Source organism: Pseudonocardia xishanensis (assembly GCF_039541715.1).
GTDB classification, from domain to species: domain Bacteria; phylum Actinomycetota; class Actinomycetes; order Mycobacteriales; family Pseudonocardiaceae; genus Pseudonocardia; species Pseudonocardia xishanensis.
This window is the reverse complement of record NZ_BAABGT010000075.1, coordinates 1-224,078: the sequence shown is the minus strand read 5'-3', so window position 1 is coordinate 224,078 and position 224,078 is coordinate 1. Positions and strand designations below refer to the sequence as shown.

225 protein-coding genes, 7 pseudogenes and 2 riboswitches (1 of these 234 running past the window's edge) are annotated in these 224,078 nt (G+C 74.2%); of the genes and pseudogenes, 99 read left to right on the top strand and 133 right to left on the bottom strand.

Annotated elements, in window-relative coordinates:
- Together ABD993_RS24675 and ABD993_RS24670 are read left to right on the top strand one after the other, a co-directional pair.
- Positions 1-463, top strand: the 3' portion of a protein-coding gene (locus ABD993_RS24675) for an SDR family NAD(P)-dependent oxidoreductase (RefSeq protein ID WP_345423062.1). Its footprint begins 329 nt before the window's first position; only the last 463 of its 792 coding nucleotides appear in the window; its start codon lies beyond the left edge, outside the window; the stop codon is at positions 461-463.
- Positions 464-554: 91 nt separating this feature from the next.
- Positions 555-791 (top strand): hypothetical protein, encoded by a 237-nt coding sequence (locus ABD993_RS24670; RefSeq protein WP_345423059.1) that lies wholly within the window; start codon positions 555-557, stop codon positions 789-791.
- Here the strand turns inward: ABD993_RS24670 and ABD993_RS24665 are convergent, their stop codons facing one another.
- The 3 genes from ABD993_RS24665 to ABD993_RS24655 all read right to left on the bottom strand — a co-directional run bounded on the left by ABD993_RS24665 (position 792) and on the right by ABD993_RS24655 (position 3,203).
- Positions 792-1,745 (bottom strand): acyl-CoA desaturase, encoded by a 954-nt coding sequence (locus tag ABD993_RS24665; protein WP_425569128.1) that lies wholly within the window; start codon positions 1,743-1,745, stop codon positions 792-794. It lies immediately after the preceding gene.
- Positions 1,746-1,851: 106 nt separating this feature from the next.
- The gene (locus tag ABD993_RS24660) at positions 1,852-2,850 is read right to left on the bottom strand and encodes a TIGR03564 family F420-dependent LLM class oxidoreductase (RefSeq protein WP_345423056.1); all 999 of its coding nucleotides are present in this window, start codon (positions 2,848-2,850) and stop codon (positions 1,852-1,854) included.
- Positions 2,851-2,867: 17 nt separating this feature from the next.
- Positions 2,868-3,203 (bottom strand): STAS domain-containing protein, encoded by a 336-nt coding sequence (locus tag ABD993_RS24655; protein ID WP_345423053.1) that lies wholly within the window; start codon positions 3,201-3,203, stop codon positions 2,868-2,870.
- A 166-nt stretch (positions 3,204-3,369) separates the two neighbouring features.
- Between ABD993_RS24655 and ABD993_RS24650 the strand changes: the two genes are divergently transcribed.
- From ABD993_RS24650 to ABD993_RS24640, 3 genes are all read left to right on the top strand, one after another.
- The gene (locus ABD993_RS24650) at positions 3,370-3,963 is read left to right on the top strand and encodes a TetR/AcrR family transcriptional regulator (RefSeq protein ID WP_345423050.1); all 594 of its coding nucleotides are present in this window, start codon (positions 3,370-3,372) and stop codon (positions 3,961-3,963) included.
- Positions 3,964-4,028: 65 nt separating this feature from the next.
- Positions 4,029-4,652, top strand: a complete 624-nt coding sequence (locus ABD993_RS24645; protein ID WP_345423048.1) for a biliverdin-producing heme oxygenase — start codon at positions 4,029-4,031, stop codon at positions 4,650-4,652.
- Between the two features lie 22 nt (positions 4,653-4,674).
- On the top strand, positions 4,675-5,241 hold the full coding sequence (locus ABD993_RS24640) for a histidine phosphatase family protein (RefSeq protein WP_345423045.1): 567 nt from the start codon (positions 4,675-4,677) through the stop codon (positions 5,239-5,241).
- Positions 5,242-5,571: 330 nt separating this feature from the next.
- Here the strand turns inward: ABD993_RS24640 and ABD993_RS24635 are convergent, their stop codons facing one another.
- Positions 5,572-6,519 carry a helix-turn-helix transcriptional regulator gene (locus ABD993_RS24635; protein ID WP_345423042.1) on the bottom strand — a complete coding sequence of 316 codons (948 nt, stop codon included), beginning with the start codon at positions 6,517-6,519 and terminating at the stop codon, positions 5,572-5,574.
- A 96-nt stretch (positions 6,520-6,615) separates the two neighbouring features.
- On the opposite strand from ABD993_RS24635, the gene ABD993_RS24630 reads away from it, so the two are divergent.
- The 4 genes from ABD993_RS24630 to pruA all read left to right on the top strand — a co-directional run bounded on the left by ABD993_RS24630 (position 6,616) and on the right by pruA (position 10,960).
- Positions 6,616-7,014, top strand: a complete 399-nt coding sequence (locus ABD993_RS24630) for a VOC family protein (RefSeq protein ID WP_345423039.1) — start codon at positions 6,616-6,618, stop codon at positions 7,012-7,014.
- Positions 7,015-7,018: 4 nt separating this feature from the next.
- Positions 7,019-8,332, top strand: a complete 1,314-nt coding sequence (locus tag ABD993_RS24625) for an NAD(P)/FAD-dependent oxidoreductase (protein WP_345423036.1) — start codon at positions 7,019-7,021, stop codon at positions 8,330-8,332.
- Positions 8,333-8,426: 94 nt separating this feature from the next.
- Positions 8,427-9,338, top strand: coding sequence for a proline dehydrogenase family protein (locus tag ABD993_RS24620; RefSeq protein ID WP_345423033.1), 912 nt, complete (start codon positions 8,427-8,429; stop codon positions 9,336-9,338).
- Positions 9,338-10,960 (top strand): L-glutamate gamma-semialdehyde dehydrogenase, encoded by a 1,623-nt coding sequence (gene pruA, locus ABD993_RS24615; RefSeq protein ID WP_345423030.1) that lies wholly within the window; start codon positions 9,338-9,340, stop codon positions 10,958-10,960. Before ABD993_RS24620 ends, pruA begins: the two co-directional genes overlap by 1 nt.
- Positions 10,961-11,080: 120 nt before the next feature.
- On the opposite strand, the gene ABD993_RS24610 is transcribed toward pruA, so the two are convergent.
- Positions 11,081-12,160: an alpha/beta hydrolase fold domain-containing protein gene (locus ABD993_RS24610; RefSeq protein WP_345423027.1), complete on the bottom strand. Its 1,080-nt coding sequence runs from the start codon at positions 12,158-12,160 to the stop codon at positions 11,081-11,083.
- Positions 12,161-12,330: 170 nt separating this feature from the next.
- Between ABD993_RS24610 and ABD993_RS24605 the strand changes: the two genes are divergently transcribed.
- Both ABD993_RS24605 and ABD993_RS24600 read left to right on the top strand, forming a co-directional pair.
- Positions 12,331-13,695 carry an FAD-binding oxidoreductase gene (locus tag ABD993_RS24605; protein WP_345423024.1) on the top strand — a complete coding sequence of 455 codons (1,365 nt, stop codon included), beginning with the start codon at positions 12,331-12,333 and terminating at the stop codon, positions 13,693-13,695.
- Between the two features lies 1 nt (position 13,696).
- Positions 13,697-17,002: an ATP-binding protein gene (locus ABD993_RS24600; RefSeq protein ID WP_345423021.1), complete on the top strand. Its 3,306-nt coding sequence runs from the start codon at positions 13,697-13,699 to the stop codon at positions 17,000-17,002.
- A gap of 24 nt (positions 17,003-17,026) precedes the next feature.
- On the opposite strand, the gene ABD993_RS24595 is transcribed toward ABD993_RS24600, so the two are convergent.
- From ABD993_RS24595 to ABD993_RS24585, 3 genes are all read right to left on the bottom strand, one after another.
- Positions 17,027-19,045 carry an ABC transporter ATP-binding protein gene (locus ABD993_RS24595; protein WP_425569127.1) on the bottom strand — a complete coding sequence of 673 codons (2,019 nt, stop codon included), beginning with the start codon at positions 19,043-19,045 and terminating at the stop codon, positions 17,027-17,029.
- Entirely contained in the window at positions 19,042-20,775 is a 1,734-nt protein-coding gene (locus ABD993_RS24590; RefSeq protein WP_345423018.1) for an ABC transporter ATP-binding protein, read from the bottom strand. Before ABD993_RS24590 ends, ABD993_RS24595 begins: the two co-directional genes overlap by 4 nt.
- Before the next feature lie 132 nt (positions 20,776-20,907).
- Positions 20,908-22,584, bottom strand: coding sequence for a sensor histidine kinase (locus ABD993_RS24585; RefSeq protein ID WP_345423016.1), 1,677 nt, complete (start codon positions 22,582-22,584; stop codon positions 20,908-20,910).
- 152 nt (positions 22,585-22,736) lie between these two features.
- Between ABD993_RS24585 and ABD993_RS24580 the strand changes: the two genes are divergently transcribed.
- Positions 22,737-23,444 carry a dienelactone hydrolase family protein gene (locus ABD993_RS24580; RefSeq protein ID WP_425569135.1) on the top strand — a complete coding sequence of 236 codons (708 nt, stop codon included), beginning with the start codon at positions 22,737-22,739 and terminating at the stop codon, positions 23,442-23,444.
- 116 nt (positions 23,445-23,560) lie between these two features.
- Here ABD993_RS24580 and ABD993_RS24575 read toward each other — a convergent pair whose 3' ends face one another.
- Both ABD993_RS24575 and ABD993_RS24570 read right to left on the bottom strand, forming a co-directional pair.
- Positions 23,561-24,412 (bottom strand): dioxygenase family protein, encoded by an 852-nt coding sequence (locus ABD993_RS24575; RefSeq protein ID WP_345423010.1) that lies wholly within the window; start codon positions 24,410-24,412, stop codon positions 23,561-23,563.
- A 76-nt stretch (positions 24,413-24,488) separates the two neighbouring features.
- Entirely contained in the window at positions 24,489-26,291 is a 1,803-nt protein-coding gene (locus ABD993_RS24570) for an ABC transporter ATP-binding protein (protein WP_345423007.1), read from the bottom strand.
- 79 nt (positions 26,292-26,370) lie between these two features.
- On the opposite strand from ABD993_RS24570, the gene ABD993_RS24565 reads away from it, so the two are divergent.
- On the top strand, positions 26,371-26,805 hold the full coding sequence (locus ABD993_RS24565) for a MarR family winged helix-turn-helix transcriptional regulator (protein ID WP_345423004.1): 435 nt from the start codon (positions 26,371-26,373) through the stop codon (positions 26,803-26,805).
- On the top strand, positions 26,802-27,296 hold the full coding sequence (locus tag ABD993_RS24560; protein ID WP_345423001.1) for an SRPBCC family protein: 495 nt from the start codon (positions 26,802-26,804) through the stop codon (positions 27,294-27,296). Before ABD993_RS24565 ends, ABD993_RS24560 begins: the two co-directional genes overlap by 4 nt.
- Before the next feature lie 113 nt (positions 27,297-27,409).
- On the opposite strand, the gene ABD993_RS24555 is transcribed toward ABD993_RS24560, so the two are convergent.
- Entirely contained in the window at positions 27,410-28,630 is a 1,221-nt protein-coding gene (locus ABD993_RS24555) for a Glu/Leu/Phe/Val dehydrogenase dimerization domain-containing protein (RefSeq protein ID WP_345423323.1), read from the bottom strand.
- Positions 28,631-28,814: 184 nt separating this feature from the next.
- Between ABD993_RS24555 and ABD993_RS24550 the strand changes: the two genes are divergently transcribed.
- Complete coding sequence (locus tag ABD993_RS24550) at positions 28,815-29,753, top strand: LysR family transcriptional regulator (protein WP_345422998.1); 939 nt, start codon at positions 28,815-28,817, stop codon at positions 29,751-29,753.
- Between the two features lie 8 nt (positions 29,754-29,761).
- Here the strand turns inward: ABD993_RS24550 and ABD993_RS24545 are convergent, their stop codons facing one another.
- From ABD993_RS24545 to ABD993_RS24530, 4 genes are all read right to left on the bottom strand, one after another.
- Positions 29,762-30,616, bottom strand: a complete 855-nt coding sequence (locus ABD993_RS24545) for an MFS transporter (RefSeq protein WP_345422995.1) — start codon at positions 30,614-30,616, stop codon at positions 29,762-29,764.
- Positions 30,617-30,687: 71 nt separating this feature from the next.
- A complete protein-coding gene (locus ABD993_RS24540) occupies positions 30,688-31,203 on the bottom strand; it encodes a MarR family winged helix-turn-helix transcriptional regulator (protein WP_345422992.1) in 516 nt (171 codons plus the stop codon).
- A gap of 301 nt (positions 31,204-31,504) precedes the next feature.
- Positions 31,505-31,960 carry a nuclear transport factor 2 family protein gene (locus ABD993_RS24535; RefSeq protein ID WP_345422989.1) on the bottom strand — a complete coding sequence of 152 codons (456 nt, stop codon included), beginning with the start codon at positions 31,958-31,960 and terminating at the stop codon, positions 31,505-31,507.
- Between the two features lie 62 nt (positions 31,961-32,022).
- On the bottom strand, positions 32,023-32,355 hold the full coding sequence (locus ABD993_RS24530) for a hypothetical protein (protein WP_345422986.1): 333 nt from the start codon (positions 32,353-32,355) through the stop codon (positions 32,023-32,025).
- Between the two features lie 102 nt (positions 32,356-32,457).
- Between ABD993_RS24530 and ABD993_RS24525 the strand changes: the two genes are divergently transcribed.
- From ABD993_RS24525 to ABD993_RS24505, 5 genes are all read left to right on the top strand, one after another.
- The gene (locus ABD993_RS24525; protein WP_345422983.1) at positions 32,458-33,336 is read left to right on the top strand and encodes an alpha/beta fold hydrolase; all 879 of its coding nucleotides are present in this window, start codon (positions 32,458-32,460) and stop codon (positions 33,334-33,336) included.
- 235 nt (positions 33,337-33,571) lie between these two features.
- Positions 33,572-34,816 (top strand): glycosyltransferase 87 family protein, encoded by a 1,245-nt coding sequence (locus tag ABD993_RS24520; RefSeq protein ID WP_345422980.1) that lies wholly within the window; start codon positions 33,572-33,574, stop codon positions 34,814-34,816.
- On the top strand, positions 34,813-35,115 hold the full coding sequence (locus ABD993_RS24515) for a hypothetical protein (RefSeq protein WP_345422977.1): 303 nt from the start codon (positions 34,813-34,815) through the stop codon (positions 35,113-35,115). The genes ABD993_RS24520 and ABD993_RS24515 overlap by 4 nt, the downstream gene beginning before the upstream one ends.
- Positions 35,116-35,118: 3 nt before the next feature.
- Entirely contained in the window at positions 35,119-35,853 is a 735-nt protein-coding gene (locus tag ABD993_RS24510) for an SDR family oxidoreductase (RefSeq protein WP_345422974.1), read from the top strand.
- Between the two features lie 35 nt (positions 35,854-35,888).
- Positions 35,889-36,035, top strand: coding sequence for a DUF1059 domain-containing protein (locus tag ABD993_RS24505; RefSeq protein WP_345422971.1), 147 nt, complete (start codon positions 35,889-35,891; stop codon positions 36,033-36,035).
- Between the two features lie 4 nt (positions 36,036-36,039).
- On the opposite strand, the gene ABD993_RS24500 is transcribed toward ABD993_RS24505, so the two are convergent.
- A complete protein-coding gene (locus tag ABD993_RS24500) occupies positions 36,040-36,912 on the bottom strand; it encodes a crotonase/enoyl-CoA hydratase family protein (protein WP_345422968.1) in 873 nt (290 codons plus the stop codon).
- Positions 36,913-36,964: 52 nt separating this feature from the next.
- Here ABD993_RS24500 and ABD993_RS24495 point away from each other — a divergent pair, with 52 nt between their 5' ends.
- Positions 36,965-37,576, top strand: coding sequence for a hypothetical protein (locus tag ABD993_RS24495; RefSeq protein ID WP_345422965.1), 612 nt, complete (start codon positions 36,965-36,967; stop codon positions 37,574-37,576).
- On the opposite strand, the gene ABD993_RS24490 is transcribed toward ABD993_RS24495, so the two are convergent.
- The 6 genes from ABD993_RS24490 to ABD993_RS24465 form a co-directional block, all read right to left on the bottom strand.
- Positions 37,527-38,312, bottom strand: coding sequence for an alpha/beta fold hydrolase (locus tag ABD993_RS24490; RefSeq protein ID WP_345422962.1), 786 nt, complete (start codon positions 38,310-38,312; stop codon positions 37,527-37,529). The two genes, ABD993_RS24495 and ABD993_RS24490, sit on opposite strands and share 50 nt — an antisense overlap.
- 61 nt (positions 38,313-38,373) lie before the next feature.
- Complete coding sequence (iolG, locus tag ABD993_RS24485) at positions 38,374-39,384, bottom strand: inositol 2-dehydrogenase (RefSeq protein ID WP_345422959.1); 1,011 nt, start codon at positions 39,382-39,384, stop codon at positions 38,374-38,376.
- Positions 39,385-39,463: 79 nt separating this feature from the next.
- Positions 39,464-40,447, bottom strand: coding sequence for a LacI family DNA-binding transcriptional regulator (locus ABD993_RS24480; protein WP_345422956.1), 984 nt, complete (start codon positions 40,445-40,447; stop codon positions 39,464-39,466).
- Positions 40,448-40,456: 9 nt separating this feature from the next.
- Entirely contained in the window at positions 40,457-42,430 is a 1,974-nt protein-coding gene (locus ABD993_RS24475; RefSeq protein ID WP_345422953.1) for an ATP-dependent Clp protease ATP-binding subunit, read from the bottom strand.
- Positions 42,431-42,470: 40 nt separating this feature from the next.
- Entirely contained in the window at positions 42,471-43,655 is a 1,185-nt protein-coding gene (locus ABD993_RS24470) for a cytochrome P450 family protein (RefSeq protein ID WP_345422950.1), read from the bottom strand.
- 59 nt (positions 43,656-43,714) lie between these two features.
- Positions 43,715-44,830: an NAD(P)/FAD-dependent oxidoreductase gene (locus ABD993_RS24465; RefSeq protein WP_345422947.1), complete on the bottom strand. Its 1,116-nt coding sequence runs from the start codon at positions 44,828-44,830 to the stop codon at positions 43,715-43,717.
- Positions 44,831-45,066: 236 nt separating this feature from the next.
- Here ABD993_RS24465 and ABD993_RS24460 point away from each other — a divergent pair, with 236 nt between their 5' ends.
- Positions 45,067-45,255 (top strand): hypothetical protein, encoded by a 189-nt coding sequence (locus ABD993_RS24460; protein ID WP_345422944.1) that lies wholly within the window; start codon positions 45,067-45,069, stop codon positions 45,253-45,255.
- 179 nt (positions 45,256-45,434) lie between these two features.
- Positions 45,435-46,112: a 4'-phosphopantetheinyl transferase family protein gene (locus ABD993_RS24455; RefSeq protein ID WP_345422941.1), complete on the top strand. Its 678-nt coding sequence runs from the start codon at positions 45,435-45,437 to the stop codon at positions 46,110-46,112.
- A 24-nt stretch (positions 46,113-46,136) separates the two neighbouring features.
- On the opposite strand, the gene nhaA is transcribed toward ABD993_RS24455, so the two are convergent.
- On the bottom strand, positions 46,137-47,471 hold the full coding sequence (gene nhaA / locus ABD993_RS24450; protein WP_345422938.1) for a Na+/H+ antiporter NhaA: 1,335 nt from the start codon (positions 47,469-47,471) through the stop codon (positions 46,137-46,139).
- Between the two features lie 34 nt (positions 47,472-47,505).
- On the opposite strand from nhaA, the gene ABD993_RS24445 reads away from it, so the two are divergent.
- The 3 genes from ABD993_RS24445 to ABD993_RS24435 all read left to right on the top strand — a co-directional run bounded on the left by ABD993_RS24445 (position 47,506) and on the right by ABD993_RS24435 (position 49,775).
- Positions 47,506-48,018, top strand: coding sequence for a DsbA family protein (locus ABD993_RS24445; RefSeq protein ID WP_345422935.1), 513 nt, complete (start codon positions 47,506-47,508; stop codon positions 48,016-48,018).
- Positions 48,019-48,035: 17 nt separating this feature from the next.
- Positions 48,036-49,559, top strand: a complete 1,524-nt coding sequence (locus ABD993_RS24440) for a DNA polymerase IV (RefSeq protein WP_345422932.1) — start codon at positions 48,036-48,038, stop codon at positions 49,557-49,559.
- Between the two features lie 69 nt (positions 49,560-49,628).
- Positions 49,629-49,775, top strand: coding sequence for a hypothetical protein (locus tag ABD993_RS24435; protein WP_345422929.1), 147 nt, complete (start codon positions 49,629-49,631; stop codon positions 49,773-49,775).
- Here the strand turns inward: ABD993_RS24435 and cobT are convergent, their stop codons facing one another.
- From cobT to ABD993_RS24390, 9 genes are all read right to left on the bottom strand, one after another.
- The gene (gene cobT / locus ABD993_RS24430) at positions 49,776-51,485 is read right to left on the bottom strand and encodes a nicotinate-nucleotide--dimethylbenzimidazole phosphoribosyltransferase (protein ID WP_345422926.1); all 1,710 of its coding nucleotides are present in this window, start codon (positions 51,483-51,485) and stop codon (positions 49,776-49,778) included.
- Complete coding sequence (locus tag ABD993_RS24425) at positions 51,482-51,841, bottom strand: hypothetical protein (RefSeq protein WP_345422923.1); 360 nt, start codon at positions 51,839-51,841, stop codon at positions 51,482-51,484. The genes cobT and ABD993_RS24425 overlap by 4 nt, the downstream gene beginning before the upstream one ends.
- 55 nt (positions 51,842-51,896) lie before the next feature.
- Positions 51,897-52,017: riboswitch (cobalamin riboswitch) on the bottom strand.
- On the bottom strand, positions 51,978-52,577 hold the full coding sequence (locus ABD993_RS24420; RefSeq protein ID WP_345422920.1) for a histidine phosphatase family protein: 600 nt from the start codon (positions 52,575-52,577) through the stop codon (positions 51,978-51,980). Its footprint overlaps the riboswitch before it by 40 nt.
- The gene (gene cobA / locus ABD993_RS24415; RefSeq protein WP_345422918.1) at positions 52,574-53,785 is read right to left on the bottom strand and encodes a uroporphyrinogen-III C-methyltransferase; all 1,212 of its coding nucleotides are present in this window, start codon (positions 53,783-53,785) and stop codon (positions 52,574-52,576) included. The genes ABD993_RS24420 and cobA overlap by 4 nt, the downstream gene beginning before the upstream one ends.
- An 82-nt stretch (positions 53,786-53,867) precedes the next feature.
- Positions 53,868-54,320 (bottom strand): cobalamin biosynthesis protein, encoded by a 453-nt coding sequence (locus ABD993_RS24410; protein ID WP_345422915.1) that lies wholly within the window; start codon positions 54,318-54,320, stop codon positions 53,868-53,870.
- Entirely contained in the window at positions 54,317-55,792 is a 1,476-nt protein-coding gene (locus tag ABD993_RS24405) for a cobyrinic acid a,c-diamide synthase CobB (RefSeq protein ID WP_345422912.1), read from the bottom strand. Before ABD993_RS24405 ends, ABD993_RS24410 begins: the two co-directional genes overlap by 4 nt.
- A 79-nt stretch (positions 55,793-55,871) precedes the next feature.
- A complete protein-coding gene (cobO, locus tag ABD993_RS24400) occupies positions 55,872-56,486 on the bottom strand; it encodes a cob(I)yrinic acid a,c-diamide adenosyltransferase (protein WP_345422909.1) in 615 nt (204 codons plus the stop codon).
- An 11-nt stretch (positions 56,487-56,497) separates the two neighbouring features.
- Positions 56,498-58,795: a VWA domain-containing protein gene (locus ABD993_RS24395; protein ID WP_345422906.1), complete on the bottom strand. Its 2,298-nt coding sequence runs from the start codon at positions 58,793-58,795 to the stop codon at positions 56,498-56,500.
- Positions 58,792-60,315 carry a cobyric acid synthase gene (locus ABD993_RS24390; RefSeq protein ID WP_345422903.1) on the bottom strand — a complete coding sequence of 508 codons (1,524 nt, stop codon included), beginning with the start codon at positions 60,313-60,315 and terminating at the stop codon, positions 58,792-58,794. Before ABD993_RS24390 ends, ABD993_RS24395 begins: the two co-directional genes overlap by 4 nt.
- Before the next feature lie 25 nt (positions 60,316-60,340).
- On the opposite strand from ABD993_RS24390, the pseudogene ABD993_RS24385 reads away from it, so the two are divergent.
- Positions 60,341-61,000 (top strand): annotated as a pseudogene (locus ABD993_RS24385) (SURF1 family cytochrome oxidase biogenesis protein); the annotation flags it as partial.
- 4 nt (positions 61,001-61,004) lie between these two features.
- On the opposite strand, the gene ABD993_RS24380 reads toward ABD993_RS24385, so the two are convergent.
- Positions 61,005-62,090 carry a cobalamin biosynthesis protein gene (locus ABD993_RS24380; RefSeq protein ID WP_345422900.1) on the bottom strand — a complete coding sequence of 362 codons (1,086 nt, stop codon included), beginning with the start codon at positions 62,088-62,090 and terminating at the stop codon, positions 61,005-61,007.
- A 76-nt stretch (positions 62,091-62,166) separates the two neighbouring features.
- Here ABD993_RS24380 and ABD993_RS24375 point away from each other — a divergent pair, with 76 nt between their 5' ends.
- Positions 62,167-62,796, top strand: a complete 630-nt coding sequence (locus ABD993_RS24375; protein ID WP_345422897.1) for a flavin reductase family protein — start codon at positions 62,167-62,169, stop codon at positions 62,794-62,796.
- Here the strand turns inward: ABD993_RS24375 and ABD993_RS24370 are convergent.
- The gene (locus tag ABD993_RS24370) at positions 62,784-63,005 is read right to left on the bottom strand and encodes a hypothetical protein (protein ID WP_345422894.1); all 222 of its coding nucleotides are present in this window, start codon (positions 63,003-63,005) and stop codon (positions 62,784-62,786) included. The genes ABD993_RS24375 and ABD993_RS24370 overlap by 13 nt on opposite strands.
- 114 nt (positions 63,006-63,119) lie before the next feature.
- A complete protein-coding gene (locus tag ABD993_RS24365) occupies positions 63,120-64,805 on the bottom strand; it encodes an AMP-binding protein (RefSeq protein ID WP_345422891.1) in 1,686 nt (561 codons plus the stop codon).
- Positions 64,806-64,973: 168 nt separating this feature from the next.
- Here ABD993_RS24365 and ABD993_RS24360 point away from each other — a divergent pair, with 168 nt between their 5' ends.
- Entirely contained in the window at positions 64,974-65,363 is a 390-nt protein-coding gene (locus ABD993_RS24360) for a hypothetical protein (protein ID WP_345422888.1), read from the top strand.
- 172 nt (positions 65,364-65,535) lie between these two features.
- Positions 65,536-65,952 (top strand): SsgA family sporulation/cell division regulator, encoded by a 417-nt coding sequence (locus ABD993_RS24355; RefSeq protein WP_345422885.1) that lies wholly within the window; start codon positions 65,536-65,538, stop codon positions 65,950-65,952.
- Here the strand turns inward: ABD993_RS24355 and ABD993_RS24350 are convergent.
- The 5 genes from ABD993_RS24350 to ABD993_RS24330 all read right to left on the bottom strand — a co-directional run bounded on the left by ABD993_RS24350 (position 65,930) and on the right by ABD993_RS24330 (position 70,828).
- A complete protein-coding gene (locus ABD993_RS24350) occupies positions 65,930-66,514 on the bottom strand; it encodes a DUF5709 domain-containing protein (RefSeq protein ID WP_345422882.1) in 585 nt (194 codons plus the stop codon). The two genes, ABD993_RS24355 and ABD993_RS24350, sit on opposite strands and share 23 nt — an antisense overlap.
- A gap of 208 nt (positions 66,515-66,722) precedes the next feature.
- Positions 66,723-67,328 (bottom strand): ATP-binding protein, encoded by a 606-nt coding sequence (locus tag ABD993_RS24345; RefSeq protein ID WP_345422879.1) that lies wholly within the window; start codon positions 67,326-67,328, stop codon positions 66,723-66,725.
- Positions 67,329-67,461: 133 nt separating this feature from the next.
- Positions 67,462-68,703: an AI-2E family transporter gene (locus tag ABD993_RS24340; RefSeq protein ID WP_345422876.1), complete on the bottom strand. Its 1,242-nt coding sequence runs from the start codon at positions 68,701-68,703 to the stop codon at positions 67,462-67,464.
- A gap of 59 nt (positions 68,704-68,762) precedes the next feature.
- The gene (gene cobF / locus ABD993_RS24335; RefSeq protein ID WP_345422873.1) at positions 68,763-69,527 is read right to left on the bottom strand and encodes a precorrin-6A synthase (deacetylating); all 765 of its coding nucleotides are present in this window, start codon (positions 69,525-69,527) and stop codon (positions 68,763-68,765) included.
- A 5-nt stretch (positions 69,528-69,532) separates the two neighbouring features.
- The gene (locus tag ABD993_RS24330; RefSeq protein WP_345422870.1) at positions 69,533-70,828 is read right to left on the bottom strand and encodes an alpha/beta hydrolase; all 1,296 of its coding nucleotides are present in this window, start codon (positions 70,826-70,828) and stop codon (positions 69,533-69,535) included.
- Positions 70,829-70,948: 120 nt separating this feature from the next.
- Here ABD993_RS24330 and ABD993_RS24325 point away from each other — a divergent pair, with 120 nt between their 5' ends.
- Positions 70,949-72,058, top strand: coding sequence for a glycosyltransferase family 4 protein (locus ABD993_RS24325; protein ID WP_345422867.1), 1,110 nt, complete (start codon positions 70,949-70,951; stop codon positions 72,056-72,058).
- A gap of 331 nt (positions 72,059-72,389) precedes the next feature.
- The gene (locus ABD993_RS24320) at positions 72,390-73,622 is read left to right on the top strand and encodes a C40 family peptidase (protein WP_345422864.1); all 1,233 of its coding nucleotides are present in this window, start codon (positions 72,390-72,392) and stop codon (positions 73,620-73,622) included.
- A gap of 22 nt (positions 73,623-73,644) precedes the next feature.
- Here the strand turns inward: ABD993_RS24320 and rutA are convergent, their stop codons facing one another.
- The gene (gene rutA, locus ABD993_RS24315; protein WP_345422861.1) at positions 73,645-74,697 is read right to left on the bottom strand and encodes a pyrimidine utilization protein A; all 1,053 of its coding nucleotides are present in this window, start codon (positions 74,695-74,697) and stop codon (positions 73,645-73,647) included.
- A gap of 277 nt (positions 74,698-74,974) precedes the next feature.
- Complete coding sequence (locus ABD993_RS24310) at positions 74,975-75,172, bottom strand: hypothetical protein (RefSeq protein ID WP_345422858.1); 198 nt, start codon at positions 75,170-75,172, stop codon at positions 74,975-74,977.
- Positions 75,173-75,499: 327 nt separating this feature from the next.
- Between ABD993_RS24310 and ABD993_RS24305 the strand changes: the two genes are divergently transcribed.
- Positions 75,500-75,772, top strand: coding sequence for an FCD domain-containing protein (locus ABD993_RS24305; RefSeq protein WP_345422855.1), 273 nt, complete (start codon positions 75,500-75,502; stop codon positions 75,770-75,772).
- Here the strand turns inward: ABD993_RS24305 and ABD993_RS24300 are convergent.
- Positions 75,769-76,551 carry a DeoR/GlpR family DNA-binding transcription regulator gene (locus ABD993_RS24300; protein WP_345422853.1) on the bottom strand — a complete coding sequence of 261 codons (783 nt, stop codon included), beginning with the start codon at positions 76,549-76,551 and terminating at the stop codon, positions 75,769-75,771. The genes ABD993_RS24305 and ABD993_RS24300 overlap by 4 nt on opposite strands.
- Positions 76,552-76,828: 277 nt before the next feature.
- Here ABD993_RS24300 and ABD993_RS24295 point away from each other — a divergent pair, with 277 nt between their 5' ends.
- Positions 76,829-78,514, top strand: coding sequence for a sodium:solute symporter family protein (locus ABD993_RS24295; protein WP_345422850.1), 1,686 nt, complete (start codon positions 76,829-76,831; stop codon positions 78,512-78,514).
- A 10-nt stretch (positions 78,515-78,524) separates the two neighbouring features.
- On the top strand, positions 78,525-78,839 hold the full coding sequence (locus ABD993_RS24290; protein ID WP_345422847.1) for a hypothetical protein: 315 nt from the start codon (positions 78,525-78,527) through the stop codon (positions 78,837-78,839).
- Positions 78,840-79,302: 463 nt separating this feature from the next.
- Here the strand turns inward: ABD993_RS24290 and ABD993_RS24285 are convergent, their stop codons facing one another.
- A complete protein-coding gene (locus tag ABD993_RS24285) occupies positions 79,303-79,995 on the bottom strand; it encodes a hypothetical protein (RefSeq protein WP_345422844.1) in 693 nt (230 codons plus the stop codon).
- Positions 79,996-80,090: 95 nt separating this feature from the next.
- Here ABD993_RS24285 and ABD993_RS24280 point away from each other — a divergent pair, with 95 nt between their 5' ends.
- Together ABD993_RS24280 and ABD993_RS24275 are read left to right on the top strand one after the other, a co-directional pair.
- A complete protein-coding gene (locus tag ABD993_RS24280; protein ID WP_345422841.1) occupies positions 80,091-80,282 on the top strand; it encodes a hypothetical protein in 192 nt (63 codons plus the stop codon).
- A gap of 83 nt (positions 80,283-80,365) precedes the next feature.
- Positions 80,366-80,980 (top strand): IMPACT family protein, encoded by a 615-nt coding sequence (locus tag ABD993_RS24275; RefSeq protein WP_345422838.1) that lies wholly within the window; start codon positions 80,366-80,368, stop codon positions 80,978-80,980.
- 154 nt (positions 80,981-81,134) lie between these two features.
- On the opposite strand, the gene ABD993_RS24270 is transcribed toward ABD993_RS24275, so the two are convergent.
- The gene (locus ABD993_RS24270; RefSeq protein WP_345422835.1) at positions 81,135-81,743 is read right to left on the bottom strand and encodes a UdgX family uracil-DNA binding protein; all 609 of its coding nucleotides are present in this window, start codon (positions 81,741-81,743) and stop codon (positions 81,135-81,137) included.
- A gap of 136 nt (positions 81,744-81,879) precedes the next feature.
- Here ABD993_RS24270 and ABD993_RS24265 point away from each other — a divergent pair, with 136 nt between their 5' ends.
- On the top strand, positions 81,880-82,335 hold the full coding sequence (locus ABD993_RS24265) for an Hsp20/alpha crystallin family protein (protein WP_345422832.1): 456 nt from the start codon (positions 81,880-81,882) through the stop codon (positions 82,333-82,335).
- A gap of 55 nt (positions 82,336-82,390) precedes the next feature.
- Here ABD993_RS24265 and ABD993_RS24260 read toward each other — a convergent pair whose 3' ends face one another.
- Together ABD993_RS24260 and ABD993_RS24255 are read right to left on the bottom strand one after the other, a co-directional pair.
- Positions 82,391-82,741, bottom strand: coding sequence for a universal stress protein (locus ABD993_RS24260; protein ID WP_345422830.1), 351 nt, complete (start codon positions 82,739-82,741; stop codon positions 82,391-82,393).
- 96 nt (positions 82,742-82,837) lie between these two features.
- On the bottom strand, positions 82,838-82,987 hold the full coding sequence (locus ABD993_RS24255) for a hypothetical protein (RefSeq protein ID WP_345422827.1): 150 nt from the start codon (positions 82,985-82,987) through the stop codon (positions 82,838-82,840).
- A 233-nt stretch (positions 82,988-83,220) separates the two neighbouring features.
- Here ABD993_RS24255 and ABD993_RS24250 point away from each other — a divergent pair, with 233 nt between their 5' ends.
- The 3 genes from ABD993_RS24250 to ABD993_RS24240 all read left to right on the top strand — a co-directional run bounded on the left by ABD993_RS24250 (position 83,221) and on the right by ABD993_RS24240 (position 84,885).
- Positions 83,221-83,445 (top strand): hypothetical protein, encoded by a 225-nt coding sequence (locus ABD993_RS24250; RefSeq protein ID WP_345422824.1) that lies wholly within the window; start codon positions 83,221-83,223, stop codon positions 83,443-83,445.
- Positions 83,446-83,644: 199 nt separating this feature from the next.
- Positions 83,645-84,634 carry a LacI family DNA-binding transcriptional regulator gene (locus tag ABD993_RS24245; protein WP_345422821.1) on the top strand — a complete coding sequence of 330 codons (990 nt, stop codon included), beginning with the start codon at positions 83,645-83,647 and terminating at the stop codon, positions 84,632-84,634.
- On the top strand, positions 84,631-84,885 hold the full coding sequence (locus ABD993_RS24240) for a hypervirulence associated TUDOR domain-containing protein (protein ID WP_345422818.1): 255 nt from the start codon (positions 84,631-84,633) through the stop codon (positions 84,883-84,885). The genes ABD993_RS24245 and ABD993_RS24240 overlap by 4 nt, the downstream gene beginning before the upstream one ends.
- A gap of 42 nt (positions 84,886-84,927) precedes the next feature.
- Here ABD993_RS24240 and ABD993_RS24235 read toward each other — a convergent pair whose 3' ends face one another.
- Entirely contained in the window at positions 84,928-85,329 is a 402-nt protein-coding gene (locus ABD993_RS24235; protein ID WP_345422816.1) for a DUF5709 domain-containing protein, read from the bottom strand.
- Positions 85,326-86,360 carry an enoyl-CoA hydratase/isomerase family protein gene (locus ABD993_RS24230; RefSeq protein WP_345422813.1) on the bottom strand — a complete coding sequence of 345 codons (1,035 nt, stop codon included), beginning with the start codon at positions 86,358-86,360 and terminating at the stop codon, positions 85,326-85,328. Before ABD993_RS24230 ends, ABD993_RS24235 begins: the two co-directional genes overlap by 4 nt.
- 174 nt (positions 86,361-86,534) lie before the next feature.
- Here ABD993_RS24230 and ABD993_RS24225 point away from each other — a divergent pair, with 174 nt between their 5' ends.
- Both ABD993_RS24225 and ABD993_RS24220 read left to right on the top strand, forming a co-directional pair.
- Complete coding sequence (locus ABD993_RS24225; protein WP_345422811.1) at positions 86,535-87,791, top strand: CoA transferase; 1,257 nt, start codon at positions 86,535-86,537, stop codon at positions 87,789-87,791.
- Between the two features lie 103 nt (positions 87,792-87,894).
- Entirely contained in the window at positions 87,895-89,307 is a 1,413-nt protein-coding gene (locus tag ABD993_RS24220) for an amidohydrolase family protein (protein ID WP_345422808.1), read from the top strand.
- Between the two features lie 22 nt (positions 89,308-89,329).
- Here the strand turns inward: ABD993_RS24220 and ABD993_RS24215 are convergent, their stop codons facing one another.
- Entirely contained in the window at positions 89,330-89,878 is a 549-nt protein-coding gene (locus ABD993_RS24215; protein ID WP_345422805.1) for a TetR/AcrR family transcriptional regulator, read from the bottom strand.
- A 98-nt stretch (positions 89,879-89,976) separates the two neighbouring features.
- On the opposite strand from ABD993_RS24215, the gene ABD993_RS24210 reads away from it, so the two are divergent.
- A complete protein-coding gene (locus tag ABD993_RS24210) occupies positions 89,977-90,399 on the top strand; it encodes an organic hydroperoxide resistance protein (protein WP_345422802.1) in 423 nt (140 codons plus the stop codon).
- A 69-nt stretch (positions 90,400-90,468) separates the two neighbouring features.
- On the opposite strand, the gene ABD993_RS24205 is transcribed toward ABD993_RS24210, so the two are convergent.
- Positions 90,469-92,997: an MFS transporter gene (locus ABD993_RS24205; protein WP_345422799.1), complete on the bottom strand. Its 2,529-nt coding sequence runs from the start codon at positions 92,995-92,997 to the stop codon at positions 90,469-90,471.
- A gap of 32 nt (positions 92,998-93,029) precedes the next feature.
- Entirely contained in the window at positions 93,030-93,512 is a 483-nt protein-coding gene (locus ABD993_RS24200; protein ID WP_345422796.1) for a MarR family winged helix-turn-helix transcriptional regulator, read from the bottom strand.
- A gap of 176 nt (positions 93,513-93,688) precedes the next feature.
- Between ABD993_RS24200 and ABD993_RS24195 the strand changes: the two genes are divergently transcribed.
- The gene (locus ABD993_RS24195; RefSeq protein ID WP_345422793.1) at positions 93,689-94,783 is read left to right on the top strand and encodes an MBL fold metallo-hydrolase; all 1,095 of its coding nucleotides are present in this window, start codon (positions 93,689-93,691) and stop codon (positions 94,781-94,783) included.
- A gap of 40 nt (positions 94,784-94,823) precedes the next feature.
- Here the strand turns inward: ABD993_RS24195 and ABD993_RS24190 are convergent, their stop codons facing one another.
- The 7 genes from ABD993_RS24190 to ABD993_RS36885 form a co-directional block, all read right to left on the bottom strand.
- Positions 94,824-95,807, bottom strand: a complete 984-nt coding sequence (locus ABD993_RS24190) for an NAD(P)H-dependent flavin oxidoreductase (RefSeq protein WP_345422790.1) — start codon at positions 95,805-95,807, stop codon at positions 94,824-94,826.
- 187 nt (positions 95,808-95,994) lie between these two features.
- The gene (locus tag ABD993_RS24185) at positions 95,995-96,228 is read right to left on the bottom strand and encodes a hypothetical protein (RefSeq protein ID WP_345422787.1); all 234 of its coding nucleotides are present in this window, start codon (positions 96,226-96,228) and stop codon (positions 95,995-95,997) included.
- Between the two features lie 23 nt (positions 96,229-96,251).
- Positions 96,252-97,514, bottom strand: a complete 1,263-nt coding sequence (locus tag ABD993_RS24180) for a YeeE/YedE family protein (protein ID WP_345422784.1) — start codon at positions 97,512-97,514, stop codon at positions 96,252-96,254.
- 25 nt (positions 97,515-97,539) lie between these two features.
- Positions 97,540-99,735 carry a hypothetical protein gene (locus ABD993_RS24175; protein WP_345422782.1) on the bottom strand — a complete coding sequence of 732 codons (2,196 nt, stop codon included), beginning with the start codon at positions 99,733-99,735 and terminating at the stop codon, positions 97,540-97,542.
- Positions 99,736-99,742: 7 nt separating this feature from the next.
- Entirely contained in the window at positions 99,743-101,551 is a 1,809-nt protein-coding gene (locus ABD993_RS24170; protein ID WP_345422780.1) for a hypothetical protein, read from the bottom strand.
- 8 nt (positions 101,552-101,559) lie between these two features.
- Positions 101,560-101,883 (bottom strand): hypothetical protein, encoded by a 324-nt coding sequence (locus ABD993_RS24165; protein ID WP_345422777.1) that lies wholly within the window; start codon positions 101,881-101,883, stop codon positions 101,560-101,562.
- A gap of 212 nt (positions 101,884-102,095) precedes the next feature.
- Positions 102,096-102,182 carry a putative leader peptide gene (locus ABD993_RS36885; RefSeq protein WP_425569134.1) on the bottom strand — a complete coding sequence of 29 codons (87 nt, stop codon included), beginning with the start codon at positions 102,180-102,182 and terminating at the stop codon, positions 102,096-102,098.
- Positions 102,183-102,646: 464 nt separating this feature from the next.
- A riboswitch (SAM riboswitch) is annotated at positions 102,647-102,760 on the top strand.
- A gap of 52 nt (positions 102,761-102,812) precedes the next feature.
- Between ABD993_RS36885 and ABD993_RS24160 the strand changes: the two genes are divergently transcribed.
- The 5 genes from ABD993_RS24160 to ABD993_RS24140 all read left to right on the top strand — a co-directional run bounded on the left by ABD993_RS24160 (position 102,813) and on the right by ABD993_RS24140 (position 109,588).
- Positions 102,813-104,198 (top strand): aminotransferase class V-fold PLP-dependent enzyme, encoded by a 1,386-nt coding sequence (locus ABD993_RS24160; RefSeq protein WP_345422774.1) that lies wholly within the window; start codon positions 102,813-102,815, stop codon positions 104,196-104,198.
- A gap of 253 nt (positions 104,199-104,451) precedes the next feature.
- A complete protein-coding gene (gene treS / locus ABD993_RS24155; RefSeq protein WP_345422771.1) occupies positions 104,452-106,662 on the top strand; it encodes a maltose alpha-D-glucosyltransferase in 2,211 nt (736 codons plus the stop codon).
- Positions 106,659-107,075 (top strand): SRPBCC family protein, encoded by a 417-nt coding sequence (locus ABD993_RS24150; RefSeq protein WP_345422768.1) that lies wholly within the window; start codon positions 106,659-106,661, stop codon positions 107,073-107,075. The genes treS and ABD993_RS24150 overlap by 4 nt, the downstream gene beginning before the upstream one ends.
- Positions 107,076-107,086: 11 nt before the next feature.
- Positions 107,087-107,548 carry an HIT family protein gene (locus tag ABD993_RS24145; protein WP_345422766.1) on the top strand — a complete coding sequence of 154 codons (462 nt, stop codon included), beginning with the start codon at positions 107,087-107,089 and terminating at the stop codon, positions 107,546-107,548.
- Between the two features lie 51 nt (positions 107,549-107,599).
- Positions 107,600-109,588 (top strand): TPM domain-containing protein, encoded by a 1,989-nt coding sequence (locus tag ABD993_RS24140; RefSeq protein ID WP_345422763.1) that lies wholly within the window; start codon positions 107,600-107,602, stop codon positions 109,586-109,588.
- A 98-nt stretch (positions 109,589-109,686) separates the two neighbouring features.
- Here ABD993_RS24140 and ABD993_RS24135 read toward each other — a convergent pair whose 3' ends face one another.
- Entirely contained in the window at positions 109,687-110,340 is a 654-nt protein-coding gene (locus ABD993_RS24135; RefSeq protein WP_345422760.1) for a GntR family transcriptional regulator, read from the bottom strand.
- 121 nt (positions 110,341-110,461) lie between these two features.
- Between ABD993_RS24135 and ABD993_RS24130 the strand changes: the two genes are divergently transcribed.
- Genes ABD993_RS24130 through ABD993_RS24110 form a run of 5 tightly spaced genes read left to right on the top strand, consistent with a single transcriptional unit; the run spans position 110,462 to position 116,607 of the window.
- On the top strand, positions 110,462-111,676 hold the full coding sequence (locus tag ABD993_RS24130) for a sarcosine oxidase subunit beta family protein (protein ID WP_345422757.1): 1,215 nt from the start codon (positions 110,462-110,464) through the stop codon (positions 111,674-111,676).
- Between the two features lie 33 nt (positions 111,677-111,709).
- Positions 111,710-111,952: a sarcosine oxidase subunit delta gene (locus tag ABD993_RS24125; protein WP_345422754.1), complete on the top strand. Its 243-nt coding sequence runs from the start codon at positions 111,710-111,712 to the stop codon at positions 111,950-111,952.
- Positions 111,949-114,717, top strand: a complete 2,769-nt coding sequence (locus ABD993_RS24120) for a 2Fe-2S iron-sulfur cluster-binding protein (RefSeq protein WP_345422751.1) — start codon at positions 111,949-111,951, stop codon at positions 114,715-114,717. The genes ABD993_RS24125 and ABD993_RS24120 overlap by 4 nt, the downstream gene beginning before the upstream one ends.
- Positions 114,710-115,273 carry a sarcosine oxidase subunit gamma gene (locus ABD993_RS24115; RefSeq protein WP_345422748.1) on the top strand — a complete coding sequence of 188 codons (564 nt, stop codon included), beginning with the start codon at positions 114,710-114,712 and terminating at the stop codon, positions 115,271-115,273. Before ABD993_RS24120 ends, ABD993_RS24115 begins: the two co-directional genes overlap by 8 nt.
- A complete protein-coding gene (locus ABD993_RS24110; protein WP_345422745.1) occupies positions 115,273-116,607 on the top strand; it encodes an L-serine ammonia-lyase in 1,335 nt (444 codons plus the stop codon). Before ABD993_RS24115 ends, ABD993_RS24110 begins: the two co-directional genes overlap by 1 nt.
- On the opposite strand, the gene ABD993_RS24105 is transcribed toward ABD993_RS24110, so the two are convergent.
- The 8 genes from ABD993_RS24105 to ABD993_RS24070 form a co-directional block, all read right to left on the bottom strand.
- Complete coding sequence (locus tag ABD993_RS24105) at positions 116,588-117,025, bottom strand: hypothetical protein (RefSeq protein ID WP_345422742.1); 438 nt, start codon at positions 117,023-117,025, stop codon at positions 116,588-116,590. The two genes, ABD993_RS24110 and ABD993_RS24105, sit on opposite strands and share 20 nt — an antisense overlap.
- Positions 117,022-117,579 carry a hypothetical protein gene (locus ABD993_RS24100; RefSeq protein WP_345422739.1) on the bottom strand — a complete coding sequence of 186 codons (558 nt, stop codon included), beginning with the start codon at positions 117,577-117,579 and terminating at the stop codon, positions 117,022-117,024. Before ABD993_RS24100 ends, ABD993_RS24105 begins: the two co-directional genes overlap by 4 nt.
- Positions 117,580-117,687: 108 nt before the next feature.
- Complete coding sequence (locus ABD993_RS24095) at positions 117,688-118,317, bottom strand: response regulator (protein ID WP_345422736.1); 630 nt, start codon at positions 118,315-118,317, stop codon at positions 117,688-117,690.
- Entirely contained in the window at positions 118,314-119,897 is a 1,584-nt protein-coding gene (locus ABD993_RS24090) for a sensor histidine kinase (protein ID WP_345422733.1), read from the bottom strand. Before ABD993_RS24090 ends, ABD993_RS24095 begins: the two co-directional genes overlap by 4 nt.
- The gene (locus ABD993_RS24085; protein ID WP_345422730.1) at positions 119,882-120,568 is read right to left on the bottom strand and encodes a hypothetical protein; all 687 of its coding nucleotides are present in this window, start codon (positions 120,566-120,568) and stop codon (positions 119,882-119,884) included. The genes ABD993_RS24090 and ABD993_RS24085 overlap by 16 nt, the downstream gene beginning before the upstream one ends.
- A gap of 259 nt (positions 120,569-120,827) precedes the next feature.
- Positions 120,828-122,012 carry a CoA transferase gene (locus ABD993_RS24080; RefSeq protein ID WP_345422727.1) on the bottom strand — a complete coding sequence of 395 codons (1,185 nt, stop codon included), beginning with the start codon at positions 122,010-122,012 and terminating at the stop codon, positions 120,828-120,830.
- Positions 122,009-122,956, bottom strand: a complete 948-nt coding sequence (locus ABD993_RS24075) for an NADP-dependent oxidoreductase (protein ID WP_345422724.1) — start codon at positions 122,954-122,956, stop codon at positions 122,009-122,011. The genes ABD993_RS24080 and ABD993_RS24075 overlap by 4 nt, the downstream gene beginning before the upstream one ends.
- Before the next feature lie 21 nt (positions 122,957-122,977).
- Positions 122,978-123,862, bottom strand: a complete 885-nt coding sequence (locus ABD993_RS24070) for a TauD/TfdA dioxygenase family protein (RefSeq protein WP_345422722.1) — start codon at positions 123,860-123,862, stop codon at positions 122,978-122,980.
- A 270-nt stretch (positions 123,863-124,132) separates the two neighbouring features.
- Between ABD993_RS24070 and ABD993_RS24065 the strand changes: the two genes are divergently transcribed.
- Entirely contained in the window at positions 124,133-124,963 is an 831-nt protein-coding gene (locus tag ABD993_RS24065) for an LLM class flavin-dependent oxidoreductase (protein WP_345422719.1), read from the top strand.
- A 13-nt stretch (positions 124,964-124,976) separates the two neighbouring features.
- On the top strand, positions 124,977-126,932 hold the full coding sequence (locus ABD993_RS24060) for a M13 family metallopeptidase (protein WP_345422716.1): 1,956 nt from the start codon (positions 124,977-124,979) through the stop codon (positions 126,930-126,932).
- Between the two features lie 46 nt (positions 126,933-126,978).
- On the opposite strand, the gene ABD993_RS24055 is transcribed toward ABD993_RS24060, so the two are convergent.
- The 4 genes from ABD993_RS24055 to ABD993_RS24040 all read right to left on the bottom strand — a co-directional run bounded on the left by ABD993_RS24055 (position 126,979) and on the right by ABD993_RS24040 (position 130,533).
- Complete coding sequence (locus ABD993_RS24055; protein WP_345422713.1) at positions 126,979-127,953, bottom strand: zinc-binding dehydrogenase; 975 nt, start codon at positions 127,951-127,953, stop codon at positions 126,979-126,981.
- A 267-nt stretch (positions 127,954-128,220) separates the two neighbouring features.
- Positions 128,221-128,703: a peroxiredoxin gene (locus ABD993_RS24050; RefSeq protein ID WP_345422710.1), complete on the bottom strand. Its 483-nt coding sequence runs from the start codon at positions 128,701-128,703 to the stop codon at positions 128,221-128,223.
- A gap of 50 nt (positions 128,704-128,753) precedes the next feature.
- Entirely contained in the window at positions 128,754-129,353 is a 600-nt protein-coding gene (locus ABD993_RS24045) for a DUF4253 domain-containing protein (RefSeq protein ID WP_345422707.1), read from the bottom strand.
- Between the two features lie 40 nt (positions 129,354-129,393).
- The gene (locus tag ABD993_RS24040) at positions 129,394-130,533 is read right to left on the bottom strand and encodes an FAD-dependent oxidoreductase (RefSeq protein ID WP_345422705.1); all 1,140 of its coding nucleotides are present in this window, start codon (positions 130,531-130,533) and stop codon (positions 129,394-129,396) included.
- 65 nt (positions 130,534-130,598) lie between these two features.
- On the opposite strand from ABD993_RS24040, the gene ABD993_RS24035 reads away from it, so the two are divergent.
- Together ABD993_RS24035 and ABD993_RS24030 are read left to right on the top strand one after the other, a co-directional pair.
- Positions 130,599-131,342 carry a TetR/AcrR family transcriptional regulator gene (locus ABD993_RS24035; RefSeq protein WP_345422702.1) on the top strand — a complete coding sequence of 248 codons (744 nt, stop codon included), beginning with the start codon at positions 130,599-130,601 and terminating at the stop codon, positions 131,340-131,342.
- A gap of 50 nt (positions 131,343-131,392) precedes the next feature.
- Entirely contained in the window at positions 131,393-132,076 is a 684-nt protein-coding gene (locus ABD993_RS24030; protein ID WP_345422699.1) for a DUF899 family protein, read from the top strand.
- 1 nt (position 132,077) lies between these two features.
- Here the strand turns inward: ABD993_RS24030 and ABD993_RS24025 are convergent, their stop codons facing one another.
- From ABD993_RS24025 to ABD993_RS24015, 3 genes are read right to left on the bottom strand one after another with little or no spacing between them, the layout of a single operon-like run.
- Positions 132,078-132,743 (bottom strand): TetR/AcrR family transcriptional regulator, encoded by a 666-nt coding sequence (locus ABD993_RS24025; RefSeq protein WP_345422696.1) that lies wholly within the window; start codon positions 132,741-132,743, stop codon positions 132,078-132,080.
- Positions 132,740-133,546: an enoyl-CoA hydratase/isomerase family protein gene (locus ABD993_RS24020; RefSeq protein ID WP_345422694.1), complete on the bottom strand. Its 807-nt coding sequence runs from the start codon at positions 133,544-133,546 to the stop codon at positions 132,740-132,742. The genes ABD993_RS24025 and ABD993_RS24020 overlap by 4 nt, the downstream gene beginning before the upstream one ends.
- Positions 133,547-133,568: 22 nt before the next feature.
- The gene (locus ABD993_RS24015; RefSeq protein WP_345422692.1) at positions 133,569-133,970 is read right to left on the bottom strand and encodes a hypothetical protein; all 402 of its coding nucleotides are present in this window, start codon (positions 133,968-133,970) and stop codon (positions 133,569-133,571) included.
- Positions 133,971-134,199: 229 nt separating this feature from the next.
- Here ABD993_RS24015 and ABD993_RS24010 point away from each other — a divergent pair, with 229 nt between their 5' ends.
- Complete coding sequence (locus tag ABD993_RS24010; protein ID WP_345422689.1) at positions 134,200-135,573, top strand: Dyp-type peroxidase; 1,374 nt, start codon at positions 134,200-134,202, stop codon at positions 135,571-135,573.
- Here ABD993_RS24010 and ABD993_RS24005 read toward each other — a convergent pair.
- A complete protein-coding gene (locus ABD993_RS24005; protein ID WP_345422686.1) occupies positions 135,570-136,169 on the bottom strand; it encodes a hypothetical protein in 600 nt (199 codons plus the stop codon). The genes ABD993_RS24010 and ABD993_RS24005 overlap by 4 nt on opposite strands.
- Positions 136,170-136,187: 18 nt before the next feature.
- Between ABD993_RS24005 and ABD993_RS24000 the strand changes: the two genes are divergently transcribed.
- On the top strand, positions 136,188-136,730 hold the full coding sequence (locus ABD993_RS24000; protein ID WP_345422684.1) for a VOC family protein: 543 nt from the start codon (positions 136,188-136,190) through the stop codon (positions 136,728-136,730).
- On the opposite strand, the gene ABD993_RS23995 is transcribed toward ABD993_RS24000, so the two are convergent.
- Positions 136,724-137,902 carry an acyl-CoA dehydrogenase family protein gene (locus ABD993_RS23995; protein ID WP_345422681.1) on the bottom strand — a complete coding sequence of 393 codons (1,179 nt, stop codon included), beginning with the start codon at positions 137,900-137,902 and terminating at the stop codon, positions 136,724-136,726. The genes ABD993_RS24000 and ABD993_RS23995 overlap by 7 nt on opposite strands.
- Positions 137,903-138,001: 99 nt before the next feature.
- Positions 138,002-138,862 (bottom strand): oxidoreductase, encoded by an 861-nt coding sequence (locus tag ABD993_RS23990; protein WP_345422678.1) that lies wholly within the window; start codon positions 138,860-138,862, stop codon positions 138,002-138,004.
- An 85-nt stretch (positions 138,863-138,947) separates the two neighbouring features.
- Here ABD993_RS23990 and ABD993_RS23985 point away from each other — a divergent pair, with 85 nt between their 5' ends.
- The 3 genes from ABD993_RS23985 (at position 138,948) to ABD993_RS23975 (ending at position 142,491) form a co-directional block, all read left to right on the top strand.
- Positions 138,948-139,790 carry a helix-turn-helix transcriptional regulator gene (locus ABD993_RS23985; RefSeq protein WP_345422675.1) on the top strand — a complete coding sequence of 281 codons (843 nt, stop codon included), beginning with the start codon at positions 138,948-138,950 and terminating at the stop codon, positions 139,788-139,790.
- Positions 139,791-139,848: 58 nt separating this feature from the next.
- Complete coding sequence (gene glgX, locus ABD993_RS23980) at positions 139,849-141,981, top strand: glycogen debranching protein GlgX (protein WP_345422672.1); 2,133 nt, start codon at positions 139,849-139,851, stop codon at positions 141,979-141,981.
- Between the two features lie 66 nt (positions 141,982-142,047).
- Positions 142,048-142,491: a DUF1707 SHOCT-like domain-containing protein gene (locus ABD993_RS23975; protein WP_345422669.1), complete on the top strand. Its 444-nt coding sequence runs from the start codon at positions 142,048-142,050 to the stop codon at positions 142,489-142,491.
- Positions 142,492-142,519: 28 nt separating this feature from the next.
- On the opposite strand, the gene ABD993_RS23970 is transcribed toward ABD993_RS23975, so the two are convergent.
- Both ABD993_RS23970 and ABD993_RS23965 read right to left on the bottom strand, forming a co-directional pair.
- Complete coding sequence (locus ABD993_RS23970) at positions 142,520-142,966, bottom strand: luciferase domain-containing protein (protein WP_345422667.1); 447 nt, start codon at positions 142,964-142,966, stop codon at positions 142,520-142,522.
- 25 nt (positions 142,967-142,991) lie between these two features.
- Complete coding sequence (locus ABD993_RS23965) at positions 142,992-144,023, bottom strand: SDR family NAD(P)-dependent oxidoreductase (RefSeq protein ID WP_345422664.1); 1,032 nt, start codon at positions 144,021-144,023, stop codon at positions 142,992-142,994.
- A 137-nt stretch (positions 144,024-144,160) separates the two neighbouring features.
- Between ABD993_RS23965 and ABD993_RS23960 the strand changes: the two genes are divergently transcribed.
- Entirely contained in the window at positions 144,161-144,757 is a 597-nt protein-coding gene (locus ABD993_RS23960) for a DUF5701 family protein (protein WP_345422661.1), read from the top strand.
- Positions 144,758-144,823: 66 nt separating this feature from the next.
- Positions 144,824-145,888, top strand: coding sequence for a luciferase domain-containing protein (locus tag ABD993_RS23955; protein ID WP_345422658.1), 1,065 nt, complete (start codon positions 144,824-144,826; stop codon positions 145,886-145,888).
- Here the strand turns inward: ABD993_RS23955 and ABD993_RS23950 are convergent.
- The 4 genes from ABD993_RS23950 to ABD993_RS23935 form a co-directional block, all read right to left on the bottom strand.
- Positions 145,885-146,265 carry a hypothetical protein gene (locus ABD993_RS23950; RefSeq protein ID WP_345422655.1) on the bottom strand — a complete coding sequence of 127 codons (381 nt, stop codon included), beginning with the start codon at positions 146,263-146,265 and terminating at the stop codon, positions 145,885-145,887. The genes ABD993_RS23955 and ABD993_RS23950 overlap by 4 nt on opposite strands.
- A gap of 111 nt (positions 146,266-146,376) precedes the next feature.
- Complete coding sequence (locus tag ABD993_RS23945; protein ID WP_345422652.1) at positions 146,377-147,318, bottom strand: nucleoside hydrolase; 942 nt, start codon at positions 147,316-147,318, stop codon at positions 146,377-146,379.
- A 68-nt stretch (positions 147,319-147,386) separates the two neighbouring features.
- Positions 147,387-147,923 carry a hypothetical protein gene (locus tag ABD993_RS23940; protein WP_345422649.1) on the bottom strand — a complete coding sequence of 179 codons (537 nt, stop codon included), beginning with the start codon at positions 147,921-147,923 and terminating at the stop codon, positions 147,387-147,389.
- Positions 147,924-148,038: 115 nt separating this feature from the next.
- Positions 148,039-149,235, bottom strand: coding sequence for a cation:proton antiporter (locus tag ABD993_RS23935; RefSeq protein WP_345422646.1), 1,197 nt, complete (start codon positions 149,233-149,235; stop codon positions 148,039-148,041).
- A gap of 138 nt (positions 149,236-149,373) precedes the next feature.
- Between ABD993_RS23935 and ABD993_RS23930 the strand changes: the two genes are divergently transcribed.
- The 3 genes from ABD993_RS23930 (at position 149,374) to ABD993_RS23920 (ending at position 153,079) form a co-directional block, all read left to right on the top strand.
- On the top strand, positions 149,374-150,600 hold the full coding sequence (locus tag ABD993_RS23930) for an acetyl-CoA C-acetyltransferase (RefSeq protein ID WP_345422644.1): 1,227 nt from the start codon (positions 149,374-149,376) through the stop codon (positions 150,598-150,600).
- A 72-nt stretch (positions 150,601-150,672) separates the two neighbouring features.
- Positions 150,673-151,839 (top strand): xylose isomerase, encoded by a 1,167-nt coding sequence (gene xylA, locus ABD993_RS23925; protein WP_345422642.1) that lies wholly within the window; start codon positions 150,673-150,675, stop codon positions 151,837-151,839.
- A gap of 1 nt (position 151,840) precedes the next feature.
- Positions 151,841-153,079 (top strand): ROK family protein, encoded by a 1,239-nt coding sequence (locus tag ABD993_RS23920; protein WP_345422639.1) that lies wholly within the window; start codon positions 151,841-151,843, stop codon positions 153,077-153,079.
- A gap of 239 nt (positions 153,080-153,318) precedes the next feature.
- Here ABD993_RS23920 and ABD993_RS23915 read toward each other — a convergent pair whose 3' ends face one another.
- Genes ABD993_RS23915 through ABD993_RS23900 form a run of 4 tightly spaced genes read right to left on the bottom strand, consistent with a single transcriptional unit; the run spans position 153,319 to position 157,519 of the window.
- A complete protein-coding gene (locus ABD993_RS23915; RefSeq protein ID WP_345422636.1) occupies positions 153,319-154,428 on the bottom strand; it encodes a Gfo/Idh/MocA family protein in 1,110 nt (369 codons plus the stop codon).
- A gap of 49 nt (positions 154,429-154,477) precedes the next feature.
- Entirely contained in the window at positions 154,478-155,332 is an 855-nt protein-coding gene (locus ABD993_RS23910; protein ID WP_345422633.1) for a sugar phosphate isomerase/epimerase family protein, read from the bottom strand.
- Positions 155,329-156,327 (bottom strand): sugar phosphate isomerase/epimerase family protein, encoded by a 999-nt coding sequence (locus tag ABD993_RS23905; protein ID WP_345422630.1) that lies wholly within the window; start codon positions 156,325-156,327, stop codon positions 155,329-155,331. The genes ABD993_RS23910 and ABD993_RS23905 overlap by 4 nt, the downstream gene beginning before the upstream one ends.
- Before the next feature lie 13 nt (positions 156,328-156,340).
- Entirely contained in the window at positions 156,341-157,519 is a 1,179-nt protein-coding gene (locus ABD993_RS23900) for a Gfo/Idh/MocA family protein (RefSeq protein ID WP_345422627.1), read from the bottom strand.
- 140 nt (positions 157,520-157,659) lie between these two features.
- Here ABD993_RS23900 and ABD993_RS23895 point away from each other — a divergent pair, with 140 nt between their 5' ends.
- A complete protein-coding gene (locus ABD993_RS23895; RefSeq protein ID WP_345422624.1) occupies positions 157,660-158,649 on the top strand; it encodes a LacI family DNA-binding transcriptional regulator in 990 nt (329 codons plus the stop codon).
- Here ABD993_RS23895 and ABD993_RS23890 read toward each other — a convergent pair.
- Entirely contained in the window at positions 158,642-159,421 is a 780-nt protein-coding gene (locus ABD993_RS23890) for an isocitrate lyase/PEP mutase family protein (RefSeq protein WP_345422622.1), read from the bottom strand. The two genes, ABD993_RS23895 and ABD993_RS23890, sit on opposite strands and share 8 nt — an antisense overlap.
- Here ABD993_RS23890 and ABD993_RS23885 point away from each other — a divergent pair.
- From ABD993_RS23885 to ABD993_RS23870, 4 genes are all read left to right on the top strand, one after another.
- On the top strand, positions 159,420-160,643 hold the full coding sequence (locus ABD993_RS23885) for an NAD(P)/FAD-dependent oxidoreductase (protein ID WP_345422619.1): 1,224 nt from the start codon (positions 159,420-159,422) through the stop codon (positions 160,641-160,643). The genes ABD993_RS23890 and ABD993_RS23885 overlap by 2 nt on opposite strands.
- A 172-nt stretch (positions 160,644-160,815) precedes the next feature.
- Positions 160,816-161,355 carry a type 1 glutamine amidotransferase domain-containing protein gene (locus ABD993_RS23880; protein WP_345422617.1) on the top strand — a complete coding sequence of 180 codons (540 nt, stop codon included), beginning with the start codon at positions 160,816-160,818 and terminating at the stop codon, positions 161,353-161,355.
- A 115-nt stretch (positions 161,356-161,470) separates the two neighbouring features.
- Positions 161,471-163,084 (top strand): ATP-binding SpoIIE family protein phosphatase, encoded by a 1,614-nt coding sequence (locus tag ABD993_RS23875; protein ID WP_345422614.1) that lies wholly within the window; start codon positions 161,471-161,473, stop codon positions 163,082-163,084.
- 76 nt (positions 163,085-163,160) lie between these two features.
- Positions 163,161-163,598, top strand: coding sequence for an STAS domain-containing protein (locus tag ABD993_RS23870; protein ID WP_345422611.1), 438 nt, complete (start codon positions 163,161-163,163; stop codon positions 163,596-163,598).
- Here the strand turns inward: ABD993_RS23870 and ABD993_RS23865 are convergent.
- Together ABD993_RS23865 and ABD993_RS23860 are read right to left on the bottom strand one after the other, a co-directional pair.
- Entirely contained in the window at positions 163,516-165,309 is a 1,794-nt protein-coding gene (locus ABD993_RS23865) for a thiamine pyrophosphate-requiring protein (RefSeq protein ID WP_345422608.1), read from the bottom strand. The two genes, ABD993_RS23870 and ABD993_RS23865, sit on opposite strands and share 83 nt — an antisense overlap.
- 55 nt (positions 165,310-165,364) lie before the next feature.
- Complete coding sequence (locus ABD993_RS23860; protein ID WP_345423320.1) at positions 165,365-166,501, bottom strand: App1 family protein phosphatidate phosphatase; 1,137 nt, start codon at positions 166,499-166,501, stop codon at positions 165,365-165,367.
- A gap of 126 nt (positions 166,502-166,627) precedes the next feature.
- Here ABD993_RS23860 and ABD993_RS23855 point away from each other — a divergent pair, with 126 nt between their 5' ends.
- The gene (locus ABD993_RS23855) at positions 166,628-167,611 is read left to right on the top strand and encodes a Dyp-type peroxidase (RefSeq protein WP_345422606.1); all 984 of its coding nucleotides are present in this window, start codon (positions 166,628-166,630) and stop codon (positions 167,609-167,611) included.
- A gap of 92 nt (positions 167,612-167,703) precedes the next feature.
- Here the strand turns inward: ABD993_RS23855 and ABD993_RS23850 are convergent, their stop codons facing one another.
- Positions 167,704-168,483 carry a zinc-binding dehydrogenase gene (locus ABD993_RS23850; RefSeq protein ID WP_345422603.1) on the bottom strand — a complete coding sequence of 260 codons (780 nt, stop codon included), beginning with the start codon at positions 168,481-168,483 and terminating at the stop codon, positions 167,704-167,706.
- Between the two features lie 351 nt (positions 168,484-168,834).
- Here ABD993_RS23850 and ABD993_RS23845 point away from each other — a divergent pair, with 351 nt between their 5' ends.
- From ABD993_RS23845 to ABD993_RS23830, 4 genes are all read left to right on the top strand, one after another.
- Positions 168,835-169,260, top strand: coding sequence for a 2-phosphosulfolactate phosphatase (locus ABD993_RS23845; protein ID WP_345422600.1), 426 nt, complete (start codon positions 168,835-168,837; stop codon positions 169,258-169,260).
- A 61-nt stretch (positions 169,261-169,321) separates the two neighbouring features.
- Positions 169,322-170,365 carry an NAD(P)H-dependent flavin oxidoreductase gene (locus tag ABD993_RS23840; RefSeq protein WP_345422597.1) on the top strand — a complete coding sequence of 348 codons (1,044 nt, stop codon included), beginning with the start codon at positions 169,322-169,324 and terminating at the stop codon, positions 170,363-170,365.
- A gap of 1 nt (position 170,366) precedes the next feature.
- Positions 170,367-171,119 (top strand): IclR family transcriptional regulator, encoded by a 753-nt coding sequence (locus tag ABD993_RS23835; protein WP_345422594.1) that lies wholly within the window; start codon positions 170,367-170,369, stop codon positions 171,117-171,119.
- Positions 171,120-171,165: 46 nt separating this feature from the next.
- Positions 171,166-172,326 (top strand): 4-hydroxybenzoate 3-monooxygenase, encoded by a 1,161-nt coding sequence (locus tag ABD993_RS23830; RefSeq protein ID WP_345422591.1) that lies wholly within the window; start codon positions 171,166-171,168, stop codon positions 172,324-172,326.
- Positions 172,327-172,491: 165 nt separating this feature from the next.
- Here ABD993_RS23830 and ABD993_RS23825 read toward each other — a convergent pair whose 3' ends face one another.
- From ABD993_RS23825 to ABD993_RS23815, 3 genes are all read right to left on the bottom strand, one after another.
- Positions 172,492-173,259 (bottom strand): IclR family transcriptional regulator, encoded by a 768-nt coding sequence (locus ABD993_RS23825; RefSeq protein ID WP_345422588.1) that lies wholly within the window; start codon positions 173,257-173,259, stop codon positions 172,492-172,494.
- Positions 173,260-173,270: 11 nt separating this feature from the next.
- A complete protein-coding gene (locus ABD993_RS23820) occupies positions 173,271-173,570 on the bottom strand; it encodes a hypothetical protein (protein ID WP_345422585.1) in 300 nt (99 codons plus the stop codon).
- A gap of 359 nt (positions 173,571-173,929) precedes the next feature.
- Positions 173,930-174,649 (bottom strand): LuxR C-terminal-related transcriptional regulator, encoded by a 720-nt coding sequence (locus ABD993_RS23815; RefSeq protein ID WP_345422582.1) that lies wholly within the window; start codon positions 174,647-174,649, stop codon positions 173,930-173,932.
- A 25-nt stretch (positions 174,650-174,674) separates the two neighbouring features.
- On the opposite strand from ABD993_RS23815, the gene ABD993_RS23810 reads away from it, so the two are divergent.
- The 3 genes from ABD993_RS23810 to ABD993_RS23800 are packed head-to-tail and all read left to right on the top strand — an operon-like array spanning position 174,675 to position 176,655.
- Positions 174,675-176,213, top strand: coding sequence for an AMP-binding protein (locus tag ABD993_RS23810; RefSeq protein WP_345422579.1), 1,539 nt, complete (start codon positions 174,675-174,677; stop codon positions 176,211-176,213).
- Positions 176,214-176,266: 53 nt separating this feature from the next.
- Complete coding sequence (locus ABD993_RS23805) at positions 176,267-176,407, top strand: SRPBCC family protein (RefSeq protein WP_345422577.1); 141 nt, start codon at positions 176,267-176,269, stop codon at positions 176,405-176,407.
- Positions 176,404-176,655: a hypothetical protein gene (locus tag ABD993_RS23800; RefSeq protein ID WP_345422574.1), complete on the top strand. Its 252-nt coding sequence runs from the start codon at positions 176,404-176,406 to the stop codon at positions 176,653-176,655. The genes ABD993_RS23805 and ABD993_RS23800 overlap by 4 nt, the downstream gene beginning before the upstream one ends.
- A 93-nt stretch (positions 176,656-176,748) precedes the next feature.
- Here ABD993_RS23800 and ABD993_RS23795 read toward each other — a convergent pair whose 3' ends face one another.
- The 13 genes and pseudogenes from ABD993_RS23795 to ABD993_RS23740 form a co-directional block, all read right to left on the bottom strand.
- Entirely contained in the window at positions 176,749-177,330 is a 582-nt protein-coding gene (locus ABD993_RS23795; protein WP_345422572.1) for an Rv1733c family protein, read from the bottom strand.
- 141 nt (positions 177,331-177,471) lie between these two features.
- Positions 177,472-177,846, bottom strand: a complete 375-nt coding sequence (locus tag ABD993_RS23790) for an HsmA family protein (RefSeq protein ID WP_345422570.1) — start codon at positions 177,844-177,846, stop codon at positions 177,472-177,474.
- Positions 177,846-178,868 carry a zinc-dependent alcohol dehydrogenase gene (locus ABD993_RS23785; RefSeq protein ID WP_345422567.1) on the bottom strand — a complete coding sequence of 341 codons (1,023 nt, stop codon included), beginning with the start codon at positions 178,866-178,868 and terminating at the stop codon, positions 177,846-177,848. The genes ABD993_RS23790 and ABD993_RS23785 overlap by 1 nt, the downstream gene beginning before the upstream one ends.
- Positions 178,865-179,470 (bottom strand): PrsW family glutamic-type intramembrane protease, encoded by a 606-nt coding sequence (locus ABD993_RS23780; RefSeq protein WP_345422565.1) that lies wholly within the window; start codon positions 179,468-179,470, stop codon positions 178,865-178,867. The genes ABD993_RS23785 and ABD993_RS23780 overlap by 4 nt, the downstream gene beginning before the upstream one ends.
- A complete protein-coding gene (locus ABD993_RS23775) occupies positions 179,467-179,838 on the bottom strand; it encodes a hypothetical protein (protein ID WP_345422563.1) in 372 nt (123 codons plus the stop codon). The genes ABD993_RS23780 and ABD993_RS23775 overlap by 4 nt, the downstream gene beginning before the upstream one ends.
- 206 nt (positions 179,839-180,044) lie before the next feature.
- Positions 180,045-180,248, bottom strand: a complete 204-nt coding sequence (locus tag ABD993_RS23770; protein ID WP_345422560.1) for a cold-shock protein — start codon at positions 180,246-180,248, stop codon at positions 180,045-180,047.
- A 320-nt stretch (positions 180,249-180,568) separates the two neighbouring features.
- A pseudogene (locus ABD993_RS36880) lies at positions 180,569-180,756 on the bottom strand (transposase); the annotation flags it as partial.
- Between the two features lie 13 nt (positions 180,757-180,769).
- The gene (locus ABD993_RS23765; protein ID WP_345422558.1) at positions 180,770-181,648 is read right to left on the bottom strand and encodes a fumarylacetoacetate hydrolase family protein; all 879 of its coding nucleotides are present in this window, start codon (positions 181,646-181,648) and stop codon (positions 180,770-180,772) included.
- On the bottom strand, positions 181,648-183,393 hold the full coding sequence (locus tag ABD993_RS23760; protein WP_345422555.1) for a hydantoinase B/oxoprolinase family protein: 1,746 nt from the start codon (positions 183,391-183,393) through the stop codon (positions 181,648-181,650). The genes ABD993_RS23765 and ABD993_RS23760 overlap by 1 nt, the downstream gene beginning before the upstream one ends.
- Entirely contained in the window at positions 183,390-185,435 is a 2,046-nt protein-coding gene (locus tag ABD993_RS23755; RefSeq protein ID WP_345422553.1) for a hydantoinase/oxoprolinase family protein, read from the bottom strand. Before ABD993_RS23755 ends, ABD993_RS23760 begins: the two co-directional genes overlap by 4 nt.
- Before the next feature lie 49 nt (positions 185,436-185,484).
- Positions 185,485-185,802 (bottom strand): hypothetical protein, encoded by a 318-nt coding sequence (locus tag ABD993_RS23750; protein WP_345422551.1) that lies wholly within the window; start codon positions 185,800-185,802, stop codon positions 185,485-185,487.
- The gene (locus ABD993_RS23745; RefSeq protein WP_345422549.1) at positions 185,786-187,117 is read right to left on the bottom strand and encodes an MFS transporter; all 1,332 of its coding nucleotides are present in this window, start codon (positions 187,115-187,117) and stop codon (positions 185,786-185,788) included. The genes ABD993_RS23750 and ABD993_RS23745 overlap by 17 nt, the downstream gene beginning before the upstream one ends.
- Before the next feature lie 189 nt (positions 187,118-187,306).
- Positions 187,307-188,203 (bottom strand): LysR family transcriptional regulator, encoded by an 897-nt coding sequence (locus ABD993_RS23740; protein WP_345422546.1) that lies wholly within the window; start codon positions 188,201-188,203, stop codon positions 187,307-187,309.
- A gap of 216 nt (positions 188,204-188,419) precedes the next feature.
- On the opposite strand from ABD993_RS23740, the gene ABD993_RS23735 reads away from it, so the two are divergent.
- The 3 genes from ABD993_RS23735 (at position 188,420) to ABD993_RS23725 (ending at position 189,058) form a co-directional block, all read left to right on the top strand.
- On the top strand, positions 188,420-188,620 hold the full coding sequence (locus ABD993_RS23735; RefSeq protein ID WP_345422543.1) for a DUF1918 domain-containing protein: 201 nt from the start codon (positions 188,420-188,422) through the stop codon (positions 188,618-188,620).
- A gap of 5 nt (positions 188,621-188,625) precedes the next feature.
- Entirely contained in the window at positions 188,626-188,772 is a 147-nt protein-coding gene (locus tag ABD993_RS23730; protein WP_345422540.1) for a hypothetical protein, read from the top strand.
- Positions 188,773-188,857: 85 nt separating this feature from the next.
- Positions 188,858-189,058, top strand: coding sequence for a hypothetical protein (locus ABD993_RS23725; RefSeq protein ID WP_345422538.1), 201 nt, complete (start codon positions 188,858-188,860; stop codon positions 189,056-189,058).
- Here ABD993_RS23725 and ABD993_RS36875 read toward each other — a convergent pair.
- A pseudogene (locus ABD993_RS36875) lies at positions 189,025-189,261 on the bottom strand (GAF domain-containing protein); the annotation flags it as partial. The gene ABD993_RS23725 and the pseudogene ABD993_RS36875 sit on opposite strands and share 34 nt — an antisense overlap.
- Positions 189,195-189,476, bottom strand: a complete 282-nt coding sequence (locus ABD993_RS23720) for a hypothetical protein (RefSeq protein ID WP_345422535.1) — start codon at positions 189,474-189,476, stop codon at positions 189,195-189,197. The gene ABD993_RS23720 and the pseudogene ABD993_RS36875, both read right to left, overlap by 67 nt.
- 147 nt (positions 189,477-189,623) lie before the next feature.
- Between ABD993_RS23720 and ABD993_RS23715 the strand changes: the two genes are divergently transcribed.
- Positions 189,624-190,556 (top strand): CHAD domain-containing protein, encoded by a 933-nt coding sequence (locus tag ABD993_RS23715; RefSeq protein ID WP_345422533.1) that lies wholly within the window; start codon positions 189,624-189,626, stop codon positions 190,554-190,556.
- Between the two features lie 237 nt (positions 190,557-190,793).
- Complete coding sequence (locus tag ABD993_RS23710) at positions 190,794-191,780, top strand: rod shape-determining protein (RefSeq protein WP_345422530.1); 987 nt, start codon at positions 190,794-190,796, stop codon at positions 191,778-191,780.
- Positions 191,781-191,787: 7 nt separating this feature from the next.
- On the opposite strand, the gene ABD993_RS23705 is transcribed toward ABD993_RS23710, so the two are convergent.
- The 7 genes from ABD993_RS23705 to ABD993_RS23675 form a co-directional block, all read right to left on the bottom strand.
- Positions 191,788-192,024, bottom strand: a complete 237-nt coding sequence (locus ABD993_RS23705) for a hypothetical protein (RefSeq protein WP_345422527.1) — start codon at positions 192,022-192,024, stop codon at positions 191,788-191,790.
- Positions 192,021-194,921, bottom strand: coding sequence for an FtsW/RodA/SpoVE family cell cycle protein (locus ABD993_RS23700; protein ID WP_345422524.1), 2,901 nt, complete (start codon positions 194,919-194,921; stop codon positions 192,021-192,023). Before ABD993_RS23700 ends, ABD993_RS23705 begins: the two co-directional genes overlap by 4 nt.
- Positions 194,918-195,466, bottom strand: a complete 549-nt coding sequence (locus ABD993_RS23695) for a hypothetical protein (RefSeq protein WP_345422521.1) — start codon at positions 195,464-195,466, stop codon at positions 194,918-194,920. Before ABD993_RS23695 ends, ABD993_RS23700 begins: the two co-directional genes overlap by 4 nt.
- 156 nt (positions 195,467-195,622) lie before the next feature.
- Complete coding sequence (locus ABD993_RS23690) at positions 195,623-196,792, bottom strand: site-2 protease family protein (RefSeq protein WP_345422520.1); 1,170 nt, start codon at positions 196,790-196,792, stop codon at positions 195,623-195,625.
- Positions 196,789-197,367, bottom strand: a complete 579-nt coding sequence (locus tag ABD993_RS23685; RefSeq protein ID WP_345422517.1) for an Rv1733c family protein — start codon at positions 197,365-197,367, stop codon at positions 196,789-196,791. The genes ABD993_RS23690 and ABD993_RS23685 overlap by 4 nt, the downstream gene beginning before the upstream one ends.
- Positions 197,368-197,464: 97 nt before the next feature.
- Positions 197,465-197,848 carry a hypothetical protein gene (locus ABD993_RS23680; protein WP_345422514.1) on the bottom strand — a complete coding sequence of 128 codons (384 nt, stop codon included), beginning with the start codon at positions 197,846-197,848 and terminating at the stop codon, positions 197,465-197,467.
- Between the two features lie 128 nt (positions 197,849-197,976).
- Positions 197,977-198,774: a sigma 54 modulation/S30EA ribosomal C-terminal domain-containing protein gene (locus ABD993_RS23675; RefSeq protein WP_345422512.1), complete on the bottom strand. Its 798-nt coding sequence runs from the start codon at positions 198,772-198,774 to the stop codon at positions 197,977-197,979.
- A 283-nt stretch (positions 198,775-199,057) separates the two neighbouring features.
- Between ABD993_RS23675 and ABD993_RS23670 the strand changes: the two genes are divergently transcribed.
- The 3 genes from ABD993_RS23670 to ABD993_RS23660 all read left to right on the top strand — a co-directional run bounded on the left by ABD993_RS23670 (position 199,058) and on the right by ABD993_RS23660 (position 203,484).
- A complete protein-coding gene (locus ABD993_RS23670; protein WP_345422509.1) occupies positions 199,058-200,368 on the top strand; it encodes a phosphoribosyltransferase family protein in 1,311 nt (436 codons plus the stop codon).
- 66 nt (positions 200,369-200,434) lie between these two features.
- On the top strand, positions 200,435-202,510 hold the full coding sequence (locus ABD993_RS23665; protein ID WP_345422506.1) for an acetate--CoA ligase family protein: 2,076 nt from the start codon (positions 200,435-200,437) through the stop codon (positions 202,508-202,510).
- A 140-nt stretch (positions 202,511-202,650) separates the two neighbouring features.
- Positions 202,651-203,484 (top strand): MIP/aquaporin family protein, encoded by an 834-nt coding sequence (locus tag ABD993_RS23660; RefSeq protein ID WP_345422503.1) that lies wholly within the window; start codon positions 202,651-202,653, stop codon positions 203,482-203,484.
- Between the two features lie 239 nt (positions 203,485-203,723).
- On the opposite strand, the gene ABD993_RS23655 is transcribed toward ABD993_RS23660, so the two are convergent.
- Both ABD993_RS23655 and ABD993_RS23650 read right to left on the bottom strand, forming a co-directional pair.
- Complete coding sequence (locus ABD993_RS23655; protein ID WP_345422501.1) at positions 203,724-204,269, bottom strand: hypothetical protein; 546 nt, start codon at positions 204,267-204,269, stop codon at positions 203,724-203,726.
- A gap of 57 nt (positions 204,270-204,326) precedes the next feature.
- On the bottom strand, positions 204,327-205,694 hold the full coding sequence (locus tag ABD993_RS23650; protein WP_345422499.1) for a chloride channel protein: 1,368 nt from the start codon (positions 205,692-205,694) through the stop codon (positions 204,327-204,329).
- A 254-nt stretch (positions 205,695-205,948) separates the two neighbouring features.
- On the opposite strand from ABD993_RS23650, the gene ABD993_RS23645 reads away from it, so the two are divergent.
- Positions 205,949-206,131, top strand: coding sequence for a DUF1918 domain-containing protein (locus tag ABD993_RS23645; RefSeq protein ID WP_345422497.1), 183 nt, complete (start codon positions 205,949-205,951; stop codon positions 206,129-206,131).
- A gap of 114 nt (positions 206,132-206,245) precedes the next feature.
- On the opposite strand, the gene ABD993_RS23640 is transcribed toward ABD993_RS23645, so the two are convergent.
- The 3 genes from ABD993_RS23640 to ABD993_RS23630 all read right to left on the bottom strand — a co-directional run bounded on the left by ABD993_RS23640 (position 206,246) and on the right by ABD993_RS23630 (position 208,348).
- Complete coding sequence (locus tag ABD993_RS23640) at positions 206,246-206,476, bottom strand: hypothetical protein (RefSeq protein WP_345422494.1); 231 nt, start codon at positions 206,474-206,476, stop codon at positions 206,246-206,248.
- Positions 206,477-206,498: 22 nt separating this feature from the next.
- Positions 206,499-207,626 (bottom strand): inorganic phosphate transporter, encoded by a 1,128-nt coding sequence (locus tag ABD993_RS23635; RefSeq protein WP_345422491.1) that lies wholly within the window; start codon positions 207,624-207,626, stop codon positions 206,499-206,501.
- Positions 207,627-207,868: 242 nt separating this feature from the next.
- Positions 207,869-208,348, bottom strand: coding sequence for a zinc-binding dehydrogenase (locus tag ABD993_RS23630; RefSeq protein ID WP_345422488.1), 480 nt, complete (start codon positions 208,346-208,348; stop codon positions 207,869-207,871).
- A 54-nt stretch (positions 208,349-208,402) separates the two neighbouring features.
- Here ABD993_RS23630 and ABD993_RS36870 point away from each other — a divergent pair.
- Positions 208,403-209,035, top strand: a pseudogene (locus ABD993_RS36870) (aldehyde dehydrogenase family protein); the annotation flags it as partial.
- A gap of 178 nt (positions 209,036-209,213) precedes the next feature.
- A complete protein-coding gene (locus ABD993_RS36865; protein WP_425569133.1) occupies positions 209,214-209,792 on the top strand; it encodes an enoyl-CoA hydratase/isomerase family protein in 579 nt (192 codons plus the stop codon).
- Between the two features lie 34 nt (positions 209,793-209,826).
- Here the strand turns inward: ABD993_RS36865 and ABD993_RS23620 are convergent, their stop codons facing one another.
- Positions 209,827-210,522: a TetR/AcrR family transcriptional regulator gene (locus ABD993_RS23620; protein WP_345422482.1), complete on the bottom strand. Its 696-nt coding sequence runs from the start codon at positions 210,520-210,522 to the stop codon at positions 209,827-209,829.
- A 110-nt stretch (positions 210,523-210,632) separates the two neighbouring features.
- Between ABD993_RS23620 and ABD993_RS23615 the strand changes: the two genes are divergently transcribed.
- Entirely contained in the window at positions 210,633-212,303 is a 1,671-nt protein-coding gene (locus ABD993_RS23615; protein ID WP_345422479.1) for a class I adenylate-forming enzyme family protein, read from the top strand.
- Positions 212,300-212,965: a carboxymuconolactone decarboxylase family protein gene (locus ABD993_RS23610; RefSeq protein WP_345422476.1), complete on the top strand. Its 666-nt coding sequence runs from the start codon at positions 212,300-212,302 to the stop codon at positions 212,963-212,965. Before ABD993_RS23615 ends, ABD993_RS23610 begins: the two co-directional genes overlap by 4 nt.
- 17 nt (positions 212,966-212,982) lie before the next feature.
- On the opposite strand, the gene ABD993_RS23605 is transcribed toward ABD993_RS23610, so the two are convergent.
- The 4 genes and pseudogenes from ABD993_RS23605 to ABD993_RS23590 form a co-directional block, all read right to left on the bottom strand.
- The gene (locus tag ABD993_RS23605; RefSeq protein WP_345422473.1) at positions 212,983-213,813 is read right to left on the bottom strand and encodes a mycofactocin-coupled SDR family oxidoreductase; all 831 of its coding nucleotides are present in this window, start codon (positions 213,811-213,813) and stop codon (positions 212,983-212,985) included.
- Between the two features lie 400 nt (positions 213,814-214,213).
- Positions 214,214-214,702: a 2-keto-4-pentenoate hydratase gene (locus ABD993_RS23600; RefSeq protein WP_345423317.1), complete on the bottom strand. Its 489-nt coding sequence runs from the start codon at positions 214,700-214,702 to the stop codon at positions 214,214-214,216.
- Positions 214,678-215,028: a hypothetical protein gene (locus tag ABD993_RS23595; RefSeq protein WP_345423343.1), complete on the bottom strand. Its 351-nt coding sequence runs from the start codon at positions 215,026-215,028 to the stop codon at positions 214,678-214,680. Before ABD993_RS23595 ends, ABD993_RS23600 begins: the two co-directional genes overlap by 25 nt.
- Positions 214,967-215,345, bottom strand: a pseudogene (locus ABD993_RS23590) (hypothetical protein); the annotation flags it as partial. The gene ABD993_RS23595 and the pseudogene ABD993_RS23590, both read right to left, overlap by 62 nt.
- Here ABD993_RS23590 and ABD993_RS23585 point away from each other — a divergent pair.
- From ABD993_RS23585 to ABD993_RS23575, 3 genes are read left to right on the top strand one after another with little or no spacing between them, the layout of a single operon-like run.
- Positions 215,328-215,786: an IclR family transcriptional regulator gene (locus ABD993_RS23585; RefSeq protein WP_345422470.1), complete on the top strand. Its 459-nt coding sequence runs from the start codon at positions 215,328-215,330 to the stop codon at positions 215,784-215,786. The pseudogene ABD993_RS23590 and the gene ABD993_RS23585 sit on opposite strands and share 18 nt — an antisense overlap.
- Positions 215,783-215,989 carry a hypothetical protein gene (locus ABD993_RS23580; RefSeq protein ID WP_345422468.1) on the top strand — a complete coding sequence of 69 codons (207 nt, stop codon included), beginning with the start codon at positions 215,783-215,785 and terminating at the stop codon, positions 215,987-215,989. Before ABD993_RS23585 ends, ABD993_RS23580 begins: the two co-directional genes overlap by 4 nt.
- A 31-nt stretch (positions 215,990-216,020) precedes the next feature.
- A complete protein-coding gene (locus ABD993_RS23575) occupies positions 216,021-216,962 on the top strand; it encodes an NADP-dependent oxidoreductase (protein WP_345422465.1) in 942 nt (313 codons plus the stop codon).
- A 509-nt stretch (positions 216,963-217,471) separates the two neighbouring features.
- Here ABD993_RS23575 and ABD993_RS23570 read toward each other — a convergent pair.
- From ABD993_RS23570 to ABD993_RS23555, 4 genes and pseudogenes are all read right to left on the bottom strand, one after another.
- Positions 217,472-218,044 (bottom strand): annotated as a pseudogene (locus tag ABD993_RS23570) (HpcH/HpaI aldolase/citrate lyase family protein); the annotation flags it as partial.
- Positions 218,044-219,198: an acyl-CoA dehydrogenase family protein gene (locus tag ABD993_RS23565; protein WP_345422462.1), complete on the bottom strand. Its 1,155-nt coding sequence runs from the start codon at positions 219,196-219,198 to the stop codon at positions 218,044-218,046. The gene ABD993_RS23565 and the pseudogene ABD993_RS23570, both read right to left, overlap by 1 nt.
- Before the next feature lie 29 nt (positions 219,199-219,227).
- A complete protein-coding gene (locus ABD993_RS23560) occupies positions 219,228-220,406 on the bottom strand; it encodes a CaiB/BaiF CoA transferase family protein (RefSeq protein WP_345423314.1) in 1,179 nt (392 codons plus the stop codon).
- Positions 220,407-220,426: 20 nt separating this feature from the next.
- On the bottom strand, positions 220,427-221,299 hold the full coding sequence (locus ABD993_RS23555) for an HTD2 family dehydratase (protein ID WP_345422459.1): 873 nt from the start codon (positions 221,297-221,299) through the stop codon (positions 220,427-220,429).
- Between the two features lie 137 nt (positions 221,300-221,436).
- On the opposite strand from ABD993_RS23555, the gene ABD993_RS23550 reads away from it, so the two are divergent.
- Positions 221,437-222,324, top strand: coding sequence for a LysR family transcriptional regulator (locus tag ABD993_RS23550; RefSeq protein ID WP_345422456.1), 888 nt, complete (start codon positions 221,437-221,439; stop codon positions 222,322-222,324).
- 620 nt (positions 222,325-222,944) lie between these two features.
- Here ABD993_RS23550 and ABD993_RS23545 read toward each other — a convergent pair.
- Positions 222,945-223,304: a hypothetical protein gene (locus ABD993_RS23545; protein WP_345422453.1), complete on the bottom strand. Its 360-nt coding sequence runs from the start codon at positions 223,302-223,304 to the stop codon at positions 222,945-222,947.
- Positions 223,273-224,078 (bottom strand): annotated as a pseudogene (locus ABD993_RS23540) (IS256 family transposase); the annotation flags it as partial. The gene ABD993_RS23545 and the pseudogene ABD993_RS23540, both read right to left, overlap by 32 nt.

The window sequence follows — 224,078 nt, the reverse complement described above, 5'->3', positions numbered from 1 at the left end:
GCGCGAGCAGTTCGAGACCAAGGTGCTGGGCTACCTGCGCTGCGCCAGGGCCGTGGCGCCGCACATGGTCGCGCAGGGCTTCGGCCGGATCGTCAACATCAGCGGGCTCAACGCGCGCGGGTCGTCCTCGCTGGTGGGGTCGGTCCGCAACGTCTCCGTCGCCGCGCTGACCGCCGCCCTGGCGGACGAGCTGGGCCCCGCCGGCGTCACCGTGACGGTCGTGCACCCCGGGCTCACCGTCACCGAGCGCACCCCCGGCATGATCGCGGCGAAGGCGCAGGCGGACGGCACCTCCGAGGCGGAGGCCGAGGCGGCGCTGGGCCGGTCGACCAGGCTCGGCAGACTCGTCACCGCGGCCGAGGTGGCGGACGTCGTGGCGTTCCTCGCCTCGCCACGCAGTGTCGCCATCACCGGGGACGCGGTCGCCGCGGGCGGCGGCCAACCCGGCGTCACGTACTACTAGCCCACGTCGGGTGATCACCGGACGTGCCGACGATCACCCGTCCGCGCCGACACATTCCCTTGCCGCGCGGCGATGACCGGGTATGGACGCGATGAACGATCCCCGTGCGGGCACTCCCCGCCTCCCCCAGCCGCGTCCGGCCTCCGAGCCACTGACATCGGAGGCCGTGCTGGCGGACGACCGCCTCATCGACGACGTCCGCAGCGGCCGCCGCGGCGTGGACGACCCGGACCCGCTGGTCCGGCTGCTGTCCGCGTGGCGCTCGGCCCGACGCCGGCACCGTCGGCGGCCCCGGGTCGGCATCCTGCAGTGCGGGCGCCGGGTCTAGCTAGGAGGCGCGCAGCCGGTCGAGGCGGCGGGTGGTGGGCCAGCGGACGTCCGTGGCCCAGCCCGCGCGCTCGAACAGCCAGATCACCCGCGCCGAGATGTCGATCTGTCCCTTGAGGACGCCGTGCCGGGCGCAGGTCGGGTCGGCGTGGTGGAGGTTGTGCCAGCTCTCCCCCATCGACAGGACCGCCAGCGGCCAGAAGTTGCGGCTGCGGTCCCGCGAGCGGAACGGCCGGGCGCCGACCATGTGGCAGATCGAGTTGATCGACCAGGTCACGTGGTGGCAGACGGCCATCCGCACCAGCCCGCCCCAGAAGAAGCCGGTCAGCACACCCGCCCAGGACCAGGTGAGCAGGCCGCCCAGGGCCGCGGGCAGCACCAGGCTCGCGGTCACCCAGAGCCCGAACAGCCCGCTGACCCGGCGCAGCACCCGGTCGGCCAGCAGGTCCGGGATGAACCGCTCCCAGTTCGTCTTGTCCCGGTCGAAGATCCAGCCGATGTGCGACCAGAAGAACCCGCGCGCGACGGCCCACGGGGTGTCCCCGTAGCGCCACGGGGAGTGCGGGTCCCCGTCCTTGTCCGAGTAGGCGTGGTGGCGGCGGTGGTCGGCGACCCACGCCATCATCGAGCCCTGGATGGCCATCGAGCCCGTGATCGCCAGGGCCACCCGGAGCCAGCGCTGCGCCTTGAACGAGCGGTGCGTGAAGTGCCGGTGGTAGCCGACCGTCACGCCGAGGATCCCGACCACGTAGAACACTGCGGCGATCGCCAGGTCCCACCAGCCCAGGCCCCAGCCCCACACGACGGGGACGGTGGCCAGCAACGCCAGCATCGGGATCAGCACGAAGGACCACACCAGGCCCTGCTGCCAGCCGCTGCGGCGTTCACCCAGGACCGGTGGGGTCCCGGGCGCGGGGTCTGTGGAGAAGGGCACGTCGGGGGCCTCGACGCTCAACTGTCACCTCGGAGATCGCTGGGACTACTCGCTGACGAGCGTAAGGGGCACCGTGAGGTACCCAGAAGTGCGCCGCGGCACTCCTCACGTCCGCGACGGCCCCCGGTCACCGTCGCGCCACGTCGAGCACGTCCGCCTCGGCCGCCTCGTGCGGGGCTGTCGCACCCGCCGGGAGCTCGGTGCCCTCGGTACCCTCGGCGGCCCGCAGCGCGGCCCGGGTGCGCGCCGCGCCCTCGGCGTCCGCGGCCAGCGGCAGCCCGACGAACTCCGCCACGCCGATCTCCCGTAGCTCGGCCAGCCGCCCGGCGACCTCGGCCTCGTCGCCGACGATCGCGGCGTCCGCGGGCCCGGCGTAGCCCTCGCGGTCCAGCATGGCGCGGTAGCTGGGCAGCCTGCCGTAGATGGCGAACCGGCGGGCGGCGAGCGTGCGGGCGGCGTCGACGTCGTCCGTGACGGCCACCGGCAGGGAGGCGACGACGCGGGCGGTCCGGCCCACCTCTGCGGCCGCGGCCGTGAGCGTGGGCAGCACGTGCTCGCGCAGGGTGCGGGGCCCGGTCATCCAGGTCACGGTGCCCGCGGTCCGGCGGCCCGCCAGGCGCAGCAGCTGCGGGCCGAGCGCGGCGAGGTAGACCTCCGGCGCCGGGGCGCCGGGGATCCGCAGCCGCCCGCGGGTCGTCAGCAGCTCACCCGTGGCGTCCGCCTGGTCGCCCGCCAGCAGCGGGAGCAGGCCGTCGAGGTACTCGCCCATCCGGCGCACCGGCCGGTCCCACGAGATCCCCCACTGCCCCTCGGTGACCGCGCGGTGGCTGAGCCCGAGGCCGAGCGTCAGGCGCCCGGAGCCGATCAGGTTCGTGGTGAGCGCCCGCTGGGCCAGCGACATCGGGTGCTGCGCCTGGATCGGCACGACGCCGGTGCCCACCTCGATGTCCGGGACCTCGCGCAGGGCGACGGCCAACACCGTGAGCAGGTCCGGCTCCTGGGGCATCTGGGCCGCCCACATGCGCCGGAAGCCCTCCGCCCGCATCCGCTCGAGCTCCGCCACGAAGGCGTCGACCGGCGAGGCGCCCGCCCCGTCGCCCAGGAATCCGAAGACGCTGATCCGCATGGGACCAGCATCGCAAACTAGCGGACGGCGGCGAGGAACCCCTCGACGTCCGCATGGACCGTGAAGTGCTGTTCGAGACCGAGCAGCGTGACGACCCGCCGCACCGCGGGATGGCCGTCCACGCCCGCGAGGTGCACCCGCCCGCCGGTGCGGGTGTAGGCGCCGAGCAGCGCGCTCACCCCGACCGATCCCAGGTGTGTGACCCTCGACAGGTCCACCACGACGGCGCGGGCGCCGAACGTGGCGGCGTGCAGCGCGTCGTGCAGCATCGGGGCGGTCTCGGCGTCCAGCTCCCCCGCGACCCGCAGGGCGACCGTCCCCCGTTCGAGCGTGTCACTCTCCGCAGCGAACACCGACCGTTCCCTCGACCGAGTCAGCGTGTCCTCCCCTCCCCGTCCGCCCGGGAAGACACCCTGCGCCGAAGGAGAGGGTGGGTCAACCGGCACGAGGGTGACAGCGGGTGTCCCGATCGCCACGTTCACGCCGGACGATCGTCGGGTACCCCGGTAGTCTGACCGGGTGCCGAAGGTGCTCGGGGGGTCGCTGGCCGCCCACCGCGACGAGGTGCGCACCCGTGTCTTCGACGCCCTGCGCGAACAGCTCTACGAGCGCGGCTTCGACTCCGTGACGTTGTCGGGGGTGGCCGCCGCCGCGGGCGTCGGGCGGTCGTCGATCTACAACCACTTCCCGGACCGGCAGGCGCTGCTCGTCGCGTTCGTGGAGCACGAGGCGGCGCGCTACGTCGCCGACCTGGAGGCCGCGCTGGCCGCCGCCGGGTCCCCCACCGAGGCGCTGGCCGTGTTCGTGCGGCTGCAGCTGCGGCGGCTCGCGGAGTTCCACCTGCCGCCCGGGCAGGCGCTCGCGCAGACCCTGGACCCCTCGGCGTACCGCCGGATCGCCGCGCACGCGGACCCGATCTCCACCCGGCTGCGCGCGATCGTCTCCGACGGCATCGCCGCCGGTGAGATGGCCGCGCGGGACCCCGAGGTACTGGTCGCGATGATCGCGGCAGCGCTCGGCGCCCGGCAGATCGTGGACGTCGCGGAGCACGAGCTGGACGCCTCGGTGGAGGCCGCGGAGCGCATCGTCCTGGCGATGGTGCGTCCGAGTTAGGCTAGCCTTGCCCGGCAGCGTGCTCTAGGCTCTATCTGACACGTCGTCAGAAAGAGGGGGTCGCGGTGGCTCTGTCCAGTGCACTGCGGGAGGCCACCATGGCCGTCCACGAGCGCGCGCACCACTCGACCTACATGGCGGCCCTGCTGGACGGACGGCTCCCGCTCGAGGCCTACACGCTCCTCGCCGAGCAGTACCTGGGCGTCTACGGGGCGCTGGAGGCGAAGGCCACCGAGCTCGCGGACCATCCCGCCGCCGGGCCCTTCGTGATCGACGAGCTGCGCCGGATGCCTGCCCTCGTCGCGGACGTCGAGGCACTCGGCGGGTCGGTCAGCGCGCCCCGGCTGCTACCGGAGACCGAGGTCTACGTGGAGCGGCTGCGCGCCGCGGACGCGCCGCGGTTCGTCGCCCACCACTACACGCGCTACCTCGGCGACCTGGCCGGCGGCCAGATCATCGGCACGCTGCTCGCGAGAACCTACGGCGTCACCGGTGCGGGCGCGTTGTTCTACGACTTCTCCGCTCTCGGCAGCCCCTCGAGGTTCCGGGCGCGCTACCGGGCGCTGCTCGACTCCGCGCCGTGGGACGAGATCGAGCAGCGCCGGGTGTGCGACGAGGCCGTGCGCGCCTTCGAGCTCAACATCGCCCTGCTGGACGGCATGGCCGCGACCACCCGGGCCGCCGCCTGACCCCCTGGTCCAGACTGCACCGGTGCGTGTGACCCTGCTGGCCCACGGACCCACCTCGGCGGTGCGCCGAGCCGGGTTCCCGTCGGACGAGCCGCTGGACGCCGACCTCGTCCCGCCGACGCTGCCCCGCTACGACGAGGTGCGCTGCGCCCCGTCGGCCCGGTGCAGGCAGACGGCGGCGGCGCTGGACCTGCCCGCGGCGGACGATCCCGCGCTCGCCGGGCTGGACCACGGGAGCTGGGCGGGCCGCACGCTGGACGACGTCGCGGCCACCGACCCGGACGGGCTGACCCGCTGGCTCACCGACCCCGACGCGACCCCGCACGGGGGTGAGTCGATGGCGGAGTTCGTGTCCCGGATCGGCGGCTGGCTGCGCGGTCTGCCCGTCCGCCCCCGGGGCATCCTCGCGGTGGTCGACCCGGCCGTGGTGCGGGCCGGGATCGCCCACGCCCTCGGTGCCCCGGCCACGGCGGTGTGGCGGGTGGACGTCGACCCGCTGTCGGTCGCGGTGCTGGTGGGCGAGGCGGGCCGCTGGAACCTGCGGTCCCTGCGGACCGGCACCTCCCGCGGCAACGGCGCCCCGCCCTGAGCCCCGTCCCCAGCCCTGTCCCGCGTTCCGGTGATGAACCAGGACCTCATGCCTCGGTCACGAGGTGGGGCCCCTCCGCATTCCTTGCGGACCGTCCGGTCGAGGATGCCCAGGGTCGCGCGCAGCGAGGGCTCGGAGATGATCGGGAAGATCCCCTCGGCCCGCCACTCCGGGTGGATGTCCGACCAGTCGTAGTACTGCGTGACCAGCGTGCCCTCCGCGGCGGGCTCCAGCCGGTAGCCGTAGACGTGGCCGATCTGCGGGCGGCCGTGATGGTGCGGGACACCTCGATGCGCTCGCTCATGTGAGCGGACCCTGCCACCGCCGCGGTCACCCCGCCCCCCGACCGTACTTGTGGGCGAGGCGGGCGCCCAGCTCCGCGAGCGCCGTGCGGACCCGCGGTGGACCCTCGACCTCGACGTGGTCGGCCCAGCCCGCCAGCTGTTCGGCCAGTGCCTGGTCGGACTGGGCCGTGATGCGCAGCCGGGTCCCGTCCTCCTCGCCGACCTCGCCGACCTCGCCGACCTCGCAGTGTCGGCCGAAGTGGCTGCGCAGCACCGGGACCAGGCGCGCGGGGCAGGTCACCGTCGCGGCCGCGGCGGAGCGGTGCCGCTCCATCGCTTCGACGGTCTCCCGCCACGCCCGCGCGAGGGAGAGCTCGGCCGGGCGCTCGGCCGCCAGGTCCGTCCGCTCGACGTCCGTGGCCCGGTCCACGCGGAACGTGCGCCTGCCGTCCGGTGTCCCGGCGATGAGGTACCAGGTCTCGGCCTTGTCCACGAGCCCCCACGGGTCCACGAGCCGGTCCCGCCCGCCGTAGCCGAACCGGACCTTGCGCCGCCGCACCACGGCCTCGGCCAGCAGGTCCACCGCCGGATCCCGGGCCGTCCCCCGCGAGCCCCACGGCGCCGGGTCGACGAGCACGGCGTCCGCCGCGGCCGCCGCCTCCGCCCGGAAGGTCTCGGGCAGCGCTCCGACGAGCTTGCGCAGCGCCGACCGCAGCTCAGCGCCGTCCCCGGCGCCCGGGCCCGCCAGCAGGAACAGGGCGCGGGCCTCCCCCGCCGTCAGGCCGGTGAGGTCGGTGCGCGCGCCGCCCACGAGCGACCAGCCCCCGCCCTTGCCGGGCTGCGGGTACACGGGGACGCCCGCGGCGGACAGCGCCTCCAGGTCCCGGCGGGCGGTCGCCACCGAGACCTCCAGCTCGGCCGCGACCTGCCCGGCGGTCACGCGGCCGCGGGCCTGCATCAGCACCAGGATCGCGACGAGTCGGTCGGCACGCATGCCCCGATCCTCGCAGCAGAAGTGCGCAGAGGATGAGCACTTACCTTCGCCATGCTGTCCGGGACACCGACGAGAGGGACCGACATGCTCCGCGCGATGGCCACGAACAACTTCTTCGCCGCCGACCTCGACGCCGCCCGCGACTGGTACACGCGGCTGTTCGGGACAGAGCCCTACTTCGTCCGCGAGGGCGGGTACCTGGAGTGGCGACTCGGGCCCCGTCAGGACGAGTTCGGGATCGTGCAGGCGGCCTGGGCGCCGCACCCGGTCGGCACGCCGGCGGGCTCGATCCTGTTCTGGGCCGTCGAGGACGTCGCCGCCGCGCTGAAGGCGCTGGTCGAGCTGGGTGCGACCCAGCATATCCCGGTCACCGAGCGCGGCCCGGGCTTCGTCACGGCCGCCGTGGTGGACCCGTTCGGGAACGTGCTCGGGATCATGGAGAACGTGCACGTCGAGCGGGACCTCGCGGGGAGGGGCGCGGGCCGGCAGGGTTGATCGCATGCCCCGACGCTCCCCGGTCCCCCCGCCCGGCACCGACCTCCCGCACGTGGTCGTGATCGGGGCGGGGTTCGCGGGCCACACCGCGGCGAAGGGGCTCCTGCGCAGGCTCCGCGGCCGCGCCCGGATCACCGTGATCGACCAGCTCGACCACTTCCTGTACCTGCCGCTGCTGCCCGAGGTCGCCGTCGGGACCCTCGAGGCGCGGCGGATCGCGGTGCCGCTCGCGCGGACCCTCGGGGGCGCGGAGATCGTGCTCGGCGAGGTCTCGGCGGTGGACATCGACACCCGCACGGTCACCTGGCGGAACCCGGAGGGCGGCACCGGCTCCACGACCTACGACCGGCTCGTGCTGTCCGTCGGGAGCGTGAACAAGCTGCTCCCGGTGCCCGGGGTGGCCGAGCACGCGCACGGCTTCCGCGGCCTGCCCGAGGCGATCTACCTGCGCGACCACCTGATCCGGCAGATCGAGCTGGCCGCCACGGCCACCGATCCGGCGGAGCGGGCGGCCCGCTGCACCTTCGTCACGGTGGGCGCGGGGTACACCGGCACCGAGCTCGCGGCGCAGGCGGCGACCTTCACCGCCGACCTCGCCGCCCGCTACCCCTCGCTGCGGGACACCCCCGTGCGCTGGCTGCTGCTCGACCTCGCCGACCGAGTGCTGCCCGAGCTGGACCCGCGGCTGTCCCGCACCGCCGACCGGGTGCTGCGCGAACGCGGCGTCGAGGTGCGCACGAAGCAGTCCGTGAAGGAGGCACGCGAGGACGACGTCCTGCTCACCACCGGCGAGGAGATCGCCACGCACACCCTGGCCTGGTGCGTCGGGGTCCGGCCGGACCCGCTCGTCGACATGGTGGGGCTGGCCACCGACCACGGCAGGCTCGTCGTGCGGACGGACCTGAGCGTGCCCGGCCACCCCGAGATCGTCGCCTGCGGGGACGCCGCCGCCGTCCCGGACGTGACCCGGCCAGGCTCCCCCACCGCCATGACCGCCCAGCACGCCACCCGGCAGGGTGCGCTCGCCGCCCGGAACATCGCGGCCGCGCTGGGCGTGGGCACGCCGCGCGAGTACGAGCACCACGACCTCGGGTTCGTGGTGGAGCTGGGCGGTACGGACGCCGCCGCGAACCCCCTCGGGATCCCGCTCTCCGGGCTCGCCGCCACCGCCGTGACCAGGGGCTATCACCTGATCTCGATGCCGGGCAACCGGATCCGCGTCGCCGTCGACTGGTTGCTGGACGCGATCCTGCCGCGCACGGGCGTGCAGCTGGGCACCATCCGGGGTGTCCACGTGCCCCTGGAGACTGCTCCGTGATTGTCCCGTGACTGCTCCGTGACCGCTCCGTGACGCCCTGCGTCCGGGCCGGTTCGGGGGAATCCTGGGGGTACCGCACCGGGAGGAGCCGCTCGTGTACAGCTCGACCGTCCTCGCCCTCAGCCGCCGCCCCCTCGTCCGCAGGCTGGTGACGGCCTCCGCCACCCGCGGCGTCGTCGACCGCTTCGTCGCGGGCTCCACCCTGGACGACGCCCTCGCCGTCACCGCCGACCTGGTGGCCGACGGCAGGCTGGTCACCCTCGACCATCTCGGCGAGCACACCACCGACGCCGCGCAGGCCGCCGCGAACCGGGACGCCTACATCGCACTGCTGGACCGGCTCGGGCCGCTCGGCGAGTACGCCGAGGTGTCGGTGAAGCTCTCCGCACTGGGCGCCGCGCTACCCCGATCCACCGCGCCGGGCACGCTCGCCCTCGACAACGCCGCCGCGATCTGCGCGGCCGCCGCCCGCGCGGGCACCACGGTGACGGTGGACATGGAGGACAGCGCCACCGTGGACGCGACGCTGGAGATCGTCGGGAAGCTGCGGGTCGACCACCCGTCGGTGGGGGCGGTGCTGCAGTCCGCGCTGCGCCGCACCGAGGCGGACTGTCGTGATCTCGCGGGCGGTCGGGTCCGACTGGTCAAGGGCGCCTACGCCGAGCCGCCGTCGGTCGCCTACCGGTCCCGGTCCGAGGTGGACGCGTCCTACGAGCGCTGTCTGGACGTCCTGCTCGCCGGGGACGGCTACCCCATGATCGGCACGCACGACCCGCGGATGATCGACCGCGGGCTCGCCGCCGGACGCCCGGCGGGGACCTTCGAGTTCCAGATGCTCTACGGCGTCCGGGCCGACGAGCAGCGCAGGCTCGCCGCGGCCGGACACCGGATGCGCGTCTACGTCCCCTACGGCGCCGACTGGTACGGCTACTTCGCCCGCCGGCTCGCCGAGCGCCCCGCCAACCTCGGCTTCCTGCTCCGTTCCCTGGTGATGAGGAGTTCCTGATGGATGCGGTGACCACCGTCCCCGAGCCGGCGAACGAGCCGGTGCACACCTACGCCCCCGGGTCCGCCGAGCGGGCCTCGCTGGAGGCGGCCGTCGCCGCGGTCCGCGGCTCCTCACCCGAGCTGCCCTGCACGATCGGCGGGGTCCGCCGGATGGCCGCGGGCAAGCGGTTCGAGGTCCGCGAGCCGCACCGGCACTCGTCGGTCATCGGGGTGTCGGCCAACGCCACCGACGCCGACGTCGCGGACGCCGTCACGGCCGCGACGCAGGCCGCCCGCGGCTGGGCCGAGCTGCCGTTCGACGAGCGCGCCGCCGTGTTCCTGCGCGCCGCGGACCTGCTCGCCGGGCCCTGGCGGGACCGGATCAACGCCACCACCATGCTCGGCCAGTCCAAGTCGGTCCAGCAGGCCGAGATCGACGCGGCCTGCGAGCTGATCGACTTCCTGCGGTTCAACGTCCACTACGCCCGCCGCGTCCTCGCCGAGCAGCCGCGCAGCGTCCCCGGCGAGTGGAACCGGATGGACTGGCGCCCGCTGGACGGGTTCGTCGTGGCGATCACCCCGTTCAACTTCACCGCCATCGCGGGGAACCTGCCCACCGCGCCCGCGCTGATGGGGAACACGGTCGTCTGGAAGCCCACGCCGACCCAGCAGCTCGCGGCGCAGGTCACGATGGAGGTCCTCGAGGCCGCAGGCTTGCCGCCGGGCGTCGTCAACCTGGTCACCGGGGACGGGCTGGCCGTCTCCCGGGTCGCACTCACCGACCCCGACTTCGCAGGCCTGCACTTCACCGGCTCCACCGCGACCTTCAAGACCCTCTGGCGCACCGTCGCCGAGAACCTGGACCGCTACCGCGCCTACCCGCGGATCGTCGGCGAGACCGGGGGGAAGGACTTCGTGGTGGTGCACGAGTCCGCCGACCCCGCGCCGCTGACGACCGCGCTGGTCCGCGGGGCCTTCGAGTACCAGGGCCAGAAGTGCTCGGCCGCCTCCCGCGCCTACGTCCCCCGCGCGCTCTGGCCCGCGCTGCGAGACGAGCTCGCCGCCGCCACCGCGGCCCTGACCTACGGCGACGTCGCCGACCTGCGGAACTTCGGCGGTGCGCTGATCGACTCCCGGGCGCACGCCCGGGTCACCCGCGCGCTGGACCGCGCGAAGAACACCGCGTCGCTGGAGGTCCTCACCGGTGGCGGCACCTCCGCGGACGACGGCTGGTTCGTCGAGCCGACCGTCCTCGTCGGCACCGACCCGGCGGACGAGGTCTTCACGACGGAGTACTTCGGCCCGGTCCTGGCCGTCCACGTCTACGACGGGTCCTGGGAGGACACCCTGCGGCTCGTCGACGGCACCAGCCCCTACGCCCTGACCGGCGCGGTCTTCGCCACCGACCGCACCGCGATCGAGGCGGCGCACCGCGAGCTGCGCCACGCCGCGGGCAACTTCTACGTCAACGACCGCCCCACCGGCTCGATCGTCTCCCGCCAGCCCTTCGGCGGCTCCCGCGCCTCGGGCACCAACGACAAGGCGGGCTCGATCCTCAACGTCCAACGCTGGACCAGCCCGAGAGCGATCAAGGAGACCCTGGTCCCACCCCTCGACCACACCTATCCCCACATGGCCTGACCGTCCGACCCGGGCGGCGGGAGCGGGGGACTCGCGGACCGCTCTCCGCGAGTCCCCCACTCTCGACACGCGTGTCCGACACCCGGGCGCCCGTGTCGAGCCCCTGCTCTCCCACCGACGCTAGCCCAGTGACCTCGCGAAGCCGGTCACGTCCCGCACCGCCTCGGCGTAAACGTCCGGCATGGCCGTCCGGAACAGGAGCTCGCCGACGTGGCAGAGGCCGAGGTTGACCTTGCCGATCGACGGCACGCCCGCCGCGAGCAGCAGCCGGTGGTAGGCCAGGCCCTCGTCCCGCAGGGGGTCCAGCTCGTTGGCCGAGATCACGTGCGGCGGGAGGCCGGTGACGTCCGGCACGCCGGCGCGGGCGGGCCAGCACGTCGGGTCGGCGGCGTGGCGGCCCTCGGGGTCGTAGACCTCCGCGAGCAGGGGGAACAGCGCCCGGTCCAGCCAGTACTTGTCGTTCTCCCAGAGCGAGTGCAGCTCGGCGGGCGGCTTCTCCCACTCGCCCAGGATGTACGGGCACTGGGCGTACACGCCCGCGATCTCCTCCACCCAGCCCTCGCGGCGGGCCTTGATCGGCAGCGCGAGCGCCAGGTTGGCGCCACCGGAGTCCCCGGTGACCACGACGTGCGTCCCGCCCAGCTCCGCCAGGTGGGCGTGGACCCAGCGCAGCGCGAGGGCGCAGTCGTCCAGCCCGGCCGGGAACGGGTGGGGGCCGCGGCTGCCGCCGCCGTTGCGGTACTCCACCCCGACGACGACGGTGCCGGCCGCCGCGAGCTCGTCGCGCCAGTGCGCGTAGAGCGGCCCCTCGGCGGACAGCATGACCATCCCGCCGCCGTGCACCTGGTAGATCAGCGGGAGCGGGCCGTCGACCCCGTCGGGCCGGTGGACGTGCAGGGTGATCTCGTGCCCGCCGTCGCCGGTGATCGTCCGCACCTCGCGGCGGACCCCCTCGACCGGCGCCCACCCGTCGGACAGGACGGTGAACAGCCCCTCGAACCCGACCTCGGTCGCCGCCACGAACTCCAGCAACGCCTCCCGGCCCGCGTCACGCCTCAGCGGCGCGGGCGCGGGGTGGTCCAGCGCCCCCAACGCCCCGAACACGGCGACCATGCGCGGATCGGCACGGGGGTCCGTGCCGAGCGTCCGGGCGGGGTCACCGATCCTGCCTGCGGGAACGTGCGGGGCGGTCGTGGTCATGCGGTGCCTCCTCGTCGAGAGCGTGATGCAACCGAATCAGCAGGAGCATGACCGGGGTCACACCCCGCGGTCAACGCCGACCTGCCCCTTCCGCGAGGGCCGCAAGGCGCCGCCAAGGCCCCGCCAAGCCGGGCACGACACGGTGCGGTCCCCGACCCAGGAGGACCCCCGTGACCACCCTGCCCAGCCCCGTCTCCCCGCTCGACGACCTCGCGGGCGCGCTGCGCGGCAGGCTGCTGCGCCCCGGCGACGCCGGGTACGCCGAGCTCGCCGCACCCTGGAACGTCGCGTTCCGGGACCCCGGGCCGGTCGCCGTCGTCGAGGCGCTCGACGCCGCGGACGTCGCCGCCGCGGTCCGCTGTGCCACCGCGCACGGTCTCCAGGTCGCCGTGCAGGCCACCGGGCACGGCGCGACCGGCACCGCGCCCGGCACGATCCTGGTCCACACCGGACGGATGACCGAGCTCGCGATCACCGACGGCCTGGTCCGCGCGGGCGCAGGCGTCCGCTGGACCGACGTCCTCGCCGCGACCCCCGACGGGCTCGCCGGACTGACCGGCTCCGCCCCGGGCGTCGGCGTCGTCGGCTACCTGACCGGCGGCGGCCACGGCCCGCTCGTGCGGACCTTCGGGGTGGCCTCCGACCAGGTGACGGCGTTCGAGGTGGTGACCGGGGACGGCGCCGTCCGGCGGGCCACCGCGACCGACAACCCGGCCCTGTTCTGGGGCCTGCGGGGCGGGAAGGGGGCGCTCGGGATCGTCACCGCGGTCGAGTTCGCGCTGGTCGGGCTGCCGTCGCTGCTCGCGGGATGCCTGTGGTTCGACGGCGCGGCGGCGGCGTCGGTCCTGCACCGCTGGCGGGAGTGGACCGCCACCCTGCCCGAGCAGGCGACCAGCTCCGTCGCGGTCGTCCGGCTGCCTCCGGAGGCCGGGCCGCTGGGCGGACGGGTCTCCGTCGCCGTCCGGTACGCCTGGGTGGGGGATCCCGACGCCGGGCGGCGCGCGCTCGACGAGGCCGGGTTCCCGGTCCCGGTGCTCGGCGGCGTCGGCCCGCTGCCGTACGCGCAGATCGGGTCGGTGCACGCCGATCCCGTCGACCCGATGCCGGTGCACGAGGTGAGCACGCTGCTCGCCGCGCTGCCCGCCGAGGCGGTCGACGCGGTGCTCGCCGCCGCCGGACCGGCCGCGGAGTGCCCGCAGATCGTCGTCGAGATCCGCCAGCTCGGCGGGGCCGCGGCCCGGCCCGGCGAGGCGAGCGCCGTCGGACACCGGGACGCCGCCTACTGCCTGTCCGCCATCGGGATCGCCGCCCCGCCCACCCGTCCGCACGGCCGGGCGCTGCTGGCCGCCGTCGCGCCGTGGTCGACCGGCGGGCGGCTGCCGAACTTCGCCGCGTCCGCCGATCCCGCGGAGGTGGCCCGCGCCTACGACCCCATGACGTTGAGCCGTCTCTCCACTCTGGTCGCGACCTACGACCCGCACGGTGTGATCGCCGCCGCCGCGCCGGTGCGGGCGGCCGTCATGCAGGATCGGTGACGTGTCGATCGAGTACCGACTGCTGGGGTCGCTGGAGGCGGTCCGGGAGGGCGTGCCCGTCGACCTCGGCGGGCCGAAGCAGCGCGCGGTGCTGGCCGTGCTCGCCCTCGACGCGGGGCGCGTCGTCCCCGCGGACGCCATCGTCGAGGCCGTGTGGGAGGCGGGTCGTCCGCCCAGCGTGACGGCGGGCCTGCAGGCCTACGTCTCCAACCTGCGCCGGGTGCTGCGCGAGGGGCAGGCGGCTCCGATCGTGCGGCGCCCGCCCGGCTACGTGCTCGACGTCCCCGCCGACCGTACGGACGTCGCCCGCTTCCGGTCGGGCGCGGGCGCCGCCCGGGCCGCCGTCGGCGCCCGGGACTGGAAGGGCGCGGTGGTCGCCGCGGACGCCGCGCTGGCCCTGTGGCGCGGCCCGCTGCTGCCCGAGCTGGCGGACGCCGAGTGGGTCCGGGTCGCCGCCGCGGAGCTCGACGAGCGGCGGGTCGAGTGCGGGGAGGACCTCGTCACGGGCCTGCTGGGCACCGGGGAGACCGCCCGGGCCGTCGAGCGGGCGCGGGAGCTGCAGGCCGCGCACCCGCTGCGGGAGCGGTCGTGTCGGCTGCACGTCGTCGCGCTGTACCGGGCGGGCCGCACGGGCGAGGCGCTCGACGCCCACCGCGCCCACGTCCGCGCCCTCGCCGACGAGCTCGGCCTCGAGCCCTCCCCCGCGCTGCGGGCGCTGCAGACGGCGGTGCTGAACCAGGACCCGGAGCTCGCCGACTGGCCGGGCGCCCCCGGCGACGCGGCCACGCCGGTGGCGGCGGCGCCGACGTCGGACCTGGTGGGCCGGGTCCGCGAGCTCGCCACGCTCCGCGCCGCGCTCGGCGCGGGCGGCTGGCTGGTGCTCACCGGCCCCGCGGGGATCGGCAAGACCCGGCTGGCCGAGGAGGTCGCGGCCGACGCGGTGCGCGTCGCCTGCCCGGACGACGACGGCGTCCCGCCCTGGTGGCCCGTCCGCAGGCTCGTGCGGGCCCTCGGCGCCGATCCCGCGGAGGTCCTCAGCCCGCCGCCCGGCGTCGAGGCGGACGACGCCCGCTACGCCGTGTACGAGCAGGTCGAGGCGCTGCTCGCCTGCCGGGTCGTGCTGGTGGACGACGTGCAGTGGGCCGATCCCGCGAGCCTCGGGCTGTTCACCCACCTCGCCGCCGGGTCCGCGATCCTGGTGCTGACCGTGCGGGACGGCGTCGGGGGGCCGGACCTCGACCGGCTGCTCACCGCCGCGGCCCGCAGGCCGGGCACCCGCCAGCTCGCGCTGCCGCCGCTGGGGGCCGTCGAGGTCGCGGAGCTCGCGTCCCGGATCGGCGGCGAGCCCCTCGGCGAGGCGGAGGCCCGCGAGCTGACCGACCGCACCGGGGGCAACCCGTTCTTCGTCGGCGAGTACGCGCGGCTGCCCCGCGAGGAGCGGCTCGCGGGCGAGGTCCCGGTGGCCGTGCGGACCGTGCTCGGGCGCAGGCTCGGCGGGCTCGATCCCGCGGTGCTGCAGGTGGTCCGGGCCGCGGCGGTGTTGGGCGACCCGCTGGACGTCGAGCTGCTCCGCGCGGTCACCCGGCTCGACCGGGCCGAGCTCGAGGACCTGCTGGACGAGGCCGCGGACGAGCGGATCATCGTGGCCCGGGACGGCGAGCCGCTGGTCGGTTCCGCACGCTCCGCCTCGGTCTACCAGTTCGCCCACGGGCTGCTGCGGGAGGAGCTCGTCGCCGGGATGTCGGACGTCCGGCGACGCCGGGTGCACGCGAGTGCGGCGGAGGCGCTGGCGGGCGGGTCCCGGCTGTCCCAGCGCGCCGCGCACCTCGTGGCGGCGCTGCCGCTGGTGGACGCCGCGGAGGCCCTCGCGGCCTGCCGCGCCGCCGCCGAGGACGCCGACTCCCGGTGGGACGCGGACTCCGCGGCGCGCTGGTGGGGTGCGGCGCTGGAGGTGTTCGCGCAGCTCGGCGGGTCGGACGCCGCGCGGGACGAGCTGTTGGTCGCCCGGCTCAACGCGCTGGCGAGGGCCGGCCGGGGCCAGACGGTGCTCGACGTCGTCGACGCCGCCCTGCTGGACGCCGTCCGCGCCGGTCGCACCCGTTCCGCCGGACTGCTGGCGGGCACCCTCCTGCGGACCGCGGGTGCGTGGCCCTGGCCGACCTACGGCGAGGATGCGGGTCCGCTGGTGGCCCGGCTCGCCGGCGTCGAGCGGCTGGTGGCGGCGGACCCGCCCGCGCACGCGCGGGTGCTGGCGGCACTCGCGATCGGGAGCTGCTACGACCTCGACGAGTCCGTGCCGGACGTGCTGTCCGCCCGCGCGATCGAGGTGGCCGAGCGGTCCGGGGACCCCGAGGCGCTGTCCGACGCCCTGCTCGGCCGCGCGCTCACCTACTCCGGCGTGGCGGGCCGGGCGGCGGAGTCGCTCAGGCTGCTGGAACGGCAGGCGGAGCTGCGGGCGGGGCCGCCCGCGGACACCGTCGTGCGGCAGGGCCTGCTGGCCATGGCCCGGCTGACGCTCGGGGACGCCGCGGCGGCCGGGGCGCACGTCCGCGAGGGGATCGCGGACGCGGACGTGCTCCGCCTGCCCGTCGAGCGCGCCCAGCTGCGGTGGGCGGACGCCATGCTGACGCACTGGCAGGGCGATCTCGCCGCCGCCGAGGCGCGCTACGAGCACGCGTACGCGCTGCACCGGCGGACCGAGCTCTACCAGTCCGGGGTGTACTCGCTCGCCATGCTGACGCTGCGCTGGGACCAGGGCAGGCTGGACGAGCTCGCGAGCCTGCCGGGCGTGACCACGGCCCCGCCGCCCGCGGCCGACGCGAGTGTCGTCCCGCTGCTCTGCGCGGGCCTGGCCGTGGGTCTCGGCGACCGCCACCTCGCCGCGCAGTGGATCGCCACCGAGCTCGCCCGCCGCGAGCCCACGGGCTGGATCACCCACGGCCGCTACACCGCCCTCGCCCACCTGGTCGCCGACCAGGGCCTGCGCGAGCACGCCGCCGCCGTGCTGGCGGTGCTCACGCCGTGGGCAGGGCTGCTGGGCACGGTCGGGGTGGTGGGTGTGGTCGGCCCGGTCGGCCTCGCCGTCGCCCGGCTGCACCTGCTGCTCGACGACCGGGACGCCGCCCGCCACCACCTCGCGGTCGCGACCGCACTGGCCGAGCGCGCGGGCGGCCTCCCCTCGGTCCTGCGCTGCCGCCTCCTGGCCCTGCAGCTCGACCCCGACCCGGCCGCGGCCCGGACCCTGGCGTCGGAGGCCGCGGACCTGGGCCTCCGAGGTGTCGCCCGGGAGGCCGCGGCCCTGGGGTGAGTCCCGGTCCCCGGCGGCGGAGCGCTACTCCTCGCGGGCCGCCGCGAACTGGGCGGTGTAGAGGCGGTGGTAGGCGCCGTCGGCGCGCAGCAGCTCCTCGTGGGTGCCCTGCTCCACGATCGCCCCCGCCTCCATGACCAGGATCAGGTCGGCGTCCCGGATGGTGGAGAGGCGGTGGGCGATCACGAAGCTGGTGCGGTCGCTGCGCAGGGCGGCCATGGCCCGCTGCACCAGCACCTCGGTGCGGGTGTCCACGGAGGAGGTGGCCTCGTCGAGGATCAGCAGCGACGGATCGGCGAGGAAGGCCCGCGCGATCGTGATCAGCTGCTTCTCCCCCGCGCTGACGCCGGTGCCCTCCTCGTCGATCACCGTGTCGTAGCCGAGCGGCAGGGACCGCACGAACCGGTCCACATAGGTCGCGCGGGCCGCCGCCAGGATCTCCTCCTCCGACGCGCCCGGCCGCCCGTAGGCGATGTTGGCCCGGATCGTGCCGTGGAAGAGCCAGGTGTCCTGCAGGACCATGCCGATGCCCGAGCGCAGGTCGGCGCGGGTCATGGCGGTGGTGTCCACGCCGTCGAGGGTGATCCGGCCGCCGTCCAGCTCGTAGAACCGCATGATCAGGTTGACCAGGGTGGTCTTACCCGCGCCCGTGGGGCCGACGATGGCGACGGTCTGGCCGGGCTCGGCGACCAGCGACAGGTCGTCGATCAGCGGGTGGTCCGGCATGTACCGGAACGACACGTGCTCGAACGCGACTCGGCCGCGGCGCGTGGAGCGCACGACGGGCTGGACCGGGTCGGGGGTCTCGGGCTCCGCGTCGAGCAGGTCGAACACCCGCTCGGCCGAGGCGACCCCGGACTGCAGCAGGTTCGCCATCGACGCCGCCTGGGTCAGCGGCTGGGTGAACTGCCGGGAGTACTGGATGAAGGCCTGGACGTCGCCGAGGCTCATCGTGCCCGACGCCACCCGCAGCCCGCCGATCACCGCGACCAGCACGTAGTTGATGTTCCCGATGAACATCATCGACGGCATGATGATCCCGGACACGAACTGCGCCCGGAAGCTCGCCTGGTAGAGCGCCTCGTTCTTCTCGTCGAACGCGGTCTCGACCTCGTGACGGCGGCCGAACACCCGCACCAGCTCGTGCCCGGTGAACGCCTCCTCGATGTGCCCGTTGAGCACACCGGTGTTGCGCCACTGCGCCACGAACTGCTTCTGCGAGCGCTTGGCGATGGTCTGGGTGACCCACAGCGACACCGGGATCGTCACCAGCGCGACCACCGACAGCAGCGGTGAGATCACGAACATCATGATCAGCACGCCGACGATCGTGAGCAGCGAGGTGAGCAGCTGCGACATCGTCTGCTGCAGGGTCTGCTGGACGTTGTCGATGTCGTTGGTGACCCGGCTGAGCACCTCGCCGCGCTGGCGGGTGTCGAAGTACCGCAGCGGCAGCCGGTTGATCGTCTCCTCGACCTCGCGGCGCAGCTGGAACACGGTGCGCTGGACGATGCCGTTGAGCAGGTAGCCCTGCAGGTACCCGAACACGGAACCGCCGAGGTAGATCGCGATCACGCCGAGCAGCACCAGGCCGAGCGCCCGGAAGTCGATCCCCTGCCCGGGCACGACGCCCTGGGACTCGATCAGCGTGGCGACGGTGTCGTTCCCGGCGGCGCGGGCCGCCTCGATCGCCTGCTGCGCGGTCAGCCCGGCGGGCAGCTGCGCGCCGATGATCCCGGCGAAGATGAGGTCCGTGGCGTGGCCGAGGATCTTCGGCCCGACGACCATCAGCGCCACGCTCACCACGCCGAGCGCGATCACCGCGACGACCCCGACCCGCTCGGGCGCCAGCCGCCGGACCAGCCGCTTCGCCGACGGCCCGAACGACTCGGGCTTCTCGACGGGCTGCCCCGCCCCGGCCCAGGGCGGACCGCCGCCCCGGCGCTGCGCGGCCGCCCCCCGTGCGGCGGAGACGGTGTCCGCGTCCTGCTTGGGCCCCTGCGTGGTGGGCCGCGCCGAGGGTTCGCTCGCCAGCTCGCTCACGCAGCCTCCTCCACGCTCAGCTGGGACTCGACGATCTCGACGTAGGTCGGGCAGTGCTCCAGCAGCTCGTCGTGCGTGCCGGACCCGACGACGGCACCGTCCTCCAGCACGACGATCCGGTCCGCGGCGCGGATCGTGGAGACCCGCTGGGCCACGATCACCACGGTGGACCCGGCCGTGACCGGTCTCAGCGCCGCCCGCAACCGCGCGTCCGTGGTGAGGTCGAGGGCGGAGAACGAGTCGTCGAACAGGTAGATCTCGGGCCGCTTGACCAGGGCGCGGGCGATCGCCAGCCGCTGCCGCTGGCCGCCGGAGACGTTCGTGCCGCCCTGCGAGATCGGCGAGTCGAGACCCTCCGGCATGGCACGCACGAAGTCCGCGGCCTGGGCGATCTCCAGCGCCGCCCACAGGTCGGCGTCCGTGGCGGCGGGGTCGCCGTAGCGCAGGTTGCTCGCGACGGTCCCGGAGAACAGGTAAGGCTTCTGCGGGATCAGCCCGATCCGCCGCCAGAGGTCCTCGGGGTCCAGCTCGCGGACGTCCACGCCGTCCACCAGGACGGCGCCGCCGGTCGCGTCGAACAGCCGGGGGACCATGGAGACCAGGGTGGTCTTGCCCGAGCCGGTGGAGCCGATGATCGCGGTGGTCTCCCCGGGGTGGGCGACGAAGGAGACGTGGCGCAGCACCGGCGAGGCGGCGCCCGGGTAGCTGAAGGTCGTGTCCCGGAACTCCAGCAGGCCGCGGCGCGGCGGGGACTCCCGCGGCACCTCGGGCGGCGCCACCGACGACTCGGTGTCCAGCACCTCGGAGATCCGCTCGGCACACACCGACGCGCGCGGGATCATGATCGCCATGAAGGTGGCCATCATGACCGCCATCAGGATCTGGAGCAGGTAGGCGAGGAACGCGGTGAGCGCGCCGATCTGCATCTCGCCCGCGTCGATGCGCATGGCGCCGAACCACAGCACGGCCACGCTGGACACGTTGAGCACCAGCATGACGATCGGGAAGATCAACGCCTGCAGCCTGCCCGCGGCCGTGGCGACCGCGGTGACGTCGGCGTTCGCCACGCCGAACCGGGCCGTCTCCTCCGGCTCCCTGACGAACGCGCGCACCACCCGGATGCCGGTGATCTGCTCGCGCAGGATCCGGTTCACCGCGTCGATGCGGGTCTGCATGAGCCGGAACTTCGGGACCATCCGGACGATGACCAGCCCGATGCTGATCGCCAGCACCGGCACGGACACCCCGACCAGCCAGGACAGCCCGACGTCCTCCTGCAGCGCCATGATCACGCCGCCGACGCACATGATCGGCGCGGTGACCATCATCGTGGCGCTCATCTGCACGAGCATCTGGACCTGCTGGACGTCGTTCGTACCGCGCGTGATCAGCGAGGGCGCGCCGAAGAGGTTGACCTCGCGCACCGAGAACTCGCCGACCCGGTGGAACAGTGCGCCGCGCAGGTCCCGGCCGAAGCCCATCGCCGTGCGCGAGCCGACGTACACGGCCGCGACGGAGCACACGATCTGCACCAGCGAGACGACCAGCATCCAGCCGCCGGTGGACAGGATGTAGCCCGTGTCCCCCCGCGCGATTCCGCGGTCGATGATCTGCGCGTTCAGGCTCGGCAGGTACAGCGCGGCCATGGTGCCGACCAGCTGCAGCGCGACGATCGCGAGCAGCGGCCGGGAGTACGGGCCGAGGTGGAGACGCAACAGGCGCAACAGCATCCGGACCCCTGTCGCCGATGTGGTGGGACGTCGACTCTAGTCGCCGTCGAGACCGGCCCCCGACCGGCTGCGTGCAGGGCGCAACGGTACCGGGGGGCGCGAGCGTGGCCCACCGAATTCCGGCCGCCCCGCCTACAGCGGCACCCGCCAGCTCAGCCGCGTCCCGCCCTCCGGGCGCCGGTCGACCTCCAGGGCTCCGTGGCACTCCGCGGCCCGGTCGGCGAGGTTGTGCAGGCCGCTGCGGGCCACGCCCTCCGGGATGCCGACGCCGTCGTCCACCACCTCGAGCAGCAGCTCCGCCGGGCCGAGGTCCAGGGTGACCGTGACGGACCCCGCGTGCCCGTGCCGCACCGCGTTGGCCACGGCCTCGCGCGCCACCGCGGCCACGTGGGCCGCGAGCTCGGGCGGCACGACGGTGTCCACCGGGCCCGCGGTGCGCACGGAGGTGCGGACTCCCTCCCCCGCCTCGGTGACGGCGTCGAGCAGCCTGCGCCGCACCCCGTCGCCGCCCTCGGTCTGCAGGTCGAAGATGGAGGTGCGGATCTCGCGGACGGTGCGGTCGAGGTCGTCGACGGCCTGGGAGATGCGCTCGCGGACCCGGGGACCGCCGTCCAGCTTGAGCGAGCTCTGCAGCCGCAGGCCGGTGGCGAACAGCCGCTGGATGACGTGGTCGTGCAGGTCCCTGGCGATCCGGTCGCGGTCGGCGAGCACCACCAGCTGGCGTTGCGCGCGGTTGCGTTCGCCCAGCTCCAGGGCCAGCGCGACCTGCTGGGCGAAGGAGTCCAGCAGGGGGACCTCGTCCGGGCGGAAGGCGGGCGCCCCCGCCCCGCGGAGCCCGACGATCACCCCGATGACCCGCTCCGCCGCCCGCAGCGGCACCGCCACGGTGGGGCCGAACCCGTCCAGCGGCGGATCGAGAGTCGCGGCGAGGACGGCGCTGCGGCTCCCCGCGACCTCGCGCAGCAGCCCGTCGAGCTCGGGGTCCGAGTCCAACCCGATCCGGGCGCCGATGCGGAACCGCCCCTCGGCCTCCGGTCCCAGCGCGACGACCGTGGCGACCGAGCGACTCAGCTCCTGGGTGCGCTGGGCGAGCAGGGCGAGGACGTCCGGCTCGGCGGCGTCGGCGAGGACCGCCGAGCGGACCTCGCCGAGTGCCTCCAGCCAGAGCTGGCGCAGCCGGGTCTGCTCGAACAGGTCCGCGTTCTGCACGGCGATCCCGGCGGCCGCGGCGAGGGCCTGGACCATGACCTCGTCGTCCGCGGTGAACTCGCCGCCGCCGCGCTTCTCGGTGAGGTAGAGGTTGCCGTAGACGGCGTCCCGCACCCGGATCGGGACGCCGAGGAAGCTGTGCATCTCCGGGTGCCCCGGCGGGACGCCGACGGACGCCGCGTGCGACTCCAGGTCCGCCATCCGCAGCGGCTCGGGCTGCACGATGAGCTGCCCGATCAGACCCTTGCCCTCGGGGGGGTGACCCAGCAGCCCGGCGCGGGTGCGCGCGTCCAGCCCGACGTCGATGAAGCGGGCCAGCGACCCGTCCGGCGCGAGCACACCGAGGCCGCCGTAGCGGGCGTCGACGAGGTCGACGGCCGCCTGCACGATCCGCTCCAGCGTGGTCTCCAGCTCGATGCCGGAGGCGACGGCGAGCACCGCGTCGAGCAGGCCCTGGACCCGGTCGCGCGCCTGCCGCATCTCACCCAGCCGCTCCTGGACCTCGTCCAGCAGCTGGTCCAGGCGCAGGCCGGACAGCATCGCCCCCGGCCCCTCGTCCTGCACCATCCGGCCACCGTCGCACGCGGGGTCGGTGGTCACAAGCGGCTGCTCGGGCCCGTCGTCCGGCTCCCCCGACGACACCGCGGATGACGACACCGCGGATGACGACACCGCGGATGACGACACCGCGGATTGCCGACGACGACCGGGCGGGACACGATGCGGACGTGACCACCGGCATCCCCCTCGACCTGTCCGCCCGCGCCGCCTCCGCAGGCGGGTCCGCGCGGCTCGGCGGCTACCTCGCCGTCCCCGACGGGCCCGGCCCGTGGCCCGGCATGGTGCTGGTGCACGAGGCCTTCGGACTGGACGCCGAGATGCGCGGCCATGCGGACCGGCTCGCCCGGATGGGCTTCCTGACCCTCGCCCCCGACCTCTATAGCGCGGGCGGGGCGCGGCGCTGCCTGGTGAGCACCTTCCGCGCGCTGTTCTCGGGTCGCGGAAGGGCGTTCGCGGACATCGAGGCCGCCCGCGCGGAGCTGGCCGAGCGTCCGGACTGCACGGGCCGGATCGGCGTGATCGGGTTCTGCATGGGCGGCGGGTTCGCACTGCTCACGGCCGCCCGCGGCTTCGACGCCTCGTCCGTCAACTACGGACAGCTCCCGCGCGACCTCGACGCCACGCTCGCGGGCGCCTGCCCGATCGTCGCGAGCTACGGCGGGCGGGACGTGTCGCTGCGAGGTGCGGCCGGGACGCTGGAGGCGGCGCTGACCAGGGCGAACGTGCCCCACGACGTCGTCGAGTACCCGACCGCGAGCCACGCCTTCCTCAACGAGACCGACAACGCCCCGCCCCTCATGCGCCCCCTCGTGCGGATCGCCGGCTTCGGCCCCGCCCCGGAAGCCGCGGCCGACGCGTGGCACCGCATCGAGCACTTCCTGACAACCCACCTCACCTGACCTCGGAGCCACCCCACACCAGACCACCCACCCGAGAACCCGCGAGTCCACCACCCCGGCCGACCAGTCGGACCCCAGCGCCCGCGAGTTCGACACCACAGCCCGCGAGTCCGGGGTCAGGCGGCGGCGAAGCTGCGCTTGGAGAGTCCCCACCAGAAGCCGTCGATCGTCGAGGTGCGGGGGGTCTCGGGATTCGTGCTCGCGCCCAGGGTGACGAAGAGCGGGGTGAAGTGCTCCACGGTCGGGTGGGCGTACGGCATCCCCGGCGCCGTGGAACGGTAGGCGGCGAGCTCGTCGACGTCCCCGCGGGACAGTGCCTCGGCCGCCCAGGCGTCGAACTGCCTCGACCAGCCCGGGGCCTCGACCCGGCCGGTCATGACCTCGCGGGTGAGGAACGGCAGGCCGTGCGTCGTGAAGCCGGAGCCGATCACCAACACGCCCTCCTCGCGCAGGTCCCGCAACCGGGCACCGAGCGACAGCAGACCCGCCGGGTCCCCGGTCGGCAGCGAGAGCTGGATGACCGGGATGTCCGCCTCGGGGTACATGGCCGTGAGCGGCACCCAGGCGCCGTGGTCCAGGCCGCGACCGGTCTCGTGGACGTTCTCACTGCTCAACGCCCCCATCACGCGGCGAGCGAGGTCCGCGGCGGCCGGGGTGTCGTAGCGCATCCGGTAGTACATCGGGTCGAAGCCGCCGAAGTCGTAGACCGGCGTGACGGCCGCGTCCGCCGAGGAGATCGCCAGCGGTGCCTCCTCCCAGTGCGCGGAGACGATCAGCACCGCCCTCGGCCGCGGCATCGACCGCGCCCAGGTGAACAGCTCGGCCATCCAGCCCGCGTCCTCGAACAGCGGCGGCGCGCCGTGGCTGAGGAACAGGGCGGGCAGCGCCCCGTCCGACGGGGTCCAGACGGCGTGCTCACCGGCCTCCGCGACCCGCGCGAGATGGGCGTCGAAGGGATGGGTGCTCATGCCGTGCTCCTCGGGTCGGAATGTTGAACGTTCATCTGAGGACGACGGTAGCACCGGATCGTCCAACGTTCAACAATCAGGCGGCGAGCGCCGCGTACCGCCCCGCCCCCGCGACGAGCGACTCGTGGGTGCCCCGCTCGATCACGCGGCCGTGGTCGATCACGGCGATCTGGTCGGCGTCTCGCACCGTGGAGAGCCGGTGGGCGATGGTGATCGTCGTCCGGCCCTTCGCCAGCTCGGTGAAGGCCCGCTGCACCGCGCGCTCGGTCTCGGTGTCCAGCGCACTGGTGGCCTCGTCGAGGACCAGCACCTTCGGGTCGCGGAGCAGGGTCCGCGCGATGGCGATCCGTTGCTTCTCCCCGCCGGAGAACCGGTACCCCCGCGAGCCGACGACGGTGTCGTACCCGTCCGGGAGCGAGGCGATCAGCTCGTGCACCTGCGCCGCGCGGGCGGCGGCCTCGATCTCGGCGTCCGTCGCCGAGGGCTTGGCGTACCGCAGGTTCTCCCGGACGGTGGTGTGCAGCAGGTAGGTCTCCTGGCTCACCACCCCGACGATCCCGGCGAGATCGGCCAGCCGCAGGTCGCGCACGTCGACGCCGTCGATCGTGATGCGCCCGGCGTCCGGGTCCTGCAGCCGCGAGACCATCGACGCGAGCGTCGACTTGCCGGAGCCGGTCTCCCCGACCAGGGCCAGGTTCGTCCCGGCGGGCACGTCCAGGGACACCCCGGCGACGGCCGCGGCGTCGCTGCCCGGGTAGCTGAAGGTCACGTCCTCGAACCGGACGTGGCCGCGCACCCCGTCGAGCGAGACCGGCGCCACCGGGTCGTCCACCTCGACGGGCAGGTCCAGGTACTCGAAGATCCGGGCGAACAGGGCCAGCGAGCTGACCAGCGAGACCCCGACCCCGAGCAGGCCGGTGATCGGCCGGAACAGGTTGCCCTGCAGTGCGGTGAAGGCGACCAGGGTGCCGATCGTCATGGCCCCCGGGAAGGCGCCCGCGGACAGGTAGATGACGGCCGGGATGGCCGCGAAGATCACGGTGGTGGCGGCCATCCGCCAGCGGCCCGCGAGCTGGCTGCGCAGCTCCAGGTCGACGAGCCGCTCCGAGCCGGACGTGAACCGGTCGACGACCGCGGGTCCCGCCCCGAGGGTCTTGGAGAGCTGGATCCCGGAGATCGACAGCCCCTCTTCGACGGTGACGTTGAGGTCCGCGAGCTCGCGCTGCTGGCGCGCGGTGATCGAGCGGCGCATGTGGGCCACCCGGCGCGACAGCCAGATCGACGGCGGCAGGACCACCAGCGAGATCAGGGTCAGCTGCCAGGACAGGGCGAGCATGGCGACGAGGGTGGCGACGACCGTCGTCAGGTTGGAGGCGATCGACGTGGCCGTGGAGGTGACCACGGACTGCATCCCGCCGATGTCGTTGGTGATCCGGGACTGCACCTCGCCGGTGCGGGTCCGGGTGAAGAAGGCGAGCGACTGGCGCTGCAGGTGGGCGAAGACGGTCGTGCGCAGACCGTGCATGACCTCCTGGCCCACGCGGGTGGAGATCCAGGTCTGCACGACACCCAGGCCGGCGGTCACGGCGGCGACGCCGACCATGCCGAGGGTGAGCCGGACCAGCAGGGTGAGGTCCCGCTCGGGCAGCGCCGTGTCGATCACGGCCTTGAGCAGGAACGGCGAGGCCATCGCCACGACGGACGAGGCCACGATGATCAGGGTGACCACCGCGAGCGGGCCGCGGTGCGGGGTGAAGAGCCTGCCGATGCGGCGGAGCGAGACCTCGCGGGCCTGCTCCTTCTCGGCGGCGGTGACGGTGCGGCGGCCGGGGCGCTCGGCGCCGTCCGGACGACCTGGTCGGTTCTGTTGCGGGTCCAAGTGGAGCCCCTCTCGTCGCGGTATTGCTGAGGTTACCTCAACGTGAGGGAGCAACACCAGTCGCTGCTAGGATGTTCCCGTGGATGCCGAACAGCTCGCCGACGCGTTCTGGGGGGTCGCGCGGCTGCTCCGGGGCCTCACCAAGGAGGCGCTCGCGCCGTGGGCGCTCACGCCCTCGCAGTTCCGCGCCGCGGGGGTGCTGGCGCGGCACGGCTCGATCCGGCTCTCCGCCCTCGCCGAGCACCTGCGCATCGCGCCGCGCTCGGCCACGGAGGTGGTCGACGACCTGGAGTCGCGCGGGCTCGCCGAGCGCAGCCCCGATCCCGGGGACCGGCGGGCCACCCTGGTGGCGCTCACCGAGAAGGGGCGCGCGCTCTTCCACGAGATCCGCGCCGCCCGGCACGCCCAGTCCGCGGACCTGTTCGCGGTGCTCGACGAGCAGGACCGCGCGGACCTGGGCAGGATCCTGCGCAGGGTGCAAGAGGCAGCAGGACAGAAGGCAGGACCGGAGTGAACCGCTTCACCACCACGACCGAGTCGGAGTCCGTGGTCGCCGCCGAGCGCGCGGCGATCTGGGCGGTGATCACCGACCCGGTGCTGCTCCCCCAGCTCACCCCGCTGCTGACCAGCATCGAGACCGACGAGGACCTGTGGCGCTGGTCGATGATCAAGCTCAAGGTGCTGGGCGTGGGGATCCAGCCCACCTTCACCGAGCGGATGCGGTTCACCGAGGGGTCCCGCATCGACTACACCCACGAACCGCCCGCGGGCTCGTCCGAGTACACCGGCGCCGAGGGTTGGTACGTGCTCGAGGACGTCGCGGACGGCACCCACCTGTCCATCCGCCTGACGCTGCACGTGGAGCTGCCGCTGTCCCGCCTGGCGAGCCCCGCGGTGACGGGCCTGATGAACCTCACCCTCCAACGCACCGGCGACCGCTTCGTCACCAACCTGCTCCGCCACCTGGGAGCGGACGAGGTCCCGGGCTCCCGAGTGGTCCGCTGACCTCGCCATGACGGCACGTTTCGTGCTCGGAGCGCGGCAAGATCACCGGTTCCGTGCTCTGAGCGCTGTCCGAACCACGCTCAGAGCACGAAACGTGCCACTAGAACACGACCCTAGGGAATGACGAGCGTGGTCTCCGTGCCGTCGAGGTCGGAGACCGCCATCGCGAGGCCGGTGCGGCGGGGCGGGATGCGGTCGCTGTGCCAGGCCGCCAGCAGCGAGCCCACCTTGTCCGCCATCTGCGTGCGCAGCAGGCGGAAGGAGTCCTCGGCCGTGGTGACGTCGTTGTGCTCCATCCCCACCCAGCCCAGCAGCAGCCACCACGCCCAGGCCGCGGCGCCCGCGTTGGCCACGAAGTCCGGGATCACGGGGACCCCGCGCCCGGCGAGCATCGCCTCGGCCTCGGGGGTGGTCGCGGCGTTGGCGGCCTCGACGACGACCTTGGCCGCGACGTCGTAGCTGTTGTCCGGAGTGATCGCGTAGGAGATCGCGGCGGGCACGAACACGTCCGCCGGGATCCCGACGACAGCGGCGCGCGGCAGCTGCGCCACCCCCGCGGGCAACCGGGTCCGGTCGATCTCCCCGTAGGCGTCCCGCAGGTCGAGCAGGGCCGGGACGTCCAGCCCGTCCGGGCTGTAGAGGGTGCCCGCGGCGTCCCCGACGGCCACGACCTTCATGCCCGCCTCGTGCAGGTACCAGGCCGCGCCGCCGCCCATCGTCCCGATCCCCTGGATCGCGACGGTGGTGTGCTCGACCGCCCACCCGAAGGACTTCGCGGCGCCGAGGCACGCGTGCGCCACGCCGTAGCCGCCGATGACGTCCCCCAGCAGACCGCCGGGAACCTGCGCGTTCAGTCCCTTGTGGACGCGCTCCATGGTGCGCGCCGGGTCGGCGGAGCGGCGGATCGCGGAGTGGTACGACTGCCCCATGCCGAGCGAGGCGAAGACCTCGTCGACCAGGTGCTGCGGCACCCCGAGGTCCTCGGCGGTGACCCAGTGCGCCTCGATCCACGGCCGCATCGCCGCCATGAACCGCTGGAGCACGCCGAACGCGCGGGGGTCCTTGGGGTCGAAGTCGATGCCGCCCTTGGCCCCGCCGACGGGCAGGTCGAACGCGGCGGTCTTGGCGGCCATGCCGCGGGCCAGGTCCTCGACCTCGCCGAGCGTGCAGCCGGCGCGCATCCGGGTGCCGCCGGTCGCGATGCCCGAGCGCAGGGTGTGCACGACGAGGTAGCCGCGGGCCTCGGTCCGCCGGTCCGTCCACGTGAGCCGCAGAACGGGCTCCCGCCCGACGGCGACCTGCTCGGTCCCGGTCTGGCCGAGGGGCTCCTGCATCGTGGTCACGGGCGACCTCCACACTCTGGGCACGACGGAACAGGCCCTCGTCGGGGCCGGTGTTCACGGGGGAGCCGGCGCGCTGTCCGCCGGTGCCACCACTGTGCGGCAGCGGGGCCGCCGCCGTCCATCAACGAATGCTTGAAGGTCGCGTTCACCCGGACTGCATGCGAGGGTGGCGGACGTGGAGCTCTCCCTGTCGCGTCTGCGGATGCTCCGCGAGCTGTACCGCCGCGGGACGGTCACCGCGGCCGCGGCATCCCTGCACTACACCGCCTCGGCGGTCTCGCAGCAGCTCGCGCAGCTCGAACGCGAGGTGGGCGGCACCCTGTTCGAACGGCTCGGCCGCCGGGTGCGGCTGACCGAGCTCGGACTGGTGCTCACCGAGCACGCCGAGGAGATCCTCGGCTCCGTGGAGCGGGCCGAGCTGGCCCTGGAGGAGGCTCGGGACGAGAGGTCCGTGCGGCTCACCGCGGGCGTCTGGGCGTCGGTGACCTCGGGTCTGCTGCCCGCGGCCCTGGCCCGCCTCGCCGAGGAGCACCCCGGCATCCGCGTGAGCACCCGCGAGCTCAGCCCCGAGGAGACGGCCGGGGCGGTCCGGGACGGCGCGCTCGACTTCTCCTTCGTGATCGACTACTCCGGGCACCCGATGTCCTGGGACCCGAGCCTGAGTCGGGAGGTCGTCGCCGTCGAGCAGCTGTACGCGGCGGTGCCCGCGGGGACGCTCGACGGGGCCGAGATCGCCCTGGCCGACCTCGCCGACCGGCCCTGGATCCTCGCGGGCGCGCGCTCGCACTTCGGCCGCGCGGTGCGCAACGCCTGTCGGCGCGCCGGGTTCGAGCCGCGGACCGTCCACGAGGCCGAGGAGCAGTTCACGGCGTTGGCGCTGGTCGCAGGCGGGCTCGGCGTCACGCTGGTGTCCGACCTGGGCCTGGCCCAGCAGCCCCCGGGGGTGGAGGCGGTCCCGCTGACCGAGTCCGTCCTGCGCACGGTGTCGATCGCCTACCGCACCCGCGCCGTCCGCAGGCCTGCGCTGCAGCACGTGATCGAGTCCGTCCGCGCGGCGGCGCGCGACCTGGGCCTGGCCGAACCGGACGAGGCCACCCGCCTGCCCCTGCCCTAGACGTAGACCTAGACGCCCGTGACGAACGCCTCGCGCTCGGCCGGGGTGCCCTCGCGCAGGGCCGACGTCGCGGCCAGGGTGACCAGGCAGACCAGGACCATGTACGCGCTCACCGACAGGCTCGTGCCCGTGGCGCCCACCAGCCACGTCGCCAGCAGCGGGGCGGACCCGCCGCCGAGGATGGCGCCGAACGCGTACGCGAACGACACCCCGGAGTACCGCACCGGCGCCGGGAACAACTCCGCGTAGGTGGCGGCCTGCTGGCCGTAGGTCAGCCCCAGCCCGAAGGCCAGCACGACGACCGCGAGCACCATCAGCCCCACGGACCGGGTGTCGAACAGCACGAAGAACGGCACGCTCCAGACCAGCAGCGCGACCGTCCCCACCAGGTAGGTCCGCCGCCTGCCCCAGCTGTCCGACCAGCGCCCCGAGAGCAGCGTGAACACGCCCCAGGCGAGCGCGCCGACCAGCAGCATCGTCGCGCTGGGGAGACCCAGCGTGCGGGTGCCGTAGGAGGTGATGAACGCGATCAGGATGTAGCCGATCATGTTGTTCGCGATGAACAGCCCGATCGCGACCGACAGCTCGCGCCGGTGGTTCCGCAGCACCGCCGCCAGCGGGGCGGACCGCCGCTCGCGGCGCTCCCGCAGCTCGGTGAACACCGGGCTCTCCGACACCCGCGCCCGCACCCAGAACCCCACGCCGATCTGGGGGTAGGCGCCGAAGTAGCCGCGCCGCCCGGGCGGGGTGTAGACGAAGAGGTCGTACCACTCGATCGTCGTGCCGACGAGGCTTGCGCCGACCACCCGGCGCAGTCCCGAGGCGGGTGGGGCGGACGTGATCGGACCGGGGGTCCGCGTCATCGGAAATCCCCTGTGAGGTGGGTCGTCAAGGCTTTGACGGTAACCGGGGCCACCTCAGGAGGCCAGGGCGTTCAGCGCCGTTTGATCCAGTCCGCGGCGTGCGCGGCGTCGGCGAGGCGGCCCAGCAGCGTGGTGAGCGTGGCGAGCTCGGCGGGGTCCAACAGGCCCGCCCACTGGGCCTCGCGGGCGTTGTGCGCGCGGAAGGTCTCGGCGACCGCCGCGCTCCCCCGCTCGGACAGCGACAACACGACGGACCGGCCGTCGCCCTCCCCCGCCGCCCGCTCCAGCAGACCCGCCCCGACGAGGGTGTTGGCCAGGCTGGACACCGCCGCCCGGCTCATCCCGGACAGCTCCGCGGCCCGCCGCGACTCGACCGGCCCGGAGATCCACAACGTGAACAGCAGCCGCCACGCCGACCAGCTCCAGCCCGCCGGACGGTGCACGGTGGACTCGAGGTCGTAGGTCAGCCCGCTCGCGACCCGGGTCAGCAGCAGGACCAGCGCCATCGCCGACGTGTCCGTCCCCGGCAGGCGCCGGGCCGTCTCGTCGATGGCGGGGCTCGCGAACGAGAGGAGGTCCTCGCTCACCGCGGACCGGCCGACGCCGGGGCCGTGCGCGACGGGACGGGCTCGACCGTCGCGACGGCCGCGCCGGCCCGCGCGACGCCGTGGCCGCGCAGCAGATCGAGCACGGTGACCAGTCCCTCTCGGGGTTCGGGGGGCCTCGGTCGCATTGTGCACCATCGACGCACGTCGCCCACGCAGGTCCGCGAGTCCGACACCACCGCCGCCGAGACCGACGCCGGGGCTCGCGAGTCGGACGTCATGGCGCGCCGGGGACCGCCCTGCCCACCGCTCCACCGGGCACGCGGCGCCCGCGCCACGAGCCTCACTGCAGGGGGATGTCGACGCCTCGCTCCGACTCCGGGCGCGGGCCGTGGATCCGGCGCTCCGCCTCGGTGATCGCCAGGTCGTTGATGCTCGCCTCGCGGCGGACCATCAGCCCCTCGGCGTCGAACTCCCAGTTCTCGTTGCCGTAGCTGCGCCACCACTGGCCGTTCGCGTCCCGGCACTCGTACTGGAAGCGGACCGCGATCCGGTTGTCCGCGAAGGTCCACAGCGACTTGCGCAGGGCGTAGTCCAGCTCGCGCTCCCACTTGTCCGCGAGGAACGCGACGATCTCGGACCGCCCGCGCACGAACCGGTCCCGGTTGCGCCAGACGGAGTCCACGGTGTACGCCAGCGAGACGCGCTCGGGGTCACGGCTGTTCCAGGCGTCCTCGGCGGCCTGGACCTTCTGTCGCGCGGTCTCGAGGGTGAATGGCGGGAGCGGTGGTCGGCTCATGATCTGCAGCATCGGCGCGCCGCATTGCCGAACGGTTGCCACCGGATTGCCGTCGCGTCTCATCAGGTCGCTAGGAGACGCTCCGCCTCGGCGCGCTCGCACTCCTGCACCGCACCCGGCAGGGCGTCTCGGAGCGACCAGCGGGACACCGCGCCGTCCGCCCCGGCGAGCAGACCGCGGGCCAGGGTGAGGTCGATCCGGCGGCGAACCTCGTCCTCGAGGTCGACGTCGCAGGCGAACAGGACCCGCAGCCGCGTCCGGTCCCCCACCCGTCGGACGGCGGTGTGCAGGCGGGCCACCGGGCGCAGCTCGGCGACCACGGCGACCTCGGGACCGGTCGGGTCCCCGTCGGCGGAGAGGTCGAGCTCGGCGGTGTGGGCGAAGGCGCAGCGCATCGGCACAGCATGACAGATCCTGTGGTGCTCGTCACACTCGGCCTGCCGGGTTCGTCCCGGTTCGTCACACGGACGTCGTGGTGCGCTCGTAGCCTCGTTCGGGTGGAGCCCACCCGGATCACGGTCGTCGGCGGACGGCGCGTGGCCTGGACCGAGCACGGCGACCCGGGCGGCGCGCCCGTCGTCTTCCTGCACGGCACCCCGGACAGCCGGGTCGGCAAGTCCTACCTCGACGCGGCGGCCCGCGAGCGCGGCCTGCGGATGATCTGCCCGGACCGGCCCGGCGTCGGTCGCTCCGACCCGCTCCCCGGCCACACGATCGCGGGGTACGCGGGCCAGGTCGCGGCACTCGCCCGCGCTCTCGGCGCCGAGCGCTACGCGGTGCTGGGCTACTCCGGCGGCGGCCCGTTCGCGCTGGCCTGCGCCGCGGGCGCCGACCCGGCCCTGACCGCGGTGACGGTCGTGGCCGGGCTGGGTCCCCTGGACCGGGCGGGAGCCCGCGACGGCGTCTCGGCGGACGACCTGGAGCTCGTCGACCTCGCCCGCGACCGGCCGTGGGTGGGCGCGCTGCTGCTGCGCGTCGAGCGGCTCGGGGTGCGACTGGCCCCGGGGCTCGCGCTGCGCCAGGTGGTCGCCGATCTCGACGACGACGACCGCGCCATGCTCCACCACGTCGGCGGGGACCTGCTGCTGGCCGGGTTCAGGGAGGCGCTGCGACCGGGCCCGCGCGGCGTGCTGACCGAGTACCGGCTGCTCGGGGAGCCGTGGGGGCTGGACTGGCAGGCCGTGCGGGTGCCGGTGCACCTCGTACACGGCGACGCCGACCGGACGGTCCCGTCCCACCACGCCGAGGACGTCCTGGGTCGGCTGCCGACCGGGCTCGGCAGGCTGCACCGGGTCGCGGGCGTGGGGCACGTCTCGATCGTGCGGCACCTCGATGCGGTCCTGGACACCCTCGTGGTCCCCGAGCCCGCGACCTGAGCGGACTCGGCGCGGCCGACGACAGCCACACAGACACCACCGCACGGGTCCGACCCCCAACCCGCGGGTTGTGGTGTCGGAGTCGTGGGCGGCGGTGTCCGACTCGCGGGCTCTGGTGTCCGACTCGCGGGCTCTGGTGTCCGACTCGCGGGCTCTGGTGTCGGACTCGCGGGCTGTGGCGGGTGGCGGTGGGGCGTGGCGGTCGCCGGTCCCGGGCCGGGCAGAATCGCCACCCGTGCGTGCCACCCGGACCGGATCACCGCTTGCGCGGCGCGGGGTCCTCGTCGGGGCGGCCGTGCTGGTCGCGTTGCAGGTCCTGGTCCTCGCCCTCTGGCCCGCCGCCCACACCCTGCTGATCGACCTGCAGGTCTACGTCGCGGGCGGCACCCACGTCCTCGCGGGTGAGCCGCTCTACGCGGGCGGCGTCCTGTTGGACCTGCCCTTCGTCTACCCGCCGATCGCCGCCGTGCTGTTCGTGCCGTTGACCCTGGTCCCGCTGCCGGTGCTGAAGATCGCCTGGACCGCGCTCGGGATCGGCCTGCTGGTGCTGGTCGCGCGCCGGTGCGCGCCCGCGCTGCCGGCCGGGGTCGTCACCCTCCTCGTGGCCGCGGCGCTGTGGCTCGATCCGGTGCGCACCACCCTGTACCTGGGGCAGATCAACGTCGTGCTGCTGGCACTGGTGCTGCTGGACCTGACGGGCCGCAGACGCGGGATCGCCCTGGGCATCGCCGCGGCGATCAAGCTGACCCCGCTGCTGTTCGTGGTGTACCTGCTGCTCACCCGCCGGTTCCGGACGGCGGCGACGGCGCTGGCCACCTTCCTCGCCGCCACCGCGCTCGGGTTCCTCGTCGCGCCCGCCGACTCGGTGCAGTACTGGCTGCGCGGCACCGTGGTGGCCGCGGACCGCATCTCCGCAGTCGCAGGGCCGAGCAACCATGCGCTCGCCGGGACCCTGGGCCGGCTCGGACTGCCGGGCTGGGTAGGGCTCGCGGGGTCCGCAGCACTCGCCTGCGCAGTCCTGGTCGTCGCGGTGCGCCTGGCAGGCGACGAGGCGCAGGCGTCGAGCACAGCCGCGGCGGTGTCGGACTCGCCCGCGGCGGTGTCTCACTCCCCGGCGGCGGTGTCTCACTCGCGAGCGGTGCTGTCGGACGGGGGTGAGGTCGGGGCGCTCGTGGTCGTCGGGCTCGGGTCGGCTGCGGCGGCTCCGTTCGCCTGGTCGCACCACTACGTCTGGTGCGTGCCCCTGCTCGTGCTGCTCGTGGACCGGAGGCGGTGGGTCGGCGTCGCGGCGACCCTGCTCGTGACCGCCGCGGTGATCACGCGGCCGCCGAGCCCCGAGACCGGGCCGATCCCCGCGACCGGCCTGGTCTCGCTCTGGCCGGATGCCTACCTCGTCGGCGTCCTGGTCCTGCTCACGTGTGCGGCGCGAGTGCTGCGGCCTGTGCCTTCGATGCCGCCGCGCTCGGCGTCGCCGACGTGATCGTCCAGGTCACCAGCGCGGCGATCACGACGAACTGCGAGGACGTCCGCGATCACGCGCGGTCGGCGCCCGCCGACGCACGCGAGACCGCCGCGGGGGCCCGGCACCTGGCAGGCGCCGCGGCGGCCCTGCGGGACCAGGAGAGGCGGCTGCTCGCGGACCTACCCGTCGCCCGCCCGGACGGCGCGACCCCGCGGAGCTACCACGAGCTCGTCCGGCCGGTGCTCGGCGCAGCGGTCGCGCACTTCCCGCCGGCGGTGGGCGCGTACCCGGGCAGTCTGCTCGGCGGGTATGACTAGCGGATGCGCACCGCCGTCGTGACCGGAGCCGGATCGGGACTGGGCCGGGTGATCACCCGGGCCCTGCTCGCGGACGGGTGGGCGGTCGCCCTCGCGGGCCGCCGCGCCGACGCACTGGCCGAGACCGCCGAAGGCCACCCGCAGGCCCTGGTCGTGCCGACCGACGTCGGCGACGAGGAGTCCGTGGCCGCGCTGTTCGCCGCCGTCCGGGAGGCGTGGGGGCGGCTGGACCTGCTGGTGAACAACGCGGGCCGGTTCGGCCCCTCGGGGACCCCGGACGAGATGTCCGTGGCGGACTGGCGGGAGACCGTGGAGGTCAACCTGACGGGATCGTTCCTGTGCGCCCGCGAGGCGTTCGCGCTGATGCGGGCCCAGGACCCGCAGGGCGGCCGGATCGTGAACAACGGCTCGATCTCGGCGCACGTGCCCCGCCCGGGCAGCATCGGCTACACCGCGACCAAGCACGCGATCACCGGCCTGACCAGGTCGTTGTCGCTGGACGGGCGCCCCTTCGGCATCGCGTGCGGGCAGATCGACATCGGCAACGCGGCCACCGAGATGACGGCGGGCATCGCGACCGGGGTGCGCCAGGCGGACGGCTCGGTGCGCGCCGAGCCGACCTTCGACGCGACGCACGTCGCGGACGCCGTCCGCTACATGGCGGACCTCCCGCTGACCGCCAACGTGCAGTTCCTGACGATCACCGCGACCACCATGCCGTTCATCGGGCGGGGCTAGAGTCGGATGCGTACGCGACGATGCTTGGAGGAACGGTGAAGACGCGACTGAACTGCCCGTGCGGCGAGCACATCGAGGGCACGGACGAGGACGACCTGATCGCGAAGACCCAGGCGCACCTCAAGGAGAAGCACCCCGGCCACGAGTACACGCCGGACGAGATCCTCTTCATCGCCTACTGAGGACCTAGCCCCAGGGCACGAACGGCGGCAGCTCGCTCGCCCGGCCGGTGAACTCGGCCGGGCGCTTCTCCAGGAAGGCGGCCACGCCCTCCTTGCCGTCGGCGATCGAGGTGTGGAACATCGCCAACGAGTCGATCCGGTGCGCCTCGACCGGGTGCGGCGCGGCGCTGTTCTGCCACATCATCCGGCGCATCAACGCGGTGGCGACCGGCGAGTGCCCGTCGACGAACCGGTGCGCCAGCGCGTAGGCGGTGGGCAGCAGCTCGTCCGCGGGGACGACGGAGCGCAGCAGGCCGCCGTCGAGCGCCTCCTGCGCGGAGAGGAGGTCGGCGCTGTAGACCCACTCCAGCGCCCGGCTGATCCCCACGATCCGCGGTAGGAACCAGCTCGATGCCGCCTCCGGCACGATCCCCAGCCTGCCGAACACGAACCCGATGCGGGCCTCGTCCGAGGCGAGGCGGACGTCCATCGGCAGCGTCATCGTGGCGCCGATGCCCACCGCGGGCCCGTTGATCGCCGCGATGACCGGCTTGGTGCAGCGGAAGACGGCCAGCGAGACCTTCCCGCCGGTGTCCCGGACGCCGTCGGCGATCGCCGGGTCGTCGAAGCGGTCGTAGAGGTCGGCGAGGGTGGGGTGCTGGGACTCGTCGAGACCGAAGACGTTGCCCTCGGACGAGAGGTCCATGCCTGCGCAGAACGCACGGCCCGCGCCGGTGACGACGATCGCGGCCACGTCGTCGTCCGCGCTCGCCCGGTCGTACGCGGCGATCAGCTCGTCGGCCATCGTCACGGTGAACGCGTTGAGCTGGTCCGGGCGGTTCAGGGTGAGGGTGAGGATCCCGTCGGTGACGGTGTAGTCGAGCGTCTCGTAGGCCATGGGGTCCAGTGTCGCCGGTAACGCAGGGCAGCGATGACCCGACATGGCGTAGGTGAGGAGTCGCTGGCGTCCGGGCTGGCGCGCGTGGCTCGGCGGCGTCGCCCTGCTCGTGGCGCTCTACGCCGGCTACCGCGGCTTCGCGGGCATCGGCCTGGTCACCACGCGGGTGGTGGTCGTCCTCGCGGCAGTGGTCGCGGGCGCGGTGCTCGTCATGGCGCTGCTCGCGCACCCCGGCCCGATGCGCACCCCGGCGCTGCGCGCGGCCGTCGCGCTGGCCGCGTACTTCGTGGCCCTCGCCGCCTGGCCCGCGGTGGGCTCGTCCGGCTACCACCTGGGGGGCGCGATCGTGGCCGCCGTCCTGGCCGTCGGCCTCTACCTGCGCCACCGGGACGGCGTCGGCGGGGCGGACGCCGTCGTCATGCTGGCCGTGGCGGCCGGGCTGGCGCTGGCGCTCGCCGTCGCGCTGCACGCCCTGGCCTCCGGGGACGCGCTCGGCGGCGCCGGGCTGGTGGCCGCGGGCTGCGTGGGGGCGGTGGGGTATCTCGCGGCGTCGGTGGTGGTCGTCGGGCCGCTCCCCGACATCCCGCTGCCGCGGGTCGGCGAGGACGACCCCGTCACCGGAGGAAACGGTCGATCACGGGAGCCAGCTCGTCCGGCTCCGTGAGCAGCGCGAGGTGCCCGCCCCGGTAGACGTGCAGCGTCGAGTCCCCGATGCCGCGGCTCAGGATCCGCGCGTTGACCAGCGGGATGATCGGGTCGTCGTCCCCGGAGACGACGAGGGTGGGCGCCTTGATCAGCCGCAGCGCGGGCAGCGTGGTCCAGCCCGCGCCCGCCAGCAGCTGGAAGAGGTAGCCGCGGTCCGTGGTGCCCCCGTGCAGGAGGGCGGCGGCGCGCTCGGGATGGGTGCGCAGGGTGCCGCCGTAGATCTCGCCCGCCACCGTGGCGGCGTAGGCCGGGTCCCGGTAGCGACGCGGCGTGAGCATCTTGCTCAGCACCGACGGCCGGGCGGGGACCATCAGGGACCCGGTGCCGGTGGCGACGAGGACGAGCCTGCGGACCAGCGCCCGGTCGCTGAGCGCGATCTGCTGGGCGAGTCCGCCGCCCCAGGAGTAGCCGAGGACGTCCACCTGCTCGTGGCCCAGCTCACGGACCAGCGCCGCGACGGTCGGGGCGAACGTGGCCATGTGGTACGGCAGCCGCGACCGGGGCGACCCGCCGATGCCCGGGACGTCGAAGCGGATGACCTCGAGGTCCTGCGGCAGGGCCGCGACGAACGGGTCCAGCATCTCCCAGCGTGCGCCGATGCCGTTGCACAACAGCAGCGGGGTGCGGGTCCCGTTCCCGGGGCGCACGTGCACCCGCAGGGTCCGGCCGCCCACCGTCAGATCCGTGAGGGTCATGGGGACGATCCTCGCGGACCGGGCGGGCCGCCGCGCGCCCGGATGAGAATCCCCACGCCTCTCAGAGCTCGACGCGCACCGCCGCTCCGGTGCGCAGGCTCACCCCCGCGGCGTCGGCCAGGACGAGCGCGGCCCGGCCGTCGGCGAAGGACGGCGACGGGGCCGTGCCGGACTCCACCGCGGCGACGAAGTGGTCCAGCTCGGCCGCGTAGGCGGTGGTGTAGCGCTCGAGGAAGAAGTTCAGGTAGGGCGCGGCGGCCTCGCTGCGCTCCGCCCCGGCGTAGCGCACGCTGGTCGGGAGCTGGTTCTGCGCGCTCAGCATGCCGGTGGCGCCGAAGGCCTCCAGCCGCTGGTCGTAGCCGAAGGAGCAGCGGCGGCTGTTGGTGATCTGCGCGAGCGCGCCGGTGTCCGACCGCAGCGTGACGACGGCCCCGTCGATGTCCCCCACCTGCGCGATCTCCTCCGAGATCAGGTTCGAGCCCATCGCGGACACCGCGACGACCTCGCCGCCGCCCTGCGCGCCGAGGACGAAGCGGGCCATGTCGAAGTCGTGGATCGTCATGTCGCGGAACAGCCCGCCCGACGTCCCGACGTAGCCGGGGGGCGGCGGCGCCGGGTCCCGGCTGATGATCACGACCTGCTCCAGCGCGCCGATCTCGCCCGCCGCGACGCGCTCGCGGATCTCCCGGAAGGACGGGTCGAAGCGCCGGTTGAAGCCGAGCATCACGGTGGGGGCGTAGGGCTCGATCTCGGTCCGGCACGCGTCGACGCGGGCGATGTCCAGGTCGATGGGCTTCTCGCACAGCACGGCCTTGCCCGCGCGCACCGCGGCGGTCAGCAGGTCGATGTGGGTGGCCGTGGGCGAGGCGATGATCACGGCGTCCACCTCGGGGTCCGCCAGGACCGCGGCGACGTCGGTGGAGTGTCGGGCGCCGTGCAGGCCCGCGACCTCCTCGGCCGCCGCCTCGATCGGGTCGTACACCCACGCGAGCCGGGCGCGGGGGTGCGCGGTGACGGCGGTGGCGTGCACACGGCCGATCCGGCCGCAGCCGAGCAGGGCCACTCGCAGCATCGGGAGCTCCTTTGGATCGATCTAAGTTCGCCGGCGAGTGTGCGGCAGCGTGGAGCGGCGCGTCAAGGGTGCGGCGGGGTCAGGGGGCCGGCGCGGTGGTGCTGCGGACGACCAGGTGCGGGGTCAGGCGGATGTGCTTCGGCTCGGAGGTGTCGCCCTCGGCGCGGTCGAGAGCCGCCCCGACGGCGATGCGCGCGATCTCCCCCGCGTCCTGCGCGACGGTGGTGAGGTCGACGTGGGCGAGGCGGGCGAGCTGGCTGTCGTCGTAGCCGATCACGCTGACCTGCTCGGGGACCCCGATCCCGCTGCGGCGCAGGGCGTCCAGCACGCCGACCGCGCACTGGTCGTTGTTCGCGAGGATCGCCGTGGGCAGGTCCGGGCGCAGCGCCTCGACGGCCGCGGCCCCGGAGACCTCGGTGTTGTCCCCCGGCACGATCCGCTCCGGCAGGCCGTGGCGGCGCACGGCGGCCCGGTATCCCGCGCGGCGCTGGGCCGCGCCCGGCTGCTCACCCCCGTCGACCATCGCGATCGCGGTGTGCCCCAGCGCCACCAGGTGCTCGACGGCCGCGCCCACACCCTCGTCGTCCGCGCTCGCCACCGCGTCGACGGGCCCCGGCTCCCCCACGTGCCCGACGTCCACCACCGGCACCTCCGCCGCCAGCTCGGCCAGCCGCTCCGCGCCGTAGCGCCCGCCGAGCAGCAGCAGCGCCTCGCACCGGGACGCCAGCAGCGCCGCGACCGCGCGGTCCGCGGTGCGGGCGGGCGACACCGCGCCGAGCACGACGGAGAAGCCGCGGGCCTCGGCGGCCGGGTAGACGCCGTCGAGCAGGTCCGCGTGGAAGGCGTCCCGCGCGGTGAACACCACCCCGAGCAGGCCGCTGCGCCCGCGCCGCAGCAGCTGCGCCGCCGGATCCGGGACGTAGCCCAGCGCGGCCGCGGCCGCCCGGACGCGCTCGCGCGAGGCCGCGCTGGGGCCGCGCTCGTCCCGGATCACCAGCGAGGCGGTCGCCCGGGAGACCCCGGCCAGCGCCGCGACGTCCTTGAGCGTGGGCCTGCGCGACATGCCCGGACTCTAGGCGACGATCTCCAGGTCGCCGGTGAGCCGCAGCCGTCCGCGCACGTCCCCGGCCAGCAGCGTCTTCGCCAGCTTGCGCTCCACCTCGCGGGCGATCACCCGGCGCAGCGGCCGCGCGCCGAACGCGGGGTCGTAGCCCAGCTCCGCGAGCCGGTCGAGCGCGGCGGGCTCCACGTCCAGCTCCACGCCCTGCGCCCGCAGTCGCGCCCGGGTCTCCTCCAGCATCATCCCGGCGATCTCGCGGATCTCGCTGCGGGACAGGGGGTCGAAGGGCACGATGTCGTCGATCCGGTTCAGGAACTCGGGCCGCAGCGCCAGCGACTCGACGCCCACGTTGCCGGTCATCACGATCAGGGTGTGCCGGAAGTCGACGGTGCGGCCGCGGGCGTCCGTGAGCCTGCCCGCGTCGAGCACCTGGAGCAGCGTGGCGAGGACCTCGGGATGGGCCTTCTCGATCTCGTCCAGCAGCACGACCGAGTAGGGGTTGCGCCGCACCGGCTCGGTGAGCTGCCCGGCGTCCTCGTGACCGACGTACCCCGGCGGCGCCCCGACCAGCCGGTTCACCGCCGCGCGGTCCGCGTACTCGGTCATGTCCAGCCGCACGAGGTGGTCCACCGACCCGAACAGCACGGCGGCCAGCGCCCGGGCCAGCTCGGTCTTGCCGACCCCCGTCGGGCCCAGGAACAGGAACGACCCCGCGGGCCGGTCCGGGCCCGCGAGCCCCGCGCGGGAGCTGCGCACCGCGTCCGCGACGGCCTCGACCGCGCGGCGCTGCCCCACCACGCGGCGGCCCAGGTGGTCCTCCAGCGCGAGCAGCCGGGCCCGCTCCGACGTCGTCAGCTCGGCGACCGGGATCCCCGTGCGGTCGGCGACGATCTCGGCGATCTCCCGCGCGCCGATCTCCCCCGCGGTCCGGCCGGTGTCCAGCACCAGCCGCTCCAGCTCGCGGTCCAGCAGCGCGACGCGCTCGGAGTCCCCGGCGTCCGCGGCGACCTCGCGGGCCCGGACGAGCTCGTCCACCCGTTTGTCCGGCTCGGTGTCCGAGACGCCGCGCATCCCCGACCGCGCCGACGCCCGGTCGACGAGGTCGATCGCCTTGTCCGGCAGGAAGCGGTCCCGCAGGTAGCGCACGGACAGCGTGACGGCGGCGTCCAGCGCGGCGTCGGTGATCCGGACCTCGTGGTGGGCCTCGTACCGGGGCCGCAGCCCGCGCAGGATCGCCAGCGTGGCCTCGGGCGACGGCTCGCCCAGCCGGACGGCCTCGAAGCGGCGGTCCAGCGCGGCGTCCCGCTCGATGTGCTTGCGGTGGTCCTCGGGCGTGGTGGCCCCGACGAGCTGGAGCTCCCCGCGCGCGAGGGCGGGCTTGAGGATCGCGGCGGCGTCCATCGCCTGGTCCTGCGCCGACCCCGCGCCGACGACGAGGTGCAGCTCGTCCACGAACACCACCAGCGAGCGCCCGGCCGCGACGATCTCGTCCACCACCGCGGTGAGCCGCTCCTCGAACTGGCCGCGGTACTGGGTGCCCGCGACCATGCCCGCGAGGTCCAGCGCGACCAGCCGCACGTCCCGCAGCGCGACCGGCACGTCTCCGGCCACGATCCGCTGCGCCAGCCCCTCGACGACGGCGGTCTTGCCGACCCCCGGCTCCCCCACGAGCACGGGGTTGTTCTTGGTCCGCCGGGCCAGTACCTCGATGACCTGGTCGATCTCGGCGTCTCGGCCGATCACCGGGTCCAGCCGCCCGGCGCGGGCCGCGGCGGTGAGGTCGTCGCCGTACTTGTCCAGCCGCCGGGTCCGCCGGTCGCCGCGGGGCGGGGCGGTCTGCCGCTCCGCCGTGCCCTCCTCGCGGGGGCGCTCCGGGTCGGTGAGGTCCTCGGGCAGCCCGAGCCCGTTCACCAACCCCCGCAGCAGCCCCTCGAGCGGCCCCAGGGGGCCACCCTGACCGAACGGATCGTCCCGATCCTGTGCCACGGCGCCTCCCCGGGGTGTGTCTGTTCGGTTGTACCCGTTCTCAGCCGAGCCTGACCGGGAGCTCGGTGACGCCGTGCACCAGCACGCTGCGGCGGTAGGCCAGGTCCGCCGGGTCGACGGTGAGGGCCAGGTCCGGGTAGCGGGTGAACAGCGTCTCCAGGGCCACCCGGCCCTCGATCCGCGCGAGCGGGGCGCCCAGGCAGTGGTGCAGCCCGTAGCCGAACGCGAGGTGCCCGCGGTCCTCCCGCGTGACGTCCAGCTCGTCCGCCTCGGCGAACCGCGCGGAGTCCCGGTTGGCGGCGGAGAGTCCCAGGATCACCACGGCGCCCTCGGGGATCGTGGTCCCGGCGATCTCGACGTCCTCGGACGCGAACCGGGCCGGGGTGTTCGTGACCGGCGAGTCCCAGCGCAGGAACTCCTCGACGGCGGTGGGCCACAGCTCGGGCTTGCCCGCCAGGGCGGCGCGCTGCTCGGGGTGGGTGAGCAGGGCGAGCACCCCGTTGCCGATCAGGTTCACGGTGGTCTCGTGGCCCGCGATGAGCAGCATCATGCCCATGGCCACCAGCTCCTCCTGCGAGAGCGCGTCGCCCTCGTCGGAGACCTGGGTCAGGGCGCTGAGCAGGGCGCCGTCCGGCTGGGCGCGCTTGCGCTCGACGAGGTCGCCGAGGTAGCCCGCCAGCTTCCGCGAGGCCGCCATCTTCTCGTCGCCGGTCGACTCGTCGATCATGGTCGAGGACCAGGCGCCGAAGTCGTCGCGGTCCTCCGCGGGCACGCCGAGCAGCTCGCAGATGACCTGGACCGGGAGCAGGAACGCGTAGTCCCGCATGAGGTCGCCCTCGGCCGGGAGGGCCGCGGCCAACTCGTCGGCGATCTGCCGGACGCGCGGGCGCAGCTCCTCGATCCGGCGCACCGTGAACGACCGGCTGACCAGCTTGCGGAGCCGCGTGTGGTCCGGCGGGTCCATCAGCAGCATCATCGGCATGGGGGCGGCGGGCATCGCGGCGCGCTGGTCGGCGGGCAGCGTGTAGCGCCAGTCCTTGGACAGCCGGGGGTCCACGAACGCGGCGCGGACGTCCTCGTAGCGCGTGACGATCCACATGGGGCCGTCGGGCAGGTCCAGCCTGCGGACGGGCTCGTCGGCGCGCAGCTCGGCCAGGGCGGGGAAGGGATCGGCCCAGTAGGACCCGTCGAAGAGCTCTCTGCCAGCGGTGGTGGTCGGCGCCATGGCTCCATCGTGCCCGACGACCGCGCCGCCCGCTTACACCGAGGCGCCCGGTGTAACGTTCAGAGCCGAGCCGGGGAGACCCGCGCCGCCGTGACCGGGATGTCCGCGGGCACCGGCGCGCCGGTGAGCACCGCCGCGCCGAGGGCGGCCAGCGCGGGCGCGGACTCGATCCCGGACCCGCCGTGCCCGGCGAAGAAGTGGAACCCGGGATGCTCCGGCCTGCTCCCGACGACGGGGTCGCGGTCCGGCGCGAAGGTCCGCAGCCCGGCCCACGCCGTCCGGACCGAGCGCAGACCGAGGTGCAGGGCCTCCTCGGTCCGCTCCAGCGCCGACGCGACGTCCAGCTCGTCCGGCTTCGCGTCCCCGGGTCCGACGGGTGTCTCGTCGCTCGGCGACAGCAGCAGCGCGTCCCCCTCGGGCTTGGCGTAGAAGCGGTCGGCGGCGTCGATCAGCATCGGCATGCCCGCCGGGACGGCGCACGGTGAGATCGCGATGGTGCGGCGGTAGGGCTGCAGCCGCGCGCCGCGCACGCCTGCCAGCCCGGCCAGGGTGTCCGTCCACGCCCCGGCCGCCACGACGACGTCCGGCACCGTCCAGCCGTCGGTCGCGGTCTCCACCCGCCAGCCCGCGATCCCCCCGCCGCAGCCCCCGACCGGCTCGATCCCCGTGACCCGGGCGCCCCGGCGGACCGACCCGCCCCGACGGCGCAGCCCCCGGACGTAGGCGCCGTGCAGGCCGATCGCGTCCGCGTCCGCCGCCTGGACGATCGCGCCCGCCCGGGAGCCACGCAGCCCGGGGCAGGCCCGGTCGGTCTCGGCGCCGGTCAGCGGCCGCGGGCCGTCCGGCTCGGCGGACCACTCGCGCTGCAGGACCTCCAGCTCGCGCTCACCGTCCGCGTCCAGGGCGGTGAAGACCGTGGTCAGCGGCCGGAGGAAGGGCGGGGCGTCGAGCTCCTCGGCGAGCGCGGGGAAGCGCGCGGCGCTGGCCCGGATCAGCGCGCGGAAGGTCGCGGTGCCGTGGCCGGGGATGTAGGTCGCGGCGGAGCGGCCGGTGGAGTGCATCGCCAGCGACGCCTCGGCCTCGAGCAGCAGCACCGTGCGGCTCGCGGCCAGCTCGTAGGCCACCGAGGCGCCTGCGATGCCGCCGCCGATGACGATCACGTCGGGGGTCTGCACGGGACCACGGTAATTCGGTGGCGGGCCCCGCGGGGCGCCCGTACCGTCCTGCGGCATGGACCTGATCACCCTGTGAGTCGGCGCGGTCCGCACCGCGCCCCACACCGTCCCACCTGATCCGTCCGGGCCGCCCTCGCTGTGGCGGCACGACCCCCGTGGAACCGACTGGCACCGGCATGCCTGCGACACGGGGCGATGCGCCGCCCGGGCGCCCCTCTTCCCTCCGGGAGGTCCTCATGCGCGCCACCCCGTCCCCGTCCACCGCCGAGCCCACCAACCGTGCGGCCCGCCGCGCCGCGCGGCGCGGCAAGGCCACCGAAGGCACGACCCCGTCGCGCGTTCCGCCGCGCGACGGGAGGCCGGGCGCCGCGCTGACCAAACCGGCGCACGCCCGGACCGACTTCGCCGCCCGTCGCAGCGGCTGAGTCGGGTCGCGGCGGGGCCGGGTCTCCTGGCCCGGTCCCGCCGCGTCGTGTGTCCGGAGCGGTGATCACCGCTGCGTGCGATCACTGCTGCGTGTGATCACTGCTGCGTCTGATCACTGCTGCGTCTGATCACTGCTGCGTCTGATCACTGCTGCGGGCCACGGCCTACGCTGGGGGGCGTGGTGGACGTCTGGTGGGCGCGGCCCGTCTCCCCGACCGAGGCGCCGGGACTGGTGGGCCTGCTGGACGCCCACGAGCAGGAGCGGCTGCATCGTTTCCGCAGGTCCGCCGATCAGGCCCGCTACCTCGCCGCGCACGCGCTGGCGCGGCTGGTCCTGGCCTCGCGGCTCGGCGGCGACCCCGCCGCGCTCACGATCGACCGGACCTGCCGGTGCGGGAAGCCGCACGGCAAGCCGACCGTGCCCGGGGTCGAGTTCTCGCTGACCCACTCCGGCGACCGGGTGGGGGTGGCGGTGAGCGCGGCCGGTCCGGTGGGCCTGGACGTCGAGGAGCACCGCGACCTGGGCGACCTCGACGGCCTCGCGGGCCACGCCCTGTCCCCCACCGAGCACCGCCCCGCCGACGGGCCCGCGTTCCTGCGCGTGTGGACGCGCAAGGAGGCGCTGCTCAAGGCCACCGGCGAGGGCCTGTCCAGCCCGATGAACGCCATCACCCTGGCCGGGTCCCGGGTGGTCACGTGGACCGACGGGCCCGCGGAGGTGTGGCTCGTCGACCTCGAGGCGGGCCCGGCCCATCCCGCCGCGGTCGCAGGCCTGGGCCCGGAGGCGCCGGAGGTCCGCACGCACGACGGCGACGCCCTGCTGGCCGCGCCACTCGGGCGGCCCGGGAGTCGCTGAGCGGCACTGCCGCCCGGGACGCGCTCAGTCGACGGGGCGCCAGGGGCGCGGGGGCAGGGTCGGCAGGCCACTCGGAGAGCACTGCCCACCCCGCTCCCCCGCCAGCCGGAAGATCAGCCAGCCGACGACGGCGGCGAGGATCGAGCCCGTCAGGATGCCGATCTTGGCCTCACTGACCAGCAGCTCGTCGTCCAGCGCGAGCTCGGTCACGAACAGTGCGACGGTGAACCCGATCCCGGACAGACCCGCGCCGCCGAAGAGCTGGCCCCAGCGCAGGGTGTCCGGCACCCGGCCGAACCCGGTCTTGAGCGCGACCCAGGTCCCGAGCGTGACGCCGATCGGCTTGCCCAGCACGAGCCCGGCGACGATGCCCCAGGTCAGCGGTGAGGTGAACGCCGAGGCGAGGGTCTCGGAGGTCAGCACCACGCCGGCGTTGGCCAGCACGAACAGCGGCACGATCACGTAGCTGGACCAGGGCTGGATCTTCAGCTGCAGGCGCTCGTTCGGCGATATCGCCTCGGTGACGGCGGCCTGCGCGGCCAGGGCGCGCTCCGGCGTCGGGTCGAGGATGAAGGTCTTGCCGACCATGAGCGCACGCTTCATGTCCTGCCTGCGCGGGGCGTAGGCGTTGACCAGCAGGCCCAGCGCCACGCCGACCACGCTGGGGTGCACGCCGGAGGCCAGCACCGCCACCCACATCACGACCCCGATGACCGCGTAGAACGGTGTGCGCCAGAACCGGACGTACCGCAGCCCCAGCAGGGCGAGGAACAGCACGATGGCGAGCAGCAGCGCGCCGACGTTCACCTGCTCGGTGTAGAAGATCGCGATCGCGATCACCGCGCCGATGTCGTCCACGATCGCCAGGGCGAGCAGGAAGACCCGGAGCTGGTCCGGGCAGCGCGGCCCGACGAGCGCGAGCACCCCCAGCAGCACCGCGGTGTCGGTGGAGATCGCGATGCCCCAGGCGTTCGACGCCTCGCCGCCCGCGTTGAACGCGAGGAACAGCAGCGCGGGGACCACGAGCCCGCCGAGCGCCGCGGCGGCCGGGGCGGCGATCGCCTTGACCCCGCGCAGCTCCCCGAGGGTCATCTCCCGCGCGATCTCCAGCCCGACGCTGAAGAAGAAGAGCACCATCAGCCCGTCGTTGACCCAGTGCCGCAGGTCCAGGTCCAGCGCCGCCCCGCCGACGGTCATCGACAGCCGCATGTGCCAGAACGCCTCGTAGCCCAGCGGCAGGTTCGCCCACAGCAGCGCCACGACGGCCGCGCCGATCAGCAGGACCGCCGAGCCGGACTCCGTGCTGAGGAACTGCCTCGCGGCGCGGGAGAGCTCGCCGCGCTCGGTTAAGGTCGTCACCGCCACCCGGACATCCTGCCCCAGAGGGGAATCCGTGCTCGATCCGCCACTCGGCCCGTACGACCACGTCCAGGGTCACGCCGACGCGCCGCTCACGCTGCTGAAGTACGGGGACTTCGAGTGCCCCTACTGCCGGGACGCCGCCCCGGTGATCGAGAAGGTGCAGCAGGAGCTGGGCGAGCGGCTGCGGTTCGCCTTCCGGCACTTCCCGCTGCACGAGCTGCACCCGCACGCGCTGGCCGCGGCGACGGCGTCGGAGATGGCGGCGCTGGAGGGCCGGTTCTGGCCGATGCACGCCAGCCTCTACGCCCCCGGCCCGCCCCGGCTCACCCAGGCCGACCTGCGGGAGCACGCCCTGAACGCCGGGGTGGACCCGGACAAGGTCGTGTGGCCACGGACCCGCGCCGTCGAGGACCGGGTGGAGGCGGACTTCAACTCCGGGGTCCGCAGCGGGGTGCGCGGCACGCCCACGCTCTACGTCAACGGCGAGGTCTACCGGGGTCCGGTGAGCGTGGAGCGGCTGGTGGACGCACTTCTGTCGGAGTAGCGCGCCACAATGGGGGTGTGGGTCGCTGGGTGCTGCATCTGGACATGGACGCGTTCTTCGCCTCCGTCGAGCAGCTGACCCGGCCCACGCTGGCGGACCGGCCGGTGCTCGTCGGCGGGACCGGTGGGCGCGGGGTCGTGGCGGGGGCCAGCTACCAGGCGCGAGTGTTCGGGGCCCGCTCGGCCATGCCGATGGGGCAGGCCCGGCGGCGCTGCCCGCACGCGACCGTCCTGCCGCCGCGGTTCCCGCTGTACTCCGCGATCTCGCAGGAGGTCATGGCGGTGCTGCGGGAGGCCGCGCCGGTGCTGGAGCCGGTGTCGGTGGACGAGGCGTTCCTGGAGCCGCCCGCGCTGGTGGGGGCGTCGGCGGGTGAGGTGGAGGAGTTCTGCGTCGCGCTGCGCGCGGCGGTCCGGGCCCGGACGGGGCTGCCCGCCTCGGTCGGCGCGGGCTCGGGCAAGCAGGTGGCCAAGATCGCCTCGGAGCTCGCCAAGCCGGACGGGCTGCGGGTGGTGGACCCCGCCGTCGAACGGTCCGTCCTGGACCCGCTGCCCGTGCGGTCGCTGTGGGGCGTCGGGCCGGTGGCCGAGGCGTCGCTGCGCAAGGTGGGCATCGAGACGATCGGGGCGCTGGCCGCGATGGACCCGCGCGAGGTCACCGGTGTGCTCGGCACGGCGATGGGCACGGAGCTGCACCGGCTCGCCCGCGGGATCGACGAGCGCCCGGTTGCGCCGCGGGGTGCGGCGAAGCAGATCTCGGCGGAGACCACGTTCGAGCACGACCTCACGCACATGACGTCGGTGCTGGCCGAGGTGGCGCGGATGACCGCCGCGGCCCACCGCAGGCTGCTGCTCGACGGGCGGGCGGCGCGGACGGTCACGGTCAAGGCCCGCAACGCGGACTTCGAGACCCACACCCGCTCCGAGACCACCGCCTTCGCCTCCACCGATCTCGGCGTGCTCACCGCGGTCGCCCAGCGGCTGGCCGGGTCGGCGGTGCCGGAGGGCGGGGTGCGGCTGGTGGGGGTGTCGCTGTCCGGGCTGTCCGAGTCGCCGCCCCCGGCGCTGTTCGAGGCGGTGCCGTCGGAGACGGGGTGGGTGGCGGTGTCGCCGAGCGACCCCGGCGGGGCCGGAGGCGAGGTAGGGGTCGGGGGCGGGGCGGCGGCCTGGGGCCCGAGCCCGGCGAACGGCGGCACGGCGATCACGGTCGAGGCGGGCGAGCACCCCGAACCGGGGACCGAGTTCGGCCCCCGCCCCGGCGGCCGGGGCGCCCCGCGGGACCCGGCGGATCCCTGGCGGGCCGGGGACGACGTGACCCATCCCGAGTTCGGGCACGGCTGGGTGCAGGGCGCGGGCAAGGGCCGGGTCACCGTCCGCTTCGAGACCCGCGCGAGCGGCCCGGGCCGGGCGCGGTCGTTCGCGGTCACGGACCCGGACCTGTCCGTCGCCGACCCGGTGGAGAGCTGGCTGCTCCCCGCCGAGGCCACGGCGACGCTCGCCGCGGACCTCCCCGTTCCGACCCACGGTCCGACGGCCTCGGGCTAGCCTCCCGACACGACCTCCGGCGAGCAGCTCGAGCGCAGGCTCGGCAGGTACGACAACGACATCGCCGCCGTGTACGAGCTGGTCACCGAGGTCCGGCAGGACGTCCGTGCCCCGGCCACCCACACCGACCAGCGCTTCGACGCCGTCGACCAACGCTTCGACGGCATCGAGGCCACCCTCCGGGTCATCCTCGAGCGCCTCCCGCCGACCGGCTGATCAGGCGTCCTTGTCGGCGACCCCGGCGGCGTCGAAGGTGGCGACCTCGGCGAGCGCGCGGGCGGCGCCCTGGACGACCGGGAGGGCGAGGAGGGCGCCCGTGCCCTCCCCGAGCCGCATACCCAGGTCCAGCAGGGGGTCGAGGCCGAGGTGCGCCATCGCGAGGGCGTGCCCGGGTTCGGCGGAGCGGTGTCCGGCCACGCAGTAGTCGATCGCGTCGGGGGCGAGCACGGAGGCGACCAGCGCGGCGGCGCCGGCGTTGACGCCGTCGAGCAGGACGGGGACGCGCAGGGCGGCCGCGCCGAGCACGAACCCGGCGAGCCCCGCGTGCTCCAGCCCGCCGAACGCGGCGAGCAGGTCGAGCCCGTCCTCCCGGGTCAGCCGGTCCACCGCCGCCTGCACGACGTCCGTCTTCAGGGCCAGGGTGGCGTCGTCGATCCCGGTGCCCCGCCCGGTCGCCTCGGCCGCGGAGGCCCCGGTCACCGCGCAGATCAGCGCCGCGGCGGCGGTCGTGTTCGCGATCCCCATGTCGCCGGTGACCAGCAGCCGGTTCCCGGCGGCGACGAGGTCGCGGGCGACCTCGATGCCCACCTCGACGGCCTGCTGCGCCTCCGCACGGGACAGCGCGGGCCCGACCGAGAGGTCCGCGGTGCCTGCCCGGACCCGTCGGGGCAGCAGGCCCGGGACGGGGTCCAGGGGTGCCGCGACACCCACGTCCACCACGCACACCTCGGCCCCGAGCTGGCGGGCGAAGGAGTTGACCACCGCGCCCCCGGCCAGGAAGTTCCCGACCATCTGCGCCGTGACCTCCTGCGGCCACGGCGACACCCCCTGCGCGTGCACCCCGTGGTCGCCTGCGAACACGGCGACCGCCGCGGGCTCCGGCACCGGCGGCGGGCACTGCCCCGCGATCGCCGCGAGCCGCACGGCCAGGTCCTCCACCCGGCCGAGCGAGCCCCGCGGCTTGGTCATCCGGTCCAGCCGGTCCCGCGCCTCCGCGGCCGCCTCGGCCGACGCCGGGGTGATCTCCGCGACCGTCTCGTCCAGCAGGCTCATGGCCACCTCCCCGGGCAGCGCCCGGTCTCCGTACCGCTCCGAGTGCACGGCCCAGCGCAGCGGCCGCCGCCGCGCCCAGCCCGCGCGGGCCAGCTCGGGCTCGGCGGCGAACTCCCGCACGTGCCCCACACACAGGTAGGCGACGACCTCGACGTGCCCGGGCAGCCCCAGCAGCTCGGCGAGCGCGCGCAGCCCGTCGTCGTCGAAGAAGCTCACCCAGCCGACGCCCAGCCCCTCGGCGCGCGCCGCCAGCCACAGGTTCTGCACGGCCGCGGCGGTCGAGTGGGCGGCCATCTCGGGCCTGCCGTGACGGCCGAGGGTGTGCCTGCCACCCCGCGTCGGGTCGCTGGTGACCACGACGTTCACCGGGGTGTCCAGCACGGCCTCGACCTTGAGTGCGGCGAACGCCTCGGCCCGGGCCCGCGGCAGCGACGCGGCGAACGCCTCCCGCTGCCGCGCGACCAGCTCCGCGACCCGGGCACGCGTCCCGCGGTCCCGCACGACCACGAAGTCCCAGGGCTGCGAGAACCCCACGCTCGGCGCGGCGTGCGCGGCCTCGAGCACTCGGACCAGCACGTCGTCGGCGACCGGGAGGTCCGGCAGGAAGCCGGCGCGGACGTCCCGCCTGCCGTGGACGGCCTCGTACAGGCTCACCACAGGGGCGAGAGCCTCGGGGGCACCACCGCGACACCCGGGACCGCCGACACCTCGGCGTCCACCGCGACGCGCAGCCCGTCGACCACCGCGCGCCAGGCCGGGTCCGCGGTCGGGTCCCCCGCCACCGCGACGGCCACCGTGCAGGGCCCCTCCAGCGCGAGCACCGCGCTCACCGCCTGGACCGCGCCCGCGGGTTCGACGGCCTCGACCCGCCAGGCCTCGGCGTAGAACAACACCTCGGACTCGACCTGCGGGACGACGAACACGTGGTCCGCGGCCGCCAGCAGGTCCGCACCCCCCGCGGCGTCGGGATCACCCGCGCCGACACCGAGCACGACGACATGACCGGACATCGTGGCCTCCTCGAGGGTCCGCGCCCTCATCGTGGAATCACCGGCGACGGCCGCGAGTGTCCTGGCTCCCGGATCGGCACGCGCCCCCGACCTTCCCCTCGGCGAGGGTGGTCGGGCGTGGGGACGCGCTCCCCGGTCACAGTGGCGGGACCGCACCGGATTCGCACCGGTTTCCTGCACTGCCGTCCCCCGAACCAGACCACGCGGGAGTCGCGGACGCAAGCAGGACCTCACCGTTGTGCGGGATCCGACAGCGCGGATCACGCAGGATCGCCCGGATCGTCTCCCCGTGCGTGACGAGGACCGCACCGGTCGGGTCGAGCCCCCGCACCCGGGCACACAGGGCCCGGAAGGTCTCCCCGCCCGGCGGCGCCCAGTCCGGCCCCGCCGCGGCGAGCAGCGGGGCGTAGGGCGCGGCGGGCCGCCCCTCCCACGCCCCGTGCGACTGTTCCCGCAGCTCGGGGCATTCGTGAACGGGGAGGCCGAGCACCCCCGCGAGGATCTCGGCGGTCTCCGCCGCGCGGCGCTGCGGGCTGGTGAGGATCCGGTGGGCCGGGACCTCCGCAACGGCGGCGCCTGCGGAGGTGGCCGGACCGACGAGGAGCCGACGGAGCTCCGCGGCGGCGGCCCGCGCCTGCGCCCGCCCCCGCGCGGTCAACCCGACGTGGCGCGTCGAGCCCTGCAGGAGCCCGGCGGCGTTCCAGGTGGACTCGCCGTGCCGGACGAGCCAGGTCACCCCCGGTCCGACAGCCCCGCCACCGGCCCCACGACGACGATCGCGGGCGGGCTGATCTCGTGCGCCTCGATGTCCGCGGCGACCGCGTCCAACCGGGACCGCAGCGTGCGCTGGATGCGGGTGGTGCCGTCCTGGATCACCGCGACGGGGGTGTCCGCGGCACGGCCGTTCGTGATCAGCGCGTCCGCGAACAGGCCGATCCGCTCGACGGCCATCATCAGCACGATCGTGCCCGTCATCCGCCCGAGCGCGGTCCAGTCGACGAGGCTGCGCGGGTCCCCGGGCGCGACGTGCCCGGACACCACGACGATCTCGTGCGCCACCCCGCGGTGGCTGACCGGGACGCCCGCGACCGCGGGCGCGGCGAACGCGCTGGTGATCCCGGGTACGACGGTCACCGGCACCCCGGCCGTGGTGCAGGCCTGGACCTCCTCGAACCCGCGGCCGTAGACGAACGGGTCGCCGCCCTTGAGCCGCACCACGAACCTCCCGGCCCTCGCGTGCTCGACCAGCAGCTCGTTGATCCGCTGCTGGGCCATCGCCCGGCCGTAGGGGATCTTGGAGGCGTCGATCACCTCGACGTCCGGGCCCAGCTCCTCGATCAGGTCCCGCGGGCCGAGCCGGTCGGCGACGACGACGTCCGCCCGCGCCAGCAGCCGCCGCCCGCGGACCGTGATCAGCTCCGGGTCGCCGGGCCCGCCGCCCACCAGCGCGACGCCGGGCAGCACCGGCTCGGCGGAGTCCGACACCACCCCGGCCTGCAGCGCCTCGACCAGCGCGGTCCGCACGGCGGCGGAGCGGCGGTGCGCGCCGCGGGCGAGCACGCCGACGGTCAGCCCGTCGTACCGGCCGGTGGCGGGGGTGACGGCCGTGCCGAGACTGCCGTCGTCCGCGCGCACGCAGAAGATCCGGCTGCGCTCCGCCTCGACCCCCACGGCCGCGTTGACCTGCGGATCGTCCGTGCAGGCGAGGACGTACCAGGCGCCTTCGAGATCTCCGTCGACGTACTCGCGGGGGGTCCAGGTGATCTCCCGCGCGGTCGCCATCCCCTCGACGGCCGGGGTGACCTCCGGGGACACCACCTCCACGAGGGCGCCCGCCGCGATCAGCCGGGACACCCGCCGCTGCGCGACCTGCCCACCCCCGACGACGACGACCCTGCGGCCCCCCAGATCGAGGCCGACGAGGTACTGGTCGTGCTCGGTCACGCGCTCGTTCCTTCCCAGTCTGTGGCGTCCGGAAGCATAGATGGCCGGAGAGGCGTCCCGAGCCGACTACCCCACGGGGGTATCACACGTCACCCTGGCCCGAAGCGCAGGCCACGGTGACCCGCCCGACGACGGTCTTCGGCACGAGCAGCACCGCCCCCGCCCCGGCGACCCGCAGCGCCGCCGCCTCCGCGACACTCGGCGTCCCGACGGCGGCGTCCGCCCGCGCGCTCCCCCGACCCGACCGCAGCGCCGCGGACCCGGCGGCGGACTCGGCCGACCCTGCCGACCCGGAACCGGCGGCGGGCCGCTCGAGCGCCGCCCCGGCGGCATGGACCGCCGCGAGCTCGGCCGCCGGGCGGGTGCGCAGCGTCGCGGGGGCGATCGCGTCGAGGATGCCCTGCTCCGCGGCCTTGGCGTCCACGGAGGCGAACACCGCGCCGTCGAGCGGGACCCGCGCGGCGAGGTGCGCCAGCGCCGCCCGCACCTCGGCCGCCGAGACGCCGCGCCGCGCCCCGATCCCGACGACGATCATCGGTGGGCCGCGACGAACCGGGTGACCGCGCCCGGGTCCCCGGCCGGGTGGGTGTGCAGGAACGAGGCGTGGACCCCGCCCTGCACGAACCCCTCCGGCTCGCTCCCCCGCCACCCCCAGGCGGGGGTGCGCCCCGCCCGCGGGGTGACGACGCAGTGGTGGAACTCGTGCCCGTTCGTCCGGGACCCCGCGGCGAACCCGGTGGAGTCGGTCAACGCGACCGCTTCGCGGTAGCCGAGGGTGAGACGCCCGGTCATGGCCGCGGTGGCGTCCAGTGCCCCGACCAGCGGGATCCCGTCCAGCTCGCGGCAGAGGTAGAGCAGGCCCCCGCACTCGGCCCGGATGGGCGCACCCGCCGCGGCGAGGTCCCGGATCGCGAGCAGCAGCGCCACGTTCTCGCCGAGCGCCGCGACGTGCTCCTCCGGGAACCCGCCGGGCAGCACCAGCCCGCCCGTCCCGTCGGGGAGGCCCTCGTCCCGCAACGGGTCGACGATCACCACCTCCGCCCCCGCGGCCTCCAGCAGCTCGACGTGCTCGGCATACCCGAACGAGAACGCGGGCCCCCCGAGCATCGCGGTCACCACCCGCCGTCCCACTCGGACGCCGCCCTGTCCGACTCGCGGGCTGTGCTGTCCGACTCGCGGGCTGTGCTGTCCGGCTCGCGGGTCGGGGGTGAGGGGCTCGCGGACAACCCCCGCGAGTCCCCCACTCCCGCCACCCGAGTCCCCCACTTCCGCCGGGTGAGTCGGACACACGGCCTCGGTCGGGTCCCAGGTGTCGCCCGGCGCGAGGGGCCTCGCGACCTGGCGGACGGCGTCGAGGTCGACGTGGGTGGCGATCAGGTCGGCCATCGCGTCGACGGCGGCGAGCGCGGCCCGGCCGTGTTCGGCGGCGGTGACCAGCCCGAGGTGCCGGGACGGGACCGCCAGCTCGGTGCGCCGCGGGAGGGCGCCGAGCACCGGCAGCCCCACCTCGACGCACGCCGCGCGCAGCACCTCCTCGTGCCGCGCCGACCCGACCCGGTTGAGGATCACGCCGGCGAGCGCGGTGTCCGGGTCGAAGGACCGGAAGCCGTGCAGCAGCGCCGCGAGCGAGCGGGACTGCCCCCGGCAGTCCACGACGAGCACCACGGGCGCCCCGACGAGCCCCGCGACCTGCGCCGTCGACCCGGTGCCGTCGGACACCCGGCCGTCGAACAGGCCCATCACGCCCTCGATCACGGCGATCTCGCAGCCCGCGGACCCGTGGCGCACCAGCGGGACGATCCGGTCGGCTCCGACGAGCACGGGATCGAGGTTCCGGCCCGGCCGCCCGGCGGCGAGGGTGTGGTAGCCGGGGTCGATGTAGTCCGGGCCGATCTTGAACGGCGCGACGGCGGTGCCCCGGCGGGCGAGCGCGGCCATCAGCCCCGTCGCGACGGTGGTCTTGCCCGAGCCGGAGGCGGGTGCGGCGACCACGAGCGCGCGGGTCACGACGACCCCCGACCCGAGCCGTCCGACTCGGGCGCCCCGGTGTCGGACTCGCGGGAGCGGGGGGCGGACTCGCGGGTCCTCACCACTCGATCCCCCGCTGCCCCTTCTGCCCCGCGTCCATCGGGTGCTTGATCTTGGTTGTCTCCATGACGAGATCGGCGGCCTCGATGAGCTCGGGCGCGGCGTCCCGGCCGGTGATGATCACGTGCTGGCGGCCCTCCCGGGCGTTCAGCACCTCGACGACCTCGTGCACGTCCACCCAGCCCCACTTGAGCGGGTAGGTGAACTCGTCGAGCACGTAGACCTCGTGGACCCGGTTCTCGATCCGGCGGCGGATCTCTCGCCAGCCCTCGAGCGCGTCCGCGGCGTGGTCGGACTCGGTGCCCGCCTTGCGCGTCCAGCTCCAGCCGGACCCCATCTTGTGCCACTCGACGGGTCCGCCCTCGCCGGTCTCGGCGTGCACGCGGCCGAGCGCGCGGAACGCCTCCTCCTCGCCGACCTTCCACTTCGCCGACTTCACGAACTGGAACACCCCGATCGACCAGCCCTGGTTCCAGCCGCGCAGCGCCATGCCGAACGCCGCGGTCGACTTCCCCTTCATCGCACCGGTGTGCACCACCAGCAGCGGCCGGTTGCGGCGCTGGCGGGTGGTGAGGCCGTCCTGCGGGACCGCCGAGACCTGACCCTGGGGCATCGCGCTCTCCTCTACGCCGACGCGGCGGCGGTCAGGTCCGCCACGGTCAGCTCGTCCACGGTGATCACGGGGGCACCCGCGGCGGCGGCGACCCGCCCGGCCAGCCCGAGCCGCACGAACCCGGACTCGCAGTCCACGACGACGACGTGCGCCCCGTCCGCCGCGAGCAGCCCCGCGGCACGACGGGCGTCCGCCACGGGATCCCCGCCGGGCCTGGCGGGCACGGTCGCGCGGCCGTCGGTCAACAGCACGACCAGCGGCCGCCGCCGCGGGTCCCGCACCCGCTCGGCCTGCAGCGCGCGCCGGGCGAGCAGCAGCCCGTCCGCCAGCGGGGTCCGCCCGCCGGTCCGCAAGGCGGCCATCCGGGCCTGAGCGGTCGGCACGCTCGTCGTCGGGGGGAGGACGAGCTCCGCGCCCGCCGAGCGGAAGGTGACCAGCCCGACCTTGTCCCGGCGCTGGTAGGCGTCTCGCAGCAGGGCGAGGATCGCCCCGGAGACCGCCTGCATCCGCCGCCGCGCGGCCATCGACCCCGAGGCGTCCACGACGAACAGCACGAGGTTGCCCTCGCGCCCCTCGCGGACCGCGCCGCGCAGGTCCTCCCGCCGCAGGCTCAGCCCGGGTCCCCGTCGACCGCGCTCGATCTGGAAGGGCGCCGCCGCCGCGACGGTCGCGAGCAGGTGCAGGTCGGCGGCCCGCCGCGGGGTGCCGTCCGAGGGCCGGGTGACCCGGCCGGTGTCGGTGCGGGCGCGAGACCGTCGCCCCGGCGTCCCCTCCCCCACGCCCGGCACGGTGAACCGGCGCGCCGCGCGTCGGTCCAGCCGGGCGACCTCGCCGGTCCCGACCGCGCTGCCGACACCCGTGCTCGTGGGGCGCTCGGCGGGGGCGGGCCCGATGGAGGTGTCCGACGGAGGACGTTCGACGTCGGACGCCTCCGACGAGGAGGAGTCCCGATCCGCGGGCGGCGGCGGCCCCTCGGCCGGCGCGGCGGGGCCGCCGCCCCCGCCGTCCGCTGCACCGTCGCCCGCGCCATCCGGCCCCGCGCCGTCGGGATCGGCTCCGGAGTCGGCACCCTCGGGGCTGCAGGGTTCGGGCCCGTCGGGATCGCGCTCCCCACCCCCGGGCCCGTCGTCCTCGGGGCCGCCGTCCTCGGGCCCGTCGTCCTCCGGCCCGTCGTCCTCGGGGCCGAGGAAGTCCTCGGCGTCCCGCAGGGCCTCGTCGAGGTCCTTCTCGTCGATCCCCGGCTCGTCGAAGGGGTCCCGACGGCGGCGGTGCGGCAGTGCGAGACGCGCCGCGACCCGCACGTCCGACTCGTCGACCGCGGCGACGCCCCGCCAGGCCGCGTGCGCCACGGCGGTCCGCGCGATCACCAGGTCGGCGCGCATCCCGTCCACGTCGAACCGCGCGCAGACGAACGCGATCCGGCTCAGCTCCCGGTCGCTCAGCAGCACCGAGTCCACCCGGGACCGGGCGGCCACGATCCGCCGCGCGACCGCCGCGTCCGCCTCGGCCCAGCGCGCCGCGAACCCGGCCGGGTCCGCCTCGTACGCCATCCGCCGCCGGACGACCTCCACCCGCGTGTCCACCTCGCGCGCCGCCCGCACCTCCACGGTGAGCCCGAAGCGGTCCAGCAGCTGCGGCCGCAGCTCCCCCTCCTCCGGGTTCATGGTCCCGACCAGCAGGAACCGCGAGGCGTGGGTGACCGAGACGCCGTCTCGCTCGACGTGCGCGCGGCCCATCGCCGCGGCGTCGAGCAGCAGGTCGACGAGGTGGTCGTGCAGCAGGTTGACCTCGTCGACGTAGAGCACGCCGCGGTGGGCCTCGGCGAGCAGCCCGGGCTGGTAGGCCCGGGTGCCCGCGGACAGCGCCTGCTCCAGGTCCAACGAGCCGACGAGCCGGTCCTCGGTCGCCCCCACCGGCAGCTCGACGAGCCGCGCCGGGCGGTGCGCGGACCCGCCGCCCACCACCTGCTCCACCAGCCCGATCGGGTCGTCGAGATCGACGTCCGCGACGGTGCCGATGGTCGGCTCCGCACGCTCCGCCTCCGGATGGGGGCCGTCCGGGCAGGCGGGGTCCGGGGACGCCGGGTCGCACGAGAACCGACAGCCGTCGACGACCGCCACCGCGGGCAGCAACGCCGCCAGCGCCCGCACCGCCGTCGACTTGGCCGTGCCCTTCTCGCCCCGCACCAACATGCCCCCGACCCCGGGATGGACGGCGTTGAGCAACAGGGCGAGGCGCAGGTCGTCGTGCCCGACGACCGCCGAGAAGGGGAAGCCCCGTGCCGATTCTCCGCTCGCCCGCTCGCTCACCGCCGCGACTCTGCCAGACCGGAGGCCACGACCGGCAGCTCGGGAGACGCACCGTGACTGATCACATGCTCAAGTGAGGGCATGTCGAGGTGGGTGTCGACGAGGTCCGCGAGCAGGTCGAGCTGGGCGGTCCGCTCCGCCGCGAACGACGTGTCCGGCGCGACCTCGAACCCCGTCCGTCCGGAGAGGGCGGCGAGCCGCCGCAGCAGCACCCTGCGGAACGAGTCGTTCTCCAGCAGCCCGTGCCAGTGCGTGCCGAGGACGTGTCCCCGGTCCGAGCCCTCCGACCCGACCAGCCCGGGGTCGCCGGACCGCACCACCCGCCCGTGGTGGATCTCGTAGCCGGTCACCGGCTCACCGAGCGCCGTCCCGGTCGGTGTACCGAGGTGCTTCTCGGCGTCGAAGACGATCTCCAGGTCGAGCAGCCCGAGCCCGTCGACCTCCCCGGAGAACTCGACCCCGGAGTCGCTGATCCGCCGCCCGAGCATCTGGTACCCGCCACAGATGCCCACCACGGGCCCGCCCGCGGCGGCGTGCGCCGCGATCCCGTCCGCCAGCCCGGACGCGCGCAGCCAGGCCAGGTCGCTGACCGTCGCCTTGGACCCGGGCAGCAGCACGACGTCCGCGTCCAGCAGCCGGGAGGGCTCCGTCACGTATCGCACGGCCACACCCGGCTCGCAGGCCAGCGCCTCCGCGTCCGTGGCGTTCGAGATCCGCGGCAGCCGGACCACCGCGACGCGCAGCCACTGCTCGCCCCGCGGCGGGGCGGGCCGCCCGAGCACGCCGTCGGCGACCGCGGACAGCGAGTCCTCCGCGTCCAGCCAGAGCCGGTCCGACCACGGCACGACGCCGAACGTCGGCCGCCCGGTCAGGTCCCGCAGCCGGTCCAGGCCGGGGGCGAGCAGCGCGGGGTCGCCGCGGAACTTGTTGATCACGAACCCGGCGATCCGGGCCTGGTCGGCCGGGCTCAGCACGGCGACGGTCCCGAACAGGTGGGCGAGCACCCCGCCGCGGTCGATGTCCCCGACGACCACGACCGGCAGGTCCGCCGCCTCCGCCAGCCCCATGTTGGCCAGGTCGGTGGCCCGCAGGTTGATCTCCGCCGGAGAGCCCGCGCCCTCGCAGACCACCACGTCGTAGCGGCTGCGGAGGCGGGTCAGCGAGTCGACGACGACCTCCCGCAGCGCCGCGGTCCGGGTCCGGTAGGACAGTGCCGAGACGTGCCCGTCCGCCCGGCCACGGACGACGACCTGCGAGGTCCGGTCGCTGCCCGGCTTGAGCAGCACCGGGTTCAGGTCGACGCTCGGCTCCAGCCCGCAGGCGTGCGCCTGCATGGCCTGCGCCCGGCCGATCTCGCCGCCGTCCGGCGTGACCATCGAGTTGTTGCTCATGTTCTGCGCCTTGAACGGCGCGACCGGGATCCCCCGGCGGTACAGCGACCGGCAGAGTCCCGCGACGAGCGCGCTCTTGCCCGCGTCGGACGTCGTCCCGGCCACGAGCAGGGCACCGTGCGGATTCACGGCGCCAGTATCTACGCTGGGAGTCATGCGCTTCCTGCTCCGGCCCGGCTGGATCGCGTTCGTCGTGGTCGTCGTCGGGTTCGTGGTGGCCTGCTACACGCTGCTGGCGCCGTGGCAGTTCGGTCGCGAGGAGCAGCGGCAGGCGCAGGAGCAGGCGATCTCCGCGGCGAACACCGCGCCCCCGGTCCCCTTCGCCGCGCTGGTGCCCGGTTCCGTGGTGGACCCGGCGGACGAGTGGCGGCAGGTGAGCGTCACCGGCGAGTACCTGCCCGAGGCCGAGGCCCTCGTGCGGCTGCGGGTCGTGGACGGCAAGCCCGCCTCCGAGGTGCTGACCCCCGTCCGGCTGACGGACGGTCGGGTGGTCGTCGTCGACCGCGGGACCGTCGCGACGGACGAGGGCCGCACCGTCCCGTCGTTCGCCGCCGCGCCCGCGGGACCGGTCACCCTGACCGGCAGGCTCCGGGTGAACGAGACGGACGGCTCCGGCCGCCCACCCCTCACCGAGGCCGGGCACCTGCAGATCTACGCCGCGGACTCCCGGCAGCTCGCCGCCGCGACGGACCTGTCGGAGGTCGTCCAGGGCTACGTGCAGCTCGCCGCGGACCAGCCCGGCGTGCTGACCCCCATCCCGGTCTCCACCCCCACGACCGCGGCGCCGTTCACCAACGGCTCCTACGCCCTGCAGTGGCTCACCTTCGGCGCCATCGCCCTGGTCGCCCTGGGGTACTTCGTCCGCCTCGAGGTCCTGCAGCGGCGCGGCCGCCGCGAGCGCAGGGCGAGCATCCGGGACGCGTTGTCCGGCCGCGACCAGGAGCCGCAGCCGCCGCGGTGACCACCGCGGCCAGCAGCCCCACCGCCCGCGACAGCCGCGCGGCCCGGTGCAGGTCGGCGGTCGTCGGGGCGGGACCGTCGCCGAGCGACGGCCGCTCCTCGGTCCCGTGGGTGTACTCGGTCCGCCCGCCCAGCCGGATCGCGAGCGCCCCGGCCGCGGCCGCCTCGACCGGACCGGCGTTGGGGCTCGGGTGCTCGCGGGCGTCCCGCCGCCAGGCCCGCAGCGCGGCCGCCGGGCGACCGCCGACGACCGGTGCCGCCGCGGCCGTGAGCAGTGCGGCGAGCCGGGCGGGGACGAGGTTGGCGAGGTCGTCCAGCCGGGCCGGGGCCCACCCGAAACGGAGGTATCGCGGCGAGCGGTAGCCGACCATGGCGTCGAGCGTGTTGACCGCGCGGTAGCCGAGCAGGCCGGGCACCCCGGCGACCGCGCCCCAGAACAGCGGCGCCACCACCGCGTCGGAGGTGTTCTCCGCCAGCGACTCCACCCCCGCGCGAGCCATCCCCGCCGCGTCGAGCGACTCGGGATCGCGCGCGCACAGGTGGGGGATCCGGGCGCGGGCGGCGGCGAGGTCGTCGGCGTCGAGCGAGGACGCCAGCCCGGCACCCTCCCGGACGAGCGAGGTCCCGCCGAGCACCGCCCACGTCGCCGCCGCGGTGACCAGCACCTCCCCGCCCGCACGCACGCGGGCGGAGCAGAGGTGGTCCGCGACCGGGCCCGGCTCCCCCGCGGCGACCCGCCGCAGACCCACCCCCGCCAGCACCGCACCGCCCACCAGCACGGCCGCGTACCCCGCCCCGGCGAGCCGCGAGTCCGCGTACACCCGCCGCTCCAGCGCTGCGGCGACCCGCCCGAACCCGGCCACCGGGTGACCCCGCCGGGGATCGGCGAACACCAGGTCGGCCACCACCCCGAGAGCGAGGCCGAGCGCACGGGTCCGCGACATGACTCGGGACGCTACCGGCCCCCGCACCGGCCCCACCGGGCCGGCGGCGGAGGACGGGCGGGTCCATGATCGGGGCATGCGCAAGGACATCGACCCCGCAGAGCTCGGCGCCGGGGCATTCTACAAGATCCTCAACAGCGTGGTCGTGCCCCGCCCGATCGCGTGGGTCTCCACCCGCTCGGCAGCGGGCGTCGACAACCTCGCGCCGCACTCGTTCTTCACGGTGTCCTGCGTGGACCCGCCGATGGTCCAGTTCACCTCGGTCGGCAGGAAGGACTCGCTGCGCAACTGCCGCGAGACCGGCGAGTTCGTGGTGTGCCTGGCCACCGAGACACTGTTCGAGAAGATCAACGCCACCGCGACCGACTTCCCCGCCGAGGTGTCCGAGTTCGCCGAGGTCGGGCTCACCGCCGAGCCGAGCCTGACCGTCGCGCCGCCGCGCGTCGCGGAGTCACCCGTCGCGCTGGAGTGCCGCACCGAGCACGTCCTGGAGCTGGGCGACTCGACCGTGGTGATCGGCCGGGTGCTGCACGCCGCGATCGACGAGGACGTCTTCGAGACCGACGCGCGGGGCAACACCCTGCCCAGCCCGCTCAAGCTCCGTCCGCTCGCCCGCCTGGGCCGCAACGAGTGGTCCACCCTCGGCGAGATCCTGGAGATCACGCGGATCCCGCACCGGGACTGGCCCGGCCACTACCGGGGGTAGTCCGCCCGCAGGGCCTGGGCCCGGGTCGCGATCTGGTGCAGCGTGCAGGGCCACACCATCCCGGACCCGGCGTTGCGGCAGGCGGTGCAGCGGCCGAGCCGGTCCGGGACGTGCTCGTCCAGCAGCCGGGTGACGACCTCCGGCATCCCCGCCAGCACCCCGGCCATGGGGCCGTCCCCCGGCGTGTACCCGCCGCCGCCACCGGTCATGCCTGCCCCCTCGCCGAACCCACCGCACCGCCCCGGTCCACTCGCCCCGAGCCGATCCTCGCCGGACGCAATGCCTACCGGACGAGCGCGGCCCCGCCCGAGGAACCCCCGCGACTACAGCGTGAACTCCCCCGACGGGGTGGCGGTCGGGTCCGCGTGCAGCTCGCCCTCGCGCCCGCGCAGCTCGACGCGCCGGATCTTGCCCGAGATCGTCTTGGGCAGCTGGGCGAACTCCAGCCTGCGGATCCGCTTGTAGGGGGCCAGGTTGTCCCGCGCGAACTGCAGGATGTCCCGGGCCGTGGCCTCGTCCGGCGAGTACCCCGCCGCGAGCACCACGTACGCCTTGGGCACCGCGAGCCGCACCGGGTCGGGGGACGGCACGATCGCCGCCTCCGCCACCGCCGGATGCTCGATCAGCACGCTCTCCAGCTCGAACGGGGAGATCCGGTAGTCCGACGCCTTGAACACGTCGTCCGCCCGGCCCACGTAGGTGATGTAGCCGTCCGCATCCCGGGACCCGACGTCCCCGGTGTGGTAGTAGCCGCCCGCCATCGCCTCGGCGTTGCGCTCCGGATCGTCCCTGTACCCGACCATCAGCCCGACGGGGCGCCGGGACAGGTCGATGCAGATCTCCCCCTCGTCCGCGGGCTCCCCGGACACGGTGTCCACCAACACGATCGGGAAGCCCGGCATGGGCCGCCCCATCGAGCCCGGCTTGATCGCCGCCCCGGGCGGGTTGGCGATCTGCACGGACGACTCGGTCTGCCCGAACCCGTCCCGGATCTTGAGCCCCCAGGCCTTCTCGACCTGCTCGATCACCTCGGGGTTGAGCGGCTCGCCCGCGCCGACGACCTTCTGCGGCGGCGTGCGCAGGCCCGTGAGGTCCGCCTGGATGAGCATCCGCCAGACCGTGGGCGGCGCACAGAACGACGTCACCCCGAAGCGGTCCAGCACGCCGAGCAGCTCCTCGGCGGAGAACTTCGTGTAGTTCATGACCAGCACGGTCGCCTCGGCCAGCCACGGCGCGAACACGTTCGACCAGGCGTGCTTGGCCCATCCGGGCGAGGAGATGTTGAGGTGCACGTCCCCGGGCTCGAGCCCGATCCAGTACATCGTGGACAGGTGCCCGACCGGGTAGGACTGGTGGGTGTGCTCCACCAGCTTCGGCTTCGCGGTGGTGCCGGAGGTGAAGTAGAGCAGCAGCGTGTCCGTGGCCTTCGTCGGGCCGTCCGGGAGGAACACCGTGCTCCTGTCGTAGGCCTCGGTGTAGTCCCGCCACCCCTTCGGCGCCCCCCGCACCGCGATCCGGGTGTAGTCGCCGGGCACGTCGTCGAACTTGGCGGTGTCCCCCGCCCCGACGATCACGTGCTTCGCCCGGCCCCGGTCCACCCGGTCCCGCAGGTCCTCGGCGGTCAGCAGCGTCGTCGCCGGGATGACCACCGCGCCGAGCTTCATCGCCGCCAGCAGCGTCTCCCACAGCTCGAGCTGGTTGGCGAGCATCAGGATGATCCGGTCGCCCCGCGCGACGCCCTCGTCCCGCAGCCAGTTCGCCACCCGGTTCGAGCGCTCGGCCATCTCCCGGTAGGTCCAGGACGCGTCCGCGCCGTCCGCCTCGACGATCCACAGCGCCTTGCGGTCACCCCGCTCGGGATCGGCGGCGACGGCGTCGAAGTGGTCCAGCGCGAAGTTGAACTCGTCCAGCTCGGGCCAGGCGAAGTCGCGGACCGCGGTGTCGTAGTCCGTGCGGTTCGCCAGGAGGAGGTCCCGGGCCGCGTAGAACCGGGTGCTGCTCTCAGACACTCTTCCACCTCGTTGATCGCCGTTGACGCTGCGCCGCCGACCCTAACGATCCGGGCGCCCCCCGCCACCTGACCGTCGGGACAGCCACCCCTCGAACGTGGCCGGAGCGTCGCGTGCGGGACCCCGCCCCGGTCGCTACCGTGCGTGACCGTGACGAGGCGCGCCGCAATGGCCCTGACGACCGCCGTGCTGGCCCTGGTGGCGGGCTGCGCGGGCAGCGGGAACTCCCGTACCCGGATCGAGACCCCGCAGACCACCGTCCCGCAGGCCGCGCCGACCGGGACCGCCCTGCTCTGGCCGGTCACCGAGCAGGCCGCGGCGCAGACCCTGCAGGACGACGTCGACCGCGGCTCCCAGCCCTGGACGCTCGATCCCGAGGAGGTCGCGCTCACCTACGCGACGACCACCTGGGGCTGGACGGACCCCGAGCCGCACAGCACCGCACCGGGCACGGTGGCGCTGACCGACCCGCAGGGTTCCGCCACGCTGACGCTGGTCCAGCCCGTGCGGGCGGGCGCCACCGGGATCTGGGTCGTCTCCACGGCGACCCGCGACTAGGACGAGTCTCCCCACGGGGCGGTGGTGTCCCCGGTGAGGGACACGCCCTCGTCACCAGTACGGGTGAAAGCCGGCCCGGAGCGATGCGTTCCGGGCCCCCGCACCGATTCCCCGGGTGAAGCCGCACGGACACCGCCGTTCGGCCCAACACGACAGGTCAGGGGGCCCGGAGATGATCGGGAGCGACTCGGTCCAGCAGGACATGTTCACCGTGTTGCACGGGCAGCCGGCGCCGGTCGTCACGCGCTGGTCGTACACAGCGGAGGACCCCTACGCCGTCACCCTCGCCGTCCGGACCAGGCAGGACCGCTGGGTCGAGTGGCTCGTCGCCCGCGACCTCGTGCGGGACGCCCTGAGCGGTCCGGCCGGCTTCGGCGACATCCGGATGAGCCCGCAGCTCGTGCAGGGCTACGACATCGTCGAGATCGAGATCCGCTCCACGGACGGCCGGGCGGTGCTCGAGGTCGACCGCGACCTGCTGCGGCACTTCGTCGAGTCCAGCAGCGAGGTCGTCGCGTTCGGTGAGGAGTCCGAGGCCCTCGATCTCGACCGGGTGATCGCCCGGCTCACCTCCAGCTGCCCGGAGTGACGCCCGCGTCGCGGGCCCCGTCGACGTCGGGGACTCCCCCGGTGTCCGGGTTCGCGTCGATCCGCCGCGCACCCGGCTCCTGCGGCGGGGTCTCCGACCGGTAGTCCCGCTCCGCGTCCGCCTGTGCCGCCGCGGGCCGCTCCTCCTCCTCCAACGCCTCCGCCACCTCGGGGTCCCCCGCGGGCGAGTCGTCCACCACCGGCTCGATGCCGGTCTCCGTGTCGTGCACCGCCGCCTCCTCGGCCGCCGCCGCTCCCCCGTCGACGCCCACGTCCCGGGCGTCCGCGTCGTCCGTCGCGCTCCCGTCGGCGCCCGTCTCGGCCGCCGCCAGCCGTCCGGTCCGGTCGTCGTCCACGGGCCCGGACTCCTCCGGCAGCTCGCGGCTCAGCCGCTCGTCGAGCGTCTCGGCCGTCCCGGTCATCGCGGGGTCCTCCACGGCGTACGGCCGGTCCGGCGGGGAGTACCCGGCGTCCAACGGGTCGCCCTCGGTCAGCGTCTCCCCGGGGTCGAGCTGCAGGGCGTCGGCCATGTCGGCGCCGGTGTCGGGTGTCTCGTCAGGCATGTCCCCCGCGTACCCCGCGACCGTCGGGCACAACCACGTGCCACCCCCGGACATCATCGTCCAGGCGATGGGCTTCGGCCGGAGGCGGCGAACGCGGGCGGCCCGGCGCCCCGTCGGCCACGGCCACCGGGCCCGAGGCGGCACGAGGGGCGGTCCGGGCCGGTCGCACGGACCCGGTCCCGCCCCTCGTCCCGGCTGCGGCGGGCGCTCAGCGAGCGTGGCGGGGCGCCCGGTCCTGCTCGGCGGACCGCTTCGCGGCGGGGGCGCCGAAGCGGTGGCGCAGCAGCACCCGGCTGCCGCGCCCGTCGAAGTGCACCAGCACGGTCTCGACCATGTGCTGCATCAACAGCATGCCCCGCCCACCCTGCGAGTCCGCGGTGACGGAGTCCACACCGCGCCAGCTGCCGTGGTCGGTGATCTCGATGCAGAGCGCCCCGCCGTCGGCGGAGGTCTCGGAACCCTCGGTCCACAGCGTCAGCTCGACCTCGCCGAACCCGTCCTCGGGGTAGGCGTGCCGGACGGCGTTGGCGACGGCCTCGTCCACGGCGAGCACGACGTCGTCGACCTCGTCCCCGCTGAGCCGCAGCGGCTCGAGCCAGCGGCGCAGCTCGTGCCGGATGACCGAGAGCTGCTCCGGGTCGGCGGGCCAGCTGCGGTGGACGTACTCGATGCCCGCGCCGCTGAGCTCGGTCTCGGGTTCGTCGTCCCGCTGGGTGGAGAGCACGGCGAGCGCCTCGGCGCTGAGGTCCTGCGGGTCGGTGTCGGTGCTGGTGGGGGCGTCGGTCGGGGGGAGCGAGTCCGACTGGCTGAGCATGAACTCTCCGTGGGGACGATGACGGATCGAGCCGGTCCCTCCAGGATCTCCGTGTTCGGGGGGTCTCGAAACACCGCCGGCCGAGCCCGTGACACCGTTCGTCGTGCCCGTCGACCACCCACCGGAGCAGTGCTCAGGACGGGGAGGGATCGTCCACGGGCTCGTCCGGGTCCGCCGCCGCGGCGGGGGTGCTGCGTGCCGTGATCTGCTCGCCGATGTAGCGCAGCACCTCCGCGGCCACCGCGGCGACCGGCACCGCCAGGAACGCCCCGGCGATGCCGAACAGCGTGCCGCCCGCGGTCACCGCCAGCAGCACCACGGCCGCGTGCAGGCCCATGCTGCGGCTCTGCAGGATCGGCTGCAGGACGTTGCCCTCGATCTGCTGCACGGCCACGATGATCGCCAGTGTGATCAGCGCGACGGTCAGGCCCTGGGTGACCAGGGCGACCAGCACCGCCAGCGCACCCGCCACGAACGCTCCGACCACCGGTACGAACCCGCCGAAGAAGGTCAGCACCGCCAGCGGCAGCCACAGCGGGACGCCGAGGACGGCGAGCCCGATCCCGATGAAGACCGCGTCGACCAGGGCGACGAGCGCCTGGGTGCGGATGAAGCTGCCGAGTGTGCGCCACGAGCGCTCGAGCACGGCGCTGAGGTGTCCGCCGGCCTTCGGCCCGGTCGCGCGGGTCAGCCAGGGCAGGAACCGCGGGCCGTCCTTGACGAAGAAGAACGCCAGGATGACCGCCAGCACGACGTTGAGCAGGCCGGAGGCGAACGCACCGACCCCGGTGAGCACGCCGCCCGCGATCGTCGCGGCGCTGGCCTGCACCTGCTGCACGGCCTGGTCGAGGATCGTGCCGAGCTGCCCGTCGCCCAGGTTGAACGGGGGCCCCTCCAGCCACCGCTGGATCTGCTGGATGCCGCCCGCCACGCCCGAGACGATCTCGTCCGACTGGCCCGCGACCTGCGGGGCGAACCCCGCGATCACCCCGCCGATCACCACGACGGTGACCAGCAGGACCAGCAGCGCCGCCAGCGCGGGCGGGACGCGGTGGTCGACCAGCCGGCGCACCGGCGGCCGCAGGACGGTGGCGATGATGACGCCCAGCAGGGTCGGCAGCACGATGGACCACAGCTGCCCGACGAGCAGCCCGACGAGCACCAGGCCGAGCGCGATCAGCAGGATCCGCCCGCTCCACCGGGCCAGCTTCGCCACGCCGGACTCGATCACCTGCCCGCGCTCGCGGGTCGCCGGGGCGCTCGGCCGCGGACCGACCGGGTCCGGCCCGCCGTGGTCGACGCGATGCACCCGGCCGCCCTCGTCCGAGCCGCCGCGGTCGTCGACCGGCTCACCCTCCCCGACCACGCCCGCCACTCCGGCCACCCTGTTCCCCCTGCCCCTGATCCGCCCGCCCAGCTTGGCAGACGACCCGGTCAGCGGTCGGCAGGACGACGTCGGAGCAGGTACGTGTCCATGATCCAACCCTTGCGGGCGCGGGCCTCGGCGCGGATCCTCACGATCTCGTCCCGCACCTCGAGGACCGGTCCCGCGGCGAGGATCTCGTCCGGCCCGCCGACGTAGGCACCCCAGTAGACGTCGACGTCCGCGACCTCGGCGTCCGGCAGGGCGGCGAAGGCGGTGTTCCCGTCCAGCATCACGACGACGTCGTCCACGTCCGCGGGCAGGCCCGCCGCGATCCGGCGCCCGGTCGTGATGAGGATCGGGCGCCCCACCCGGTTGAGGATCAGCCGGTGCGCGGCGGCCAGGGCCTGCACGCTGGAGATCCCCGGGATGGAGACCACGTGCACGTCCAGCCCCTCGAGCAGCCGCAGCGTGCCGTCGTAGAGCGCGGGGTCGCCCCAGACCAGGAAACCGCCGGTCTCGCCCTCGGCCAGCCCCGCGATCATCTCGGCGTACAGCGCGCCGCGCCGGTCCTGCCAGTCCACGACGGCGGAGGTGTAGGCCGCGCGGTCGAGCTCCGAGCGGTCCCGGGCCGGGTCCGCGGACTCGACCACGCGGTAGCTCCCGGGCTCGCGGTGCCGGTGCAGGATCTCGGTCCGCAGCGCGACCAGGTCCTCCTTGGCCTCGCCCTTGTCGATCACGAAGACGACGTCGACCGCCTGCAGGGCCTTCACCGCGGAGAGGGTGAGATGGTCCGGGTCACCCGAGCCGATCCCGATCACGTACACCGTGCGCACGCCGCTCACCCTATGTCGGGGAGCAGCCCGGTGCGCCGGGCGATCCACGGCAGCTCCGCCACCAGCCCGTCCTTCGCCACGGTCCAGGAGTGCGTGCCCGCGACCAGCGAGAGCGTGACGTCCAGGCCCGCCGCCCGTGCGGCGTCGACGACCCGGCGGGCCTGTGGGCCGTAGATCTCGTCCTCGCGCCCGACCACCACCCGGCCCGCGATACCCGGCGGCAGGTGCTCCAGCGGGTTCACCGCGCGGAAGGCCGCGAGCGGGTCGGGCCGGTCCCCGAACGCGGCGGCGACGGTCTGCTCCCGGGTGCCCAACGACGGCTCCACCTGCCCGGACATGTCGAGGAAGGTCGGGTAGACGTCCGGCCGGTTCGCGGCGAGCTGCAGCGAGCAGGTCCCGCCGTAGGAGAAGCCGCCGATCGCCCGCCGGTTCGGGTCGGCCTGCAGGTGCGTGGCCACCCAGGCCGGGACGTCCTCGGCCAGGTAGGTCTGCACGTTTCCCAGCCGGGAGTCCAGGCAGAGCGGGTCGGCGAAGGCGCTGCCGGTCGCGTCCGGCACGACGACGATGGGGGCCAGCCCGGCGTGCGCGCGGGCGAACGCGTCCATGATCTTCGCCAGCTCGCCCGCGACCAGCCAGTCGGCCGGGTCGCCCGGCTGCCCGCCGACCAGCACCAACACCGGCAGCAGCGGGCGCGGCGACACCAGGTAGGCGGGCGGGAGGTAGACCTCGGCGGGCCGGGCGGCGAACCCCGAGACGGTGCCGGGGATCGGGACGGTCGCGACGCGGCCCGTGCCCGGCAGGTCCGCGGGCGCGACCCAGCCCGCCTCGACGGACCCGTCCGGCCCCGGCGCGGCGACCGGCAGCGCGGCGGGGACGGCGGCGAAGTCGATCGCGTTCGCCGCGGGCAGCCCGAACACCCCGGCCAGGGTGGGCCGGTAGGCGTACACCGCGTTGATCTTGATCCCGGCGGTGACCAGGACCAGGACCACCGCGAGCACGCTGAGCAGCCGCCACCACCGTCGGCGGCCCGCGACCGCGGCGACCAGGGCGAGCACGGCCAGCCCGCTCCACAGCCAGACCCGCCAGCCGAGGGGGTCCGGGAAGGGCTGGAGCACCTGCAGCGCGACGGCGGCGGCGCCGAGCACCACCAGCGTGATCGCGACGACGAGCGGCAGCCGCCGCGTCCACCAGCCCCGGCGGAACCGGACCAGCAGGAACACCAGCGAGACGATCCCCAGCCAGGTCAGGGTCGTCGGCAGCCACCCGAAGAGCAGCGGAGAGTCCAGGAAGAGAGCGCGCACCGTTCCGGAACGCTATCCGCCGCTGGTCAGGGCGGCGATAGGGGGCGGAGTGGGCGGTTCGCCCGGTGCCGCCCACGCTCCGAGTAGGGTCGGCGGCTCCACGAACGGGTGAGGAGGACGGTGCTCACTTCTCCGCTGAGGGTCGCGCACCTCGTCGACACGCTGCACCCCGACGGGGGCGAGTACGGGCTCGTGGCCCTGGCGGGCGCCGCGCGCACCGCCGGGCTGGAGCTGGTCGTGGTCGGGATCTCCGGGGCCGGGGACGGCCGCCGGGCCGCGGCGCTGCGCGCGGCCGGGGCGACCGTCGTCGAGCACGGGTTGGCGCCGTGGGACCCGCGGGCCGTGCCCAGGGTCCTCGACACCCTGCGCGAGCACGGCGTCGCGCTCATCCACACCCACTCCCCCAACGCCGACGTGGCCGGGTCCGCCGCCGCCACCCGGCTGCGTCTGCCGGTGTTCTCCACGCTGCACCGCATCGAGGACGAGCCCGCGGACCGGCTGGACCGCCTGCGTCGCACGGCCAAGACCATGGCCAGGGCCCGGTTCGTCACCCGCACCATCGCGGTCTCCCGGCTGCAGGTGGACTGGTACCGCAGGGTCGCCGGGTCCGCGCGCGGGCTGGTCGTGCTGCCGGACGGCGTCGCCGACCCCGAGCCCGTCGACCGGGAGCGCGCCCGGGCCGTGCTGGGGCTCGGCGCCGCGGACGTGCTGGTCGTCTCGGCCGCCCCCATGCGCCGGGGGAAGGGCCAGGACCTGCTGCTCGACGCCGTCGCCGCGCTGCCGCCGGACCTCCCGGCCACCGTCGTCCTCACCGGTGACGGGCCGCTGCGCCCCTGGCTGGAGGCCCGGGTGGCCCGGGAGGCCGAGCTGTCCGGACGGGTGGTGGTCCGCCCGCTCGCCGATCCCCCCGCCCTGCTGCAGGCCGCGGACGTGCAGGTGCACGTCACGCGGACGGACGTGATGCCCAGCGCGGTGGTGCGCGGGCTGGCCGCGGGCATCCCCGTCGTGACCAGCCGCGTGGGCGGGCTGCCGGAGATCGTCACCCGGGAGACCGGGCGGCAGGTCCCGCTGACCGCGCAGGCGGTGGCCGAGGCGCTGACCGAGCTGGCCTCGGACGCGACGCTGCGCGCCCGCCTGGGCACCGCCGCCCGCACCCGGTTCGAGGAGCGCTTCGAGGCGGGCGGCTGGGCGGCCCGCCTGCGGGCGCTGTACGACTCGACCCTCGGCTGAGCGGAGCGCCCCGGTCGGCCCACCCCGCGACCCGTTCGGCCCACCCCTCGTCACCGTCCGGCACGAGCGACACGCCCAACGGCTCTCGTCGGCCGGTAACGACGTCTCGTCCCGACTGGGCGACCGGTCGGCGCGCCGATCACGATTCGGGCCGCATGTCGGTCACGGCCCGGTTACGGTCGTCCACGCACCGGGAGGAGACGCCCGGGGCAACGCCCGGTCGGCCGCCACACCTGCCCGCCGACATTCCCCCGGGCGCCCGACCCCGGCACGGGGCAGGTGCGGTGCGGCGCTCCCCGGCTCCCCGCCCGCGGCGGCGAGGTACGACTGCATGACCGACACGTGCGTGGCTCCCCTGTCCCCGCTCGCTCCGTTCGTCCCGCTCGCGCGGCACGGCGGTCACGACCGGGCGGGTGCCCTGTCCGCCGCCGACCTGATCGCCCGCTTCTCGGGCGGTGTCACCCCGCCCTCGGGCGGCCGTCGCGCCCGCCGCGCGCAGTCCGAGCAGTCCGCGCAGTCCGCGCAGCTCAGCGGCGCCGCGCTGTTCACCTCCCCCACCGACGGAGCAGCGGCAGCCGGGTTCGGCACCGCGCCCGTCCCCCCCGCCGAGCCCGCGGTCGCCGAGCCCGCGACGGAGTCGTTCGGCGCCGTCGCCCCGCCCGCGGGCCTGACCGGGTCGTTCTTCACCGGCGGCGCGCCCGGGCTCGGCGGGATCGGCGGCACCGTCCGCAGCCTGACCGGCGCGTTCCCCGCGCAGCTGCGCTCCCCCAAGGCCATCGCCGCCGTCGCGACCGTGGGCGCGATCGGCGCCTCGGCCGTGCTCACCGGCATGCCGAACCCCGCCCAGCAGGCCACCGAGGCGGCCACCGGGACCGTCGGGCTCGCTGCGGCGGACCTCGCCCTCCCCGGCCTCACGGACCCCACCGCGCCCGGCGCGGACGACTCGGCCCCCACCACCGGCGCGGACCTCGCCGCCCAGGCCACCCAGGTGCTGCCCGCCGTCCCGCAGGAGGGCCCGGGTGCGGTGGGCGGTTCCCTGCAGAACGTCTTCGGCACCACGGTCGGCACGCTGCCGCAGGTGCTGGACCACGCCAACCAGGCCCAGGCCGGCGTCGTGCAGAAGGCCGCGGAGGCCGAGGAGCGGGCGAACGCGCTGAAGCGGGCCGCGGCCGCCGCCGCGAGCGGAGCCCCGGTCGGGGACGTGGTCAGCGGGGTCTCCGGCCTCGGCGCCAAGGCCCTCGCGGCCGCGCAGACCAAGCTCGGCACGCCCTACGCCTGGGGCGCCAGCGGCCCGAACGCCTTCGACTGCTCGGGCCTCACCAGCTGGGCCTTCCGCCAGGCGGGCGTCACCATCCCGCGCACCTCGGCCGCCCAGTCCACCTTCGGCACCCCGGTGGCGAAGGGCGACCTGCAGCCCGGCGACCTGGTGTTCTTCTACCAGCCGGTCAGCCACGTGGGCATCTACATGGGCGGCGGCAAGATCCTGCACGCCTCCACCAGCGGCGAGCCCGTGAAGATCTCGGACATGTCGAGCTTCCCGTACGCGGGCGCCCGCCGGATCTGACCTCGGCGAGCGCCCGGCGGGATCAGCCCAGGAGCGGCATCACCTTCGTGCCGAAGTCGTGCACGCCCTGCTCGAAGTCGTCGAAGGTGAACATCATCCCCTTGACGCCGGGCATGGTCGCGACCTCGTCGATCTGCCGCGCGACGGTCTCGTAGCTGCCCACCAGTGTGGCCATGTTGAAGTTCACGGCCCCCTCCGGCAGGTTGATCGTCCGCGCGGTCCCGGACTCGTCCGCGTTGGTGTCCTTGCCGCCCTCGTCCGCCATGTAGCCGAGCGCGTCCGCGTCCGCCCCGGCCCGGTAGGAGTCCCACTTCGCGCGGGCCTCCTCGTCCGTGTCCGCCATGATGGCCATGAACAGCGGCAGCGACCCGACGTCTCGGCCCGTCTTCGCGGCGGCCGTGGCCAGCCGCTGGGTGGACTCGGCGTAGACCTGCGGGTCGTTGACGCCCGGGCTGAGGATGAAGTTGTAGTCCCCCAGCTCCGCGACCATCCGCATGCCGCGCTCGGACTGCCCCGCGCAGACGATGTCGATGTGCCCGGACGGCTGCGGCGAGAGCACGCAGTCCTCCATCTGGAAGTACTGCCCCTTGAAGTCGCTGCGGCCCTTCTCGAACAGCTCCTTCATCACCGTCACGTACTCGGTGGAGTAGTCGTAGCGGTAGCCGAAGTACTCGTCCCCGGGCCACAGGCCCATCTGCGCGTACTCGCCGCCGGCCCAGCCGGACACGATGTTGATCCCGAACCGGCCGGGCGCGATGGAGTCGATCGTCGTGGCCATCCGGGCGACGATCGCGGGGGGCAGGGTGAGCACCGCCGTCGAGGCGTAGAGCTTGATCCGGTCGGTGACGGCGGCGAGGCCCGCCATCAGCGTGAACGACTCCAGGGCGTGGTCCCAGAACTCGACCCTGCCGCCGAACCCGCGCAGCTTGATCATCGACAGGGCGAACGCGAAGCCCTGGGCCTCCGCCTCCTGCACGATCCGCTTGTTCAGGTCGAACGACGGCATGTACTGCGGCGAGTTCTCGGAGATCAGCCAGCCGTTGTTGGCGATGGGGATGAAGACGCCGAAGTCCATGACGACTCCTTCTTCTCGGGGGTCCGGCCGGGGAGGACCGGAGTACGGGGGCCACCTCGCGAGCGAGGAGGGCGACGGAGGCTCGGGCCGACTCGACCGGCATCCCGGCCCAGTCGGTGCGCAGGACGAAGTGGTCCACACCGAGCTCCCGCCACGGCAGCAGCGCCGCGAGGTACTCCTCCGGTGAGCCCACCACGAACCGGTCCTCCGCGAGGTCCGCGTAACCGGTTCGGAACGACTCCTTCTCGGGCATGACACGGTCCTGGCCCCAGTCGGCCTAGACCTCGTACTTGCCCGCGAGGGAGGGCCGGGCGAGCTCGACCGCCCGCTCCCGCGTCGGCGCGCAGTAGACCTCGCGCATCAGCGGCAGCTCGGGGACCGGGCGCCCGCCCCGCTCGGCGTGGAAGATCTCCCGCTGCCGCCGGGTCGTCGCGGTGGTGGCGTGCGGGTTTGCCGGGCACCGGGTGGATCGCACAGCGGATCTCGGCGATCTCGGCGTCCCCGATCTCGGGCCGCAGCTCCAGCACCGCGTCGGCGAAGGCGTGGATGAAGTGGCAGATCGGGTACGGCTTCACGGCCGTGCGCACCAGCTCCCAGGTCTCCCCCAGGTTCGCGCCGACCGCCTCCGGGTGGGTCTCCCGCCCGGCGAGGTGGGTGTTGTACAGCCCGAAGCGGCCCTCGTACACCGCGCCGGGCAGCCGCGGTGCGGTGGCGGGCGTGGTCGGGACGACGATCAGGTCGGCGCCCGCGAACACCGCCGACAGCTCGCGCTGCAGCTCCACCCGGAACTGCAGGGCGCGCCATGGACTTCCACACCACCGAGCTGATGGCCACCGGGAACCTGATGTTCACGATGATGGGCCAGCCGGTCAGCGACGTGCTGCGGACCACGCTGGACCGCGCCGCCGTCGCGCCGGAGCAGTGGGACCGGGTGGACGCCGCCCACCTCGCGATCGCCGAGCACATCGCGCGCGGCGAGGCGGCCGAGGCCGAGGAGGCCATGCGCGGGCACCTGCTGGACCTGCGGGAGCTCTACGAGGAGCCGGGCACCTGGCGCGGCGGCGCGCCGGTCTAGGAGCGCACCGGGGCGATCGTCACCCGGTCGATCTCGGCCTCGAGCACCGCCCGCGCGTCCGGGTCGAGGCCCGAGTCGGTCACCAGGACGTCCGCCTCGCCGAGCTCGGCGATCGTGGAGATGCCCGTGGTCCCCCACTTCGTGCTGTCCGCGACCACGACCAGCCGGTGCGCCGCCTCGACCAGCGCCCGGTCCGTCTCGGACTCCATGAGGTTCGGGGTGGTGAACCCGCTCGCCGTGGTCATCCCGTGCACGCCGAGGAACACCACGTCCAGGTTCAACGACCGCAGCGCGGCCACCGCGACCGGACCGACCAGCGCCTCCGACGGCGTCCGGATGCCGCCGGTGAGGACGACCGTCCGGTCCGGGCGGCCGCCGCTCAGCACGTCGGCCACGGCCATCGAGTTCGTGACCACGGTGAGCTCGGGGACCTCCAGCAACCGCGCGGCGAGCGCGGCGGTGGTGCTGCCGGCGGACAGCCCGATCGTCGCCCCGGGCTCGACGAACGCCGCCGCGGCGTCGGCGATGGCCTCCTTCTCCGCCCGCTGCCTGCCCGCCTTGACGGCGAACTCCGGCTCCTCCGCACTCGTCTCGCCGGGTGCGGTGGCCCCGCCGTGCACCTTGTCGACGAGCCTGCGGCGGGCGAGGACGTCCAGGTCGCGGCGCACGGTCATGTCGGACACGCCGAAGCGCTCGGCCAGGTCGGAGACGCGCACCGCGCCGCGCTCGCGGATCTCGGCGAGGATCAGCTCCTGGCGCTGACGCGCCAGCAGACTCATCGCGCCACCCCGTCATCCCGCACCACATCGCACACAATGCAACGCGCACGAACGGGCGTCAACGGCGTCCTGACCGGGTCACCTACCGATCCGCACAGACTCAACCGATTCAGTCTGTCGGATAATGTTCACTTTCACGCGACACGAGGTACGTTACGCCGCGCACCATGTGCCACACGCAGCCTCGGGCTGCTCGGAACGGCGAGGGAGCCGCTATGTCGCGTACCGGATGGGGCCGGTCACCGGCCGGGCTGCGAACCGGTCGAGGAGGCCCGCGATGATCCTCGCCCAGGGCCAGACCGACCTGCGGCTGGACGCCAACGCCCTGGACTACGTCCTGGTCGCCTTCTACTTCCTGCTGGTCCTCGGCATCGGGTACGCCGCGCGGCGCTCGGTGTCCTCCAGCCTGGACTTCCTGCTCTCCGGCCGGTCGATGCCCGCGTGGGTGACCGGTCTGGCGTTCATCTCGGCGAACCTCGGTGCGCTCGAGCTGATCGGCATGGTGGCCAACGGGGCCCAGTTCGGCATCCCGACGGTGCACTACTACTGGATCGGCGCGATCCCGGCGATGGTGTTCCTCGCGCTGGTGATGATGCCGTTCTACTACGGGTCCAAGGCCCGCTCGGTCCCCGAGTTCCTCTACAAGAGGTTCAACCGGACCACCCAGCGCGTCCAGGCGGTGATCTTCGCGCTCTCGGCGGTGCTGATCGCGGGCGTCAACCTGTTCTCGCTGGGCCTGCTCCTGGAGGCGCTGCTCGGCTGGTCGCTGGCGCTCGCCATCCCGGTCGCCGCGCTGATCGTGCTCGCGTACATCACCCTCGGCGGGCTGTCGGCGGCGATCTACTCCGAGGTGCTGCAGTTCTTCGTGATCCTCGCGCTGCTGATCCCGCTGACCATCGCGGGGCTCTCGCGCGTCGGCGGGTGGAACGGGCTCAAGGAGGCGGTCACCAACGGGCCCGGTGGCGCCGAGGAGCTCTCGTCGTGGCCGGGGACGTCGCTGACCGAGATCGCCAACCCGGCGCTGTCGGTGATCGGCATCGTGTTCGGCCTCGGTTTCGTGCTGTCCTTCGGCTACTGGACCACGAACTTCGCCGAGGTCCAGCGCGCGCTGTCGGCCAAGAGCATGTCCGCCGCCAAGCGCACCCCGCTGATCGGCGCGTACCCGAAGGCGCTGCTGCCGCTCGTCATCATCATCCCCGGCATGATCGCGGCGGTGCTGGTCCCCCAGCTCGTCACGCTGAAGGCGGGCGGGGAGACGGACGTCACCTACAACAACGCGCTGTCGCTGCTGATGAAGGAGGTCCTGCCCAACGGCATCCTCGGCGTCGCGATCGCGGGCCTGCTCGCGGCGTTCATGGCGGGCATGGCGGCGAACATCAGCTCGTTCAACACCGTGTTCACCTACGACATCTGGCAGGACTGGGTCCGCCCCGGCAAGTCGGACAAGTACTACCTGCAGGTCGGCCGGTGGATCACCGTCATCGGCTGCGTGATCGCGGTCGGCACGGCGTTCATCGCGTCCGGCTCCGGCAACATCATGGACTACCTGCAGTCGCTGTTCAGCTTCTTCAACGCGCCGCTGTTCGCGATCTTCATCCTCGGCCTCTTCTGGCGGCGGATGACCGGCCCGTCGGCGTGGATCGGGCTGCTGTCCGGCACCGTCGCCGCCGTCGTGGTGAACGTCCTGGTCACGACCGGGGTCCTGGCGCTGTCCAGCCAGGCGGGCAGCTTCGTGGGCGCCAGCGCGGCCTTCGTCGTGGGCGTCATGGTCGCGATCGGGGTGTCGATGGTCAGCACCCCGAAGCCGGCGTCGGAGCTCGGCGGGCTGGTGTGGAGCCTGACCTCGAAGGAGGACCGGACGCACGCGAGCCACGGCGAGGACGCGGGCTGGTACCGCAGCCCCGTCACCCTCGGGATCGGCGTGCTGGTCCTGACCGCGATCCTCTACATCCTCTTCTGGTAAGGGCGGAGCCATGACGGAACCGAAGGGCCCGGCGGGGCAGGACGCCCCGGTGTCGACCACGGCCTCGCGGCTGTTCGACCTGCGGACGATCCTCGCCCTGATGTTCAGCGTCTACGGGATCGTGCTGCTGGTCCTGGGCCTCGTCGCGACGGACGAGACGGACATCGCGAAGGCGGGCGGCTGGAACATCAACCTGGACACCGGGATCGCGATGCTGGTGCTCGCGGCGTTCTTCCTGCTGTGGGTGCGACTGCGGCCGGTCAAGGCACCCACCAGTGAGATCGAGGGGACGGCCGGCGACTCTGCCGGTCCCCCTTCGCACTAGCCGGGAGCCGGTCGGCTCCGGCGGCGCAGGTCAGCTGCGGGAGCCGACCGGGTACTCGGGGTTGAACGCCTGCAGCGTCCAGTCGTCGAAACGGCGGGCGGTCAGGCGGATGCGGGTCCAGATCGTGGTCATCATGTCCTCTCGTTGGGGCTTCGGTACTGACAATACCTAAGACGACGCGATCTTCTGAATCGTTACCGAAGAGTTCCGAGACTTGACCGGCGTCACGATGTCGGCGTGTCGAGGTGGGGCGAGCAGGCAGGCCGAGCATCGAGCTGGGCACCCCGCAACACGCCAGGCCCGACCCCGCGTCGCTGGAGGTGGCGGAGGCACGGGGCCGAGGCAGGGGCGCCGAGGCGGGATGCGAACCCGCGACACGGAGGCAGTGCGGAACCGGGGCACGAGACCGCACCGCGGGACCGCGCCACGGGGCCGAGGCACCGGACCGCGCCACGGGACCGCGCTACGGGACTGAGGTGAGCGGTCGGATCTGCGCGGACGAACTGCAGTCCCGAAGGGCGGCTTCCCCGAGGCCGACCGACACGCGCCGGCCGTCGCGAGCAGTCGACCACTGACCTCTCACCTGCGAAAACAGCTCCACCTCGAACGTCTGGTCGACTATCGTCGTGACATTCCCACCGCCCTCGTCCAGCCGACCGAGACCGTCGTCTCGGCCGTCGGCGGCGAGCTGGCGAAGATCGAGGACCTCGTCGCCCTGCGCAACCGGATCGACGCCGGGATCGCCGAGTCCACCCGCGCCGTCGCCCGGGCCGAGGTCGAGCGGCGGTCGGACCAGATCGCCTCCGGGCAGGTCACCGTCGAGCAGGTCGAGGCCACCCTCGTCGACCGGCTCGGCCGGGCATTGGGAGTCTCGCCGACCAGGGCTCGGGCTCAGCTGCGGATCGGGCGGGACCTGCACGCCGGGTTGGCCGGTGTGCGTGCCCGGTTCGGCGAGGGCGAGCTGGACCAGCCGGGAGTCGCCGCGATCGTCGGCGCCGCCCATCTGGATCCCGCCGAGCGCGCCCGTGCCGCCCGCCGCGACCGGTACGTCAGCCTCAGCCCGACGGGAGACGGGATGGCGCTGCTGCGCGCCCACCTCCCCGCCGAGCAGGGCATCGTCTGCGGCGCCGCCCTCCGCGAGGCCGTCGCCGAGCACGGGGTCTCCCCCGAACCGGTGACCCGCACCCGTGGCCAGGTCATGGCCGACACCCTCGGCTCACCGGCACCGCACCCGGCGAGTCGGTGGTCGGGGTGGAGATCCAGGTCCTCGTCCCGATCGAGACGCCGGTCGACACCGGCGGCCCGCTGCCGGTGGAGCTCCCGGGCTTCGGCCCGGTGCCCGCCGAGCTCCTCACCGAGGCCGGCCACACCACCTGGCGGCGGCCGGTCACCCGGGACGGTGTCGTCATCGGTTGTTCGCGGCTCGCGTCGGCAGGCGTGTGAACGCCGTCGCAGACCGCGGGCCGGCCGCGAGGCGGAGTCACCGGCCGGTCGAGCCCCCTTCCGACCCGCCGTAGCGTGTCCCCGTGCCCGAACCCCTCCGCGTGATCGCCCGGGACGGGGTGCACGAGATCGTGATCGAGCGGTCCCGGTTCCGTACGACGCTGACCCGGGTGTCCGACCCCGATTCCGCGGCGGCGGTGATCGCGGCGGTACGACGCGAGTTCTGGGACGCCACCCACCACTGCACGGCGTTCCGGATCGGGGAGGTCCAGCGCTCGTCGGATGACGGCGAGCCCGCGGGCACGGCCGGTGTCCCGATGCTGGAGGTCCTGCTGCGGCGGGAGGTGACGGATGTCGTCGCCGTCGTCACGCGGTGGTTCGGCGGGGTCAAGCTCGGGGCGGGCGGGCTGGTGCGCGCGTACGGGCGGGCGGTCTCCGAGGCGCTCGACGTCGTGGGCGTGCGCCGCCGGGTCCGGCTGACCGAGTTCCTGCTGGCCGTGCCGCACGCCGGCGCGGGGCGGATCGAGAACGCCCTGCGCACCGCGGGGTACGCGGTCGCCTCGGTCGAGTACGGCGCCGACGCCACGATCACCGCCCGCGCCGCGGACCCCGCGGCGTTCGCGGCGTGGCTCGCCGCGCTGACCGGCGGCGCCGTGGAGGCTCTGGCGATCGGCGAGGTGGACGTCGATGTCGAGTGAGCCGGACCCCGACCGAGCCGTGACACCCACCGACCCCGTACTCGAGTCGGCCCGGGCTCGCGACCGACCTGTGGGCCGGCTTCGGCCGACAGCCCACCGTCCCGCCCCGCCGCGACCGGCTCAGAACCGACCGACCCACCGGTCCGGCCGGGTGTCACGCCCCCGCCACCACCCGCAGATCGCCCACGAACGCCTCGAACGCGGCCTCCCGCTCCGCCGAGTCCTCGGTCCGGAGCAGGGATGACGGGTGCACCGTCGCCACCCACCGCCGCCCCTCGTGTTCGAGGATCTCGCCGCGCCGGTCGGTCAGCCGGAAGTCCTGCCCGAACACCGACTTCGCCGCGACGGCACCGAGCAGCCCCACGACCTCGGGCCCGACGAGCCGCAGCTCGGCCTCCAACCAGGGATGACACGCTCGGACCTGCCGGACGGTCGGCGACTGGTGGATCCGCCGCTTCCCGCGCTCGCGGAACCGGAAGTGCTTGACGGCGTTGGTGAGGAACACGTCCTCGCGGGCGATGCCCGCCTCGGCCAGTGCCCGGTCGAGCAGATGCCCCGCGGGCCCGACGAACACGTGACCCTGCCGGTCCTCCCGGTCCCCGGGCTGCTCCCCGACCAGCATCAGCCGCGCGGTCCGCGGGCCCTCGCCGCCGACCACCTGCTCGGCGTGTTCCTGCAGCTCACAGCCAGTGCAGGTCGCCTCCGCCCGACGGAGTGCGGCCAGACTGCGCACGCGCGGGGCGGCGTCCGCAGGCTCGGTCATGGTCCGGAGATGCCCAGCCGACCCCCCGGACAAACAAGGTGACGGACGTCACTCCCGACCAGGAATTGAGTCGGACCGGCGCAAGTTTACTCAGTCAGACGCTGCGAACCCCACAGCATCAGAGCAGGAGGACACCATGAGCACCCTGACCCGTCGCGATCCCTTCTTCGCCGACTTCGACGCCCTCGTGCGTCGCGCCTTCGCCCCGGCACCGATCCAGCGCCAGTCCGGCTTCACCCCCGCCGCGGACCTGCGCCGCGACGGTGACGACGCCGTCGTCGCGCTGGAGCTCCCCGGCATCGACGCCACCCGGGACGTCCACGTGGACGTCGAGGACGGTCGGCTCGTGGTGCACGGCGAGCGTCGGGACGAGCGGAGCGAGGACGACGGCGCACGCCGCGTCCGCGAGGTCCGCTACGGCTCCTTCCGGCGCAGCTTCACGCTGCCGGAGCACGCCACCGCCGAGGCCGTCTCCGCGTCCTACGACGCGGGCGTGCTGACGGTCCGCGTGGCGGGCGCGTACACCGAGCCGCGCAAGCCCGGCGCCACGAGCATCCCGGTCACCGTGGCGGCCGCCACGAGCGCCGAGTAAGCAGCGCACCCCGGACAGCCCCCTCGCCCGCGTGCGAGGGGGCTGTTCTCGTCGGTCAGCGCTTGACGGCGAGCACCGGGACGTCCACCTCCAGCAGCAGCCGCTGCGAGAGGGAGCCCAGCAGGGCCTTGCCGATCGGCGAGCGGCGCTTCATGCCGATCACCAGCAGGTCGATCTTTCCGGCCCGCTCGTCCAGGGCGGCGAGCACGCAGTCCGCGAGGTCCGCGTAGCCCGTGCGCTCCTTCACCGTGATGTCCAGGTCGGTGGGCATCCCCACCAGGTCCAACGGGTCGAGGGCCAGGTTGAGCACGACCAGGTCGGTCCCGCGCAGCCGGGCCTCGTCGATCGCCGCCGACAGCGCCGTCCGTCCCTCGGGCGAGTCCGGAACCGCCACCATCACCGTCATGCCGTCCCCTTCGATCTGAGATCGATCCAAACCGGTCCCAGTGTGCTCCGGACGGCCGCCGCCCGTCCCGCGGGGATGGCGGACCCCACGTGTGGATCAGCTGCCGAGAGGCGTCGCGATGAGTGCCTGCGCCTTCTCGCGCCTGCGCACCGAGATCCCGTCCCGGTCCTCCTCCCACCCGAACACACACGGCGACACCCCACCGTCGAACCCCACCGACCCGACCGCCGCATCACCCCGCCGCATCACCTCCCTGATGGAAGGCGTGCGAGTGCAGTAGCAGCCCGGCTGCTGGCGAGCGGGGATCGTGCATGGCGACGGTGCGGACGCACCGAACGCGGACGGGCGGCGCGACGCCTACCGGGAGGCCGTCGCGGCCCACGGGCTGACCGCCCGGGTCCTGCCGGGCGCCTCCCACGAGGACGCCGGGATCACCGCGGCCCGGCCGATGCCGTCGGGGGCCGCACCGCCGACCGCCGTTGCTCGCGGCGAACGACCGCGCGGCATCCGCGCTGCTGAACACCCTGCGGCGCAACGGGATCGACGTCGCCGCGGGCGCGGGCGCGCTCGGCGTCGGCGCCGTCTCAGCCGCTGCGGCGCGGCGGGACGATCCCGCGCGGGAGCAGGCGGAGACAGTCCCGACCCCGGAGCCGGCGGTCCGCGGGTCGACCGGACCCCCGTTGGGGCACAACGGATCCGGGTGACCGAAGGTCGCAGGCACCCCCTGTCCGGGTGGGCCCGCCGACCGCCCGTCCGGCCCAGCGGCACGCACTCGTGTCACCGCCGGTGACCACGGTGTTCTCGCCCGTGTGGGTGTCGGGAGGACCCGATCGTGTCGGAGTCGTCGCGTGCAACATTTCCCCGGTGGACGGTATAAGCGGCTCACCACCACGAGCCACGACGATGAGCGACGTGGCGCGTCGCGCCGGGGTGTCCCGGGCGACCGCGTCCTACGTGCTCAACCGGACGCCCGGTGCCCGCATCCCGGAGCAGACCCGCGCCCGGGTGCTGGAGGCGGCCGAGCAGCTGCGCTACGTCCCGCACGTCAACGCGCGCTCGCTGCGCCGCGGGCGGAGCGACCTCGTGGTGGGGCACGTGGACGGGGCGTCCGTGCTGCGCCAGGGACTGTCGTTCGTCGGGCTGATCCAGGTCGCGCGGGACATCCGCGAGGCGGGCTACACCTTCCTGTTCCACGGCGACCCGACGGTCACCGGGGTCGCCGCGGCCCGGTCGTGGCTCGCGCTGCGTCCGGCGGCGGTGCTCGCGACGCTCGACCGGTACACGGAGGAGAGCGTCGCGATGATCACCGCGGCCGGGACCGTCCCGATCGCGATGTCGCACACGCCCTCGGACCTCACCCCGACGATCGTGCTGGACGACGGCCCGCTGGGTCGGGCCGCCGCCGAGCACCTGCTGGGCCGGGGCTGCCGACGGATCGTGGCGCTGGGCGGCTGCCCGGGCATGGCGGACCAGCACATGCTCGGTCACCGGATGGCCGAGGCGGTGGCGGCGGCGCGGGCAGGCGGCGCCGAGGCCCGCCAGGTGCCCTTCTCCCCCGGCCGGGAGGCCGCGACCGGGCTGGTCGGCAGCTGGCTGGCCGAGGGCACATTGCCGGACGGCGTGGTCGGCGCGACCACCACCCACGCCGCTCACGTGCTCACCGCGCTGGTGGACGCGGGCGTCCGCGTGCCGCAGGACGTCGCCGTGCTGGCCGCGGACGACGAGCCGCTCGCTGAGCTCGTCCGACCACGGCTGACCACGGTGGGCGCCGACCTCGACGTGGGCGAGGCGCGGATGGGTGCCGCCGTGCTGGCCGCGATCGACGGCCGCTGGGACCCCGACCTGGCCGTGCGCCGCTTCCCCGCCCGGATGGTGGTCCGGGAGACCGCGTGAGTTTCACCGGCCCCCGTTGCGGTTACCTCGGCCGCATGGCGAAGTACCGCAAGGGTTCGAAGGTCGCGTGGAACTGGGGCAACGGGCAGGGCGAGGGCGAGGTCGCCGAGGTGCACACCGAGCGCGTCGAGAAGACGATCAAGGGAACGAAGCAGTCCCGCAACGGGACCGACGACAACCCCGCCTACGTCCTGCACCAGGACGACGGCACGACCGTGCTCAAGCTCGAGAGCGAGCTCGAGAAGGCCTAGGAGCGGGCGTCTCGACCGCCCCGGAGTCGCCGCCCCGGAGACCTACTCCTCGTCGTCGACGACGTGGACCGCCGCCTCCTCCGCCGACGCGCCCGCGCCGTCGATGCCCACGTCTCGCGCCCACGCGTCCGAGTCGGTATCCGACACGCCCCCCTGGGAGGCGTCGACGAGCCGGCCCGCGCGCCGGTCGCCGACCTGGTCGTCGAGCAGCTCGCCGTCGGTGTCGTCCGAGTCGGACTCCCAGTCCGCGTCCTGGTCGTCGACGGTCTCGTCGGGGATCTCGCGGGCGAGCCGGGAGTCCAGGTCGGCGTCCTCGTCCGCGGCCCACTCGCGCTCGGGCGGCGAGTAGCCCTCGTCGAGGACGTCGGCGAAACGATCGTCGAGCAGGGTGTCCTCGGAGTCGAGCTGGTCGCTCTCGGAGTCGGTGCTGTCCGGGTCGCTCATGCCGACAGCCTGGCACCGCCGGGGTCGGGGGCGCCAGGCGGCCCCACCTCGTCGACCAGCCCCCAGGCGAGCGCGCGGCCGGCGCTCACGGCGGCGCCGGACAGGGCCATCCAGAGCGTGCGGTGGCGCCCGATCCGGCGCGGGATGCTCACCGTCCCGCCCGCCCCCGGGATGAGGCCCATCGCGACCTCCGGGAGCCGTAGCACCGTGTCGGGAGCCGCCACGATCCGCCCCGCGTAGGCGGGCACCTCGATCCCCGCACCCACGCACGCGCCGTGCAGGTGGACCTCGATCCGGTCGCGCAGCGTGTGCACCGACAGTGCCGCCCCGGCCCGGGTGCGGACGAGGTGCGCGGTGACGAGATCGGGGGTGGTGCCGAACTCGTCGAGGTCACCGCCCGCGCAGAAGGCCGGGCCCGCGCCGTCGAGCACCACGTGCACGTCGGTGTCGAGCCGGGCCACCTCCAGCAGCGCGACGAGGGCGTCCCGCAGCTGCCTGCCGTAGGCGTTGCGGCGCTCCGGGCGGTTCAGCGTGAGGTGGAGCAGATCGCCCTCGCGCACGGCGAGCACGGGATCGTCCACGGCGGGTGGGAGGGGGCGCGGGCCGCGCCGGGTCAGCCAGGCGCGGAACTCGGGGCCGCCGAGCAGGGTGGAGTAGGCCAGGGACTCGGCGTCCAGGGCGGCGGGGACGTCGAGGGATCCGGACCAGCGCAGCAACCCGGCCAGGACCGTCGACGCGTGGGGGGCGGCCGTCGCGGCGGCGTGCAGGCGGGCGAGCTCGGCCTCGGGGTCCGCCACCCCGACCTGCTCCGGCCCGGTCTCGGTGCCCGCGGGGACCAGGGTGAGGTCGAGGGCGCGGGCGAGCGGGGTGGGCGGTCCGATGCCGACCAGGATGCGGTCGCTCGGGGGGATCTCCGCGGGACCGTCCGCGGTGAGGTCCACGCCCCACAACGGCTCGACGATCCGCCCCGCCCCGTCGAGCAGCGGGGGTGGGGCCAGGAGCGCCTCGGGCGCGACGACGGGCACGGTCATGGTGAGCCTCAGCCTAGGAGATCACCCCCGGCCGACGACCGCGCGTCGACCGGTGCCGTGCCCCGCCCGTGATCCACACGTCGGGAGCGGGGCGGTCGCCAGACGACCCCTCCCCTCCCGAACCGTGGATCATCGGCGGCGGGGCACCGCTCGGCGCGGCGGTAGGGTCGCGGGGTGGGTGCGCGGGCGGACTGGCTGGCCTCCGGCGTCGTCGCGCTCACCGGGCACGCGGACGGCCCGCCCCTGGTCCCGCCGGGTCGGGCGGCGTCGGTCGCGGCGGCGCTCGGCGCCCTGTTCGACGTCGACGGGGCCGCGCTGCTGGGCGAGCGTGCGGCGCTGACCGGGTGGGGGCGTCGGGGCCGGATCTCGGTCGGAGGGGCGTGCAGGCTCCTCCCCCTCGCGGACGGCTGGGCCGCCGTCTCGTGCGCGCGTCCGGACGATCCCGCGCTGCTCGGCGCGGTCGTCGAGCACCCTCTGCCGGACGACGATCCCTGGCCGCGGCTCACCGACGCCCTCGCCGCGATGCGAGGGGCCGACCTCGCCGAGCGGGCGGAGCTGCTGGGGGTGGGGGCGTGCCCGGTCCCCCTCTCACCGGGGCCGACGGGGCCCACCGCGGGCAGCGCCACCTCCGCTCCTGACCGGACGCCGATCGCGGGCCTCCCCGAGCGGCCGGGGCCCGTGTCGGTCGTCGTCGGCGCGGCGACCTCCGGGTCCGAGTCGGCGGGAGAGTGGCCCGGTGGCCTCGCGACCGCCGACCCACTGGATCTCCGCGGACGGCTGGTCGTGTCCTTCGCGGCGCTGTGGGCGGGACCGCTGTGCGCGCACCTCCTCGCGCGCGCGGGGGCGCGGGTCGTCACCGTCGAGACCCCGCAGCGACCCGACGGGGCTCGGCGCGGCGAGCCCCGGTTCCACGCCGTCCTGCACTCCGGGGAGCGGTCCGTGGTGCTCGATCCCGCCCGCGACCGGGCCGCGCTGTCCTCGCTGGTCGCGGCCGCGGACGTCGTCATCGAGGCCTCGCGGCCGCGGGCGCTGCGGGGGTTCGGGCTCAGCGCGGAGGAGGCCGTCGCCCGCGGGGCGACGTGGATCTCGATCACAGCGGCCGGGCGGGCGTCGAACCGGATCGGCTTCGGTGACGACGTGGCCGCGGGCGCGGGCCTCGTCGCGGTCGACCACGACGGACTCCCGGTGTTCGCCGGGGACGCGATCGCCGATCCGCTGACCGGCCTGACCGCCGCCGCGCTGGTGGCGACCCGCCCCGGTGAGCTGCACGACGTCTCGATGACCGCGGTGGTCGCCGCGACCCTCGACGGCACCGCGGGCGGCCCGGTCGACACCGCTCCCCCACCCCGTCACCGCCCGGTCCCCGCGCCGGGCCCGGAGCTGGGCGCGGACACCGCGGCGGTGCTCGCCGAGCTGGGGATCCGCGTGTGACCGCGCACCGGTGTAGGCGACAGCGCGATACCGCGGAGCCGAGGCCCGTGTCCGGCCCCGCGCGCCCGCGGATCCCGTGCCGCGCAGCCGGACCCGAGCGATCATGACCCTGCTGCTGCGGAACGCCGAGGTGGACGGGCGCCGGGTCGACGTGCGGGTGCGCGACGGGCGGGTGGTCGCCGTGGAGGCGGCCGGTCCCGACCGGTCCCTCCGACCGAGCACCTCGGTCGGCCCGGCGGGGCCGGGCAGGGCAGCCGGATCCGGCGGTGCACACCGACCCGGCAGCCCGGCCGGGCCCGACGAGGTCGTCGACTGCGGCGGCGGCGCTCTGCTGCCCGGCCTCGTCGACCACCACCTACACCTCCACGCCCTCGCCGCCGCCCGCCGCTCCGTCCGCGCTCCCGCCGACCACGCCGCACTGGCCGCGGTGCTGGCGGCGGCGGAGGCGGACGCGCACGGATGGGTCCGCGGCGTCGGCTACCCGGGGGACGACCTCGACGCCGCCGCCCTCGACCGGCTCCACCCCGACCGCCCGGTCCGGATCCAGCACCGCAGCGGCGCGCTCTGGGTCCTCAACGCGAAGGCGCTGGCCGCGGTGGGTCCGACCGACCATCCCGGTGTGGAACGCGGCCCGGACGGCACACCGACGGGCCGCGTCCTCCGGGCGGACGACTGGCTGCGCAGCCGACTCCCCGCGAGCGCGCCACCGGACCTGAGCGCGCTCGGCGCCGAGCTCGCCGCACTCGGGCTCACCGCACTCACCGACGCCACCCCGGACCTCGAACCCGGGGCCGCCGCGAGCCTCACCGCGGTACCGCAGCGGCTCACGCTGCTCGGCGTGCCGCTCGGGGCGGAGCCACCCGCGGGCGCGGTGGCGGGGCCGTACAAGATCGTGCTCGCCGACTCCGGCCTGCCGACGCTCGACGAGCTCGTCGGCCGGATCCGCGAGGCCCACGCGGTCGGGCGGTCCGTCGCCGTGCACTCGGTGACCCGCGAGTCGTTGGTGCTGCTGGTGGTGGCGCTGCGGGAGGCCGGGGTCCGCACCGGCGACCGGATCGAGCACGCCGCCGTGGTGCCCGCCGAGCTGGTCGGCGAGCTGCCCGCCGTGGTGACCCAGCCGGGTTTCCTCACCGACCGCGGCGACCTGTTCCGGCGCGAGACGCCGGCCGCCGAGCACGGCGACCTCTACCGCTGCGCGAGCCTGGTGGCGGCGGGGGTGCCGCTGGCGCTGTCGTCGGACGCACCGTACGGGCCGGTGGACCCGTGGGAGGTGATCGCCGCGGCGACCACCCGCACCACCCCCGACGGCGCCGCGCTGGGCCCGGCCGAGCGGCTCACCGCCCGCGCGGCGCTGGACCGCTACCTCGCGGAGGAGCCCGGCGGGCCGCCGCGCCGGATCGCCCCCGGCCTGCCCGCGGACCTGGTCCTGCTCCACGACCCGCTCGCCGAGGCCCTCCGCCGTCCGACGGCCGAGCAGGTCCGCGCTGTCTGGATCGGGGGCGAGCTCCGCACCTAGTGTCCCGCCTACGGTGTCCCGCCTACGCCGCCAGGATCTCGTCCAACCCCCGGCGCAGGGTGGTGCGGGCGCGGGGGGCGTCGGCGAGGTAGCCCGCGACCATCGCGCCGTCCCGCAGCATCATCAGGTGCGCGGCGCCCGCCTCCGGGTCACGGTGTCCCACCAGCTCCAGCTCCCGGACGAACAGCCCCGTCAGCCAGGCCCGGTGGGCGGCGACGGCGCGGTGCACGGGGCTCTGCGGGTCCGGGAACTCCGCGGCCGCGTTGAGGAACGAGCAGCCCCGGAAGCCGTCCGTGCACAGTCGCTCGCCCATCTCCCCGACGACCGCGCGCAGCCGGGGCCCGCCCTCGGGCGCGCTCGCGGCGACCTCCCGGACGGCGGCGTCCACGGCCTGCAGGTAGGCGACCACCAGGTCGTCCTTGCTCGGGAAGTGCCGGTAGAAGGTCGCCCGGGTGACGCCCGCCTCGCTGATCACCCGGTCGACCCCGACCGCGCGGATTCCCTCGGCGTAGAACAGCGCGGACGCGGTGCGCAGCAGGCGTTCCCGAGCGGCGGAGGGCGTGGCGGACACGCCACGAGGATACAGACAGAACGATCGGTCTTGCATCTGCGCGCGGACCGTGGCAGAGTCGACCACAAGAAAGAACGGTCGTTCTGCTTGGAGGTTCGATGTCCACCGTCTACACCGCCGCCGCCATATCCACCGGGGACGGCCGCAACGGCCACGTCCGCTCGTCGGACGGCTTCGTCGACCTCGACCTCGCCATCCCGAAGGAGATGGGGGGCGCGGGCGGCGCCACGAACCCGGAGGAGCTGTTCGCGGCCGGGTACGCGGCGTGCTTCCACTCGGCGCTGAAGATGGTCGCGGGCAAGCAGAAGGCCCCGATCACCGACTCGTCGGTCTCCGCCGAGGTCGGCATCGGCCCGAACGACGCGGGCGGCTTCGCGCTCACCGTGGCGCTGAGCGTCGAGCTGGCCGGCGTCGACCAGGCCACCGCGGACGCGCTCGTCGAGGCCGCCCACCAGGTCTGCCCGTACTCGAACGCCACCCGCGGCAACATCCCGGTGACCCTCGAGGCCACCGTCGCCTGATCCCCAGCCTGATCCCCAGCCCGATCCCGACACGGCGGAAGGGGGCGCCCTTCTTCCGCCGTGTCCGGGTCAGTCCCCGGCGACGGGCTGGACGCGGATGGGGCCGGTGGCAGGCTCCGCGTCCGCTCGCACCCCCGAGACGCCGAGCGCGATCCGCACGTCCGTGGTGCCGCCCGGGGTCACCCGCACGACCTGCACGTCCGGCGCGTAGCCGACCGCGGTGAGCGTGTAGTCGCCCGCGGGCAGGTCCGTGAACGCGAACGCCCCGTCCGCCGCGGTGGTGACCGAGTCGACGACCCGACCCGCCGCGTCCACCAGGGTCGCGACCGACTCCGGGACGGCCCGGCCGGTGGCCTCCGCGGTGACCGTGCCGCGCAGCTCCGCGCGGTGCGGCAGGAGGACGTCGTGCCGCAGCGGCGAGCCGTCGGTGAGCGTGACCGTGGTGGCGACCGGGGTGGCCCCCTCCCCCACCGCCGTGAGCGTGACCGTCCCCGGGGCGAGGCCGTCGATCCGGTAGCGGCCCGCGGCGTCCGTACTCGCCGCCCCGACGACGTCCCCGCGGACGTCGATCAGCGTGACGGTGACGGCGGGGACGGCCACCCCGGGCTCGCGCAGGACTGTGCCCGCGATCTCGGCACCCCCGCCGAGCGCGACGTCGTGCCGGGTCGGCCGGTCCGCCACCGCGACCATGGTGGCCGACGGCGTGAGCGCACCCGAGGCCACGACCAGCAGGTACGTGCCCCCGGTGGGCAGGTGGAACTCGAAGCCGCCGTCCTGCTGCGAGATCGCCCGGCCGACCTGGTCGCCGCGCGGCCCGGTCAGGGTGACGACCGCGCCGCCGATGCCGGCGCCCGAGGCCGTGGTGACGAAGCCGTACACGGCGGGGCCGACGCCGTCCGGGTCCGCCGCCTCGCGCGGGGCGGGCTCGAGCTGCGTGTGCCGCCCCCGCTCCCAGGCGGGCTCGCCGACGTGGTCGACGGCGGTCGCGGTCTCGGCGACCTCGGCGGTGTCCGCCGAGGCGCGGTCCTGGTCCGCCTGCTGCTGCTGGATGCCGCTGAGCGTGCGCAGCGGCACCTCCTTGATGAAGGCGATGGCGATCGCGGAGATCACCGCGAGGGCACCCGCGACCAGGAAGATCGTGGCGGTGCCGTCGCCGTACGCGGCCCGGACGATGTCGCCCAGGGCGGGCGGCAGGTCGTTGAGCGAGGCGATGCTGACGTCCCCGGAGCCGCCCGCGGGCACCGCGACCCCGGCGGCGGCGAGGCCGTCCGTGGTGCGCGTGGCGACCTGCGAGGCCAGCACCGCGCCCAGCACGGAGACGCCGACGGTGCCGCCCAGCGACCGGAAGAACGTGACGGTCGAGGACGCGGAGCCCAGGTCCGAGGGCTTCACCGTGTTCTGCACGGCGAGCACCAGGTTCTGCATGATCATGCCCATGCCGATGCCGAGGACGGCCAGGTAGCCGCCGACCAGGACCATGTCCGTGGTGTGGTCGATCGTGCCCAGCAACCCGAACCCGACGACCATCAGCACCGCGCCGGAGACGAGGAAGACCTTCCACCTGCCCAGCCTGCTGATGAGCTGCCCGGACAGCGTGGCCGAGAGCGTCGAGCCCAGGATCATCGGCAGGGTGAGCAGGCCGGATGCCGTGGGCGAGTAGCCGCGGGCGATCTGGAAGTACTGCCCCAGGAACACCGCGCCGCCGAACATCGCGACGCCGACGCCGATGCCGGCGACCGTGGCCAGCGCGGTGGTGCGGTCCTTGAACAGGTACAGCGGGACGATCGGCTCGGCCGCCCTGGACTCGACGAGCACGGCCAGGCCCAGCAGGACCACGCCGATGCCGAGCAGCAGCCACGAGGGGCCCGAGTTCCAGGCGAAGTCGTCGCCCGCCAGCGTGACCCAGATCAGCAGGTCGCAGACGCCGCCCGCGATCAGGGCCGCACCCAGGTAGTCGATCGTCACCGTGCGCTTGACGACCGGGAGGTTCAGCGTCCGCTGCACCACGACCAGCGCGACGACGGCGACGGGCGCGCCCACCCAGAAACACCACCGCCAGCCGAGCGAGCTGTCCACGATCACGCCGCCGATCAGCGGCCCGGCCACCGTGGCCAGCGACATCACCGCGGCGATCGGGCCGGTGTAGCGGCCGCGGTCGCGGGGGCTGATCATCGCCGCCATCACGATGATGACCAGCGACTGCAGCGCGCCGAGGCCGAGGCCCTGGACCGCGCGCCAGACGATGAGGGTCTCGACCGACTGCGAGAAGCCGGCCAGGATCGAGCCACCGATGTAGAGCACGATGGCCAGCTGCACCAGCAGCTTCTTGGAGAACAGGTCCGACAGCTTGCCCCAGATCGGGGTGCTCGCCGTGGACGCCAGCAGGGTCGCCGTGACGACCCAGGTGTACTGGCTCTGCGAGCCGTGCAGGTCGGTGATGATCGTGGGCAGTGCGTTGGACACGATGGTCGCGGACAGGAACGCCGTGAACATCGCGAGCAGCATGCCCGCGAGTGCCTGGACGACCTGGCGTTGCGTCATGATGCCGCTGTCCTGGGCGTTGACCGGGGCGACCGGTGCGGCCTGGGTGGTGGACACGGGAGTCTCTTCCTCGATCTCGGGTGGCGTCGTCAGCCGACGGCGGTGCGATGCCGACCGGCGGTCGACGTGCGGTTCAGGTCGGCCAGCAGGCCGCGCAGGTCGGCGACGATCCGGGCGACCTCGGCGTCCTCACGGTGCAGCAGCGCGGCGGCGACCTCGTCCGCCCGCGCGGCGCGGTAGTGGCGCAGCGCCGCCGAGCCCCGTTCGGTGATCCCGACGAGCTGCGCCCGCCGGTCCTCGGGATCGGCGCGGCGGACCACCAGGTCGGACTCCTCCAGCAGCGCGACCCGCCTGCTGATCACCGAGGCGTCCAGCTCCATCGCCGTGGCCAGGCCACCGATCCGCAGCTCGCCGTGCTCGAGGAGCAGCCCGAGCACGGCCGCCTGACCGGCCTGCAGGGTGCAGGGGCCGCCCGTCTCGGCGACCTCCCCGGGCTGCCGCACCGAGCGACCGAGCGCTACGAGCTCGCGGATCACCGAGACCACGTCGGCAGCGGTGGACGTGCTGATCACGACCTTCTCCTTTGGTTGCTACAAGCACACTAAACATCGATGCTTGCGGCATGCAACTGGAGTGCGGACGATCACCCGAAGGCCTGACCCGCGACGAGACGGGACTCACTCCGCCGACACCGCGCCCGCCGGTTACGGTCAGAGAGTTTGAACGGACGTTCAGTGGAGGGGGCTCGATGACCGGGGTCGAGGTGGTCGGGACCGCGCAGCAGCGCGCCTGGGTCGCGCGGGTGAACCCGCCCGTCGAGCGGCTCGCCGCCGGGATGTGGTCCGTGCCGGTGCCCATCCCGGACAACCCGCTGCGCTACACCCTCAGCTACCTCATCCCCGGAGACGACGGACTGGTCGTCGTCGATCCCGGCTGGGACACCGACGAGGGCTGGGCCGCCCTGGAGGCCGGACTGGCCGCCGCGGGGGCCCGGGCCGAGGACGTCGTCGGGATCGTCGCCACGCACGTCCACCCGGACCACCACGGCCTGTCCGCCCGGCTCGCCGCGCGGTCCGGGGCGTGGATCGGGATGCACCCCGCCGAGGCGGCCACCCTGCCCGCGCGGGGCGCGGCCCAGCACCACCGCGGTGCGATGGCGGGCTGGCTGTGCGGCTGCGGGGCCTCCGAGGAGGAGGTCGGCGAGCTCGTGGGCCCCGGCGGGCCCCGGCCGGACTTCGAGTCGATGGCCCACCCGGACGTCCTGCTGGAGGACGGCGACGCGCTGCCGCTGCGTGGCCGCACCGTGCGGGCGGTGTGGACGCCGGGGCACACCCCGGGCCACCTCTGCCTGCTCGAGGCGGAGGCGCGGGTCATGCTCACCGGGGACCACGTCCTCCCCCGGATCACCCCGAACATCGGGATGACCCCGGGCAGCGACGACCCCGCGCTGGAGTCCTTCCTGGACTCGCTGGACAAGATCGCCCGCACCGACGAGGAGCACGCCGGGCTGACCGCGCTGCCCGCCCACGAGTACCGCTTCCGCGGGCTGGCCGACCGGGCGCGGGCCCTGCAGGCCCACCACGCCGAGCGCTGCCACGAGTTGCTGGCGATCGTGCGGGAGGCGGGCGAGCCCACCGTCTGGGAGGTCACGGCCCGGCTGACCTGGTCGCGGCCGTGGGCGGAGGTGGGCCGGATGCGGATCGGCGCACTGGCCGAGACCGCGTCCCACGTGCGCTACCTGGTGGACCGGGGCGAGCTCGTCTGCGACGGCGACCCGGTCTGGGGTGGCGCGGTCCCGGACGAGACGGTCCGGGTGCGGCTGCCCCGCCGCGCCGTCGCCTGAGCGGCGGCACCCCCGCGGGGGCGCCGCCGTCGGGGACCCGTCAGACGGTGGCGGGGGTGCCGATGATGTCCGCGAGCCGCGAGGTGATGATCTCCTCGGCGTCCCGCACGATCCGCGAGACGAGCTCGGCGCACGTCGGGATGTCCCGGATCAGGGTCTGCACCATCCCGGCCGACCAGATGCCGTGGTCCAGGTCGCCGGTCTCGTAGACCTTGACCCCGCGCGCCCCGGCGACGAGGTCGCGGATGTCCTCGAACTGCGCACCGTTGTTCAGCTTCTCCACGACCTCGCGGGAGACCGCGTTGTCGGCCACGCGGGCGGTGTTGCGCAACTGGCGGAAGATCAGCTGGGTGTCCCGCTCGGACGCCTCGACCAGCCGGTCCTTGACGTTCTGGTGGATGCCGGACTCCACGGTCGCCATGAACCGCGTGCCCATGTTGATGCCGTCCGCGCCGAGGGCCAGCGCGGCGACGAGACCGCGCCCGTCCCCGAACCCGCCGGAGGCGATGAACGGGATCTCGATGGCGTCCGCCGCGGCGGGCAGCAGGATCAGCCCGGGCACGTCGTCCTCGCCGGGGTGCCCGGCGCACTCGAAGCCGTCGATCGACAGCGCGTCGACGCCGAGCCGCTGGGCCTTGAGCCCGTGCCGGACCGACGTGCACTTGTGGATGACCTTGATGCCCGCGGAGTGGAAGTGCTCCAGGTGCTCCACCGGGTTCGCGCCCGCCGTCTCCACGAAGGGCACGCCCTCGTCGATGATGACCTGGCGGTACTCCGCATAGGGCGGCGGCGTGATCGCCGGGAGGATCGTGAGGTTCACGCCGAAGGGCTTGTCGGTGAGCTCGCGGGCGCGCCGGATCTCCGCGCGGAGGTCCTCCGGCGTCGGCTGGGTCAGGGCCGTGATGAACCCGAGTGCGCCCGCGTTCGCGACCGCCGCGACGAGCGGGGCGCGCCCCACCCACTGCATCCCACCCTGGGCGATGGGGTGCTCGACCCCGAACAGCTCCGTGAATCGCGTCCGCATCCGTGCTCCACTCCCCGTCAGGGACGGCGGCTGCGCCTCGACGCGCGACGTCACTGAACGAACGATCAATTACAGGCCTCGTCCGATGCTGCCCCGCCGTTCGACCATGAGTCAATCCGACGCTCGTCACTCCCCGCGGGTGGGCGGGGGGTGGGTGCCCCCTCCCCCCGCCCACGTCGGGATCGGCTCAGTGGACCCCGCCGAGCGCCCCGTGGACCGGGGCCTGCACGTCGAAGACGCCGAAGGTCGGGTCCTCGATCGGAACCGGGGCGTGGTCGAGCACCCGGACCGGGTTCCCGGCGACGGGGGTCTCGGCCGGGGCCGTCGGCGGCTCGGCGACCAGCGGCGCGGCGGACGCGACGCCTGCGCCGAGCACGGTGAGCGCGACGCCCCCGAGCACGGTGGCGGTGGTACGGATCATGGTGTGTCCCTTCGTTCGTGTGGTCAGCACAGCGAGTCGACCGGCTTGGGGTTCGTGTGTCCGAACAGCGGCCGCAGCCGCAGCCCGACCCACGTCCCGGCCAGCGCGACCACACCCCAGATCCAGCCGTGCAGGCTGAACGAGGCGATCCCGGAGAAGTACGCGCCGATGTTGCAGCCGCCCGCGAGCCGCGCGCCGTACCCCATGAGGATCCCGCCGACCACGGCCCCGGCCGCGATCCGCCACGGGATCCGCTTGTGCAGCAGGAAGGCGCCGCCGACGCCCGAGGCGAACAGCGCCCCGATCATGATCCCGATGTCGAGCACCGAGATGCGGTCGGCGAGCACGGGCCCCGCCAGTGACTTCGCGTTGGCGGGCACCTGCCAGAAGGCCCACGTCTGCGGCTCGGCCCCGAACCATTGCAGCACCTTGGCGCCCCAGAGGCCGAACGCGCTCGTCACGCCCCAGGGCTGGCCGGAGACGACCAGCACCGCCGCGTTGAGCACCGCGAGCACGATGGCCCCGACCCACATGGGCCACGAGCCGCGCAGGGTCCGGGCGATCCCCCGGGCCGACGGCGGACGCTCGACGGGCGGCGGGGTGCGGCGCCGCGCGACGACGTAGGTCAGCGCGGCGATGCCCACCATGACCAGCAGGGACAGCGCGAGCGCACCGGGGGTGCCGAACACCGCGCGGAGGTCGACGGGGACGCCCTGCGGGACGACGTTCGTCCAGAACGGGAAGGTCAATGCCGCGAAGACCGAGCCCACGACGAACCCGAGGAGCGTCAGCACGATCGCCGACTGTCCGCTACCGACGGCGAACAGCGTGCCGGAGGCGCACGAGCCGCCGATCTGCATGCCGACGCCGAACAGGAAGGCGCCGACGACCAGGCTGATGCCGATGGGGTTGACGTAGCCCCTCGGGTCGCCGGACAGCCCGACCCCCGTCGCGAGGATCACGGCGAACAGGACGGTCGCCACGCCGAGCATCACCATGTGCGCCCGGATGGCCGCGCCCTGCCCGACGGCGACCAGCTGCCGCCACCCCGAGGTGAACCCGAAGCGGGAATGGAACAGCGTGAACCCCAGCGCGAGGCCCAGCGCTCCGGTGACGACCATCGTCGCGGGGGCCACCCGGGACACACCCCAGAGGAACAACGCGGCGAGCAGGACCGCGACGGCCGTCGGGGCCGGCTGGGTCGGTGGGGCCTTGCGGTCGAGAGGGCCGAACGCGGCGCGTTCGGTGTCGAGGACCCCCTTCAGGGGGGCCGTGAGCACGGACATGTGTCTTCTCCTCGGGAGGCGGTGTTCAGGGGAGCGGGGCGGAGACCGGGACGACGGTCCCGCCGGGGAACCAGGAGGCCGGGTTGGGGACGCCTGTGTGGTGCTCGCCGGTACTGGTCATCGGGACGTCGACGGGCGCGGCCCCGAACAGCGTCGGGCGCTCGGCGGGCCGCACGCCCCCGTGCCGGGCCCAGGCGAGGTAACCGGCCGTGGACGGCGTCTCCCCCGGGAAGGACGCGGCGACGGCGCCCGCGTACCGGCGGGGCGGGGTGTCCTGCGGGTCGAAGGTGAGCGGCAGGACCGAGGAGGCCGTCGCCGTCACCACGCCGGGGGTCAGCAGCCAGGGCGCCAGGTACGTCCCGCCGAGGTGGGTCGGGGTCTCCAGCGCACGGGCGGAGGCGTCGTCGAGCGTCCTGCGGGCCGGGGCCCAGCCGGACACCACGAGCAACGCCGAGTCCTGGCCCACCCGGTCGGTGATCTCGGCGTCCGGGACGGTCTCCCGCACCAGCTCCGCCGCCGCCACGGACCGCGGCGAGTCGTCGGAGACCAGCCGGATCGTGTCGACGCCGCGCTCGGTGATGCTGCGGACGGTGGCCCGCAGCGCATCGGCGTCGGCCGCGGACAGCGCGTCCGACGGGCAGCCGGTCACCTCGGTCGCCGTCGTGGCCGCCCGCTGTCCGGCCAGGTCCCCGAGCAGCGCCGACGCGCACTCGGGCCCGTCCGCCCCGGCCAGGGTGGTGCCGACGGCCGCACGGGGGCGCGCCGCGGCCGCGCCGCCCGTGTCGGCCGGGGTCGCGAGGACGGGCGTGGCGTCGGCGGAGCCCGTGTCGACCGGGACCGTCGCCGACCCGGTGCCGACGGAGACCGTCAGCACGCCCGTCCCCGCGGGCAGGTCGACGACGGCCCAGCCGCCCCCGGCGCCGTCCCGCGCCGTGATCGGGACGGGCGGGGTGTCCCCGGCGGCGACCGTCGCCGTCGCCGTCGCCGTCGCCGTCGGGGTGGTCGGGTGGTGCGCCGCGGGGGCGGCCGCCGAGACGGCCGCGCCCTGCGCCGGATAGGTGCCGGAGACGTGCACCAGGTTCGGCCCAGGCCGCATCGGCGCCACGAGCACGGCGAGGGTCTCTCCCCCGCTCGCCACGGTCCGCAGCAGCGGCTGCCCCGGGACGGGCGCGGGCCCCGGCGGCGGCAGCGCGGCGAGCACTCCCGTCGCCGCCACCCCGACGCTCCCGAGCACAGCGGAGATCCGGAGGACCTCACTCCCGCGGGAGGGCACCGCCCCTGCACGTTTCGTGCCCTCAGCGCGGGAAGATCGCCGGTCGGGTGCGGTGAGCGCGGTCGGGACAGCACTACGAGCACGAAACGTGCCCGCACGCACCACGACGACGACGACGACGATCCCCACCCCGACGACGGCGAGCGCAGCCAGCACCACCGCGGCCAGCGACGCGAGGCCGTAGGGGCTGCCGAGCAGGTCGTGGCTCGTCTCGGGCCCGCTGAGCACCAGCTGGGCCAGACCGGCGACCGTCGCCAGGAGCCCGCCCGCGATCGCGACCGCGCCGAGCCGGGGCCCCCCGCGCCGGACGGACTCCCCCGGCACCGCCGCGAACGACACCGTCGGTGCCTCGGCGTTCGCGCGGGTCGCCGTCCGGGACGTGGCGACACGCACCGTCGGAGGGCGACTCGCGGGGGTGGTGGCCGCCGTGGCCGCCGCGCCCACCAGCAGGATCGCGCCGACCGCGTAGGCCGCGTCCAGGACGAACGGGAGCCCGGTGCGGGTCGAGCCGAGCTGCACCGCCAGCAGGCCCGCCAGCGCCACCCCGGGGAGGGCGGCCCAGCGGGTCCCGACCAGCGCCGCGGCCGCGAGCGCCGCCACCACCTGCGACACCGTGCCGAGGACCGACACGTCCCCGGTGAGGTGCACGGTCTCGGCGGCGACGGCCACGACGCCCGCCGCCACCCGGACCGTCACCGTGAGCCCACGACCGGGCTTCCCCGCCGGTCGGGGACCTCGCACCGACAGCACGGCGGACACGAGCGCGATGCCCGCGACCAGCGCCGTCCCGACCAGCAGTGCGACCCGCAGGCCCACCGCGAACGCGCCCGCCTGCTCCCCCAACGCCGCCGCCGCACGGGCGGCGCTGGTCGGAGAGGCGGTGTCGGCAGCCGAGGCCGTGCCCCCGCCCGCCACCGCGAGGAGCGGGGCGAGCGGGAGCACGACCACGAGACGCCTACTTGATGTCGGCATCGTTCGTGACGAACAGCATCGAGTGGGGCTTCGCGTTGCCGAAGGAGCCGTGCGGCCAGCTCTCCCGGTTGAACGAGATGCAGGTGTCACCCGTGACCTCGTCCTTGAAGTCCTCGTCGAGGGCCAGGGACCCGTCCTTCGCGATATCCACGAGGCAGACCCTGTGGTCGCCGTCCGTGCCGGTGCGGGCCACGAAGTAGTTCGCGGTCGCGAGGCGCTCGGGCTGATCGGTCTGGTGGTAGAAGCCGTCCGCACCGAGCTCGAGGTTGTCCAGGGCACCCCAGTGCGGACCGCCTGCGACCTTGCCGGGGTTGATCGTCTGGTGGCCCTTGAGCGTCGGGCAGTCGGACTCGGCACCCTCGCCCGCGATCTCGGCCTCGGTGTCGATCGAGCACCGCGCGTCGTCGCCCGCCTCGACCAGCTTCTCGATGTCCAGCGCGATCACGCCACCGGCGGTGCCGGGGTCGTCCGCCCCGAGCGCGCCCGGCTTGCGACCGATGATCGCGTGGTAGAGCGTCGTGTCGTCCGGGCTGGTCTGCAGCCACCCACCGTTGGACGACGGACCGCCGTTGTCGCCTGCCTTCGGGTCGAGTTCCTTCACCGCGGCGGAGAGGTCGTAGATCTCCTTCCACTCCGGCTCCGGGACCGTGATGTCCGGCGTGTAGAACAGCGCGCCACCCTGCATGGTCTGGGCGAACGCACCCTTGTGCCCGGGCAGGTTGGTGACCGTCGTCTCCATCGCGGCACGGTTCTCGTTGTGCAGCGGGTCCCGACCGTCGGAGCGCGGACCGGTCGGCAGGTAGGACACCGACTTGACCCTGGGGTTGTTCAGGTCGGAGATGTCCCAGGTCCGGACCGTCGGTCGACGCAGGTACGGCGACGGCGCCTTGACCGGGTCGAGGATGATCGACCGCGGCTCGGCGTAGTCGCTCGTGACCATGGTGTCCAGGTCCTCGCGGACCTGGATGCCGTGCGGGTTGGCGCAGCTGGGCTGCCCGAGCGCCGGCATGGTCAGGCACTGCGTCGGGTCCTCCGGCGTGGTGGTCGCGGCCGGGGCCTCGACGAGCTTCCGCCCGTCGGGACCGAACCGGACGACCTCACCCGGCGTGCCCGCGAACCCGTTGCCGGTGCGGACCTCGCCGTGGGAGTACGTGCAGGGGCCCGGCACGACCGGTCCACCCATGTACGTCCCGTACGCCGTTCCATCGTTCAGAACCCAGTACGCGTCCGGCACCGACCCGCAGAGGGTTTGGCTGGGGAGGCTAATGCCGGAGAGCTTCAGCTCCGGCAGCGCGGACACGTCGAAGACGTAGGTGGCGGCGGAGTACAGGCCACCCGCGTAGATCTTGTCGCCCTTGCGCCACGAGTACTGCATGTGGTGCGGCTCGTTCTCGACGAGCGGGCCCACGGTGGCCGTGTTGACGACCTTGCCATAGCTGGGCGAGCCCTTGGTGACGTCGACGACCGCCATGAAGTCCGGGCCCGGCAGGGCGTCGCGGACCTCGTCGACCGGGTTCGCCAGGGAACCGGGGAGGTTCTTGACGTCCGGGACCACGGTGTCGGCGATGTTCTCGTCACCGGCCCACACGACCATGTACTCGGGCCGCTCGCCCGCGGCCTCGGCCGCCTTGTCGAGGTTGTTCTCGACCCAGTAGTCCTTGCCGTCGGCGCCCTCGACCTCGGACCGGACCTTCTGCACGTCCGCGTAGGCGTCGCCGCTGGGGATCGTCGTGACCCCGGCGACCACACCCACCGCCAGCAGGCCGAGCAGGACCTTCCTCGCTGTGCGCATGCCCGGCCTCAGCTCGGGAGCAGCCGGGTGGGCGCGCCCGCGACCGACTTGATCAGGCCCGCGACCGGCACGCCCGCGGGCGCGTCGTCGAGGTGCTGGTTGATCGGGTCGTCGAACGCCGTGGCGCTGGGCTCGACGTAGGGCGCGGTCGGGGCCGGCGCGGGCTCGGGCCCGGTCGGTGCGGTGAGCACCGGCGCGAGGTCGGGCACGAGGTCGGGCGTGGCCGCGTTCGCGGTACCGCCCGCGAACGTCGCCAGGGCCGCGCCTGCGAGGGCCGCGGACCCGACGAGCCGGGTGGCCGACCGGGTGGGTCGGCGTCTGTGACGGGACACGGGTGTCCTTTCTTCTCCGGGGAGCGGGACGGCTCGGCGGGACCAGCCGCCGCCGGTGTCCTGTGTGGAGCGGGGAGCCCGGTGGGACGGGGCGGGACCGTGGTCGGGCCCGAGCCTGGGCGCGCCGCCGACACCGCCGTGGAGGCGGTGCGTTCAGGGGGTGACGGGCGCCGGAGCGAGAGGAGGGGAGGCGGGTCCGGGGGACCCCGGCCTCAGCTCACCGTCGCGCTACACAGCGCGCTCGCCACGCGTCGCAGGTCGACATGGCGTCGACACGCGAACGTCCGGGAGAGGCGCATGCCGGGAACTGTGCCACCCGTACGGAGCAATGGCGGCGGCCACCCCCGGCGTCGGTGTTTGTCCGGTCGGAGTGGGACGGCGGAATTGCCCGGAATCGTGACCGGGGCCACGCATTCCGGGGTCCGAACGGGGGCGACGCACGGTGCGGGGCCTGCGGCGGCCACCGCCCCGTTGTTCACCCCATCGTGTCGCCCCCGCCGGGAACCGCTCACGGATCACGCCGCCACCTGGGCTTCGCCGGGCCGGACACCCCACACGGTGCACCCCCTACCGCAGAGATGATCACCCATTGTGCCCGAATCCGCGAATGGTCGACGAAATCTGCCGTTAATCCGACCCACACCCGCATCGGCAGACAATTCGGTGCCGTTCTGAGAGGACCCCGGCGTCAATGTCCGGTCATTCGGCTATGCGTCGGATCACACTTGACCGCCGACGGCGCGACTGCCTACCGTCGACGGCAGGTCATGAGTGCCAGCGTCAAGCCCCGGCTCGCTGGTCGGCAACCCTCCTCCGCGGTGGGGTGCTCCGGGTGACGACCCGGCCGCCGCGAACCCGCGGACGGCAAGCGCGGACCCGCGTCGGTGAGTGAGCCGAGCCGGGTCCTCACCGGATCCGGGAGGATCGCCATGTCCCACACCGCCCTCGCCCCCTGTGCCACCGCGGAGATCGACGCCGCCGTGCCCGCCCCGCGCACCGCCGTCGCGCTCCCCGCACTCGTCGGCACGGGACTGCCGGTCCCGCTGCTCGACGGCCGCACCGTCCCCTACGCGAACCTCGACCTCGCCGCGAGCGCCCCGGCCCTGCAGGCGGTGGCGGACCACGTCGCCGAGCTGCTCCCCTACTACTCCAGCGTGCACCGCGGCGCCGGGTACGCCAGCCAGGTCTGCACCTCGGTGCTGGAGGCCGCGCGCGGGACCGTCGCCCGGTTCGTCGGGGCGCGGGCGGACGACGTCACGGTGTTCACCCGCAACACCACGGACGCGCTCAACCTGCTCGCGAGTGCCGTGCCCGGATCGACGCTGTGCCTGGACGTCGAGCACCACGCCACGCTGCTGGCCTGGCGCGGCGACCACCGCGTGGTGTGCGCGGCGGACACCCTCGGCGAGACGCTGGACCGGCTGGCGGACGCCCTGGCCCAGCGGCCGACCGCGCTGCTGGCGATCACCGGCGCGTCCAACGTGACCGGGGAGATCCCGCCGATCACCGAGATCGTCGCGCTCGCGCACGCCGCCGGGTGCCGGGTGGTGCTCGACGCCGCGCAGCTCGCCCCGCACCGCCGGGTGGACATCGCGGCCCGGGGCGTCGACTACGTGGTGCTCTCCGGGCACAAGCTCTACGCGCCCTACGGGACCGGCGCGCTCGTCGGGCGTCGGGACTGGCTGGACGTGGCCGCCCCGTACCTGGCGGGCGGCGGCGCCGTCCGCGCGGTCGGGGTCGAGGGCGGCGCGGCGGAGGTCAGCTGGGCCCCCGCGCCGCACCGCCACGAGGCGGGCACCCCGAACGTGCTGGGCGCCGCCGCGCTCGCCGCGGCCTGCCGCACGCTGGACGCCGCGATCGACACCGAGGTCCCCGCGCACGAGCGCGCGCTGGTGGCGCGGCTGGACGCGGGCCTGGCCGGGATCGCCGAGGTGACCCCGCTGCGGATCTGGGACCGGACGGAGGACCGGGTGGGCGTGGTCTCCTTCGTCGTCACCGACATCCCCGCGGGCCTCGTCGCCGCGGCGCTGTCCGCCGAGCACGGCATCGGGGTCCGGGACGGTCGGTTCTGCGCCCACCCGCTGCTCACCCGGCTGGCGGGCGGAGCGGACGCCGTGCGGGTGAGCCTGGGGCTGAACACCACCGCCTCGGACGTCGACCGGCTGGTCGCGGCGGTGCGCGAGATCGCGCAGCGGGGCCCGGCCGCGGACTACCACGAGGTCGACGGCCGCTGGGTCCCGCTCGCGGACACCCGCGACCTGGACCCGTTCGGCGTCGGCGCCACCGCGGGCGGCACCGCGGGCTGCGGCCACTGAGCAGTCGTCGCCCGCGTTCGGCGATCGGGGGCTCCGAGCGCTCGCCGCGGTCCGGACGCCCCTGAGCGCACCTCATCGGTGATCATGCCGCGCCGGGTGCGCGACACGTGCGCTCGGCGGCGACTCCACCGCTCGGCGTGCGATCACGGCGGGGCGGGCGCATCGCGGGCGCGTCACCGTCGTTTCCCCCGCGGAGTGGGTGGTACACCCTCCTCCGGGTCGGAACTTCGGTCGCGTCGAGCACGGAGCGTGGATGTCAGACGAGCGGGAGCAGGCGGAGGGGCAGCAGTCCCACGAGCCGAGCGAGATCACCTATGCGGAGCACCTGCACCCCGCGCGACCCCGCACCCTGCGCCACCGCGCGCGGGCCAAGTCCCCGGTCGTCCGGCGGTCGGTGGCGAAGGACGGGGCCGCGACCGGTGAGAACCCGGCGTACGTGTCCTGGCTGCTCAGCCAGTCGATGCTGGCGGACGCCAACGAGATCGCCCGGCAGTTCTCCGGCCAGGGCACCATGTGGCAGAACCCGTTCGCCGACCCCGGGCCGCGCCAGGCGGTCGAGACGGCGTCGGTGTGGTTCACCGCCTACCCGATCTCCTTCATCACCCGGCCCGGTGAGTCGTTCCTCGCCGCGCTGGGCGACGAGGAGCTGTGGAACGTCTTCTCGTCCGTCGGGATCGAGGCCGTCCACACCGGACCGGTCAAGCGCGCGGGCGGCATCTCGGGCTGGCAGTCCACCAGCTCCGTCGACGGGCACTTCGACCGGATCTCCACCGAGATCGACCCGGCCTTCGGCACCGAGGCGGAGTTCCGCGCGATGTGCGGGATGGCCACCTGGTCCGGCGGCACGATCATCGACGACATCGTCCCCGGCCACACCGGCAAGGGCGCGGACTTCCGGCTCGCCGAGATGAAGTACGCGGACTACCCCGGGATCTACCACATGGTGGAGATCGACGAGGAGGACTGGACGCTGCTGCCGGACGTCCCCGGCGGCAGGGACTCGGTCAACCTCGACGCCGCCACCGAGGAGGCGCTGGAGAAGGCCGGCTACATCATCGGGCGGCTGCAGCGGGTCATCTTCTACGCCGAGGGCGTCAAGGAGACGAACTGGAGCGCGACCAAGCCGGTCGTCGGCGTGGACGGCGTCTCGCGGCGCTGGGTCTACCTGCACTACTTCAAAGACGGCCAGCCCTCGATCAACTGGCTGGACCCGAGCTTCGCCGGGATGCGGCTGGTCATCGGGGACGCGCTGCACTCCATGGCCGACCTCGGCTCCGGGGCGCTCCGGTTGGACGCCAACGGGTTCCTGGGCGTCGAGAAGTCCGCGGAGGGGCTCCCGGCCTGGTCGGAGGGGCACCCGCTGTCCGCCGCGGCCAACCACCTGATCGGCTCGATGGTCCGCAAGATCGGCGGCTTCACCTTCCAGGAGCTGAACCTCACGATCGACGACATCCGCGCGACCGCCGCCGCGGGCGCCGACCTGTCCTACGACTTCGTCAACCGGCCCGCCTACCAGCACGCGCTGGTCACCGGGGACACCGAGTTCCTCCGGCTCACCCTGCGCACCTCGCTGGAGCTCGGGGTGGACCCGGCCGGGCTGGTGCACGCCCTGCAGAACCACGACGAGCTGACCTACGAGCTGGTGCACTGGGCGACCGGCCATCGGGACGACGTGTACTCCTTCGCGGGCGAGGAGATCACCGGCGAGGCCCTCGCCGAGCGGATCCGGGCGGACCTGTCCGAGACCCTCGTCGGGGTCGACTACAACAAGGTCTTCACCACCAACGGGATCGCCTGCACCACCGCGACCGTCATCGCCGCGACGCTCGGCCTGCGCTCGCTGGACGCGATCACCGAGGCACACGTCCCCGAGATCATGCGGGTGCACCTGCTGCTCGCCATGTTCAACGCCCTGCAGCCCGGGGTGTTCGCGCTGTCCGGCTGGGACCTCACCGGCATGCTCACCCTGCCCGCGGACGAGGTCGCCGAGCTCATCGGCGAGGGCGACACCCGCTGGATCTCCCGGGCCGCGCACGACCTGATGGGGGTCGCGCCGAACGCCGTGAAGTCCAGCGCGGGAATGCCCCGCGGCCGGTCACTGTACGGCCCGCTGCCCGAGCAGCTCACCGACGAGCGCAGCTTCCTGCGCCAGCTCCAGGCGATCCTCGCCGTCCGGTCCCGGCACCAGATCGCCACGAGCCGCCAGATCGACGTCCCGGACGTCTCGCACCGGGGCATGCTGGTGATGGTCCACGTGCTGGACTCGGGAGCCCAGCACGTCACCGTGCTGAACTTCGCCGCCGAGGCCGTCACCGGCACCGTGCGGTCGGAGCACCTGGTGCCCGGCTCGCGGGTGATCGACATGTTCACGGAGAAGGAGGTGGGTGTGGTGGACGACCTGCGGGCCTTCATCGTCGAGCTGGAGCCCCACCAGGGCCACTCGCTGTTGTTGGAGCTCCCGTGATCCCCAGCGTCCACGTCGCGGTGCAGATCGCCGTGCCCGCCGCCGACGTCTACGCCTTCGTCACCGACCCCACGAACCTGCCGAAGTGGGCCGCGGGCCTCGCGGGGGCGACGGTCTCGCTGCGCGAGGGGCGGTGGGTCACCGACTCCCCGATGGGCGAGGTGTCGCTGTCCTTCGTCCCGCGCAACGAGCACGGCATCGCCGACCACGACGTCACCTTGCCCAGCGGCGAGGTGGTCACGAACCCGATCCGCATCCTGCCCAACGAGGAGGGCTGCGACGTGCTGTTCACGGTGCGGCAGCGGCCGGACATGAGTGCGGACGACCTCGCCCGGGACGTCGCGGCGGTACGGAGGGACCTGGAGACCCTCGCCCGGCTGCTCGGTGGTGCGGGCACCGCGGGACCCGAATAGCCTCACGCCCCATGAGCGACGGCAGGCTGGCCGCCCTGCGCGGCGGCGAGAAACCGGAGAACCTGCTCGCCGAGACCGCGTCCGGGTTCGCGGTGTTCGGCGACCACCAGAAGCTCCCCGGCTACTGCCTGCTGATCCATCGCGGGGAGGCCGAGCACCTCACCGACCTCGAACCGCCGGAGCGCACGGCGTTCCTGGAGGACCTCGCGCTGCTCGGCCAGGCGGTGTTCACCGCGCTGCGGGGGGATGCGGCCTTCCGCAGGCTGAACTACGAGATCCTCGGCAACAGCTGGCCCCACCTGCACGGACACGTCCACCCCCGCTACGTCTGGGAGCCGGACGAGTACCGCTCGATGCCGGTCTGGCGCTACCCGGACCTGCGTGAGGACCGGTGGCTGGCGGGCCCGGCACACGAGGAGCTGCGGGAGCGGATCGCGCTCGAGCTGCGGGCGCTGGTCATCGGGGGCGCCTGACCCTCGGGCGGCGGGTGACGCGACCGCGCGCGGACAGGCCAAGATGAGCGGGTGACTCGCAGGCTCGCCGCTCTCGCCGCCCTCCTCGTGCTGCCCCTGCTGCTCCTCGCGGGCACCGCCGCGGCCGACGCCCCCTTCCGCGTCGCGGACCGGATCACCGACCGCGCGGGGGTGCTGGACCAGGCCGGGCGGTCGCAGGTGGAGCGGGCCGTGGCGCAGCTGCGCAGCGAGAAGGGCTGGGACCTCTACGTCGTCTACGTCGACTCGTTCGACGGGCGGGACGGCGCCGCGTGGGCGGAGGCCACCGCGCAGGCCTCGCAGCTCGGCCGCACCCAGGTGCTGTTCGCCGTGGCGACCGGCGACCGGGTGTACGGCACGTCCTTCGACCAGGACTTCCCCCTGTCGCAGTCCGCCACCGACTCGATCGAGTCGAACGACGTGCAGCCGCGGCTCGCGCAGTCGGACTGGGTGGGCGCCGCGGTGGCCCTCGCGGACGGGCTGCGCTCCGGGGGATCCGGTGGCGGCTCCGGGAGCGTCGTGCCCTATGTGGTCGGTGGCGCGGTCGTCGTCGGCGGTGGGGCGTACCTGGTGTCGCGGCGCCGCCGGAGGACCGCCGCACCGGCGGAGGCCCCGGCACCCGAGCCGGTCGATCCGTTCCCCGGCGAGTCCACCGAGGACCTGGGCTTCCGCTCCAGCCAGGCGCTGCTGGACGTGGACAACGCCGTCGGCACCTCCGAGCAGGAGCTCGCGGCGGCCCGCGGGCACTTCGGCGAGGAGGCGGTGGCGCCCTTCGCCGCGGCGCTGGCCCAGTCCCGCGCGGACATGGTGGCCGCGTTCGAGATCCGGCAGAAGCTGGACGACGAGGTCCCCGAGACCGAGCCCGAGCAGCGGGCCATGCACGCGGAGATCATCCGGCTCGCCGCGCAGGCGGACGACCGGTTGGACGCCCAGGTTGAGGCGTTCGACCGGCTACGCGCGCTGGAGACCGACGCAGCCGGGTACGTCGACGGGCTCGCCTCGCGACACTTCGGCCTCACCGCCCGGGTCCCCGAGGTCGAGGCCGCGTGGGAGGCCCTGACCGGCCGGTACGCCGGGCCTGCGCTCGCCCCGGTCGCGGACAACCTCGCCCAGGTCCAGGCCCTGCTGGCCGCGGCGGACAAGGAGATCGGCGAGGCCCGCACCCAGCTGGGCGCGTCGAAGCCCGCGTACGCGGTGGTCGACGGCCGCGCCGCCGAGGACGCGCTCACCCAGGCCGAGACCCTGCTCGACGGGATCGGCCGCCACGAGTCCGCGCTGGTCGAGGCCGCGGGACGGCTCGCGGGCGCCCGCGCCGAGGTCGAGCAGGACGTCGCCGAGGCCGCCGCGCTGCCGGGCGTGGACCAGGCCGTCGTCGCCCGGGCACGGGCGTCGCTGGGCGCGTCGGACGAGGCGGCGGCGGGGTCGGGCGGCGGCAGTGGTGCAGGCGACGGGGGTACCGGCGGGCGGCTGCCCGATCCGCTGGCCGCGCTGCACCTGCTGGAGGAGGCGAGCGTCGCCCTGGACCAGGCCATCGCGGACGCCCGCGAGGCGGCGGAGCGCGCCCGACGGGCCGCGGCGGCACTGGACCAGGCGCTCATCCCGGCCCGGGCGGCGGTGTCCGCGGCGGCGGACTTCGTGGCGACCCGTCGCGGCGCGGTCGGCACGCAGGCACGCACCCGGCTGGCCGAGGCCCAGCGGCACCTGGCGGCGGCGACGGCGGGCGGCGACCCGGTCGTCGCGCTGCGGGAGGCGCAGCAGGCCGAGGCGATGGCGAACCAGGCCCTCGACCTGGCCCGATCGGACGTGAACCAGTGGTCCGGGGGCGGCGGTGGCGGCCGGGGCGGGAACGTCGGCGTCGACTTGGGCAGCCTCGTGCTCGGCGGCATCCTCAACGAGGCGATGCGCGGCGGCGGCTACCGCGGCGGATCACGGGGCGGCGGGGGTTTCGGTGGCGGCCGCTCCCCCGGCAGCTTCGGCGGCTCCGCGAGCCGCGGTCGCCGAGGCGGCGGCGGTCGCTTCTGACCCGCGCTGAGGGCACGTTTCGTGCGCTCAGCGCTGCATGATCGGCGGTGGCATGCGCTCGGCGCTGCGGCGGGCGCGCTGAGAGCACACTCCTGCCGTCAGAGCAGGGCGCGGATGGACCGCTCGAAGCCTTCGACGTGCGCCTTCGCCAGCTCCGCGGCCCTCTCCTCCTCGCCCGCCACGACGGCGTCGAGCAGGGCGGCGTGCTCGTGGACGTGGCCGGGGAGGGCGGGCAGGCGATCGAGGAACAGCACCCAGATCCGGGTGGCGAGGTTGTCCAGCCGGACGCAGACGTCCTCGAGGTGCGGGTTGCCGGTGGCGCGGTAGAGGGCACGGTGCACCTCGACGTCCGCCCGCAGCAGCTCGCGGGGGGCACCCCCGGGGTCGAGCGCGGCGATCCGCTCCGCGAGCCCGGCCAGCACGGCCCGGTCGGCGTTCCCCGCGTCCCGGGCCGCGGACCGCGCGGCCACCGGCTCCAGCGCGAGCCGCACCTCGGACAGGTGCGCCAGGTCCGTGATGTCGACGGCAGTGGCGAACGTCCCCCGCCGCGGGTAGGCCACGACGAGGCGGTCCCCCTCGAGCCGCTTCAACGCCTCCCGCACCGGTGTGCGCCCGGTGCCGAGCTCGGCGGCGAGCCGGTCGTCGTTGAGCGGGTCGCCCGGACGGATCTCCAGCATGACGAGCCGGTCCCGGATCACGGCGTAGGCGCGGTCGGCCAGCGACTCCCCCACCGCGACGGCTGCGATGCTCACGCTCTGCTCCCCTTGACCCGCGGACGATCCGGCGCCTACCGTACCCGATGACTGATATACCAGTCCACGCCTAGTCGTCGACCAGGAGCGCGTCATGCCCCTCGCCACGCGGAGATCTGACGTGGAGCCCCTGCCCGAGCACCCCGACTTCCTCTGGCGCACGCCGGAACCGCGGAAGTCCTACGACGTGGTGATCGTGGGCGGCGGCGGGCACGGGCTGGCCACCGCGCACTACCTCGCGAGGAACCACGGCATCACGAACGTGGCGGTCCTGGAGAAGGGTTGGCTGGCGGGCGGGAACATGGCCCGCAACACCACGCTGATCCGCTCCAACTACCTGTGGGACGAGTCCGCGGCGATCTACGAGCACGCCCTGAAGCTGTGGGAGGGCCTGGAGGAGGACCTCGGCTACCCGATCCTGTTCTCCCAGCGCGGCGTGCTGAACCTGGCCCACACCGAGCAGGACGTCCGCGACTCCGTCCGGCGGGTGGAGGCCAACCGGCTCAACGGGATCGACGCCGAGTGGCTGGGCCCGGACGAGGTCGCCGAGATCTGCCCGATCGTCAACGTCTCCGCCGACATCCGCTACCCGGTGCACGGCGCGACCCACCAGCCCCGCGCCGGGATCGCGAAGCACGACTACGTGGCCTGGGGCCTGGCCCGCCGCGCGGACGAGGCCGGGATCGACCTCATCCAGGACTGCGAGGTCGTCGGCTTCCGGACCGACGGGGACCGCGTCACCGGGGTGCGCACCACGCGGGGGGACATCGCCTGCGGCACGGTCGCGTTGTGCGCCGCCGGGCACACGTCCGTGCTGCTGGACATGCTGGGTGTCCCGGCGCCGCTGCAGTCGCACCCGCTCCAGGCGCTGGTCAGCGAGCTGCTGGAGCCGGTCCACCCCACGATCGTCATGTCCAACGCCGTGCACGTGTACGTCTCGCAGGCGCACAAGGGCGAGCTGGTCATGGGCGCGGGCGTGGACTCCTACACCGGCTACGGCCAGCGCGGCGCCTTCCACATCATCGAGCGGCAGATGGCCGCGGCGGTGGAGCTGTTCCCGGTGTTCGCGCGAGCGCACCTGCTGCGGACGTGGGGCGGGATCGTGGACGTCACCCCGGACGCCTCGCCGATCGTCGGGCACACGCCCTACTCCAACGTCTACCTCAACTGTGGCTGGGGCACAGGCGGGTTCAAGGCCACCCCCGGCATCGGATGGTGCCTGGCGGACACCGTGGCGAACGGCCGCCCGCACGAGTTCGTCGCCCCCTTCGCCCTCGACCGGTTCACCACCGGCGCCCTCGTCGACGAGCACGGCGCCGCCGCCGTCGCGCATTAGAACCGCGCACTGGAACCGCGCACCAGGAGAGTCATGCAGCTCATCGAGTGTCCGCACTGCGGCCCCCGCGAGGAGGTCGAGTTCCACTACGGCGGCCAGGCCGGGGTCGCGTACCCCGCCGACCCGGCCGCCCTGTCCGACGAGGAGTGGGGGCGCTTCGTGTTCGTGCGCGCCAACCCCAAGGGCCTGCTGAGCGAGCGGTGGTCGCACTCGGCGGGGTGCCGCCGCTGGTTCACCGCCGTCCGCGACACCGTGACGTACCGGTTCTCGTCGTGAGCCGCGTCGACGGGTACGGGCGCATCGACCGCTCGCGGGTCCTGCGCTTCACCTTCGACGGCCGCGAGTACACCGGGCACCCCGGGGACACCCTGGCCTCTGCCCTGCTGGCCAACGGGGTGCGCGTGATCGCGCGCAGCGTGACGTTCGACCGCCCCCGCGGGATCACCGCCGCCTGGAGCGAGGACCCCACCGGGCTCGTCCAGGTCGAGGAGCCCTTCCCCGAGCCGATGCTGCTCGCGACCACGATCGAGCTGGTCGACGGGCTGGTGGCCCGCTCGATCGCAGGGCGCGGGCGGCTCGCCGAGGTTGCGGACACCGCGCGCTACGACCGCCGGTACGCCCACTGCGAGACCCTCGTCGTCGGCGCGGGGCCCGCCGGGCTGCTCGCCGCCCGCACCGCCGCCCGCCGCGGGGACCGCGTGGTCCTGGTGGACGACCGGCCCGCCGCGGGCGGGTCGCTGCTGGGCACCGAGCGGATCTGCGGGCGCTGGGCGTTCGAGTTCGTCGCGGACACCCTCGCCGAGCTGAGGGCGAACCCGGACGTGCGGGTCCTGTCCCGCACCACCGCCTTCGGCCACTACGACGACGGGTTCGTCCTGGCCCTGGAGCGTCGCACCGACCACCTGGAGTCCCCTCCGGAGAGCCTGTCCCGGCAACGGGTCTGGCGGATCCGGGCCGGCCACGTCGTCGTCGCGACGGGGGCGCACGAGCGGCCGATCGTGGTGTCGGACAACGACCGCCCGGGGATCATGCTCGCCGCCTCCGCCCGGGACCTGCTGCACCGCCACGGCGTGCTCGCGGGCCGCAGGGTCGTGGTCTTCACCAGCGACGACGCCGCCTACGCCGCCGCCGCGGACCTGGCGGAGGCGGGCGCGGAGGTCACCCTCCTCGACGCCCGCCCCTCACCCGCAGCGGAGCGGGCGGTGCAGCGGTGCCTCGCCACCGGGGTCACCCTCCGCGCGGGCGCGACCGTGACCGGTACCCGGGGCGGTCCCGACGGGACGGTCTCCCACGCGCTGACCGACCGGGGGGAGCCGGCCTGCGACCTCCTGCTGCTCTCCGGCGGCTGGAACCCCACCGCCCACCTCTTCTCCCACGTCCGCGGCACCCTCGCCTACGACGCCGAGCTGGGTGCCTTCCGGCCGGGTGGGCCCGTCGCGCACACCACCGTCGTCGGGGCGGCCAACGGGACGTTCGACCTCGCGGGCTGCCTGGCCGAGGGGAAGGGCGAGACCCCGGAGCCGCTGCCCCGCACGAACCTCGTCCTCTGGCGGACCGAGGGCGACCCGGCGACGCAGTTCGTCGACCTCCAGCGGGACTCGACGGTCGCGGACGTCGCGCGGGCCGTGGGTGCGGGGATGCGCAGCGTCGAGCACGTCAAGCGCTACACCACGATCGGCACCGCGCACGACCAGGGCAAGACGTCCGGGGTGATCACCACCGGCATCACCGCCGAGCTCCTGGGCGTCCCGGTCGCGGACCTGGGCACCACCACGTTCCGCCCGCCGTACACCCCGGTCGCCTTCGCCGCACTGGCCGGGCGCGAGCGGGGCAGGCTGTTCGATCCCGAGCGGACCACGATGCTGCACGCCTGGCACGTCGCGCGCGGAGCGGTGTTCGAGGACGTCGGGCAGTGGAGGCGACCGCGTTACTACCCGCAGCCCGGCGAGACCGGGTTCATCGAGGACAGGGACACCGCCGTGCTGCGCGAGTGCGCGGCCGTGCGCACGTCCGTCGGCATCCTGGACGGCTCCACCCTCGGCAAGATCGACGTCCGCGGCCCGGACGCGGGCGCGTTCCTCGACATGATCTACACCAACCTGATGTCGAGCCTGAGGCCCGGCCGGGTCCGCTACGGCGTGATGTGCGGGCTGGACGGCATGGTGATCGACGACGGCACGGTCCTGCGCCTCGCCCCCGAGCGCTTCCTCGTGTACACCACCACCGGCGGCGCGGCCCCGATCCTCGACCACATGGAGGAGTGGCTGCAGACGGAGTGGCCGCACCTGCGCGTCACGCTGACCTCGGTGACCGAGCAGTGGGCCGTGTTCCCCGTGGTCGGGCCGCGGAGCCGGGACGTCATCGGGGCGTTCGCGCCGCACGTGGACGTGTCGAACGAGGCCTTCCCCTTCATGACCTATACCGACACCGAGGTCGACGGCGTCCCGGTCCGGCTGGCCCGGATCAGCTTCTCCGGCGAGCTGGCGTGGGAGGTGAGCGTCGACGGGTGGCACGCCCCCGCCGTCTGGGCGCGGTTGCTGGAGCTCGGTGCGCCGTACGGGATCACGCCCTACGGCACCGAGACGATGCACGTCCTGCGCGCCGAGAAGGGCTACCCGATCATCGGGCAGGACACCGACGGCACGGTCACCCCGCAGGACCTCGGGCTGGGTTGGGCGGTGTCGAGGAGGAAGGCCGACTTCCTCGGCAAGCGGTCGTTCACCCGACTGTCCAACCTGGACCCGCTGCGCAAGCAGCTCGTCGGGCTGCTGCCGGAGGACCCGTCCTACAGGCTCCCGGAGGGCTCCCAGATCGTGGAGCTGACCGACGAGCTGCCCCCGCCCCCGGTGCCGATGCTGGGCCACGTGACGTCGAGCTACCGCAGTGCCGCGCTCGGCCGTACCTTCGCGTTGGCGCTGGTCGAGGGCGGGCACGCGCGGATCGGCGAGCGCCTGACCGTCCCGGTGGGCGGCGACCTGGTCGCCTGCGAGGTCACCGGTTCCGTGCTGTTCGATCCCGAGGGGACCCGCCGCGATGGCTGACCTGCTCACCCGCACGGGGGCGCTCGACGGCTGGGCGGGCCGGTTCGCCGCCCTGCCGGACTCGGTGACCCTGTTGTCCGAGCCCTTCCACGCGATGGTCGCGGTCCGCCTCGCGGCAGGCCCCGCGCTCCCCCCGGACCCGGCCGCGCTGCGCGGGCTCGCCCCCGCACCCGGCCCGAACGCGTGGACGCAGGGCGACCGGGTGGACGCCGTGTGGCTGGGCCCCGACGAGGTCCTCCTGACCAGCCCCTTCCTCTCCCCCGCCGAGCTGTGCGAGCGGAGCGGCGGCACGGACGTCTCGGCGCAGCGGACCACGATCCGCCTGCGCGGCGCCCACGCCCGGGACGTCCTGGAGACCGGGTGCGCGATCGACCTGCACCCCCGGTCGTTCGGCACCGGCTCGGCTGCGGTCACGATGCTGGGGCAGGCGAACGTCGTGCTCCTGGCGCTGGGGGAGAACGACTATCGGGTCCTCGTCCGGTCCTCGTTCGCCGCCTATCTGGCGGAGTGGCTGATCGACGCCGCGCAGGAGTACAGCACGGTCGAGGACACCTGATGACCGTCTCCGCGTTCGACCTGTTCAGCGTGGGGATCGGGCCGTCGAGCTCGCACACGGTGGGGCCGATGCGGGCCGCGCACCTGTTCGTCGGGCGGCTGGCGCGCGAGGAGTTGTTGGAGCGGGTCGCGCACGTGCGGGCCGAGCTGTTCGGCTCGCTCGGAGCGACCGGGAAGGGGCACGGGAGCGTCGGGGCGGTCGTGCGTGGGCTGGCGGGCGAGGAGCCGGAGACCGTCGACCCGCGGTCGTCCACCGTGGAGGACGTCCGGGCCACCGGCAGGCTCCGGCTCGCCGGCAGGCGGGAGATCGGCTTCGCCTGCGGGGACGTGGTGCTGCACCGGCGCCGCACCCTCCCCTTCCACCCCAACGGGATGCGCTTCCGTGCCGCCGACGCGACCGGCACCGCCCTGCTCACCGCCGAGTACTTCTCGGTGGGCGGCGGGTTCGTGGTCGACGGCACCCCGTGGCGGCCCCCGGCGGTGGAGGTCCCGCACCCCTTCTCCACCGGCGCCGAGCTGCTCGCGCGGTGCCGCGAGACCGGGCTGCGCATCAGCGACCTGGTGCTCGCGAACGAGTGCGCCCGGCGTCCGGAGGCCGAGGTCCGCGCCGGGTTGCTCGCCCTGTGGGCGGTCATGCAGGAGTGCGTGGAGCGCGGGTCCCACACGGGCGGGGTCCTGCCGGGCGGCCTGCACGTGCGACGGCGGGCGGCGGCCATGCGCGAGGCGCTGGAGGCGGAGCAGGCCGATCCCGCGGAGTGGGTGACCCTGTTCGCGCTCGCCGTCAACGAGGAGAACGCGGCGGGCGGGCGGATCGTCACCGCCCCCACGAACGGCGCCGCCGGGATCGTCCCCGCGGTGCTGCACTACTACCGGCGGTTCTGCCGGGGCGCCGACGACGACGGCGTCGTCCGCTTCCTGCTCACCGCCGCCGCCGTCGGCAGCCTGTTCAAGGAGAACGCCTCGATCTCCGGCGCCGAGGTCGGCTGCCAGGGCGAGGTCGGGTCGGCCTGCTCGATGGCCGCCGCCGGGCTCGCGGAGGTCATGGGCGGCACCCCGGAGCAGGTGGAGAACGCCGCGGAGATCGGGATCGAACACAACCTCGGCCTGACCTGCGACCCGATCGGCGGGCTCGTCCAGATCCCGTGCATCGAACGCAACGCCGTGGCCTCGACGACGGCGATCACCGCGGCCCGGATGGCGGTGCGGGGCGACGGGACGCACCACGTCAGCCTCGACAAGGCCATCCGGACCATGCGGATCACCGGTGCGGACATGAAGACGAAGTACAAGGAGACCAGCCGGGGCGGCCTGGCCCTCACCGTCGTCGAGTGCTGAGTCGCCAGGCCACGAGCGCGTAGCCGCCGAAGATCGCGATGGCGCCCGCGAAGGGCGGGTCGACGGGGACCATGAGGATCCCGATCAGCCCGTACAGGCCGGAGGCGAGGGCGGCGCGGCGCAGGACCCGGCGCTCACCCCTCAGGAGCGCGGGCACGGCACCGAGGACGACCAGGCCGATCACCAGCACCGTCGTGCCGATCACCAGGAGCTCGGCCAGGCGGGCGTCGTACCCGCCGCGCTGCGTGACGGCGACGACCGTGACCGCCACGAGGTGCATCACCGCGGGTACCGCGGCGGTGAGTCCGACCAGTGCGGTCGGCAACGCGATCGCGAGGTCGGCACGGCTGCGGGCGGGCGAGCCGGGCCCCCGGAGGGGCCGGGAGTGAGCCTCGCGGGTCGGTGGGGGGCCGTTCACGGCGCGCTCCGGTCGCGGAGCAGGGCCACGCCCAGCAGGCCGTAGGGCACCAGCATCACGGCGAGCAGGATGTCGGTGACCGGCCCGGCCGTGCCGAAGAAGGGCACCGTCGCCGCCATGACGAGCACGATCAGCAGCGGCAGGCCCCGCCACGGCCGGGCCCACGCCTTCGTCCGCAGCGCGAGGACCGCCGCGGTCACGGCCCAGCCGAAGAGCAGGAACGTCCCGGCGATGTAGAAGGCCTCGGCATCCCGGCGGACCACCACGGACACGACGTTGCCCAGCACCACCCCCAGGGCGCCGAGCACTCCCACCGCCGTCGCCCACGTCGCGCGCCTGCCGACCGCGCCCGCGAGCTGTAGACCCACCGGTCCCGCCGCCAGGAGCAGCCACCCCAGCCCCAGCGCGAGCCCGACCCAGGTGAAGCCCGGCTGCCCGGGTTCCACCGGGTTCGCCAGCCGCTCCATCCCGACCCCGATCGCGAGCACTGCCCCGACCAGGCACGACATCCCCCACGGTCTCGTGGCCGGTGCGGTGGTCGTTCCCGTCGTCATGTGTGTGTCCATGGCGGGCAGGGTCCGCGCCGGGCGTCCCGGGCGGCCAGGGGCAGCCGTCCCGACGCCATCGGGACGCTGACCGGTGATCGCCGAGAACCGGAGCGGTCACGACCCGAGGCCGGCCTCCCGCGCCTTGACGATCGCGGCGGACCGGTCCGTGACCTGCAGCTTCACCAGCACCGCGGACACCAGGTTGCGAACCGTCTTGGGCGCGAGGCCCAGCCGTTCGGCGATGGCGGCGTTGCCGAGCCCGCGGGCCACGAGGTCCAGCACCTCCCGCTCGCGGGCGGTGAAGCCGGCGAAGGGCTCCGCGCGGCCCGCCGCGAGCCAGCTCGCGAGCCGGTCGGCCAGGGCGCTGCCGAAGACCGCCTCCCCGCGGGCGACCGCCGCGACGGCATGGAGCAGCTCGTCCGGCTCGCTCTCCTTGAGCAGGTAGCCGCGGGCACCGGCGCGGACGGCGTCCACGACCCGGGCGTCGGCGTCGTCCATCGTGAGCACGAGGATCCGGGCGCCCGGATCGGCCGCGCGGATCCGACGGGTGGCCTCGACCCCGCCGCCGCCGGGCATGTGCAGGTCGAGGACCAGGACGTCCGGGCGCAGGTCGGCGGCCAGCGCGACGGCCTCCGCCCCGGTCCCCCCGACCCCCACCACCTCGTGCCCCGTCGCGCGCAGCAGCCCCGCGACCCCGTCGCGGAAGAGGGGGTGGTCGTCGACGAGCACCACGCGGAGCGTCATCCGGTCGCCCCGACCTCGGCGGTGACCTCGGCGTCGCGGAGCGGCAGCCGGGCGACCAGCCTCGCTCCGCCGCCGGGCGGGGCGTCGAGCTCGACCTCCCCGCCCAGCTCCGCGGCCCGCTCGCCCAGCCCGACGAGCCCGACGCCGGCGCGCACCCCGCGGGGCCATCCCACGCCGGAGTCGGTCACCGTGATCCACAGCGCGGCGTCGCGAACCCTCAGGTCCACGGTGCACCGTTCGGCGCCGGAGTGCCGCGCGGCGTTCGAGATCGCCTCGACGGCGATGCGGAAGGCCGCGACCTCGACCGCGGCGGGCAGCGCGGGCACCTCGCCGGTGACCTCCACCGCGATCCCGTGCCGCGGCTCCCGCAGCGCCGCGAGCAGGCCGGACGCGTCGAGCGCGGGCGGGCGCAGGTCGTAGGCCAGCCGCCGCAGCCCCGCGGCCGCGGCGGTCGCGTCCCGCCGGAGGGCCAGCAGCTCGGCATCGGCGACCGCGACCCTGTCCCGGAGGACCGCCGCGTCGACCGCAGCCCCCGCGGTCGGCGCCGTCGGCACGGTCGGCCCCGTGGCCGCGGTCGGTGCGGACCGCTCGGTCGGGTCGGCGACGTCCGGGACTCCCGTGGTGAGCATCCTCCGGGCCGTCTCGGCGCGGAGGGCGAGGGCCGCGACGGAGGGGCCGAGCTCGTCGTGCAGGGTGCGGCGCAGCCTGCGGCGCTCCTCCTCGCGGGCCAGCACCAGCGCCTCGCGGGAGCGGCGCAGGTCCAGGTCGAGCCGCACGACCCGCACGGCCGGGCCGAGCTGGCGGGCGAGGTCCTCGACCAGCCGCAGGTCGGCGGGCCCGAGCCGCTCGTCGGCGCCGCGCGGGGCGACCAGCAGCGCGGCGATCTCCTCCCCCCGATGCACGACGGGCTCGCGGTGCGTCCCGTACCCCGGGTCCCGCCCGGCGACCACCGGCTCCTCCCCCGGCAGCACGACCGCGACATACGGCACCCGCAGGGCCCCGGCGAGGTCGTCGGCCGCGGCGGGCAGCACGTCGGCGGGCCGGATCGTGGCCGCCAGCCGGGTGCCCAGACCGCGCAGCACGGCGTAGGGGTCGTCCCGGTCGCCGTAGAGCAGGTGGTTCACCGTGCGCTGTAGCCGCACCCGCAGCGGGTTCAACGCGAGCGCCACGGCCAGGACGCCGACCAGCGCGGCCGGGCCTGCGCCGAGCAGGGCGGCCAGCGCCGTCGTCACGCCGAGGTACAGCAGCACGACCGCGGCCGTGAGCACCGCGTAGACCACGCTGCGGCCCGCCACCCGGTCCAGGTCGAACAGCCGCAGCCGCAGCAGGGCGACCGTGAGCGCCGCGACGGAGAGCAGGCCGGGCAGCCCGATCCACCCCGGCGGCAGCAGCGGCGCCCCGAACAGCGCGGGGACCAGGAACAGACCGAGCGTCAGCGCCCCGGACGAGAGCCCGCCCGCGCCGACCCAGCGCAGCTGCTGCCGGGTGGTCGCGTCGCCCGCGACGCCTGCCGCTCGGAACCGCCGGATCCCGATGATCAGCGACCCGCCGAGCGCGGCGACGGTCACCGCCGTCTGCACCACGACCACCCCCCCCCCCCGATCCAGCCGGGCGAGCCGAGGGGCCCCGGGACCAGCAGGGCCGCACCGGCCAACAGCACCAGCGGCGCCGCGAGCACCGGGCCCGCCCGCACCCGTCGCTCGGGTGCGGGGAAGATCAGGGTGAAGAGCACCAGCGCCCCCCACGCCAGCGTGTAGGCCCCGATGACCAGCCCGAGGAAGAGCCCGCGCGGCCACCCCTGGACCGCCGCGGGCAGCCCGAGGAGGGTGGCCGCCGAGCTGGCCGTCAACGCCGCGGCCAGCACTGCCGCGGCCCGGACGGCCGGATCGGTCCGGCGGCGCACCCACGCGTACCCCGCCAGGGCGGCCAGCGCGAGGGTGAACACCGGGATCGACCAGCCCGCCGCCAGCGCGGGACCGATCCGGGGAGACCCCGCGGGCTCGACGGCCGTGCGCCCGCCCGCCAGGACGTACTCGGTCCCCCCGAGCACCGGCCGCGCACCCACGATGACGTCGCCGGGGCGCAGCGCGGCGCACGGTCCGCGCAGGTCGGGATGCAGGCCGTCGACCTGCCAGACGGTGGCGTCGGGGGTGAGCACGGCGCAGTCACCCGGGGTCTGCGACCACCAGGTGACGTACCCGGCGCCCGCCGCGAGGACGACGCCCACCAGCACGACCGCCGTCCGCCCCATCTCGCGTCCCCTCTCCCGCCCACCTTCACTGAGCGGGAGGGGGCGTCCAGCAGTACGTCAGCGGCGGATGACCACCGTCAGCGCCTCGTGGGCGGCGGCGCTGCCGAAGACGTCGTAGGCCTCGTCGATCCGGTCGAGGGAACTCGTGGGAGTCCACGGCGATCACCCGCGAGCGAGGTGTCGGCGAAACGGGACCGCGCCGGACTTGGACAGCCGCAGCGCCCGCAGCGGGAGATCGCCGGGACCGGCACCCGGTCGACTAGACGACCCCGCGGTCGTGCAGGCCCGCCAGCTCGCGGTCGGACAGGCCGAGGACCTCCGTGAGCACCTCGTCGGTCTCCCGGCCCAGGATCGGGGTCGCACCCGCGTCCCCGTGCTCGCCGTCGAAGCGGATCGGCGAGCGCGCGGTGATGCCGCTCGTGCCGTCCTGGAGCGTGAGGTCGGCCAGGACGGGGTGGGCGCCGGTCCGGTGGGCCGTCACGACGTCCGTCATCCCCTGGTAGCGGCCCCAGAGCACCCGCGCCGCGTCCAGCTCGTCGGAGACGGTCTTGGAGTCCCGGGCGAGGAACCACGGCTTGAGGACCGCGGCGATCGTGTCCCGCAGCCGGTACCGCTCCGCCTCCTCGGTGAGGTCGGCGGACAGCGCCTGCTCCAGCGCGGCGAACACCTCGTTGGTGCCGGTCACCGACGTCAGCGCCGACCACTGCCCGGGGGTGAGCGCCACGACCATGACCCGTTGCCCGTCCGAGCAGGCGAAGTCCACGCCGAACGAGCCGTAGACGTGGTTGCCGTGCCGCGGACGTTCGGTGCCCCGCTCGGCCGCCTCGGACAGCCAGCCCAGGTTGGCGACCCCGGCCAGCGCGACGTCCGACAGCGCCAGCTCGACGAACGTCCCCCTCCCCGTCGACGCCCGGGAGTACAGCGCGGCGAGCACCGCGGTGGAGACGGACAGGCCGGTGACCAGGTCCCACGCGGGCAGCACGTGGTTGACCGGTGCCGCGGTCTCCTCGGTACCGGTGATCTGCGGGATCCCGACCTCGGCGTTGACCGTGTAGTCCACGGCGGGGCGGCCGTCCGGATACCCCTGCACGCGCACGTGGATCAGGTCCGCGCGCCGCGCAGTCAGCGCCTCGTGGGACATCCACCGCCGCCCGACGACGTTGTCCACCAGCACCCCCGCCGCGGCGACGAGCGAGACCACCAGCTCGCGGCCCTCGTCCGACCGCATGTCCACGGCGACCGAGCGCTTGCCCTTGTTCAGCGAGGCCCAGTAGAAGGACTCCCCCGCCCGGTCGACCGGCCAGCGCAGGTGGTCCGAGCCGCCGCCGAGCGGGTCGATCCGGATCACCGAGGCGCCGAGCTGGGCGAGGGTCATCCCGCCCGTCGGCCCGGCGACGAAACTGGCGCACTCGACGACCTGCAGACCCTCCAGCGGCCGACTCATCGCTCGTCCTCCCAGGTCAGCACCAGCCGGCCACGGGTGCCGCCGGCCTCGAGGCGGGTGTGGGCCTCGGCGGCGCGCTCGGCCGGGTAGGTGTCGGCGACCCGCAGCGTGACCGCGCCGGACTCGGCGAGCACGCGCAGCGCGTCCAGCCGCTCGCGGTCCTCGGCGATCTCGCGCACCCGCACCGGGTGCCAGCTGATGCCGCGCTCGGGTGGGCCCTCGTAGCCGCGGACCGTCGCGATGCGACCGCCGTCCCGCACGGCGGGGATCAGCTCGTCCCCCTGCAGCGAGCCGTCCGCGAGCACGTCGACGGGGCCCGCGGCCTCCAGCATGCGCTGGGCCACCCCGTCCCCCCGGCGCACGACGACGTCCGCGCCCAGCCCCTTGACCAGCGCCTCGTCCGCTTCGGAGGCGTCCGCGACCACGCGGAGCCCGGCCGCGGCGGCGAGCTGGACCACGTAGCCGCCGAACGCCCCCGCGGCCCCGGTCACGCCGATCGTCGAGCCGGGGGCGGGATCGAGCAGGTCCAGCGCGCGACGCGCGGTGAGCCCGTTCATCGGCAGGGTCGCGGCGTGGACGTGGTCGGCGCCCGCGGGCGCGGGGACCACCGATCCCGCGGGCACGACGACGAGCTCGGAGTAGGCACCGTGGGTGCCGTCCGGCACCACGATCGCCATCACCGCGTCGCCGAGCGCGAGCCCGCCGCCCGCGCCCTCACCCAGCTCGTCCACGATCCCCGCCGCGTCCATCCCGGGGACGTACGGCGGCGGGTCCTTGCGCTGCTGCTCGGCGCGCGATCCGTCGCGCACGCCCGTGTCCGTGGGGTTGACCGCGGCCGCCCGCACCCGGACCCGGACCTGCCCCGGCCCCGCGTGCGGCTCGGGCACCTCGACGATCTCGAGGGCCTCGGGCCCACCCCACTCGTTCACCCCGACGGCACGCATGACCCCGACCCTACGGTGGGCTCAGCCGGCCTGCTGCTCCGCCAGGACCTCCACCCCGACGGGGGCGTCCCCGCGCAGCGTGACGCGGTGCATGACCCGGCGCGCGTCCCCGTAGTCGCGGTTGGCGTAGTGGACCGTGGCGCGGTTGTCCCACATGGCGACGTCGCCCTCCGCCCAGCGGTGCCGGACGATGTGCTCGGGCTTGGTGATGTGGGCGTGGAACAGGTCCAGCAGGTGGCGGCTCTCCGCCTCCGACACGCCCTGGATCCGCTCGGTGAAACCGGGGTTGACGAACAGCGACCGCCGCCCCGTCTCGGGGTGCACGCGCACCACCGGGTGCACGACCGGCTCCAGGCTCGTGACGGTCTCGCCCTCCCACACGCTGCCCCGGCCCTGCCGCCGCTGCGCGAGGTAGTAGCCGAACTCGCGGTTGCCGTCGTGCACCGCGTCCAGCTCGTCCGCCAGACGCTGCACGGCCGGGGAGAGCGACTCGTAGGCCAGCTCCAGGTCCGCCCAGTTCGTGTCGCCGCCGGACGGCGGCAGGGTGACCGCGCGCAGGATCGAGCCCAGCGGCGGGCGCTTCATGAAGGTGACGTCGGTGTGCCAGACGTCCGAGAAGCCGTTGTCCGCGGAGTCCAGGGCGTAGATCTCGGTGTGCTCCTCGTCGATGCCCGGCACCACCGGGTGCGACGCGGTGAGCTCCCCGATCCGGTTGCCCAGCCGGACCTGGCCGGTGGGGTCCAGGTCGTGCTGGCCGCGGAAGAAGAGCACCTTCCGCTCGGTGAGCTGGGCCCGAATCGCCGCGACCTGCGCGTCGGTGGCGGTGGCGAGGTCGACGTCGTGGACGATCGCGCCGAGGCGCGGGCCGAGGGGTTCGAGGTTCAGGGGGACGGCGCGAAGCGACACGGGAGGACTCCTGTGCTGGGGTGGTCGGGTGAGGGAGCGGAGCGCCGCGGCCTCAACCGAACCAGTTGCGCACCGCGGATCCCGTCCAGATCAGGTCGACGTCCGCCGGACACAGGGAGCCGTGAGTCCGGCACAGGTCGACGTGCAGTCGCGCGACGAGCCGGAGGTCCACGTCGTGGATCGTCGTCCTCCGTGGCCGGGCCTGCAAGAGTGGCCGCCGTCACGAGCCCCGTCGACTACTCAGCGTCGGTGGCTCAGTACTGTCCGTGCATGGAGCTCGGCTACCTCACGCACGTCGGCGGGCTGGGCTCCCCGCGCGACGCCTATCGCGACACCGTGGCGCTGGCCGTCGCCGCCGAGGCCGCGGGGTTCGACTCCTTCTGGGTCGCCCAGCACCACAACAGCGAGGCGCAGGGGCTCCTCCCGTCGCCGTTCGTGCTGCTCGCGGCCGTGGCCCAGGCGACCCAGCGGATCACGCTCGGGGTCGGCGTCGTCGCCGTGACGCTGGAGGACCCGCGCCGGGTCGCCGAGGACGCCGCGGTGCTGGACACGCTGTCCGGGGAACGGGTCGCGCTGGGTGTCGGAGCCGGGTCGGACCCCGCGGCGTCGGCGCTGTTCGGGCGGAACCACGAGCGCAGGCACGCCGAGTGCCTCGAGGGCGTGGACCGGCTCCGGGCGATCCTGGGCGGCATCACGCTGGTCCCGGACGCTCCCGGGCTGCTGGACCGGATGTGGTGGGCGACGGGGTCGGCACGGGGTATCGACGCCGCCGCGGCCCGCGGGATCGGGGTGCTCTCCGGGCGGCCGCAGGGGGCCGCGAACGATCTCGAGCGGTACTGGGCGCGCACGGCCGCCGAGCCCCGCGTCGCGGTGTCCCGGCTGATCCGGGCGGGTGAGCCCGCCGAGGAGGTCTCCGCCCGGCTGCGCGCCGATCCGGCGCTGACCTGGGCGACCACCCTGGTCGTGCAGACCCAGCCCACGCGGACCGACCTGGCCACGCACCGCCGGACGCTCGCGGTCGCGCTCGAGGCACGTGAGCGGTACCTCACCGCGTCGAGGGCCAGCTCCGCCGGACACGTGGCGGGTGTCCGGGTCCGTTAGGCAGGATGGGCCGGTGACGAACACCGAGCAGCGCCCCAGCGGCCTGGACCTCCGTTGGGTCGACACCGGGACCCGCCCGCAGGACGACCTGTTCACCCACGTCAACGGCACGTGGCTGGCAGGCCACGAGATCCCGGACGACCGGGCACAGGACGGCGCGTTCCGCGACCTGCGCGACCGTGCCGAGGAGGACGTGCGCGCGATCATCGAGGGGGCGTCTCCCGACGGGGGCTCCGAGGCACGCCAGGTCGCGGACCTCTACGCCTCGTTCATGGACACCGCCCGCATCGAGGAGCTGGGCACCGCGCCGCTGCAGCCGCTGCTCGCGGAGATCGCGGAGGCTCCCGACAAGGCCGCGCTGGCCGGCGTGCTCGGCCGCAGGCAGCGACAGGGGCGAGCCGCCCTGTTCGGCGCGTTCGTGGGCACGGACGCCAAGGACTCCTCGCGGTATCTCGTGCACCTGTCGCAGGCCGGGCTCGGCCTGCCGGACGAGTCGTACTACCGCGAGGAGCAGTACGCGGAGATCCGCGCGGCGTACGTGACGCACCTGGCGAAGCTGGCCGGGCTCGTCGGGCTGGAGGACGTCTCGGCCACCGTGATGGACCTGGAGACCCGGCTCGCCGCGGTCTCCTGGGACCGGGTGACCAACCGGGACGCCGAGAAGACCTACACGCTGATGACCTGGCCCGCGGTGCAGGCGAACGCCCCCGAGTTCGACTGGGCGTCCTGGTACGCCGCGCTGCAGGCGCCGGACGGGTCGTTCGACGAGGTCGTCGTGCGGCAGCCGTCCTTCCTGGTCAAGGCGGCGGAGCTGTGGGCGGAGGTCCCGCTGGAGGACTGGAAGGCCTGGCTGTCGATCCGGGTCGCGTCGGCGTGCGCGGACTACCTGTCCGACGCGGTCGTGGACGAGGACTTCGACTTCTACGGCCGCACGCTCTCCGGCACCCCGGCCCTGCGCGAGCGCTGGAAGCGCGGGGTGTCCGTGGTGGAGGGGGCGGTCGGGGAGGCCGTCGGGAAGCTCTACGTCGAGCGGCACTTCCCCGCGTCGTCCAAGGAGCGGATGGTCGAGCTCGTCGCGAACCTCGTCGAGGCGTACCGGCAGTCGATCTCCACCCTGGACTGGATGTCGCCCGCGACCCGGGAGCGGGCGCTGGAGAAGCTGGGCAAGTTCCGGCCGAAGATCGGCTACCCGGACAAGTGGAAGGACTACTCGTCGTTGGTCGTCTCCTCGGACGACCTGCTGGGCAACATGCTCCGCGCGGCCGAGTGGGACTTCGACTACGACCTCGCGCGGATCGGCGGGCCCGTCGACAAGGACGAGTGGCTGATGACCCCGCAGACGGTCAACGCCTACTACCACCCGCGGATGAACGAGATCGTCTTCCCGGCGGCCATCCTGCAACCCCCGTTCTTCGACCCGGAGGCGGACGACGCGGCCAACTACGGCGGCATCGGCGCGGTCATCGGTCACGAGATCGGCCACGGCTTCGACGACCAGGGCTCGCGCTACGACGGCGACGGCAACATGACCGACTGGTGGGAGGCCGCGGACCGCGCGGAGTTCGACCAGCGGAGCAAGGCGCTGATCGACCAGTACTCGGGGCTCTCCCCCGCCGGGCTGCCCGAGCACAAGGTCAACGGGGCGCTCACCGTCGGCGAGAACATCGGCGACCTGGGCGGGCTGACCATCGCGATCAAGGCGTACCGGATCGCGGTGGAGGGCACGGAGCCGCCGGTCATCGACGGCTTCACCGGCCTACAGCGGGTGCTGATCGGCTGGGCGCAGGTGTGGCGGGCGGCGACCCGGGACGCGGAGGCGATCCGCAGGCTCGCGGTGGACCCGCACTCGCCGCCCGACCTGCGCTGCAACGCGGTGGTGACCAACCTGGACGCCTTCCACGAGGCGTTCGACGTGCAGGAGCAGGACGCGCTGTACACCCCGCCGTCGGAGCGGGTCCGCATCTGGTGACCGTGCGCGGTCGGTGGTGCCGGAGCACCACTGACCGCGCAGGACCTCACGGGACCAGGACGTACTTGCCGACCGCGGTGCGCTCGGCGTAGCGGCGCAGGACCGCGGCGGCGTCGGCGAGCGGGGCCTCGACGGGCACCGGCGGGTGGATCTCACCCCGCCCGACCCGCCCGACGACGTCCGCGAGCAGGGCCGCGTTGCCCGCAGGCCCCGCGACCTCCCGCGCCCAGTCGCCCCAGTCCACGCCGACGACCGTCCGGTTGCGCAGCAGCACGATGTTCGCGGGCAGCCGCGGGATCTCCCCCGACGCGAACCCGACCACGCAGAACCGCCCGCCCGCCCGCAGCGCCCGCAGCGAGGACTCGGCCGCGGGGCCGCCGACGGGGTCGATCACGACGTCCGCGCCGCCGTCCGTCGCCGCGCGGATGCCGTCCTTGAGGTCGGTGTAGTCGATCGCCGCGGTGGCGCCTGCGGCGAGCGCCGCCGCCCGCTTCCCGGCCGACGACGCGACGGCCAGCACGCGGGCACCGAGCCCGTGCGCGACGTCCACCGCGGCCAGCCCGATCCCGCCGCCCGCCCCGAGGACCACGACCCACTCGTCCTTCTCGACGACGACCCGGTGGGTCACCGCGAAGACCAACGTCGAGTACCCCTCCAGCGCCGAGGCCGCGATCGCCGGGCTGACGCCCTCGGGCAGCGGCACCGCCGAGACCGCGGGCAGCACGGCGTGGGTGGTGTAGCCGCCGTAGCCCATGATCGACCCGACGACCGCACCGCCGACCCGGCTCGGGTCCACCCCGTCGCCGACCGCCAGGACCGTGCCCGCGACGGCCGCCCCCGGGGTGAAGGGCAGCGGCGGCCTGACCTGGTAGCGGCCCTGCACGATCAGCCCGTCGACGAAGCTGACCCCCGCCGCCTCGACCCCGACGAGCACCTCACCCGGCCCCGGGGTCGGATCCGGCTCCTCGACCGTCGAGAGCAGCTCCGGATCCCCGAACTCGGTACACAGCACGCGCAGCATGGTCACCACTCTGACCGACGCGGGCTCCCCCTCCCACCCCGGACACCCCCGGCGAGGCCTCACGCGCCTGCCGACGCGCCGCATCGCCCCGAGATCCACACTCCGGGAGCCACGCGGTCGATTCCCGACCGCTCCGCTCCCCGACTGTGGATCATGCCTGGCCGGCGGGTGCCGCGCCCCGCCCCGGTGGCGGCGGTGTCGGTGAGAGGGGTCATGCCCGGGTGGACGGAGCCGACGGCCGATCGGCTCCGTCCGCACGGGAGAACCTCAGAGGTTCTTGAGCACCTCTTCGGCGGAGGAGACGGTCACGTCGCCCGGGGACGCCTCGACCCACAGGTTCTCGACGACGCCGTCCTTGAGCACCGCGGCGTAGCGCTGGTTGCGGAGACCCAGGCCCATCCCGGTGCCGTCGAGGACCAGGTCCATGGCCTCGGCGAGGTCGCCGTTGCCGTCCCCCAGCATGAGGATGTCGCCGGAGCCGAGCGCGTCGCCCCAAGCGCCCATCACGAACGCGTCGTTGACCGACACGCAGGCGACGGTGTCGACGCCCTTGGCCTTGAGCTCGTCCGCGCGCAGCGTGTAGGTCGGGAAGTGGCGCTCCGAACAGCCGGGAGTGAAGGCCCCGGGTACCCCGAAGAGCACCACGGTGCCCTTGCCCAGCACGTCGGCGCTCTGCACCGGGGTGGGGGCGCCGTCGCGCAGGGTGGTGAGGGTGACGTCGGGCAGGCTGTCCCCGGCGGAGAGCGGCATGGGTCCTCGTTTCGCGAAGTGACGTGATCGCCTCGCACGCTAGCCGCCCCTCATCCCCACCGCAGCCGCCAGACCCGCGCACCGGACAGCCGGGCCGCATACCCGCGTCGGTCGAGGCCGGGGAGCAGGGCCACGTGCTCGGCCGCGACGCGGTCCGCGTCGGCCGCGGTGCGTGGTGGGGCGGCGACGGTCAGCACCAGATCGCCCACCCCGATCCGCACCACCAGGGCTCCGAACCGCGACTCCCAGTTCCGCAGCACGGTGACCAGCCCCGCGAGGTCCCGCCTCGCCCCGGCCCAGCCGAGGGTCGCGAGGAGGTCCGCCGGGCGGCGGCCGACCCCGACGACGAGACGGGCCCGCCCGGCGTCGTTCTCGGCCCAGGCGACCGCCTCGTCGACGACCTCCTCCCGCCGGGGCGGCCGACCGGGCGCGAGGCCGGGGAACAGCCCGGGACCCGGCCACCACTCCTCCAGGACCGCGAGGGGATCGAGGGGCGGGACGGGGACGGGCGGCCCGCTCCCCTCGAGCGCACCCTCGGCGAGCCAGACCCCGCACCGCCCGGTGCGGGGCGCGGCGCGCAGGAGGCGTTCGTACGCGAGGGCGTTCTCGGGATCGTGGAAGCGGAAGGCCGGGGCGAGGGAGACGGTCATGCGGGGTTGGACGGAACAGACACCCGCGCGGTTCCCCTGGTCAGACGGTGCCGAAGAACTCGACCAACCCCCGCGGCGCGTCGTCGGCGAAGCACAGGTCCAGCCCCCGCGCGGACATCCGCGCGGCGTCGGCGGAGCGCGGGAACATCCCCGCCTCGTACTCGCGCAGCGCGGCCTCGACGTCCTCGGCGTGCGCGACGAGGGCCAGGGCGAGCTCGCAGCCGTCGAGCATCGCGGCGTTGGCCCCCTCGCCCGCGAAGGGCGACATCAGGTGGGCGGCGTCCCCGACCAGCGTCACGCCCGGGACCCGCGGCCACGAGTGGCCTGCGGGCAGGGCGTGGATCCGGCGGGCCACGATGTCGTCGTCGCAGTGGCGGATCAGGTCGGTCAGGGCCGGGGTCCAGTCGGCGAACTCCGCCAGCAGGGCCGTCCGGGTGGCCGCCGGGTCCGACCAGTCGACGCCGCGGGTGTCGAGCCAGTCCTCGGCCACCCGCAGCATGGCCCCCACATGGAGGTCGCGGCCACCGTGCCCGCCCAGGTTCTTGTTGTCCGACAGGGCGAACACGCTTCCCGTGCCGACGAGTGCGGCCGAGGCGGGCACCGTCGCCGGCGCATCGGTGACGTGGAGATCGAAGTAGCTGATCCCGGCGTACTGCGGGGAGGCGTCCGAGAGCAGGGGGCGGACCCGCGACCACGCGCCGTCCGCCCCGATCACCAGGTCGGCGGTCCGGCGGGCGCCGTGGGCGAAGACGAGCTCGAACCGCCCGTCCTCCCGACGCCCGACCCGGGTGAGCCTGTGCCCCCACTCGACCCGCCCGGGATCGAGCGACCCCAGCAGCAGGGCGCGCAGGTCGGCGCGGTCGATCTCGGGTCGGCCGCTGTCCCCCGTGACCTCCGGGGCGGCCCGGTCGACGAAGACCGTCCCCGCCTTGTCCATGATCCGGACGGCCTCCGCCTGCGGCAGGGTGAGGTTGCGGAAACCCTCGTACAGGCCCGCCTCGCGCAGCGCCCGCTGACCGGACTCGACGTGCAGGTCGAGCAGTCCGCCCTGCCCGCGGGCTGCGGGGCCGTCGTCGAGCTCGTAGACGGTGCAGGCGATGTCGTGCCGCTGCAGGATCCGGGCCAGCACCAACCCGCTGAGCCCGCCACCGACGACGGCGATGGAGGAGGACGAAGCCATGTCGACACCTCGGTTACGATGGACGTGTACGGCGTATGCAACTAGACGTGTACACCGTATTCTTCTTGACCGCAAGCGACTCCGGGAGCACCGCCATGGCCGACGACCCGCCACCCGTCATCTGGGCGCGCCTGTCGAGCCAGGGACGGGGACCCGTCCGCACCCTCGACCACGAGGCCATCACCGCGGCCGCGGTCGCCCTGGCGGACGCGGACGGGATCGACGCGGTCTCGATGCGCAAGGTCGCCGCACGGATGGACAGCAGCCCGATGGCGCTCTACCGACACGTCGGCACCAAGGACGACCTGACCGAGCTGATGTACGACGCGGTGCTGGGCGAGCTGGACCTGACCGGCATCCCGTCCGGCGGCTGGCGGGACGATCTCGCCCGGCTGGCCAGGGAGATCCGCCGGGTCCACCACGCCCATCCCTGGATCGCCGGGTTCGGGCACCGGCCGACCCTGGGCCCCCACCACACCCGGTTCGTCGAGGCCGGTCTGGCCTGTGTGGACGGGCTCGGCCTCGACATCGACGCGATGATGGACCTGCTGTCCACCGCCCTGCAGTTCACCCGGGGCTTCGTCCAGCAGGAGCTCGGCGAGGCCGAGGAGCAGCGGCGCACCGGCCTGGACTTCGCGGCCTACCAGCGCCGGACCGGGCCCTACCTGGCACGGCTGCTGGAGGAGGGCGAGCTGCCGTACCTGAACCGGCTCGTCGTCGAGGCCGAGGACTTCCCCGATCAGGACGTGGTGTTCGAACGGCGACTGGCAATGGTGCTGGACGGGCTCGCGGCGCGGATCGACCGATGAGTCCCGGCCGCGTCGCCGGTCCACCCCTCGTACCGACCCGAGGAGGAACCATGACCGCGTCCGCCTTCCCGCCCGTCGTCGACGCCGCGACCTGGGAGAAGGAGCTGGCCGAGCTCCGCGTCCGGGAGAAGGCCGCCACCCGGGAGCTCGATGCGATCGCCGCGCAGCGGCGGCGGCTGCCGATGGTCGAGCTGCCCGACTACACGCTGGAGTCCGCGGACGGGCCGGTCCGGCTCGTGGACCTCTTCGAGGACGAGCCGCAGCTCATCGTCTACCACCACATGTGGCAGGACGGCGCGGAGTGGCAGTGCAGCGGCTGCACCGGGTTCACCTCGCAGTTCACCCGGCTCGAGGGGCTGGCGAACTTCGACGCCCGGTTCGTCATCGTCACCCAGGGGCCGATCGACGAGGCCCTCGCCTACCGGGACAGGGTCGGGAACGCCATGACCTGGTACTCCACGGCGAACAGTCCCTTCGGGTCGGACGTCGGGGCGCCTCCCGGCGGCGGCTTCGCGGTCAACGTGTTCCTGCGGGGCGGCGACACCGTCTACCGGACCTGGCACACGGACGGCCGCGGCACCGAGCAGCTCGGCTTCCTGTTCGGCCTGGTCGACGTGCTGCCCTACGGCCGCCAGGAGGTCTGGCAGGACGTCCCGGAGGGCTTCCCGCAGGCCCCCACCTACAGCCACTGGATGGGCTCGGACGACATCGCCGCGGCCTACGGGACGGGCTGACTCACGCGGGCGGGATCCGGGCGGGCGGGATCTGGGCGGGCGGGATGATGCCTTCGGCCACGATGCGGACCACCTCGCCGGGCAGCTCGTCCGAGCCGGGCCGGCCGGGGCGGTACCACTCGCTGATCGAGTTGACCGTGCCGCTGAGCAGCCTGGCGGCGAGGGAGGGTTCGACGCCGGCGCGGACCTCGCCGTCCGCCACGGCGTCCGCGACGAGGGAGGCGAGGGTGGCGTCGAAGGCGCGGCGGCGGGCCAGGGCCCACCGCTCCGTCTCCGTGTTGCCCCGCACGCGCAGCAGGAGGGTGACGTAGGGCAGCTCGGACTGGAGCACCTCGACCTGGCGGAAGATGATGTGCCGCAGGCGGTCCAGGGCCGAGCCCTCCATGGAGCCGGGCTCGGAGAGGATGCCGAAGAGCCCGTCCAGCGCGCGGGTGAGGGCGGCCCGCAGCAGCTCCTCCTTGCCCGAGACGTGGTGGTAGAAGCTGGACTTGGTGATCCCCGCGGCGCGGGAGAGGTCCTCCATCGAGGTGGCGTCGTAGCCGCGGGTGTTGAACTCCGCGACCGCCACCTCCAGCAGGGACGACGCGTCGTAGACCGGGCGGCGCCCGCCGTCCCCGCCCCGGGCACGACGGGTGCGGGGCGGCGGGCCCGCGGGTGCGGCGGTCATCGCCCCTCGAACTCGGGCCTGCGCTTGGCCAGGAACGCCTCGACCGCCTCGCGGTGGTCCCGGGTCACCCCGAGCCGCGCCTGGCCCGCGGCCTCGTTCGCCAGCACCGTGTCCAGCGAGGACACCGCCCCGACCGCCACCGCCTTCTTGATCTCGGCGTAGGCCAGGGTCGGGCCCGCGGCCAGCGTCCGGGCGAGGTCCAGCGCGGCCGCGAGCACCTGGTCGGCGGGGACGACGGTGCGCACCAGGCCGGACGCCAGCGCCTGCGCGGCGTCGAACGACTCGCCGAGCAGCAGCAGCTCGGTGGCGCGGGCGGCGCCGAGGGAGTGCACGAGGGTGGCGGACAGCCCGGAGTCCGCGGTCAGGCCGATCGCGGCGAAGGCCGTGGCGAAGGTGGCGCTCTCGGCGGCGACCCGCAGGTCACAGGCCAGCGCGAAGCCGAGCCCGGCGCCCACCGCGCCGCCGTTGATCGCGGCGACGACCGGCTTCGGCATCGTCGCGATGGCCGTGACGATCGGGTTGTAGTGCTTCTCGACGGTGCTGAACGAGGTGCCCGCGTTGCCGCGCAGCGACTCCACGTGCTCGCCGAGGTCCTGCCCCACGCAGAAGGACCTACCCGTCCCCGCCAGCACGACGGCCCGCACCTCGGGATCGGCGGCAACCTGCTCCAGCGCCGCGAGCAGCGCCTCCTTGAGCTCGACCGTCAGCGCGTTGCGCCGCTCCGGCCGGTTGAGCGTGACGACCGAGACGGCCGGGACCTGCTCGTCCCGCGAGACGAGGACGGGTGCGGTGCTGGATTCCACGCGCCCATGCTAGCCGCTTGCGTCAACCGAACGGTCGTTTCCGAGCAGGGCACGGCAGGCCGGTGGGGGCGAGCAGCTCCAGGTAGGCGTCGAGCGCGGTGGGAGTGGGCGGCAGGCCGAACTGCAGGTCGCCGCCGAAGTACAGCTTCACCATCCCCGCGGGCAGCCTGCCGTGCCGGTGCAGCGTGAGCGCCGTGCGCAGTAACCCGGGCTCGAAGATCGAGAACCATCCGGCCCAGTCCGGCCAGCGCCTCGACGTGCGCCCACCGCCGCTCGACGGCGATGCCACGGGCGCCCGCGGCCATCGTCGATAGAGCAGGAGGTCCGGGTAGCGGGACCGCAAAGGCGTCCAGGCCTCGACGTACGGCGCCGCGGAGTGCACGCCGGAGGCGGTGAACATCGGCTCGTCGTTGTGGTTGTGCACGATCGCCGCGCCCAGCGTACGGGTTGACCGAACGCGGAGTCGGGCCGTTGACCGCGACCTCCACGACCACCGTGTCGGAGACCATGTCCGCCAGTCCGCACCGGAACACTCGTCGAGCTGCGCGCGCAGGATCTGCGGGTCACTACGCAGATGTGCGTACTCGTCGGGTGTCTCACGGGCCGGAACCACGCTCTCCTCCCTGCTGCCCGACACCGACGCAGGAGGACCGATGGACCTCACCAAGACCCTGCCCACCAGCCCCGACGCCGCGACGGAGGAGGCGCTGGACGCCCTGCAGGCCAACATCCTGTCCGGCCATGTGCGCGAGTGCTTCCTCGCGCTGTTCCTGCACTTCACCGACGCCGCGGAGGGCCGCGCGTTCCTCCGGTCCGCGGCTCCGCTGGTCAAGTCGCACACCGTGCAGCGGTGGGAGTCCGCCGCCTTCAAGGTCGGGCTGCCGGTCCGTCCGACCTGGGTCGGGGTCGCGCTGGCCGCCGCGGGGTACGAGGCGCTCGGGCTCGGGGCCGACGCCCCGTCCGATCCCGCGTTCCGGGCGGGCATGCCCCAGCGCACCGACGAGCTGACCGACCCGCTCCAGGGGGACTGGGAGCCCGGTTACCAGGGCCACATCCACGCCGTGGTGCTGATCGGCGCGACCTCGTCCGACGACGTCGAGGAGGCCGAGGCCGCCGTCCGCGCGCTGCTCCGGCCGAGCGTGACCGTGCTGCACCGGGAGTCCGGGCGCGGACAGCACAACGCGGCGGGCGCGGGGATCGAGCACTTCGGCTACGTCGACGGCCGCAGCCAGCCGCTGTTCCTCGACGCGGACATCGCCGTCGAGCCGAGGACCGCGTGGAACCCGGCGTTCCCGCTGCAGCAGGTGCTGGTGCCGGAGTCGACGCCGAACCGTTTCGGCAGCTACTTCGTGTTCCGCAAGCTGGAGCAGAACGTGCGGCTGTTCAAGCAGGCCGAGCTCGACCTGGCGGCCCGGATCGGGCTCCAGGGCGAGGACGCCGAGCGGGCGGGGGCGATGATCGTCGGGCGGTTCGAGGACGGCACGCCGCTGGTCACGCACAAGGACGCGCAGGGGCTGACCGCGGACGTCGAGAACGACTTCGGGTACACGGGCGACCCGCAGGGTCTGCGGTGCCCGCACTTCGCGCACATCCGCAAGACCAACCCGCGCGGCACGGGCGGCTTCGAGGACCCGGACGCGGCGACCGGGGAGCGCAGGCACATCATGGCCCGCCGCGGCCAGACCTACGGCGAGCGCTACGACGACCCGGGGGCGGACATCGCCCCCGCGCTGCGGCCCTCCGGCGGGGTCGGGCTGCTGTTCATGGTCTACATGAGCAGCGTGACCGACCAGTTCGAGTTCACCCAGCGGCTCTGGGCGAACAACCCGGACTTCCCGCAGGCGCCTGCCTCGCCCGGGCTGGACCCCGTGATCGGGCAGGGCACCCGCACGCCGTTGCCCCGGTGCCCCGTCGTCTGGGACGAGTCGACGAACCTCGTGGACGGCGACCCGTTCCCGCAGGCCGTGACCCTGAAGGGCGGGGAGTACTTCTTCGCCCCCTCGATCACCTACCTCGCGGGGCTCTAGCGTCTCTCGACCAGGGTGGTGATCCGGGTGTGGCCGGGGGCGGCGGGGGTGGAGCCGAAGCCGAACCGCACCGGCGGCTCCACCCGCGCCGGCCCGCCCTGGTCGACGCCCTCCCACCGGACCACCGCGTCGGTGATTCGGTGCAGGTCGCGGGCGCAGTAGTACTCCCGGCGCCCCTGCCCGGCGCTGCCGACGGTGCGGACGCCCGGCAGCACCAGCCGCGCGACGACGTCCAACGCGGCCACCCAGCGCCGGTTCGTCTGCAGGGGGCCGGGGACCGCGCGGAGCAGCAGGCCCAGCGCCGCCCGGCCCCCGACCGTCCACGCGCACTCCAGCGGACCCGCGGTCACCTGCCGACGGTTCCCCCGCTCGACGTGGTCGACGGGGCCGAGCACGACCTCGTCGAACGTGTACGTGGCGGTCACGAACTCGGCCACCGGTTCGGACGGGGCCAGCAGCAGGCGGTGCCCGTCCGGCCGCTCGACCATGACGTCGGTGAACGACCCCAGCGGCGAGCGCGGCCAGTGGCCCACCACGACGCGCAGTCCGGCGGGGGTGCCGAGGCCGGAGATGACACCGTCGAAGCGATCGATCACCCGTCTACCCTGCACCCCGTGCTGGAAATCGACCATCTGATCGCGTTCCTCCCCGGTCCGCCGGAGCCGTTCCCGGGCTTCTTCCTCGACGAGGGCACGCGACACGTCGGGCAGGGGACGCGGAACCGGCGGATCCGGTTCCCGCGGCACTACCTCGAGTTCCTGTGGATCGACGAGCCGGAGGTCGAGGAGGCGTCCGGCCTGGGGTTCGCGGCGCGCTGCGCGCGCACCGCGTACCCGTTCGGGATCGTCCTGCGCGGCAGGGTCCCCGAGGGCGACTTCCGCCGCTACGGCGTGCCGGACGGGCCGACCCTCGCGATCCACCAGGGCACCTCGGACATGCCGTTCCTCGCCGTCGCCGAGCTCACCGACGACGAGATCGGCGGGCTGCGTCACAAGCTCACCCCGCCGCACGAGTCGGGCGCCGAGGGCATCGTCGCCGCCCGGATGACGGGCGCGGTCGCGCCGGGACCGGCGCTGCCCGGGGTGTCGATCGCGGCGGCGGGTGAGCCGTCCCTGCGCCTGCTGCTGGACTCCGGAACCCCGCTGGTCCTTCAGTAGGAGCGCGGCAGGCCGAGCACCTGGGTGCCGATGTGGGCGAGGACCAGCTCCTCGGCGACCGGGATGTTCTTGGCGATCCGGGCGTCCCGGAACAGCCGCTCGACGGGGTACTCCTTCGAGTACGCCATCCCGCCGAAGGTCTGGAAGGCCTGGTTGGCGGCCTCCCACCCGACCTGGGCGCCGGTGAGCTTGGCGATGTTGGTCTCGGCGTGACACGGCAGGCCGCGGTCGAACAGCCACGCGGCCTTGTAGGTCATGAGCCTGCCGAGCTCGGTCTTCGCCTTGATCTGTGCGAGCGGGAACTGGATGGCCTGGTTCGCGCCGATCGGGCGACCGAACACCTTGCGCTCCTTCGCGTACCGGACGGCGAGGTCCAGCGCGGCGTCGGCGGTACCCACTCCCCCGGCCGCCGCCAGCACCCGCTCGGGGTTGAGCACGTCCCACAGGACGGAGAAGCCGCCGTCGACCTCGCCGAGGACGTTCTCGGCGGGAACCCGGACGTCGTCGAAGAAGACCTGGCTCGAGGTCACCACGTTGCCGCCCAGCTTGGGGATCGGCGTGTAGCGCAGCGTGCCCGCCGCGACGGCCTCCTTGACATCCACCAGGAACAGGGTGAACCCGCTGGTCCGGGGCGTGGCCTCGGCCGCGGGGACGGTCCGGGTGATCGCGATCATCCAGTCCGCGTTCTCCAGCCCGGAGATCCAGATCTTCTGTCCGCCGATCAGGAAGTCGGAGCCGTCCCGGACGGCGTGGGTGCGGATGCGCAGGGCGTCGCTGCCGGCGTCGGGTTCGGTGAGGGCCATGCAGAACTGGGTCTCGCCCGCCGCCAGTCCGGGGAGCAGGCGCCGCCGCTGCTCGGCGGTGCCGTGCCGGGCGATCGTGGTCGCGCCGAACCCGGGGGTGAGGATGTAGAGGAAGATCCCCGCCGTCCCGCCGGAGGCGGCGAGGGTCTCGCACGCCACGGCCAGCTCCAGGAGTCCCTGCCCGCCCCCGCCGTACTCCTCCGGGACGGTCAGCCCCAGCCAACCGCCCTGCGCGAGGTCACCCCACGCCTCCCAGGGGAAGCGGTGCTCCTCCTCCAGCCGCGACCAGTACGCGTGGTCGTACTTCGCACCGATCGCGCGGACCCCCTCCTGCACGGCGAGGGCGGTCTCGGGCAGCGTGAAGTCCATCGGGCGGGCCTCCGGGATCGGCGGTGATCGGGCCGGTCCCATCATGCCCCGCCCACCCCCCACCCGGACGGGCCCGCGCCGGCCCGGGCGGGCCGCCGGTCAGTGACCGGCGGGCATCGGGCTCCAGTCCCCCGCCGCGGCGACGGCGTCCAGGCGCGCCAGCGCCTCCGCGGGCAGGGCGAGCGAGGCCGCGGCCACGTTCTCGCGGAGGTGCCCGACGGAGCTGGTGCCGGGGATGACCAGGATGTTCGGCGAGCGCTGCAGCAGCCAGGCCAGCGCGGTCTGCTGCGGGGAGGCCCCCAGCGACTCGGCCACCTCCGCCAGCGTGCCCGTCTGCAGGGGGTTGAAGCCGCCGAGCGGGAAGAACGGAACGTAGCCGATCCCGTCCGCCGCGAGGGAGTCGACGAGTGCGTCGTCCTCGCGGTGGGCCACGTTGTAGACGTTCTGCACGAACACGATCGGCGCGATCGCCCGGGCCTCGGCCACCTGCGCCGCGGTCACGTTGGACACCCCGAGGTGGCGGACCAGGCCCTCCTTCTGCAGCGCCACCAAGTCCTCGAACAGCTCACCGATCGGCTCGGTGCCCATCGCGCGCAGGTTGACCGCGTCCAGGGCGTCCACCCCGAGCTGGGTGAGGTTGTCCTGCACCTGCTCGCGCAGGTCGTCGGACCGGTCCCAGGTGCCGTCCGGGCCGCGGCGGGCGCCGACCTTGCTCACGATCCGCAGCTCGGCCGGGTAGGGGTGCAGGGCCTCGCGGATGATCTCGTTGGTGACGACGGGCCCGTAGGCCTCGCTGGTGTCCAGGTGGGTGATCCCCAGCTCGACGACGGTCCGCAGCACGCGCACGGCCTCCTCGCGGTCGCGGGGCGGGCCCCACACCCCCGGCCCGGCGAGCTGCATGGCGCCGTAGCCCATGCGGGTCAGGACGAGGTCGTCGGCAAGGTTCAGTACGTCGCTCATGGGTCCACCGTGCACCCCCGGGCCGCGCCGCGCCTGGTACCGCCTGTACCAGGCAGCCGCGACGGGCCTAGCGGAGAATGGGGTCATGGACGAGCTCGGCACGGCGTTGCGCACCTGGCGGGAGCGGCTGGACCCGACGACCGTCGGGCTGCCGCACAACGGTCCGCGGCGGACCCCCGGGCTGCGACGCGAGGAGCTGGCGATCCTGGCCGGCATCTCGATCGACTACGTGGTGCGGCTGGAGCAGGGCCGGGCGCCGACGCCGTCGGCGCAGGTCTGCGGCTCGCTCGGCCGTGCCCTCCAGCTCTCCGACGACGAGCAGGCCCACCTCATGCGCCTCGCAGGCCACGCCGCCGACCCGGCCCGGATCCCGCGGGTCATCCCGGGGAGCGTGCACCGGATCATGGAGCAGCTCGCCGGGACCCCGCTCGCCGTCTACGACGCGACCTGGACCCTGCTGCACTGGAACCCGCTGTTCGCGGCCACGTTCGGCGACCCCAGCTCGCTGCCGGACGACCGGCGCAACACGCTCCTGGGGCTGTTCGAGGCGAGCCCGGTGCACGGCAGGGTCCACCACACGCCCGCCGAGCTGACCGCCTTCGCCGAGTCGATGGTCGCCGATCTGCGCACCACCACGAGCCGCTACCCGGACGACCCGGACGTCGCCGCGCTGGTCACGCGGCTGCTGCGGTCGCCGGACTTCCGCGAGCTGTGGGCGCGCCGGACGGTGGCCGAGCACCAGGGGTCCCACAAGGTCGTCGACCACCCGGAGGTCGGCCCGATCGACCTGGACTGCGACACCCTCGCCACCCGGGGCTCCAACCTGCGTGTGGTGGTCTTCACACCGACCCCCGGGACGGACGCGCGGAGCAAGCTCGAGCTGCTCGCGGCCGTCGGGACGCAGGAGCTCGCCCCGCGGGTCGGGTGAGCGGTCGGGGGTCCGTCGGGATACAACTTGTCCTCCACCCCCGCCCCCCGGAGGATCTGTGCACATCTGGCCCGGCTCGCCCTACCCGCTGGGTTCGACCTTCGACGGGGGTGGCACCAACTTCGCGATCTTCTCCGAGGTCGCCGAGCGCATCGAACTGTGTCTGTTCTCCGACTCCGACGACGGTGGGGTCACCGAGGAGCGGATCAACCTCCCCGAGCGCAACGGGCTGATCTGGCACGGCTACCTCCCCCGCGTCGGGCCCGGGCAGCGCTACGGCTACCGCGTGCACGGCCCCTACGAGCCCGGCAAGGGCCTGCGCTGCAACCCCGCGAAGCTGCTGCTGGACCCGTACGCCAAGGCGATCGACGGCGAGTACCGCTGGAACGAGGCGCTGTTCAGCTACCACTTCGGCGACCCGGACTCGTTCAACGACGCCGACTCGGCCCCGTACGCCATGACGTCGGTGGTGATCAGCCCGTACTTCGACTGGCAGGGCGACCGCCCGCTGCGGATCCCCTACAACGAGACCGTCGTGTACGAAGCCCACGTCCGCGGGATGACCATGCGGCACCCGGAGATCCCCGAGGACGTGCGCGGCACCTACGCCGGGATCGCACACCCGGTGATGATCCAGCACTTCAAGTCCCTCGGGGTGACGGCCGTCGAGCTGATGCCGGTGCACCAGTTCGTGCACGACTCGACGCTGGACGACAAGGGCCTGCGCAACTACTGGGGCTACAACACGATCGGCTTCTTCGCCCCGCACAACGGCTACGCCTGCTTCGGCACGCGCGGCGAGCAGGTCGCGGAGTTCAAGGCGATGGTCCGCTCGCTGCACCAGGCGGGCATCGAGGTGATCCTCGACGTGGTCTACAACCACACCGCCGAGGGCAACCACATGGGCCCCACGCTGTCCTTCCGCGGGATCGACAACCAGGCCTACTACCGGCTCGTCGACGGCGACGAGGCCTACTACTTCGACACCACGGGCACCGGCAACTCGCTCAACGTCCGCCACCACGAGTCGCTGCGCCTGCTGATGGACTCGCTGCGGTACTGGGTCACCGAGATGCACGTGGACGGGTTCCGGTTCGACCTGGCCTCGTCGCTGGCGCGGGAGTTCCACGCCGTCGACCGGCTGTCGGCCTTCTTCGACCTGGTCAACCAGGACCCGGTGGTGTCGCAGGTCAAGCTGATCGCCGAGCCCTGGGACGTCGGGGACGGCGGGTACCAGGTCGGCGGGTTCCCTCCCCTGTGGACGGAGTGGAACGGGCGCTACCGGGACACCGTGCGGGACTTCTGGCGGGGCGAGGCGCGGTCGCTGGGCGAGTTCGCGGCGCGGTTCACCGGCTCGTCGGACCTGTACGAGGCGGACAACCGCCGCCCCATCGCGTCGATCAACTTCGTCACCGCGCACGACGGCTTCACCCTCGAGGACCTGGTCTCCTACAACGAGAAGCACAACGAGGCGAACGGCGAGGACAACCGGGACGGCGAGAGCCACAACCGCTCCTGGAACCACGGTGCCGAGGGCCCCACCGAGGACGTGGCGATCCACGCGCTCCGCGAGCGGCAGAAGCGCAACATCCTCACCACCCTGCTGCTGTCCCAGGGCGTGCCCATGATCGCCCACGGGGACGAGCTGGGGCGGACCCAGCAGGGCAACAACAACGTCTACTGCCAGGACAACGAGCTCTCCTGGGTGGACTGGGACCGGGCGCGCGAGCACGACGTCCAGACCGAGTTCGTCGCCCGCCTCACGCGGCTGCGCGCCGAGCACCCGATCTTCCGGCGGCAGCGGTTCTTCCAGGGCAGGCCGATCCAGGGCTCCAGCATCGACGACATCGCCTGGCTGCGCCCGGACGGCAACCACATGACGGACGAGGACTGGAACCGCGCCCGCACGCAGTCGCTGGAGATCTACCTCAACGGTCAGGGCATCCCGGACCGGGACCTGCTCGGCATGCGGATCCAGGACGACTCGTTCCTGCTGCTCATCAACGCCCACCACCAGCAGGTCACCTTCTACCTGCCGGACGAGAGCTACGGGCGGGCGTGGGAGACCGTCGTCGACACCGCCGACCCGCTGCTGGCGGGCGCGCGGCGGCGCAACCACAAGGCGAGCGCACGGCTGCGGGTGATCGCCCGCTCGATGATGGTGCTGCGCTGCACGGTGCCGCCGAGCTGACGTGTCGGTCTTGACATGTCATATCCGACGGGTGCAGGCTGGGTCGCATCCGACGGGGAGGCAGTCATGGCTGAGGAAGACTCGCAGTTGCGGATCGGTGACGCGGAGCGCGAGCGCGCGGCGGCCACGTTGCACGAGCAGGTGGGTGCGGGGCGGCTGGACCTCGCCGAGTACGAGCAACGGGTGGACCGGGTCTACGCGGCCCGCACCGCGTCGGACCTGGCCGCGGTCCTGGCCGACCTGCCCACCGCTCCCCCGGCCCCGGTGTCGACCGAGCGCGGGCCGCGCGTGCTCCCGACCGCCGCCGTCTGGGCGCCCTGGGTCGCGACGACCGTGATCTGCCTGGTCGTCTGGCTCGCGACGAGCCTGGGCGCCGGCCACGCCGTGTACTTCTGGCCGATGTGGGTCGCGGGCCCGTGGGGCGCGATCCTGCTCCTCGGCGGCGGAAAGGGGTCGTGCGCCACCCGCCACACCCTGCCGGGAGGAACCTCGGTGCCGTTCCGATCATGATCGGACAGCACCGAGGTTCCTCTCGGGCTCAGGTGGGGCGGATGGTGGGGAAGCCCAGGGCCGTGGTGTCGCGGTCCGGCTCCGGAGTCTGTGGGGTCGGGGGGATGGCGTGGTCCACCGCCGCGGTCAGGATGGCCGCGATGCGCCGCGCCGCGGCGGGGTCCCTGGGCGGGTAGAGCAGGACCCAGCCCTCCGGCAGGCCGCGGGCGACCCCGGCCAGCGGATGGAACTCGCCCCAGCGGCGGGCGACGACCACGCGGGCGTCCAGCGGGGCCAGCGACACGTGCAGCGACCCGTCCGCCGGGTGCAGGTGTGCGATCTCCGCTCCCCCGCGGACGGCGAGCGCGGTCCGGCCGCGGGAGTGGGCGCTGGGGCGGGTCTCCAGCTCCGGGCGCTCCTCGAAACCCGCGAAGACCTCCTGCAGGGCCGCACGCGACTCGGCGTCCGCGTGCTGGTCCAGGACCTTGTGCGGCATCGGGTGCGGGTCCACGGCTGGCCGCTCACCCGGCCGGGGCTCCAGCTGGACGAGGCCGCGGCTGACGTCCCCGCTGCCCTCGTCCCGCCACCGCAACCGGTCCCGCGCGCGCAGCCGCAGCCCGCTGACGACCAGCCAGCCCACGGGGTTCACCTGCACCCCGGTGGGCTCGAGCGCGCGCCAGCGCCGGTAGTCCCGCACCGCCCAGCCGAGCCCGGCGCCCGCCATCCCGACGAGCGCCCCCACCATCCCCGCGCGCGACCTCATGCCCCCAGCCTGCCGCATCGGCCCACCGGCTGCTCAGAACACGCAGTAACCGCCGTCGAGCGTCACCTCGTCGCCGGTGTGGAACATCAGCGAGGGATCGGCGAGGTAGGCCGCGACCTGCTCGAACTCCGCGGGCTCCGCCCACCGCCCGGACGGGCGTGCGCGCCGTGGTGGCCGCCCGGAAGCGCTCGTTCGCGTACCCGGCCGCGCTGAGGTCGGTGCGGGTCCAGCCCGGGATGAGCGCGTTGCAGCGCACCCGGTGGCGCGCCAGCTCGACGGCGAGGGTGCGGCTGAGCCCGAGCAGCGCCGTCTTGCTCGACGCGTACGCGGCCTGCCGCGCGCTCCCGTACCGCGAGATCATCGACGAGACGACGACGATCGACCCCCCGGTCCCCTGCGCGGCGAACCGGCGGGCGGCCTCGCGGCAGGTGAGGAACGCGCCGTCGAGGTTGACCTCGTGCACCCGCCGCCAGGCGGCCAGGGAGGTGTCGACGAGCGGGGCCCCGTCCGAGGTGCCCGCGTTGGAGACCAGGCAGCCCAGCGGGCCGAGCTCCGCGACCGTCTGCTCCATGGCGGCCTCGACCTGCGCCTCGTCGGTGACGTCGCAGGTCAGGGCGATCGCTCGGGCACCCAGCTCGGTCAGCCCGCGGACCGCCTGGTCACTCTTGGCCGCGTCCCGCGCCCAGATCGCGACCGCGCCGCCCGCCTTCGCGATGCCGGTGGCCATCCCCAGCCCGATACCGCCGTTGCCGCCGGTCACCACCACGACGAGCCCCGTCAGGTCGTTCATCCGCACTCCCTCGTGTCGATCAGCCGAGCCTGTCACACGGGCGACCCTCGGCAGCTGCACGAGAATCCGGTGCGCGAGCCCGGGAACAGACCGGACGAGCCGCGCGTTGCGGACGTGCCGATCCCCCAGGAGGTCCCGTGCTGCCGTCCGTCCCCGAGCAGGTGGAACGACTGATCGCCCTCGGCGCCACCGCGCCGCTCACCCCCGACGAGCTGCGGATCGCGGCGAAGGCGCTCCCGGACCGGCCGGGTTTGCTCGTCGTCGCGGACGCCCGCCCCTCCGCCCTGGCGCCGTCGCTGCGCCGCGGGGACCGCGAGGGCTTCGTCGTGGCCGACATGACGGACGTGGACGACTTCGCCCCGACCGTCGACCTCCCGGGCGGCCCGGTCCACCTGCTCGAGGACCTCGACCGCGGCGACCACCTCGCGAACCGCAGCCCGGCGGAGGCGCTCACGGAGCTGGCGGGCCGCACCCCGCTGACCCTCACCGAGGGCGTGCAGTGGGTGCTGCAGGACCCGGAGGTCCTGGTGCGCAACGCCTGCTTCATGACGATCGGGTCCCGGCTCCGCAGGCCGGACGGCCGGTTCGACGCCCGCACCCCCGCCGTCTGGATCTCCAACGGCACCGGTCGGGACGGTCGCGAGCGCACGGACGCCCCGAAGGTCGGCTGGTGTTGGTGGAACAACCGCCACACCTGGCTGGGCTTCGCCTCCGCCGCGACCCGCACCGGCTGAGGCGCCCGGGCCGGATGCCTCGAACTGAGACGTCCGGACCGCCGTCCGCTCGCTAGCGTCCGGACGGTGACCCGCCTCGTCGACGAGCCGATGGTCGCGCGCTGGGGCTCCGAGCACCCGGCCGCGCCGCTGGTCGTGGTGCTGCACGGGAACGGGACCAGCGAACACTCGATGATCGAGATCTCGCCGTGGCTGCCGCACGGGCCGGTCGCCTACGCCGCGGTGCGCGCCCCGCTGCCCGCCGAGCGCGGGTACGCCTGGTTCGACGATCCGGACGAGCTGCCGACCACCACCGAGTGGCTCCTGCGCTGGCTCGACGACGAGGGCGACCGGTCCGTCCTGCTGCTCGCCTTCCGCAGCGGCGTGACGGTGGCCGGGGCGCTGCTCCTCGCGGCGCCCGAGCGGTTCTCCGGCGCCGTCCTGCTGCACGGGGCCCTGCCCTCCCGGTCCCTGCGTCCGGGCGTGCTGCGGGGGATCCCGGTCTTCCTCGCCGACGCCGCCGAGGATCCCCACCTGCCCGCCGAGCAGCGCGACCGGACGTGGGACTGGATGCGCCGCGAGTCCGGCGCACCGGTCCGGGTCGCGCGCACCGCGAGCAGCAGGCAGCTGGCCGGGGAGATCGTCGGGGACGCCGGGAGCTGGCTCGGCGACCGGCTCGACCACCTGCACTCCCACGGCGAGAACCCGCTGCCCGACGGACCCGAACCGGAGTGGCCGGGCCTCGGCAGGCTGCCGTCGCGCGCGGGCGGGGCGCCGGACACCACCCCGACCCTCCCGCAGCTCCCGCTCGATCCCGACCCCTGGCTCGACCCGGCCCTCCTCACCGAGCTCTGGGCGCGCCTCGGCACCGGGCGCACCGCGCCCGCCGCGATCGGGCCACCCGGCACGCGCTCGGTGCTCGCCGACACCGGGCCCTTCGTCGATCCCGCGATCGGCGAACGGGCCCACCTCCATCCCGACGGCAGCCTCCACCTCGCCCTGCCCCCGGCCCTCGCCTACGACGCCGTGCTCAAGGGTTGGGCGGTCCCCCACCCCCTCGCCGGGGTCCGGCTCGACGCGGGCGTGGTGCTGGTCCCGGCCCCGCGCGATGCCGCGGAGCTGGAGGTCGTGGCGGGGATCGCGGCAGGCTAGGCGTCCAGCTCGGCCAGGGCCGTCGAGACGTCCGGGAAGCTGCGGTACCTGCTCAGCACCTGCCGCTCCGCCACGCCCAGCCGCCCCGCGAGCGCCGCCGCGCCGATCAGGTCGAAGGTGATCCCGCGCCGCGAGGTCGCGTGCGCGGCGTGTCGCAGCGCCGCCTCACCGCCGGGGGCGAGCCCGTCGAGCTGCGAGACGTCCACCAGGACGTGGCGGGTCGGCGAGTGATGGTGCGAGGCCATCTGCAGCCGGGCGTCGATCAGGCGGAGCAACCGCGCGCCGACCAACCGGTCCAACGTCCCGCGGACGCTGATCGTGTAGACGCCGGGTCGGGGGACGCCGATCCCCATGGGTGCGGACTCCGCGATCGTCATCGCCACACTCCTCCCTCCGTCGGGAGGGGCGGACTGCTTCACCCCACGAACCCCGACCGTACCGGCTGCCCGACGGGCGCGCGACGCTCGGAATCGATCAGGACGGCGGGATCATCCGACGAGCCGCGCCCGCAGCACCGGCCCGAGCGGCCGGTCGGTGTCCAGCACGACCCGGACGTGGGCCCCGGGAACGTCCGCGGTGCCGCTGCGCTGGTGCCGCAGGTCGCACAGCGTCTGCCCGCGGCCCGGCCCGCCGGTCGCGTCGACGACGACGGGCACGGCGGGCGCGCGGGTCGCCTCGATCTCCCCCACGAGGATCGCCGCGGCCAGCGGGTCGTGCAGCGCGCACCCGCGGAACCCGTAGACCCCCTGGTAGAAGGTGAAGTACTGGTCCAACATCGCCCCCACCGCCCGGGCCGCGGGATCCGCCGAGTCCAGCAGCGCCGACTGGTCCTCCTCGGTGAACCGGTTCTCCAGCGTGACGTCCAGCGGCACCAGCACCACGTCCCACGGCGCGTCGACGACCGCCGCGGCCGCCTCCGGGTCGTTGTGGATGTTGGCCTCGGACACCGCGGACACGTTCCCTGAGGTCTGGGCGGCCCCGCCCATCACGACCACACGTTTGACCCTCGACGGCAGCTCCGGGTCGAGGTCCAGCGCCGCGGCCAGGTTGGTGAGCGGCCCGACGGCCAGCACCTCCAGCTCACCGGGGTGCTCGGCGGCGAGGCGGACCAGCATCTGCGCCGCGCTCTCCGCCTCGGGCTCCCCCGCCCGCGGCAGCGCGGTCCCGCCGATCCCGTCGTTCCCGTGCACGTGCGGCGCCCCGCCCGCATAGCTGCCGACGCGGGGATCGTGCTCCCCCACCGCGACCGGCACCGCGTGCCCCGCCAGCGCGACGAGGTCGAGGGTGTTGCGGGCGGCGGTGGCGGCGTCGATGTTGCCGCTCACCGTCCCGATCCCGCGCAGCACCACCGAGGGCGACCGCAGCAGGTAGAGCAGGGCGAGGGAGTCGTCGATGCCGGTGTCGCAGTCGAGGTAGACCGGGGTCGTCACCGGTTGATCCTCCTACACCGCCCGCCTCGACGACGCGGTGGTCAGCGCTCGGGCGACCTGGTCGCGGCCTACGAGCGCCTCACCGGCCGCCCCGATCGACCACCGGCAGGCTGACCGGACCAGTGCAACGGCAGGACCTCCTCCGGACCGAGTGCGGCGAACCGCTCCCCCGCGCGCCGCAGCTCCCGGATCGCCGCGAGTCGCGCCGGCTCCGGATAGGGGCACGGCCCCTGGCGGACGCTCCCCCACGCCCGCGCCAGGCTCGTCACCACCGCCCGGTCGGGCCCGTCGAGCCCGAGGTGCACCGCGCCCACCAGCATCTCGGCCAGTGCGAGCCCGGCCGCGTTGCGCCGCCGGACGGCGTCCGACCGGACCGCGGCGCGCCTGCCCGCAAGGACCTCCAGGCTGTCGAACACCGCCCCCTCGGCGATGCTCCCGAACAGCCCGTCGGCCATCCCGAGCTGCTGCTCGGTGACGAAGTGCGCCAGGTCGTGCGGGACCGCGTGCTTGCGGTCGTAGGAGCTCAGCCGCAGGCGGACGCCGTCCGACCGCGTGATCGTCGCGACCGAGCCGCCGCCCCGCCTCCTCGCGAACTCCACCCGCACGACCCCGAGGGTGCCGGCGGGCTCGCTTCATCGCGAGCGGATTGGCGCCGCGGCCGTGAGGCGCTGCACGTCATCCTGCGGCTGTTCCGCGGCGAGGTGGTGGCGCAGACCGCGCTCAGCGCACGCCGTGCTCCGGCTCGCGCTGCAGCTCGACGGGCTCCGGCTTCTGCAGGACCACGGCCAGGGTGGGCAGGACCAGCACCGTGAGCATCCCGGCCCCGACCAGCGCCGCCGCGTTCTCCGGCAGCATGGTGCCGTTGCGCAGCCCGATCTCGGCCAGCGCCACCACCAGCGGCAACGCCGTGGCCGTGACCAGCATGGTCTGCACCCGCTCGCGCAGGTCCAGAGCGCCGATGTAGACCAGCAGCGCGGGCAGCCCGCGCACCACGACCATCAGCCCGAAGAAGAGCAGCAGCCGCAGCGGGGCGTCCGCGATGGCGCGCAGGTCGATCGTCATGCCGGAGTAGACGAAGAAGATCGGGATCAGGAAGCCGTGCCCCGCGACGTCGAGCTTCTCCTCCAGCACCCGGGCCCCCGTGCCCACCCATCGCCGCAGCACCATGCCCGCCACGAACGCGCCGAGCACGGCGTCCAGGTGGAACCGCTCGGTCACGGCCAGCAGGAGCAGCAGGAGCAGCACGGTGAACCGCAGCGTGATCTGGCTGGTCTCGTGCTGCCGTTCGACGACGACGGTCAACAGCCGCCCGCCCGGCCGCAGCACCCTGTTCGCCAGCGCGAGCAGCACCGCCAGCACCACGACGGCGCCGAGGGACAACAACGCCACCCAGCGGTTGCCGATGCCGAGGAAGATCGCGATCGCCAGGATCGGCAGCAGCTCCCCGGCGGCCCCGCCCGCCATCAGGTACCCGCCGATGCGGCCCCGCAGCATGTCGTTCTCGCGCAGGATCGGCACCAGCGTGCCGAGCGCGGTGGTGGTCAGCGCCAGCGCGACCGGCACCCAGGCCTGCACGACCCCGAGCGCGGTCAGCCCGCCGACGACGGCCAGGGCCAGCGCCAGCGAGGCGAACCAGGCCACCACCGCCCGCCTGCCCGCGTCCTGCCGGTACAGCCGCTGGTCGATCTCGTAGCCCGCCAGCAGGAACACGAAGCCCAGCCCGAGGTCCGCCAGCGGCTCGACGGCCGTCGGCGAGGCCAGGCCCAGCACCTGCGGCCCCACCAGCATCCCGCCCGCGAGCAGCAGGACCACCTGCGGGACCGGCAGCCGCGGCATCAACCCCAGCAGCAGCGGGGCGAGCGCGGCCACCGCCGCGATGGCGAGCAGGCTGTCCAACGCACTGCCGATGTCCTCCACCGACGAATCCTCTCTCCGCCATCCGTGTCCGAGTGGGAGGTCGGCCACACGTCGTCGACCGTTAAGCCGATTAGTGTGCGAACTGCTCGCAAGCCCCCGGAGCCGATGGCAGGCTCCGCCTCCGACGAAGGAGTCCTCGTGCCCGAAGCCGTGATCGTCGCCGCGGCCCGCTCCCCCATCGGCCGCGCCCGCAAGGGCTCGCTGAAGGACATGCGCCCGGACGACCTTGCCGCCCAGATGGTCCGCGCCGCACTGGACCAGGTTCCCGCCCTGGACGCGAACGAGATCGACGACCTGATGCTCGGCTGCGGCCTGCCCGGCGGCGAGTCCGGCAACAACCTCGGTCGGATCGTGTCGGTGCTGCTCGGGCTGGACACCGTGCCCGGCACCACGATCACCCGGTACTGCTCGTCGAGCGTGCAGACCACCCGGATGGCGCTGCACGCCATCAAGGCGGGCGAGGGGGACGTGTTCGTCTCCGCCGGGGTCGAGACGGTGTCCCGCTTCGACCGCGGCACCTCGGACTCGTGGCCGGACACCCACAACCCGCTCTTCGCCGACGCGGAGGCCCGCACCGTGGCCACCGCCGAGTCCGGCGCCGACACCTGGGTCGACCCGCGCTCGACCGGTGACCTGCCCGACGCCTACATCGCCATGGGCCAGACCGCCGAGAACCTCGCCCGCGCCAAGGGCGTGACCCGGGAGGACATGGACCGCTTCGGCGTCCGCTCGCAGAACCTCGCCGAGGCCGCTATCGCGGACGGCTTCTACGCCCGCGAGATCACCCCCGTCACCCTGCCGGACGGCAGCGTCGTCAGCACCGACGACGGCCCCCGCGCCGGCGTCACCTACGAGGCGATCTCGCAGCTCAAGCCGGTGTTCCGGCCGGACGGGCTGGTCACCGCGGGCAACTGCTGCCCGCTCAACGACGGCGCCGCCGCCCTGATCGTCACCTCCGACACCAAGGCCCGCGACCTGGGCCTGACGCCGCTGGCCCGGGTCGTCTCCACCGGCGTCACCGGCCTGTCGCCGGAGATCATGGGCTACGGCCCCGTCGAGGCCTCCAAGCAGGCCCTGGCCCGCGCCGGCATGACCATCGACGACGTCGACCTCGTCGAGATCAACGAGGCCTTCGCGGCCCAGGTCATCCCGTCGGCCCGCGACCTGGGGATCGACCCCTTCGGCGACACGCTCAACGTCCACGGCGGCGCGATCGCCGTCGGGCACCCGTTCGGCATGACCGGCGCCCGCATCACGACCACCCTGCTCAACGGCCTGCGCGCCCGCGACAAGAGCATCGGCCTGGAGACGATGTGCGTCGGCGGCGGCCAGGGCATGGCGATCATCTACGAGCGGCTCTCCTGAGTCTTGTAGCCCCGGGGTTCCCGGGGCTACATTCGCCCCTATTAGTTCAGGTTCCATACAAAGGAGCGCACGATGAGGTCGCCCACCCCCGCGGACAGGTTCTCGTTCGGTCTCTGGACCGTCGGCTGGCAGGCCCGCGACCCCTTCGGGGACGCGACCCGGCCGCCGTTGGACGTCGTGGACGCGGTGCACCGGCTGGCCGACAGCGGCGCCTGGGGCCTGACCTTCCACGACGACGACCTCATCCCCTTCGGCTCGGACGCCGCGGCCCGCGACAAGCAGATCGCCCGGCTGCGCGAGGCCCTCGACGAGACCGGCATGGTCGTGCCGATGATCACGACCAACCTGTTCACCCACCCCGTGTTCAAAGACGGCGGGTTCACCTCGAACGACCGCGGGGTGCGCCGGTTCGCGCTGCGGAAGGTGCTGCGCAACATCGAGCTCGCCGCCGAGCTCGGGGCGCAGACGTTCGTGCTGTGGGGCGGGCGGGAGGGCTCGGAGTACGACTCGGCGAAGGACGTCCGGGCCGCGCTGGACCGCTACGCCGAGGCCATGGACCTGCTGTGCGGCTTCGTCCTCGACCGCGGCTACGACCTGAGGTTCGCGATCGAGCCCAAGCCCAACGAGCCCCGCGGCGACATCCTGCTGCCCACCGTCGGGCACGCCCTGGCCTTCATCTCCCGGCTCGCGCACCCGGAGCTGGTGGGGGTCAATCCCGAGGTCGGCCACGAGCAGATGGCCGGGCTGAACTTCGTGCACGGCATCGCACAGGCGCTCTGGGCGGGCAAGCTGTTCCACATCGACCTGAACGGCCAGCGCGGCATCAAGTTCGACCAGGACCTGGTCTTCGGCCACGGTGACCTGCTGAACGCCTTCTCCCTGGTCGACCTGCTGGAGACCGCGGGCTACGCGGGCCCGCGGCACTTCGACTACAAGCCCTCCCGTACCGAGGACATGACCGGGGTGTGGGACTCGGCCGCGGCGAACATGCGCACCTACCTGATCCTCGCCGAGCGGGCCGCGGCCTTCCGCGCCGATCCCGAGGTCCAGGAGGCGATGCAGCTCGCCGGGGTGCCCGACCTGGCCACCCCGACCCTGGCCCCCGGGGAGTCCTACCGGGACCTGCTCGCCGACCGCAGCGCGTTCGAGGACTACGACCCCGAGGTCGCGGGGAACCGCGGGTACGGTTTCGTCCGGCTCCACCAGCTGGCCCTGGAGCACCTCACCGGAGCGCGCTGACGTGGCGACGAGCCCGGTCGGGCCCGCGGCCCTGCGCAGGCACAACCTCGGCCTGCTGCTCGCCGCACTGCGCGAGGGCCCGGCCTCCCGGGCGGCCCTCGCGGCCCGGACCGGGCTCACCCGCGCGACCGTCGCGTCCCTGCTCGACCCCCTGGTCGCCGACGGCGTGCTCGACGAGGCCACCGCGGCGCCGAGCGGCGTGGGCAGACCCGCCCGCCCGGTGTCGTTCGCGCCGGGGGCGCCGGTGGCGCTGGGGATCTCGGTGGAGATCGACGGCCTGGTCGGCTGCGCCGTCGGGCTCGACGGCAGGCTCACCGCCCTGCGCCGGATCGCCGTCGACCACACCGGCCTGACGGCCGCCGCGATCGCGGACGGCGCCGGCCGGTTCGCCGCCGCCCTGGCCGCCGACCTCGCGGCGGGAACCGCGGACACCGGCGCGGGCCGGAGCCCCGGCGCAGGGCCTTCCCGGGGCCGGGTCGTGGGGCCCCGCGGGTCCGGTGCGGGGCGGCGCGTGCTGGGCACAGCGCTCGCCCTCCCCGCCCTGCTCAGCGGCCCCGCGACCGACCCGCTGGTGGTCAGGGCCCCCAACCTGCCCGCGCTCACCGGCACCCGCCCGGCGCAGGCGTTCACCGCCGCGTTCCCGGGGCCGCTCGTGGTGGGCAACGAGGCGACGCTGGGCGCGTTGGCCCACCTCGACGTCGCACCGGACTTCGTCTACGTGTCCGGGGACGTCGGGATCGGCGGGGGGCTCGTCGTCGACGGCGGGGTGTGGCGGGGGGCGCGCGGGTTCGCGGGCGAGATCGGGCACGTCGTCGTGGACCGGGAGGGCCCGCCGTGCGGGTGCGGTGGGCGCGGGTGCGTGGAGCAGTACGCGGGCCGCACCGCCCTGCTGAGCGCCGCCTGCGCCGCCGACCTCGACGCGCTCGAACTGGCCTTGCGGGACGACGATCCCCGAGCTCGCCGGGCGGTCGACCGAGCGGGCGCGGCGCTCGGTGTGGGGCTGGCCTCGGTGGTCAACGTCGTGGACCTGCCGGTCGTGGTGCTGGGCGGGACCCTCGCCCGACTCGTCGAGCACCTGCGGCCCACCGTCGAGTCAGAGCTGGCGCAGCGATGCATGGGCCACCCGCCGGACCGGGTCGTGGCCTCTCGCCGACACGGCACGGCGACGGTGCGGGGCGCCGCCGAGGCCGTCCTGACCGAGGTCCTCACCGACCCCGACCGCCTCCGCCCCCCGGCCTGACCCCACGAGCCCCCGCCTCCCCACACCCGAGCCGTGTCCGCCGCGCGACCACAGCGGTATCTCGCGCACCGGGTTGTGGAGGGCGCACTCGCCCGCCCCGTCGGCCGGAGTGGTGGAACCCCGCCCGACCAGCGGGGCAGGTGATCGACATGCTGGATCGGGGCGGCACAGTCCCGCTCGGTGCAGCGTCCGCGATCCCGGGATCGGATCACCTCGACGAGCACCCCGGTGAAGGGGACTCACACCTCCTCCCACCCCCCGCTCTCGGCAGACCGCAGCACAGCCTCGATCAACCGAGCGGAGCGCAGCCCGTCGGTGAAGGTGGGCAGCCCGACCGGGTCCGCCCCGCCCACCGCGGCGTAGGTGTCCGCGACGAAGGCCTCGAAGCACTGCGCATACCCCTGGGCGTGGCCTGCGGGGAGGGTGGCGAGCCGACGCTGCTCGGCGGAGCCGCGGGACGGGTCGCGGGAGACGAGCCGGTCCCCGTCCGGCGAGCCGAGCCAGATCTGCTCGGGGTTCTCCTGGTCGAAGACGGCGCTGCCGCGGGAGCCGTCCAGCTCGAACCAGAGCCGGTTGCGGCGGCCCGGGGCGACCTGGGAGACGGTCAGCGTGCCCAGCACTCCGCTGCGGGTGCGGAGCAGCAGGACCACGACGTCCTCGGTGGTGACCGCCGCGGCAGGTCCCTCCGCCGCACCGCTGAAGCTGGTGACCGACCCGGTGGGCCGCTCGGCGACGGTGACCCCGGTCTGCGCGCTGACCGCGGCGATCTCCTCGCCGCTGACCCACTCCACGAGGTCGCACCAGTGCGAGCCGATGTCCGCGAACGCCCGCGACCGCCCGCCCTGCGCCGGGTCAACCCGCCAGTTCGACGAGTCCGCCGCCAGCAGCCAGTCCTGCAGGTAGCTGCCGTGCAGCAGGGACCAGCGGCCGAACTCGCCCGCCTCCGCCCGAGCCCGGATCTCCCGGACCAGGGGATGGAAGCGGTAGACGTACGGCACGGTGGCCACGACACCGACCTCGCGGGCCTGCTCCGTCATCGCCCGGGCCTCGGCGACGGTGAGCCCGAGCGGCTTCTCGCAGACCACGTGCTTCCCGGCGGCGAGCAGCGCCTCGACGTACGGGGCGTGCGTCGCGTTCGGGCTGGTCACGTGCACGAGGTCGACGTCCGACGCGGCGATCTCGGCGACGTCCGAGTACGGCCGCGTGCCCCACTCCGCCGCCACCTGCGCGGACCGTTCGGGCGACGAGGCCAGCACCCCGGCCACCTCGGCCCCCGCCAGCAGGGCGGCCCGGCGGTGGACCACCCCGATCATGCCTGCGCCGACGATCGCGATCCTGAGAGACGTCATGGTCTGCAGCGTGCCCCACCAGGTGGTGCACGGTCGGCAGTGCCCTCGGTCAGCCCAGGTGCGTCCGGATCAACGCCTCCGCCTTCTCGCGCTGGCGCACGGAGATCCCGTCCCGGTCCTCCTCCCACCCGAACACACACGACGACACCACACCGTCGAAACCCACCGACCCCAACGCCGCGAACACCGCATCGAAGTCCACCTCACCCCGACCCATCTCCGCATGCTGGTGCACCCGCACCGACGATCCCGGCGGATTCACGATGTACTTGAGCCCACGGTGGTCCCACGAGTCCGCCAGGTGCACATAGGAGACCTTCTCCCCCGCCGCGGCGATGATCCCCGCCGCATCACCGCCCTGGTGGAACGTGTGCGGCGTGCAGTACAGAAACGAGATCCACTCCCGGTTGAGCCCCCGCACCATCTCCACCGCCGCCCGACCGTCCTCGATGAAGTCATCCGGGTGCGGCTCCAACACCAACTTCACCCCCTCCCGCTCGAACACCGGCAACAGCTCCTCCAACGACCGCAGGAACTGCGCCTCCGCCGACTCCGGCGCCTCAGGGCGGCCGTTGAACTCCGAGTTCATCACCTCCACGCCGAGGTCCACGGTGATCTGGATGGCCCGCCTCCACGCCCGCACCGCCGCCTGACGCTCGTCCTCACCCGGACCCGACCACCGCAACACCGGCAACACCGACGCGATCCCCACCCCCGCGTCCGCCGCCCGCTTCCGCAACCGAGCCACCCCGGCGTCATCCACCCGCGGATAAGAGAAGAACGGGATGAAATCCGCCTTCGGCGACAACTCCATGAACGAGTACCCCGCACGAGCCACCACATCCGGCAACTCCCACACCGAATGCGTCGAGTAGTACATCTGCGGGTCCAGCGCGAGCTTCACAGCGCCCCCGCCGCCTCGACCAGGTTCTTGGCGGCCAGCGCGAGACCCTCGGTCCGGGAGTACGCGGCATCCTCGTGCTCGATGTTCACCGCCATGTCCGGGTCGATGTCGGCGAGCGCGCGCAGGACCTCGGTCCAGTAGGCGCCGTCGTGCCCCACACCCACGGCCACGAACCTCCAGGCCGGGTTCTCGGGCCAGGCGTTGCACCAGAAGCCGTAGCCGGTGGGGACCTTGCCCGGGGCGTCCGCCGGGACGCGGGTGAACGAGGTGTCCAGCACCCCGCGGATGTCGACGCCGGGCTCGATCGCCGCGTCCTTCGCCGCGGCGTGGAAGACCAGGGGCCCCAACCACCGGATGCACGCGACGACGTCCATGCCCTGCCACATCAGGTGCGACGGGTCCATCTCGGCCCCGACGTTCGTCGCGCCGATGTCGTCCACCAGCTTCTTCAGCGTGACCGGGGAGAAGACCAGGTTGTGCGGGTGCATCTCGATCGCGACCCGGACGTCGTTCTCCCGGGCGAGGGCGTCGATCTCGGTCCAGAACTCCCGCGCGACGGCCCACTGGTAGTCGAGGACGTCCAGGTAGACACCGTCCCAGGGGTTCACGACCCAGGACGGGTACCTCGCGTCCGGGTCCGAGCCGGGGGTGCCGGACATCGTGACGACGTGCTTCACGCCGAGGAGCCCGGCCAGCCGGATGGTGCGGCGCAGGTCGTCCGCGTGCTTCGGCCCGACGCCGGGCAGCGGGTTGAGCGGGTTGCCGTTGCAGTTCAGCCCGGTGAGCTCCATGCCCCGCTCCGCGAACACGGCGAGGTACTCGGAACGGGCCCTCGCCGAGCTCAGCAGCTGGTCGACGGGGCAGTGCGGGGCCGGGATGAAGCCGCCGGTGTTCACCTCGACGGAGGTGAGGCCGTTCGCGGCGAGGACGTCGAGCGCCTCGGCGAGGGTGAGGTCGTGCAGGCAGGCGGTGTAGGCGCCGAGCTTGAGTGCCATGGTCGGGTTCCTCTCAGAGGGTGACGGCAGCGCCGTCGTTCGCGGCGGACCGGACGACCGCCTGGATGATCTCGAGGGTGCGCAGCGCGTCCGCGAAGGTCGCGCAGGGCGGGATCGGGTCCGACACACCGGCCACCTGGTCGAGGAAGGCGCGGGCCTGGTAGGTGAAGTTCTCGCTGTTGCCGCCGCCGACGCCGGGTGCCTCCATCGGCATGCCGCCTGCGAAGTAGGGCAGCTGCGGGCCGGCGATGATCTGCCGGGCGCCCCGGGTGCGGGCCTCGGGCTGGGCGTCGTCGAACAGGTACTCGGCGGGGCGGTTCTGGTCGAACGCGGCGCGGCCGCGGACGCCGAGGACGTCGAACGCCAGGCCGTTGGGGATGCCGAACGCGGTGCGGGACACCGAGAACGTGCCGACCAGGCCCGAGGCGAAGCGCGCGGTGAAGGTGGCGGAGTCCTCGTTCTCGACCTCGCCCAGCTCGTCGGACACCGGGGCCGCGTTGTGCCCGACGACCGCGCCCAGCGGCAGGGGCCGCTTGCCGATCTGGGTGGACAGTGACGCGCCGGCGACGGACACGATCGGCCCGGCGACGTACTCGGCGGTGTCGATCACGTGCGAGCCGATGTCGCCGAGCGCGCCGGACCCCTTGGGACCCTTGAACCGCCAGCTGAGCGGGCCGCGGGGGTCGGTGGCGTAGTCGCACCAGTAGCGGCCGCTGAAGACCGAGAGGTCACCGAGCTCGCCGCGCCGGGCGTGGTCCCGGATCGCGGCGATCGACGGGTTGCGACGGAACGTGTAGCCGACCGCGGTGACGAGCTCGGTCGAGCGCTCCAGCTCGACCATCGCGCGGGCGTCGTCCACGGAGCCTGCCAGCGGCTTCTCGCAGAGCACGTGCTTGCCCGCGGCGACCAGGGCCTCGGCGATCGGGCGGTGCAGGTCGTTGCCCACGACGATGCTGACGGCGTCGATCGACGGGTCCTCGACGACCTGCTCCCACGAGGAGTAGGCGTGCTCGTAGCCGTAGCGGCGGGCGGCGTCCGCCCCCAGCTCGAGGTTCGCGTCCGCGATCGCGGCGAGCCGGATCTCCGGCAGGCCGGGCCCGAAGACGGTGCCCGCGTTGCGGTAGGCGGCCGCGTGACTGCGGCCCGCCATCCCGGCGCCGATGACGGCGACGGAGAGCGGAGGACGGGACATGGGGGCACCCTTCGACGACGGTGGCATGCTGGAACGTTCCGGCGATGACGCGTTCCACTGCCGGGACCGAAACCGGAACGTTCCGGTAGCGTGGCGACGACGGTAGGAGTCGGCCCGCTAGGGTGTCAAGGGGAGGTGTGATGGCCGCGAGGAAGGTGACGATCGTCGACGTCGCCCGTGCCGCAGGCACCTCGGTGTCCTCGGCGTCGGTGGCGATGCGCGGCGACCCGGGGGTCTCCGAGACCACCCGCGCCCACATCCTCCGCACCGCGGAGCGCCTGGGCTACCGGCCGGACCAGCGCGCCCGCAGGCTGCGCGAGCAGCACACCCGCATGCTCGGGGTGACCTTCCGGGTGGGCCAGAGCTTCCACGCGGAGGTGTTGGAGAACCTCTACCGCGCCGTCGGGAACACCGGGTACGACCTGGTGCTCAGCGCGCGGACCGCGGAGCGCTCGGAGACCGACGCGGTCGAGAGCCTGCTGGCGGACCGCTGCTCGGCCCTGATCCTGGTCAGCCCGGAGATCAGCGCGCTGGACCTCGCGGCGGTCCGCAGGCGGGCCCCCGTCGTCACGATCGGGTCGGACCTGCTCGCCCCCGGGGTGGACTCCGTGCGGGCGGACGACCGGGACGGGGTGCGCGCGGGCGTCGCGCACCTGGTCGAGCTGGGTCACCGGGACATCACCTACGTGGACTCCCCCGGCGCCGTCCTCGCGGGCGAGCGCCGGGAGGGCTACCTGGAGGCGATGAAGCGGCACGATCTCGCGCCGCGGGTGCTCACCGGCGGCTCGGACGAGGAGTCCGGGATCGCCGTGGCCACGCGGCTGCTCGAGCACGGTCCGCTGCCCACCGGGCTGTTGGCGCACAACGACATGACCGCGTTCGGCGTGCTGCTCACGATGCGCGCCCGCGGCGTGGACGTGCCGGGTCGGCTGTCGATCGTCGGGTTCGACGACACCCGGCTGGCCGGGCTGCGCGGTGTCGACCTGACCTCGGTGAGCCAGGGCGCCGCCGCGCTCGCCGCGACCGCGATCCGGCGGGCGGTGGGCCGCGCCGAGGACCTCGACGAGCCCAGCCGCGAGTTCGTCACCCCCGCCCACCTCGTGGTCCGGGGGACGACGGGTCCTAGTTGAGCCTTCGGGTGCCCTCGGGCAGCCCACCACCGGCGTAGACGTCCTCGGCCAGGGAGGCCAACGCCGTCAGGGCCACGTTCTGGCTCCACGGCCCGTAGGACACCCGCGCCACACCCAGGCGCTGCGCGGCGTCGAGGGGGATCGACCCGGGGATGCCGATCAGGCTGACCCTCCGCTCGCCGAGCGCCTCGACCAGCCGCCCGACGGTCGTCTCGTCCAGCTTCCCGGGGGCGAAGAAGCAGGTCGCGCCCGCGTCCAGGTAGGCGCGGCCGCGCTCGATCGCGTCCGCCAGGACCTCCTCGGGGTCGCGGTCGCCCGCCTTGAGGAAGGCGTCCGTGCGGGCGTTGAGCGCGAACGCCACGCCCGCCGTCTCCGCGGCGGCGACGGCGGCCTCGACCGCCTTCACCGAGTCCGACAGCGGCTTCATCCGGTCCTCGAGGTTCGCCCCGACGACGCCGACGTCGATCGCCCGCGCGATCGTGCCGCCCGCGTCGGAGTACCCGGCCTCGAGGTCCGCGCTCACCGGGAGGTCCCCGGCGTGGCGGACGATCAGCCCGACCTCGGCGATCATCTCGTCCCGCGGGATGACCTCACCGTCCGGATAGCCCCGGGCGGCGGCGATTCCGTGGCTGGCGGTGGCGAGGGCCTTCGTGCCGGGGGTGTTCGCGACGACGGTGGCGGTGATCGCGTCCCACACGTTGACGACCAGCAGCAGTTCGGGATCGTGGTGCAGTCGGGTGAGCTCGGCGGCCTTGTCGGAGACGGTGACCATGGCGCGACCGTACCGCCGCGCGACCGCGTGGGCCCGCCACGGACGGGTACCCGACGGCATGCATGCCGATCTGCTCGTCATCGGTGGCGGACCGGCCGCCCTGGCCGCCGCCACCGCCTACCGCGACCACGGCGGGGAGGGCTCGGTCGTCCTCGCCTCCGCCGACTCCGCGGCGCCCTACGCGCGCCCGCCGCTGTCCAAGGACTTCCTGCGCGGCGAGTCCGAGGCCGCCGACGCGGAGCTGACCTCCGCCATGACCTACACCGAGCGGGGTCTGACCCTGCTGCTGCGCCGCGAGGTCACGGCGCTGGACCCGGCGGCCCGCACCGCGGGCGACGTCACGTTCACCACCTGCGTGCTCGCCACCGGCGCCCGTCCGCTGCGGATCCCGGTCCCCGGCGCCGACGACCCCGCGGTCCTGACCCTGCGCAGCCTCGAGGACGCACAACGGCTGCGCAGCGCGGCGCTGGGGGCGCGGACCGCCGTCGTGGTCGGGTCCGGGTTCATCGGGTGCGAGGCCGCGGTGTCGCTCGCCCGCCGCGGGCTCACGGTCACGGTGGTGGCCACCGAGGAGCTCCCCCAGCTCGCCCGGCTGGGTCCCGAGGTGGGCGAACGCCTCGCCGCGTGGCTCGAGGAGGACGGGGTCGCGCTGCGCGGGGGCGCCTCCGTCGAGGAGATCGTCGGAGGCCGCCGCGTCCGGCTCGGCGACGGCACCACCCTCGACACCGACCTCGTCCTGATGGCCACCGGCGTGGAGCCCGCGGCGGACCTGGCCGAGCGGGCCGGGCTCGCCGTGGAGAACGGCCGGGTGGTCGTCGACGCCCACATGCGCACGTCCGTGCCGCACGTGCTGGCCGCCGGGGACGTCGCCTTCGCCGAGAACCGCGCCGCGGGCAGGCACCTCGCCGTGGAGCACTGGGGCGAGGCGGAGGGCATGGGCGCGATCGCCGGGGCTACGGCGGCGGGCGCGGACGCGGTGTGGGACACCGTGCCCGGTTTCTGGAGCGTGATCGGCGACCACACCCTGCAGTACAAGGCGTGGGGCGACGGCTACGACCGCGCCCACCTCGTCGACCACGGCGACGGCGCCTTCACGGTCTGGTACGCCGACGACCGCGGCCGCACGGTCGGCGTCGCCGCCCACGGTGCCGACGAGGACTACGAGCGGGGCGACGCGCTGATCCGGGCCGGAGCACCGGTCCCCACCGCCGTGCGGCGGTAGGAGCCGGTCGGCCCCCGCCGCTGCGTGGCAGAACGGCGGAGGCCTGGGCCGGACGAACGCCCGGGCGTCAACTCCGACCTGTCGATGACGTACCCGGCCCCATCCGGACTACACCCGGTTGGCCGAGCCGGGTACGGGTAGCCGCCCGGGGAACGCACGAGAGGAGACCACCATGGGCACGTTGACCGGCAAGCGCATCGCCATCCTGGCCACCGACGGGGTCGAGGAGGTCGAGCTGACCGAGCCCCGCAGGGCCGTCGAGGCCGCGGGCGCCACGGCGGACCTGGTGTCGCTGAGCGCCACCGAGATCCAGTCGATGACCTCGGACATCACCCCGAGCGCCACCTACCCGGTGGACCGCGTGGTCGCGGACGTCGACCCCGCGGAGTACGACGCCCTGATCCTGCCGGGCGGCACCGTCAACGCCGACCGGCTGCGGATGGACGCCGACGCGCGCTCCCTGGTGACCGCCGTCCTGACCGCGGGCAAGCCGGTCGGGGTGATCTGCCACGGACCGTGGACGCTCGTGGAGGCCGACCTGGTGAAGGGCCGGACGCTCACCTCGTTCCCCAGCCTGCGCACCGACATCCGCAACGCGGGCGGGACGGTCGTGGACGAGGAGGTCGTGGTGGACGACAACCTGGTGAGCAGCCGCAACCCCGACGACCTGCCCGCCTTCTGCAAGGCCGTCGTGGACACCTTCGCGGGCTGACCGTCGCACCGGGAGCAGCTCCCGGCCCGGGCGAGCGGGTGGTGGACGCCTCCCCGATCGTGCGGCGGAGCCCCCGCCTCGCTAGTCTCGGGCCACCCACCTGTCGAGGAGTCGCGTGGCAGAACCGACGCCGCCGATCACGGCGAACGACCCGCGGACGGCGCCTCCGGCGCAGCCGCTCCGGGTCCTGCTGATCGAGGACGACGACGCGGACGCCCTGTTGGTGGAGGAGCTGTTCGCGGACGTCGGCGAGATCACCGACACGGTGCACGTGCGCAGTCTCGGTGAGGCGCTGCCGCTGGTCGCGGACGCGGACTGCGTGCTGCTGGACATGAACCTGCCGGACGCCGCGGGTCTCGAGGGGCTCGCTCGGCTGCTGGCCGTCGAGGGGCACCCGGCGGTCGTCGTGCTGACCGGGGACGTGGACGAGACCCGGGGGCGGGCCGCGGTCGCCGCGGGCGCCGAGGACTACCTGATCAAGGGCCGGGTGGACGGGCAGCTGCTCACCCGGGCCGTGCAGTACGCCGTCGAACGCAGGCACGTCGAGCACCTGAGCCGACAGCTGGACCAGGCCCGCGCCCACGAACGCGAGAACCGCAGGCTCGGCCGCGGCCTGCTCCCCACCGCACTGCTCGGCGACGCCGCCCTGGCCCTGACCAGCCGCTACCAGCCGGGGGCGCAGCAGCTGCTGCTCGGCGGGGACTTCTACGACTGCATCGAGACCGAGGACGGCACCGTCCACCTGATCATCGGGGACGTCAGCGGGCACGGCCCGGACGAGGCCGCGGTCGGGGTGAGCCTGCGCATCGCCTGGCGGACCCTCATCCTCGCCGGGGTGCCCGCCGCCCACGTGCTGCCGATCCTGGACCAGGTGCTCGTCACCGAGCGGCACGACCCGATGCTGTTCACCACGGTCGCGATGGTCTCGCTGGCCGCGGACCGCCGCAGGCTCGCGCTCTACCTGGCCGGACACCCGGCACCGCTGCTCGTCGAGGGCACCACCCCGCGCTCGCTGCCGGACCACGCCCTCGGCGTGCCGCTGGGCGTGCGGCTGGGCACCACCTGGCCCGCGGTGGACGTCTCGCTGCCCGCGGGTGAGTGGGCGCTGCTGCTCTACACCGACGGGTTGATCGAGGCCCGCGACACCGCGGGCGAGGTGCTCTGGACGGACGGTCTGCTGGAGCTGCTCACCGCCCAGCTCGCCGCCGTCGGCCCGGCCTGGCGCACCGAGCCGGAGCGCACCCTGGACCGGCTCCTGGCCACCGTCGACGAGCGCGCTCCGCTGCGCGGGGACGACCTGGCGCTGGCGCTGCTCACCCACATCCCCGCGGTGGACGTGCCGCGGGAGAGCTTCCGCTACGACCCCGTCCCCGAGGCCTGCCGACGGGTCCGCCGAGACGTCCGCGCCAGCCTCGCCGCGTGGGCCGTCGGGCCGGACGCGACGGACGCCGCGGTCGTCGTGGCGAACGAGCTGGCCAGCAACGCCATCGACCACGCGCGGACGCCCTTCGGGCTCACCGTCACGCTCACCCCGCGGGGCGTGCGCCTCGAGCTGTCCGACGGGTCGGCCGCCGAGCCGCAGCTCCAGGTCCACGACGTCGCCGCGGTGCGCGGCCGCGGCCTGCAGATGGTCCAGGCCCTGTCCGCGGATTGGGGCTTCCACCATCACGACACGGGCAAGACCGTGGTCGCCACCATCGCGCTGGACGCGGCGTCGGTGGCACCCTAGACCGAGTACCGGATGCCCGGATCCCGTCGATCCCCAGCGACGGGACCCGCGGCAGCACGAGAGAGCACCCTCCGCCATGATCGAAGCCCCTCAGCCCGACGAGGCTCCGCTGGAGCTGGCGGCCCGCACCCTCGACGGCGGCGTCCTGCTGGTCGCCGTCCGCGGCGAGCTGGACAGCGCGACCGCCCCGCGGGCCACCGCCGCCCTGCAGCGGGCGACCACGCCGGGGGTCCGGACCCTCGCGCTGGACCTCTCCGCGGTCACCTTCCTGGCCTCCAGCGGGATCCAGATGCTGGTCTCCGCCCTGCGCGGGGACGGCGGCGTGGACGGCGACCTGCACCTGGTCGCCCCCAGCGATGCCGTGCTGCGGATCCTGCGGCTGCTGGGCCTGGACCAGGTGTTCACCATCCACGACACCGTGGACGACCTGGTCAGTGCCGGGTCGGCAGGAACTCCTGCAGCTTCGTCTTCGCGCCCTCGACCATCAGATGAGCGGCGGACGGATCACCCTTGAGCACGGCCTGGACCATCGACAGCGCCTGCTCCGCGGTGGCGTGCGGCGGGATCGGCGGCACGTCGGGGTCACAGTGGACGTCCAACAGGACCGGGCCGTCGGCGGACAGCGCGCGGTCCCAGGCGGGCCCCAGCTGCCCCGGCTCGGTCACGGTGATCGCCTCCATCCCGAACCCGCGCGCCACGTCCGCGTAGGACATGTCCGGCAGGACCTGGGACTCCTCGAACCTGGGCGCCCCGCCCATCGCCCGCAGCTCCCAGGTGACCTGGTTGAGGTCGTTGTTGTGCAGCACGCACACCACCAGCCGCGGGTCGGACCAGCGGTCGGCGTAGCGGCGGATGGTGAGCAGCTCGGCCAGGCCGTTCATCTGCATCGCGCCGTCCCCGGTCAGCGCGATGGCGGGCCGGTCCGGGTGGGCGAACTTGGCGCCGATCGCGTAGGGCACGGCGTTGCCCATCGTGGCCAGGGTGCCGGACAGCGAGCCGCGCACGCCCGCGGGCATCCGCAGCACCTTGCCGTACCAGTTCGCGATCGAGCCGGAGTCCGCGGTGACGATCGCGTCCGCGGGCAGCCGGGCGTTGAGCTCCCACACGATCCGCATCGGGTTCACCGGGTCGGCGTCCACGTGGGACTGCTTCTCGATGGTCTCCCACCAGCCCGCCACGTTCTTCTCGACGGTCTCCCGCCACGACCGGTCCTCGGCGCCGGTGAGCAGCGGGAGCAGGGCGCGCAGGGTGCTCGCCGCGTCCCCGACGAGGTTGACCTCCGTCGGGTAGCGCATCCCGATCAGGCCGCCGTCCAGGTCGATCTGCACCGCGCGGGCCTTGCCGTACTCGGGCAGGAACTGGCTGTACGGGAAGCTCGAGCCGATCATCAGCAGGGTGTCGCAGTCCCGCATCAGCTCGTAGCTCGGCCGGGTGCCGAGCAGGCCGATCGAGCCGGTCACGAAGGGCAGGTCGTCCGGCAGTACGTCCTTGCCCAGCAGCGCCTTCGCCACCCCGGCGCCGAGCAGGTCGGCCACCGCGGTGACCTCCGCGGCCGCGCCCCGCGCGCCCTGGCCGACCAGGATCGCGACCTCGGACCCCGCGTTCAGCACCTCGGCGGCACGCGCCAGCTCGGCGGGGGGCGCCGTCACGACGGGCGCGACGAGCTCGGTGCTCCCTCCGGCCGGCACGTCTTTGAACGCGTGCGCCGGCGGCGCGTACTTCTCGGTCTGCACGTCGCTCGGGATGATCAGCACCGTGGGGGCACGCCTCGCCAGCGCGGTCCGCATGGCGCGGTCCAGCGCGTTCGGCAGCTGCTCGGAGACGTTGACCTCGACCAGGTACTCGCTCGCCACGTCCTTGAACAGCGCCTGCAGGTCGACCTCCTGCTGGTACGCCCCGCCCATCGCGCTGCGCTCGGTCTGCCCGACGATCGCCACGACCGGCACGTGGTCGAGCTTGGCGTCGTACAGGCCGTTGAGCAGGTGGATCGCGCCCGGGCCCGAGGTCGCCATGCAGACGCCGACCCGACCGGAGAACTTGGCGTACCCCACCGCCTCGAAGGCGGACATCTCCTCGTGCCGGGACTGGACGAACCGCGGCCGGTCGTCCGCCGTCCCGAAGGCGGTGACGATGCCGTTGATGCCGTCGCCCGGGTAGGCGAAGACCTGCTCGACCCCCCACTCGCGCAGTCGTTGGAGCAGGTAGTCGCCGACCGTGTCCGCCACCGGATGTCCTCTCGTCGTGTCCGGGTCGGCTACCCGCCCACCCGGACCCGACACCTCAGGAGGTCCGCGCGCCGCCCGCGAGCCATCCCCGGGTGGTCTCGGCGCGGACCTGGCCGAGGTCCGCGGGGTCCAGCAACCCGATCGACGCGGCGTGCACGGCGATCTCCGTGCTGTCCCCGACGGCCAGCATCGGCACCCCGAGCGCGGTGACCCGGCCCGCGAGCTCCTGGACCTCGGCGGCCCGCCGCGGGTTCCAGCCCGAGGCCTGCCGGACGTAGATCGCCCGGACGCGGTCCGGGTGGGCCTCCGCGACGCCCGCGTAGATCTCCGGGTCCAGTTGGCCGGTGTCCCCCACCAGCACGAGCCCCAGGCCGGGGTGTTCGGACAGGATGCGCCGGATCAGCCCGGTCTTGTGCTCGCGGGCGCCGATCCGGAACAGGTTGCCGTGGCCCGGCCCCCAGTCGGTGAGCAGCAGCGGGCCGAGCGGGAAGGCGCGCAGCGCGATGAACTCCAGCAGGGTCCCGTGCAGGTTCCAGGGGCTGGTGGAGACGTAGAACACCGGTCGGCTGACCCCCGGCGACGGCGAGACCAGTGCGCGGTACAGCGCGGCGGCGCCGGGCAGCGGGGCCCGGTCGGCGGTCTCGGTCAGCAGGGTGGCCCGCAGGAACGCCAGCCCGCGGGTCAGCCCGGTCTCCAGGATGGTGTCGTCCACGTCGCTGACCAGCGCCACGTCCGCTCGCGGGTCCACGACCAGCACCTTCGCCCGGGCCGCCGTCCCGTCCTCGAGGCCGAGGTCGACCTCCCGCCACCCGGGCTCGAGCCCGGGCTGCTCGACGACGGCGTCCACGTACCCCTCGGAGTCCGCCCGCACGCGTTCGACGCCGGCCGGGGTGCGGATCTCGACCCGGGCGCGCGGCAGCTCGATGGTGAAGAAGCGGCTCAGGCTCGCGAGGAACACCTGGCGGCGCGACCGCGGACCGGGCGGCGGGTCGTCCTCGGTGACGGCGTCCGGATGGCCCATCGCGACCCGTGCCCCGATCCGCACGCGCTCGACCGAGCCGTGCCCGATGAAGGGCATCACGAGCGGGCGGCGACGGCCCCGGATCACGACCACGGCGATGACGACCCGACCCAGCACCCGTTCCGCCACGACGGCCAGCCGGACCAGGGCGGCCTTCGCCCGCGCACGCATCACGGGCCCACCCTTCCCTGTGGACGGACGAGCCGCCACCCGGGTGGCACGGTCCCGCGATGTCCCGCGGGTACCGGGGAGTCGATGATGGTCCTCACAGAGGCGCCCCCGAGAGCTAGGAGCCCCATGGACGTCGAACCGCAGCCGGTGCTCGCCCCGCTGAGCAGCGCCGCGCTGATCCTGGTCGGAACCGTCGCGCCGGACCCGGACCCGGACGCGGCCGCCCGCGTCCGGGAGTTCGCCGGGGACCTGCCCGGCCTCGTCCGCGCGGTGGGCTTCCGCGACCAGGACGCCGCGCTGTCCTGCATCGTCGGGTTCGGCGCGGCGGCCTGGCCCCGGCTCTTCGCCGCGCCCGCGCCGCCCGAGCTGCACCCCTTCGTCCCGCTCGACGGGCCGCACACGGCGCCCTCGACACCCGGCGACGTCGTCTTCCACATCCGGGCCGCCCGGCTGGACATGTGCTTCGAGCTGGCGACCCGGATCACCGCCACGCTGCGCGGCGCGCTGCGCCCGGAGGTCGAGGTCCAGGGCTTCCGCTTCTTCGACAACCGCGACCTGCTCGGCTTCGTCGACGGCACGGAGAACCCCACCGGCGCTGCGGCCCCCGCGGCCGCGCTGGTCCCGGCGGGCCCGTTCGAGGGCGGCAGCTACCTGGTGGTCCAGAAGTACCTGCACGACCTCGACGCCTGGAACTCACTCCCCATCGCCGCCCAGGAACGGATCATCGGCCGGGACAAGCTGGCCAACGTCGAGCTCGACGAGGCGGACCTGCCCAGCTCCGCGCACCGCCTGCTCACCACGATCACCGACGCCGACGGCACCGAGCGCAAGATCCTGCGGGACAACATGCCGTTCGGCAGCCCGTCGGCGGGCGAGTTCGGCACCCTGTTCCTGGGCTACGCGGCCACGCCGTCGGTGCTGGAGGCCATGCTGCGCAACATGTTCCTGGGCGACCCGCCGGGCAACTACGACCGCATCCTGGACTTCTCCACGGCGGTCACCGGCGGCCTGTTCTTCGCCCCGTCGCTGCCCCTGCTCGACGAGCTGTCCGCCGCCGCGCCCGCCGCGGAGGGCGGGCTGAGCATCGGGTCGTTGCGCGACACCCCCTGACCGCCGCTCCACAGGTCGGTGCCGGAGACCGAACTCCTGTGGAGGAGGCCGACGATGCGGGCGGCCCGGCCGATCTCCCGTCCTCGGGGCGCTCACTCCCCCGGGCGGATCACCGACTTGATCGCCGTCTCGTCGCGGGCCGGGGCGGTCAGCGCCGCCTCGGTGTCCGCCAGCCCGTAGTGGCCGGTCACCAGGGCGTCCAGGTCGATCCGGCCGGATGCGGCCAACCCGATCGCCGTCGGCCAGGTGTTGGCGTAGCGGAAGGTGGCGGTCAGCTCGATCTCCCGGCGCTGCAGCGAGCCCAGCGACAGCGCGAGGTCCGCCGAGCCGCTGCCGACGAGCACTGCGCGGCCCGCCGGTGCCAGCGCCTCGATCGCCCCGCGGGTGGCCTCGGGATGCCCCGAGCACTCCAGCAGTAGGTCCGGGTCCAGTCCGTCCAGCGAGGACTGCGAGACGTCCACGGTGGCCGTCGCGCCGAGCCTTGCCGCGACCTCCAGCCGGTACGGGTTGACGTCCGCGACCACGACCTGGGCGGCGCCCGCCGCGGCCGCGACCTGGGTGGCGACCAGCCCGATCGGACCCGCCCCGTTGACCAGGACCCGGCTGCCGGGGCCGACGCGGCCCTTCCGCGCCGCCCACACCCCGACCGACAGCGGCTCCAGCAGCGCCGCCCTGTCGTCGTCCAGGGAGTCCGGGACGGGATGGGCGAAGGCCTCGTGCACCACGACGTACTCGGCCAGCGCGCCGTCGATCGGCGGGGTCGCGTAGAACTCCATCCGCGGGCAGAGGTTGTAGCGGCCCGCGAGGCACTGGGGGCACGTGAAGTCCGGCCTGCCCGGCTCGATGGACACCCGGGTGCCCGGGCCGACCACTCGGCCACGCGCTCCGTCTCGACTGGGGACCGACCGGCGCCGCCGCGATCGCGGGGGACGTGGACGTCGCCGTGGTCGTGGACGTCCTGAGCTTCACCACGACCCTCACCGTCGCGGCGGACCGCGGGACCATCGTCCACCCCTACCCCTGGCGGGACGAGTCGGCCGTGCGGTTCGCCGCCGAGCACGATGCCGTCCTGGCCGCGGGGCGGACGACCGGCGGGATCAGCCTGTCCCCCGGCACGATCCGGGCGGCCCCGGACCTGCCGCGGCTGGTCCTGCCCTCCCCCAACGGCTCGACCATCGGCTCGCGGCTCGCGGCTCGCCGACGCCGTCCCGCAGGTCGTCGGGGTGAGCCTGCGGAACCGGAGCGCGGCGGCGGAGTGGCTGCGCGGTCGGCGGGCCGAGGAGCCCGGGGTGCGGGTCGCGATCGTCGCGGCGGGCGAGCGCAGGCCCGACGGCACGCTGCGCCCCGCGGTGGAGGACCTGTGGGGCGCGGGCGCCCTGGTCGCCGCCCTCGACGACTGGCCCGCCTCCCCCGAGGCCCGCGCGGCCGCGGCCGCCTTCACCGCGGTCGCCGACGACGTCCGGGCCGCCCTACACGACTGCGCGAGCGGCCGCGAGCTTCACGGCATGGGCTTCCCGGACGACGTGGACACCGCAGCCGAGCTCGACGAGAGCACGTCGGTCCCGATCCTGCGGGACGGAGCCTTCATCGCCTCCCGATCCAACCGAGCGCTCGGCGGTGGGTGTCGGGACGGCGGAGGCGCCCCGTGACGTGATCGGCCTCCCGGACCGTTCTGCGTACGGTGGGGCGCGGACGTCGGAGGGAGCAGCCGTGCTGGCCAGGGTCGAGGAGTTCTGCACCCGCTACGGGCTGAGGGTGCCGGTGCTGGAGGCGCCGATGGCGGGCGCCTGCCCGCCGGAGCTGGCCGTCGCGGTGGCCGAGGCGGGCGGGATGGGCGCGAACGGCGTGGTCCTCGACCGGCCCGCGGCGATCGCCGACTGGGTCGCCCGGTTCCGGGCGGCGTCCGCGGGACCGCTGCAGCTCAACATCTGGGTGCCGGACGAGCCCGTCGACGCTCCCGCCCGCGTCGCGGCGGCCGAGGGCTTCCTGCGCCGCTTCGGCACCCCGGGCGAGGCGGCGGGCCCCGGCCCGGTGTTCGCCGAGCAGTGCGAGGCGATGCTGGCCGCCGAGCCGACCGCCGTCTCCACGATCATGGGTCTGCTCGACCCGGACTACGTGGGCAGGCTGCACGAGCGCGGCATCGCCTGGTTCGCCACCGCCACCACGCTGGACGAGGCGCTGGCCGCGCAGGAGGCGGGCGCGGACGCCGTCGTCGCGCAGGGGATGGAGGCGGGCGGGCACCGCGGCACCTTCGACCCGGACGCGGCGGAGCGGACGACGGTCGGGCTGATCGCGCTGGTGCCCCGGCTCGCCGACCACCTGCGAGTGCCCGTGATCGCCGCGGGCGGCATCGCGGACGGGCGCGGTGTCGCGGCGGCACTCGCTCTCGGCGCGTCGGCGGTGCAGATCGGCACGGCGTTCCTGCGTACGCCCGAGGCGGCCGTCGCCCCCGGCTGGGCGGCGTCGCTGGCCGATCTGCCACCGGAGGGCACCGTCCCCACCCGCGCGTACTCCGGGCGGCTCGGCCGCGCCGTCGCCACGCCGTACGTCACCGCCTGGCAGGAGCCCGACGCGCCCGCCCCGGCCCCCTATCCTCAGCACCGCGCCCTGGTCGGGCGGTGGCGCCGCGGCACGACCGAGGGGCTCGACGCGGCCAACCACTGGGCCGGGCAGTCCGCCGCGCTCGCCCGGGCGGAACCCGCGGGGGAGGTCGTCGCCCGGATCTGGGCTCAGGCCCGCGAGCTGCTGGCCTAGCGTGGCCGGGAACGTCGGGACGCCGGGGGCGAGCGTCGCGGGGCGGACGTTCGCGCTGCTCGGGGCGTTCGACGCCGAGCACCGCAGCCTCACCCTGACCGAGCTCGCCGCGCGGGCGGCGCTGCCGTTGAGCACCACGCACCGGCTGGCGGCCGAGCTCGTCGGGCTGGGGGCGCTGGACCGGCGCGGGGACCGGTACGTCGTCGGCAGGCGGGTGTGGGACCTGGGACTGCTCGCGCCGGTCCAGGCGGAGCTGCGCCAGGTCGCGGCCCCGTTCCTGCAGGACCTCTGGGCCGCCACGCACGCCACCGTGCACCTGGCCGAGCGGGACGAGACCTCGGCGCTGTATCTCGACCGGATATCCGGGACGACCTCGGTGCCGGTGGTGAGCCGGGTGGGTGGGCGGCTGCCGCTGCACGCCACCGGCGTCGGGAAGGTGCTGTTGGCCTGGGCGCCCGACGACGTGTGCGCCGCCGTCCTGCGTTCGCTCACCCGCCTCACCCCCTACACCGTGACCCAGCCCGGCAGGCTCGCCGAGCAGCTCGTCCGGGTGCGGCGGGAGGGGTTCGCGCAGACCGTCGAGGAGATGAGCACCGGGGCGTGTTCCGTCGCGGTGCCCGTGTGGGGTGGCGACGGTGCGGTGGTGGCCGCGCTGGGGCTCGTCGTCCCCGACCTGCGCCGCCACCGCCCGCGGCTGGTGGCGGCGCTGCAGGTCGCGGCCGCCGGGATCGGCCGCTCGCTTTCCACTGAGTAGAAGCGTCGGCTGGGCTCGGGACCGGTCGCCGCGCAGACTCACGGGCATGCGCACCCAGGTCGCCATCGTCGGCGCAGGCCCCGCGGGACTCCTGCTGTCCCACCTCCTCGACCGCGCGGGCGTCGAGTCCGTGATCGTCGAGACCCGCTCCCGCGAGTACGTGGAGGCCCGGATCCGCGCGGGCATCCTCGAACAGTCCACGGTGGACCTGCTGCGGGACAACGGGCTCGGCGAGCGCCTCGACCGCGAGGGCGACGTGCACCGGGGAATCTACCTGCAGTGGCCCGGCGAGCGGCACCACCTGGACTTCACCGAGCTCGTGGGGCGCAGCGTGGCCGTCTACGGGCAGACCGAGGTGACCAAGGACCTCGGCCGCGCGCGGGACGCCGCCGGACAGCAGATCGTCTACGAGGTGGCGGACACCGCCGTACACGATCTCGAGACCGACGCCCCGTTCGTCACGTTCACCCGCGACGGGGAGACGGTGCGGCTCGACGCGGACGTCGTCGTCGGGTGCGACGGCTCCTTCGGCCCCTCCCGCGCCGCGGTCCCGAACCCGCAGACCTGGGAGCGCATCTACCCGTACTCGTGGCTGGGGATCCTCGCGGACGTCGCGCCGTCGACGGACGAGCTGATCTACGCCTGGCACCCGGACGGCTTCGCGCTGCACTCCATGCGCTCGGAGACGGTCTCGCGGCTCTACCTGCAGGTCCCCAACGGCACGGACGTCGCCGACTGGTCGGACGACCGGATCTGGTCCGCGCTGTCCGCGCGCTTCGCCCTCGACGGCTGGACCCTGAACGCCGGCCCGATCACCGAGAAGTCGGTGCTGCCCATGCGCTCGTTCGTGCAGCAGCCGATGCGCCACGGACGGCTGTTCCTCGCCGGGGACGCCGCCCACATCGTCCCGCCGACCGGTGCGAAGGGCCTCAACCTCGCCGTCGCGGACGTCGCCCTGCTGGCCCCCGCCCTCGCCGCGCTGGTGCGGGACGAGGACTCCACCCTCGCCGACACCTATTCCGACGACGCCCTGCGCCGGGTCTGGCGCTGCACCCACTTCTCCTGGTGGATGACCACGATGCTGCACACCTCCACCGACCCCTTCGACGCCCGGCTCCAGCTCGCCCAGCTCCGCTGGGTCGTCTCCAGCGAGGCCGCGGCGCGGGAGTTGGCGGAGAACTACGCGGGCCTGCCGATCAGGTTCTAGGACCCTTCTCGGGGGTTCGGTGCGGGTCCGGATCCCGCCGTCGACACGGGGACCGGGCCCGACCGGCCCACGCCGTGGCACGCGACCCTGGACGCCGACCGCAGCCCGCACGTCACCGCCGTCCGGGCGAGCGGCGCCACCCGCTGGACCTTCTGAACCGGGGACTCACTCGGGGTGGGGGTCGGAGAGGGTGCGTGCGGCGCGCTGCAGCTCGACCACCCGCGGGTCCCCGGCGTCTCGCGGCATCCGGCTGCCGGTGCCGATCAGGGCGAGGGTGGCGACGAGGGAGCCGTCGACGCCGTGGATGGGGGCCGCGATGCCGCGCAGGCCGTCCCCCGAGGCGTCGCTGATCGCGACGCCGGACCGCCGGATCTGCTCGCGCAGGGCCAGCAGGTTGGCGCGCATGGGCTCCTCGATGCCCTCCAGCGCGCGCTCGATGGCCCGCTTGTCGGTGAGGTGGGCCAGGTACATCTGCCCCTGGGCGGTGACGATCGGCAGTGTGGAGCCCACGGCGACGGAGATCCGGATGAAGCGGCTCTGCTCGTCGTGCACCCGCGCGACCAGCGGCCCCCGCCCACCCCAGACGGACAGCACCGAGGTCTCCCCGACGGCCTCCGACAGGATCTGCATGACCGGGTCGGCCCGGTCCAGCAGCGGCAGCCGGTCCAGCGCGAGCAGCCCGACCCGGGACAGCGTCGGGCCGAGCGAGTAGCCCTGCCCGACGGCGTGGGTGAGCAGCCCGTGCTTCACCATCGCGGTCAGGTAGCGGTAGGTCGTCGACCGGTTCAGGCCGAGCCGGGCGGTGGCCGACGCCAGGTCGACCCGCGAGGTCTCGTGGTCGAACAGCTCGAGCACACGCGTGACCCTGGCCAGGACCTGCAGGTCCCGCCCCTCCCCGGGGCCCCGACGCGCCTCGGTGTCCTCGTCCGCCACCCCGACAGCATCTACGACACCCGTCCAGCAGCGAAGTCCAGGTCCACCGGACCGTCTCCCACCGACTCGACGACGACGGCGTCCGGCCCGATCCGGACCGTCACCCCCCTGCCCACAGTGGGCAGGCGGGGGGCGTTCACCGCCGCGTTTGGGGCGAGCCGGCCTGCGACTCGACCAGCGCGTCGAAGCCGGTTGTGCACCCGCACGATCGTCGCGTCGAACGCCGGGCGGGGCGTGGGGTCCCCGGCGACCGGCAGCGCCGGGTCCAGCGCGAGCCGCAGCCGCTCGAGCGTGATGTCGGTGATCCTCATCGCCGCCCACGGTGCGACGCTCCTGCGGACGGCGGACCCCCGTCAGGCCCGGCTGCCCCACGGATCCCGCGCACCCGGCCCAACCTGCCGACACCGTCGAACCGCGGGCGGAGCGGGCCCGAACCCCTCTCGGCGGGTCGAGAGACCCTCCCACCGTCCGCCGGCGCCGACCGACGACACGGTGACCGGGCCCGTTTCGCATCGGCGGGGGGCCGAGAGCAGGTCCGGGAAGCGGCGCCCGGCCCCGAGGGCACCGGGGTCGGGCGGCCGCTGTGCCACTGGACATGCTCGGCTGGAGTGGCGGGCTCGAGTGGCGGGCTGGAGTGGGGCGAGGCCCGCCACGACCTCGTCCGAGGAGCTCAGGGCAGCAGGTTCTGTCGCCGTGCGGTGACGACCGCCTCGAGCCGGTTGGTGGCGTGCAGCTTGGCCAGCAGGCTCTTCACGTGGCCCTTGACCGTGTACAGCCCGATCCCGAGCGTCTCGGCCGCCGCCCGGTCGCTCATCCCGGCCGCGAGCAGGGTGAGCACGTCCCGCTCGCGGCGGGTGAGGTCGACCGGGCCATGCCCGTCCGGGGCGAGCCTGCGCAGCAGGTCCGTGACGACCAGCTCCTGCTCCAGAGCGCGGGCCTCGCGGGTGACGACGTCGAGGACCCGGTCCAGGTTCTCCTGCGGCGCCCGCTGCGAGGCGTAGAGCACCGCCACCGGGCGCCGCCCGACGATCACCGGGACCGCCGCGAACGCCCGCAGCCGCTCGGCGCGGATGATCGCGTCGTACCGGTGGGTGATCAGCGGGTCCTCCACGTAGTCCCGCACCGCCAGCGGGCGCTCCTGGGCCACGACCCGGCCGCCGAGCCCGTGCCCCGCCGCCAGGCGCACGCCCCGCAGCGGCCCGACCACCGACCCGTCGAAGTGCGCGAGCAGCACCCCGGACTCCTCGACCCGGCCGCCGAAGGCCAGCGAGCTGCCCGTCTCCCGGCGGACCCGGCCCAGCGCCCGCTGGATGCTGTCCGCGGCCGACGGGACCCCCCTCGTCGGAGGGTGGTCAGGGGCGCTCTGCACGACGACAGTGTGGCTGCGCACGCCCTGATGCTCAAGGAGGAGTCCGTTGCCGGGTATCCACGACACCCTCGCCGGCTGGCTGGCCGACTACGACGCGGCCGGTGCCGACGCCGCCCGTCTGCTCTGCGACCGCCACGACCCGCAGGCCGTCGCGTTCCGGTTCGTGAACCCGGACCTGACGTCGGAGACCATGACCTACGGCGAGCTCGCCGACCGCTCCCGGCGGCTGGCCACCGCGCTGGCCGAGCGCGGGGTGAAGCGCGAGGACCGGGTCCCGGTGCTGATGGGCAAGCGCCCGGAGCTCGTCGTGACGCTGCTGGCGATCTGGCGGCTCGGCGCGGTGCACGTACCGCTGTTCACCGCGTTCGCGACCGGCGCGATCCGGCTGCGGGTGGAGGGCTCGGCCGCGCGGCTCGTCGTCACCGAGCCGGACCAGCGGGCCAAGCTGGACCCGATCGACGGCATCGAGGTCCTGGAGACCGGCCCGGAGTTCGACGCCCTGGTGTCCGGCAGCGCCCCGCTCGCCGAGAACGAGGCGGTCGGCGGGGACGGCGCGCTGCTGCAGCTCTACACCAGCGGCACCACCGGCAAGCCCAAGGCCGTGGTGGTCCCGGTGCGGGCGCTGGCCGCGTTCCACTGCTACCTGCACTACGGCCTCGACGTGCAGGCCGAGGACGTCTACTGGAACGCCGCCGACCCCGGCTGGGCCTACGGGCTGTACTACGGGATCGTCGCGCCGCTGGTCGCCGGGCGGCCGAACCTGCTGTTCCAGGGCGGTTTCACGCCAGAGTCGACGGCGGCGGTGATGCGGGAGCACGGCGTCACCAACTTCGCCGGGGCGCCGACGATGTACCGGGCGCTGAGCAAGAGCGGCGCGCTGTCCGGCGTCACGCTGCGGCGGGCGTCGTCGGCCGGGGAGCCCCTCACCCCGGACGTCGTGACATGGGGCGAGCAGACCCTCGGCACCCCGATCCGCGACCACTACGGCCAGACCGAGCTGGGCATGGTGATCGGCAACCACTGGCACGCCGACGTGGTGGGGCCGATCAAGGACGGGTCCATGGGCAGGCCGCTGCCCGGGTTCGCCGCCGGAGTGGTCGACGGGCAGATCGCGATCGACACCCCGGCCAGCCCGCTGCTGTGGTTCGCCGGCTACCACGAGGCCCCGGACAAGACCGCCGAGCGGTTCACCGAGGACACCCGCTGGTACCTCACCGGCGACACCGGCCGGGTCGACGAGGACGGCTACTACTTCTTCACCGCCCGGGACGACGACGTCATCCTGGCCGCCGGGTACCGGATCGGCCCGTTCGACGTCGAGAGCGTGTTGATCACCCATCCGCAGGTCACCGACGTGGCCGTGGTCGGGCGGCCGGACCCGGAGGGCATCCGCGGCGAGGTCGTCGAGGCCTTCGTCGTGACGACCGCGGCGCCCGCCGAGCAGGACGCGCTGGCCCGCGCGCTGCAGGACCTGGTCCGGGACACCTACTCCCGGCACGCCTACCCGCGGACGGTCCACTTCGTCGACGCGCTGCCCAAGACGCCCAGCGGGAAGATCCAGCGCTACCTCCTGCGGCAGCGGTAGGGCGCCCCCGCAGCGGGTAGCCGCGGGCATGCAGCCTTCCACGGGGACCTGACGTGCACGTCCGCATCGCCACCCACGGTCCCGTCCCCGCGGACGAGGCCTGGGACCGCTACGTCCGGCCGGACCGGTGGCCCGAGTGGTCCCCCTACCTGCTCGGTGTCGAGGCCTCGGCGGACCGGGTGGGCACGGGATGACCGGGCGGGTCAGGGGCCCGCTCGGCCTCGCGGTCCCGTTCGAGATCACCGCGCACGACGAGTCCGCCCGTACCTGGGCCTGGGACGCCCACTTCGGTCCGATCACCCTGTCGCTGGACCACGGCATCGAGACCCACGGCTCGGGCAGCCGGACCTGGCCGGCCGTCGACGGTCCGGCGCCCGCCCTCGCCCTCTACCTCCCGCTCGCCCGGATCTCGATCGAGCTGCTGGTGCGCCGCAGGCCCTGAGTCCGCCCGGTCGGGCGCGTCGGGGTGACCGGCAAGGTCCTGCATCGGGAGCCCCGCACGAAGACCTGGCCCGCCGGGTGGGCGGTCGCACGCTCAACCGGTGCGCCCGCCCGCCCGACCGGTCCAGCGTGGACCGACGCTCCGCCACTCGCGGTCCCACTCCCGGCCCGCCATCCGCAGCAGCACCCCGTCGAGGAGCCGGTGCAGGAGCAGGACCGCCGCCACGCCGAAGACCAGCACGGAGAAGCCCGCCGTGATCGCGACGGGCGTCGCGTCGTCGGCCTGGACCGGGGTCGGCACGACGGCGCCCGCCCCGTCCACCCAGACCGCGACCGGGGTGCCCGCGAGCACGGGGGCGGGTTCCACCGCCGTGGCCTCGTGCACCGCACCGTCGGCGGAGGTCCAGCGCACCGGCACCGTCACCCAGGTCGTGCCGGGGCCCGCCGAGAACAGCGCCGACTCGGTCACGACCGCCGTCACCTCGGTGCGTCCGACCGTCTCGGTCCGGGCGCGCTCCACCACGTCACCGTGGACGAACACGCCCACCACGACCGCGGCGAGCACCGAGCCCAGGCCGAGGACCGCGGTCAGCCACGCCAGGAGGTCGCCGAGCCGATCGACCCGGCGGCGCGGGAGCCCGGCCCGCGACCGTCGGGTGTGCTGTCGGTTCGCCATCCGGATCCCCTCCTCACCGCCGCGCCCCCGCTCTCGGGGTGACACGTCGATCGTCGTCTCGCGGACGGTGGCGGCCCAGCGGGCGAAGGGCCCGGACTCGCGGGCTGCCCGGCCCGGAGGACCCGGGCCGAACGGTGCCGGTCACGGGATCAGGGCGCCGAGGACTCCTGCGAGGTAGGGCACCAGCCAGAGCGACCACACCGTGACCGAGAAGTGGGGGAAGTTCCGCCGGGCCGCCGGGCCGCCCCACCGCAGGACGAGCCCCGCGGCCACCACGTGCAACGCCATCAGCGCCGCCGCCAGGTAGCCCGAGGCGCGCAGCACCTCGGCGACCGGTGACGGCTCCCCGTCCGGCAGGAGCGTCATGATGGACGTGCCCACCAGGTCGCACACCGACCCGACCCCGATGCTCCAGACGTGCCGGGCCCGCTGCGTGCCCTGCCGCCGCTCCGCCCACACGCCGGTGGTGTAGGACACCAGCGCGACCGTGACCAGGAGCCCGGCGGCCGGCCCCATCAGAACTCGACGACCAGCCGGGCGGCGACCCGGCCCGCGAGGATCTCGTCGATGCTCGCGTTGATGTCGCCGAGCTTGCGCGACTCCGCGACGACCCGGGTGCGGCCCGCGGCGTGCAGGGCGAACACGTCGGCCAGGTCCTGCCGGGTGCCGACGATCGACCCGAGGACGGAGATCCCGCCCAGGACCGTGTCGAAGATCGGGATCGGCAGGGTGCCCCCGGCGGGCAGCGCCACGCAGACCAGCCGCCCGCCGCGGCGCAGCGAGGCGAAGGCCTGCGCGAACGACTGCGGTGAGGCGGCCAGTGCCACCGCGACGTCCAACCCGCCGAGGTCGCGCAGCGCCGCGACGGGGTCCTCCGCGCGGGCGTCGACGACGTCGTCGGCACCGAGCTCGGTGGCCAGCGCCAGCTTGGACCGCTCCACATCCACGCCGACGACCACGCCGCCGACGAGCCGGGCGTACTGCACCGCCAGGTGCCCGAGCCCACCGATGCCGAACACGCCGACCCGCTCCCCCGGCTGCACCCGGGCGTTCTCGATCGCGGCGAAGGTCGTCACGCCCGCACAGGTCAGCGGAGCGGCGTCGAACGAGGAGACCCCGTCCGGCACCGGGACGGCGAAGCGCTCGTCGACGACGGCGTACTCCGCCCACGCCCCGTCGACCGAGTAGCCGCTGTTGGTCTGCGTCTCGCACAGGGTCTCCCGCCCGGACACGCAGTAGCGGCACCGGCCGCAGGCCGACCCCAGCCAGGCGATGGACACCCGCTCGCCGATCCGCCGGTCCAGTCCGACCGCGCCGACGCCGACCACCGTGCCGATGCCCTCGTGGCCGGGCACGAACGGCGGGCTCGGCTTCACCGGCCAGTCGCCCCGCGCCGCGTGGACGTCGGTGTGGCAGATACCCGACGCCTCGATCCGGACCAGCAGCTGCCCCGGACCCGGCGTCGGCATCGGGATCTCGCGGATCTCCAGCGGGGCCCCCAGTGCCGGGACGACGGCCGCCTGCATCGTGGCGCTCATGCCTCACTCCTGTCGGTGGGGACGGCTCCGCTCGGCCGTCCGTCGGACTCGAGCCTCACGGTCGGGGACACCGGGGGTGCAGGGGCGGACGGCCTCGTGATCGGGACCGGTCGACCCGAACCGGGCCGGGCGGGGGGCCCGCCGTCGACCGCGCGTCGCCCGAGCACCAGCTCCCGGTGGGTCACCCAGAGCAACAGCGCCATGCTCGCCGCCGCGGCCGCGACGAGGGCGACCCACCCCGAGACCGCGTCTGTGAGCGCGTGCAGGCCGACCACCAGCACGTACGCCGCCACCAGCCGGGCGACCGCCCGCGGCCGCCACCGCCGCGCGTGGGCGTGCCACAGCGCGGCCGCGAGCACCCCGGACCACGCCAGGTGTGCGGCCGGACTCGACACCCCGCGCAGCAGCAGGACGGCCTCCGCCGTCCGCAGGTCACCGCCCGACGCCAGCAGCGCCACGAACCCGTAGCCCAGCGTCTCGAGGACGGCGAACCCGGTCCCGACGGCCACTCCGACCAGCAGCCCGTCGACGGGGTTGGCGCGGTACCGGGTGAACACGAGCACCCCGACCGGCACCAGCAGCTTCACGCTCTCCTCGATCACCGCGACCAGCAGGAGGGGGCTCCCGCCCCAGGGCGGTGCCGACTCGTTCTCCAGGACCGCGGCGGCCGCCGTGCCGAGAGCCCGCCGAGCAGACCGCACCCCACCAGGACGCCCGTCGGGACGTCGAAGGCGGGGTTGCGGTCGTCGATCCACGCCACGAACGACACCGGGATGACGAGCGCGCCGACCAGCAGCAGCGACGGCAGGAGCAGCGGGTTGCCGGTGGAGACGGCCGCCTGGCGGTCGGCCAGGAACAGGGCCACGCCGACGACCGGCACCGGCGCCCACGACCACCGGCGCCACGACCGGTCGTGGCGTGCCGCGGAGCCGCCGGTCCGCTCGGGGCGTGGTCGGGGACTCGCCGTCATCGCGGGGCCTCCATCCTGGGGTCGGACCACCACGGTCGGCCCCGGAGGCGTGATGAGGCAGGGCGGTTCGGCCCACCCCCGCGGTCCCGGGCCCGAGCCCCCGAGCCGCAGGGTCCGCCGCCACCGGGCCCTGCGGCTCCCCCGGGCCGGACACCACGAGGGCCCGCCCCCCGGAACGGGGGACGGGCCCTGTCACGAACCCGGACTCAGAGGACGCGGACGCCCTGGGCCTGCGGGCCCTTCTGGCCCTGGCCGATCTCGAACTCCACGCGCTGTCCCTCGTCGAGGCTGCGGAAGCCGCCCGCGTCGATCTCCGAGTAGTGCACGAAGACGTCGGCGCCGCCACCGTCCTGGGCGATGAAGCCGAAGCCCTTCTCGCCGTTGAACCACTTCACGGTTCCCTGTGCCATGTCCGTCTCCTTCTCAGGTGGTGGACCCGCACCGACTGTGCGGACCCGGCCGACCTTGAAGGCGAAGCGTGCGCGTCCTGATGATCGGCACGATCCACCGCCAACGTGTTCCTGCGGCGTGCGTACACGAGCACCGAAACTTCAACGACCCGCCTGGTACAGCGTCCGCGGGCGGCGTTCTATTCCCGGCGCCCGCGCCGCGCGTCCTCCTCGCGCAGCGGGGCCCCGATCTCGTGCAGGTACCGCAGGATGTGGACGTAGGAGGACCACAGGCCACCGTGGCTGTAGTCGACGCCGGCCTAGGCCGGCAACACCCTCGGCTGACAGTTGTCGATCCTCCCCCGTGGTGCCCGTGTACTGGCGCTGCACCCCCGCCGAGCACAGACCCTTCTCGATGAACCGGTCTCGTCGACCACGAACACCCCCGAGGCAGGGCCCCGAGCTCGTCGAGGACGTAGCCACGGACGCCGACGCGCACACCTTCGACATCCCAGTCCGCGGCCCGCAGCGCCGTTGCAGTACTAGCGTCCCTGGTCGCCTCCCTCCGCCGCGACGTCGTTGCGCAGCTGGCCGACGCCGGTGATGTCGACAGTCACCACGTCTCCCGCTGAGAGCCACAGCGGAGGCTCGCGGAAGGCGCCCACACCTCCTGGTGTCCCGGTCAGCAGGAGGTCGCCCGGACCGAGCGGGGTGAACTGCGAAACATAGGAGACGAGCTCCGGCACGCTGAAGATCAGGTCGCTCACCGATGCCTGTTGGACGATCTCGTCGTTGAGCCGGGTCGTGAGCTCGAGCTTATCGACGGGTCCCACCTCGTCCGCGGTGACCAACCACGGGCCGAAGCCGCCGGTGCCGAGGAAGTTCTTCCCCGCCGTCCACTGATTGGTGTGGAACTGCCAGTCGCGCACACTGCCGTCGTTGTAGCAGGACCAGGCAACCACTGCGTCGTTCGCCTGCTCCGGCGTCTCGCGCCAGACGTTCCTCCCGATGACAGCCAGCAGCTCGCCTTCGAAGTCGAGGTTCTTGGCCACGGAAGGCAGGATCAGCGGTGCGCCGTGGGCGACGTGGGTGTCGGCGAAGCGGGTGAAGATGGTGGGGTTCTCCGCCTGCCTGAGGTCGGCCTCGTCCCGGTGAGGGGCGTAGTTGACTCCGGCGCAGAGCACCTTCCTCGAGCCGATGATCGGCGGGCGCAGCGCGACGGCGGCGAGATCGACATCGGCGTCTCGCCCTTCGACCCACCGTGCCAGCTGCGGAACGGCGTCGGCGCGCAACAAGTCGAGTACCGAGCGGATGGCGGGATCCATCGTGGTCGCGTCGACGGCGAGCCCGGTCTCGGCGGAGCCCTCGACGACCACGCCGAATCCGTCTGCGCCGTGGCGGCGGTAGCTGACGATCTTCATCAGGCGGTCACCTCTCGATTCTGCGCGCGGAGTCGGCGCGTCTGCTCATGATCGACGACGCCGCGGGCATCGACGGCGACGCCATAGACGTCGAACGCGACGGCAGTACTGACATAACCCTCGACGACGTCCCGGGCGACGGCCTCAACCAGGCGATCGAAGGGATGTCCGTAGCCGCCTCCACCACCGGACCGGATGCTGATGTAGTCACCCGGCGCGAGCATCGTGGCGTCGATCTTGCCGGTGGACGGGACGACATCCTCGCCGTCGACGCTGTAGCGGACCTCGTTGGGCAGTGCGGCGCGGCCACCGTCGAGGCCCCAGGGCGCTGAGCGGGTTCGTTCGATGCCGGCGCTGAACCGTGAGGTGCACAGCACTCGCGTCGTCATCTCGACGCCGAGACCGCCTCGATGTCGCCCAGCCCCGCCGGAGTCGTTCCGGAGGCGGTAGGTCTCGACCAGGATCGGCAGCCGTGCCTCATTGGCCTCGACGGGCGTGTTGTGGGTGTCGCCGTCGTTGATGCAGACCGTGGCGGCCATGCCGTCGGCGTGCCGTCCGGCGCCCCAACCGCCGCCCGGAATGTTGACCAGGTCCTGGAAGAAACGCCCCTGGGGGTCGATGCCGGAGAGGTGGGCGATGTTGAGGTCGGCGTGGTGGGCGGCGTGGACCTGCTCGGGCATCGCGGTGGCCAGGGCCTTGAAGATGGTCTCGACGACCGTGACCGGGATCGTCATCCACCATTGCATCGCGGCCGGCCGCTCTGCGCTGACGACCCGCCCCGGTGGCAGCACGACCTCCAGCGCCCGGAAGGCGCCCTCGTTGATCGGCATCTGCAGGGGCGTGGTGAGGCACTTGAAGGCGACCTGGCTGGCCGAGCGGCCCGCGGCCGCACCCGAGTTGAAGTACCCGGCGACCTGGGGACTGATCTCGCTCAGGTCGACGATCATCCGGTCGCCCTCGACGGTGACCGTCACCTTGATCGGGATCGGCGCGTCCGTGATCCCGTCGTCGTCCATGAGTGTCTCGGCCGAGTAAGTCCCGTCCGGCACCTGGGCGACCGCGGCACGGGCGAGGGCCTCGCTGTGCGCGTACATGCGCTCGATGCTGGAGGCCACGGTGTCGAGGCCGTAGCGGTCGAGCAGGGCCGACAGCCTCCGTTGGCCCGTCCGGATCGCCGCGATCTGGGCGCGGTAGTCGCCGAAGGCCAGCTCGGGGCGGCGGACGTTCATCTCGATGAAGCCGAGGATCTCCTGGTCCTCGACGCCGTCCTTGACCACCTTGCAGAACGGGATCTGCAGGCCCTCGGAGTAGATGTCGGTCGTACGGCCGCCGAGGACGCCGCCGATGTCGATCCAGTGCGCCATCGACGAGGCGAAGGCGACGACCCTTCCGCCGTGGAAGACGGGCACGGTCAGGACGATGTGGTTGAGGTGGCTGCCGGTGACGTAGGCGTCGTTGGTCAGCAGGACATCGCCGGGGCGGATCCCGTCGAGCCCCCAGTGCGCGATCTTGGCCTTCACCGTCTCGGACAGGCCCTTGATGAACATCGGTAGCCCGAGGCCGATGGAGACGGTGTCGCCGTTGGCGTCGAAGAGGCCGACGGTGTAGTCGAGCGCCTCATAGATGATCGGGTTGTAGGCGGTCCGCATGAGGTTGGTCTTCATCTCGTCGGTGATCGCGACGAGCGAGCCGCGGATGATCTCGTCGGTGATGACCGCCGAGTGCGGAATGGCGGGGGTGGTCACAGGACCTCGACCTCCACGAGCAGGTTTCCGGCGTCGTCACAGATGGCGAGGGCGCCCTCGGGCAGACAGAGACAGGAGCCCGCCTCCTCGACCAGCGCGGGTCCCTTCACCGCGGCGCCCGGCCCCATCAGGGCCCGGTCGGCGACCTCGACATCGCGGAGCTCGGTGTCGGTGCCGAGGGCGGCGGGACGCCGTTCGATCACGAACTGGTCCAACGGGCCCGGGCCCTTCGCGAGCGAGGTGATCCGAAGTGGCGCGCGGTGGCCGATCGCGGACACCCGAAGGCTGACCAGCTCCACGGGCTCGTCGGGTGCCTGGTGACCGAAGCGTTGCGCGTGGACTTCGTCGAAGGTCGCCTTGAGGGCGGCGAGAGCTTGAGGGGAGTCGAGCGGGCCGGCGACGGGCACGGTGACGGAGTGTTCCTGCCCAACGTAGCGGAGGTCGGCGCTGCGGATGCACGCCGTGCCGGCTCCGTCTCCGACATCTGCGCGGCCCGTCTTCTCCAGCTCCCGGAACAGGCCCTCGAGTGCCTCGAGGTCGGCGTCGTCGAACCGGACGAAGTGGGTGCGGACGTAGTCGCGGCGCAGGTCCGCGGTCAGCATGCCCAGCGCCGAGAAGGTGCCCGGTGCGTGTGGAACGAGGACCCTGCCGATGCCGAGCTCCACGGCGACGTCCACGACGTGCATCGGCCCTGCCCCCCCGGCCGCGACGAGGGTGAAGTCGCGCGGGTCGAGGCCGCGTTCGGTGGTCACGGCGCGGACGGCATTCGCCATGGCCGCGTTGGCGATCGCGAGGATCCCCTGGGCCGCGGTCGGTACGTCGAGCCCGAGTGGCGCGGCGATGTGCTCGCGGATGGCGCGGTGTGCCGCGTCGACGTCGAGGGCCATGCGCCCGTCGAGGAAGCGGGTGGGTGACAGGTGGCCGAGGACGACGTGGGCGTCGGTGACGGTCGGCAGCGTGCCGCCGCCGCCGTAGCAGGCCGGTCCGGGATCCGCGCCGGCGCTGCGGGGTCCGACGTGCAACCCGTTCGCCTCGTCGAGCCAGGCCAGGCTGCCACCGCCCGTACCGATCTCGGTGATGTCGAGGACCGGAACCCGCACCGGGAGGCCCTCGGCGTAGGTGCCTACGAAGTACTGCGACGACAGGTCGGCCTGCCCGTCGCGCACCACACAGGTCTTCGCAGTGGTGCCTCCCATGTCGAAGTAGATTGTGCGATCGAGGCCGAGCTGGCGCGAGACCTCGATGGTGCCGCGGACTCCGCCCGCGGGCCCGGACTCGACCATCTGAATGCACTGGCGGCTCGCCGTCTCGACGTCGTAGAGACCGCCGTTGGACTGCATGAGCATCAGCTCGCCACGGAAGCCGCGCTGGTCGAGGCGCCGCTGGAGGTCCGTGAGATAGCCGCTGACCCGCGGGCCCACGTAGGCGTTGGCCGCCGTCGTGGACGTCCGCTCGAACTCGCGGTACTCCCGAGAGAGCTCCGAGGACGTCGTGACGAAGACCTCCGGGCCGCACTCGTCGCGGAGGATCTCGGCCATCCGCTGTTCGTGCGTGGGATCGGCATAGGAGTGCAGGAAGACGACCCCGACCGCCTCCGCCCCCAAGTCGCGCAGCCTCCGGGCCGCCTCCCGTGCTTCGGCCTCGTCGAGGGGGGTGTGCACGGTCCCGTCGTGACGCAGCCGCTCGGTGACCTCGAGGATGCGGCTGCGCGGGACGAGTGGGCGGTGCTTGCGGAAGGCGAGGTTGAACGACTCGGGCCGGTTGATCCGTCCGACCTCGTAGACGTCGCGAAATCCTGCGGTCGTCACCAGCGCGGTGGTGGCGCCGTCGCGCTCCAGCAGGGCGTTGATGGCGACCGTGGATCCGTGCACCAGCAGGTCGATCGAGTCCGTGGCGGCGTCGCAGCTGTCGAGGCCCTGTAGGACGGCGCCGACGAGATCCGCCCGGTGACTGAGCACCTTGTGGAAGGACACGCGCCCGCTGTCAGGGTCGTGGACGGCGATGTCGGTGAAGGTGCCGCCGATGTCTACGGCTACGTACACGGCTTCTCCCTGGGGAAGTGGAGGGTCGGGGACTGTTGGGGCGCGGCGCTCATTGGCAACGGTGGGATCGCAGCAGCTGGCGCTGGATCACTGCCGCACACTCCCGGGCGCGCTCCTCGGCCACGGAGACCGCGTCGGACCCGTCCGGGACGAGCGCCACCGCCATGATCGGCGGGAAGTGCGGATCCGCGGGAAGCACGTCGTGCGTTGTCACGATCCGGTGCTCCCGCAGGTCGCCCAGGCACTGGGCGAAGCGAGCCTCCTGCGTCATGCCCGACCGCACCGCCAGCTCGGTCGAGGTCATCGCCTGCCGCGGATGAGCGCGAAGGGCCTCGATGACCTTTCGGCCGTCATCCGATGAGGTCACCGGTCTCCTCGAGCGACCGGCCCTTGGTCTCGATGCCCCACGCGGTCATTGCGCCGAGCCCGATCAGCAGCACGATCCCGAACATCACGAAAACCGAGGCGAGGCCGAAACCGCCAGCGAGGAGAGCGCCTACCACCGTCGGCGCGATGACGCTTGCGATCCTGTTCATACTGCTACCGGCGGCCGTACCCCAGGCCCGGATCCGCGTCGGGTACAGCTCGGGGATGTAGAGGTAGAGCCCGGCCGCGGGCACATAGGAACCGACGGCGAGCAGCAGACCCGCGGCGAAGAGCGTCGGCCAGCTGGTGGCACCGGAGAGGACCATGACCACGCCGAGAACCGCGCCCAGGATACCCAGGCCGAAGCCGGCGACGAACAGCGGCCGGCGACCGATCCGGTCGACGGCGAACGCGAAGGCGTAGACAACGACGAGTTGGCTGGCACCGACGACGAGGGTCAGGTAGAGCGCCTGGCTGACCTGCAGGCCACCGATGGTGACGTAGAGCGAAGGCAGCCACACCGAGTAGCCGTATGAGACGAAGTAGACCGTGAACCACAGAGTGCCGTTGAGAATCGTCCGGGTCCGGTAGGCCGGGGCGAAGATCTCCGCCAGACGCGTGGGGCGAGCCACGTCGGCCTCCGCCGGTCGCGGCTCGGGCAGGTCCTTGCCCTCGCGCCGTGCCGTGTCCTCGAACTCGCCGATGATGCGGTCCGCCTCGACGGTACGTCCCTTCGCGGTCAACCATCGAACCGACTCGGGCAGGGCCCGCCGACCGAGAAGCACGAGCAGAACCGGGAGCACACCCAGGGCGAACAGGACACGCCACCCGGTCGCGGGGTCGACGACCGCGAACACGATGAGGCCGACGAGCGGAGCGGCGAAGACACCCCAGGCGAAGATGGCCTGATAGAGCATCACGGCTCGGCCTCGCTTGAGCGACGGCGCGTACTCACTGATCAGAGTGGCCGCGATCGGCACCTCCGCCCCCAGTCCGATGCCCTGCAGGAACCGCGCCACAGTGAGCGCCTCGAGGTTCCAGGCGAGGGCACATGCCACGCTCAGGAGGCTGAACACGGTGATGGCCACGAGGAACGTTCGCCGCCTGCCCAGGCGGTCGGAGACCGAGCCGAGGACGAGTGCCCCAATGAACTGGCCCAGGTAGCCCGCGCTGATCAGAACCCCGGTCCCGAGGAACCCCTGGCCGAGGCTTCTTGCGATGACGGTGAGGGCGATACCCAAGACCAGGGAGTCGAACGCGTCGAAGAACGTGCCCGCCGCCACGACCCGTGCGATCCGGCGGTGCTTGGAGGTCATCGGGAGCCGGTCCATACGGGCTTCGATGTCTGCCGTCGTGCCGGGCTGCGCCGGTGTCGTCGGAGCCGAGACCTGGCCGTGGGCTGGTGAGCCGTGCGCTGATGTCATGCCGTCTCCTCGTTGAGATGCCTGAGAAGAGCGTCGTCACAGAGCGCATCCCACACAAGACGTTTGTGATATCAGAAAGCTCTAGCTCGCGACGTTCTCGATATCGATCTCCGGCAGGTCCCCCACGAGACGGTCGACGACAGGGTTACGCCGATGCCTGTGCCTCACCACCGAGAGCACCGTCCAGGGCGTCGGAGGAGCGAGCTCACGGAAGATCACACCTGGCGCCTCGATGCCGCGATCGCACTGCGGGACGAGCGAGATCCCGAAGCCGGCGGCAACCATGTGAATGACCGAGTGAACCTGTGGCCCCTGGTACGCCACACTCGGCAGGAACCCGGCCTCCGAGCATGCACGGGTCACGAAGTCGTCCAGGTGAGGCCCGAACGGCGCGCGCCAGATCAGGAAGGTCTCGTTCGCGAGATCCGCAAGGCTCACCTCCGCGTCGGAGGCCCGCGGATGGTCCTCGGGAAGAACGACGAGTAGGCGCTCGACAGAGATCACCCGGACGTCCAGGTGACTGTAAGTCAGGCGGGCCAGGGTGAAACCGACATCGATGCGGTTCTCCGCGATCGCCTCGACCTGGTCGACCACGGGCATCTGTGTCGCCGTGACCTCCACGCCGGGGTTCCGCTTCCGGAACGCACCGAGTTTCGGCGCAAGGCCCCAGTTCAGCACGGACGCGACGAAGCCGATCCGCAGCCGTCCCGCTGAGCCGGTCCGCAGGCCGCCGGCGAGATCACGCATGGCCTCGGCCTCGGCGAGTACTCGTCGGGCGGCCTCGAGCAGCTGGTCGCCGTGCTCGGTCAGCTCCACCTTTCGGCTCGTGCGTGCGAAGAGCTCGACGCCGAGGTCCTCCTCGAGCCGGCGGATCTGCTGGCTCAGAGGTGGCTGCGCCATGTGTAGGGACTTCGCGGCGTTCCTGTAGTGGAGGTGCTCCGCGACCGCGACGAAGTAGCGAAGCTGGCGCAGTTCCATGCGGCGAGTGTCGCCGACAGGCCCGGCTCACCGCAGCCTCCTGCCGACTCAGTCTCGTCCGCGCCTCGGTTCGCTGAACGGCTGCTCAGTTGCCTTCTGGCCATGTCCTGGAGCCTCGTTCGGGACCGAAGGCCCCCGCGTGCCGCGGCGGACGGCCCTGTCGCCCGGACGCGACACCGGTGAGGGTGGCGGACGTCGACGAGCCGAGGAGGAGCCGTGCACGCCCACACCGGAGACCACATCGTCATCGAGACCAACGTCCTGGACACCGCGCGCAGGCGCGGGACGATCCTCGCCGTGCTCGGCGGGGACGAGGAGACCGAGCACTACCGGGTCCGCTGGGAGGACGGCCACGAGTCGGTCTTCTTCCCCGGCCCCGATGCCCGCCTCGAGCACGCCGCCCGCGGGAGGGCGTGACGCCGATGCCCGCCACCGCGGACGACGACCGGATCCGGGAGCTGCCAAGCAGCTGCGCCCTCGGCCGGATCGGTTGCCGGGACGGCGACGAGGTCTACGGCGTGCCGATCTCCGACGTCGACGTCGACGGCGCGATCCACGGGGTCGCCTGAGCCTGCTCCCGGGCCGCGCTCAGCGGTCGCGGCCGGTGTCCTGGTCCTGCAGGTCGAAGACCCGGGCGCCGATGCTGCGGGCGATGTGGTCGAGCTCCGCGGCGTGGTCGAGCAGCTCCCGGCCGTGGCCCGGCTCGACGACGCGCGACGCCAGGCCTGCCGTCGGCGGGTCTGCGCGAAGAGCATCGCGGTGTCGATCGCGACCGCCGCCGACGTCGCGAGGGCGGAGATGAGCTCCTCGTCGTCGGCGGTGAAGGACCCGCCGTCCCGCTTGTCGGTGAGGTAGAGGTTCCCGTACACCTGGCCGCGCACGCGGATGGGCACGCCCAGGAAGCTGCGCATCGGCGGATGACCGGCCGGGAACCCGCACGAGCGGGGATCGCCGCCCAGGTCCCGCAGCCGGATCGGGTGCGGGGCGGCGATCACCGCGCCCAGCAGCCCCTCCCCGAGCGGCGGCCGCCCGATCGCGGCGACCTCCGCCTCCGGCATGCCCTCGTGCAGGAAGGACACCAGGTGCCGTCGTCGACCACACCCAGCGCGGCGTAGCGGGCGCCGACCAGCGCGCGGGCCTCGGTCACGATCCGGCGCAGGACCACCGGCAGCTCCGGGTCCGCGCCGATCGCCCGGTGCGCCCGCAGCAGGCCGCGCAGCCTGCCCTGGGTGGCCATCACCTCCTCGGCCCGCTCCCGATCGTCCTGTGCCACTGGCGACACCCCCGTCGCGCTCGCGGACGCGCCCCGCGTCACCATGCTCCGCGGCCCCGATCCGGTCCAGCCGTCCGGCGGGCTCCCGGGCCGACGACGGGCCCAACGTCTCTGGATGCGGCCCCGGCCGGGCGCCCACGATGAGGCATGGCCGCACCCCCTCCCCACGCCACCGCCGAAGCGTCCCCCGTGTCCGCGGCGTCCGATCCGCACTCGGCCGGGACCGTCGTCCTGGACGCGGTGCGCGAGCTCGTCTCGGTGCTCCGGCGGCTCGAACCGGCGGCCCGGGTCGACGAACCCGACGCCGTGCACCGGATGCGCGTGACGACCCGACGGCTCCGCGCGGTGCTCCGGACCTACCGCCGGGTGCTCGATCCGGGACGGACCCGCCCGGTGTGCCGCGAGCTCGCGTGGGCCGCGGGTGAGCTGGGCGCCGCCAGGGACGCCGAGGTCGTCGCGGCCGCGCTCGCCGCCCAGTGCGCGGTGCTGCCCGCCGACGAGATCGTCGGGCCCGTGCGGACGGCACTGCCCGAGGAGACCGCGGCGCGCCACCGCCGGGGCCGCGAGCGGGTGACGGACTGCCTGGCGGGGCCGCGGTACGCCCGGCTGCGCGCCACCCTCGACGAGCTCGTCGCCGATCCGCCGTTCGCGGACCGGGCCGGGGCCCCCGCCACGGCGGTGTTCCCGAAGGACCTCGACCGCGCGGCGCGCAGGCTCCGCGCGGCCGTGGAGGACACCGCCGGGCGCGCGGGGACCGACCGCGACCTCGCCGTGCACGAGGTCCGCAAGCAGGTCAAACGGCTGCGCTACGCGACCGACGTCGCCACCCCGGAGCTCGGGCCGCCCGCGCGGTCGCTGCGGACCGCCCTCGTGCCCGTCCAGGCCCTGCTGGGGGAACGCCAGGACACCGTCGTCGTCCGGGCCGTCCTGCGCGACCTCGCCGCCCACGCCCGCGCGCGCCGGGAGAGCGAGTTCACCTACGGGGCGCTGCACGCCCGGCAGACCCTGCGGTGCGCCGCCCTCGACGAGGAGCTGGACTCCGCTCTGCATCGCGCCCTCGTCGGCATCTCCGGCCGGTGACCCCCGCGTGCGCCGGGCCCTCCGGACCCGAGAGCGGGGCCCTTCGGCCCTGCCCGTCCGCCCTGCTCCGGGGGATCCTGAAGAGGTGCCGGTGGTGTGACGACGGCCGCGCCGGCCATCACCCGTCGCTGGGGAGCGGACGGGTGGAACCGCCGGGGCGGGCGTTCACGGGGAACGCCCGCCCCGGTGTACGTCCGGTGCGGGTGGGGGGTCCCCACGGCGAGAAGGGGTGGGTCGATGGCACGGTTCGGGCTGGACGTCGGGAGCAGCAGCACGGTCGTCGCCGACGCGGGCGGCGGGTTCCTGCTCGACGAGCCCTCGGTGATGCTGCGGCTGCCCCGCGGGGGCGGCACGGTGATCGGGCGGGAGGCCGCCGAGCTCGCCGACCGGATCCCGGCCGGGCGGGACGCCCTGCGCCCGGTGACCGCGGGCGTGGTCACCGACCTGGACACCGCCCGGCGCTACGTGCGGGCCGTGCTGCGCAGGGTCCTCCCCCGGCCCTGGCAGCGGACCCGTGTGGCGGCCGCCGTGGTCGTGCCCGCCGGGTCGAGCGCCCTTGAGCGCCGGGCCCTGGTCGAGGCCGTCGAGGAGGCCGGGGTGTCCCGCGCCGCGCCGATCCCGGCCCCGGTCGCCGCCGCGCTCGGGTGCGGGCTCGACCCGCTGGACCGCCGCGTCCACATGGTCGCCGTCGCGGGGGCGGGCACCGCCGAGGTCATGGCCGTCTGCGCGGGCGAGGTGCTCGCGGTGCGGTCCACCCGCACGGCCGGGGACGCGCTGACCGCCGCGGTGCGCAGGCACGTGCGCACCGCCCACGGCCTCATCCTGGACCACGGGGCCGCCGAGGACGTCACCGTCCGCGCGGGGGCCGCCCCGGAGGGCGGCGAGGTGGCCGTCACCGGCCGCGACCCCGAGCACGGGCGGCCCCGGTCGGTGCGGCTGCCCGCGGACGAGCTGCACGCCGTGCTCGCGCCACTGGTCACCGCCACCGCCCAGACCCTGGCCGGATGCCTGGACGACCTGCCCGCCCGGGCGGTGGACGACCTGTCCGCGGACGGGGTGTTGCTCGTCGGTGGCGCCTCGCCCACCCGGGGCCTGCGGACGGCGCTGGAGGCCGGCCTCGGGCTGCCCGTCAAGCAGGTGGAGAACGCCACGACCTGCGTCGCCGAGGGCGCCGCACGGTCGATGCTGACCCCGGCCGTGCGGCACGCCTACGACGCCTTCTGACCTCCGCTCAGGCGGCCCGGAGCTCCTCGGCGGTGGCGAGGGCGTAGAAACCGCTGCGCAGCAGCGCGACCAGGCCCTCCACCAGCTGGAACGCACCGACGGCGACGGCACCGCGGCCGCGAGGGCGATCCGGTCCCCCGGTCCGCGGCTGCGGGGCGGGCGCCCGCCCGGCCGGCCTCCGGACGGTCGTGGCTGCTCCCGCCGCCGTCTCGACCTCGCCCGGCGTCGCGGGTCCCGGGATCACGGGCCGGGCGGCCCCGCGAGGTACTGGGTGAGCCCGTCGACGGCGATCCGGCCCGCGCTGTTGGCGCCCTGGCCGGGCCCCTGGACCAGGGTGGTCATGACCACGGTCGGGGCGTCGAGCGGGGCGGCCAGCGTCGTCCAGTTGTCGTAGGTGCCGTCGGGCAGGCTGCCGTCCTGGGCCGTGCCGGTCTTGGCCCCGGAGTCTACCGGCAGCGACGAGAGCCACCCCGCGGTGCCCGCGCGCACGGCCGCGCGCATCCCGTCGCGCACCGGGCCGAGCACCCCGGCGAAGGGCACCGGGGTGGGGGCGGGCACGGGCAGCGCCGTCTCGACGCCGCCGGGGGACACCACGGCGAGTCCGACCCGGGGCGTGACCAGCTGCCCGGTCGCGATCGCGGCCGTCCAGCGCGCGTTCTGCAGCGGGGTGACCTGCAGCGGGCCCTGCCCGATGCCCAGGATCACGGTGGTGCCGCCGTACCAGGGCTCGGCACCGTCGGGGCTGCCGAGGTAGCCCGCCGCCTCGCCGGGCAGGTCGATCCCGGTCGGGCTCCCGACGCCCAGTGCCCGCGCGGTGTTCACGATCGGGTCGGGGCCCATCCGGGCCGCCAGCTGGTAGAAGTACACGTCGTTGGACCAGGCCAGGGCCTGCGGCAGGTTCATCGGGCCCATGGGGCGCCAGTTGTCGAAGGTGTGGCCGCCGAGGGTGAAGCTCGCCCCGGTCGGGACGACCTGGTGGGCGGGCAGGGTGCCCTGGACCATGTCGGCGGACGCCACGACCAGCTTGAACGTCGACCCGGGCGGCACGGCGACCTGGGTGGTGTGGTTCAGCCCGGGATGACCCGGCCGGGCCTGCGCCGCGGCGAGGGCCGCGGAGTCGACCGGGGGCCCGTAGACCCCGTTGTCCGACGACGGCAGCGACGCCATGGCGAGCACCTGCCCGTTGCGCGGGTCCATCGCCACCGCCGCCCCGACGGCGTTCGGGTTGCGCTGGGCCGCGAGCGAGGTCCGCACCGAGTCGGTGAGCCTGCGCTGCAGCGGGAGGTCCAGGGCGGTGCGCAGGTCCGCGCCCGGCACGGCAGCGCTGCCCGGCGCGGGGGCGACCGGCACCCCGGCAGGCGTCACGTACCAGCACCGCTCCCCCGCGGTCCCGCGCAGCACGGCGTCATAGGAGGCCTCCAGCCCGGCACGGCCGACGACCGCGCCCGCGGGCAGGGCCGGGTCGCGCTGCTGCTGCTCCGCGGTGGCCACCCCGACGAACCCGAGCACCGGTCCGAGCAGGTCACCGGTCGGGTAGGCCCGGCGCGGCGTGGCCTCGACGAGCACGTCCGCCAGCCCGTCCAGCTCGGCGGCCCGCGCGACCGGGACCTCGCCGAGCCCGAGGGCGAGCGTGGTCGGCGGGGCGGCGGCCACCGCGGCCCGCAGGTCCTCGACCGGCCTGCCCGACACCGCGGCGACCCGGTCGAGCTCCGCCGGGGTCACCAGCGCGGGGACGACCCCCACCGAGACGGTCCCGGTCCCGGCCGCCGCCGCGTCCACGGCCAGGACCGCACCGTGCCGGTCGGTGATGGTGCCGCGCGGCGCGGGGACGGCCCGGCAGCGCAGCATCTGCTGCTCGCCCGCGGCCCGCAGCGTGGCGCCCTCCGCCAGCTGGGTCCGCCACCCGATCGTCCCGAAGGTCACCAGCACCGCGGTGACGCCGAGCGCGGCGATCCGGACGAACCGCGGCCGCAGCCTGCGCGGTGCCGCCCACAGCACGCGGCGTGCCCCGTCGCGGCGCACGCCCAGGACGGTCCCGATCGCCACCAGGTGCACCACCACCGCGGTGCCGCCGTTGCTGAGCAGTGGAAACGGCACCCCGGCCAGCGGCAGCAGGCCCAGGTTGCCGCCGACCGACACCGCGACCTCGGCCCCGAACAGGACCGCGAGCCCACCCGCCAGCAGCGCGCCGTGCACGGTGCGCGCGGTGCGCGCCGCCGTCGCCAACCGCCAGACCAGGACGAGCGCGGCCGCAAGCACCAGCAGCCCCGCCGCCAGCCCGAACTGCTCCACCAGGCTGGCCGGGGCGAGGTCGGTGTCGCGTTCGGGCAGGTAGCGCTCCAGGACGTCGGTGAGCGGGTCCCCCGCCCGGCCGAACCAGCCGCCGCCCGCCAGCGCGATCCGGGCCTGGGCGACCGCCCAGCCCGCGCCGTTGGACGCCTCGGCCGATCCGGCGAGGAAGGTCCCCAGCCGCTGCACCTGGTAGGGCCGCAGCAGGCCCACCACCAGCGGGGCCGCGACGGTCGCGACGGCGGCCATCGGCAGCAGGAACCGCGCGGGCACCCGGCCGATCACCAGCAGCGCGACGGCGAGGACCACCAGCAGCGTCGTCGTGCTCAGGTCGGGCTGCAGCACGGTCAACACGATGGGGACCGCGGCGAGCAGCATCGCCGCGACGAACCGCTGCCACATCGGGCGGGCGGCGGCCAGCACCCCGGCCACCACCAGCAGCATGCCCAGCTTCGCCAGCTCGGAGGGTTGGAAGGTGAACCCGCCCGCCCCGATCCAGCGGGTGGCGCCGTTGACCGAGATCCCGACGACGGGGACGGCGGCGAGGGTGATCACCGCGAGCACGTAGCAGGCCACCCCGAGCACGCCGAGCAGGCGCACCCGCACCCGGCGCAGGACCAGCAGCAGCACCAGCCCGACCAGGGCGATCACCCCCTGGCGCAGCGCGGGGCCGGTCCCCTCCACCACCGCCATGTTGGCCAGGCCCGCCACCACGAGGACCACCGTCGCGACCACGGCCAGGAGGTCGAATGCGGGCCCGGTGTCCCGGCGACGGCGCGGCCGGACCGGGCGCTCCGGGACCGAGGCCCAGCTGGACATCCGACGACGCCGGATCCTCCGCAGGATGCTCACGGCGTCCCCCTCGTCTCGCAGACCCCGGCCGCCGGGACCCGCACGGGGGGCGCCGCGGCCGCCGCGGGCGCCGTCGTCGTCAGGGTCAGCGCGGAGGCGGGCCCGACGGGCGGCTCGACCGCCACCACCACGTCCGCCCGGTCCGCGCCCGCAGGCACGTGGACCGTGCCCGCCCCGACGACCCGGCCGGTGCGAGCGCACAGGTCCTCGGCGTGCACGGACCACGCGACCGACGACGTGCTCCCGGGCTCGACCCGCACGCGGAGCCGGACCAGGCAGGCGGCGTTCGTCGCGCACCCCGGCAGGACCCGCAGGTCGACCTCCCGCACGGCGCCCGCCGCCTGCGGCGCCGCAGGCTGCGGGAGCGGGGGCCGCGGATCCGGCGGGGCCGGACTCCGCGTCTCCCGGCCACTCTCGAGGACCAGCGCGACGTCCGCCGCGATCCGGTCGCCGAGCACGGCGAACTCCACCCCCAGCACCACCGCGACCGCCGCGGGGACGGCGATCCACCATCCCCGGGCACGCCGCGTCCGCCCCCCGGCCATCCGCGCCTCCGTTCCCCGTGCCGTCGCCGCGTCGACCGTGCCGCACCGGGCCCGCCGCGGGGCAGAGCCCGACGATCCCGAGACCGCGACCGGACGGACCCCGAGACCGGGCCGAACGACCCTGGCCCACGCCCACCCGGACGTGCCTGCTCGCGGTCAGGTCCCCAACCGGTGCAGCTCGACGAGCCGCGCGAGGTCCGGGACGGTCACCGTTCCCGTCAGCCGCCCGTGGTCCGCCACCACCGCGACGAGGTCCGTGCCGGGCAGCGCCCCCAGCGCGGCCAGCCGCTCCAGGGGCACGTCCGCGGCCACGATCCGCTCGGCCGGCAGCGGTCGGCCCGCCTCGCGCACCCGCGTGGTGGCCCGGTCCGCCGGTCCGAGCCGGACCAGGTCGCCGACCGTGACGACCCCGACCGGGTCGCCGTCCACCCCGACGACCGGGATCGAGGCCGCCCGCGGCGGCCGGGCCCGCAGCGCGGCCACCAGGGTCTCCGCACTCGAGCCCGCCTGCGCCACCAGTTCCGGCGCGTGGGCGGCGTCGGCCGCCGTCCGGCCCTCCAGCGCGGCCACCACCCGGCCGCCGTTCCGCTCGGCCGCCGCCGACAGGCCCACGAACCAGCCCACCGCGGCCAGCCACAGCCCCGTCCACGAGCCGAGCAGGAACAGCAGGACCCCGAACCCCGTCAGTGCGAACCCGACCAGCCTGCCCACCGCGACCGCCGCGGCCCGCCCGCGCTCCCGGTCCCCGGTCAGCCGCCACACCAGGCCGTGCAGCACCCGGCCCCCGTCGAGGGGCGCGCCCGGCAGCAGGTTGAACGCCGCGATCAGCAGGTTGGTCCCGCCCAGCCAGGCCAGGGCCGCCACGACCAGCGCGGGCCAGGCCGCGCCGCGGCCCAGCTGGGCCAGGCCCAGGAAACCGAGCCCCAGCGCGGCCGAGGTCACGGGGCCCGCCGCCGCGACAGCGGCCAGCCCGCCCGGACTCCGCGGCTCGCCCGTCATCTCCGACACCCCGCCGACGACCCACAGCGTCACCCGGCGGACCCGCACCCCCACGTGCCGCGCGACCAGCACGTGCGCCGACTCGTGCAGCGCGATCGTCGCGACGAACACGAGCGCCGCCGCCGTCGCGACCGTCCACCGCCAGACCGGCGCCGCCCCCGGCACCTCGGCCGGGAGCACCTGCGCGGCCAGCAGCCAGGTCAGCAGCGCCACCGCGCCCAGCAGCGACCAGTGCAGCTCCACCGGCACGCCCGCCACCCGGCCGACGGGCAAGGCGCCACGGCGGGTGGCGGGCTCGACCGTGGCCCGGTCCGCGACCCGGCTCACCGCGGGCTCCGCCAGGTCGGACCGACCGCGCGCCACTCCCGCTCCCATTCGGCCGCCCGGAGCCGGTCGACCCCGCGCTGGGCGATCACCCCGACCACGACGACCACGAACCCGCCGAGGACCAGCGCCCCGGCCGCGGAGGCCAGCGCCCCGACCACCACCTCGGTCGCGGTCAGTGGGGCGTCGGTCAACCGCCCCTCGGGGCCCACCCAGGCCGTGGTCGGGTCCCCGGCCCGCAGCGAGGCCGGGACGGCGGTCCGGCCGGTGTGCTCGACCCCGTCCGGGCCCGTCCACCGCACGCCGACGACGACCGTTCCCGAGGAGCTCGGGACCACCGGGGCGTCCTCGGTCAGGACCACCGTGACCGGGGTGCGCTCGCGGTTCTGCTGCGCCGCGTGGTCGGCGAGATCGCCGTGGACCACGACCCCCACCAGGACGGACGACGCGAGCACCCCGAGCGCCAGGATCCCGAGCGCCCAGGCCACCAGGTCGGCGACCCGGTCGGAGTGCCGGTGCGGCAGCGCGCCGCGGCGGCCTCCGGCGCCGACGGGGTCGGCATGTCGGTTCGGGCCCATCACGACCTCCTCGGGTTGGCTCCACCGAGCGTGGTCGGCCGGGTCGGCGCCGGTCAGGGTCGTCCGGCCCGGGATGGTCCGCCGGGCGGCCCGGCCCTCAGACCAGGCGCAGGAGTCGCTCCTCGGCCGCGACCGCGGCCATCAGGCGTGCCCGGGACAGGGTCCGGGGCCCGCACTCGCAGCCTGCCGGGAGGTCGTCGTCCTCGATCGAGCCCGCACCGGGGTCCACCAGGTCGACGAACACCCCGCCCCGGCGGTCGGCCCCGTGGCCGGTGTCCACGCGGTCACCCCGACCGTGGCTGCGGGAGCCGGTACCCGCGACGTAGAGCAGGCCGCCCTCCGCGTCGTACACCTGCGCGACGTGGTGGCCGCGAGAGCATTGCACGCCGAGGCGGAGCCGATCGGTCCGGTGGGCGCCCAGCATCGCCAGGGCCTCCCGCGCGGCCGCTCTGCGGTCCGCGGGCGAGGTGAAGATCTCCATGGGTCGTCTCCGTTCTCGGTCCGGTCGCCCAGGATCGGCGGCCCGGGTCGCCGGTTCGAGGGTCGAGCAGCCGGGTTCGGCGAGACGTTGGTCCCGCGCGGGGTGGCGGGCCGGGCCGGGCGCCCGCCTCAGTCCGCCGGGGTGATCAGGCCGTAGTGGCCGTCGTAGCGGCGGTAGACCAGGGCGCCGCGGCCGCGGTCGGCGTCGAGGTGGAACAGGAACGGCACGCCGAGGATGCCGAGGCGTTCACAGGCCTCGTCGGTCGTCAGGACGGGCGCGGGCTGCGGGCTGACGGTCACCCCCACCGCGTGGGGCGCCAGGTCCTCGGGACGGGGGTCGACGAGGGCGAGCCGCAGCCCCTCCGGGCTCGGGTACAGCACGCCCTCCTGGCCGGTGCCCGCCTCGGTGAACAGGTGGAAGTCGTGGTCGAGCACCTCCAGGTCGAAGGCCGCCTCGTCGAGGTCCACCGGGCCGACGGAGAAGGTCTTGTGCCGGATGATGCGGCGCTCCTCGGGCGGGCGCGGGAAGAACGGCGGCCGCGGCCCGGCGTCCTGGCCGTGGCGCCACTCGTGGGTCTCTCCGCTCGGTTGTTCGCCGCGGCGGTCCTCCCAGTGGGCGGCGCGGTGGTGGCGGTCGCGCACGAGCCGGACGCGCAGGCGGTACTGCAGCAGGTCGAGGGCCTCGGCCTCGGTCGCGGCGTGGGCCCTGGCCCGCACGGGGTGCCCGTCGACGTCGACGGTGGCCTCGGCCAGCACGGGAGGGCGCGCGGCGGGATCGGGATGGCGGCCGATCCGGACGGTGGCGTGCAGCACCGGTCCGCGGGCGTGGCGCAGCGCCGCCCGCACCGTCTCCGTCGCCTTCTCGTGGGTTCCCGGAGGGTGGTCGCCGACCAGCTGGACGACGACGTCGGTGTCGGGGGTGGTCATGGGAGCAGTCCTCACGTCGGTCCCGGCGCGTGGGCGCAGGGCCCCGAGGTCGGGGGCCCACCGTCGGCCGGGACCGCAGGCTGCGTCACGGACGGTCCGCCGGGTAGGGACGGAGGTCCCCCGTGGCGGCGTGGTTCGGACGCGGCCGGCGGCGGGTGGGGCCGTGCGGCGCCCGGGGACGGGCCCTCCGCCCCTCCCCCCGGCCGTCGCCCGCCAGGACGGTGGGCCCGCCCTCGACCCCGTGCCCGACGGCGGTCGAGGTCTCCGACGACGGGAGGACGGCGTGTCGACCTACAGGGACCGAGTGGACGCGGGACGCCGGCTGGCGGGTCGGGTGGGGCCACTGCTCGCGGACCGGGATCCGGTGGTCCTCGGCCTGCCCCGCGGCGGCGTGCCGGTGGCGGCCGAGGTGGCCCGCGACCTCGACGCACCACTGGACGTCGTCGTCGTCCGCAAGCTGGGGGTGCCGTTCCAGCCCGAGCTGGCGATGGGCGCGCTCGGCGAGGGCGGGGCGCTCGTCGTCGCCGAGGGGATCGTCCGGTCGGCGCGGGTCACCGCCGCGGAGTTCGACGAGGTGGCCGCGCGGGCGCGCGCCGAGGTCGAGCGCCGGGCCCGGGTCCTGCGGCCCGGCGCCCGCGTCCCGCTGCGGGGGCGCACGGTCCTGCTCGTCGACGACGGCATCGCGACCGGGTCGACGGTCCGGGCCGCCTGCGCGGTGGTGCGGGCCGAGGGCGCGGCGCGGGTGGTGGTGGCCGTCCCGGTGTGTGCCGCGGACACCGCCCGGATCCTGCGCCGCGAGGTGGACGAGCTGGTCTGCCTGCAGGAACCCGACCGGTTCGCCGCCGTGGGCGACTACTACCACGACTTCCGGCAGATCTCGGACGAGGAGGTCGTCACCCTGCTGAGCCGGGCCGCCCACGGTGCCCCGGAGGCGGCCGCCGTCGCCGTGTCGGAGACCGTGGAGATCGACGCGGACGGGGTGCTGCTGGTCGGCAGGCTGGAGGTGCCCGCCCACCCGCTGGGGACGGTGGTGTTCGCGCACGGCAGCGGCAGCAGCAGGCACAGCCCGCGCAACCGCCAGGTGGCCGCCGCCCTGCACCGGACCCGGCTCGCCACGGTCCTGGTCGACCTGCTGACCCTCGAGGAGGAGCCCGACCGCGACCGCGTGTTCGACGTCGCCCTGTTGGCGGGCGGGCTCGCGGCCGTCGGGCGCTGGGCGCGCGCGGTCCCGCCCTGCCGCGGCCTGCCCATGGGCTACTTCGGGGCCAGCACCGGGGCGGCCGCCGCGCTGTGGGCGGCGGCCGAGGACCCGGAGGTGGCCGCGGTCGTGTCCCGGGGCGGCCGTCCCGACCTGGCGGGCGCCCGGCTGGGCTCGGTGTGGGCGCCGACGCTGCTGATCGTCGGCGGCCGCGACACCGCGGTGCTCGCGCTCAACCGGCGCGCGCTCGCGGAGCTGCGCTGCGTCCGCAGGCTGGCGATCGTCCCCGGAGCCACCCACCTGTTCGAGGAGCCCGGGGCGTTGGCCCGGGTGTCGACGCTGGCCTGCGACTGGTTCGCGCAGACCCTCGCCCCGGCGGGGGCGCCCGCGCGCTGAGGAGGGGCCCTTCGTCCGGTCCGTCGGCCCTGTCCGAGGCCGGTGCCGCCACCCGATCCTCGCCCCATGACCGAGGCCCGTGTCGTGTCCCTCGCCCTGCGCCCCGTGCTGGCCCCGCGGTCGGTCGCGGTCGTCGGGGCGTCCCGCCGCACGCGCACGGTCGGCAACCTGGTGGTGCGGCGGATCGTCGCAGGCGGCTACCGGGGCGACCTGACCGTCGTCGGCAGGCACGGGCCGCCCGAGCCCGGGCTGGCCTGGGTGTCGTCCGTGGACGAGCTGCCGGGCGTCGACCTCGCCGTGCTGGCCGTGCCTGCCGCGGCGGTCCTCGAGGTCGCCGCGGCGTGCGGCGCCCGGGGGGTGCGGGCCCTGCTCGTCCTGTCCTCCGGGGTGGACGCCACGGCGCTGGCGGCGGTCGCGGTCCGCACGGGGATGCGGCTGGTCGGACCGAACTGCCTCGGCCTGGTCAGCACCGACCCGCAGGTCGCCCTCGACGCGCTCTTCAGCGGCCCCCGCCCGCCCGGGCCGCAGCAGGCCGGGCGGGTCGGCGTCGCGGCCCAGTCCGGCGGGATCCTGCTCGCCCAGCTCGCCGACCTCGACCGCCTCGGCCTGGGCACGTCGAGCGCGATCTCACTCGGCGATGCCCCCGACGTCGGCCCCGACGACGTGCTCACGTGGTGGGCGGACGACGGCCGCACCCGCGCCGCCGTCCTCTACACCGAGGGCCCACACCGGTCGGCCGCCACGATCGACCTCGCCCGCAGGCTGGCCCCGCGTCTGCCCCTGGTCGCGATCCGGGCCGGGAGCAGCGCCGTCGGCAGGCGGGCCGCGGCGAGCCACACGGCCTCGACCGCGACCCCGCGCGCACTGCTCGACGCCGAGCTGCGGCACGCCCGGATCGCCGCCGTCGACGGCCCCGCCGAGGCCACCGACGTGCTCGCCGCGTTCTGCTGGTGTCCCCCCGCGACCGGACCGCGGGTCGCGGTCGTGAGCAACGCCGGTGGCTTCGGCGTCCTCGCCGCGGACGCGCTGGCCGCGGAACGCCTCGAGGTCGCCACCCCGAGCGACGCGACACGGGAGCGGCTGCGCGACGTGCTCCCTCCGGGCGCCGCCCTCGACGGTCCGGTGGACACGACCGCCACCGCCCGCGCCGAGGCCTTCGCGGCCGCCGTCGAGATCCTGCGCGAGGACTCTGGCACCGACGCGGTCCTGGCCCTCGGCGTGTCCACCGACGTCGTGGACCCGCTCGCGGACCTGCGGGGACCGACCTCCGGGGTGCCCCTGCTGCTCGTGCGCCCCGGGCAGGCCGCCCGGGTCGCAGGCTCCGCCGCCCGGGCCGCAGGCCCCGGCGCTCCCTGCCCCGTCTACGCCGATGCGAGCACCGCCGCCCGCGCCCTCGCCCACCTGGTCCGTCGCGCCCGCAGGCTGGCCGCCCCCGCCGACTCGGCACCGGACCGGTTCGAGCCGCCGCTCCCGCCCCTGCCCGACACCCCCGGCTGGGTCGATCCGCTCGCCGTCGAGACGCTGCTGCGCGCGGCGGGGATCCCGGTCGCGCCCCTGCACCGGGCCGTCGACGCCGACGCCGCGGTCGCCGCGCGCCGCAGGATCGGCGGCGCGGTGGTCCTCAGGGCGGACGTGGCCGGTCTGGTGCACCGCAGCCGGGCATGCGGGGTCGCCGTCGGGCTGCACTCGGACGCCGCGGTGCGGGACGCCGTCGCCGCGTTCGCCGCCCGCTTCGGCGACGACCTTGGCGCAGTCCTGGTCCAGCCGCAGGTCCCGGCCGGACCCGAGCTCCTCGTCGGCGCACTCCGCGAACCGGACGGGACCACGCTGCTCACCGTCGGTCTCGGCGGGACCGCCACCGACCTCGTCGCCGACCGGGCCCACCTCCTGGCCCCGGGCACCCCGGACGAGGTCGACGAGGCCCTCGACGAGCTCCGCGCCGCACCCCGCCTCCTCACCGGCCCCGACGACCCGGCGCGCGCCGCGGTCCGCGACGCCGTCCTGCGGCTCGGGGCCCTCGCCGCCCGCCTCCCGGACCTCGCCGAGCTGGAGATCAACCCGCTCGTCCTGCACGACGGCTCGGTGGTCGCCGTCGACGCCCGCCTCCGCACGCTCGCCGGTGGTGGTCCCCGGTCGTCGTGACGACCGACCACGCCACCGGCGGCCTCTCATCCACCGGGGGCCTCTCATCCATCGGGGGCGATGCCCGAGCACGCCCGGCCCTGCGACGCTGCGCCCCGCACCGCGGGACCGCGGCCCGCGAGGACCGAGAGGAGCACCGGATGTCGTCGCTGAAACCGTCCGACGCGGCCCCCGACGCGCGGGCGTCCACCGGGTCGGCGCTGCTGGCGTTGGAGGCGCCGTGGTCGCCCGCCTTCGACGACCCGAAGCAGGAGTGGCGACGGCTGCTCAGCGAGCTGCTCGGCACGTTCCTGCTGGTGCTGGTGGGGGCGGGCGGCGCGGTGGTGAACGCGCTCAGCGACGGCGCGATCAGCCGGACGGCCGCCGTCACCGCGCCCGGCCTGCTGGTGCTCGGCGTGATCCTGTGGATGGGCGCGATCGGCGGCGCCCACCTGAACCCGGCGGTGAGCCTCGCGTTCGCGCTGCGAGGGGACTTCCCCTGGCGTCGGGTGCCCGGCTACGTGCTCGCGCAGCTGGTCGGCTCGACGGCGGCCTGCCTGGTGCTGTGGGCCCTGTTCGGCCGGATCGGCGCCCTGGGCGAGACCGTGCCCGGGCCGGGCGTCTCGAGCGTGCAGGCCATGGCGATCGAGCTCCTGCTGACCGTCGGTCTGGTCAGCACGATCCTCGGCACCGCGTCCTCGGCACAGAACGTCGGCGCCCTGTCCTCGATCGCGGTCGGGGCATACATCGTGCTGGCGGGCCTGTGGTCGAGCCCGGTCAGCGGCGCGTCGATGAACCCGGCCCGGTCGTTCGGACCGGCGCTGGTGAACGGCGACTTCGCGCAGTTCTGGGTCTACCTCGTCGGCCCGCTGGGCGGGGCCGTCCTCGCGGTGGGCATCGCCTTCCTGCTGCGGGGGCGCGGGGGTGGCCGGGCCGGGCGGTCCGCCGCCCAGGGGACCCTCCGCGACCGGCGCGGGCAGGCGCCGCGCCGATGACGTCCCCCGCCGAGTAGCCCGCGAGACCTCCGACGGTGGAGTGTCCGACCGCACCGCGGCGCGGACACCGACGAGGCCTCCGCGTGGGCGGAGGCCTCGTGGGTGTGTCGGGCGTACGCGGGCTCAGCCTCGACGGCGGGCGACGCGGCGCGCCGTCCGTCGGGCTGTGCGCCGAGCGACCCTGCGGGATCCGAACATGGTCCACCTCCCCTCCGTGCGGCTCGATGAGGACGGGCGGGTCAGCGGGCGTCGGCCGTGGCGGTCTCGAGCGCGTGCTGCTGCCGGGCCTCGTCCGCGGTCAACAGGCCGACCGCGACGAGGTCGAGCGGGCTGATGAAGCCGTCGGAGATCCGGAACCCACCGGCCTCCGCGATGGCGTCCCGCAAGGGGATCGCCCACTGGTGCTCCAGGAGGACCAGGGCCGCGGCCGACCCGTTCGGGATCTCCTCCAGCACGTCCCACGCCTCCTCGTCGGAGAAGGCGGTGACGCCGTCCGCGGCGGCGCGGGCGCCGGCCTCGGCTCCCGGCTCGATGCCCGCCTCACCCTCGATACCCAGCCCGATCAGGGCCCCGACCGTGCTGCCGAACTCCTTCGCCTCCTCGTCGGAGAGGGTGCTCAGGTGGGTGATCTCGATCTCCCCCTCGGGGTCCTTGTAGAGGGCGAGCGCATCGACGACGCTGACCGCTCCACTCGCGTGCAGGCGTTCCAGCTCCGCGGCGATCCGGCCGTGGAACTCGGGTCGGGGAAACCCCAGGACGATGAGCTGAACCGGTCCGATGGCCATGACTCTCCTTCGGCGGCGACGGGCGCCGCCAGGTCCCGGATGGACGAGGCGCCCACCTCAGGGTGGTGTCCGGCCGTTGCCCGGCTCTTCACCCGGGGCGGGTGAGCGAGGTGGTCGGGGGGCGAGCCGGGCGGCCGCCACGTGTGCCACGACGACGGCCACGATGACCAGTGGCATCACCGCGATCCCGTCCGAGAAGAGCAGCAGGGTGGGCAGCAGCACCGAGGTCATCGGGAGCCGCAGCATGACCGCACACATCGCCCCGATCCCGATCGCGACCCCCGCGACGAGCGGCAGCCCCGGCAGGTGCGAGAGCGCCAGCCCGCCCGCCGCCCCGAGCAGGATCGCGGGGAACACCGGGCCCCCGCGCAGCGCCGCCATGCAGAGCCCGTAGCCGATCCCCTTGCACGCGATCAGCACGAGCAGGGCCGGGACCGAGTACCCGGCCGAGCCGACCAACAGCGGCTCCAGCCCGGACTGGCCGGAGAACAGCACGTCCGTCGTGGGATGGCCGGTCACCAGCGCGTAGCCGATCGCCAGCAGCGCCACCGCGAGCCCGACGACGACCGCCCCCGTGACGGTCCGCCGCTCGGCGTGCGGCCGCACCAGGACGGCGAGCCTGCGGATGCCGCCGCCCAGCAGGGCCGCCGCGAGGCCTGCCACCACCGCCCACCCGAACTGGGCCGCGTCGGGATGGGTGTAGGCGGGGAGATCGGGCAGGGCAAGGGTCGTCGTGCCGACACCGGTCAGGGTGCCGAGGCCGAGGAACACCAGGGACCCGACGCCTGCCGCGAGCAACCCCGGCAGCAGGACGACCCCGAGCGCCGCCCCGGCCGACATCGACGCCTCCATCAGCAGGAACGCCCCGACGATCGGGGACCCGAGCAGGGCGCTGATCGCCGCGAAGCTCCCGGCCGCGGCCATGACCGCCGCGGCGTCCCGCGGTGCGTCGCGGCGGGCGAGCCGGACCGCGAGCACGCCGAGACCACCCCCGACCGCGATCAGCGGCGCCTCCGGGCCCAGGACGACGCCGAGTCCGAGGCCCGCGAGCGCGGCCAGGACCACACCCGGGAGGTTCCTCGGGTCCGGCACGCCGCCCGCGGCGAACCCGTCGACCGGCGAGTGGCCGCCACGTCCGGGCAGGTACCGGATCACCGCGCCGACCAGCAGCCCGGCGAGGACCAACGGCGGGACCGGCCACCAGAGCGGCGCGGGCCGTAGACCGAGCGCGCCGGGCAGGTCGGTGTAGACCCACGCCTGGACGAGGTCGACGGCCCGCAGGAACCAGTAGGCCGCGACCGAGACCGGTACCCCGGTCAGCGCCGCGAGGACCAGGAGCCCCACGTAGCGGCGCGACCGCAGGACTGCCGCCGGGTCCGGCGTCCGGGTCGGGTCCCCCGCCGTGGACGGCGCCGTTCGGTCCATTCCCCGGTCCCCCGCCCCGCTCGTTCCCGCCCCCGGGCCGCCCCGTGGAGGGCGCGCCACCAGCGATGAGACTCGCGGGCGACGCGGTACCGGGGGCTCACCCGCCGGGGGTGAGGCCCGCTCGTCGCGCCACCCGGCCGTCCGGCGGCCGGGGCGCGGGTCGGACGGCTCTGGACGCGGCAGGCGACCGACCGCACGGTCGGGGGGACCCGCCTGTCCCGGCGGGCCCGCGACCCGACCCACGAGGAGACACCGTGCAGGCTCACGTCGGAGACCACGTCGTCGTCGAGGCAGGCGTGCTGGACACCACCCCGCGCCGGGGACGGGTCCTCGCCGTGCTCGGTGACGACGTCGTGCGCTACCGGGTGCGGTGGGAGGACGGCCACGAGTCCGTCCTCCGCCCCGGCCCGGACGTCCACCTCGTCCACGTCCGGTGACCGGCGCTGCGGTCCGACGCCGACGACGGCTGAGCGGGGTGGGCGGTCGTCGGACGAGCGCCCACCCCGGCGGGCACCCACTCGTCCGCTCCCCGGCGACCAGTGGGAGGCCTCTCACGCGACGATCAGGTAGAGCCCGTAGCCGATGAGGGCCGCGGCCGCGGCCAGGCAGACCGCGGCGACGACCGTCCCCGTCGCGGTCCGGGGAGGTGGGGTGTCCACGCCCGAGGTCCGGCCGTGGGGCGACACGGCCACCAGGGCCGCGCACACGAGCAGCACGATGGTCACGGCCGCGGCCGTCGCCACGACGACCACGATCCCCACTGACGCCCAGTCGATGGTCACGCCGGACCCACCCCTCTCCAGGTCAGGCCGCGAGGTCCGAGTCGGCGGGCCGCGGCAGGTCGGTCACGTTGTCCGCGGTCACCGCGGTGCGCCGGGACACCCGGTAGATCCCGAGGGCCAGGGCGGCCCCCGTCAGGCCGACGACCAGCACCCCGACCGGCCCGGTCGCCGCCAGCCACGACGCCGCGGCACCCACCGCCGCGGCGGACGGGAGCGTGCAGCACCAGGCGACCAGGATCCGCCCGACCACGCCCCACCGCACGGACGCCAGCCGCCGCCCGGCGCCGGCACCGAAGATCGAGCCCGTGCAGACCTGCGTCGTCGACAGCGGCAGCCCGAGGTGCGTCGAGGTCAGGATCACCGCGGCGCTCGTCGTCTCGGCGGCGAAGCCCTGCACCGGACGGATGTCGCTGAGCCGGGTGCCGACCGTCCTGATGATCCGCCAGCCGCCCGCGTAGGTGCCGAGCGCGATCGCCAGACCCGCGGTGAGGACCACCCAGAACGGCGGCGCCGAGCCGGGGGCGAGGATCCCCGCGGTGACGAGCGTCAGCGTGATCACGCCCATGGTCTTCTGCGCGTCGTTCGTCCCGTGCGCCAGCGCGACCATCGAGGCGGACACGGTCTGGCTCACCTTCGTGCCCCGGGAGACCACCCCCGGCTCGGCCCGTGCCGTCACCCGGTAGGCGAGGTAGGTCGCGACCATGGCGATGCCCGCGGCGACCACCGGGGACAGGACCGCGGGCAGCACGATCTTGTTGACGACGGCCTGGAAGTGGACGGCCCCGGAACCGCCCGCGACCCACGTGGCGCCGATCAGGCCGCCGAAGAGCGCGTGCGACGAGCTCGACGGCAGCCCGAGGAACCAGGTGACGAGGTTCCACACGATCGCCCCGACCAGACCCGCGAAGATCACCACCGGGTTGATGAGCGCCTCGTCGACCAACCCGCCCGAGATCGTCTTGGCCACCTCGACCGACAGGAACGCGCCGACCAGGTTGAGGGCTCCCGCGATCGCGACGGCGACCCGCGGCTGCAGCGCGCCCGTCGCGATGGAGGTGGCCATGGCGTTCGCCGTATCGTGGAAGCCGTTGGTGAAGTCGAACACCAGCGCCGCCAGAACGACCACGACGACCATCACGGTGAGCGCCATGGGGCCTGCCCTTCATCGGTCGAGGCGAGAACTCGCGCGACCGACTGTCCTCTGGCCGACCACCTCGGATCCCGGGCCGTTGCACCCGGACCACACGGCCGAAAGACCCGTTCCCGCCCGCCCGCCACGGCCAGCCGACGACGCAGCTCCGCGCGCCCACGGGAACGGCGGGGCCGGCCCGAGCGTCGCCCGGTCCTGCGTCGGGACGACGGCACGGCTCGCCCGATCGGAGCGAGGCCCGCTCAGAACACCAGGACCGGTTTGATCGTGGTGCCGTCCGCGGCGTCCCGGGCGGCCTCGGTGATCTGCTCGAAGGGGTAGCGGCGCTGGATGCGGTCCAGCGGGAGCGCGCCTCGGCGGTAGGCGTCGACCAGGAACGGGAGGAAGGTCTCCGGTTCGCTGTCGCCCAGGGTCACGCCACGAATCGTTCTGCCGGGCAACAGCTTCGGGACGTCGAAGCTGCCTCGGCTGCCGGTGCGCGGTGCACCGACGACGGCGCAGCAGCCGCCGACGGCGAGGGCGTTGACCAGCTCGTCGAACACCGGGACGACGCCGGTGGTCTCGACGACGTGGTCGGCGCCGCGGCCCCCGGTCGCGGCGTGCACGCCGTCGGTGATCGTCCGGGAACGACTGTCCACGACGTCGGTGGCGCCCAGCTCCAGGGCGACCTCCAACCGGCTCGGCACCCGGTCGACCACGACGATCCGGGAGACCGCGGTCATCCGGGCCGCCATCACGGCGGCGAGGCCACGGCCCCCGCACCCGCGACGACCAGGGTGGACCCGGGCCGGGGACGCAGGACGTTGAGGACCGCGCCTGCGCCGGTCTGGATCCCGCAGCGAGGTGCTCGTCCTCGCTGCGTGGGCCCGGCGACGGGTGAGGCGATCGTCCGACACCCGGCGGTGCGCCGGATCGCCTTCATCGGCTCCGTCCAGACCGGGCAGCGGATCCAGGAGGCAGCCGCCCAGACCGGGATCAAGGACGTCAGCCTCGAGCTCGGCGGCAAGAACGCCCTCATCGCCTTCCCGGACGCGGACCCGGTCGAGGTCGCGGGCGCCGCGGCCGTGACCGGCGGCGCTCCGGCGGAGGGCACCGCGCTCGTCGTGCCCCCGACGGTGTTCACCGGGGTTTCCGCCGACATGCGGATCGCCCAGGAGGAGGTCTTCGGCCCGCTGCTCTCGGTGATCGAGTTCGACACCGAGGAGGAGGCCGTCGCGATCGCCAACGGCGTCGAATACGGCCTCACCGCGGCGGTGTGGACGGACGACGTGCGCCGGGCCCACCGCGTGGCCGCCGCCGTCGATGCCGACTACGTGTGGATCAACGGCTCGTCGCGGCACTACGTCGGCACACCCTTCGGCGGGCTGAAGTCCTCCGGCCTCGGTCGCGAGGAGTGCGTCGAGGAGCTGCTGAGCTTCACCGGCTCGGCGGGATCGGCAGCTTCTTCGCCACCAGCCATCACGACGCCGGACGCGCGCAGCTCCCGGCGGGTGCTCGACGAGTTCTCCGACGCGCTGCCCCGGCTCGCCGACACCGGCGGCCCGATCGTCGGCATCCGCGGCGAGGGCAAGGGCTTCTGCGCGGGCTATGACGTCGACCAGGTGGGAAAGCCCAAGGCCGCGGACCCGGTCGCCGACCGGGAGCGCCTGGCGCGCAAACGTGAACCGCTACCTGGCGATCTGGGACCACCCCAAGCCGGTGATCGCCGCGGTGCACGGTTACTGCATCGCGGGTGCCACGCAGATGTGCGTGTTCGCCGACCTCACGATCGTCGCCGAGGACGCGAGGATCGGAGAGCCCGCCCTGCCACTGGGCGGCGGCTACATCGCGCCGCTGTGGGCCCCGCTCGTCGGACCGAAACGGGCGAAGGAGCTGGCGTTCCTGCCCGGCAACGCGATCGACGGCCGCACCGCGGTCGAGTGGGGCTGGGCCAACCACGCCGTGCCCCGCCGCGGACGTCGTCCGGACCGTCGAGGAGATGGCGGCCCGCATGGCGCGGATCCCGTCCGACGTCCTGCGCATCAAGAAGCTGTCGGTCAACCGCACGATGGACGCCATGGGTGTGCGCACCGCCGCCGCCCAGGTGCCCGAGATGGATGCGCTGCTGCACCTGTCCCCCTCGCCGCGTTCGCCGAGAAGCGCAAGCCGGTGTGGACCGGCCGGTGAGTCCGTGAGGAGCACGATCGGGTTGCGCCACCACTCAGGACTGGTGGCGCAACCCGTCGAAGAAGATCGCGGAGAACGTGTCGACGGTCTGCTGGGCCGTGTACTTCCGGTCGCCCGGCTTGAACCAGCGGTGCGTCCAGTTCACCATTCCGAACAGCGTGCGCACCACCAGCGGAATGGACAGGTCGGCACGGAACTCGCCATTCTTGATTCCGGCGGCGATGATGTCGGTGACGATTCCCTCGAATCGTCTGGTCTTGCGGACCATCTCCTTCGCCCACGGCGTGGACTGGAAGGCGACCTTGCCCATGTCCTCCTGGATGTAGACGTAGACGTACGGGTAGTTCGCCTCGTAGGAGGTGATCTGGAGCTGGATGAGGCTGCGGAGCTTCTCGTGGGCCGCGATCTCCAGCCCGGAGATCCGGATCGCCTCGGCGAGGTTCTCGTCGAGGACCTTCTTCGCGGTGGCCTGGAAGACCTCCTGGAAGATCTCGTCCTTGCCCGCGAAGTAGTAGTAGATGGCGGCGCGGTCGGTGCCGAAGCGGGCGGCGATGTCGTTGAGGGTGGCGGCCTCGAAGCCCTTCTCCTTGAAGACGTCGCCCGCGATCTGCAGCAGCTCGCTGCGCTTCGCCTGATACGTGGCGCCGCCTTCGATCTGCGCGCTGCGCCTGCGCTTCGACAACCCACTGCCCGCCGCGGACTCCGGGGGACGTCGAGCAGGAGATGCCATGGCCCGGACGCTACCACCGCGTTTGTCGGAAATGTTCGCCGGTCGGCCCGGTAATGGAAGAATGACCACATTTCGTTCAGCCGTACGACGGAGAAGTCAGGGAGGACCCCATGAGAGCGTCGGCCGAGCCGTCCCCACGGTGGGCGGAGGCGTCCCCGATCGCAGACCTGCTCGTGCGGTCCGCGGTCGAGCACCCGGACCGGGACGCCCTCGTGTTCCCCACCCACCGCGTCACGTACGTCGAGCTACTCGAGGGCGCCCGTCGCGTCGCGCGCGGGCTCCTGGGTCTGGGGGCCCGCCCGGGCGAGCACGTCGCGCTGCTCGCGCCGAACGGGGTCGAGTTCGTCGAGGCGTTCTTCGCGATCAGCATGATCGGCGGCGTCGTCGTCCCGCTCAACGCGCGGCACCGCGCCGAGGAGCTCGGACACGTGATCGACGACGGCGAGGTCGTCGCGCTGCTGACCACGGACGCCGAGGGCCAGCACAGCGACCTGGCGGGCGCCCTTCGTCAGGGGCTCCCGTCGCTGGCGGCCGCGGCCGACCCGATCGCGCTGGCCCTTCCGGAGGCCCGGCGCCTGCGGGCAGCGGTGCTGCTGGCGGGCGAGTCCAGCCCCGGTTTCCTCCCCCGCTCCCGGTTCGACGCCCTGGTCGACAGTGTGGCGGCGGACGAGCCCGACACGCTGCGCGCTCGCGTCCGGCTCCGGGACGTCGGCGCGATCATGTACACCTCCGGCACCACCGCGCACCCCAAGGGCTGCGTGCTCACCCACGAGGCGATGACCCGCGGCCCCGTCGAACGGGCCCGGCACCGCTTCGGGGTGGGCGACGACGGACACGACGTCACCTGGTCCCCCGGGCCGCTGTTCCACATCGGCACCCTCGCGCCGTTCCTCGGCGTGATCGGCTCGGCCGGGACGTTCGTGACCGACGTGCACTTCGAGCCCACCCGCGCACTCCACCTCCTCGTCCGCGAAGGCGTCACGGTCGCCTTCCCCTGGTTCCCGGCGCTGGTCCAGCCGCTGCTCGACCACCCGGAGTTCGATCCCGCCGCCCTCGCGGAGCTGCGTTCGCTCCTGCTGATCGGCCCCAGCGTCCTGCTCGAACGGGTCCAGGCCCTGCTGCCCGAGTGCGAGCTGGTCGCCGCGTGCGGGATGACGGAGGCTGCGGGCATCTACGCGGTCAGCGACCCCGACGACGACGTCGATCTCCGGTCCCGCGCCCAGGGCAGGGCCTGCCCCGGCATGGAGATCCGCATCGTCGACGTCGACTTCGGCCAGGACGTCGGGCCGGGGGTGATCGGTGAGATCCTGCTCCGCGGCTACTCGGTCATGGAGGGCTACCACCGCGCCCCCGAGAAGACCGCCGAGGCCCTCGACGCGGACGGCTGGCTGCACACCGGGGACCTCTACAGCTTCACCCCCGAGGGGCAGGTCGCCTTCCACGGCAGGCTGAAGGACATGCTCAAGGTCGGCGGGGAGAACGTCGCCGCGGTGGAGATCGAGTCCTTCGTCGCCCGGCACCCGGCCGTGGAGTGGGTCGAGGTCGTCGGCCGTCCCGACGAGCGGCTCGACGAGGTGCCGGTCGCGTTCGTCGAGGTCAAGGCCGGTCACACCGTCACCGAGGCGGAGCTGCTGGAGTTCTGCACGGGCCGCATCGCCCGGTACAAGGTGCCCCGGGCGGTCGTCTTCCTCACCGCGAGCGAGTGGCCGCGCTCGGCCACGAAGATCAACAAGAACGAGCTGCGCGCACGGGTCCGGGCGCTGGCCGAGGCCCCGGCGTGAGCCGCCTGGTCCGCCTCACCGATCTCCGGGACGAGGCCGAGAAGCTGCTCACCGCGGTCCCCGACGGCGACCCGCTCGACGAGCCGTCGGGCGCGCTCGTCCGCCTCGCGGTGAACGCCTCGGTGTGCACGCTGGACCCGGCGGGGATCGACGACGCGATCGGCCGCGCCCTGGATGCCGGAGTCACCCCGGAGCAGGTCCACGAGACCCTCGTTCTGGTCTCCGCGCTCGGCGTGCACACCCTGATGGAGGGCTCGCGGCGACTCTCGACCGCGCTCCGTGCCCGCGGGCTGCCCGCAACGCACGAGGATCCGACACGTACCGCTCTGCGTGCGCGCCTCGTGGGCACCGATCCCTACTGGGCGGAGTTCGAACGGGAGGTCCCCGGGTTCCTCGACGCCCTGCTCGAACACTCCCCCGAGGCGTACGAGGCCTTCTTCGCCTACTGCGCCGTCCCGTGGACCACCGGCACCGTTCGCGCACGGACGAAGGAGCTGATGGCGATGGCGTGCGACGCCACCCCCACACATCGTTATCTGCCGGGAATGCGGCTTCACCTCGCGAACGCCGTGCGGCTCGGGACGGGGGCCGTTGCGATCCGGAAGGCTCTGCAGATCGGCGCGGCCGCCCCCTCACATCCCGGCGTGGCCGGGGCGGGCTGACCCGCCCCGGCCCGTGCTCACTTGACCAGGAAGCCCGCGTCGACAGGCAGTTGTACTCCGGTCACGTAGCGGCCGGCGTCGGAGACCAGGTAGACGATCGCGTTGCTGATGTCCACCGGATCGACGGCGTCGACCGGCAGCGAGTTCAGTACCAGCTTCGCGAACCCCGAGTTCTGCTCCATGTAGCCCTGCACCACCGCGTTCTCCACCATCGGGGTGTGCACGCCGGTCGGGTGCACGGTGTTGACCCGGATCGAGTGCGGCGCCAGGTCCACCGCGAAGTTGCGCATCAGCCCGACCACGCCGTGCTCGGCCGCGGTGTAGGCGTCCATCGCGAGGCTCTTGTTCGCCGCGGACTTCGACGCCGCTGTGGACGCGGTCAGCACGATCGCCCCACCGTTGCCGGCCTCGATCATGATCGGCGCGGCGGCGTCGACCGTGGTCCAGACCCCGGTCAGGTTGACATCGATGGTGTCCTGCCAGAACCGCCTACGCTCCGCCGGATCGGTCGGCTCGTCCAGGGTCAGCGAGTAGATCCCCGCATTCGCACAGACGATGTCCAGCCTGCCGAGCTCGGCGACACCCGCGTGGACCGCCTCCCGGAGGGCGACGCCGTCCCGCACGTCCGCCACACTCGCGACGATCCGCCGGTCGAGCGCCTCGACCAGCCTGACGGTCTCGTCGAGGTCCTCCTTCGTGGCCATCGGGATCTCGACCGAAGGGATCTGCGCGCAGATGTCGACGGCGATGACGTCCGCACCCTCCTCCGCCAGCCGGACCGCGTGGCTGCGCCCCTGCCCGCGCGCCGCCCCGGTGACCAGTGCGACCTCGCCCTCGAGAACGCCCATCCTCTACTCCTCCTCGACGAGGTGATTCGACATGCACCCCGACGCTGTCAACGTTGCCGTATACCATCAACGCCACCGTAAACGGACGTGCCTAGTACTCGCCCCCGGCCGCAGCCGTCTACGGTGCGGTGCAGGCGGCCTTCGTCGCCGTGCTGCGACGCGGGGCGGCGTGATCTCGCCGGCCGGGAACGCGTTCGACCGGGCAGGTCACTCACCGTTCCCCGACCTGGCCGGGACAGCGGCGCATGCGTCCGAGCCCGCTCGCTGGACACCTGCCGCAGTCTGCGGTGTCGTCGGGCGCACTCTTCCAGGTTCTGCGCCGATACTGCTACCCCCGACGGACCGATCCGGGCGAGGGCGCGGTCGCTGAGCGCCGACTGCACCCTCGCCGACACAGCGTTCAGTCCGCCAGGGTGTCAACCACGTTCAGACTCACCGAGCCCACGCGGTCGAACTCGGCCAGGAAGTGATCACCCGCCGCCAGCGGGACTGCGGCATGGAGTGCGCCGGTCATCACCAGGTGTCTTGGTTCCAGTCCGAGACCCCGCTCTCCCAGCACGTTCGCCAACCACGCGACCACCTCGAGCGGGTCCCCCAGGGCAGCGGCGCCGGCCCCGGTGTCGATGACCTCGCCGTTGCGGGACAGGACCATCCCGACAAGCCGGGAGTCGAATGAATCCACGGCAACGAACTCGTCCGGGATGACCATCGCACCGTTGGAGGCCAGATCGGCCACGGTGTCGGCGAGCTTCACGCGCCAGTCCTCGACGCGCGAGTCGACGATCTCCATCGACGGTGCGGCGCCGGAGACGGCGCGCCTGGCGTCGGCGAGGGCCACGCCCGGCCCCTGGAGGTGCTCCCCCATCAGGTAGGTGATCTCGGCTTCCATCGTCGGCGAGATGAAGCGATCCATCGGCACGTCACCGCCATCAGCGTACCGAGTCGACGCGAGTACCGGACCGAAGTCCGGGGATTGCACACCGATAGACGCTGCATCGCCAGCGAGGTCAGGCCGACTTTGTACCCGACGATCTCGTCACCGTCGGCGAGCAGCATGGGAACGAGCTCGGCCTCAATGGCGTAGCCGTCCGCCATCGTCAGGTGCGGCTCGTCGTCGGTGAACGGGCTGATCGGCTTCCGGGTGCGCCTGGCCTCATAGAGTGCGTGCGCCTTCCCCCGCGCATCGAGGACCGGCGCCGACTCCTCCTCGGTCACGCTCGCGCTCCGCAGCCGGCTGAAGGGCGACGTCGATGATCATGTCTTCCTGGCCTCCCGCGTAGCCGTGCTCACCACAACGTCTGAGGATCTCGTGCGCAGGCACCCTGTACCGCTCCCCCGCTCGCTCGGCATGAAGGAGGCCACCGCGGCAGGTACGGCCGCACGACGTCCTCAGCCGCATCGAGCATGGCCGACACGTCCAGTCCGTTGTCGATGCCGAGCCGATCGAACACCGCGGCGAGCACCTCGGTCGGCGAGTTGCCGGATCCCGCACCGAGCGCACAGAGGGCGAGACCGTGCATCTCGCGGTGGCCGAGGGCACCGATGTCGTCTACGTCCAGAAGCTCGAGGGACGACACGGACTACCCACCGCATCGCGGGTGGGCGGTCGAATGCCCGCCTACTGCACGGGAGTGGGTAAGGCGCTACTCGCTCACGCCCCGTCCGACCGGCTGGCAGCCGTGTTGGACGGGGGCCTGCTCAGACGTACGCCCCGCACGGTCGTCGCCGCCGGCCTCCTCCACCGTGAGTTGGCCCGCGTCCGCGAGACCGGCATCGCCTTCGAGCACGAGGAGTCCACCGTCGGAATCTCGTGCGTGGCTTCCCCGGTGATCGACATCAACGGAGAGGCTGTCGCGGCGGTCTCGATCACGGGGCGGGCCAACACGATCGACACAGCTCGACTGGCTCCGGCCGTGCGTACCGCGGCCCTCGGCATCTCGCGGTCGCTCGGTGCCGAGACGAGCCGCGGGTGAGTGCCTCCACCGAGGGCTCGCGCGTCCGGCTCACCGACTCGGCGCGGCGCGTCCCGCCGCACGCGGGCGCCGCTGCCGTCGAAGGAATGTGGCGCCGACCCGGGCGCCATCCGCCCTGGGTCACCCACGTTCTGGTCGACCGGCTCCGGCTGTTCCACAATGCCGGGGGCATGATCCGCACCGCCGTCGACCCGAACGGCTGAGCGGATTGCGCACCTCACAGAAGGAGGAGTCATGAAGGCCTACGGTCTCGAGAACTACGGCGGGCCGGAGGTGATGCACGAGGTCACGCTGCCGGAGGAGCACGCCGGGGCCGGTCAGGTGCGGATCCGGGTGGCGGCGGCCGGGGTGAACCCGGCGGACACCCAGGTCCGGGACGGATCGCTCGCCGACTTCTTCCGCGGCATGACCCCGCCCTACGTCCCCGGAATGGACGTCGCCGGGACTGTGGATGACGTCGGCGACGGAGTCGAGGGGATCTCGGCCGGGGACGCGGTCGTCGGGCTGGTGGCCAACTCCGGGAGCTACGGCGGGTACAGCGAGTACGTGGTGCTGCCGGCCGCGTCGGTCACCGCGGCGCCGAAGGGCGCGGGGTCCGCTGAGGCGGCCTCGTGGCTGATGAACGCCCTGACCGCACGGTGCGCGCTGGACGTCCTCGCCCTGCAGCCCGGATCGACACTGCTGGTCACGGGCGCCCCGGGGGCCTTCGGCGGCTACGTCACCCAGCTGGCGGCCGCGGAAGGGCTGCGTGTGTTGGCGGTGGGCCGGAGGAGCGACGCCGAGTTGCTGCGCGGTTTCGGCGCCGACGTCATCCTCGCCGCGGGGGACGACCTGGTCGAGCGGGTGCGTCGGGAGGTCCCGGACGGGGTCGACGGCCTGGCGGACGGCGCCGCCCTCCACGGGGCCGTCGCACCGGCACTCGGGGACGGCGGGCGGCTCGCGACCGTGCGCGGCTGGACGGGCGACCCCGGCCCGGGCCGCACGGTGGTCCCGGTCAACGTCCGGGACCGGGCGGAGGACCATGCGGCGATCGAACGGCTGCGCGAACAGGTGGAGGCCGGTGAGCTGGCCATGCGGGTCGCCCGCGTCCTCCCGGCCGCCGAGGTGGTCGAGGCACACCGGCTGCTCGACGCGGGCGGCCTACGCGGTCGGGTCGTTCTGGACTTCGAGGCCTGACCCCTGGCCGGGGGTGGGGCCGCCGCGGCGCTCACTGCGTCCGGACACGTCCAGTTGATCGAAACCCCACGGGCGAGCTCGGCCGAGGAGCGCGATCGGCGAGGACCTGCCGACAGCTCGGAGATGCGGGCGGTGTAGACGATGGACCGGCCCCTGAGCCGAGCGAGACGGACGGTCCGGCCGGTGACGTCACGCAGGTCCGGTGGAGAGCCGCGACACCGTGGAGCGGTGGAGTCTGCCCGAGCCCGGTGGAACTCACTGCGGCCCGCCACCGCCACGCCCGCCTGGCGGAGGACCTCGCGGGCGTGGGCGAGCACGGGGGCGTCGACCATGCGGCCGTCGAAGGTGAACACGCCGCTCTCGGCCTCGGCCGCGGCGAGGACCGCGACGGCCCAGCGAACCTCGTCCTCGGCGGGCCGGAACGCCTCGCGGACGACCGCCACCTGCCTCGGGTGGATGCAGGCCTTAGCCGCGTAACCTGCGGAGACCGCCGCGGTGCTGTCGGCGGCGAGGGTGTCCAGGTCGGCGATGTCGACCAGGACCGTGTCGATCGGCGTCACGCCCGCGGCGCGGGCGGCGTACAGGATCCGGGTGCGTGCCTCCTGCACCTCGGGCCGGTATCCGCCGCCGGGTGCCCGGCCCCGGCGTCCGCCGAGATCGGCGACCAGGTCCTCGCTCCCCCACATCACCCCGACACAGTTGCCCGCGGCGGCGATCTCGGGGGCGGACAGCACGCCCCGGGCGGTCTCGCACAGCGCCACGACCGGGTGCGGGACGGCCTCGACCGCGGCTGCGCTCTCGGTCATCGGCAGCATGACGACGACGTCCCGGAACGGGGCGAGCGCCTGGAGGTCGGCGGCGTGCCACGGGCTCGCCGGTGCGTTCACGCGCACGAGTACCGCCTCGGGATCGAGTCGGCCGAGCGCCTCGACGACGTGTGTGCGGGCCGGGTCCTTGTGCTCCGGGCCGACGGCGTCCTCGAGGTCGAGGATCACCGAGTCCGCCGCGGCGAGCGCCTTGTCGAAGCGTTCCGGCCGGTCGCCGGGGCAGAACAGCAGTGCGGGGCCGCGCAGCTCGGGCATCAGTCGAGTCCTCCGCGCTTGACGAGCTGGGCGGCGATCACGTTGCGCTGGATCTCGTTGGTGCCCTCGCCGACGATCATCAGCGGGGCGTCGCGGAAGTAGCGCTCCACGTCGAACTCGGTGGAGTAGCCGTACCCGCCGTGGATGCGCACCGCGTTGAGCGCGACCTCCATGCCGACCTCGGAGGCGAACAGCTTCGCCATGCCCGCCTCCATGTCGCAGCGCTCGCCCGCGTCGAACTTCTCCGCGGCGAACAGGATCAGCTGCCGGGCGGCGGTGAGCTTGGTGGCCATGTCGGCGAGGTAGTTACCGATGGACTGGTGCTGCCAGATCGGCTTGCCGAACGACTCGCGGTCCTGGGCGTAGCGCAGGGCGTCGTCGAACGCGGCCCGCCCGACACCCAAGGCCCGCGCCGCGACCTGGATCCGGCCGGTCTCCAGACCCTTCATCATGTGCCCGAAACCCTTACCCGGCTCACCGCCGAGCACCGCCGAGGCGGGGACACGCATGTCGTCGAAGATCAGCTCGCAGGTCTCGACGCCCTTGTAGCCCAGCTTCTTCAGATCCTTCGACACCGTGAGCCCGGGGCCGTGCTCGACGAGGAGCACCGAGATCCCGCGGTGCTGGGGCTCGGCCTCGGGGTCGGTCTTGCACAGCAGGGCGATCAGCCCGGAGCGGCGCGCGTTGGAGATCCACGTCTTCGAACCGTTGATCACGTAGGAGTCGCCGTCCAGGCGGGCGTTCGTCGACATCGCCTGCAGGTCCGACCCGCCGCCGGGCTCGGTCAGCGCCATGGTCGCGCGCAGCTGCCCGGTCGCCATCCGCGGCAGGTAGTGGTCCTTCTGCTCCCGGGTGCCGAAGGCCTGCAGCAGCTTCGCGACCACGGTGTGCCCGCCCATCGCCCCCGCCAGCGACATCCAGCCCCGCGCCAGCTCGGCGGTGACCAGGGCGTAGCAGGGCATCGACACCGGCGCCTCGCCCCACGGCTCCGGGATCGCCAGGCCGTAGATCCCGAGCTCCTTCATCTGCTCGATGAGCTTCTCGGGGTACTCGTCGGCGTGCTCGAGGTCCCGCACCACGGGCTTGACCTCGCGGTCCACCCACTCCCGGACCGTCTCGACGACGTACTGCTCTTCGCTGTTCAGGGTGCTCACGTGAGGGGTCCTCTCGAAGGGTGTGGTGGTCAGACGACGGCGCGGGCGCGGAGGTCGTCGACCATCGCGTCGGTGCGGCCGAGCTCGCGCAGGATGGCGTCAGTGTGGGCGCCCAGGGCGGGCACGTCGCCCATCACCGGGTCGACGCCGCTCAGGTCCGCCGGGGGCCGCAGGGCCTGGACCGGTCCGCCCGGGGCGGCGACCTCCGACCAGCGGCCGCGCTCGGCCAGCACGGGATGGTCGAGGAACTCGGAGATCCGGTTGATGCTCGCGTTGGCCACCCCGGCCTCGTCGAGCAGCTTTCGCGCAGCGGTGGTGTCCAGGGTGGCGAGCCGCCCGGAGATGAGCTCGTTGAGCTCCTCGCGGTGCGCGACCCGCGCCGAGTTCGACGCGAACCGCGCAGTCGACGCGATTTCCGGATCACCGAGCACGACCCCGCACAGCGCCCGCCATTCCCGGTCGTTCTGGACCGCGAGCAGGATCCGGCCGTCGGCGGTGTCGTACGGGCCGTACGGGGCGATGGTGGCGTGCTGGGCACCGACTCGAGACGGCTGACGACCGCCGTAGCGGGTGTAGTTCGCCGGCGCGCCCATCCACTCGGCCAGCGCCTCGAACAGCGACACCTCCACCGCCGAGACCTCGCCGGACGTCGCCCGCCGCAACAGCGCGGTCAGGATCCCGGAGTAGGCGTACATCCCCGCGGCGATGTCCGCGACGGAGATCCCGACCTTCGCCATCTCGTCCCAGGTCCCGGTGATCGACAGCAACCCGGTCTCACACTGCACCAGCAGGTCGTAGGCCTTGCGGTGCGCCCACGGCCCGGTCGTTCCCCACCCCGACACCGTGCACGGGATGACCCGCGGATGGCTCACCGCCAGCGACGCCGCGTCCACCCCGAGCCTGCCCGCGGCGCCGGGCCCGAGGTTCTGCACCACCACGTCCGCCTTGTCGAGGAGTTCACCCAGGACGGCCCGGCCCTCGGCCGACTTCAGGTCGAGGGTGAGCGACTCCTTACCCCGGTTGAGCCAGACGAAGTAGCTGGAGTCCCCATGCACCGCCTCGTCGTAGCCCCGGGCGAAGTCACCGGACCCCGGCCTCTCGATCTTGATCACCCGCGCGCCGAGGTCGGCGAGCTGACGCGTCGCGAACGGCGCGGCGACGGCCTGCTCCAGGCTCACCACGGTGATGCCGGTCAGGGGTGGGGTCACTGACATGGGAGGCCTCTCGATCAGGGGACGAGCTGGACGGACGCGGTCAACGACGGCGTCGCCCCTTCGGCGGCGACCGCGACCGTCACCCCACCGTCCTCGGTGCGGGTCCCGGCGCTGACGACGGTCGCGGGCACGAAGGCCGGGCGGACTAGCCGGTAGGCGAACCGCTCGACGCCGCGCTCGGGCGCGAACCTCCGCGGCAGCTCCAGAGCCAGCAGGGCGAGCAGCGGGCCGTGCACGACCAGGTCGGGGTAGCCCTCGACCTCGGTCACGTACGGCCGGTCGTAGTGGATCCGGTGCCCGTTGTAGGTCAAGGCGCTGAACCGCGAGAGCAGCACCGGGTCGGTGGGCAGGGTGGCGCGCCACTCCCCCTCGGGCTCCGGCTCACCTCCCCGGGGCCGCGCCATGGTGCGGACGGGAGTGCCGTCCGGCTCCGACCGGTAGACGATGTCCTGCTCCTCGATCCCGACCGGACGCCCGTCGGCGGAGAGCTCGTGGCGGACCGTCACGAACGCCATCTCACCGCTGCGGCCACTCTTGAGGTTCACGTCGGCCACCGACGACCGGGTGGCGAGCTCGCTGCCGTAGGAGATCGGCTCCCACTGCTCGAACCGGCCACCGGCGAACATGCGCCGCCGCCCGGGGATCGGCGGCAGGAACGGCCCCGCTGCCGGGTGGCCGTCGGCGCCGATCTCGGACTGCGCGGGGTGGTCGAGCAGCGTGAACCAGTGCCACAACGGAGGGAGCGTGTCGGTCGGCGCGGGCGCGTCGAGCAGGGCGGCGAACGCGGCGGACTGCCACGGGTCGACCCGCCTCGCCGACTCGACGACCGGTGGCCGCCAGGCCCGGAGGGCTTCCGCCAGAGGCCCGTTGTCGGCAGGCACGGTCATGCTGCTCCCTCGTCGTCGATGGGTGGTTCGAGCTCTCGGTGGGTCCGTCGCGTCGCCTCTCATCGTCGCTGCCGGCGGTCGATACCGGAAATGAAACATGCTCATCGCTTCAATACGCGAGGTGCATAATCGGGCCCGTGCACCTCGACGATCTCGACTGGTTCGTCACCCTGGCCGACACCCAGAACATGACGCGTGCCGCCGAGCGGCTGCACACGACACAGCCCACGCTCTCGAGGAGCCTCGCCCGCCTCGAACAGGAGATCGGCGCACCGCTGTTCGACCGGGTCGGTCGCAGGCTGCGCCTCAACCAGTCCGGCGAGGTGCTCCTCGTCCACGCCCGACGCAGCCTGTTCGAGCTGCGCGCGGCCACCGAGCACATCCGGTCGCTGCGCGACCCCGACCGCGGGACCGTGCGGCTGAGCTTCCTGCACTCCGTCGCGACCTGGCTGGCGCCGGAGCTGATCCGAGGCTTCCGGGCCCGCGCACCCCAGGTGCAGTTCACCCTGACCCAGGCGGCGTCGTACGAGCTGGCCGCGCTGGTCACCGACGGCGCGGTCGACCTCGCCGTGACCGGGCCGCGTCCCGACGACCCGGACCTGGGCTGGCACGAGATCCACCGCGAGGAGCTGTGCCTGGTCGTCCCGCGCGATCACCGGCTCGCCGACCGCGACCGGGTCGGCATCGCCGAAGCCGCCGACGAGCCGTTCATCATGCTGGGCAGTAGCTTCGGCCTCCGCCGGCTGACCGACGAGCTCCTCGCCCGGGTGGGCGGTGAGCCCACGATCGCCTTCGAGAGCGCGGAGATCCCGACCATGGAGAGTCTTGCCGCCGCCGGGCTCGGGGTGACCGTCGTACCGAGGCCCCGGCCACACCGAGCCGACCCGAACGCGGCCTACATCCCGCTGACCGACGACCCCGCACATCGGGTGCTCGGGCTCGTCTGGCCACTCTCCCGCCCCGAGTCGCCGGTCGTGGAGAGGTTCCGGCGGTTCGTCGTGGCCGAACACTGGGCGTCCCTGTGATCCCCCCGGCAGGCAGTTCAGGTCCAGGAATCGGCCGGGGCACCTCGCTCGGTCCGCCCTTTCCGTCGAACGGATCCACGATCCTGGCGCTGAGGGGGCCCGCGAGGCGGCACGCCTGCTGCTGTGTCGAAGAGCGCGTCCGACTACAGCGGTGTGCTGGATGCCACCGGCTACTCACACACGACGAGAGCCCCCGTCGTGGAGATCGATCGGGTGGGCGCGGCAGGGCTCGAACCTGCGACCGCCTTCGGGCGCTCATCCAGGTGCCCGGAGAGGATCGTGATCACGGGCAGGTGAGGTTAGAAGCCTCGTGGTCGATGGCGCCGATCACGAATTCACGGTAGTCGAGGTGGGGTTCTGCACGATTGCATGCGCAGATGTGCGCGATATGCACATCGTGGTTTTGGGCAATCACCCATTAACCGAGGTCCGGGTTGCTTCAGTTTCAGACAGCAGCGCCAGGTACGGTCTAGACCTCCAGTCTCCTGTTACTCAAGTCGACCTGTCCGGCAGTCGCGATGGCCGTCCTCTCCCGCATGACCTCGATGGTTGGAGTCGGTCATACATCCAGGAGATCGTTTAGCAGAGCCTGGTTAGCGGAGCTTTCGCGACACTGATGGTCATTGCCTTGATATCGGGTCAGCGAGACTGGCTTCCAGGTCAGCTATCCGACGATCTTGAAATCGCATGTTGGAGCGTGCGGCCTGGAGGCGCTCGTCGAGGTTGCGGTTGTCGAGGCTGAGCTCGCGGACGCGCTGCTTGAGCGTGGTGTTCTCGGTGGTGATGCGCGCGATGGCCTCTTGGGTCCACTCGGCCTCGAGGTCACGGATCCGGCCGAGGAGCTCACCGAGGCGAATGCGCTGGACTCGTATTTCGGTGTGTGCGGCTGTGACCCCAGCTTCGGCGTTGAGGGGGTCTGTCTCGTGATCGGTGTTTCCGGCGTTGTGCTCAGTAGGTCTCGGCTCCCGGCCAGCGGTCACCGAACGTGATGGCCAAGGCGTTGATCACAGGCTTCCATCGCATCGTCCACCTCGTGCGGCCTGTCCCGGTCGGGTCGAGGCTGCGGGTCACAAGGTACAGGCACTTCATCGCGGCCTGCTCGGTCGACATGGCCTCGAGCTCGGACGGCCCGCCGCTAGCGGGCGTTGAGTGACTCGATCGCATTCGTCGAGCAGATGACCTTCCGGATCTCGACGTCGTAGTCGAGAAAGGGCACGAACTCTTCCCAGGCGTTGCGCCACAGCCGGATCATCGCCGCGTACTTGCGCTTCCATTTCTGTTCGAGTTCGTCCATGGCAACCAGTGCGGCGTCCGGGCCGGGCGCCGCATAGATTGATTTGATGTCTCGCTTCACCGCGTCCCGGTCCTGCCTGCCGACCAGCCGGAAAGTATTTCGGATGAGATGGACGACGCAGGTTTGGACAATGGTTTGCGGCCACGTTCGCCACGACCTCCGGGAGGCCCTTGAGGCCGTCGCAGACCAGGAACAGTACGTCGCGCACGCCGCGGTTCTTCAGGTCGACCAGCACGCTCATCCAGAACTTCGCGCCCTCCCCGCCCACGCCCATCCACAGCCCCAGAACGTCCTTGCCGCCGTCCACGGTGACCCCGATGGCGGCGTAGACCGGCCGGTTGGCGACCTGCCCGTCCCGAACCTTCACATGGATCGCGTCGATGAACACCGCCGCATACACGGGGCGGATTCTAGCGATCGTTGCGAATCGTTTGTCTAGTAGTCCGGTCTTTCCAGCGTT

Bases quoted from the DNA above. Each gene is read 5' to 3' on its own strand.
- ABD993_RS23675 (WP_345422512.1), bottom strand. From the start codon at position 198,774: ATGACCACCCCCGACACCGACGTCGTCGTCCAGCTGGTCGGCGACCAC.
- ABD993_RS24170 (WP_345422780.1), bottom strand. From the start codon at position 101,551: ATGCGCACAGCGAGGAAGGTCCTGCTCGGCCTGCTGGCGGTGGGTGTG.
- ABD993_RS24470 (WP_345422950.1), bottom strand. From the start codon at position 43,655: ATGGCGCCGACCACCACCGCTGGCAGAGAGCTCTTCGACGGGTCCTAC.
- ABD993_RS23970 (WP_345422667.1), bottom strand. From the start codon at position 142,966: ATGCCGCACAAGGTCCTGGACCAGCACGCGGACGCCGAGTCGCGTGCG.
- ABD993_RS24530 (WP_345422986.1), bottom strand. From the start codon at position 32,355: ATGCGCTGCGCCTTCGCCCACACCGCCGAGCTCGACCTCTCCGCCGAC.
- ABD993_RS24300 (WP_345422853.1), bottom strand. From the start codon at position 76,551: ATGAGTCTGCTGGCGCGTCAGCGCCAGGAGCTGATCCTCGCCGAGATC.
- ABD993_RS24055 (WP_345422713.1), bottom strand. From the start codon at position 127,953: ATGCTGCGCGTGCTGTGTACCGAGTTCGGGGATCCGGAGCTGCTCTCG.
- ABD993_RS23740 (WP_345422546.1), bottom strand. From the start codon at position 188,203: ATGGAACTGCGCCAGCTTCGCTACTTCGTCGCGGTCGCGGAGCACCTC.
- ABD993_RS23680 (WP_345422514.1), bottom strand. From the start codon at position 197,848: ATGGAGATCTTCACCTCGCCCGCGGACCGCAGAGCGGCCGCGCGGGAG.
- ABD993_RS24380 (WP_345422900.1), bottom strand. From the start codon at position 62,090: ATGTCGCGGACCCGTGCGCTCGGCCTCGCTCTCGGGGTGGTGGCCGAC.
- ABD993_RS23895 (WP_345422624.1), top strand. From the start codon at position 157,660: ATGGCCGCGAGGAAGGTGACGATCGTCGACGTCGCCCGTGCCGCAGGC.
- ABD993_RS24115 (WP_345422748.1), top strand. From the start codon at position 114,710: ATGGCTGACCTGCTCACCCGCACGGGGGCGCTCGACGGCTGGGCGGGC.
- ABD993_RS24255 (WP_345422827.1), bottom strand. From the start codon at position 82,987: ATGCGGCGGGGTGATGCGGCGGTCGGGTCGGTGGGGTTCGACGGTGGG.
- ABD993_RS24245 (WP_345422821.1), top strand. From the start codon at position 83,645: ATGAGCGACGTGGCGCGTCGCGCCGGGGTGTCCCGGGCGACCGCGTCC.
- ABD993_RS24075 (WP_345422724.1), bottom strand. From the start codon at position 122,956: ATGCGTGCCGTCGGGGTGAACGAGTGGGGTGGGCCCGAGGCCCTCGAG.
- ABD993_RS24460 (WP_345422944.1), top strand. From the start codon at position 45,067: ATGCGCGCCACCCCGTCCCCGTCCACCGCCGAGCCCACCAACCGTGCG.
- ABD993_RS24535 (WP_345422989.1), bottom strand. From the start codon at position 31,960: ATGAGCCGACCACCGCTCCCGCCATTCACCCTCGAGACCGCGCGACAG.
- ABD993_RS36885 (WP_425569134.1), bottom strand. From the start codon at position 102,182: ATGCGCCTCTCCCGGACGTTCGCGTGTCGACGCCATGTCGACCTGCGA.
- ABD993_RS23770 (WP_345422560.1), bottom strand. From the start codon at position 180,248: ATGGCACAGGGAACCGTGAAGTGGTTCAACGGCGAGAAGGGCTTCGGC.
- ABD993_RS24610 (WP_345423027.1), bottom strand. From the start codon at position 12,160: ATGACCACGACCGCCCCGCACGTTCCCGCAGGCAGGATCGGTGACCCC.
- ABD993_RS24260 (WP_345422830.1), bottom strand. From the start codon at position 82,741: ATGACGGTGATGGTGGCGGTTCCGGACTCGCCCGAGGGACGGACGGCG.
- ABD993_RS24410 (WP_345422915.1), bottom strand. From the start codon at position 54,320: ATGATCGTCGTCGGGATCGGGGCGCGGCGCGGCGTCTCGGCGGCCGAG.
- ABD993_RS24185 (WP_345422787.1), bottom strand. From the start codon at position 96,228: ATGATCCGTACCACCGCCACCGTGCTCGGGGGCGTCGCGCTCACCGTG.
- ABD993_RS24100 (WP_345422739.1), bottom strand. From the start codon at position 117,579: ATGACGACGGGAACGACCACCGCACCGGCCACGAGACCGTGGGGGATG.
- ABD993_RS24295 (WP_345422850.1), top strand. From the start codon at position 76,829: ATGATCCTCGCCCAGGGCCAGACCGACCTGCGGCTGGACGCCAACGCC.
- ABD993_RS24630 (WP_345423039.1), top strand. From the start codon at position 6,616: ATGGCCACGAACAACTTCTTCGCCGCCGACCTCGACGCCGCCCGCGAC.
- ABD993_RS24320 (WP_345422864.1), top strand. From the start codon at position 72,390: ATGACCGACACGTGCGTGGCTCCCCTGTCCCCGCTCGCTCCGTTCGTC.
- pruA (WP_345423030.1), top strand. From the start codon at position 9,338: ATGGATGCGGTGACCACCGTCCCCGAGCCGGCGAACGAGCCGGTGCAC.
- ABD993_RS24180 (WP_345422784.1), bottom strand. From the start codon at position 97,514: ATGTCCGTGCTCACGGCCCCCCTGAAGGGGGTCCTCGACACCGAACGC.
- ABD993_RS24040 (WP_345422705.1), bottom strand. From the start codon at position 130,533: ATGGCTTCGTCCTCCTCCATCGCCGTCGTCGGTGGCGGGCTCAGCGGG.
- ABD993_RS23605 (WP_345422473.1), bottom strand. From the start codon at position 213,813: ATGGGCGTTCTCGAGGGCGAGGTCGCACTGGTCACCGGGGCGGCGCGC.
- ABD993_RS23800 (WP_345422574.1), top strand. From the start codon at position 176,404: ATGACCGGGCGGGTCAGGGGCCCGCTCGGCCTCGCGGTCCCGTTCGAG.
- ABD993_RS24110 (WP_345422745.1), top strand. From the start codon at position 115,273: ATGACCGTCTCCGCGTTCGACCTGTTCAGCGTGGGGATCGGGCCGTCG.
- ABD993_RS24555 (WP_345423323.1), bottom strand. From the start codon at position 28,630: ATGCAGGAGCCCCTCGGCCAGACCGGGACCGAGCAGGTCGCCGTCGGG.
- ABD993_RS24230 (WP_345422813.1), bottom strand. From the start codon at position 86,360: ATGACCGTGCCCGTCGTCGCGCCCGAGGCGCTCCTGGCCCCACCCCCG.
- ABD993_RS24095 (WP_345422736.1), bottom strand. From the start codon at position 118,317: ATGACGCTCCGCGTGGTGCTCGTCGACGACCACCCCCTCTTCCGCGAC.
- ABD993_RS23785 (WP_345422567.1), bottom strand. From the start codon at position 178,868: ATGAGCGCCACGATGCAGGCGGCCGTCGTCCCGGCACTGGGGGCCCCG.
- ABD993_RS24160 (WP_345422774.1), top strand. From the start codon at position 102,813: ATGTCCCACACCGCCCTCGCCCCCTGTGCCACCGCGGAGATCGACGCC.
- ABD993_RS24270 (WP_345422835.1), bottom strand. From the start codon at position 81,743: ATGACCGAGCCTGCGGACGCCGCCCCGCGCGTGCGCAGTCTGGCCGCA.
- ABD993_RS24010 (WP_345422689.1), top strand. From the start codon at position 134,200: ATGGACCTCACCAAGACCCTGCCCACCAGCCCCGACGCCGCGACGGAG.
- ABD993_RS24590 (WP_345423018.1), bottom strand. From the start codon at position 20,775: ATGCTGTTGCGCCTGTTGCGTCTCCACCTCGGCCCGTACTCCCGGCCG.
- ABD993_RS24545 (WP_345422995.1), bottom strand. From the start codon at position 30,616: ATGACGCGGACCCCCGGTCCGATCACGTCCGCCCCACCCGCCTCGGGA.
- ABD993_RS24210 (WP_345422802.1), top strand. From the start codon at position 89,977: ATGTCCACCGTCTACACCGCCGCCGCCATATCCACCGGGGACGGCCGC.
- ABD993_RS24190 (WP_345422790.1), bottom strand. From the start codon at position 95,807: ATGCGGACGCGATTCACGGAGCTGTTCGGGGTCGAGCACCCCATCGCC.
- ABD993_RS23615 (WP_345422479.1), top strand. From the start codon at position 210,633: ATGAGAGCGTCGGCCGAGCCGTCCCCACGGTGGGCGGAGGCGTCCCCG.
- ABD993_RS24195 (WP_345422793.1), top strand. From the start codon at position 93,689: ATGACCGGGGTCGAGGTGGTCGGGACCGCGCAGCAGCGCGCCTGGGTC.
- ABD993_RS24670 (WP_345423059.1), top strand. From the start codon at position 555: ATGAACGATCCCCGTGCGGGCACTCCCCGCCTCCCCCAGCCGCGTCCG.
- ABD993_RS23775 (WP_345422563.1), bottom strand. From the start codon at position 179,838: ATGACGGCGAGTCCCCGACCACGCCCCGAGCGGACCGGCGGCTCCGCG.
- ABD993_RS23950 (WP_345422655.1), bottom strand. From the start codon at position 146,265: ATGACGATCGCGGAGTCCGCACCCATGGGGATCGGCGTCCCCCGACCC.
- ABD993_RS23710 (WP_345422530.1), top strand. From the start codon at position 190,794: ATGGCACGGTTCGGGCTGGACGTCGGGAGCAGCAGCACGGTCGTCGCC.
- ABD993_RS24085 (WP_345422730.1), bottom strand. From the start codon at position 120,568: ATGGGGCGGACGGCGGTCGTGCTGGTGGGCGTCGTCCTCGCGGCGGGC.
- ABD993_RS24635 (WP_345423042.1), bottom strand. From the start codon at position 6,519: ATGCGTGCCGACCGACTCGTCGCGATCCTGGTGCTGATGCAGGCCCGC.
- ABD993_RS24125 (WP_345422754.1), top strand. From the start codon at position 111,710: ATGCAGCTCATCGAGTGTCCGCACTGCGGCCCCCGCGAGGAGGTCGAG.
- ABD993_RS24500 (WP_345422968.1), bottom strand. From the start codon at position 36,912: ATGGCCTACGAGACGCTCGACTACACCGTCACCGACGGGATCCTCACC.
- ABD993_RS23620 (WP_345422482.1), bottom strand. From the start codon at position 210,522: ATGGCATCTCCTGCTCGACGTCCCCCGGAGTCCGCGGCGGGCAGTGGG.
- ABD993_RS24360 (WP_345422888.1), top strand. From the start codon at position 64,974: ATGGCCCTGACGACCGCCGTGCTGGCCCTGGTGGCGGGCTGCGCGGGC.
- ABD993_RS23965 (WP_345422664.1), bottom strand. From the start codon at position 144,023: ATGAACGACCTGACGGGGCTCGTCGTGGTGGTGACCGGCGGCAACGGC.
- ABD993_RS23790 (WP_345422570.1), bottom strand. From the start codon at position 177,846: ATGGGGCCGGCCGCCGGGCTCCTGGTCACGGTCGCGCTGGTGTCCTAC.
- ABD993_RS23860 (WP_345423320.1), bottom strand. From the start codon at position 166,501: ATGCGTGCGCGGGCGAAGGCCGCCCTGGTCCGGCTGGCCGTCGTGGCG.
- ABD993_RS23660 (WP_345422503.1), top strand. From the start codon at position 202,651: ATGTCGTCGCTGAAACCGTCCGACGCGGCCCCCGACGCGCGGGCGTCC.
- ABD993_RS23830 (WP_345422591.1), top strand. From the start codon at position 171,166: ATGCGCACCCAGGTCGCCATCGTCGGCGCAGGCCCCGCGGGACTCCTG.
- ABD993_RS23745 (WP_345422549.1), bottom strand. From the start codon at position 187,117: ATGACCTCCAAGCACCGCCGGATCGCACGGGTCGTGGCGGCGGGCACG.
- ABD993_RS23880 (WP_345422617.1), top strand. From the start codon at position 160,816: ATGGGCACGTTGACCGGCAAGCGCATCGCCATCCTGGCCACCGACGGG.
- iolG (WP_345422959.1), bottom strand. From the start codon at position 39,384: ATGCTGCGAGTGGCCCTGCTCGGCTGCGGCCGGATCGGCCGTGTGCAC.
- ABD993_RS23795 (WP_345422572.1), bottom strand. From the start codon at position 177,330: ATGGCGAACCGACAGCACACCCGACGGTCGCGGGCCGGGCTCCCGCGC.
- ABD993_RS23915 (WP_345422636.1), bottom strand. From the start codon at position 154,428: ATGACGTCTCTCAGGATCGCGATCGTCGGCGCAGGCATGATCGGGGTG.
- ABD993_RS23635 (WP_345422491.1), bottom strand. From the start codon at position 207,626: ATGGCGCTCACCGTGATGGTCGTCGTGGTCGTTCTGGCGGCGCTGGTG.
- ABD993_RS36865 (WP_425569133.1), top strand. From the start codon at position 209,214: ATGACGTCGACCAGGTGGGAAAGCCCAAGGCCGCGGACCCGGTCGCCG.
- ABD993_RS23715 (WP_345422533.1), top strand. From the start codon at position 189,624: ATGGCCGCACCCCCTCCCCACGCCACCGCCGAAGCGTCCCCCGTGTCC.
- ABD993_RS23555 (WP_345422459.1), bottom strand. From the start codon at position 221,299: ATGACCGTGCCTGCCGACAACGGGCCTCTGGCGGAAGCCCTCCGGGCC.
- ABD993_RS23870 (WP_345422611.1), top strand. From the start codon at position 163,161: ATGATCGAAGCCCCTCAGCCCGACGAGGCTCCGCTGGAGCTGGCGGCC.
- treS (WP_345422771.1), top strand. From the start codon at position 104,452: ATGTCAGACGAGCGGGAGCAGGCGGAGGGGCAGCAGTCCCACGAGCCG.
- ABD993_RS23900 (WP_345422627.1), bottom strand. From the start codon at position 157,519: ATGTCCCGTCCTCCGCTCTCCGTCGCCGTCATCGGCGCCGGGATGGCG.
- ABD993_RS23650 (WP_345422499.1), bottom strand. From the start codon at position 205,694: ATGGACCGAACGGCGCCGTCCACGGCGGGGGACCCGACCCGGACGCCG.
- ABD993_RS23890 (WP_345422622.1), bottom strand. From the start codon at position 159,421: ATGGTCACCGTCTCCGACAAGGCCGCCGAGCTCACCCGACTGCACCAC.
- ABD993_RS24265 (WP_345422832.1), top strand. From the start codon at position 81,880: ATGAGCACCCTGACCCGTCGCGATCCCTTCTTCGCCGACTTCGACGCC.
- ABD993_RS23695 (WP_345422521.1), bottom strand. From the start codon at position 195,466: ATGGCCGGGGGGCGGACGCGGCGTGCCCGGGGATGGTGGATCGCCGTC.
- ABD993_RS24045 (WP_345422707.1), bottom strand. From the start codon at position 129,353: ATGACCGTCTCCCTCGCCCCGGCCTTCCGCTTCCACGATCCCGAGAAC.
- ABD993_RS23820 (WP_345422585.1), bottom strand. From the start codon at position 173,570: ATGAGGATCACCGACATCACGCTCGAGCGGCTGCGGCTCGCGCTGGAC.
- ABD993_RS24220 (WP_345422808.1), top strand. From the start codon at position 87,895: ATGACCCTGCTGCTGCGGAACGCCGAGGTGGACGGGCGCCGGGTCGAC.
- cobO (WP_345422909.1), bottom strand. From the start codon at position 56,486: ATGCCCCAGGGTCAGGTCTCGGCGGTCCCGCAGGACGGCCTCACCACC.
- ABD993_RS23990 (WP_345422678.1), bottom strand. From the start codon at position 138,862: ATGAGCGACGTACTGAACCTTGCCGACGACCTCGTCCTGACCCGCATG.
- ABD993_RS24480 (WP_345422956.1), bottom strand. From the start codon at position 40,447: ATGTCGCGCAGGCCCACGCTCAAGGACGTCGCGGCGCTGGCCGGGGTC.
- ABD993_RS24350 (WP_345422882.1), bottom strand. From the start codon at position 66,514: ATGCCTGACGAGACACCCGACACCGGCGCCGACATGGCCGACGCCCTG.
- ABD993_RS24660 (WP_345423056.1), bottom strand. From the start codon at position 2,850: ATGCGGATCAGCGTCTTCGGATTCCTGGGCGACGGGGCGGGCGCCTCG.
- ABD993_RS23665 (WP_345422506.1), top strand. From the start codon at position 200,435: ATGACCGAGGCCCGTGTCGTGTCCCTCGCCCTGCGCCCCGTGCTGGCC.
- ABD993_RS23855 (WP_345422606.1), top strand. From the start codon at position 166,628: ATGGACGTCGAACCGCAGCCGGTGCTCGCCCCGCTGAGCAGCGCCGCG.
- ABD993_RS24625 (WP_345423036.1), top strand. From the start codon at position 7,019: ATGCCCCGACGCTCCCCGGTCCCCCCGCCCGGCACCGACCTCCCGCAC.
- ABD993_RS24490 (WP_345422962.1), bottom strand. From the start codon at position 38,312: ATGACCCTCACGGATCTGACGGTGGGCGGCCGGACCCTGCGGGTGCAC.
- ABD993_RS24235 (WP_345422816.1), bottom strand. From the start codon at position 85,329: ATGAGCGACCCGGACAGCACCGACTCCGAGAGCGACCAGCTCGACTCC.
- ABD993_RS24345 (WP_345422879.1), bottom strand. From the start codon at position 67,328: ATGCTCAGCCAGTCGGACTCGCTCCCCCCGACCGACGCCCCCACCAGC.
- ABD993_RS23905 (WP_345422630.1), bottom strand. From the start codon at position 156,327: ATGGCACTCAAGCTCGGCGCCTACACCGCCTGCCTGCACGACCTCACC.
- ABD993_RS24025 (WP_345422696.1), bottom strand. From the start codon at position 132,743: ATGACCGCCGCACCCGCGGGCCCGCCGCCCCGCACCCGTCGTGCCCGG.
- ABD993_RS24575 (WP_345423010.1), bottom strand. From the start codon at position 24,412: ATGAGCACCCATCCCTTCGACGCCCATCTCGCGCGGGTCGCGGAGGCC.
- ABD993_RS23685 (WP_345422517.1), bottom strand. From the start codon at position 197,367: ATGGGCCCGAACCGACATGCCGACCCCGTCGGCGCCGGAGGCCGCCGC.
- ABD993_RS23655 (WP_345422501.1), bottom strand. From the start codon at position 204,269: ATGGCCATCGGACCGGTTCAGCTCATCGTCCTGGGGTTTCCCCGACCC.
- xylA (WP_345422642.1), top strand. From the start codon at position 150,673: ATGAGGTCGCCCACCCCCGCGGACAGGTTCTCGTTCGGTCTCTGGACC.
- ABD993_RS24510 (WP_345422974.1), top strand. From the start codon at position 35,119: ATGCGCACCGCCGTCGTGACCGGAGCCGGATCGGGACTGGGCCGGGTG.
- ABD993_RS24375 (WP_345422897.1), top strand. From the start codon at position 62,167: ATGCGCAAGGACATCGACCCCGCAGAGCTCGGCGCCGGGGCATTCTAC.
- ABD993_RS24080 (WP_345422727.1), bottom strand. From the start codon at position 122,012: ATGAGTCGGCCGCTGGAGGGTCTGCAGGTCGTCGAGTGCGCCAGTTTC.
- ABD993_RS23885 (WP_345422619.1), top strand. From the start codon at position 159,420: ATGGCGCGACCGTACCGCCGCGCGACCGCGTGGGCCCGCCACGGACGG.
- ABD993_RS24355 (WP_345422885.1), top strand. From the start codon at position 65,536: ATGATCGGGAGCGACTCGGTCCAGCAGGACATGTTCACCGTGTTGCAC.
- ABD993_RS24030 (WP_345422699.1), top strand. From the start codon at position 131,393: ATGACCGCGTCCGCCTTCCCGCCCGTCGTCGACGCCGCGACCTGGGAG.
- ABD993_RS24290 (WP_345422847.1), top strand. From the start codon at position 78,525: ATGACGGAACCGAAGGGCCCGGCGGGGCAGGACGCCCCGGTGTCGACC.
- ABD993_RS24370 (WP_345422894.1), bottom strand. From the start codon at position 63,005: ATGACCGGTGGCGGCGGCGGGTACACGCCGGGGGACGGCCCCATGGCC.
- ABD993_RS23630 (WP_345422488.1), bottom strand. From the start codon at position 208,348: ATGACCGCGGTCTCCCGGATCGTCGTGGTCGACCGGGTGCCGAGCCGG.
- ABD993_RS24050 (WP_345422710.1), bottom strand. From the start codon at position 128,703: ATGCCGCTCTCCGCCGGGGACAGCCTGCCCGACGTCACCCTCACCACC.
- ABD993_RS24305 (WP_345422855.1), top strand. From the start codon at position 75,500: ATGGACTTCCACACCACCGAGCTGATGGCCACCGGGAACCTGATGTTC.
- ABD993_RS24065 (WP_345422719.1), top strand. From the start codon at position 124,133: ATGGAGCTCGGCTACCTCACGCACGTCGGCGGGCTGGGCTCCCCGCGC.
- ABD993_RS23975 (WP_345422669.1), top strand. From the start codon at position 142,048: ATGGCTGAGGAAGACTCGCAGTTGCGGATCGGTGACGCGGAGCGCGAG.
- ABD993_RS23985 (WP_345422675.1), top strand. From the start codon at position 138,948: ATGGACGAGCTCGGCACGGCGTTGCGCACCTGGCGGGAGCGGCTGGAC.
- ABD993_RS23730 (WP_345422540.1), top strand. From the start codon at position 188,626: ATGCCCGCCACCGCGGACGACGACCGGATCCGGGAGCTGCCAAGCAGC.
- ABD993_RS23995 (WP_345422681.1), bottom strand. From the start codon at position 137,902: ATGGACTTCACGCTGCCCGAGACCGCCCTCGCCGTGCAGGAGGGGGTC.
- rutA (WP_345422861.1), bottom strand. From the start codon at position 74,697: ATGGACTTCGGCGTCTTCATCCCCATCGCCAACAACGGCTGGCTGATC.
- ABD993_RS23575 (WP_345422465.1), top strand. From the start codon at position 216,021: ATGAAGGCCTACGGTCTCGAGAACTACGGCGGGCCGGAGGTGATGCAC.
- ABD993_RS23600 (WP_345423317.1), bottom strand. From the start codon at position 214,702: ATGGAAGCCGAGATCACCTACCTGATGGGGGAGCACCTCCAGGGGCCG.
- ABD993_RS24145 (WP_345422766.1), top strand. From the start codon at position 107,087: ATGAGCGACGGCAGGCTGGCCGCCCTGCGCGGCGGCGAGAAACCGGAG.
- ABD993_RS24425 (WP_345422923.1), bottom strand. From the start codon at position 51,841: ATGTCCGGTCATGTCGTCGTGCTCGGTGTCGGCGCGGGTGATCCCGAC.
- ABD993_RS23765 (WP_345422558.1), bottom strand. From the start codon at position 181,648: ATGAAGATCGTCAGCTACCGCCGCCACGGCGCAGACGGATTCGGCGTG.